Raw genomic sequence first — 223257 nt, forward strand, 5'->3', positions numbered from 1 at the left:
CCACCGGCGACCAGGCTGTCGTCGGCGTCTCGATCCCCGTCTCGCTCGCCGGGAACGGCGTCTCCGTCGTCGGCGACTCGTCCAGCTCGGGCTCGACGGCGTCCGCCCCGGCGGCTCCCGCGCCCTCGGCGACCATTTCGCCCGATTCGGTCGGAGGCATCCTGAGCGGTGACCAGGCCGTGGCTTCCGTCAGCGTCCCCGTGAACGTCTCGGGCAACGCGATCTCGGTCGTCGGCGACTCCGCCAGCACGGACTCGGCGGCCGCTGGATCGGGCGACGCGGGAGCGGGGAGCACCGCCACCTCGTCCGGCTCGGACGGCGTCGCCTCCGGCATCCAGGCCCCCGTGGCCGTGGATGCGCCGGTGACGGCGGGCGGCAACGCGATCTCCGTCCTCGGCGACTCCACCTCGACGGACTCGACCGCGACCGCCGGCCCGACCGGCTCCGGCGCGACCGCGACGGGATCGGGTTCGGGTTCGGACGGGGGACTGCTGTCCGACATCCAGGCGGTCGTCAACGCCTCCGCCCCCGTGACCGCGGGTGGCAACGCGGTATCCGTGGTCGGTGACTCGTCCACCGCGGGCGCGTCCACCACGGCCCCGGCCGCGGGTGACGGGCCGACGGCGACGTCCGGTGGTTCGGACGGCGGCCTGCTGACCGGCGTCCAGGCTCCGATCGGCGCCGCGGCACCGGTGACCGCCGGCGGTAACGCCGTCTCGGTGATCGGCGACTCCTCCACTTCGGGTTCGACCGCTTCCGCCCCGGCTGCGAGTGGCGGGGCGACGGCGACGTCCGGTGGTTCGGACGGAGGCGTGCTCTCGGGCATCCAGGCTCCGGTCGGCGCGGCGATTCCGGTGACGGCCGGCGGTAATGCGGTGTCGGTGGTCGGTGACTCGTCCACCACGGGCGCGTCCACCACGGCCCCGGCCGCGGGTAGCGGTTCGTCGGCGACCTCGGGTTCCGGTTCGGGGGATGGTGTGCTCTCGGGCGTCCAGGCTCCGATCGGCGCGGCGGTCCCGGTGACTGCGGGCGGTAACGCGGTGTCGGTGGTCGGTGACTCGTCCACTTCGGGTTCGACCGCTTCGGTTCCGGCCGCGGGTAGCGGTTCGTCGGCGACCGCAGGTTCCGGTTCGGGGGATGGTGTGCTCTCGGGCGCCCAGGCTCCCATCGGCGCGGCGATCCCGGTGACCGCGGGCGGCAACGCCGTCTCGGTGGTCGGTGACTCGTCCACCGCGGGCGCGTCCACCACGGCCCCGGCTGCGGGCGGATCGACCGCCGGCGGCTCGACGTCCGACGGCGGCGTGCTGACTGGCGTCCAGGCTCCGATCGACGCGGCTGTCCCGGTCACCATCGGCGGCAACGGCATCTCGGTCGTGGGCGACTCCTCGTCCACCGGCTCCACTGCCACGGCTCCGGCTGCGGGCGGCTCCGCTGGTGACGGGACGACCGGCGGAACCGATGGCGGCGGCCTGCTCGGCGGGGTCGACCTGCCGATCGGCGTCGACGTCCCGGTGACGGTCGGCGGGAACGCGATCAGCGTGGTCGGCGACAGCGCGACGGTCGGCTCCACCACCCCTGGCACCCCGACCGACCCGGGCACGCCCACCGACCCTGGCACCCCGACCGACCCGGGCACGCCCACCACTCCGACCACCCCCACTACGCCGATCGCAGGCGGCCCTGACAACGCGGCGGTGACCGTTCCTGCGGGCACCGCGACGATGCTCGCGGCGAGCGGCGCGGCCGGGACCAGTGGCCTGCGTGGCAGCGCCACCCTCGCGTCCACCGGCTCGAACGAGCTCGGTCTGGGCGCCCTGGGTGCGCTCCTCGCTCTGCTCGGTGTGATGCTGGCGTTCACGGCGGCCAACCGCCCGCGCCGCCACCACACCCGCTGAGCGGCGGCGACAACTTCCCGGCACGTCGGCACCCCAGCCGCCGACGTGCCGGGAACTCGTCATGCCGGGGGAAGGGAGGGCGATTGCGGTCACGCGGCGCCGGCCCTGTGCTGCCGCTGGAACAATCGTCCCGTGGAGAACCGGACGCGATGACTGCCCCCGAGCACGCACCAGGGCCTGAGGACTACGAGATCCGGCCGCTCGGGTCCTCTGACGATCGCAAGGCCACAGCAGCCGAACTGCAGCAGCAGGATCTCACCTCTTTCATCCTGGGCCCGGCGCTCGAGCACGCGCGGTCCATCCTTCTTCAGGACACGCTGATCAGGCTCACGCCGACCGAGGTCGACCAGCTAGAGCAAGCTCTCGAAGAGCCGGGCGTTGTTTCCGAGCCGCTTGCGGCTCTCGTCCGACACGTGCGAGAAGCGCGCGGGCGCGTGTAGGGACGCTGAAAGACTCAGAACCCGATCGGCCGCCCCGGGGTCAGCGGTTCGTCGTTGCCGACGAAGGCCCGGCCTCCGTTGTAGGCGCGCTCGCGGCGCTGCACCTCAGCCAGCAGCGCCTTGTTGATCATCTCGGACCAGCTGGTGTCGCGCTCGTCGAACGACGTCTGCCGGTAGGCGGCCCGGGCGCGGTTGCGCATGGCGTCGGTCAAGTAGAAGGTCACCGTCGTCCTCTTCTTCGGGATCTTCGGCGCCGGCGTCGAGTCCTCCGATGGAGTGGATGCTGAATGGCCCATGTCTCACCTTCCGGCATATCGGATGTCGATGTCTATCTGAGACACATACTAATCGTTCCACCCCACGTGCGGCGACAATCCACAGGGTTACACATGCTTTATAAGCCCCATTTCGCACGTGATGCATGCAGTGTGTGCAACCGCGCCACTCAGCGGGACAGGCGCTCCACGATCGAACCGAACAGCTCGGGACGTCGCACGGCGGCGGGCACGATCCGCGGCCGATAGCGCGATCGCGCCGCGACCACCAGCGCGGAGGTCAGCATCCGGAAGTCCCGCGTGGTCGCCCTCCACGCCCGCTCGTACCGCTCCACATCCCCGGAGCGCACCGCGGCGATGGCCGCACGCGCCTGCGCGAAGCCGACGCGCATCCCCTCGCCGGTGAGAGCGTCCACATACCCGGACGCGTCCCCCGCGAGCAGCACGCGTCCGGTCGACCGGGACCGCGCCCGCTGGAGCAGCGGACCGGCACCACGCGGCTCCGAGACCGCCGCGATCCCGTCCAGCCGCCCGGCGAGCTCGGGAATGCCCGCGACGACCGCGTCCACATCCAACGGCCGCGCACCCAGCACGGCGACGCCGACGGTCCGCTCGTCGACGGGGGTCACGTACGCCTCCGCGCCGTCCGACCAGTGCACCTCCACGAGGGAGGTCCACGGCTCGATGGCGAAATGCTTCCGGAGCCCGAACCGTCGACGGGAGCCCGGCTGCGACCGTCCCTCCAGGCCGACCATCCGCCGCACGGGGGAGTGCAGCCCGTCCGCGGCGACGACCCACGGTGCGTCGACGGTCTCCCCGTCGTTCAGGGCCAGCGTCACGCCCTCGCGGCGCTGGGTCACGCCGGTGACCTTCGCGTGGATGCGGTGGACGCCCATCTCGGCAGCGCGCTCGGCCAGGGCCTGGTGCAGCACGGTCCGTCGCACTCCCCGGCCCGGCCGCTCGGCGAACCGGTGCTCGACGCGTGAGGCGGCGTCCACGTAGGCGATGCCGTCGAGTCGACGACCGGCCGGGTCGACGCCGATGCGGTGCAGAGCGGCCAGCGCTCCGGGCATCAGCCCCTCGCCGCACGCCTTGTCGATGGGTCCGACGCGCGGCTCGACGAGGACGACGTCCATGCCGTCGATCCGTGCCTCGATCGCGCACGCCAGCCCGATCGGCCCCCCGCCGACGACGACGACATCCGGTTTCATGCGCGCGCGGGCTCCCCGAGCACGGTCGCAAGCGCGCGGTTCTCGCAGCGGATGCGCACCACGAGCAGCCAGGCGTTCAGCACGGTGAAGGCGAGGGCCGTGATCCACGCGGTGTGCACCAGCGGAAGGGCGAAGCCCTCGACCACGACCGCGACGTAGTTGGGATGCGTCAGCCAGCGGTAGGGGCCGCGATGCACGAGCGGGAGGTCGCGCACCACGATCACGCGGGTGTTCCAGCGCGGTCCGAGTGTGGCGATGCACCACCACCGCAAGGCCTGACTCGCGAGCACCAGCACGAGCATCGGCCAGCCGAGCCAGGGGATGAACGGGCGGTCGAGGAACCACACCTCCGCCAGGCAGGCGAGAAGCAGCCCGGTGTGCAGCGCGACCATCGGCGGGAAGTGGCCCCGCCCGAACTCGACGCCGCCGCGCTCGAAGGACCATTTCGCATTGCGGGTCGAGACGATGAGCTCGGCGATGCGCTCGGCGCCGGTCGCGAGGATGAGGATGGTGTACCAGATCACGATGCTGTCCAGATCACGACGCCGCCCGGATCACGATGCGATCGCCTGCGCCGGTGCGCTCACGGTCGCCGGAGCCGCCCGGCGCTCGCCGTCGGCCCATCGGAGCAGCACCAGCTCGCTGGTCACCCCCGGCCCCAACGCGAACAGCAGCCCGATGGTTCCGGCGGCGTGCGCATCCAACTGCTCGGCGAGCACGTGCAGCACCGCGGCCGAGGACAGATTGCCGACGTTGGCGAGGGACCGCCAGCTGGCGTCGAGCGCACCCTCCGGGAGGTCGAGCGCCTGCGAGAACGCCTCCAGCACCTTCGGTCCGCCGGGATGCGCGGCCCACGCGCCGACGTCGGAGACCTCCAGCCCGTGCGCAGCGAGGATTCCGCGTGCGTCGCCCGCGAAGTTCCGCTCGATGACGTCCGGGACGCCCGCGCTGAGCACGATGCGGAAGCCGGTCCCGCCGATGTCCCAGCCGATCACGTCCGCGGTGTCGGGATAGATGTGGCTGCGCGAGTCCACGACCTCCGGACCCGCGAGGCCCAGCTGCTCGGCGCGGCGGTCGCCGACCATGACGACGGCGGCGGCGCCGTCGCCGAACAGTCCGCTCGCGACGATGTTCGCCATGGAGTCGTCGCTGGCCTGCACGGTCAGGGAGCACAGTTCGACCGACAGCAGCACGGCCACCTCATCCGGGTGGCCGGCCAGGTAGTCGTTCACGCGGGCGATCCCGGCTGCCCCGGCGACGCATCCCAGCCCGAAGCTCGGCAGGCGCTTGACGTCCGGGCGCAGGCCGAGGCGCGCGACGAGCTGGGCGTCGATCGAGGGTGCCGCGATGCCGGTGACCGTGGTGAAGAGGAGGAAGTCGACGTCCGCCGGTGCCAGCCCCGCGTCGCTCAGAGCGGCCGTCAGCGCGCGTTCGGCGAGCGAGGTCCCCTCGGCGATGAAGTAGTCGTTCGACTCCTGGAACGAGGCCAGCGAGCTGTAGCGCTCGAGCGGCATCACGAGGCTCCGTGTCAGCACGCCGGAGGAGGCGTGGATGCGCCGCATCACCTGCTGTCGACCCGGGTCGGATGTGATCATCGCGAGCAGCGCAGCGGTGATCTCCCCCTGGCTGTAGCTGCGCGCGGGGAGGACCGGCGCGACCGACACGATTCGACTCACAAGCGAAACGTACCACCGGCCCCAGCCCCGGACACCGGTCGTCGGCGAACACCCAGCCCCAGCCGCCGAGGACAGGAAAAACGCTCCGGATCGGGGGAATCCGGAGCGTTTTTCCCGTGCTCGGCGGCTCGGCTCAGAGGGATTCGTCGCGGCGGTCGCTCTGAGCGGCGGAGACCACGGCGGTGAGGGGGTCGTGGAGCGTGTCGCCGGGGGCGACGCCCATGACCTCCTCGACGATCGCGGAGGCGTCCGCCTCGTCGAGCAGGCGCTGCAGCTCGACGCTCTGGGTGTCCTCGGGGACGTCGAAGCGCAGGGCCGCACCGATCGCCGCGACCAGCGCCTCGGGGACGCCGCCCACGTACTCCGCGTAGTCGGACGCCGGGCCGACGAACCGGTCGTTGCGGCCGAGCTTGCGGATCGGCTCGCGGCCGACGCGGGTCACCTCATCCACCAGGTACGGGTTGGCGAACCGGCCGAGGATTTTCGCGCGGTACGCGGCCAGCTCCTCCTCCGACAGCCCGTGCTTCGCGGACAGCGCCGCCGACGTCTCGCGGAGCGCCGCCTCGGCGGCCTCGCGCACCTCGGGGATGCCGATCGCCTCGCTGATCGTCGTCGCGCCCTTCAGGAAGCCCGTGTAGGCGACCGTCGCGTGGCCGGTGTTGACCGTGAACAGCTTGCGCTCGATGTACGGGCCCAGCGAGTCCACGAAGTGCGCACCCGGGATGCGCGGCTCGTGGCCGGCGAACGGCGTGCGGTCGACGACCCACTCGTAGAACGTCTCCACGGTGACGTCGATGCCGGCGTCCGGCGCTTGGGCCGGGACGATCCGGTCGACGGCGGTGTTCGCGAAGACCGTGCGTGCACCCAGCTCCTCGCGGGTGTCGTCGTCCGCGAGGCCGTCCATCAGCTCGGCGGCCAGCAGGTCGGAGGCGCCGATCGCGTTCTCGCACGCCATCACGGCGAGCCGTGGCGCGTCCTCGGCGCGGGCAGCCAGCCCGCGGGCGATCACAGGCGCGACGAACCGGAGGATGCGCGGGCCGACCGCCGTCGTGACGACGTCCGCCGTCGCGATCTCGGCGACCAGCGCCTCCTCGTCCGTGGCGCTGTTGATCGCGCGGAAACCGGTGACCGTCTTGGTCTCCGACTCCTCGCCCACCAGGTGGACGTCGTACGAGTCGGCGGCGGCCAGCGCGTCGATCAGCTCGGCGTTGACGTCGGCGAACACGACCTCGTACCCGGCTTCGTGGAGCAGGAGCCCCACGAAGCCGCGTCCGATGTTGCCCGCACCGAAGTGGACGGCCTTCACTCGTTCACATCTCCCAGCAGCGCGTACAGCGCATCCGCGTCCGGAGCCTCCAGCAGCTTCTGCACGTCGTCCTCCTCCGAGAAGAGGATGGCGATCTTGGACAGGATCTCCAGGTGCTCGTTGTTCTGCCCGGCGATGCCGACGACGAACCGCACCTCCTCGCCGCCCCAGTCGAGCGGCGAGGAGTAGCGGATGAAGGACAGCGCCGACCGCTTGATCTCGTCCTTGGACTCGTTGGTGCCGTGCGGGATGGCGAGGCCGTTCCCCATGAAGGTGGAGACGGTGTTCTCGCGGTCCTGCATCGAGTCGACGTAACCCGGCTCGACGGCGCCGGCGCGAACCAGCAGCTCACCCGCCTCGCGGATCGCGTCCTCCCGCGTGGTCGCGGAACCCGCGGCCACGACGTTCGCCCGGTCGAGAATCTGGTCGGTCATTTGTTCGCGTTCTCCGTTTCAGCGTTCTGGGGGGTCTTCTGCTGGTTGGCGACGAGGTCGACGACCTCGTCGTACTTGGGGCTGTTCATGAAGTTGTCGACCGACACGTGGAGCGAGTTCGGCGACTGGCCCTTCGCGCGGTCGGTGAGCTCGCGCTGCGTGATGACCAGGTCGGCGGTGCCGTCGAGGTTGCTGATGGCCTGGTTGGTCACCGTCACCCCTTCCACGCCGGCCTTCTTGATCTTGTTGCGCAGCACGGACGCGCCCATCGCGCTCGAACCCATCCCAGCGTCGCACGCGAACACGATGTTCTGCACCAGTCGCTTGGTGGCGTCGCCCTGGGCGTCGCCGGTGTCGTGCTCGCCCTCCTGGACCAGGCCCTCGAGGATCGAGGACTCCTTGCCCTTGTTGGCCTCGGTCTGCGCGACGGCGGCCGACAGGTCGCCCGCGTTGCCCGCGGCGAGGTCGCGCTTGCGGCTGGCCCGCAGGATGATCGACGCCACGATGAACGACACGGCGGCCGCGAGAACCACGGAGAGCGTCACGCCCACGAAGCTGTCCGCCGGGGTCTGCAGCAGCACCGCGATGATCGATCCGGGCGAGGCCGGGGCACGCAGTCCCGAGTTGAAGGTGACGTTGGTCGCGATGCCGGTCATGCCGCCGAGGATGGCCGCGATGATGATGGCCGGCTTCATGAGCACGTACGGGAAGTAGATCTCGTGGATGCCGCCGACGAACTGGATCAGCGCCGCGCCCGGGGCGCTCGCCTTGGCGATGCCGAGGCCGAAGATCGAGTAGGCGATCAGGATGCCGAAGCCGGGGCCGGGGTTGGCCTCCAGCAGGAACAGGATCGACTTGCCGGTCTGCTGCGCCTGCTCGACGCCCAGCGGGGTGAGCACGCCGTGGTTGATGGCGTTGTTGAGGAACAGCACCTTGCCCGGCTCGATCAGGATGCTCGCGAAGGGCAGCAGGTGCGCCGAGACGAGCCAGTTGACCGCTCCGCCCAGGACCGAGCTCAGCCACTCGACGATCGGCGCGATCCCGAAGAAGGCGGCGATCGAGAGCAGCATGCCGACGATGCCGGCGGAGAAGTTGTTGACCAGCATCTCGAAGCCGGCCTTGATCTTGCCCTCCCAGAGGCGGTCGACCTGCTTCATGACCCAGGCGGCGCCCGGGCCGAGGATCATGGCGCCGATGAACATCGGGATGGTGGATCCGACGATCACGCCCATGGTCGCGATCGCGCCCACGACGCCGCCGCGGACGCCGTAGACCATGCGGCCGCCGGTGTTCGCGATGAGCAGCGGGAGCAGGTACGTGATCATCGGGCCGACCAGGCCGACGTACTGCTGGAAGGTGTGGCCGCTCGGGTCCTGGGAGAGCACGGTCGCCGCGCCCTGCCAGCCGATCTTCGCCTGGTCGCCGAAGCCGCCGAGGATTGGGCTGATCGCCCATCCCGTGTTCTGCAGCCATCCGGTCGCGATGAACAGGGCCGTGATGAACCCCCACGCGATGAACGCGGGGATGTTCGGCATGACCATGTTGGAGAGGAAGGTGCCGAACCGCTGCACGTGGACGCGTGCACTGCTCGGCTTCTTCGGCGTCGTCGCTGTCGCCGTCGTCATTTCGGTGCCTCTTTCTGGTGTGTCGGGGGTTAGGAGGTGAACCGCTCGGCGGCCGCGCGGACCGCTTCCCGGGCTTCGGCCGCGCCATCGGCGGCCAGGGCGGTCTCGGCCAGGGATCGGGCCTGTCCGAGGGTGTAGCGCTTGAGGGAGAGCCGCACGTCGGCCAGGGCCGCCGGCGACATGGAGAGGGTGGTGGCGCCGAGTCCGACGAGCACCACGGCGAGCAGCGGGTCCGCTGCCGCCTCGCCGCAGATCCCGACCGGCTTGCCATGCGCGACGCCCGCCGCGCCGACCTCGCCGATCAGGCGGAGGACGGCGGGATGCCACGGGTCCTGGAAGCCGGCGACCGAGCCGAGCAGGCGGTCGGCCGCGAGGGTGTACTGCGTGAGGTCGTTGGTCCCGATGGACGCGAAGTCGGCCACCTGCAGGACGCGGTCGGAGAGCAGCGCGGCCGAGGGGACCTCGACCATGACGCCGACCGTCTTGAGGCCGTACTCGCGGCCCAGCTCGGTGAAGTAGCGCGTCTCCTCGACGGTGGACACCATCGGCGCCATGACCCAGAGGTCGGCGTCCGTCTGCGCGTCCGCTTCGGCGAGGGCCGTCAGCTGCTCGCGGAGGATGTCCTCGTTGGCGCGCAGCGAGCGCAGGCCGCGGAGGCCCAGGGCCGGGTTGTCCTCGTGGGCGTCGTTGAGGAATTCCAGCGGCTTGTCCGCGCCGGCGTCGAGCACGCGGACGACGACCTTCTTGCCGCCGAACGCGCTCAGGAGCTTGATGTACTGCTCGCGCTGCTGCTCCACGGTGGGCGCCATGCGCGCGTCGAGGAACAGGAACTCGGTGCGGAACAGCCCGACGCCCTCGGCGCCCGCGGCGACCGCGCCCTCGGCGCCTTCGGCCGAGCCGAGGTTCGCCAGCAGCGGGATGGCCGTGCCGTCCGCCAAGGCGCCCGGCTCGACGCCGCCCGCGAGCGCGGCCGCGCGCTCGTCGATGCGGCGCTGCGCGTCGGCGCGCTGGTCGTCGGTGGGGGCGACGGTGACGGTGCCGGATGCCGCATCCACGACGACCTCGTCGCCGTCGGCCAGCTGGTCCGCGCCCGCGGCGCCGACCACGGCGACGATGGACTTCTCGCGCGCCAGGATCGCGGTGTGCGAGGTCGGCCCGCCCTCCTTGGTCACCAGACCGAGCACCTTCGTCAGGTCGAGCAGGGCGGTGTCGGCGGGGGCGAGGTCGTGGGCGACCAGGATGTACGGCTCGTCCGAGTGGGGGACGCCCGGCGCGGGCTTGCCCTCCAGCGCCGCGACGACGCGCTGCGAGACATCGTCGAGGTCGCCGGCGCGCTCGCCCATGTAGCCGCCGAGGTCCTTCAGCATGTCGCGGAAGACCGCGAAGCCCTCGAACACGGCGCGCTCGGCGGTCTTCCCGCCGTCGATCCGGGAGGCGACGTCGTCGGCGAGGGTGGAGTCCTCGGCCATCATCGACTGCGCCTCGAGCACGTCGGCCGCGGTCCCGCTGACGGTGGACGCGCGCTCGCGGAGGTCGGCGGCGACCGTGGCCACCGCCTCCTGGACGCGCGCCTTCTCCTCGTCAGGGGTGCGCGTGCTCGGCTGGTCGGCCGGCTCGGGCAGCGGGGCCGACATCCGCAGGACGCGGCCGATGGCGACGCCCTGGCCGATGCCGGCGCCGGTGAGAGTGGATGAATCGCTCATGATCAGGCGTCGTGGTCCGTGGCCAGGATCTCGGCCAGGTCGTCGAGGACGGCCTCGCCGTTGTCCGCGTCGGTGGTGAGCACGATCTTGTCGCCGTGGTCGATGCCCAGCGAGATCACGCCCAGGATGCTGCCGGCGTCGACGGTCTTGCCGCCCTCCTTGGTCAGCTTCACCTTCGCGCCCGAGCCGTTGACCGCCTCGACGAAGAGCTTCGCCGGGCGGGCGTGCAGCCCGTGCGCCGATCCGACGGTGATGATCCGTTCAGCCATGGTCATGATCTCCTTCGCTCCGTGCCGGCCGGGATGGCCGCCCCCATTCTTCGAATGGCTCTGCTCATACTGTCGTCGCCTTGGCGCTGAGGGCCAGGTCCAGTGCGCGCTCGCCGTCGAGGGCCGCGGGGGAGACGGGGGGCAGCACGGCGACGGCGGTGCCGGTGGCGGCCGCGCGCTCGCGCAGGCCGGGGACGGCGTACTCGAGGTGCGCGCCGACGAGGACGACGTCCACGCCGTCCAGGGAGTCCAGCTGGCTGGCGCTGCCGGGCTCGACCTCGACGATCGCCCCGCGGGTCCGGGCGGCGCTGCGCAGCTTGACGGCCACGAAGGTGCTGGACGCGCCGGCGCCGCAAACAACCACGATCCTCATCGATCTTGCCTTTCCGGGGTGGAGCTCATGGGACGTCGATCATGGTCTCTCCGGCTCGCGGCACGGTTCCAGCAGCGTTTCTTCCGGGGGTGCGGAAAGATGGGCGGAACTCCCGGCGGCGGCCCGGCGGAGTGGTTGACTCGTCTCGGAAGGTGGTCCCGGTGGCGCTCTCGGCGAAGCAGACGAGGATGCTCGACATCCTCGCGCGTCGTGCTGCCTGGGTGACGGCGGGCGAGCTCGCGCGCGACATCGGCGTGACGACCCGCAGCATCCGGTCGTACGCCGCCGCACTCGGCGAACTGGTCGAGTCCGGACCGAGCGGCTACCGGGTCAAGACGGACGCGTACGCCGCCTACCTGGCCGGCGACGGCACCTCGGAGGCGGGCACCGCGGGGTCGCCGCAGGAGCGGCTGGTCTTCCTGGTCCGCCGTCTGCTCGATGAGCCCGAGGGCGTGGACGTGTACGAGACCGCCGAGAGCCTGTTCGTCTCCGACTCCACCATCGAATCCGACCTGACCCGGATGCGCGGGCTGCTCGCGGGCACCGAGCTGTCGCTGGAGCGGCACGGCGCCACGGTGCAGCTGCTCGGGCCGGAGATCGCCCGGCGCAAACTGCTCAGCCGCCTGTTCCGCGACGAGATGCGGCAGAGCGTGGTGGATGTGGCGCGGATCCAGGAGGCCTTCGGATCGCAGGGGCTGGCCGAGTTCAAGTCCGACTTGGTGGCGATGCTGGATGCGCGGGGCTTCTTCGTCAACGAGTACGGCATCAACGACGTGCTGCTGCACATGGCGGTCGCCCTCGACCGCGTTGCCAAGGACCGGGTGCTGCCCACGGTCGAGGAGCCGGAGGCGAGCGAGACCATCCGCTCGCTCGCCCGCGACCTCGGCGAGCTGATCGAGCGGCACTTCGGCACCGCCCTGGACCCCACCGAGCTGCGCTACCTCGCCATCCTGATGCGCACGCGGGTGATCGCCCCCGGCGCGGGACGCGACACTGTCGCGGAGTTCGTCAGCCCCGCCGACCTGGAGGTGGTCCGCGGCATCATCGACCGCGCGTCCACCGAGTACCTGGTCGACCTGCACGACGAGGACTTCATCGTGCGGCTGACCCTCCACGTCCAGAATCTGATCGCGCGGGCGCACGAGAACACGTACTCGCGCAATCCGCTCACCCGGTCCATCAAGAGCTCGTACCCGATGATCTACGAGCTGGCCGTCTACATCGCGAGCCGGCTGCAGGCGGCGGAGGGCATCGCCGTCAACGACGACGAGATCGCCTACATCGCGATGCACGTCGGCGCCTACCTGGAGCAGCAGTCGCGGCGGCGGGATGCGGTCACCTGCGCGGTGGTGTGCCCGAACTACTACGACATGCACATCCTGCTGCGCGATCGGCTCGAGAGCACGCTCGGCGACGAGCTCGACATCACCAGCGTCATCACGTCGACCGACGCCGACTGGGATGCGATCGACGCGGACCTCGTGCTGACGACGATCGACCCGCTGGTCCGGCGCGAGAACACGGTCATCGTGCAGCCGTTCCTGACCGAGACGGATGTGGAGCACGTGCGGCAGGCCGCCTCCCGCATCCGCCGCCAGCGCCACCGCGCGCGCATCAAGAGCGAGCTGCTGGAGTACTTCGACGAGACCCTGTTCCTGCGCAACTTCTACGCGCGCGACCCCATCACGATGATCCGCGCCCTCGGCGACCGGATGATCGCGGCCGGGGCCATCGACCAGGAGTACGTGGATCAGACGGTCGAGCGCGAGCAGATGTCGTCGACGGCGTTCACCGACTCGCTCGCGGTGCCGCACTCCATGACGATGAGCGCCAAGCGGACGGCGATCGCGATCGTGGTCAACGACACCGCGATCGACTGGGGCGACGCGCGCGTGAACGTGATCGCGTTCATCGCCTTCTCGGCGGAGGGACGTGCATCCTTCCAGACCGTGTTCGACCAGTTCGTCGAGGTCTTCTCCGACCGAGACGCCGTCCTGGCCCTGATCCGCCGCGCCGACACCTTCACCGCATTCATCGACGAGCTCGTCCGCATGATCGACGCCTGACCCACCCCCGAGTACACAAAGAGTGCACGCCGACCGCGTGGTCAACGTGCACTCTTTGCGTACTCGACGGCGGGCGCCGAGCGGGTGGTATTAGTTAGCGGTGACGGCGTAGGTGACCGAGACGCCGGGGGTCTTCACCGAGACGGTGTACTTGTCGTTGGTGTAGACGGCCGCGGAGTCGGTGCCGCCGGCCTGCTCGGTGTAGCCCTTCGCCTTCAGCGCGGAGGTGGCGTCGGCGAAGCCGTTCTTGCCCTTCGGCTGCACGGTGACCGACCAGCCGTTGTCCTTGTCGCCGCGGGCGACCACGACGGTGCCCTCGACGAGCGGCACGTCGTTCTTCGGGAAGTCGGCGGGCAGCTCCTCGGACTTCTGATCGGAGCCCGAGCCGGCCTCTGCGGTGGCCTTGGCCGACGAGGACGACCCCGGCGTCTCCGGAGTGACGTAGTTGCTGTTGCCGTTGGACGAGCAGCCGGCCAGCGTGGCGATGGTCAGGGCCGCGACGATGGCGGCCGGAACGAACGGATTACGTGTGCGCATGTGAATTCCTAGTGCTGTATGAGGTGCGGTATCGCAACCACTCAGCCTACTCGCGCACGCCGGCCCGCGCGGGACAGTGCCTGCACGGAACTTTCGTTCAGCCCATGAGGAGCTGGCTCAGCTGATCGGCGGAATGCACGACCGCAATCGCGCCCGCCGCCTCGGCGGGGGAGCCGTAGCCCCACTCGACGAGGATGGTCGGCAGACCGTGCGCGCCCGCGCCCTCCACGTCGTACGCCCGGTCGCCCACCATGACGGTGTGGTCGAGGTCGACGCCGCGCTCGCCGAGGCGGCGCAGGGCCTCGGCCACGACGTCCGCCTTCGCGCTGCGGCTCTCGTCCTCGGTCGCGCCGGTGATGACGTCGAAATACTTCGCGAGACCGAAGTGCTCGAGGATGCGCGTGGCCTGGATCTCCGGCTTGCTCGTCGCCAGCGCGATCGGGATGCCGGAGGCGTGGACGCGCTCCAGCAGGCCGCGGATGCCCGGGAAGACGGCCGAGTCGAGGGCGCCGTGCTCGGCGTAGTCCGCACGGTAGACGGCGAGCGCTTCGCGCGCCTCCGGCTCGGTCATGCCGCCGAACTTCTCGAGCGAATCGAGCAGCGGCGGTCCGACGTACTCGAGCAGCTGGGCGGGGGTCGGCACGGGTCGGCCCAGCGCCGCGAACATGCGGGCGAGCGAAGAGGTGATGCCGGGGGCGGAGTCGGTGAGGGTGCCGTCGAGGTCGAACAGGATGCAGGTCCAGGTGCGGGTGACGGTGGGGGTCGGGTTGGTCATAGCGGTCCTACTGTATGTCAGGTATCTGGGGCCCGGGTCAGCGCTCGCTGAGGGCGGACTCGATGTGTGAGCGCGCGACGACCATGGTGTGCTCCGCTCCCGGGTCGAACTGCACGGCCACGAAGTCGGCGGTGCGGATGAAACCGAGGGCTTCCAGCGCCGGCACGATGACGGCCTGGACGCGCGCGCCCTCGCCCTCCGCGGTCTGCGCGACGGCGGCTCGGAGCGCGTTCATCGAGGTGAAGAGCGGGAGCACCGCCTCGCCGGTGGTGGAGCTGATCGTGCGGAGGCGCGTGTCCTGCGGGGTGGACCCGGTCACGTCCACGACCAGGCCGCCCTTCGTCGCGGCGGTGAGCAACGCGTCCAGGTTCTCGAGCGTCGGCTCGGCCGTGATCGCGGCCAGCGCCTTCTTGACGGGGCCGTTCTCGTAGCTCTGCGGGAAGCGCGGTGCCGGGCGGGCCATCAGAACAGCCTGCTGTCGCTGTCGTCGAGGCCGCGCATCGCGTCGTAGTCGAGCACCAGGCAGCGGATGCCGCGGTCCTCGGCGAGGGTGCGGGCCTGCGGCTTGATCTCCTGCGCGGCGAACACGCCGGTCACCGGCGCGAGGTGCGGGTCGCGGTTCATCAGCTCCAGGTAGCGGGTCAGCTGCTCGACGCCGTCGATGTCGCCGCGGCGCTTGAGCTCGACCGCCACCGCGGCTCCCTGACCGTCGCGGGCGAGGATGTCCACGGGACCGATCGCGGTCATGTACTCGCGGCGGACCAGCACGTGGCCGTCGCCCAGCAGGTGGATCTGCTCGGCGAGGAGCTTCTGCAGGTGCGCCTCCACGCCGTCCTTCTGGAGCCCGGGGTCGACGCCGAGGTCGTGCGCGGTGTCGCTCAGGATCTCGTGGATGGACACCACGAGCATGTCCGCCGTCTTCGCCTGGGTGACGCGCCACACCTCGCGGATGCCGGCCGCCTGCTGCAGTTCGTCCGGCTCGTCGACCGTGAGGGTGCAGGGCGGGCTCATCCAGTTGAGGGGCTTGTAGGAGCCGCCGTCGGAGTGGACGAGGAGGCTGCCGTCGGCCTTCAGCATCAGCAGGCGGGTGGCCAGGGGCAGGTGCGCGCTGAGCCGGCCGGCATAGTCGACGGAGCAGGTGGCAATGACGAGACGCACCGGAACATCCTACGTGCGCGCGCGGTGGTTGGATGGGCGCATGCCCCGCGAACTCCTCATCGGCACGTACACCGAGACCCTTCCGCACGTCGACGGCCACGCGGAGGGGGTGCTGGCGGCGTCGTTCGACGGGACGGCGCTGACGGACGTCCACGTCGCGGCGCACCTGACGAATCCCTCCTGGGTGTCGGTCGCCCCGGGCGGCGCCGCGGTCTACGCGGTGAGCGAGAACGAGCCGGACGGCCGCGTCGTCGCCTTCGCGCGCGCGTCCGACGGTGTGCTGACGGAGCTGGCCTCGGCCTCGAGCGTGGGAGCGTCGCCGGCGCACCTGGTCGTGCATCCCACCCTCCCGCTGCTCGTCACGGGCACGTACGGAAGCGCCACCGTGTCCGTCTACGCGCTGAACGACGACGGCGGCCTCGGCGAGCGGACCGCGTTCGTGCAGCACGAGGGACGCGGCCCCGACCCGGAGCGGCAGGATGCGCCCCACGTGCACCAGCTGAGCATCGACCCGGTGACCGGGGATGTCGTGGTGGTCGACCTCGGCCTCGGCGAGGTGCGCTGGTACGCGTTGTCGGATGCGGGCGAGCTGCGCCTGCGTCCCGAGGCGACGGTGGTCGTGGGATCGGCGGGGCCGCGGCACCTGGCGTTCACCGCCGACGGGACGCACGCCCTCCTCGTCAACGAGCTCGACTCCAGCATCGATGTGCTGCGGCGGGAGGGCGACCGTTTCGTCCGGGAGCAGAGCACGACGACGCGTGCGGACGACGCGACCGGGGATAACGCTCCGGCGGCCGTGTGCGTCACCTCCTCCGGCACGACCGTGCTCGTCAGCAACCGCGGCGACGACACCATCGCCGTGTTCGCCTTCGATCCAGGGACGTCGCGGGTCTCGCTCGTCGACTCCGTGCCGGTCGGCGGCCGGACGCCGCGGGACCTCGCCATCACGCCCGAGGGGGACCGCGTGCTCGCCGCCTGTCAGGACAGCGACGAGGTCACGGTCTTCGCCTTCGACGAGCCGAACCGCGCGCTCACCCTCCTCGGCGCCTCGCCCGTCCCCACCCCCGTCCGCATCGCCTTCCCCTGACTACGTGAAGTGCAGCTTCTTGCGCAGTGCGACGGCGTGTCCACCGCAGTTAGCTGCACTTCGGCGGGCCACTAGGCGGGGTCGGAGGCGGGCTCGCGGGCCGGGGCGGGAGCGGCGACCGGGCGCACGGCGGGCGCCGCGAGGAACGCGGCAACCAGCAGCGCGAGGACGAGGAACAGCGCGTTCAGCAGGCCGAAGTGCTGGCCCAGGAAGCCGATCAGCGGAGGTCCGGCGAGGAACGCGCAGTACCCGATGATCGCCACCGCGGAAACGCGCGCAGCGGGGTTCGCCGCACCGTCGGCGGCGGCCGACATCCCGAGCGGGAAGCCCAGGGACACGCCGAAGCCCCACAGCACGGTGCCGATCACGACGACCCACATGGGTCCGCCGACGATGAACAGCACCAGCCCCACCGCGCCCATCCCGGCGGTGATCCGGATGGCGGCGACGCGCCCGATGCGGTCCACGATCGGTCCGCCGACCACACGTCCGACTGTCATCGCGGCGACGAAGAAGCCGAAGACCACCGCGCCGATCGAGTTCGACTGGCCGTGGCCGTCCACCACAGCGAGCGAGATCCAGTCGTTCGCCGAGCCCTCACCGAACGCCATCCCGAGCATGACCACGCCGATCAGGATGAGACGCCAATCCGCCCAGACCGCCAGCGACGTGCGCATGCGCTCGCCGAAGGGGATGCGCTCGGTCGGGGCCGCGACCTCGTCGCCGAGCTCCGCCTCCCGCGGGATGTAGCGGATGGCGACCAGGGCGACCACGACGATCGCCACCGCGATCCCCAGCAGGTGCCACGCGACCGGCACCGCCAGCCAGGCGGCGAGTGCGCCGATGCCCGCGCCGAGCACGGTCCCGAGGCTGAAGCACGCGTGCATCAGCGGCAGCAGCGTCTTGCCGATCTCGCGCTCGACCGCCGTCGCCTCGACGTTCATCATCACATCGACCATGCCGTTGCCGAAGCCGAGCAGCACGAGGCCGATCGCGACCAGCGGGATGCTGTGGAAGGTCGTCGAGCCGAACCCGATGGCGAGCGTGCCGATCGCGACGATCACGAGTCCGCCGACCATCCCGCGGTGCGGTCCGAACCGCACGAGCAGGGGCGACGAGACCGAGAGGCCCGCGATGGCACCGATCGACATGCCCAGGATGAGCAGACCGACCGCCGACGGGTCCTTGCCGAGGCCCAGGTCGTCGCGGACGCCGGGGATGCGCGCCACCCAGGAGGCCACCGCCAGGCCGCTCAGGATGAATATTACGAACACCGCGTTGCGCCAGGCTCGCAGCTCTCGGCGGGTGCGCGTCGGGGTGGAGGTCGGCTGTGACATCGGTGCGATTCCTGTGTTTTCGGCGGCTCGAATCGTTTCGATCGAAACGATTCGACTAAGCTACCACACGTGAACGAACCCAGCACAGCCCCCACGGGCGTCCGGCCGACGCTGGCCGCGGTCGCCCGTCTGGCCGGCGTGTCCAACTCCACGGCGTCGCTCGCCTTCTCGGGCACCGGGCCGGTCTCCGACGCCACGCGCGAGCGCGTGCTCGACGCCGCGAAGCGCCTCAACTACGCCGGCCCCGATCCGCGGGCCCGCTCCCTCCGCCGCGGCCGCTCCGGCATCGTCGGCGTGGTCATGGAGGAGCGCGTCCGCGACGCGTTCCGCGACCCGATCAAGATCGCCCTCCTCGACGGCATCACCGAGGAGATCGGCGCGATCGACGCAGGCCTCCTCATCCTCACCGACGCGGGCGAGGCCGCCCAGCGCATCGAGGACGCGCCGATGGATGCCGTGGTGCTCGTCGGCTGCAGCCCCCGGCTGGACGAGTCGGTCGCCACGCTCCGCCAGCGCGGCATCCCGCTCGTCGCGATCGAGGGCGACCCGGCCGACGGCGTTCCCACCATCGGCCAGGACAACCGCGAGGCGACCCGCATCGCCGCGCAGCACCTGCACGACCTCGGTCACCGCGACGTCGCCGTGGTCACCCTCTCGCTCACCCGTGACCGGGCCCGCGGCGCGCTGACGCCCGACCGGATGGCGGCGGCCAGCTCCACCACCGCGATCGAACGCCTCGCCGGAGCGCGCGACGTCTTCCCGGACGCGGGCGGCTGGGTCACCCGCGGCTCCTTCGTCGAGGAGGGCCGTGCCGCCGGCCGCGCCCTGCTGGCCGACCCTGCCCGGCGTCCGACCGCGATCATCGCCCAGAGCGACCTGCTGGCCGCGGGCGTCATCCGCGCCGCCGAAGAGCTCGGGCTGACGGTCCCGGGCGATGTCAGCGTCGTCGGCTTCGACGGCGTCCGCGTCGACGGACTCTGGCCGTACGACCTCACCACCCTCGTCCAGCCGGCCGTCGAGAAGGGCCGCGCCGCCGGGCGGGCCGTGGTCGACATGCTCGAGGGCGGCGAGCCGCATCCGTCCACCTTCACCAGCGTGTTCCATCAGGGCAACACCACGGCGGCTCCGCGGGAGGGCTAGCGGCCCGGTCGTAGGCTGGCGGTATGGATCTCGAAGCGCTGTACCGCGACCTGCACGCCCACCCCGAACTCGCCTTCACCGAGCACCGCACCGCCGGCATCGTCGCCGACCACCTGACGGAGCTCGGCCTCGAGGTCCACACGGGCATCGCCACGACCGGCGTCGTCGGCGTGCTGCGGAACGGCGAGGGCCCGACGGTGCTGCTGCGGGCCGACATGGATGCGCTCCCGGTCCGCGAGCAGACCGGACTGCCGTGGGCCTCGACCGAGACCGTGACGGACGCGGCGGGCAACACGGTTCCGCTGATGCACGCGTGCGGCCACGACATCCACATCACCTGCCTGCTGGGGGCGGTCGAGTCGCTGAACGACGCGCGGTCGGAGTGGTCCGGGACGCTGATCGCCCTGTTCCAGCCCGCCGAGGAGCACGGCGGCGGCGCGCAGGTGATGGTCGAGGACGGCCTGTTCGAGAAGATCCCGGTGCCGGATGTGGTGCTCGGCCAGCACGTCCTGCCGGCCCCCGCGGGCATGGTCGGCGCTCACGCCGGCGCCGCGATGGCCGCGGTGGACACCATGGAGGTGACGCTGCACGGACGCGGCGGTCACGGCTCGCGCCCCGAGACCACCATCGACCCGGTCGTGATGGCGGCGGCGACGGTGATGCGGCTGCAGACCGTCGTCTCGCGCGAGATCGCGCCGCAGGACACCGCCGTGGTCACGGTCGGCAGCCTCCACGCGGGCACCAAGAACAACATCATCGCCGCCGAGGCCACCCTCGGGATCAGCGTCCGCAGCTTCAACGAGGAGGTGCGGCAGCGCGTGCTGGACGGCGTGCACCGCATCATCCGCGCGGAGTCGGAGGCGTCCGGAGCACCGAAGGCGCCCGACATGGAGTGGGGCGAGCGGTACCCGGTGACCGTCAACGAGCCGGACGCCACGGCCCGGGTCAACGCGGCGTTCGCGGCCGAGTTCGGCGAGGACAAGGTGCTAGCACCGGGCGCCCTCTCCGGCAGCGAGGACGTCGGCAATCTGGCCACCGCCGCCGGCGCACCGCTGGTCTACTGGATGCTCGGCGGAGCCGACCCGGAGACGGTTCTCGCCGCGATGGCGGCCGGGACGGTGGACACGGACATCCCGACCAACCACTCGCCCTTCTTCGCGCCGCTGCCGCAGCCGACCATCGACACCGGTGTGCGGGCGCTGGTGGTGGCCGCGCGGGAGTGGCTGGCCTGACCCGCCGCCCGCGAGACGGAGGAGTCCGCGGCTCGTCGGACGTGTGGCTCCTCCGTTCGACCCCCACGACGGGCGTTTTCGCATCTGAATCCTCCGCTTCGCGCAGAGGGCTCGCCGGCAGCTCTGCCGCCCTCCGCGCGAAAGGGAGGAGCCTTGATCGGCCACCGGCGTGTCGCCGCCAACGGGAGGAGTTGCGGCCGCCGCTAGGCCGACCATCCCTCCCTTTCGCGCGCGAGTATCCCGCGCGCAGGCGTCAGATCGTGGCGCCCGCGCGCATCCACACCCGGCCCCGGGCGCGCAGGCCCAGCGTGACGGCCCGCGCACCGAGGTAACCCAGCGCGAACGCGGCGGTGAGAGCGGCGAGCCCGACCGCGTCATGCGGGCCCCAGGCCGTCGCCGCGAACGCGAGCGGGACGAAGACCGCGACGTTGACGAGCCCGGTCAACGCCAGGTACCGGGCGTCGCCCGCGCCGATCAGCACGCCGTCGAGCACGAACACGTACCCGCCGAGCGGCGCACCGAGTCCCACGATCGCCAGGGAGAGCGGCAGCAATGCGGCGACAGACGCGTCGCTCGTGAACAGCGCCGCGGCGAACGGGCTCAGCGCGATGGTCACCACCCCGAGCACGGCACCCGCGCCGATTCCCCACTGGATGCAGCGGCGCAGCACGGCGCGGACGCCCTCCAGGTCGCCCTCGCCCAGCCCCTTGCCGATCAGCGCCTGCGCGGCGATCGCCAGGGCGTCGAGGGCGAAGGCCAGCGTAGCGAAGACGGTCATGGTCACCTGGAAGGCGGCGAGCTCGTCCGGCCCGAGCTGCGTCGCCGCGAAGACCGCCAGCAGCATCGCGGCGCGCAGGCTCGCCGTGCGCAGGAGCAGCCAGCCGCCCGCGCGGGCCGTGCGTCCGATGCCCGCGTGATGAGGGAGGAGCGGTGCGCCCACCCGGCGTGCGTACCGGGCGACGATCACCGCGTAGACGACCACCATCGCCCACTGTGCAGCGACCGTCCCCAGTGCCGAGCCGGCGATGCCGAGGCCGGCGAGGTAGATGAACACGAAGTTGAGGACGATGTTCGCTGCGAAGCCGGCCACCGCGACCGCCAGGGGTGTGCGGGTGTCCTGCAGGCCGCGGAGCAGGCCGGTCGCCGCGTAGACGATCAGCATGGCCGGAAGCCCGAGCATCGAGATCGTCAGGTAGCGCTCGGCCTGATCCGTCACGCCGGCGGAGGCGCCGAACAGTCCGACGAGGAACGGCGAGGCCGCCCATCCCGCCGCCGCGAGGACGACGCCCAGGACCAGCGCGAGCCAGCAGCCGTCCACTCCGGCGGTGACCGCGCCGCGGAGGTCGCCCGCGCCGAGCCGCCGCGCGACCGCCGGCGTCGTGCTGTACGCGAGGAACACCATCAGCCCGACGATCGTCTGGAGCACCGCGCTGGCGATGCCAAGACCCGCCAGCGGCTCCACTCCCAGGTGCCCGACCATGGCGGAGTCGGCCAGCAGGAACACCGGCTCGGCGACCAGGGCGCCGAGGGCCGGGACGGCGAGCCGCAGGATCTCGCGATCGACGGGACGGCGCAGGATGGTGCTCACGACCATCCACGCTAGCCCCGCCCGCCGACGCGCGGTGCCGCTGCCGCCGATGTCGGTGGTCGCCCATACGGTGGATCCATGAGCCAGCTGATGCCGGCACCCCTCGCCACGTGGATGTGGCGGCTGGAACGGGTGCGCAACGGGCGGACGGTGCTCACGAAGTCGCAGGCGACCACCGCGCGCGCCGACCTGGCGGGTGACCGTGCGGCGCATCCCGAGTCGTACGTCGGTTATGAGGAAGAGCTCGCGACGGCCCTGGACGAGCTCGACGTGCTGTCACGGCAGGCGAACCGCCACGACGACCTGCTGTCGGTCATGGCGGCCGACCGACGCCGTGCCGAGCGCGAGGCGCGGGCCGCAGGGTCGGACGTGTCGGCGTCGGCGCGGGCGCGCAGCTCCCTCGCGGCCGAGCACGACCGGGTCCCCGCAGGCCTGCCCGACCTCCTCTACCAGTGGGTGCACCGGCTCATCCGGTACCGGGCTGGTGTGAAGATCATCTCCCCGATCGAGGCGGCGCAGGCCGAGATCCGCCTGCGCAACGAGGCCGACCTGCGCCCAGGGCTGTACCGTGCCGGGGTGGCGGCGGGCTACTACCATCGCGCGGTCCGCGAGCTCGGCGAGATCGCCACGGCCGAGCGGCGTGGCCGCCGCGATCGGGATGGATCGATGCGCGGGCTGAGCGGCATCCTCGTCTGACGCACTCCCCGTCGGGCCGCAGCTGACTACGATCGAGCCAGATGCGTCGAGGGCGAACAGACGCGTCGAGGGCGAAGGGGGAGCGGTGAGTCCGAACGAGGCGGCCGACCTGCTGGGGGTGGCGCCGACGGCGTCGGTGGAAGAGGTGCACCGAGCTTACGAAGCGAAGCTCGCTGAGGCGGGTGACGACGTCCAGCGCCGTGACGCGGTGACGGCGGCGCGGGATGCGCTGCTCGCGGCGTCCGCGTGGCAGGCGCCGGCCGCGGCGCAGGCTCCGGCGTTCCCGGTCGCTGCGCCGCCACCGCACCCGGGATACGCGCCGCCACCCGCCGCGGCGGTTCCGCAGCCTCCGTACCCGGGAAGCGGCCCGACCGTCCCGCCGCAGCCGCCGTATCCCGCCGGCCCCTGGTACGCGGCGCCGCCGCCGCCGCGTCGCGGCCTGTCCACCGGAGCGATCGTCGGCATCACGCTGGGCAGCATCGCGGCGGCGCTGGTCATCCTGGTCGTGGTGTTCGTCGGCATCTTCGCGGTGGCCCACGAGTCGTCGCGGTTGGCCGGATCCGACGTCGGCTCGAGTGCCGTGCCATCGACCGCTCCGTCTGCGGGCGGTGACTCCGCTTCCACCGACGACTATGACGTCAACGGCGTGCACGTCCACAACGTCGATGGCTGGACCTTCGAGCTCACGGCCGATCGGATCTGCGCGGGGGCGCAGATCACCGCGGGCTTCTCCGACAGCGCGGATGGCGACGAACTCGATCGATGGAGCACCGTCGTCGACCTCCAGGCCGGCGTCCCGGTCACCCTGACGATCCCTGACTCGGCGTCCACGTACGACTACGCCTGGATCGACACGGTCGACTGCACGCAGGCCTGATTCGTAGAAATTACAACTTTCACGAATTACTGAAAAGAGCGTATGATCACGCTCATGAATGCGGTGATCGACGTCTCCGGACTCGAAAAGCGATTCGGGCGCGTGCGCGCCCTCGACGGTCTCGACCTGAGCGTGACGCAGGGGACCGTGCACGGCTTCCTCGGCCCGAACGGCGCCGGGAAGTCCACGACCATCCGGGTGCTGTTCGGCCTGGCGCGACCGGACGGCGGTCGCGCCGAGCTGTTCGGCCGCGACCCGTGGAAGGATGCGGTCGACCTGCACCGACGCATCGCCTATGTGCCGGGCGATGTCAGCCTGTGGCCGAACCTGTCCGGCGGGGAGGCGATCGACCTGCTTGCCCGCCTCCGCGGCGGTACCACGGACAAGACGGCGTACGCGTCACGGCGGCAGCGGCTTCTCGACGTGTTCCAGCTCGACCCGACCAAGAAGGGCCGCGCCTACTCCAAGGGCAACCGGCAGAAGGTCGCTCTCGTCGCCGCCTTCACCACCCCCGCCGATCTGTACATCCTCGACGAGCCGACCAGCGGTCTCGATCCGCTGATGGAGGCGGTGTTCGGCGCCGAGATCCGGCGCGTAGCCGCCGAGGGAGCGACCGTCCTGTTGTCGAGCCACATCCTGTCGGAGGTCGAGGAGCTGTGCGAGCGGGTGACCATCATCCGCGCCGGCCGCACGGTCGAGACCGGGACGCTGGACGAGTTGCGGCACCTCACCCGTACCGAGGTCTCCTTCCAGGCCGATGGGGTGTCTCAGGACGCGCTGGCGCAGCTCCCGAGCGCGCACGATGTCCTGATCCAGGACGGGCGCGTCCGCTTCACCGCCGACAGTGACGCGCTCGCACCGCTGCTGGCCGACCTGGCGCGGCTCGACGTCCGCGGGCTGACGGTCGCACCGCCCTCGCTCGAGGAGCTGTTCCTGCGGCACTACGGCGACGACCTCAGCCGGACGGCGCCCGAGTCGGTCGAGGCGCGGCGATGAGCACCGCGACCGCGCACCTGGAGCCCGCGCGCGCTCGCGAGGCGACGTCCGGGCCGCGCGCCTCGGCGATCCTGCGCGCCCTGATGCGACAACGGCTTCGGCGCGACCGCTGGCAGCTCATCATCTGGCTGCTCTCCATCGCCGCGCTCGCGGCGTTCTCGGCGGCGAGCGTCCAGCAGACCTACGCGTCCGCGGCGGGTCGGGACCAGCTGATCCGGCTGGCGATCGCCGACCCGACCATCCTGGTGCTGCGCGGGCTGCCGCAGGGATCGACCCTGCCCGCGCTGATCTTCTTCGAGATCTTCACGTTCCTCGCGCTGCTCGCCGGGCTCATGAACACTTTTCTCGCCGTGCGGCACTCGCGTGCGGAGGAGGAGTCCGGGCGGGCGGAGCTCGTCGCCTCCACGCCCGCCGGCCGTCTCCTGCCGACCGTCGCGACCGTGATCTACGCGGTCGTCGTGGACGTGATGCTCGCCATCCTGACCGCGCTGGGGTTCATCTCGACCGGGCTGCCGGTCGGAGGATCGTTCGTCGCAGGTGCCGCGGTCGGCGGCGCCGGACTGGCGTTCTTCGGCGTCGGGCTGCTGCTGGCGCAGATCATGAGCACGTCGCGGGGCGCGAACGGGTACGCCTCAGCGGTCGTGCTGGCCGCCTACCTCCTCCGCGGGATCGGTGACGCGATGGGGACGCCGTTCGGCGACGGCACCCACCTCCGGGCCGCCTGGCCGAGCTGGCTGAGCCCGATCGGCTGGGGCGAGCAGACGGCGGCCTACACCGCTGACTCCTGGTTGCCCATCCTGCTCCAGGTCGGCTTCGCGGCGGTGCTCGTGGTCGGCGTCTTCAGCCTGCAGGCCGCGCGCGACTCGGGCGCCGGACTCGTTCCCGAGCGGGCCGGCCGACCGACGGCATCCGGGACGCTGTCCGGCACGGTCGGCCTCGCCTGGCGCCTGCAGCGACCCGTGGTGATCGGCTGGACGGTCGGCGGCGCGCTCGGCGGCCTGTTGGCGGGAGCCCTCGGCAGCGCGATCAACAGCCAGCTGGCGAGCGACCCGAACCTCGCGGGCATCCGCGAGGCCATGCGGCGCATCGGCGCGGGTGGGTCCGGGCCGCTGACCGAGCTCTTCATCTCCGCGATCCTCTCGATCGTCGGTGTGCTCGCCGCGGCCTGTGCCGTGCAGTCGGTGATCCGCCTCCGTCAGGAGGAGCAGTCGGGAACGGCGGAGGTCCTGCTCGCGACGCCCGTGTCCCGCGTCCGGTGGATGTTCTCGTACGTCGGCGTGGGGATCGTCGCGGTGCTGGCGGTCCTGCTCGCCGCCGCGATCACCGCGGGCCTCTCCGCGGTCGCGGCGGGGGAGGACAGCTCGATGATCGGGCACGCGTTCGCCGCAGCCACGGCGCAGGCGCCGGTCGCGCTGGTCTACCTCGGAGTGCTGACGCTGCTGTTCGTCCTGCTGCCGAGCTGGACCGTCCCGGTCGGCTGGGCCGCCCTGGGGCTCGGCGCATTCGTCGGCATCTTCGGCGGTCTCATCCGACTCCCGGAGTGGATCCGTCACCTCTCGCCGTTCGCCGACGCCCCCGTCGTGGTCGGCGACGTCGACTGGACCGGGGGATACTGGATGCTCGGCATCACGATCGCCGCGCTCGCGGCTGCTGCGGCGCTGATCCGCCGACGCGACTTCGCCATCGGATAGAGACGGGACGGTGCCCATGGCCAGAGACGAGGCGGCGCTCGCCGAGGTGATGGAGCACTCCGCCGCCGTCCTGACCGCAGCCGGGTTCCCGAAGATGCCGGCACGCGTGCTCATGGCGCTCACCGTGACCGAGTCGTCCGGGCTCACCGCCGCGGAGCTGGCGGAACGCCTCGACGTCAGCGCCGCCGCGATCTCCGGCGCGGTCCGCTACCTGCAGACGCTCGGCATCATCCGTCGCCTGGCGCAGACCGGGAGCCGCCGGGACCGGTACGAGATCCCGAGCGACTGGTACGCGCTGATGGTGCGCAACAGCCCCATCTACGGCACCCTCGCCGACCAGGCGGAGACGGGTCTCGCCGCCGTCGGCGACCCGGACTCGCCGGCCACGGAGCGTTTGCGCGACATGGCCGGCTTCTACCGCTTCGTGCAGGAGCGTCTTCCGAAGCTCATCGCCGAATGGGAGCAGGTCCGCAGCACGCGGCAGGCCTGATCGCCGTCAGAAGACGTACTCGAGCAGGTCGAGCCCGACGGCCCGCATCCCCTCGATCACGGCCAGGCGCTCCGGCAGGCTGGTGTCGTCGAAGTAGGTCGACACCGCATAGGTGACACCCGCACGCGGACCGCGCAGCACGCCGACCTCGCTGCGCACGCCGTGGTCGGTGCCCGTCTTGTTGACGAGCAGGATGCCGTGCTCCGGGTGGCGATGCGAGTGCGGGTCGAGCCCGAACGCGCTCGAGACCAGCGAGAAGTCGCTGTTGAGCGACAGCCAGGAGATGACGCGCTGGCTCGTCGCCGGGTTGACGATCTCGCCGCGAGCGAGCGCGGAGAACAGCCAGGTGAGCTCGTTGGCGCTGCCGACGGAGAGCTGCGGGGCGTCGTCCGGACCGCGATGGTCGCGGACCAGGTCGAGCAGTGCGGTGCGGGTGAGGCCGAGGGATTCCGTCCGGGCGCTCACCGCCTCCAGCCCGACACGGCGCAACAGGACGTTGGTGGCCAGGTTGTCGCTGGTCGCCCCGACGAGCGCCGCGAGGTCGGCGACCGGCAGGGAGGGCACGTGGAGGTGCTGCCAGATGCCCGAGTCGCCGGCGATGTCGCGCGGGTCGCGGTCGAGGTGGGCCAGCGGGCTCAGCTCACCGGACTGCAGCCGTGCCGCGACCTCGACCAGGAGCAGCACCTTGCCGATGCTCGCCGTGGGCATGACGACGTGGTCGTCGACCGAGAACAGCACCGTGCCGGTCGACAGGTCGGTCGCCCGCGCCGAGACCTGAACGCCGGAGACGGCGAGCCGGCCCAAAGCGTCGAAGCCGCGGCTGAACGTCTCCGTCGATCCCGGCGCGCGGTGCCGTCCGCGCCGCGTGGCCGCCTGCCGTGCCCGGCGGGCGGACTCTTGAGCCTGGATCGTCACGGTGGTGCGGGATCTTTCTTCCGGTCGGTTGTGCCGTCGCCGCGGCGCCCCCTCCCGGCCCCGCCGGCCGTCTTCGCGAGGGTGTCTGCGGAGACGACAGGGACGATGTTACCCCGTGATCGGGGGACACGCGCAGCGGGTTCGGGAGGAGCGCCCGGAGGTCACCAGATGGTGACGCGCTCCGTCGGTGCGAGCCACAGGTGATCGCCCTCGGCCACGCCGAACGTCTCGTAGAAGGCGTCGATGTTGCGCACGATCTGGTTGCAGCGGAACTCGTTCGGCGAGTGGGGGTCGATCGCGAGCAGGCGGATGACCTCCTCGTCGCGTCCCTTCTGCTGCCAGGCCTGCGCCCAGGACAGGAAGAACCGCTCGGCGCCGCTGAGACCGTCGACCACCGGGGGCTCCTCTCCGTTCAGCGACAGCAGGTAGGCCTTCCATGCGATGCCGAGGCCGCCGAGGTCGCCGATGTTCTCGCCGATGGTCAGCGCGCCGTTGACGTGGTGGTCGGGCACCTGCGCCGGAGCGAGGGCGTTGTACTGCTCGATCAGGCTCGCGGTGCGCTTCTCGAACGCCGCACGGTCCGCCTCGGTCCACCAGTCCTCGAGACGCCCGTCGCCGTCGAACTTGGAGCCCTGGTCGTCGAAGCCGTGGCCGATCTCGTGCCCGATGACCGCCCCGATCGCGCCGTAGTTGGCCGCCGCGTCCCGCTCGGGGTCGAAGAACGGGAACTGGAGGATGGCCGCCGGGAAGACGATCTCGTTGAAGCCGGGGTTGTAGTACGCGTTGATCGTCTGCGGCGTCATGAACCACTCGTCGCGGTCGATCGGCTTGCCGATCTTGCCGAGCTCGCGGTTGAACTCGAAGAGCGCGGCGGCGCGGACGTTGGCGACCAGGTTGGTCGGGTCGATCTCGAGCGCCGAGTAGTCCCGCCACTTCACCGGGTAGCCGATCTTCGGCGTGAACTTCTCGAGCTTGTCGAGCGCTCGCTTGCGCGTCTCCTCGCCCATCCACTCGAGGTGCTGGATGCTCTGCCGGTACGCCTCGATGAGGTTCGCGACCAGCGCGTCCATCTGCTCCTTCGCCGCGGGCGGGAAGTGCTTCTCGACGTAGATGCGTCCGACGGCCTCGCCCATCGCGCCCTCGACCAGCGAGACGCCGCGCTTCCAGCGGGCGCGCATCTGCGGCGTACCGGTGAGCGTGCGGCCGTAGAAGTCGAAGTTCGCCTCCACGAAGTCGCCCGAGAGGTAGGGGGCGGCGCCGTGGATGACCTGCCAGGTCAGCCAGTCGCGCCAGGCGTCCAGGCGGTCCTCCGTCAGCAGGCCGGCGACGCCGGCGGTGAACGACGGCTGCCGCAGCACGACCTCTGCGAGTGCGCCCTGCGGCGCGCCGAGGGCGTCCGCCCAGACGTCGAGGTCGGCGGCCTGGCCGGTCGCGCCGCCGTCGAACACGGCCTTCGCATCCGCCCAGCTGTAGAGGTTGTAGGTCTTCTCGGAGTCGCGGGAGGCGACGTTGTCCCAGTGCTGCGCCGCGATGGCCGTCTCGAGGTCGAAGACGCGCTGAGCACGCTCCGGGGCGTCCTCGATCCCGGCGAGCTCGAACATCCGCTGGATGTGCGCGACGAACGCCTCCCGCACCGGCGCGAACCGCTCCTCCCGGAAGTACGACTCGTCGGGCAGCGAGATGCCGGACTGCTCCAGGAAGACGAGGTAGCGCTCGGGGTCGCCCGGGTCGTTGTCGACGAACAGCTGGTAGAACCCGCCGAGCCCGCGGCGCTCGAGCTTGGCCGTCGTCGAGAGCAGGCTCGGGATGCTGTCCACGCCGTCGGCGAAGGTCAGCTCGTCGCGGATCGCCTCCACGCCGAGGGCGTCGATGCGCTCCTCGTCCATGAAGCTCGTGTAGAGGTCGCCGAACGTGCGCTCCTCCGTGCCCTCGTCGGCGTTCTGCGCCTGCTCGACGATCTCGTGGACCGCCTTCTCCGACTCCTCCGCCAGCACCATGAACGAGCCCCAGCGGGCCTTGTCGGCCGGGATCTCGGTGCGGTCGAGCCACTTGCCGTTCACGTGGCGGAAGAGGTCGTCCTGCGGTCGGACGGCGGGGTCGAGTTCGTCGGTGCGGATGCCGGAGTCGAGCGTCATGCGCCCAGCCTACGGGTCAGGCCGCGGCGCGGGCCAGCGACGAGAGCCGCCGGTAGGAGACGGCGAACAGCGCCGCCAGGACGAGCTCGGCGAGGATCGACACGGTGCCCGACAGGCTGCCGTAGCCGGCGAACGAGAACCCGATGTTGACCACGGCCAGCACGCCGTACACCGCGGCCAGCACGCCGCTCAGCAGCGGCCGGTTCGTCATCCGCCACCACGGTCGCGCCGCACGCACCGGCTCGCCGGGGCCGCGGAACATCCGGCTCACGAGATACCAAGCGGCCACCTGGAGGACGGTCAGGACGATCGATCCCGCCTCCGAGTGCAAGGCGTTGAACAGCAGGGCGAGCACCAGGTTCACGGCGACGAGCACCGCGATCACTGCGGCCTTCCGGCCCGGAGTTGTGAAACGCATGCTGGTCCTTCTGGTGCTCTCAGGATCCAGTGTCCCAGCGGGTGCTTCGGCCTGCGGTGAGGCTCGCCGTGTGGCCCGGACGGGGTCGAGAGAGAGCACAGCTCGACTCCGTAGGCTGGCGCCGTGACCATGGCCCCCTCGCACCACCAGCCCGCCGAACAGCGCGGCGCGCTTCCGCCCGCGGGCTGGTACGCCGACCCGCAGGATGCGCGGTTCCTCCGGTGGTGGAGCGGTGCGGGATGGACGGCCTACACGTACCCGCTCGCCGCCGTGGCGCCGGTGCAGCCGGCCCGGCGCCCGCGACCGCCGCACAAGTGGATCGGGCGCTTCGGCGGCTGGATCATCGCCGGGGCCAGCGTCTTCATCTGGCTCTGGCTGATCGGGTTCAGCCTGCTGCTGTCGGCCATCGCGCCGCACGCGGGCGAGGACGGCCCCGTCGTGCTCTCGCCCTACCTCCTCGTGACCGGAGCGGCGACCGTGGCGGCCGTAATCCTGTACACGATGTGTTACCGGCTGCGGCCGGAGGACGGGCTGACGGCGTCCCGGCTGGTGATCGTCGCCGGGGTCGGCGGTCTCGCCGCGACACTGGTCGCCGGCCCGGTCAACAGCCTGATCGACGTGGCATCGGGAGGGACGGCCGCACATCCGAGCGGCGTCGCACTGGTGACCGCGGGCGTGGTCGAGGAGCTGCTGAAGATCACGGCCGCGGTGCTGCTCGCGCTGAAGCTCCCGGTGAAGAACGCGCGCATCGGCCTCTTCGTGGGCGGGGCGGTCGGGCTCGGCTTCAGCGTGATCGAGAACCTGGGCTACCTGCAGGAGGCGTTCGCACGCGGGCAGGAGAACGGCAGCGGCTTCGGGCTGTTCCTCGGTACGACGATCGGGCGGGAGCTGACCGGGCCGTTCCTGCATCCGGTCTTCTCCGCACTCCTCGGCGCGGCCGTGTTCGCGGCGGCGCACAACGGACGGTTCCGGCTGACGCTCGGCGTCGTGCTCGCGTACCTCGGCGTCGCCGCGGCGCACGGACTGTTCAACGGCGCGACCTGGCTCGCCCAGACGCTTCCGTGGAACCCGGCGCTCGCGGGCCTTGCGCTGCTCGGCTTCGAGCTGCTGTTCGTCGTCGGCAGCGGCCTCGCCTGGCTCCTGATCGCGAGACGCATCCGCCGCGACACCGCCTAGGTCAGCGAACGAGCGTCCGCGCCAGCGCGACGTACTCCCGCGCGTTCGCGTCCGGGAGGTATGCCTTGCCGATGGCGTTGCCGATGGCCGGCAGCGCCATCGGGTCGGGATACGCCATGTAGATGGTCTCGTAAGTGGGGTTGAACTTGCTCTTGAACGAGAACAGGGAGGCGAACCCGTAGGCCGGCTCGAGGGTCCGCGCGAGGAACGCCAGCAGGTGGTCCATGGCCGTCCGCTCCTCCGGGTCGTCGCCGTCGGACACCGGCTTGGTCGCGAGCGGCGCACCGGACAGGCTCAGCACCTCGACGCCGTCCTCGCGCATCCGCTGCGCAGCGGAGGCGATGACGAACTCCATGATCCCGGGCATCGAGCCGTCCGCCCGGCGCATGAAGTCGATGGTCCAGCCGACGACGCGCCCGTCCCGCCAGCTCGGCAGCCAGCTGGTGACCGCCTGCAGTCCGCCGTCGGGGTCGAACGCCAGGTACAGCCGCACGTCCGGATCCTTCAGCTCGGCGATCCCGCCCAGCGTGAAGCCCATCTCGGGCAGCTCCTTCTCGGACACCCACTGCTCGCTGACGGCCGTGATCTGCGTCTGGATGAGCGGCGAGAGGTCGTCCCAGCGGGTCCAGAGCGTCGAGATCTGCGCCTTGATGCCGCGGTTGTGCGCCTGCCGGACCTTCTGCCACGGCTTCCCGACCAGGTCGAACGTCTGCGGATGCATCAGCGTCTCCTCGCCGACCGACATCGTCGGCCAGCCGAGGGCGTCGAATACCGGGAGGTACTGCTCGTGGATGCTGTAGAACACCGGCGTCCAGCTGTTCACGTCGCAGAACTGGACGAACTCGGCGATGGTGCGCTCGGCGCGATCCGGCCGGCACACCGGGTCGGAGAGCGTGATCGCGATGCCGCCGATCACGCGGTAGGCGATGGCGGACTCCCCGTCGGCGCTGAACCAGTAGACATTGCCGGGCCAGGTGCCCATGAATCCCAGCGTTCCGCCGCCGCCCTCTCGCAGCAGCGCGCGGAAGTGCTCTTCGTCGGCGAGCGTCCGCCCGGTGAACGACGAGCGGTAGAGCTGGAGGGTGGCGAAGACGAAGACCGTCCAGAACACCGGGCCGACCCACTGGTAGATCAGGATGACGACCGGCACCGTCGGGATGATCGGCGTGCCCAATGCGGAGAGGAACCCGGCGGGGACGAAGCGGCGCAGTGTCGATGCGAAGACGTCGGCGACCGTCGCGTCCGGCACGAACTCGGTGAGCGACCACAGCCCCGCCACGAGGTAGACGAGTGCGAGCAGGGCGAAGGAGCAGACCACCACGATGGTGAAGCGGGCGACCGCCTCCCGCGGCGACCGCAGCTGGAACTGGCGCCGCGTCGCCACGAGCAGCGCGATGGACGCGATCGGCACCAACATCGCCGCCAGCAACCACAGCAGGATCTCGACCGCCGGCCCGAGCGCCGTGATGCTGTCCACCTGGAGCTGGATGTCGCCGCCCAGCACCGTGAACGGCAGCACGAGCATGGCCGCGTTGACGATGATCCCGAGCAGCAGCGCGAACCGCCGGCCGCGGCGCAGACCGATCGCGGCGAGCAGGAGCAGAACCAGCGGGAGCACGGACAGCAGCAGGGGTCCCGGACCCTGCACCGAGACCATCAGCAGCTCGCTGCGGCAATTGCTCGAGTACGACACGTCGCAGCGGCTGAGCACGTCCGCGACGTCCACGGTCGGCTGCTCGAACAGCGACGCGACGAACGACAGCGGGCCGAAGCCGCCGGGTGGCAGCAGCGCGAGCAGCGGGCCGAACGCGGTGATCGCGATGATCGCCGCGACCAGGCTGCGCGTCTCGCCGTGCGAACTGCGATGGAGTCGACGCAGCGGACCGCGCCGCAGGAGGACGCCGAGCAGCAGCCCCAGGAGAGCGGCGATCAGCCGGTAGACGTTGTTCTGGTCGCCGTTGTAGAGCACGAAGACGAGCACGACCACGAAGGTGAGCAGCCGGATCCGCCGCCGCCACAGTGAGCTGGCGAAGGCGCTCGCCGTGATGAGCGTGCCGACGATGCCGACCGTGGGGTCCAAGGTGAAGTCGAACTCGGTGACCGTCGCCCAGATCTCGCCGAGGCTCGCCGCGCCCCACTGCAGCAGGACGCCGCCGAGCACCCCGAGCACGCCAGTGACGAAGAACGCGAGGATCGTCCGCGGTGTGCCGAGCAGTCGCTCCGCCGCCGCCATGACCGTGAGCGCCAGGACGATGGTGATGATGAGCTGGATGGGATCCTCTGGCACGAACAGCGCCGTCACGGGTGTCCACCAGAAGCCGGCGCGGACCGTCGTGGTGACACCGGCCGCCCACACCAGGGAGTCGCCGCCGGTCGTCGCCGCGCTCCACAGCGTCCCCGTGATGATCGAGCTGACCAGCACGATGACGGCCAGCGCGATGCTCGCCGGGGCGATCCGCGCGTAACGCAGCACCGCGCGCCCGAAGCCGTCGCCGCGGTCGTCCTTCGGCGCCGGCGGCGTCGACGAGGACGACGCGGCCGCCGCGTTCGCGGTGTCTGCGGTGCTCATGCGGGCCTCCGTCACGGTGGGCTCAGTCCCAGCACAGGGTAGAGGATCGAGAAGTCCTTGGTGAGTCCGCCCTCCAGCGCGTCGACCACATGGCCGGCCCCCGGCACGACGTAGTAGGTGGTCCGCATCCCGGCCGCCTGGGCCGCCTGCGACATCCGCTGCACGCCGGGGATGAACGTCGGATCGTCACCGCCGACCGTGAAGACGGCCGTCATCGCCGAGTACTTCCCGGGGTTGGCGGCGAGGATGGACGTCGGCTTCGCGGCGTCGAATGCGGATGCGTTGCCGCCGAACACCTGGTCGATCGTCTGCTGCTGGATCTCGACCCCCGGGTACTCGTCGCCGGACACGACCAGCAGGTTGCCGAACCGGTCGGGGTACTGCGCCGCGTACTTGAAGGCGCAGGCGCCGCCGTTGGAGTAGCCGCCGATGGTCCAGTACTTCGGGTCCTGCAGCACGCCGAGGTGGCTGCGGATCCAGGCGGGCACCTCGTCGACGATGTACGTCTCCGCAGTGCCGAAGGCGGCGGAGTCCGCGCAGCCGGGGTCGCCCTGCGTGCCGATCTGATCCGCGACGACGGCGATCGGCGCCAGGCCCTGGTGCTGCGCGGCGTAGGTGTCGAGCACACCGCCGATGTAGCTGGGGTCGGGGTTGCCCGGGTAGCCCATCATGAACAGCACGACCGGGAGCGGGGGAGGGTCGTCCACCAGGGCGGCCGGCGGCAGGTAGATGCCCGCGGGCCGTGCCGCGAACCCGGCCGATGGGATGACCTCGCTGCCCTGCTGGCCTTTGGCGGGCAGGTCGGCGGGCGGCTTCCACGTCTCGTACAGCGGCCGTGTCGGGTCGGCCGTGCTGGTGTGCGGCCCGACGTGGATGCGCCCGGCGTCGGTGATGCCGAACAGCGAACCCAGCGTGGGGTCCAGCCCGTAGTACGCGTTGATCCCGAGGCCGCCGGTGACCGCGAACAGCAGGATGCCCACGGACGCGATCAGCTTCCGCCACCAGCGCGACCTCCACAGGTTGACCACCGCGAGTCCGATCGCGGCGAACGTCCCCATCGCCCAGAAGGCCACCTCGGGCGGGAGCGGGCTGCCGAACGCGTCCACGGCGTTCAGCAGCGCGTAGAGACCGACGGCGACCACGGCGCCGCCGAGGATGCCGAGCAGCGCGGTCAGCACCCATCGCACGGTGACCGGACGGATCAGGAGGTAGAGCGCGAAGGCTGCGCTCAGGCCCAGGCAGACCGGGAGCAGGGGGCCGTCGACGATGCGGATGCTGAGCGGATCCACGTCGATCGACCTCCCCCGGGAGCGCGGCGGCTCAGACCTCCTTGAGCCGCTCCGCCAGGTACCGGTCGAGGCCCTCCAGCGGGATGCGCTCCTGCTGCATCGAGTCGCGGTCGCGCACGGTCACGGCATCGTCCTCGAGCGAGTCGAAGTCGACCGTGACCGCGAGCGGTGTGCCGATCTCGTCCTGGCGGCGGTACCGGCGGCCGATCGCGCCCGAGTCGTCGAAGTCGACGTTGCGGCGCTTGCGGAGCCGGTCGGCCAGCCCGCGGGCCAGCGGCGACAGGGCCTCGTTGCGCGACAGCGGCAGCACGGCGACCTTCACCGGCGCGAGCCGCGGGTCGAGGTGCAGCACCGTGCGCTTGTCGGTGCCGCCCTTGGCGTTCGGCACCTGCTCCTCGTCGTACGCGTCGACCAGGAACGCCATGAGCGCGCGCGTGAGACCGAACGACGGCTCGATCACGTACGGCACGTAGCGCTCGTTCTTGTTCTGGTCGAAGTAGCTCAGGTCTTTGCCCGAGTGCTCGATGTGCGTCTTCAGGTCGAAGTCGGTGCGGTTCGCGACGCCCATGAGCTCGCCCCACTCGCTGCCGACGAAGTCGAACTTGTACTCGATGTCGATGGTGCGCTTCGAGTAGTGGGCCAGCGAGTCCTTGGGGTGCTCGAACCGGCGGATGTGCTCCGGGTTGATGCCGAGGTCGGTGAACCAGTCCCAGGCGAGGTCGATCCAGGTCTCGAACCACTGCTCGTCCGTGCCCGGCTCGACGAAGTACTCGATCTCCATCTGCTCGAACTCGCGGGTGCGGAAGATGAAGTTGCCCGGCGTGATTTCGTTGCGGAACGCCTTGCCGATCTGACCGATGCCGAACGGCGGCTTCTTGCGCGAGGTCTGCAGCACAGACGCGAAGTCGGTGAAGATGCCCTGTGCGGTCTCCGGGCGCATGTAGTGCAGGCCCGACTCGTCGTCGACGACGCCGAGGTAGGTCTTCATGAGGCCCGAGAACTGGCGGATCGGCGTCCACTGGCCCACCTTGTCCGGGTGGTCCGGGTCCGGGATGTCGTCGAGGCCGTTCGCCGGCGGGTGGCCGTGCTCGGCCTCGTACGCCTCGAACAGGTGGTCGGCGCGGTAGCGCTTGTGGGTGATCAGCGACTCGGTCAGCGGGTCGCTGAAGACCTGCACGTGGCCGGACGCCTGCCACACCGCGGTGGGCAGGATGATCGCCGAGTCGAGGCCGACCATGTCGCCGCGACCGCGCACGAACGAGTTCCACCACTCGCGCTTGATGTTCTCCTTCAGCTCCACGCCGAGGGGACCGTAATCCCACGCCGAACGCGTTCCGCCGTAGATCTCGCCGGAGGGGAAGACGAATCCGCGGTGCTGCGCCAGCGTGATGACGGAATCCAGTCTCGACGGTGCGGCCATGGTGCTCCCTGTGCGATGCGGGTAGGTGGGACCCGTCCATCCTACTGAGGAAGCGGCGGCCGCCGCCGCGGCGTCATGAACCGGCCCGTCCTTCGTCTCAGGAGGTGACGGGTCTTTCAGAGAGGCGGACTGGATGAGCGAGACGGTCTCGGTCGATACGAGTCGGTTGACAGCGAATGCGGAGGCGCTGGCGGCAGCGAACGCGCCCGAACGCCGCCCGCTGCGTTCGGAAGGCCCACTGGGGTCGTCCCGATGCGATGGTGCGTTCGAGAGCTTCGACCGTTATTGGGATCCGGCGACGGAAGCGCTGCTGTTCGCCATCGACGCGCTGTCCGTCGCGCTCCGCGACACTGCCCGTGCATACGAGTTGCGGGACGCACTCGGCGCCAGGACATTCGACAAGGGGATTCATGCGTTCTAGCGACTGGTCCGCAGCCGGGTTCTCGTCCGACCCGACCCCTGGCAGCGTCGAGGCGGTGCGCACACTCCGTTCCCTGGTCGACGCGGAGGCGGAGCGGCTGCGATGCCAGGCGGAGTCGGTCAGTGCCGTGCTGGGAACGTTCGCCGATGCTCACTGGACGGGAAAAGCGGCCGACGGGTTCGAGAGTCGGCTACGGGAGGTCTCGGAGGCTGCGCGGGTCGCGTCCGCCCGGCACGGCCAAGCGGCTTTCGCCCTCCACGTGTGGTCATCGAGGCTGCAGTCCGTCCAGGAGGCAGCCGACGCCGCGTTGCGGGTGGCGCAGGAGGCGGAGGAGGACCTCGCACTGGCCCAGGCGTCCGTGGGCTCGCTGATGGGAGAGCACGCTGCGCTGATGGCCACCCTGAGGTCCATCGAGGCGGCGCTGTCGGCGAACGCGGACAGCCGGAGGTCGGGGATGCACGGTCCGTCGGACGCGGACCTGATGGTTGCGCGTCGTCGCGCCGACGACGTCGACGCCGAGCTGGCGACCGCACGCTTCGTCCTGAACGACGCGCAGGAGCGCTTGGACGCCGCTCGCGCTCGAGCCCGGGAGGCGCAGGAGGAGTTCGAGGCCGGAGAGACGCACTTCATCCGCGAGCTGGAGGAGACGCTGGATGGAGCGGTCGTGACCTTTCGCGCGGTCAACGCTATCCACGACTCCGGGCCGGCCTCACGCAGCGTCCAGGGTCCGAACGATCGAGAACTCACGGAGATTCGCGGCCTTATCGGCGAAGCGAACGACTCGGTCTGGGAGATGGTGCAGGCCTGGGTGTCGGGCGAGGGGGCGCGCGAATACGCCTTCGGAGAACACGACGCCTTCACGAAGGTGTTCAGGAAGAGCGCGAGCGCCCGGCAGGCGATGAAGGAGATGACGGAGAACATCAGGGCGAACGGACACGGACCCGGCGATGGCGACGAATTGAGGTTCGACGCCAAGGCATCAGATCTGCCTCGGGACGCACGAACCATCGCGACCCTCGGCGCCGAGGGCAATCTTCCAGAAGCCTTCGTTGGCTCGTTCGGCTACACGTACACAGTCCTCGGGACTGATCCGCTGGGAAACTTCCGCGTTCGGGTGCACGCCACGAACGTCACCACCGTGGAGTCCGGAACTCGAATCCCGGGATCGGGGGAGTGGCCGGGAGGGCCCTACCACCTGCCTCCGTACAGCAAGCTGAAAAAGCTTCAGGAGTCGGGCCAGTATGCGGACATATCGCAGGAGATCACGTGGGTGGAAGTGGTCCCTGCGCGATGAGACGTCGATGGATCGTCGTCATCTCCATCGCCTGCCTGGTGGCGCTCGGTCTGACCTGGTTCGTCCGCGGCTACCGAGATTTCCATACGCGCTTCACAGAGGAGGAGGTTGTCGGAACGTGGGTCGCCGAGCGCGGCCAGGAGATGACGTTCCGCCCAGATGGCACCGCGCACATCCGACGATTCGAATGGCACGATTCCGTAGTGTTGGATGGCCCGGCGAAGTGGTCGTTGGGGAAGGTTTCCGAGAAGCCCTCGGTCGACGGAGTAGCAGGCGTCAACGGGTTCCACCTGGCGGGGGCGCGCTCGCTGGCCGACGGCTTGCGGTTGGTCAGCTATATCGGCGACCCCGACGATTCGAGAAATATCGTTTGGTGGACTCGACGCTGACCTCAGCGTGCGCTGCGGAACTCCTGCTCCAGGATCGCGTACACCGCCGTGTCGGCCCACTCGCCCTTGAAGATCTCCGTCTCGCGCAGCAGCGCCTCCTGCCGCATCCCGAGCTGCTCGCAGAGGCGGGCGGACGCGTCGTTGCGGGCGTCCAGCTGGGCGAACACGCGGTGCGCGCCGAGCTCGTCGAAGCACAGCTCCAGGACGCGCTGGGCCGCCTCGGTCGCGTAGCCGCGCCCGTGGACAGCCGGGTGGAACACCCAGCCCATCTCGAACTTGCCCCAGTTGGCGTTCTTGAGGAACAGGCTGATGTCGCCGATGACGCGGCCCGGGCCGCCCTCCGCCTCGGCCAGCTCGACCGCGTAGACGATGCCGTCGCCGTTCTCGGCGAGGCGGTTCATCGCGATGCGCTTGCGCAGGTGCTCCGCGGACTCGTCGTGGTCGTGCACCTCCCAGTAGAGGTAGCGGACGACGTCCTTCAGCTTCTGGTAGGCGTGCTCGTCCTCCAGGTCGCCCGTATTGAGCGGGCGCAGCAGCAGGCGCTCGGTGTGCAGCGCCTCAGCGGCGTAGGGGAGATTGGTCGCGCCGTGCGGCTCGACGGCGGTCGTGGTGGCTTCGTCGCTCACGGTCGCTCCTTCAGCTCGGGTCAGGATGCCGCGGACTCGTCGTCGACGGCGGTCAGACGGGGACGTGCGGCGGCCTCGGCGTCGACGTCCACGCCGAACAGCGCGGCCGCGCCCTCGATGAACGACTGCGCGTCGCCCTGGCGGGCCAGCTCGCGGGCGCGCACGGACGGCGTGTGGAGGAGGACCCCGGCGAGGTGGCGGAGGGCCGCCTCGGTCTGCTCGCTGTCGTCACCGCGGCCGCGGGCGCGCTCGATCTCGGCGTCCAGCACGTCGAACACGTGCTTGCGCAGCGCGACGAGCGCCGGGGTGACCTCCTGCTCGGCGGTCCGCGCCTTGTACTCGGCGGCGGCCGCGTCCACGATGCTGCGTGCATCGTCGGCGGCGTGGAGCTCCTTCAGCGGCGCGTGCAGGCTGATGGTCTCGAGGTCGAGCAGTTCGACGCCGGCGAGCTCGGCGACGGCGGGGTCGACGTTGCGCGGGAGGCCGAGGTCGACGATCAGGCGGCGCTCGACCGCTCCCGGGATCGCGAGGGCGGCGCCCAGGTTGGCGTTGGTCAGCACGTAGTCGGTGACGGCCGAGCAGGTCACGACGAGGTCGCTCTCGGCGAGCGCGTCGAGGAGGCCGTCGGCCGCTACCGGAAGGATGTCGTGGGACGCCGCGAACTTCGGCGCCCGTCCGGAGGGCGAATAGACGCGGACGTCAGTCGCGCCCTTGTCCCGCAGCGCTGCGAGGCTAGCGCCGGCGTACTTTCCGGTGCCGACGAGCAGCACGCGCGTCTGCGCCCAGTCGCTGACCCGGCTCTCCGCGAGGTCCAGAGCCAGGCGGACCATGGAGCGGCCGGCGGTCATGATGCCGGTGCGGTTCTTGACGCCGCGCGAGGTGCGCGAGGCGAGCTGGAACAGGCGCTCGAGTTCGCTCGTGACCGACCCGGACGTGCGTGCCGTCTCGAGCGCGCGGCGCACCTGGCCGGCGATCTCGCCCTCTCCGACAACCACGGACTCCAGCCCGCTGGTCACCGCGAACAGGTGCTCGGCCACGGCGTGCTCGCTGTAGACGGCGCTCGCGGCGCGGAGCTGGTCGGGGTCGATGCCGGCGGCGCTGCTCACCGCATCCAGCACCGCCTCGGCCGAGACGGCGCGGGCGGCGGGAAGCGGCTCGTCGATGTCGAGGTACGCCTCGAAACGGTTGCAGGTCGCGAGGACGACCGAGCCCGAGACGATGTCGCTGTGCTCCGAGAGTGCGGCGGTGATGGCCGGAGCGTGACGCTCGAGCCGTTCCAGGAGGTCGAAGTCAGCCGTGCGGTGACTCGACGAGAAGCACAGAAGCACAGAGGAAGCCTACGCTTGCGTTTCGGCAACCTCGAATCGGCCCCAGCCGGCTGTCAGGGAGGGCCCTGGCAGAATCGTGGGGTGACCACCCTCGCACCCGAGCATCCCCTCGCCGCCGGCCGCACAGCGTCCAGCCCTCTCGTCCGCGCCTACCAGGGCGAGCGCACGGAGGTGACGCCGGTCTGGTTCATGCGCCAGGCGGGACGATCGCTCCCGGAGTACCGCGAGTTGCGGGTGGGCACGCGCATGCTCGACGCTTGCCTCGACCCTGCGATGGCGAGCGAGATCACCCTGCAGCCGGTCCGCCGCCACGGCGTGGATGCGGGCATCTTCTTCAGCGACATCGTCGTGCCGCTCAAGCTCGCGGGCGTGGATGTCGAGATCCAGCCGGGCAAGGGCCCGGTGTTCGCGCAGGCGGTGCGCACGGCGGCCGATGTCGACCGGCTGACGGCGATCGACCCGGCCTCGCTCGGCGACGACGTCTTCGCCCCCATCCAGGAGGCGGTGCGGCTGACCATCGCCGAGCTCGGCGACACCCCGCTCATCGGGTTCGCCGGCGCTCCCTTCACTCTGGCGGCCTACCTCGTCGAGGGCGGCCCGTCCAAGGACCACATCCGCGCCCGCACGCTCATGCACGCCGACCCCGAGGCGTGGCAGCGGCTCATGGCCTGGACGGCCGACATCTCCGGCGCCTTCCTTCGCGCCCAGGTGCTGGCCGGCGCCAGCGCAGCGCAGCTGTTCGATTCCTGGGCCGGCTCGCTCTCGCTGCACGACTACGTCGCCCACGTCGCGCCCGCCTCCGCTCGCGCGCTGTCGCACGTGCGGGACGTGACGTACGAGGTCCCGGCCGCCGAGGGCGCCGAGGATCCGATCCCAGAGGTCCGAAACGTCCCCCTCGTCCACTTCGGCGTCGGCACCGGCGAGCTCCTGAAGGCGATGCACGAGGCAGGCGCGGACGCGGTCGGTGTCGACTACCGCATCCCGCTCGACGAGGCCAGCCGCCGGCTCGGTCACGTGGTGCCCGTCCAGGGCAACGTCGACCCGGCGGTGCTGGACGCGCCGTGGCCGGTGCTCGAGGCGCACGTCCTCGATGTGCTCGACCGCGGCCGCGAGGCGCCCGCCCATGTGCTCAACCTCGGCCACGGCGTTCCGCCGGAGACCGACCCGACGGTGCTGACCCGCGTGGTCGAGCTCGTGCACGGGTGGCGCCCGGAATGAGCGACGAGCCGATCCTCCCCGGCGAACCGCTCACGCACGACGAGCTCGGCGAGGAGATCCGGCACGCCGTCGAGGCGCCGCCCACGCGTGTGGTCGTGATCGGGGGCGGCGTGGCCGGCCTGGTCGTGGCGCGCGAGTGCGCCCGGCCGGGCTTCGAGGTGACGCTGCTGGAATCCGCGGCCCGGGTCGGCGGGAGCGTTGCGCCGCTGGAACTGGGCGGGATGACGCTGGACGCCGGCGCCGAGAGCTTCGCCACCCGTGGCGGACACGTCGCCGACCTGCTCCACGACCTCGGGCTCGATGAGGACGTGGTGCAGCCGAACCCCTCCGGCGCGTGGGTACGCCACGGCTCGACCTCGGTCCCGCTGCCCAAGGCCGGGCTCCTCGGCATCCCGAGCTCACCCCTGGCCTCGGACGTGGTGGCCGCCATCGGCGCGGGCGGTGCGTTCCGCGCGTACCTCGACCGCCTGATGCCCGTGCTGAAGATCGGCACCGAGCCTCGGCTCGGCACGCTCGTCCGCAAGCGCATGGGCACGAAGGTGCTCGAACTCCTGGTCGCGCCGGTCGCGACCGGCGTCTACTCCGCGTCGCCCGACGACCTTGACGTCGACGTCGTCGCCCCCGGCCTGAACGCGGCGTTGACCCGGCTGGGCTCGCTCTCCGGCGCCGTCGGCGAGCTCCGGTCGGCCTCCAAGGCGGGAAGCGCGGTCGGCGGACTGCGCGGAGGGATGTGGCGGCTTCCGCAGGCGCTCGCCGCCGACACCGAGGCACGCGGTGGGGTGATCCGCACCGGAACCGGCGTCGCCGCGATCGAGCCGTGGAGTCCCCGCGACGAGGAGGACGAGGAACGCCCCGGCCGCTGGATCGTCCGGACCGCCGCAGGGGAAGAACTCGTCGCCGATGCGCTCGCACTGGCGGCGCCCGCCGACGCCGCCCTGCCGCTCCTCGCTTCGGTCGGCCTCGGCGACCTCTCCGAGCTGGCCTGGCCCGCCGCGTCCAGCGTCGAACTGGTCACCCTGATCGTCGAGGACGACCGCCTGGCGTCCACCCCGGTCGGCACCGGGGTGCTCGTGGCGGACGTGCCGGGCGCGGATGTCCGCGCGAAGGCGATGACGCACTCCAGCGCCAAGTGGGCGTGGGTCGCCGAGGCCGCCGGCCCCGGTCGCCACGTCGTCCGGCTGTCCTATGGACGCGCCGGCCGGCCCGCGGAGACGCTGGCGCTCGCGGACGCCGAACTCCGTGCCCAGGCGATCGCCGATGCCTCCCGCCTGCTCAATATTCCGATCGCGGAATCCGCGGTGATCGCATTCGCGCGCACCCCCTGGACGAACGCCCTGCCGTATGCGACAGTGGGGCAGCGGGAACGCATCGAACGCGTCCGCTCCGAGGTCGACGGCGTCGAGGGTCTCGAGGTCACCGGGTCCTGGCTAACCGGTACGGGCCTCGCCTCCGTCATCCCGGATGCGCGGCGCACCGCCGAGCGCGTGCGAGGAGTCCGCTGGAAGGGCCTCACGGACGCCCTGGCGGCGGACGACCCGCAGACCGACTGATCGATACGGACTGACCGAGACACTGGGAGGCGCGATGCGCGGCAAGATCCTCTTCGTCACCGGAGCGGCGGTGGGCTTCGTGCTCGGCGCCCGCGCGGGACGCGAGCGCTACGAGCAGATCAAGGCCGCGGCCGTCAAGGTCTGGGAGTCGCCGACGGTGCAGAAGCAGGTGCACACGGCCCAGGACTTCGTCGCCGACAAGGTGGGCGAGTTCCCCGAGACCGCGTACATCACGGTCAAGAAGCTGGTCGTCCGCGCGAACGACCGCCGCCGCGAGGCCAAGGCGCCGTACCAGGCGCCCCCGGTCGCCTCGGCGCAGGGACGCAGCAACACCACGCCCTGACGGGGGTACTGTACGGAAACGACGAGGGGAGACGCGATGACCGACCGCGAACGCGCCGAGAGCGCGCGGGCCAAGTCCCTGGGGCAGCTCGTGTCCGACCTGCCCAAGCTCGTCGTCGGCCTCCTCAAGGCCGAGTTGAACCACCTCAAGGCCGAGTTCGCCGAGAAGGCGAAGTATGCCGGGGTCGGCATAGGCCTCCTCGTCGGAGCGGCGCTCCTCCTGTTCTACGCCCTCGGCGTGCTGATCGCCGCGGCCATCCTGGGCATCGCGGTCGCGCTGCCCGCGTGGGCCGCAGCGCTGATCGTCTTCGGCGCCCTGGTGATCATCGCCGTGGTCCTCGCGCTCATCGGCGTGCGCTCGTTCAAGAAGATGGACGGCGTCGCCCCGTCGCAGACCATCGAGAGCGTCAAGCTGGACGCCGACGCGCTGAAGGGACTGGGGAAGTATGACAACTGACCGCAGCGACGTCGAGCGGGCGCGGGCACAGCTCGCGGCGACCGTCGACGCCATCGAGTACAAGCTGAACGTGCCGAAGCGCACCGCCGAGCGCATCCAGCGTCTTCGCGCGGAGAACCCGGTCGCGCTGGCCGGCATCGCGGTGGGCGCGGCTGTCGCCGTGGCCGGAATCGTCTGGGGCGTCGTGAGCCTCGTCCGCCGGTGAGCGGCCGCCCGTTTTTGGCCTTCCCAGGTTTGAGAGGGAGACTGTGGGTATGAGTACCCCGGCTGCCGCTCCGGCAGAGTCGTCCGCCCCCGAAACCCCCAACGACACCCCCTCCGGCTTCACGCTCTGGGCCGTCCTGCGCCGCGACCCCGCCCGTCCCGACGACCTCGACGGCACCGACGTGCCCAAGGCCGTTCAGGAGCTCGACGGAGTGATCGCCGACATCGAGCTGCAGGGCGTCATCACCCGCGGCCTCTACGACGTCTCCGGCCTGCGCGCCGACGCCGACGTAATGATCTGGCTGCACGGCCCCGAAGCCGAGGCGCTGCAGTGGGGACTCCGCCAGCTGCGCCGCACCCGTCTGCTCAAGAGCCTCCTCCCCACCTGGAACGCCATGGGCGTTCACCGGGACGCGGAGTTCAACAAGGCGCACGTCCCCGGCTTCCTGCGGGGCAAGGAGGCGCGCAACTGGCTGTGCGTCTACCCGTTCGTCCGCAGCTACGAGTGGTACCTGCTCCCGGATGAGGACCGCGGCAAGATGCTCGCGGAGCACGGCCGCAAGGGGGCCGCGTTCCGCAACGTGCTCGCCAACACCGTCGCATCCTTCGCGCTCGGCGACTACGAGTGGATCCTGCCGATGGAGGCCGACGAGCTCACCGACCTCGTCGACATGATGCGCGAGCTCCGGTACACCGAGGCCCGCCGCCACGTCCGCGAAGAGGTCCCCTTCTACACCGGCCGGCGCATCACGGCCGCCGAGCTCGTGGAGGTCCTGCAGTGACGGACGCACAGACGGCCCAGCACGTCCTGGGCGCCACCCCCGCCGCGGCGTCGGGTCCCGAGCACGTGACCGAGCCGGTCGCGTACGACGCGATCCTGCTCGCCGGCTTCGGCGGTCCCGAGGGACAGGACGACGTCATCCCGTTCCTCCGCAACGTCACCCGCGGCCGCGGCATCCCCGAGGAGCGCCTGGAGGAGGTGGCGCACCACTACCGCCACTTCGGCGGCGTCAGCCCGATCAACGACCAGAACCGCGAGCTTAAGGCGGCGCTGGAGGCGGAGCTCGCCTCGCGCGGCATCGACTTGCCGGTGCTGTGGGGCAACCGCAACTGGGACCCGTACCTCGCGGACGCGCTGCGTGAGGCCGATGAGCGAGGCTTCACCAAGCTGATGGCGATCGCCACGAGCGCCTACTCCTCGTACTCGAGCTGCCGCCAGTACCGCGAGGACTACGCGGCCGCACTCGAGTCGACCGGCCTGCTCGGCCGCATCGAGATCGACAAGGTGCGCCAGTTCTTCGACCACCCCGGCTTCGTGGAGCCGTTCATCGAAGGTGTGAAGAACGCCATCGACGAGCTGCAGCAGAAGCTGCCCGGACTCGACCCGGCGAAGGAGGTGCGCATCCTGTTCTCGACGCACTCCATCCCGTCGAGCGACGCCGCGAAGTCCGGCCCCGCCGAGCGCGGCTTCGGGGAGGGCGGCGCGTACGCCGCGCAGCACCTCGCCGTCGCCGAGGTCGTCTCGCACGCCGCGACCGGCGGCACCGTCGGATGGGATCTGGTCTACCAGTCCCGCTCCGGGCCGCCCTCGATGCCGTGGCTGGAGCCCGACATCAACGACCGCATCGCCGAGCTGCCCGCCACCGGCGTCAAGGCCGTCGTGATCGTGCCGCTCGGCTTCATGAGCGACCACATGGAAGTGCTCTGGGACCTCGACAACGAGGCCATGGAGACCAGCGACGAGAACGGCCTCGTGGCCGTCCGCGTCCCCACGCCCGGCACGCACGCGACCTTCGTGAAGGGTCTCGTCGACCTGGTCCTGGAGCGCCGCGACGGCGTCCCGGTCGACCAGCGTCCCGCCGTCACCTCGCTCGGCCCCTGGTACGACGTCTGCCGTCCGGGCTGCTGCGAGAACGTGCGCCTCGGCTTCAAGCCGGCGGCTGCGGGGCTCGCGCCGTGACCGGGACCGTGACGAGGGTCGACGGCGCCGCCGAGCGCCGCGACGGCGTGCTGCGTATCGGGACACGCGGCAGCGCCCTGGCCGTGGCGCAGACGACGGCGGTCGCGCAGTCGATCGCCCGGGCGACCGGCCTGGACGTCGAGCTCGTCACGGTCACCACGCAGGGCGACACGTCCCGCGAGTCGCTGGCGCAGCTCGGCGGTACCGGCGTCTTCGCGACGGCATTGCGAGACGCGCTCCGCGCGGGCGAGGTCGACCTCGTCGTCCATTCGCTCAAAGACCTGCCGACCGCGCCCGCCCCCGGGCTCGTCGTCGGTGCCGTGCCGAAGCGGGCCGACGCCCGGGACACGCTCTGCGCCCGTGACGGTCTGACGCTCGAGACCCTGCCGGAGGGTGCGCGCGTGGGCACGGGCTCGCCCCGCCGCGTCGCTCAGCTGAAGGCACAGCGTCCCGACCTCGACGTCGTCGACCTGCGCGGCAACGTGGACACCCGTCTGGGCAAGGTCGCCGACGGCGAGCTGGATGCGGTGGTCCTCGCCGCCGCCGGACTCACCCGTCTCGGTCGCCTGGATGCCGTGACCGACTACTTCGCCCTCTCGCTCATGCCCACCGCTCCGGGCCAGGGTGCGCTCGCGCTCGAGGTGCGCGCCGGGGACGAGAAGGGCCGCGGCCCGATCGCCCGCGCGCTGTCCGCCGTCGACCACGTCACGAGCCACGCCTCGGTCGTGGCCGAGCGGGTCGTGCTCGCCGGGCTCGAGGCGGGATGCGCCGCACCGATCGGCGCCACCGCGCTCGTCGACGACGGGCTGCTGTTCCTCACCGCGACCGTGTACCGGCCCGACGGCACGGCGCAGCTGACCGCCTCTCACGCCGCCACCCCCGACTCGCTGAGCGCCGCCCACCTCGAGGAGGCGGCGCAGGACGTCGGCACCCGCGTGGTCGCCGAGCTGCTGCAGGCCGGCGCGGCCGACCTCGCGCCGCTGGGGAGCACCCGATGACGAACACGGCGCCGACCCCGAAACCGCTCGCCGGCTGGCGGGTGCTGGTGCCGCGCGGCGGCCCGTGGGGCGACTCCGTCGCCGCCGATCTGCGCTCCAAGGGCGCGTCCCCGGTGGTGGCCGCGATGATCAACTTCGCCCCGACCGCCGACGCCCCGGCGCTCGAGGCCGCCCTGGCCCGCCTCGCGAACGGCGGCTTCGACTGGATGACGGTCACCAGCGCCACCACGGTGGACGTTCTCAGCGCCCAGCGCGCCGTCGTGCCGCCGACCACCCGGGTCGCCGCCGTCGGAGAGACGACCGCCGCCGCACTGGCCGCGGCCGGTTACCACGTCGATCTCGTGCCGTCGGAGGACAACTCCGCGCGCGGCCTGCTCGACGAGTGGGAGGCTGCGACGCAGGGCGCGTTCCCGCTGCGCATCCTCACCCTCCGCTCCGAGATCGCCAAGCCGCTGCTCACCGAGGGTCTGCGTCGCATCGGGCACGAAGTGGAGTCGGTGGTCGCATATCGCACCGTCGGCGTCCCGGTGCCCGAGAGCGTCGTCACCGACGTCCGTGACGGTCTGTTCCAGGCCATCCTCGTCACGTCCGGTTCGGTCGCCGAGCAGGTCCAGGAGCAGCTGGGACCGGTGCCCGAGTCGACCCTCATCGCCGCCATCGGCCCGCAGACCGCCCGCGATGCCCGGGCCTTCGGCCTCCGGGTGGATGTGATCGCCGCCGAACGCACCGCCGCCTCGCTCATCGACGCCGTCGTCCAGGTCGCCGTCGCCCGGTCCGCCGACGACGACTAGCGTTCGGAAACCGCTCAGCGTGCCAGGCGTAGGCTGATGTGAGTGAGTGAACTGCACCCCGTCATCCGCCCCCGACGGCTGCGGCAGACCCCGGCGATGCGCCGGCTGGTCGCCGAGACCCGCCTCCACCCCGCTGAGCTGATCCTCCCGCTGTTCGTGCGCGAGGGCGCCACCGAGCCCGTCCCGATCGGCTCGATGCCCGGCGTCTCCCAGCACAGCCTCGACTCGCTGAAGCGGGTCGCGAACGAGGCGGCCGAGGCCGGCGTCGGCGGGCTCATGCTGTTCGGCGTCCCGGAGACCCGGGACGCGGTCGGCTCCGCCGCGACCGACCCTGAGGGCATCCTCAACGTCGCGACCCGCGTGCTCGCCGATGAGGTCGGCGACGCCCTGGTCGTGCAGACCGACCTGTGCCTCGACGAGTTCACCGACCACGGCCACTGCGGTGTGCTGGACGCGCAGGGTCACGTCGACAACGACGCCACCCTCCTCCGCTACCGCGATATGGCCGTCGCCCAGGCCGAGGCTGGCTCCCAGCTGCTCGGTCTCAGCGGCATGATGGACGGCCAGGTCGCCGCCGTGCGCGAGGCCCTGGACGACGCCGGGCACTTGGACGTCGTGATCCTCGCCTACGCGGCCAAGTACGCGTCCGGCTTCTACGGCCCCTTCCGCGAGGCCGTCGACTCCCAGCTCTCCGGCGACCGCCGCGCCTACCAGCAGGACCCGGCCAACCGCCGCGAGGGCCTGCGCGAGGCGCGCCTCGACCTCGAGGAGGGCGCCGACATCCTGATGGTGAAGCCCGCGCTCAGCTACCTCGACGTGCTGAGCGACGTCGCCGCGATCAGCGATGTGCCGGTCTGGGCGTACCAGGTGTCTGGCGAGTACGCGATGGTGGAGGCGGCCGCCGCGAACGGCTGGATCGACCGGAACCGCATCATCGAGGAGACTCTGGTCGGCGCGAAGCGCGCGGGGGCCGACGCGATCATGACCTACTGGGCGACCGAGGTGGCGGGGTGGCTGCGATGACCGATACGACGACCGATGTGAACGCCGCGCAGTTCGCGCGCGCCCAGCGCGTCATCCCCGGCGGGGTCAACTCGCCGGTTCGCGCCTACGGCTCCGTGGGCGGCACCCCGCGATTCCTCGTCTCGGCCCGCGGGCCGTACGTCACCGACGCCGAGGGCCGCGAGTACGTCGACCTCGTCGCGTCCTGGGGTCCGGCCATCCTCGGCCACGCCCATCCGGCTGTCGTGGAGGCCGTGCAGCAGGCGGCCGCGCGCGGCCTGTCGTTCGGCGCCTCCACCCCGGCCGAGACCGAGCTGGCGGAGGCCGTGATCGGCCGCGTCCCGTTCGTGGAGAAGCTGCGCCTGGTGTCCACGGGCACCGAGGCGACGATGAGCGCGATCCGCCTGGCGCGCGGCTTCACCGGCCGCCCGCTGCTGATCAAGTTCGCCGGGCACTACCACGGCCACTCCGACGGCCTCCTGGCGCAGGCCGGTTCCGGTCTCGCGACGCTGGCCCTCCCCGGCTCGGCCGGTGTGACCGAGGCCACCGCGGCGCAGACCATCGTCCTGCCCTACAACGACCTGGACGCGGTCCGCGCCGTCTTCGAGGCGCAGGGCCCGGACATCGCCGCCGTCATCACGGAGGCCGCCGCCGCCAACATGGGCGTGGTCCCGCCGGAGCCTGGCTTCAACGCCGCCCTCACCGAGCTCGCGCACGAGTACGGGGCGCTGGTCATCCTCGACGAGGTGCTGACCGGCTTCCGCGTGAGCGAGGCCGGCTACTGGGGCCTCGACCGCGGCTACACGCCCGACCTCGTCACCTTCGGGAAGGTCATCGGCGGCGGGATGCCGCTGGCCGCCCTCGGCGGACGGGCTGAGATCATGGACTTCCTCGCCCCGGCCGGACCGGTGTACCAGGCGGGGACCCTCTCCGGGAACCCGGTCGCCGTCGCCGCGGGCCTGGCCACGCTGGCCCACGCCGACGCGTCCGTCTACGAGCGCCTGGATGCGGTGGCCGGCACGGTCTCGACCGCGGTCTCCGAGGCGCTGGCGGCCGAGGGCGTCGCGCACCGCGTGCAGCACGCGGGCAACCTGTTCAGCTTCGTGTTCGGCGACTTCGCCGAGGCCCCGAAGACGTACGCCGAGGTGCAGCGCCAGGAGGCGTTCCGCTACCGGGCGTTCTTCCACGCGATGCTCGACGCGGGCGTCTCCCTGCCGCCGAGCGTCTTCGAGGCCTGGTTCGTCACCGCCGCGCACGACGATGCGGCCGTCGCCCGCATCCTGGACGCCCTCCCTGCCGCGGCCCGCGCCGCCGCCTCCGCCACCCCCGCCTGACCGCGCCCCGCCCCGTCCCTCCTCCCACCTCCGCCGAAGTGCAGCTTCTTGCGGTCGACACGCCGTCCGAGTGCGCAACTAGCTGCACTTCGCGGGCTGCGCGTGGGGCGGGACGGGGACGCGAGTGCGACGGTCACGCGTCGGGGGCGGCGGGCTCCCGGGACAGGGACTCGACGTAGGTGTACGTCGCGGATGCCGGCCAGCCGTCGGCGTCGAGCAGCGCGTAGACGTCGAAGTTCAGCGTCCCGCCACCACCGGCCGCGCGGCGCAGGGTGCGCGGCGGCGCATCCGACGACGAACGCACCGTGACCGTCTGCGGTTCGGCGCCGGAACGCAGAAGGCGGGCGCGGAAGGTGGTGGTCCGGGTCACCCCACCACTCTCCCACGCCCGCCTCTCGTGCGGGACCGCGTCGCTAGGCTTGGCCGTGCGACTCGCGCGACCGGCGCGACAGCGAGTCGATGATCACCGCGAGCAGCAGCACCGCTCCCGTGATCATGAAGCGGTACGACGAGTCCAGGTTCAGCAGCGTCAGGCCGTTCGAGATCGACTGGATGACCAGGATGCCGAGCAGCGCCGACCACGCCGATCCACGTCCGCCGAAGAGGCTCGTGCCGCCGATGACCGCCGCCGCGATCGCGTTCAGGTTGGTGTCGGTGCCGCCCGACGACGCGCTCACCGAGGCGAGACGTGCCGCGGCGAGCAGACCGCCGACCGCCGCGAACGTCGACGTGAGCACGAAGACGCTGATGAACACGCGGTTGACCTTGATACCGGCGCGACGGGCCGCCTCGACCGAGCCGCCGACCGCGAAGATCGACCGGCCCCAGCGGGTGCGCGTCAGGAAGAAGTTCATGAGCACGACCAGGACGACGAAGAACAGGAACATCGCGCCCGTTCCGCGGTCCGTCGACAGGTACCAGACGCTGATGCACAGTCCGATGAGCAGCAGGATCGCCTTCACCGCCACGATGGTCATCGATCCCTCGGACAGCCCTGCCTTGCGGCGCCGGATGTTGCGGCGCAGGTCGGAGTAGAACATCCCGGCCGCCGCGATCACCGCGAGCGCGTAGGCCGCCCACGGCGGAAGGAACCACTGCTGCGCGAACTGGACGATCCACGAGTCGTACGGGATGTTGATCGAGCTGTTCGGCCCGAGGATCCACAGCTGCAGGCCGAGGAAGCCGAGCAGACCGGCCAGGGTGATCACGAAGCTCGGGACGCCGAACCGGGTGAACAGGAAGCCGTACAGCAGGCCGATCGCCGATCCCGCGAGGATCGCGACGATGACCGTCAGCCACAGCGGCCAGTTCAGCTGGGTGAAGCCGACGCCGAGGATGGCCGCCGCGACACCGCTCACCGAGCCGACCGACAGGTCGATCTGCCCGAGCAGCAGCACCAGCACGATGCCGATCGAGATCGTGCCGATCGCCGCGCACTGCAGCGTCAAGTTGACGAGGTTGTTGGCGCTGAGGAAGTTCGGGTTGAGGATCTGGAAGACGACCCAGATCACCGCGAGCCCGATGACGACCGGCAGCGACCCGAGGTCGCCGACGCGGACGCGGCGGCCGAAGGCGCGCACGGCGCCGACGAGGCCTTCGTCGCGGATCAGTCGCTCGTCCTGGAGGTCGGCCGCGACCTGTGCCGGCGCCTCGCCGTCGATGCGCTCCGCCGCCCCGGTGGGCTGGTCTGCCTTGGTCATGCTTCCGGGCTCCGTTCCGTAGCGTCTTCGGCCTCCATGAGCCGCTCGGCGCGGCGGACGACGACGTTGTCCGTAGCGCCGGTGATGGCGGAGATGATCTCCTCGTAGCTGACCTCCGGAACCCGGAAGTCGCCGTTGTTGCGGCCGAGCCGCAGCACCGCGACCCGGTCGGCCACGGCCTGCACGTCGGCCATGTTGTGGCTGATCAGGATGACGCCCAGCCCGCGCTCGCGCAGGCGCTCGATCAGGTTGAGGACTTCCGCGGTCTGCGCGACACCGAGCGCGGCGGTGGGCTCGTCGAGGATGACGACGCGCGGCTCGCCGATCAGCGAGCGCGCGATGGCGACGGTCTGCCGCTGGCCGCCGGACAGCGACGCGACCGCGATGCGGACCGACGGGATGCGGGCCGAGAGCTGGCGGAGCAGGCTCCACGAGCGCTTCTCCATCTCCTCCTCGTCGAGCGTCCCGTGCGTGATCTCGCGGCCGAGGAAGAGGTTCGAGACGACGTCCAGGTTGTCGCACAGGGCGAGGTCCTGGAACACGGTCGCGATGCCGAGCTCGCGCGACGCGGCCGGAGTGGGGATGCTCACCTCCTGTCCGTCGAACTCGATCGTCCCCGAGTCCTGCGGGTGCACGCCCGCGAGGATCTTGACGAGCGTCGACTTGCCGGCGCCGTTGTCGCCGACGAGGGCGACGACCTCACCGGCGTAGACGTCGAGGTGGATGTCGGTGAGCGCTTGGACGGCGCCGAAGCCCTTCGAGACCCCGCGGAGCGAGAGGACGGGCCGGCGGGTCGACCGCTCCTCGTCCAGGGTGGGGGATTCCATGGTCACGGCGTTCTCCTTCGAGCTGTGCGGAGCATGTTCCTGCTTCTCAGGCTAGAGCGGAACCACCCGGCCCGGGCTGCGCCATCCTGAGGGATGTGCGCGACCCGGGCCGGGATCGTCCTATCGGGTTACTTGATGCCGTACTTGTCGCAGTCCGCCTTGTAGTCGGCGGTGCAGATCTTCGACGCCGAGTCGGAGCCGTAGAAGTTGTCCTTCACGACCGTGCTCTCGATGTTGTCGACCGTCACCGCGACCGGGGTCAGCAGGAACGACTGGATGGCCGCGCCGCCGGCGGTGTCGACCGTGGTGTCACCCTTCGGCTTGTCGCCCTTGGTGAGCGAGACGGCCAGCTCTGCTGCCTTCTCGGCCTCCGGCTGGAGGGCCTTGTAGACCGTCATGTACTGGTCGCCGGCGAGGATCCGCTGGATGCCCGCGAGCTCAGCGTCCTGACCGGTCACCGGGGGGAGCGGGCTGACGTTGGCCGCCTTCATGGCCGCGATCGCGCCACCGCCGGTGCCGTCGTTCGCCGCGTAGACGCCCTTGATCTGGTCCTTGTACTGCGAGACCTGGCCGGCCACCCAGTCCTGGGCCTTCGCGGGGTCCCATCCGGGGGTGTCGAACTCGGCGAGCACCTTGTAGCCGCTGGAGTCGATGACGCTGTGCGCGCCCTTCTTGAACAGCGTGGCGTTGTTGTCGGTCGGCGAGCCGTTGACCATCAGGATGCCGGCCCCCGAGGGCACGCCGTCCTTCTTCAGCTTGTCGACCAGTGCCTGGCCCTGCAGCTGACCGACCTTCTCGTTGTCGAACGAGATGTAGTAGTCGCTGTCCTTGCTGTTGATCAGACGGTCGTAGGAGATGACGGGAACGTTCTTCGCCTTCGCCTCGCCGACGATCGAGGCGGCCGCCTCACCGTCGAACGGGTCGAGGACGAGGACCTTGACGCCCTGCGTGAGCATGGACTCCGCCTGCTGCTGCTGCTTGCTGGCGTCGCCGTCCGCGTTCGCGTAGAGGACCTTGCAGCCGGAGCAGAGCTCCTTGACCTTGGCCTCGAAGAACGGCTTGTCCGCGGCCTCGTAGCGGGCGGTCACGGAGTCGGGAAGGAGAAGGCCGATCTGGGCGTTGGCGGCGTCCTTCGTGCTCCCGCCCGAACTGTTTCCGGAGCCGTTCGAACACGCTGTGAGGGTGACGGCTGTGAGCAGGATCGCGGCCGACGCGATGACCGCTCTCTTGGTGGCGATCTTCATTGAAAAACCTCCGATTCGGGACCGCCTTCGTTGGCGGCTGGGTTGAGTGTGCCAGGTGGAGGATTTGGCGTCAAGACTTGAAGTCAAGACTTTCGATAACGGTTCGAGCCCGTTTTCGGGGGGCATCGTGAGAGCGCGTTCAGTACGAGACGCCGTCGGAGGTGATCGAGACGCAGTCGACGGCGTAGGCGACGGCGCCCAGAGCCGTCGCGCGCGTCCCGAGCTGGCCCTGGACGATGTCCGGCATCAGGTCGGGGTTCACGATGATCGAGCGCTCGACGGCGTGACGCATCGGGCCCAGCAGCAGCTCGCCGGCCCGCGCCAGCTCGCCGCCCACGATGACCCGCTCGGGGTCGAGGAGGTTGCAGAGGTTCCCGGTCGCCACGCCGATGTGCCGGCCCGCGTCCGCGATCGCCCGGATGCAGCGCGCGTCCCCGGCCATCGCCTGGATCACCACATCGCCGAGCTTGAGGCTGCCGAGGTGGTCGCGCAGCTCGTCCAGGATGGCCGGGCCGCCCGCCAGCGCCTCGAGGCACCCGCGGCTGCCGCAGCGGCAGAGCGGTCCGTTCTCGCGGATCGTGGTGTGCCCGAACTCGCCGGCGACGCCGTGATTCCCACGGAACACCTGGCCGTTCAGGATGAGGCCGGCGCCGATCCCGTCGCCCACGTCGAGCGTGATCGTGTTCCGCTTGCCGCGCCCGGCGCCGAACCGCGACTCGCCCAGCGCCGCGAGGTTGGCCGAGTTGTCGATGAAGACGGGTCGCTTGATCCGGCGCTCCATCGACTCGGCGATCGTCACGCCGTCCCAGCCGCGCATGATGCCGCTCCGCGCGATGGTCCCCGTCGCGCGGTCGATCGGAGCGGGCACGGCGATGCCGACGGCGAGCAGATCGTCGCGGGTCGCGTCCACCGACTCCAGCATGTCGTTGAGCAGCAGCGACACCTTGTCCAGCTCGTTGTCGGCCCGGTGGTCGCGCGCCAGTGGCATGTGGTTCTCGGCGACGACCGTGTGCGCCACATCGGCGAGCGCCACCCGCAGGTGCCGGGTGGAGAAGTGGACGCCGACGACCAGCCCGAGCGCGTGCGCGAGGGTGACGTGCTGGGCGCGTCGCCCGGAGCGGATGCTCTGCGTCGTATGCAGGACTCCCGACGTCGACAGCTCCTTGACGATGTTCGAGACCGTCGCGGCGGACAGGCCCGTCGCGCCCGCGAGCTCGACCTGCGTCAGGCCGCCGTGCTTCTTGATGGCGTCGACGATTCGGGCTCGGTTGGCTTCACGAAGTGAAGTCTGCGAGCCCGGAGTTCGTCGCTGCGTTGCCACGTCGAGAAGGATACATGGCGGCGCATGAAGCGTTTCGCGAATGTGAACGTGATCGCTTTGTGAGGTTCCTATGACCCGCCGGGGCGTTCGGCTTGGCAGGATAGAGCTATGGCCGACCTGCACGTTCACCCCGACCGCCTGGAGATCCATCTCACGCGGGCGGAGAAGGTGCTCGCCGTGAAGCGCGACGATCTGACCGTTCCGCGGGACAGCATCCGCTCGGTCGCCATCACCGAAGACCCGTGGATCTGGATCCGCGGCATCCGCGCTCCCGGGGCCGCCGTCCCGCTGACCCTGTCCATCGGCACGTGGAAGTTCCACGGCGGTAAGGACTTCCTGCTCATCAAGGGCAAGCAGCGTGCCGCCGTGGTGATCGACCTGGACGGCGAGGAGTACTCCCGCATCATCGTGACCACGCCTCACGCGGCGCGGCTCGTCGAGGCACTGCGCGTCGACGGCAGCGAGCTCGCGACCGACGGCGAGGTCATCGACTGACGCGGCTCGCTTCGGTAGCGGCTGCGTAGCCCCACCGATCCGCCGCTCCCGCTCGCGCGGCGACACTGTCGGGCATGATGACTCGTCCGCACGCCCTTCCTCCGCTCGCCGCTCCCGCGATGACCGTCCGCGATTACGCGCGGTCGGCAGCGCTGACGATGGCCGAGGTCATGGAGGAGTGCGCCACCGGGCGGCTCGACCACGTCGTCCGCGCGGGCCGGCGGCTGATCGTCGGCGTGTGTCCCGGAGCTAGCCGTTCTCCGCGAGCACGAAGAGGATGAGGCCGACGAGCGGCAGCGCGCCCTGCAGCAACGCCGCTCCCCAGAACCGGCGGCCCGTCGTCACCAGGACCAGCGACGCGAGCACCATGCATACGCCGCAGAAGAAGATCAGCGCGAACCCGACCTCGTGGAGGGTCGTCCAGTAGAGGACGAGTCCGACCACCGCGCCGCCCGCAAGGAACAGGTTGTAGAAGCCCTGGTTGTAGGCCATCGGCCGCACGACGTCGGCGTCCCGCTGCGAGCCGAGCCCGAAGCGGCGCCACACCCCGGGTGACGCCCACAGCATGCTCTCCATCGCGAAGAACACGAGGTGCACGACCGCCGCCGCGGCGATCAGGATGCTGCCGACGATGGCCATGCCCGGAGGATACGCCGTTCAGCTCTCGCCGTTGATCAGACCCACCAGCAGCAGCACCAGGCCGATGAGCGGCAGGATGCCCTGGATGATGGCCGGGCGCAGGTAGCCGCGTCCCGTCGTGATGAGCACGATGGCGGCGGCGAGCATGCTCGCGGCGGAGAAGATGATGAGGGTGATGCCCGCGATGTGCTGCCCGACGCCGTACAGGATCAGGCCGACGATCGCCCCGACCGCCAGGAACAGGTTGTAGAAGCCCTGGTTGTAGGCCATCGGGCGCGTCGTCTCGGCGGCCTCCTGGCTCTTCAGGCCGAACCGCTTCCACACCGACGGCCGGGTCCAGGCGACGCTCTCCATGAAGAAGATGGCGATGTGGAGGGCTGCGGCGAGCGTGACCACGACGGTGGCGAGGACGATCATGGCGTCAGCATACCGAGCGGTACACCGGGCGCCGGGTCACGCGCGCACGTCGACCACGGTCCGGCCGCGCAGCCGTCCGGCCAGGATGTCGTCAGCCGCCGGGACCGCCTCCGAAAGGGTGACGAAGCGGGTCATCGCCGCGAGGGCTTCCTCGTCGAGGTCGCTCGCCAGCCGGCGCCAGGCCGTCTCCCGGAGAGCCGGCGGAGCCTCCACCGAGTTGATGCCCACGAGCGTCACCGCGCGCAGGATGAACGGAAGCACCGTCGCGGGCAGGTCCGGCCCCTGCGCCAGCCCGCACGCGGCGACGGTACCGCCGTAACGCGTCTGCGCGAGCACCGTCGCGAGGGTCTGGCTGCCCACCGAGTCGACCGCACCGGCCCAACGCTGCGACTGGAGCGGCTTGCCGGGCGCATCGAGCTCGGAGCGGTCGATCACCGCGGTGGCGCCGAGGTCGGTCAGGTAGTCCGTGGCCTCTTCCACACGGCCGGTGGATGCGGTGACCGGGTAACCCAGTTTCGCCAGCAGGGCCACCGCCACCGACCCGACACCGCCCGCGGCGCCCGTGACGAGGATGCTGCTGCCGCTCTCCGCGACCTCCGTCGGATCGACCCCGGTGCGCTCCAGAGCCAGGACGGCGAGCATCGCGGTGAAGCCGGCGGTGCCGATGGCGGCCGCCTGCTCGGACGTGATCGAGTCGGGAATGCGGACGAGGGCGCCACCGCCGACGCGTGCCCGCTCGGCGAGTCCGCCGTGGTGGGACTCGCCCACGCCTGAGCCGTTCAGCACCACCCGGTCCCCGGGGCGCCACCGCGGATCGGCGGACTCCTCCACCGTGCCGACGATGTCGATCCCCGGAATGAGCGGGGAAGTGCGGGCGACGCCGGGACGCCCGGCGATCGCCAGTCCGTCCTTGTAGTTGAGGTCGGAGAACTCCACGGCGATCGTCACGTCGCCGGGCATGAGGAGGGCGTCGGTCACCCGTCGGACCTCCGCGGTGTGGGCGGTGATCCGCCCGCCGTCGACCTGCTGCTCGATCACGATCGCCCGGAAGTCGCTCATGGGCTCACCCTACGCCGGGCGTCTCCCGCGCCCGCCGTCAGTTGAGCTGCTGCGTGCCTTCCGGCAGGGCGCCGCCGGCGTACAGCTCGAGGGCCGAATTCCGCAGGGCCGTGAGCGCGACGCGCTGGGTCCAGGGCCCGTACGAGACCCGCGCGACCCCGAGCTCCTGCAACCGTGCGGGCGACAGCGAGCCGGGGACCGCGATGACGCTGAGGCGGCGCTCGCCGAGGCCGCCGACCAGACGCTGCACTGTCCGCTCGTCGAGCTTGCCGGGCACGAACACGCAGGTGGCGCCCTCGTCGAGGAACGCGCGGCCGCGGCGCACCGCCTCCTCGATCTTCTCCTCGTCGGTCGGGAACGCGTTACGCACGAAGACATCCGTGCGGGCGTTCAGCGCGAAGGGCACGCCCTCGGCGTCCGCGGCGGCGATGGCGGCCCGGACGGACGCGACGGCGTCGTCGAACGGCCGCATCCGGTCTTCGAGGTTGGCGCCGACCACGCCGACCCCGATCGCCCTGCGGATGGTCTCGCCGGTGTCGCCGTACCCGCCTTCGAGGTCGGCGCTGACCGGCAGGTTCGTCGCGTTCACGATGCGGCCGATCATGTCGAGCATGAGGTCGAGCGGGATCTTCTCGCCGTCCTCGTAGCCGAGGGTCGCCGCGATGGAGTGGCTGGCCGTCGCGAGGGCGCGCGTGTCGGGGAGGTCGGCGATGACGCGGGCGCTGATCGCGTCCCACACGTTGACGACCTGGAGGAGTTCGGGTGCGTCGTGGAGTCGGCGCAGTTCGGCGCCGCGAGCCGTGATGTCGGTCATGCGCTCACCCTACGTCGCTGCGCTCTAGGATGGCGCCATGGCCCGCACGGGGGAGCCGCTGGAGGTGCCGAAGAGCCGTTCGGCGCCGCGTCGCCGCGCGTCCTTCAGCTCGGTGCTGGACTACGCGTTCTTCGTGTTCGGCGGGGTCGCCGCGGTCTGGCTGGCGTGGCTCGTGCTCACGGAGAGCTTCGAGTGGGGCTGGTTCCTGATCCTGTTCTTTCTGATCTTCTGGATCGTGCTGGCGTACCTCGTCCTGCCGCGGCTGCATCGCATCCTGACCGAGATCTATGTGCCGGACTACTTCATCGGGCGCGCCCGCACCAGCGACGGGCTGCTCGGGGATCCGATCAACCTGGCCCTGCTGGGTTCGGAGGCGCAGCTCGACGACGCCATGCGCGCGGCAGGGTGGACGCGGGCCGACGACGTGACGCTCCGGTCGAGCGGCAGGATCATCTCTTCGACGGTGCTGCGGCGAAGCTACGATGAGGCGCCGGTGAGCCCGCTGTTCCTGTTCGGACGGCAGCAGGATGTCGCGTACCAGCAGGAGGTGAAGGGCAACCCCGCCAAACGCCACCACGTCCGGTTCTGGCGCTGCCCGGACGGCTGGCTGCTGCCGGGCGGCCGGCGCGTCGAATGGCTGGCGGCCGGCACGTTCGACCGCTCGGTGGGCTTCTCGCTGTTCACCCTCCAGATCACGCACAAGATCGACGCGAACACGGACGTCGAGCGGGATCACATCGTGTCGACTCTGGTGGATGCGGGAATCGGCGTCGGCGTGACGGTCATCCGCGACTTCTCGACCGGCTACCACTCGCGCAACGGGGGCGGCGACACCATCGAGACGGACGGCGACCTGCCGATCGTCGACCTGACCGGGGTGGAGGTGGACGCCCAGGGCGCCTCGGTCGCCGCGGATGCGGACGCCCGCCGCATCGCGCTCGCCGAACGCCGGCCTGTCCCGACCGCCCTCGGCGTGCTGCTGATGATGCTGCGGGTGGCCGCCGGTGTCGGCTACATCGCGCTGAACCTGATCGAGTGGAACCGGTTCGTCGCATCGCAGATAGGAGGCGCGCAGCAGGTCGACGGCGTGGACCATGCCACCGTCAGCCTGCTCCTCGGCATCGTCATGGGCGTCTTCGGCGCGGGGCTCGTGCTCTATTTCCTGCTGGCGCTGCTGATCTTCTTCGGCAGCAACTGGGCGCGCATCGCGGCGATGGCCTACAGCTCGCTGATCATCGTCTTCTCGGCGATCGACTTCTTCAACGGCGGCCCGCAGATCTCGCTCAAGAACAACCTCCTGGGCTTGGCGCTCGACATCCTGGTGGTTCTCGCGCTCTCTTCGAAGCGCTCCCGCCTCTGGGCTCGCCGCCCGCGAGCCCAGCGCGGCCGCGGATCCGCCCTGCTGCTCGACCCGGCCGTCAGGGCCGCGGTCGACGCCCCCGGCGACGACACGATCGTCCGCTGACCGCCCTACATCAGCGACTTCTTCCCGTCGGTCCCGCCCGCCTTGAGGGCCGACTCCTCCGCGTCCAGGAAGGCGAGCACCGATCGCACCGCCGGCTCCTGATACCGCCCCTCCGCTCGCGCCTCGAGCACCGCCTGCCGCTCGGCGACGATCATCGTCCGGCGCAGCTTCCGGTACTCCATCGGCAGATCGGCGCTCTCGTCCGGCGACGGATTCTCGAGCGCGTCGGAGAGGAACAGCGCGTTGATCCGCAACCGCTCGATGACCCGTTCGTCCTCGTCGCCCGTCACCTGCGCCTCCAGCTGCTCCAGCCCCGCCGACTGCGCCTCCGCGAGCAGTCGCTGCATCTCGCTCGCCTCCTGCGCGAAGTCCGGCGGCGGCAGTTTGAGCCGACGGATGACCCACGGCAGCGCCAACCCTTCCAGCAGGGTCGCGACCACGACGACGAACGCCAGGAACTGCAGGAACTCCCGGTGCGGCGTCACCTCCGGCAGCAGGAACACCGCGGCCAGCGTCACCACCCCGCGGATCCCCGCGAACGACACCGCGATGCCCGTCGGCCAGGACCAGCCGCGCTCCCGCAGTCGCTGCGGGCCGTTGCGGTACAGCCAGGTGGTGCCGATCATCCACACGAAGCGCGCGAGGAAGATCGCCAGCAGCACGACGATGCTGATCGCGATCGTCTGGGGCACCGTGATGCCCGAGGTGAAAGCGCCCGTCAGGATCGACCGCAGTTCCAGCCCGATGAAGAGGAAGACCGCGTTCTCGAGGAGGAAGCTGATCGTGCGCCAGTTGATCGTCTCCGCGATCCGCGCCTCGGCCGTCTGGATGGTGGGGGAGCGGTACCCGAGGTAGAGGCCCGCGACGACCACCGCGAGCACCCCGGACCCGTGCAGCAGCTGGGATGGGATGAACGCCAGGTACGGCGTGATGAGCGCGAGCGACGTGTCCAGCACCGGCGATCGCAGCTGCTTGCGGATCATCGCCAGCAGGACTCCCAGCCCCAGCCCCACGCCGACGCCGACGACCACGGCGAGCACGAAATCGCCGCCGATCGCCCAGGGATTCACCACGCTGACGATCGCCGCGATGCTGGCGTTCAGCGCGACAAGGGCGGTCGCGTCGTTGAGCAGGCTCTCGCCCTCCAGCACGGTGATGAGTCGCCGGGGGAGGCGGGCCCGGCCCGCGATCGCCTGCACCGCCACCGTGTCCGTCGGCGCCACGACCGCACCGAAAGCGAAGGCCGCGGCCAACGTGATCGCCGGGACCACCAGGAACGTGGCGAAGCCCACGACGATGACGGTGAACGCGACCAGGCCGACCGATAGGAGAAGGATGCCGTCACGCCTGGCCCGGACATCCACGATCGAGGTCTGAATCGCCGCGGCGAACAGCAGGGGCGGTAGGAGCCCGAACAGCACCACCTCCGGTTCCAGCACCACCTCCGGGACCCCGGGGATGAAGGACGCCGCCGCACCGACGAACACGAGCACGACGGGGGCCGACCAGCCCACCCTGCGGGAGAGGCCGGTGACCGTGACCGTGACGAGGACGAACGACACGATCCAGACGATGGTGGCTACCGGATCCATGCTGTTCATGATGGCGGCAACGCAAGACGCGCGCCAAGATTTCCGCGATGCTGTGGAGAACCCGTTCGCTGTCGGCGATGTGGAGAAATCAGCCGAGCCGGAGGCGAACCGTCAGGCCGCGTGGAACGCGCAGGAGCGGGAGTCGCAGTCCTCGCAGACGACGAGCTGTTCACGGCAGGAGGGGTCGACGCAGTTGCGCATCCTGCTCGTCGGTCTGCCGCACGCCACGCACCGGCCGAGCACGGCCGCGTGGTCGCTGAACGTCGTCGACCCGCGGCCGTCGAACACGTAGAGGGAGCCCTCCCAGAGGCCGTCGTCTCCGAACGTCTCGCCGTAGCGGACGATGCCCCCATCCAGTTGATAGACCTCCTGGAACCCGCGCGACACCATGAGCGAGGAGAGCACTTCGCACCGGATGCCGCCCGTGCAGTACGTGACCACCGGGCGGTCCTTCAGGTGGTCGTAGGCGCCGCTGTCGAGCGCCTCCACGAACTCGCGGGTGTTCGCCACGTCCGGCACCACCGCGTCCTTGAACCGCCCGATACCCGCCTCGAACCGGTTGCGACCGTCGAAGAACACCAGGTCGTCCCGCTCGGCGGCGAGCGCGTGGAGTGCGTGCGGGTCGAGCCGAGCACCGCCGCCCAGGACACCGTTCTCGTCGACGCGGAGCTCGTCGGGCGCCCCGAACGACACGATCTCCTCGCGGACCTTCACCGAGAGTCGGGGGAAGTCCGCGCTCGTGCCGTCCACATTGAGGCCGGAACCTTCGCTCCACTTCACGTCGAGGTCGCGGAAGGCGGCGTACTCCTTCGTGACGCGCACGTAGCGCTTGAGAGCGTCCAGTTCGCCGCCGAGGGTGCCGTTCACTCCCTGCGAGGACAGCAGGATCCGGCCGCGCAGGTTCAGGCGCTCGCAGAGTTCCCGCTGCCACAGGCGAATCGCCTCCGGGTCGCGCAGCGGGGCGAAGACGTAGAAGAGGAGCACTTTCGGGACGGCCACCGCCTCATCGTAGGCGCGCCTTCCGGCAGCCCGATGATCGTAGGATCGTTGACCTGTGAGCGCAGGAAGGTTCGTTCGCCTGCCGTTCAGACTGGTGCGACATGGTGAATACAAGTGTGGGCGTCGCCCCGACAGAAAGGCGGGTCGTGCGAACCCTCGTCATCATCCCGACGTACAACGAGCGGGAGAACATCGGCTCGATCGTCGGTCGCGTACGCGTGTCGGCACCGGAAGCCGATGTGCTGATCGTCGACGACGGGTCGCCCGACGGCACCGGTGAGCTCGCGGACGCGCTTGCCGCGACGGACGCCAACGTCCATGTTCTGCATCGCGCGGGCAAGGACGGCCTCGGCGCCGCGTACCGCGCCGGCATGACCTGGGCGCTCGACGCGGGCTATTCGGCGATCGTCGAGATGGATGCGGACGGCTCGCACCAGCCCGAGCAGCTGCCCCGCCTCCTCGGGGCCCTTCGCGGCGGCTCGGACGAGCTGCCGGACGCCGACGATGTGCCCGGCGCCGACGTCGTGCTCGGGTCGCGCTGGGTCGAGGGAGGCGGCGTGGTGAACTGGCCCGCGCGCCGCCGGTTCATCTCGCGGGGCGGCAGCGCGTACTCCCGTCTCGCCCTGGGGCTTCCGGTCAAGGATGTGACCGGCGGCTACCGCGCCTTCACCGCCGACGCCCTCCGTGCTCTGCAGTACGAGCGCACCGACAGCCAGGGGTACTGCTTCCAGATCGACATGACGCGCCGCGCCTACGACGCCGGACTCTCGATCGTGGAGGTGCCGATCACCTTCGTCGAGCGGGAGCGCGGAGCCTCCAAGATGGGCGGCGGGATCGTGGTTGAGGCGATGGCCCGGGTCACGCTGTGGGGGCTGACCGGCATCCCGCGGCGCTTCCGCAGGCGAGCGGCGCCGCGTCAGGTCGTGCCGGCAACACGGGCCTAGCCGTACCCGCGGATTCTGCGGGCGTAGCCTGGCGCCATGGCACACGATCCCCTCGAGCGCTTCGGCGCTGTCCCTCAGTTCACCGTGTCGAGCGACGATGTCGCGGACGGCACCCCTCTCTCTCGCGAGCAGTGGGGCGCCGGCGGAGGAGGCGGCGACGTCTCGCCGCAGCTGTCCTGGTCCGGCTTCCCGGCCGAGACCAAGAGCTTCGCCGTGACCATCCACGACCCGGATGCGCCCACCGGCTCGGGCTTCTGGCACTGGGCCGTGTACAACATCCCCGCGTCGGTGACCGAGCTCCCGTCCAACGCGGGCGCCGAAGGCGGTGCCAACCTGCCGCAGGGCGCCAGCATGCTCTCCAACGAGATGAGGTCGAAGAGCTTCACCGGCGCAGGTCCCCCTCCCGGAACCGGAACGCACCGTTATGACATCGTCGTGCACGCGCTGGATGTCGAGCACCTGGACCTGGACCCGGAGTCCACGCCCGCCGTGCTCGGCTTCAACGCGCACTTCCACTCCCTGGCGCGCGCTGTCATCGCACCGATCGCGACCGACGGCGACATCTAGAGTCTCGAGGCTCGCCTCCCGGCGTCAGGCGCTGGCCCGACCGTCGCGCTTCACAGTCGCGCCCGATGGTCAGTGCTTGACGCCGGTGAAGGCGAGCACCCCTCCCAATCCGATCATCAGCACCCCTCCGGTCGCGCCCAGCCGCTCGACCCGTTTGGGCGACCGGCCGAACCACTGCCGTGCCGTCCCGGCCGCGAGCGCCCAGATGCTGTCGAAGATCAGCGCCAGCACGAGGAAGACCACGCCCAGCTCGAACAGCTGGAGGGGGATCGCGCCCGCGTGGTAGTCCACGAACTGCGGAAGCACCGCCACGAAGAACACCAGCGACTTGGGGTTGGTGAGCCCGACGACGAACCCTTCGCTCAGGATGCGCCAGCGGGACTTCCTCGGCGGGGTCGCCTCGTGCGTGACCGCCGTGTGGCGACGGTGACGGATCGCCTGCACGCCCAGGTAGATCAGATACCCCGCGCCCACGAACTTGATGACCGTGAAGAGCACCAGGGACTGCGCCACGATCGCTCCGATCCCGAGCGCGACGGCGACCACCAGCGGCAGCATCCCCAGCGCGTTCCCGAGCACGCTCAGGAGCCCGCCGAGGCGGCCCAGCGCGAGCGACCGGCCGATCACGAACAGCACGCTCGGCCCCGGGATGACGATGAGGGCGAGCGACGCCAGTGCGAAGGCGAGCAGGGAGGGGCCGGGGACCATGTGCCGAGCGTAGGGGAGGTAGGTTCGTAACGTGAAGCTCCACAACGTCCGTGTGCACAGCAGCGAGGAGAACCTGGCTCGCCAGGACCAGCTCGCCTGGAAGATCGCCGAGGTGGCGACCGACCCGGTCGAGGTGGACGCCGAGGTCACCGAGATGGTGATCAACCGCGTGATCGACAACGCCGCGGTGGCGGCCGCGTCGCTGACCCGGAAGCCCGTCGTCTCGGCCCGGTCGCAGGCGCTGGCGCACCCGATCCCGTCGCGACAGCTCGACGAACTGACGGAATCCGTCCAGCATCCACAGGACGGCTCGACCGTCTTCGGGGAGTGGCCCACCACCCGGGTCTCTCCCGAGTGGGCGGCCTGGGCGAACGGTGTCGCCGTGCGAGAGCTCGACTACCACGACACGTTCCTCGCCGCCGAGTACTCGCACCCCGGTGACAACATCCCGCCGATCACCGCGGTCGCGCAGCATGCGGCCCGCGCGTACGGGCTGACCGGCCTCGATCTCGTCCGCGGGATCGCCACCGGGTACGAGATCCAGATCGACCTGGCTCGCGCCATCAGCCTCCACCGCCACAAGATCGACCACGTCGCTCACCTCGGCCCGTCCGCAGCCGCGGGCATCGGCACTCTCCTCGGCCTTCCCGCCGAGACGATCTTCCAAGCGGTCGGTCAGGCGCTGCACACGACCACCGCCACGCGCCAGTCGCGCAAGGGCGAGATCTCGAGCTGGAAAGCGCATGCGCCGGCCTTCGCGGGAAAGATGGCCGTCGAGGCGATCGACCGAGCGCTCCGCGGCGAGACCAGCCCCACTCCCATCTACGAAGGGGAGGACGGCGTCATCGCCTGGATGCTCGACGGCAAGGACGCCTCGTACGACGTTCCGCTTCCCGGGCGTGGAGAGGCCAAGCGCGCGATCCTGGATTCCTACACCAAGGAGCACTCGGCCGAGTACCAGGCCCAAGCGTGGATCGACCTCGCGCGCAAGCTGCACCGCGAGCGCCCGGAGGTCGCGGACCCGTCTCGCGTGGAGAGCATCGTCATCCACACCTCCCATCACACCCACTACGTGATCGGATCGGGAGCCAACGACCCGCAGAAGTACGACCCGACCGCCTCGCGCGAGACGCTGGACCACAGCATCCCGTACATCTTCACCGTGGCTCTCCAGGACGGCGGCTGGCACCACATCGACTCCTACCTTCCGGACCGCGCGGCGCGACCTGACACGGTGAAGCTCTGGGGCAAGGTGACGACCACGGAGGACCCGGAGTGGACCCGCCGCTATCACTCGACCGATCCGGACGAGAAGGCGTTCGGGGGACGGGTCGTCATCAGCCTGGCCGACGGCCGGGTCATCGAGGACCAGATCGCCGTGGCCGACGCGCATCCGCTCGGGGCGCGGCCCTTCGCCCGCGACGACTACGTCGCGAAGTTCCGCACTCTCGCCACCGGCGTCCTCGAGGCGGCGGAGATCGAGCGCTTCCTCGCCCTCGCGCAGCGCCTCCCCGAGCTGAACGCCGCCGAGCTCGGCGCGCTCACCATCACCGCCCGACCGGGACTGCTGGACGCCGTCCCTGCTCCGAGGGGACTGTTCTGACTCATGCTGTACTCCACCATCCCCGCGCACGAGAAGCGCGCCGCGTTCCGGGCCCGCCTGGCCTCCGGTGAGCTCGTCCGGATGCCGGGCGCCTTCAATCCGCTCAGCGCCCGGCTGATCGAGCGCAAAGGGTTCGAAGGCGTCTACATCTCCGGCGCTGTCCTGTCCGCCGAGCTGGGTCTCCCCGACATCGGCCTCACCACCCAGACCGAGGTGGCCGGCCGCTCGGCCCAGATCGCGCGGATGACCGACCTCCCGGCGCTGGTCGACGCGGACACCGGCTTCGGCGAACCGATGAACGTGGCACGAACCGTGCAGGCGCTCGAGGATGCCGGGGTCGCCGGCCTGCACATCGAGGACCAGGTCAACCCCAAGCGATGCGGCCACCTCGACGGCAAGCAGGTCGTCGACGAGGACACCGCGCTCAAGCGCATCCGCGCCGCGGTGGACGCCCGGCGCGATTCGAATCTTCTGATCATGGCGCGCACCGACATCCGTGCCGTCGAGGGCTTGCAGGCCTCGATCGAGCGCGCGAAGGCGCTCGTGGACGCCGGAGCCGACGCCCTCTTCCCCGAGGCGATGGCCGACCTCTCCGAGTTCGAGGCGGTCCGCGCCGCCGTCGATGTGCCGATTCTCGCCAACATGACGGAGTTCGGGAAGAGCGACCTCTTCACCGTCGACCAGTTGCGCGACGTCGGCGTCAACATCGTGATCTGGCCGGTGTCCCTGCTCCGCCTGGCGATGGGCGCGGCGGAGCGCGGGCTGGACCAGCTGCTCGGTGAGGGCACGCTGAAGCCGATGCTGGGCGAGATGCAACATCGCGCCGACCTGTACGACCTGATTGACTACGAGGGTTACAACGCGTTCGACACCTCGGTGTACAACTTCGAGGTGCGCCGCTGACGACCGCCTCGCGCGGTCCGGCCACACGGCGACCCCGACAGCAGCGAAGGAGCTCAGATGTCCGACCCGGAGATCCACAAGGGACTGGCCGGAGTCGTCGTCGACACGACGACGATCTCTTCCGTGAACCCGCAGACCAACTCCCTTCTCTACCGTGGATACCCGGTTCAGGAGCTCGCCCGGTACTGCTCCTTCGAGGAGGTGGCCTACCTCCTCTGGCATGGGGAGCTTCCGACCGCCGATGAACTCGTCGCTTTCGAGTCCCTGGAGCGCTCCCTCCGCCGGCTCGACGAACGCACGCGCCGCGCGCTCGATGACATCCCGGTCTCGGCGCACCCGATGGACGCGCTCCGCACCGCGGTCAGCCAACTGGGCGGCCTCGACCCGACCCTCCAACAGACCGACGGCATCCTGGACCGCGACCTCAACGAAGGGCGCGCGATCTACCTCCTCGCCCAGCTGCCCACGATCGTCGCCTACATCCAGCGCCGGAGCCGTGGGCTCGAGCCGGTGGAGCCGCGGGACGACCTCGACTACTCGCGCAACTTCCTCTGGCTGACGTTCGGCGAGGTGCCGGACGACGTGGTGGTGGATGCGTTCCGCGTCTCGCTCGTGCTCTACGCGGAGCACTCCTTCAACGCCTCCACCTTCACCGCGCGCGTGATCGCCAGCACGCTGTCGGACGTCTACTCGGCGGTCACCGGTGCCATCGGCGCCCTCAAGGGACCCCTGCACGGCGGAGCCAACGAAGCCGTCATGCACGCCTTCGACGAGATCGGGAGCGCCGATCGCGCGGCGGAGTGGCTGGACTCTGCGCTCGCCGAGAAGCGCAAGATCATGGGGTTCGGCCACCGCGTCTACAAGAACGGCGACTCTCGTGTTCCCACGATGCGCGCCGCCCTCGTCACCCTGGTCGATCACTACGACCGGCAGGATCTGCTCGACCTCTACGACGCCCTCGAGAACGCGATGGCCGAGCGGAAGAACATCAAGCCGAACCTCGACTATCCGTCCGGCCCGGCCTACGACCTGATGGGCTTCGACACGGGGACGTTCACGCCGCTCTTCGCTGCGGCCCGCGTGGCGGGATGGACGGCGCACGTCTTCGAGCAGTACGCCGCCAACTCGCTGATCCGCCCGCTCTCGCAGTACACCGGCCCGGGGGAGCGCCACCTGGAGCGCTGACGGCGCTCCGGGCGACGCCCACCGCGCGACCCGGATTAGCGGTACAGCAGCAAAGCATCTCCCTGGCCGCCCCCGCCGCACAATGCGACAGCGGCCCGGCCGGATCCTCGGCGGGCGAGCTCGTGCGCCGCGTGCCCGGCCAGCCGCGCACCCGACGCCCCGATCGGGTGACCCAGCGCGATCGCGCCACCGTGGATGTTCACCTTGGCCGGATCGAGCCCGAGATCGGACATGGACTGCAAGGCGACGGCCGCGAACGCCTCGTTGATCTCGATCACATCCAGTTCGGACACCCTCCATCCCGCTCGCCGCAGCGCCGCCTCGATCGCGCGTGATGGCTGGGAGTGCAGCGAGTTGTCGGGTCCGGCCACCTGGCCGCTCGCCCCGACGAGCGCCAGCCACTCGAGACCGAGCCGTTCCGCGTTCTCGCGGCTGGTCAGCACGAGCGCTGCTGCGCCGTCGCTCAGCGGCGACGAGTTGCCCGCGGTCAGCGTCCCGCCCTCCGCGAAGCTCGGCCGCAGTCCCGCCAAGGTCTCGGCCGTCGAGTCCGGACGGACGCCCTCGTCGGTGCTGATGACGATCGGATCGCCCTTGCGCTGCGGGATGCTCACCGGCGCGATCTCGTCGTCGAAGGTTCCGTCCGAGGCCGCCTTGCCGGCGCGCTGGTGCGAGCGCGCCGCGAACTCGTCCTGCGCCTCCCGACGCAGGCCCAGTCGCTCCGTGTACTTCTCGGTGGACGCTCCCATCGACTCCCCGTCGAAGGCGTCGGTCAGCCCGTCGTGGGCCGCCGAGTCGAGAGCCTGGATCGAGCCGTAGTTCCAACCCTTCCGGGATCCGGGGAGGATGTGCGGCGCGTTCGTCATCGACTCCTGGCCGCCGGCGACGACCACCGTCGCCTCGCCCGTCCGGATGAGGCGCGCAGCGTCGATGACCGCCGCCAGCCCGGAAAGGCAGACCTTGTTGATGGTCGTGGCGGGCACATCCCAGCCGATGCCCGCACCGATCGCCGTCTGCCGCGCGGGGTTCTGGCCGGCGCCCGCTTGAAGCACCTGTCCGAGGATCACCGTGTCGACGTCGTCGGCTGCGACCCCCGACCGTTCGAGGGCCCGACGGACCGCGATCGTGCCGAGCTGGACTGCGCTCAGCGACGCGAGCGTCCCCTTGATCTTGCCGAGAGGCGTTCGGGCGGCGGACAGGATGACGACGTCGTCGGAACTCATGGGCTACTCCTTCGTGCCTGGTCCCTCCATTCTCACACCCGGCGCACGGGTAGGCTTGGGGCTCGTGACAGCACGCGTTCTGATCAAAGACCTCGCCGCCCTCCCGGACGGCCCCGTGAGCGTCGCCGGATGGGTCGAGACCGTCCGCGACCAGAAGAAGGTGCAGTTCGTCGTGCTGCGCGACGAGTCGGGCGCGGTCCAGTTGGTCAATCCGCGCACCGTCGGCGAAGACGGAGCCGTGGTCGCCGACGAGCCCGCTGTCACGATCTCCGGTCTCTCGCAGGGCACGTTCGTGCGCGCCACCGGCGAGCTCAAGCACGACGAGCGGGTCAAGCTGGGCGGCATCGAGATCCGCCTCTCCTCGCTCGAGGTCGAGACCGCGGCGATCCCGGAGACGCCGATCGCGGCAGACAGCGGCATCGACAAGCGCATGGACTGGCGCTTCCTCGACCTGCGCGACCCGCGCCACAACCTCATCTTCCGCGTGCAGACCACCTTCGAGCACGCGCTGCGCCAGTACTGGGTCGAGAACGGCTTCATCGAGATCCACACGCCGAAGCTGATGGCCTCCGCATCCGAGTCGCGCGCCGAGCTGTTCGAGCTGCCGTACTTCGAGACCACGGCCTACCTCGCGCAGAGTCCCCAGATCTTCAAGCAGATGGCGCAGGCCGCCGGCTTCGGCCGCGTTTTCGAGATCGGCCCGGCGTTCCGCGCCGACCCGAGCTTCACCAGCCGCCACGCCACCGAGTTCACCAGCGTCGACACCGAGATCAGCTGGATCGACAGCCACGAGGATGTCATGAAGGTGCACGAGGAACTTCTCGTCGCAGGCTTCACCGCAGTGAAGGAGAAGCACGGCGAGGAGATCGAGCGCCTGTTCGGCGTCGAGGTCTCCGTGCCGTCGACGCCGTTCCCCCGCATCCCGCTGGCCGAGGCCAAGCGCATCGTGGCGGAGCGCGGTTACGAGGTGCCGCGTGCCGACGACGACATGGACCCGGAGGGCGAGCGCCAGATCTCCGCGTACGTCAAGGAGACCTACGACCACGAGTTCGTCTTCCTCACGGACTACGCCGCGACCATCCGGCCGTACTACCACATGCGTCACGAGGATGACCCGTCGCTGACCAAGAGCTACGACCTGATCTTCAACGGCGTCGAGATCTCCACCGGCGCCCAGCGCGAGCACCGCGTCGACATCATCGAGGCGCAGGCGCGCGACAAGGGTCTCGACCCCAACGAGATCGACCTCGAGTTCTTCCGCTACGGCATCCCGCCGCACGGTGGCTTCGGCATGGGCCTGGCGCGCGTGCTGATGCTCATGCTGCACCTTTCGAACCTGCGCGAGACGACCTATCTCTTCCGCGGACCGACGCGCCTGACCCCGTAGCACCGGAACCGGCGGTCGGCAGCGAGGTCCACGTGTCGCCCGCCACCAGGATGTGCCCGAGGAATCGGAGCCCGAGGGTCGCGGCCGCCTGGTCGAGGCGTCGGGTGAGCATGAGGTCGGCGACGGATGCGTCGAGGAGCCCGGACGTGTGATTGTGCGCCACGGCGAACGACCGGCCTCCGCGGGTGAGGACCGCCTGCAGGACATCCGCCGGCTGGATGGACGTCTCATCCACCCCGCCGTCACGGAGCAGCACCAGCTCGATGGGACGCGCCGCGCGGTCTGCGACGACGACGACGAACCGCTCGCTGTCGCGGTGCAGGAGCTCGGGGCGCACGACCTCCGCCACCGTCTTGTGGTCGACCAGGCGAGTCCACGCAGCGGGCGCGCCTGCTCGTCGCCAGATCTCGGTGATCGCGACCAGTCTGCCCGCGGTGGCGGGACCGACGCCCGGCAGGCGTTCCAGCCGAGCGAAGTCCATGGTCGCGAGTCCCGGGAATCCGCCGGTCCTTCGCAGCACCGATCGCGCGAGGGCGAGCACGCTGCGCCCGGTCTGCCCGGACCCGAGCACCAGAGCGAGCACTTCATCGTCGGTGAGCGATCCGATCCCGAGGCGGCGCATCCGTTCTCGTGGGCGGTCATGGGTGGGAATGTCTGCAAGAGCCTCTCCCTCTTCTTCCTCGTTGGCCATGGCTCGACGCTACGAAGCCGCGCAACCTGAGAGAGCGGCAAGGAAAGAATCTGGGGATAAGTCGCTCGCCCTCCGGCCTGTGGACGATCCGCCGTCCACAGGCGCGCCCGCGCTCAGTGAATTCAAGGCAAACCCCTCCGTAGACTGGACCGGTGGTAGCGAGCCAGGTCCACCTCGTCCGTCATGGCGAGGTGTTCAATCCCGACGGCATCCTGTACGGCAGGTTGCCGGGGTTCGGCCTCTCCAAGCTCGGCCACCGAATGGCGCAGGCGGCGGCCGACGACCTCGCCGGTCGCGGTCGCCCGGTCCGCGCCCTCCGCGTGTCCCCGCTCCAGCGCACCCGCGAGTCGGCGGCGCCGATCGCCGAGGCGTTCGGGCTCGAGCCGGTGATCGACGAGCGCATCATCGAGCCGACCAACCGCTTCGAGGGCACCAAGATGAAGCTGGCCGTGCGCAAGCCGCAGTACTGGCCCTTCCTCGTCAACCCGCTCCGGCCGAGCTGGGGCGAGGCCTATACGAGCATCGAGCGCCGCATGCTGGCGGCGATCGACGACGCCTTCGCCTCGGTCGACGACGGCGACGTCATCCTGGTGAGCCATCAGCTCCCGATCTGGGTCGCCCACCTGTCGGTCACCGGCCAGCGTTACCCGCACGACCCGCGCAAGCGTCGCTGCGCCCTGTCCAGCATCACGACGTTCGAGGTCGCCCCCGAGCCCGAGAAGAGCCCGGTGGATGCGCGTCCCGGCGATGGCCCTGTGGCCGTCCACCCCGGGCGCAGCGAGGCGTCCCGGCGGTACGCCGAGGCCGGGTACGTCGAGCCGGCCGCCGCCCTTCTCGTCGCCGCGACGGATGTGGGCGCCGTATGACCGCCCCAGCGCGCATCCGTTCCCGCGTCCTCTCCGTCGGCGCCGCCATCGCGGTGACCGCCATCGCGCTGACCGGCTGCACGGCGAATGACAGCCTCGCCAACCAGTACCGATCCGGCAACGGGCAGAACTACATCGCCGGCGACGGCACCGTGAGCGAGTACGCGGCCGGCAACCGCGGCGAGGCCGTGTCCTTCACCGGGAAGCTGCAGAACGGCGACACCGTGAGCTCGAAGGATTACGCGGGCAAGGTCCTCGTCGTCAACTTCTGGTACGCGGGCTGCCCGCCGTGCCGCGTCGAAGCGCCCGACCTCCAGTCGCTCAGCGAGAAGTACGCGTCGCAGGGCGTCGGCTTCCTCGGCGTCAATCTGTACGACTCGGCGCAGACGGCCGCGAGCTTCGAGAAGGACAAGGGCGTGACCTACCCGTCGGTGCTCGACCGCGACACCGGTTCGGTGCTCCTCGCCTTCAGCAAGACCGTTCCGCCGAAGGCGACTCCGACGACGCTGGTCGTCGACAAGGAGGGACGCGTCGCCGCGCGCATCCTCGGCGCCATCCCCGACAAGAGCATCCTCGACACGCTCATCTCCGACGCCGTGGCCGAGAACTGACGTGGGCGGCGTCGGTCAGATCGTCTTCAGCGGCCAGCTCCTGCTGGCCCTGCCGATCGCACTCCTCGCAGGGCTGGTGTCGTTCGCATCGCCGTGCGTCCTGCCTCTCGTCCCCGGATACCTGGCGTACGTCGGAGGCATCAGCGACCCGGGCGCGAAGCGCGACCGGTCGCGTCTGCTCACCGGAGTCGCGTTGTTCATCCTCGGCTTCGCGATCGTGTTCGTCGCGTACGGCGCTGCGTTCGGTGCCCTCGGCTACTGGCTCGTGCGATGGCAGGACGTCGTTGTCCGCATCCTCGGCGGCCTGGTCATCGTGATGGGCTTGGTCTTCATCGGCCAGTTCTCGTTCCTGCAGCGGACGATCAAGCCGACGTGGCGTCCTGCCACCGGGCTGATCGGCGCGCCCCTCCTCGGCATCGTCTTCGGACTGGGATGGACGCCGTGCATCGGCCCGACGCTCGCCGCGATCAGCGCCCTCAGCGTCGGGAGCGGTTCGCCGTGGCGCGGCGCTCTGCTCGGGCTGTTCTACTGCATCGGCCTCGGCATCCCGTTCCTCCTCGTCGCCCTCGGGTTCGACTGGGTCGCGGGTTCCGTCGCCTTCCTGAAGCGCCACATCCGGGCCATCAATATCATCGGCGGCGCCCTCCTGGTCGTCATCGGCATCCTGATGGTGACGGGTCTGTGGAGTGAGCTCATGTCCCAGTTCTTGGCGGTGATCCAAGGTTTTGAGCCGGCCCTCTGATCACATCGACGCAGCTCCCCCGAGGGAGGATGCGGACGTCAACCAGCCGAAGCTCGGTCCGATGGGCTGGCTGCGCTGGTTCTGGCGGCAGCTCACGAGCATGCGGACCGCGCTGTTCCTGCTGCTTCTGCTGGCGATCGCTGCGGTACCCGGATCGCTCGTCCCGCAGCGCAGCTCGGATCCGAACGGCGTCACGAAGTACTTCACCGACAATCCGTCGCTCGCGCCGGTGCTCGACAAGCTCCAGTTCTTCGACGTCTACACGTCGGTGTGGTTCTCGGCCATCTACCTGCTGCTGTTCGCGTCCCTGATCGGGTGCATCATCCCGCGCACCAAGCACCACTTCGAGGCGATGCGGGCCAAGCCGCCGAAGACGCCGGTGCGCCTGACGCGCATGGCGGGGTTCCAGTCGCGCGTGCTGCCGGCGGAGCTCCGCAGTGCGAGCGCCGATCCGATCCTGACCGCCCGCGATGTCCTGAAGGCGAACCGCTACCGCGTCGCCCTCTATCAGGATGCGCGGTCCACGTCGGTCTCCGCCGAGCGCGGCTATCTCCGCGAGTCCGGCAACCTGGTGTTCCACATCGCCTTGCTCGGGGTGCTGCTGGCGATCGGCGTCGGAGGCGGCTTCGGCTACACCGGCCAGAAGATCGTGGTCGAGGGGCAGAGCTTCGTGAACAGCCTGCCGTCGTACAACTCGTTCAACCCCGGGCGCTTCTTCAGCGACGCCTCGCTCGCGCCGTTCTCGATCGCCGTGAACAAGCTGGATGTGCGGTACGAGACCAAGAATCAGGATGCGATCGGCACGCCGCTCGACTACACGGCGCACGTGACGACGACCGGCCCGGGCGACGCGCAGGACGACACGACGATCAAGGTCAACGAGCCGCTGGCCATCGGGGGCACGAACGTCTACTTGCTCGGAAACGGGTACGCGCCGACCATCACGGTGAAGGACACGGCCGGCAAAGTCGTGTTCAACGACTCGGTGCCGTTCATCCCGCAAGCCGACCCGAACCTCACCTCGCTCGGGTTCGTCAAGATCCCGGACGGGCTCAAGGAGCAGGTCGGGATGATCGGTTTCTTCTATCCCACCGTCACCGCGAGTCAGACCGCGCAGGGCGCCCTGGCATCCAAGTTCCCCGGGCTCGACGACCCGGTGCTGAGCCTCAACGTCTACGCTGGGGACCTCGGCGTCGACGACGGTGTGCCGCAGTCGGTCTACAGCCTCAACACCGACACGCTGGAGCAGCTGGCCGGCCCGCCGACCAAGACCAAGGCGCTCGAGCTGAAGCCCGGCCAGACGGTCGAGCTCCCGAATGGGCTCGGGACCATCTCCCTCGACGGGGTCAAACGGTTCGCCACCCTCGAGGTGCATCATGACCCGGCTCAGATCTGGGTGCTGCTCTTCGCGGTGCTCATCCTCGTCGGGCTGCTCACGTCGCTCTTCGTCCCGCGCCGGCGGCTTTGGGTGAAGGCGATCGAGAATCCGGATGGATCGCTCACCCTCGAGTACGCGGGACTGGCCCGCGGTGAGGATCCGAACCTCCTGGCGGCGGTGGCGGCCGTCGCCGATCAGCACACCCGTGCCCTCACCGGGCCTCCGACGACTTAGGCTGGGATCGTGACCGAAACCTTGGCTCAACTGTCGACCGTGTTCTTGTACGCGGCGATGGGACTCTACGCGGCGGCGTTCATCGCCTTCGCGCTCGATCTCGCCCGGCGCGGCGCGCGAGCGACCGCTGTCGAGGCCGCCGTGGTCCCGAGCGCGGTGGCACGCCGCGCCGAGGTCGCGACTCCCGTCGGCGCCCCCGCCGCTTCGGTGATCGGGGGTGCGCCGCCCGAGCCGACGCCGCCTCCGTCGTCCGCGCTCGGCCGCTTGTCGTCGCGCATCAGCACGCGCGTCGAGGACGACGTGATGAACGGCACCGGGGGAGGAGCATCCCTCAAGTGGGCGTTCGTGCTCACGACCATCGGCTTCGCCTTCCACCTGGTGGCGGTGGTCCTCCGCGGAATCGCGGCGGCCCGTGTGCCGTGGGCCAACATGTGGGAGTTCTCGATGACGGGCACTCTCGTCATCATCGGAGTGTTCCTGATCGCCAACCTGAAGTGGCCGATCACCTACGTCGGCACCTTCGTCCTCGGACTCGTGCTCGTCCTGCAGGGGATCGCCCTGCTGCGGTACTACGTCCCGGTGGTCCCGTTGCAGCCGGCGCTTCAGTCGTACTGGCTCGTCATCCACATCATCGTGGCCGTGCTGGGCACGGCGTTCTTCGCTCTCGGGTTCGCTCTTTCGGGACTGCAGCTGCTGCAGTACCGACGAGAGCGGCAGGTCGCGGAGTCGCGGCCGCAGCAGTTCCGGTTCCTCGCGACGCTTCCGAGCTCGGTCGCTCTGGAGAACCTGGCGTACCGGATCAACATCGTCGGCTTCATCGCGTGGACCTTCACGCTCATCGCCGGGGCCATCTGGGCCGAGAAGGCGTGGGGCCGCTACTGGGGTTGGGACACCAAGGAAGTCTGGACGTTCATCATCTGGGTGATCTACGCCGGATACATCCACGCGCGGGCGACGCGCGGGTGGCGCGGATCGCGTTCGGCATGGCTGGCGATCATCGGCTTCGCCGCGGTGCTGTTCAACTTCGGCATCGTCAACGTGTTCTTCCACGGACTGCACGCGTACTCGGGACTGTGATCGTCCCGAACCAGAACGACGAGAACCCCCTCGGATTCCGAACGGAATCCGAGGGGGTTCTCTCGTATCTGGGGGAGGCGCCGGCGGCAATGGGGTGGAAGATCCGCGTGATTCCGCGGAAGTCAAGCGCGACACGCCCGGGATGTGGGCCGAATTTGCGAGCCCCGGAAGGCCTGCGTAAAGTACTTACTTGTCACCCCAAAGGTGCGGGAGAGCGGAAGAGCTCCCCGGCCTCAAGCGGGACCGAATCCCAAGCCTAGCGGCAATCCTGAACTTGAATAAGTTCGCTTGCTGCGCTTAGGATTAACACCCCACTCACTGAGCAGGTCTAACCGGTTCGGTTCGTGCAAATCGGATGTATCCCACGATGGATGAACGAAAGAGCGCCAAACGGCCGACTTGACAAACTGACTGAGAGTGGTAAGGTAGAGAAGTTGCCTCGCAGAGACAGCCGGAAGGTTGAAAGGCGAGAGCGTCCGATCCTTGAGAACTCAACAGCGTGCACAATGTCAAATGCCAAACAACCTCGGCATTGATCATCTAGACCTAGTCTAGCGGTCGATGCGAGATTCCTTTGGATTAGAAACAGAATGTCAGTAGATATTCGAAACTAGTCAAGACAAACTCGCAGTGCGAAGCCACATTTCCTGGCTGAGCCTGCACTATGTTTCCCGGTCGCTTGCGACCGCGGAGCTAAACATTTACGGAGAGTTTGATCCTGGCTCAGGACGAACGCTGGCGGCGTGCTTAACACATGCAAGTCGAACGATGAAGCTGGAGCTTGCTCCAGGGGATTAGTGGCGAACGGGTGAGTAACACGTGAGTAACCTGCCCTTGACTCTGGGATAACCTCCGGAAACGGAAGCTAATACCGGATATGACGCACGGAGGCATCTCCTGTGCGTGGAAAGAATTTCGGTCAAGGATGGACTCGCGGCCTATCAGGTAGTTGGTGAGGTAACGGCCCACCAAGCCTACGACGGGTAGCCGGCCTGAGAGGGTGACCGGCCACACTGGGACTGAGACACGGCCCAGACTCCTACGGGAGGCAGCAGTGGGGAATATTGCACAATGGGCGCAAGCCTGATGCAGCAACGCCGCGTGAGGGATGACGGCCTTCGGGTTGTAAACCTCTTTTAGTAGGGAAGAAGCGAAAGTGACGGTACCTGCAGAAAAAGCACCGGCTAACTACGTGCCAGCAGCCGCGGTAATACGTAGGGTGCGAGCGTTGTCCGGAATTATTGGGCGTAAAGAGCTCGTAGGCGGTCTGTCGCGTCTGCTGTGAAAACCCGAGGCTCAACCTCGGGCCTGCAGTGGGTACGGGCAGACTAGAGTGCGGTAGGGGAGAATGGAATTCCTGGTGTAGCGGTGGAATGCGCAGATATCAGGAGGAACACCGATGGCGAAGGCAGTTCTCTGGGCCGTAACTGACGCTGAGGAGCGAAAGCGTGGGGAGCGAACAGGATTAGATACCCTGGTAGTCCACGCCGTAAACGTTGGGCGCTAGATGTGGGGACCATTCCACGGTTTCCGTGTCGCAGCTAACGCATTAAGCGCCCCGCCTGGGGAGTACGGCCGCAAGGCTAAAACTCAAAGGAATTGACGGGGGCCCGCACAAGCGGCGGAGCATGCGGATTAATTCGATGCAACGCGAAGAACCTTACCAAGGCTTGACATACACGAGAACGGGCCAGAAATGGTCAACTCTTTGGACACTCGTGAACAGGTGGTGCATGGTTGTCGTCAGCTCGTGTCGTGAGATGTTGGGTTAAGTCCCGCAACGAGCGCAACCCTCGTTCTATGTTGCCAGCGCGTAATGGCGGGAACTCATAGGAGACTGCCGGGGTCAACTCGGAGGAAGGTGGGGATGACGTCAAATCATCATGCCCCTTATGTCTTGGGCTTCACGCATGCTACAATGGCCGGTACAAAGGGCTGCAATACCGTAAGGTGGAGCGAATCCCAAAAAGCCGGTCTCAGTTCGGATTGAGGTCTGCAACTCGACCTCATGAAGTCGGAGTCGCTAGTAATCGCAGATCAGCAACGCTGCGGTGAATACGTTCCCGGGCCTTGTACACACCGCCCGTCAAGTCATGAAAGTCGGTAACACCCGAAGCCGGTGGCCCAACCCTTGTGGAGGGAGCCGTCGAAGGTGGGATCGGTGATTAGGACTAAGTCGTAACAAGGTAGCCGTACCGGAAGGTGCGGCTGGATCACCTCCTTTCTAAGGAGCATCTGGCACAACGTCGGTTTTACCGGCGGAAGTGTCCAGGCGCCGGATCTGAGCGAACGTCTCAGCCGGTTAGCTCATGGGTGGAACATTGACATTGGTGCGGAGCCGAACGGCTCGAGTTCAGTACGCCTCTTGCAGGTAGGAACAGCTCGGACCCGGAAGCCCCGCACATGCACGCTGTTGGGTCCTGAGGGACCGGACCTCATCCGAACGGATGAGAACCGAATCCTCTGGACCTTTTCTAGTCGGCATCAATAGCCGGCGGAGAAGGTACCGCCCGTACTTTGAGAACTACACAGTGGACGCGAGCATCTTAGATTCGAACCTTCGGGTTCGGATCACAAAAGATGATCTGATTTATTAGATCATTGGTCAATCTGCTCACTTCGGTGAGCCGATCGATTCAAACTCATGTGATTTCAAGTTTCTAAGAGCAAACGGTGGATGCCTTGGCATCTGGAGCCGAAGAAGGACGTAGTAATCTGCGATAAGCCTCGGGGAGTTGATAAACGAACTTTGATCCGAGGATTTCCGAATGGGGAAACCCCGCTGGGCCCTTTGGGTGACCCAGTGACTCCCGCCTGAATATATAGGGCGGGTAGAGGGAACGTGGGGAAGTGAAACATCTCAGTACCCACAGGAAGAGAAAGCAAAAGCGATTCCGTTAGTAGTGGCGAGCGAAACCGGAAGAGGCTAAACCGATCATGTGTGATAGCCGGCAGGCGTTGCATGGTCGGGGTTGTGGGACTTTTCTGCTGCTTCTGCCGAACAGCGAGCGTTACAAAGGATCATAGGTGAATGGCTTTGAAAGGCCAGCCACAGAGGGTGCCAGCCCCGTAACCGAAATGGTCCAATGGCGCGAAGAGTATCCCAAGTAGCACGGGGCCCGAGAAATCCCGTGTGAATCTGTCAGGACCACCTGATAAGCCTAAATACTCCCAGATGACCGATAGCGGACAAGTACCGTGAGGGAAAGGTGAAAAGTACCCCGGGAGGGGAGTGAAATAGTACCTGAAACCGTTTGCTTACAAACCGTTGGAGCCTCCTTGTAGGGGTGACAGCGTGCCTTTTGAAGAATGAGCCTGCGAGTTAGCGATATGTGGCGAGGTTAACCCGTGAGGGGTAGCCGTAGCGAAAGCGAGTCTGAATAGGGCGATTCAGTCGCATGTCCTAGACCCGAAGCGAAGTGATCTATCCATGGCCAGGTTGAAGCGACGGTAAGACGTCGTGGAGGACCGAACCCACTTAGGTTGAAAACTGAGGGGATGAGCTGTGGATAGGGGTGAAAGGCCAATCAAACTTCGTGATAGCTGGTTCTCTCCGAAATGCATTTAGGTGCAGCGTTGCGTGTTTCTTGCCGGAGGTAGAGCTACTGGATGGCCGATGGGCCCCAAAAGGTTACTGACGTCAGCCAAACTCCGAATGCCGGTAAGTGAGAGCGCAGCAGTGAGACGGTGGGGGATAAGCTTCATCGTCGAGAGGGAAACAACCCAGACCACCAACTAAGGTCCCTAAGCGCGTGCTAAGTGGGAAAGGATGTGGAGTTGCACAGACAACCAGGAGGTTGGCTTAGAAGCAGCCACCCTTGAAAGAGTGCGTAATAGCTCACTGGTCAAGTGATTCCGCGCCGACAATGTAACGGGGCTCAAGCACGCCACCGAAGTTGTGGCATTGACACTATTGGTAGGCCTTCGTGGTCCAGCCGTGTTGATGGGTAGGAGAGCGTCGTGTGGCGAGTGAAGCGGCGGTGTAAACCAGCCGTGGACGCCACACGAGTGAGAATGCAGGCATGAGTAGCGAAAGACGGGTGAGAAACCCGTCCTCCGAAAGACCAAGGGTTCCAGGGCCAGGCTAATCCGCCCTGGGTAAGTCGGGACCTAAGGCGAGGCCGACAGGCGTAGTCGATGGACAACGGGTTGATATTCCCGTACCGGCGAAGAACCGCCCAAGCTAATCCAGTGGTGCTAAGAGTCCTAATCCTGGACACGGATCCCTTCGGGGTGAAGGTCCGGGCCTAACGCTCGACCCCATGCTGGTGCGGCTAGCGTATTAACAGGTGTGACGCAGGAAGGTAGCCCAGCCGGGCGATGGTTGTCCCGGTGTAAGTGTGTAAGCCGAGAGATAGGCAAATCCGTCTCTCACATAGGCCCAGGCACGATGCGTAGTCTTCATTGACGAAATGGGTGATCCTATGCTGCCGAGAAAAGCATCGACGCGAGGTTCCAGCCGCCCGTACCCCAAACCGACTCAGGTGGTCAGGTAGAGAATACCAAGGAGATCGAGAGAATCGTGGTTAAGGAACTCGGCAAAATGCCCCCGTAACTTCGGGAGAAGGGGGGCCTGAGGCGTGAAGGGACTTGCTCCTGGAGCGTTTGAAGGCCGCAGAGACCAGTGGGAAGCGACTGTTTACTAAAAACACAGGTCCGTGCCAAGTCGCAAGACGATGTATACGGACTGACGCCTGCCCGGTGCTGGAAGGTTAAGAGGAAGGGTTAGCTTCGGCGAAGCTCAGAATTTAAGCCCCAGTAAACGGCGGTGGTAACTATAACCATCCTAAGGTAGCGAAATTCCTTGTCGGGTAAGTTCCGACCTGCACGAATGGCGTAACGACTTCCCAGCTGTCTCAACCGCGAACTCGGCGAAATTGCACTACGAGTAAAGATGCTCGTTACGCGCAGCAGGACGGAAAGACCCCGTGACCTTTACTACAGCTTGGTATTGGTGTTCGGTGTGGCTTGTGTAGGATAGGTGGGAGACTTTGAAGCCGGCACGCCAGTGTCGGTGGAGTCATTGTTGAAATACCACTCTGGTCACTCTGGATATCTAACTTAGAACCGTAATCCGGTTCAGGGACAGTGCCTGGTGGGTAGTTTAACTGGGGCGGTTGCCTCCCAAAAAGTAACGGAGGCGCCCAAAGGTTCCCTCAACCTGGTTGGCAATCAGGTGTCGAGTGTAAGTGCACAAGGGAGCTTGACTGTGAGACTGACAAGTCGAGCAGGGACGAAAGTCGGGACTAGTGATCCGGCAGTGGCTTGTGGAAGCGCTGTCGCTCAACGGATAAAAGGTACCTCGGGGATAACAGGCTGATCTTGCCCAAGAGTCCATATCGACGGCATGGTTTGGCACCTCGATGTCGGCTCGTCGCATCCTGGGGCTGGAGTAGGTCCCAAGGGTTGGGCTGTTCGCCCATTAAAGCGGTACGCGAGCTGGGTTTAGAACGTCGTGAGACAGTTCGGTCCCTATCCGCTGCGCGCGTAGGAAATTTGAGAGGATCTGACCCTAGTACGAGAGGACCGGGTTGGACGAACCTCTGGTGTGCCAGTTGTTCCGCCAGGAGCACCGCTGGTTAGCTACGTTCGGGATGGATAACCGCTGAAAGCATCTAAGCGGGAAGCCGGCCTCAAGATGAGATTTCCATGCCTTCGGGCGAGAGGCTCCCAGCTAGACTACTGGGTTGATAGGCCGGATGTGGAAGTGGGGACTAAAGACCCATGGAGCTGACCGGTACTAATAAGCCGATAACTTGATAATCACCACTCTCATAAACGTTGTAAGGCAGCTATGAGGGGCCCAAGATTGTTCGCGTCCACTATGTGGTTCTCGATGTACGGTCGAGAACTGATTCGAGCTAACGCTCGACGTTCACTTTGATACATCAATAGTGTTTCGGCGGCCATAGCGAGAGGGAAACGCCCGGTTACATTCCGAACCCGGAAGCTAAGACTCTCTGCGCCGATGGTACTGCAGGGGGGACCCTGTGGGAGAGTAGGACACCGCCGGACTTCTTTGTGAGATGGCCACCCAGTGATGGGTGGCCATTTCGCGTTAACGGGGTCGATCACCGCACGGAGCATAGGCTGGCGAGACCCCGCCGAATCGACAGGAGTAGCCGTGAGCGACACACCGGCAGACGACAACCCGCGCGACGAGCGGCCGCGCCGCTCGAACCCAGCGCGACAGAACGGCGCCGGCGACGGTCAGCGCCGTCCCCGCACGGACGGGTCCGGTCGACCGCGCACGGGCGGAGCGTCCCGTGACCGGTCCGCTTCAAGCGGAGGCGGTTGGCGCGGCAGCTCCGAGGGCTCCCGCGGCGGCGGTGAGCGCCCCGCGCGCTCGGGTGGCAACCGCCGCGACGGCCAGGCCGGCAGCGAGCGAGCGGGCTATCGCGGTGGTTCGGGCGCCGATCGGCGACCGTCGGGATCCCGGGATGGTCAGCGCACCGGCGGGTACCGTGGTGGTGACCGGGATGGTCAGCGCACCGGCGGCTACCGCGGCGGGGACAGTGAGGGTCAGCGTTCTGGTAGTTACCGGGGTGGTGACCGGGATGGTCAGCGCGCCGGCGGCTACCGCGGCGGGGACCGTGAGGGTCAGCGTTCTGGTGGTTACCGGGGTGGCGATCGGGATGGTCAGCGCTCTGGTGGTTACCGGGGTGGTGACCGGGATGGTCAGCGCGCCGGCGGGTACCGCGGTGGTGACCGGGATGGTCAGCGCGGCGGTGGGTATCGCGGTGGCGACCGGGATGGTGCGCGTTTCGGTGGCTCGCGTCCGCAGGGCGACCGTGGCGGGTTCCGTGGGCGTGACGGCGGCTCGGCCGGCGGCGATCGCCGCAGCGGACGCGATGAGAAGCTGTGGACGCGCGACGGTCGTCCGGCGCGTGGCGACCGGGGCGCTCGTGATGAGCGGCGCGAGCTCACCGAAAGCGAGCTGCGTGCTCGCGAGCTGCAGTCGGTGCGTCCCCGGCACGACGACCCCTTCATCCCGGACGAGATCCAGGCGCGCGAGCTTCCCGGCGAGGCGCGCGTCGAGCTGAAGACGCTGAGCAAGGACAACGCCGACTGGGTTGCGAAGCACCTGGTCATGGCGGGGCGTCTCATCGACGAGGACCCCGAGCTCGCCCACAAGCACGCACTGTCCGCATCCCGTCGCGCGGGCCGGGTCGCCGTCGTCCGCGAAACGCTCGCGATCACCGCGTACGCGACCGGCGACTTCGCGCTCGCGCTTCGCGAGCTGCGCACGTACCGGCGGATCTCCGGCTCCAACGACCAGCTCCCGCTCATGGTCGACAGTGAGCGTGGAGTCGGCCGTCCCGACCGCGCGCTTGAACTCGGCCGCTCGGTCGACCGGACGACCCTGCCGAACGACGTCCAGGTGTCGCTGGCGATCGCCATGTCCGGTGCCCGCCTCGACCTGGGGCAGCCGGACGCGGCGTTGGCCGAACTCGAGATCCCGCAGCTCGATCCGAACCGCGCCTTCAGCTACAGCGCGGACCTCTACCACGCGTACGCCGAGGTCCTTGAAGAGCTCGGTCGCGACGACCAGGCCGCCCAATGGCGCGAGCGCGCTGCCCGCGCCGAGGCGGCGTTCGACCAGGCCGAGGCCGTCGACGAGCACGAGACCATCGACATCATCGAGGAGGACATCGTCCTCGATGCCGCCGACGCCCACGATGACAGCGACAGCGTCAGCGACAGCGTCAGCGTCAGCGTCAGCGTCAGCGACAGCGACAGCGTCAGCGACAGCGACGCGGACACGGACGGCCGGACCGACGACGGAGAGGACGACGCGCACGATGGCGCTGTTTCGCCGGAGCACTGAGGCGCGGACGCCGCTCGACGACGTCGACCTCGTTCTCGCCGACCTCGATGGCGTCGTCTACAAGGGCCCGGACGCCATTCCTCACGCGGTGGAGAGCCTGAACGCGGCCGCCGAAACCGTCAGAGTCGGTTACATCACGAACAACGCGTCACGGACCGACGCCACGGTCGCCCAACACCTCACCGAGCTTGGACTCCACGTCCAGCCGACGGATGTCGTGACCTCTCCGCAGGCGGCCGTCCGGCTGCTGGCCCAGCACGTTTCCGCCGGCGCGAGCATCCTCGTCATCGGCGGGGACGGTCTCGTCGACGAGGTGCAGAAAGCGGGCTTCTCGGTCACGCGTTCCGCCGACGACGACCCGGCCGCTGTCATCCAGGGCTTCTCACCCGACATCGGGTGGGCACAGCTGGCCGAGGCGTCGTTCGCTCTCCAGGGGCGGAGCGACACCGAACGCCCGTGGATCGCGACCAACACCGACTGGACGATCCCCGTCGCCCGCGGCATCGCTCCCGGCAACGGAACGCTCGTGTCCGCTGTGCACACCGCGGTGGGCCGCCTGCCGATCGTCGCGGGCAAGCCCGAGCGCGCCATCTTCGACGAAGCGGTCGCGCGATTCGGCGCCCGGAAACCGCTCTTCATCGGAGACCGGCTCGACACGGACGTCCTCGGCGCCAACCGCGCGGGAATCGAATCGGTTCTCGTGTTGACCGGCATCGACGGCGGAAAGCAGCTTCTCTCCGCGGATGCTGACGCGCGTCCGACCTACATCCTCAGCGACCTGCGCGGACTGAGCGAGCCCTATCCCGAGACACGCGTGGCGAAGTCGGGGGCGGTCAGCGTCCGGGACGCGACCGTCGCCATCGAAGGCAACGACGTGCGGATCGTATCCGAGGGGAGCGACCGGACCGACCTCCTGCGCGCGGCGTGCGCCGCGATCTGGAACTCGGGCCGTGCGATCTACGGGCTCGAGGTGCCGGAGAGCCTGTACGCCTGAGGTCGTCAGAGGGCCAGAGAGCGCTCGAGGACGCGGTGGCACCGGATGACGCGTTGGCGCCACCAGTGCTCGCGGTCGTCGTGCGCGCGCAGAGTGTCCAGCCGCTGGGCGGACACCGACGGGCGGACCACGGGAATGCCCCCTGCCTCCGGACGCAGCGGTTCGTCGGCGATGTCGTCGACGAACATCGCCACCGTTCCCAGGCCGCAGTCGAACTCGAGGTCCGGCAGCGCCGCGGCCAGGTGGGCGCCCATGGCGATGCCCACGGAGGTGTCGATCGCGCTGGACACCACGGCGGGCAGGCCGGCGTCGGCGACGATCCGGAGAGCTGAGTGCACGCCGCCGAGCGGCTGCGCTTTGACCACCACGACATCCGCAGCGCGCGCCCGTGCCACCGCGAGTGGATCGGCGGCCTTGCGCACGCTCTCGTCCGCGGCGATCGGGATGCCCATGTAGTGGATCCGTTTGCGTAGCTCGGCGAGCTCTTCGACCGTGGCGCACGGCTGCTCGACGTATTCGAGGTCGAATGTGGCGAGCGCGTGGATGGCGTGCTCCGCCTCGTCCAGGTTCCACAGGGTGTTGGCGTCGATCCGCACGCGACCTTCCGGGCCGAGCGTTTCGCGCACGGCGCGGACTCGTGCCACGTCGTCCGCCAACGTCTGGCCCGGTTCGGCGACTTTGACCTTGGCGGTCCGTGCGCCGGGGTAGCGGGCGAGCACGGCCGGCACGTCGTCGGCCGCGACTGCGGGAACGGTGGCGTTGACCGGGATCCGGTCCCGTAGCGCGGGAGGGGTGGGACGCCAGCCGAAGTCGATCGCCGCGTGCAGCCAGGCGGAGGACTCCCCATCGTCGTACTCGACGAACGGCGAGAACTCCGTCCACCCCTGCGGCCCCTCGAAGAGCGCCGCTTCGCGCACGGTGATTCCCCGGAAGCGGGTCGTCATCGGCAGCGACACGACCCGGAGAGTTGCCAACAGGTCGGCGAGGTCCGGCAGCATTCCACAAGTTTGGCACGCGCGGGGGCGAGCGCTAGGCCGAACCGTAGGCTGGATCCATGCAAGCGGACGTCTCAGAACTCTTCGACCCCGGCGCGTGGCGTGAGGTCCCCGGTTTCGGCGAACTCACCGACATCACCTACCACCACGACACCTCGGGGCGGATCGCGCGCGTCGCGTTCAATCGACCCGAGGTGCGCAACGCGTTCCGGCCCCACACGGTCGACGAGCTGTATGCGGCGCTCGAAGACGCTCGCACGAACCCGCGGATCGGTGTCGTCCTGCTCACCGGGAACGGCCCGAGCCCGAAGGACGGCGGGTGGGCGTTCTGCTCCGGCGGGGACCAGCGCATCCGCGGGCGCGACGGGTACAAGTACGCGGAGGGCGAGACCGCGTCGGGGATCGACGTGGCGCGGAGCGGCCGACTGCACATCCTCGAGGTGCAGCGCCTGATCCGGTTCATGCCGAAGGTCGTCATCGCCGTGGTACCGGGATGGGCGGCGGGCGGCGGTCACTCGCTGCACGTGGTCTGCGACCTGACGATCGCCAGCGCCGAGCACGGACGGTTCAAGCAGACGGATGCCGACGTCGGGTCGTTCGACGCCGGGTACGGGTCCGCGTACTTCGCCCGCCAAGTGGGGCAGAAGTTCGGGCGAGAGGTGTTCTTCCTCGCGCGGGAGTACTCGGCGCAGCGTGCGTACGAGATGGGGGCGGTCAACGCGGTCGTTCCGCACGAGCAGCTGGAATCGGTGGCGCTCGAATGGGCGAACGAGATCCTGACGAAGTCGCCGACGGCCATCCGCATGCTCAAGTTCGCCTTCAATGCGGTCGACGACGGACTGGTCGGTCAGCAGGTCTTCGCGGGCGAGGCGACCCGGTTGGCGTACGGCACGGACGAAGCGGTCGAGGGGCGCGATGCGTTCCTCGAGAAGCGCGAACCCGACTGGTCGCCGTTCCCCTGGCAGTACTGAGGCCGGCGATGACGCGAACGCTGAAGGTCGTCGATGCGGGCCGGCCGGACGAGGTGTTCGTCGCTCTGCGTGATGCGCTGACGGCCGCAGGGCCGGCGGTGGTGCCGCGGGTCGGTGGTCTAGGCGCAGCGGGAGCGGCAACGCGAGTGGGCGCCACCAGCGGTGCGCAAGGCGCTCGTGGGGCCGGGGTCGATGGGGTGCGCTGGCCACAGGAGGACGACGCCGTCGCGCAGAGCGTCGCACTGGTGATCGAGACCTCGGGCTCGACGGGGACTCCGAAGCGGGTGGCGTTGTCGACCGACGCGCTGCTGGCGAGTGCGGCGGCGTCGGCCGGGGCGATGGGTGGGCAGGGGCAATGGGTGCTCGCTCTTCCGGCGCACTACGTCGCGGGGGCGCAGGTTCTGGTGCGCTCGCTGGCCGCCGAGACGGAGCCGGTCTATTACGGCAGCGGCCATTTCGATGCGGAGCGGTTCGCGTCTGCGGCCGGTGAGCTGAAGCACGATCTGCGCTACACCTCGCTGGTACCGGTGCAGCTCGCGCGGCTGGTCGACAGTGCGGAGGGCGGGTCGAGGGCGGTCGCTTCGGCGCTTCGTCGATTCGACGGGATCCTGATCGGTGGGCAGGCTCTGGCTCCCGGGCTGCGAGAACGCGCCGAAGCGCTCGGGGCGCGCGTGATCGCAACCTACGGGTCGAGCGAGACAGCCGGCGGGTGCATCTACGACGGCATGCCGATCGGGACCACGGTCGTCCGCGAGAACGGCGGGATCCTCGAGATCGGCGGACCCACGCTCGCCGAAGGCTACGTCGGCGATCCGGAGCGGACGGCGGCGGTCTTCCACGAGGACGCGGGCGCGCGGTGGTACCGCACCGGGGATCTGGGGGAGGTGTCGCCGGAGGGCCGGGTCACCGTGTTCGGTCGCTCCGACAATGTCATCATCTCCGGCGGCGAGAAGGTGCTGCTGGATGCGGTCGAGCGCGCGGTCCAGAGCATTCCGGGATACGGCGACGCTGTCGTGGTCGGAGTCGAGGACGCGCGCTGGGGCGAGGTCCCTGTGGTCGTGACCGAGGGAGACGCAGCGCTGTCGCTGGAGGCGTTGCGCGAGACCGTCGCCGGGGTGCTCGGGCGCGCCGCGGCCCCGGCGCGCGTGGTCGAGGTCGGTCGCCTGCCACGGCTGGCGAGCGGGAAGCCGGACCGGGTCGCGCTCGCCGCCCTGGTACGCGAGCGAGGGGCATAGCCGATGTTGTTACGATTCGCTCTGTGATGAGTCAGAACAAGCCACGTCAGCAGCGGATGGCCCCGCCGATGGCGCGCGGTCCGCGCGGCGGCCGGAGCGGCCGGCCCGGTGCGGCCGCGGCAGCCGTCAAGCCCGCCACCACCGCCGACTGGATCGCCGGGGCGCGGTTGCGCACCCTCCCGCTCGCCGTCGCTCCGGTGCTGATCGGCGTCGGGGCGGCGAAGGTCGCCGAGGGGCCGGGCGTCTGGCATCCCATCCGCTCGCTGCTCTGCCTGGCGGTGGCCGTCCTCCTCCAGATCGCGGTGAACTACGCCAACGACTACTCCGACGGCGTGCGCGGCACCGACCAGTACCGCGTCGGTCCCGGGCGCCTGACGGGATCGGGCAAGGCGGCGCCGCGCACGGTGCTGACGGTCGCCCTGACGTTCTTCGCCCTCGCGGCCGTCGCCGGCGTCATCCTGGTGATCCTCACCCAGCACTGGTGGGTCCTGCTCATCGGCGCCGCCGCGATCGCCGCCGCCTGGTTCTACACGGGCGGTAAGCGGCCCTACGGGTACTACGGGCTCGGCGAGGTCTTCGTCTTCATCTTCTTCGGGCTCGTCGCCACCGTGGGCACGACCTATATGTTGTCCGGAACGGTCAACCAGGAGTCCTGGTACGGAGGCGTCATCGCCGGCCTCATCGCCTGCGCTGTGCTCATGGTCAACAACATCCGCGACATCGAGCCCGACCGTCAGGCGCGCAAGCGGACGCTCGCGGTCCTGCTCGGCCGGGTCGCCTCGCGGATCGTGTTCTGCGTGCTGCTGCTCGTCCCGTTCGTCATCCTCGGCGTGCTGGCGGTCTTCTACCCGCTCGCCTGGTTCGGGATGTTCGCGCTGCTTGCCGCGATTCCGGCGTGCATCATCACGCTGTTCGGGCGCTCGCCGCGGGAACTGGTCACCGCGCTGCAGCTGACCAGCATCACCGGTCTGCTGGTCGGAATCGCGCTGGGCGTCGCCTACGCCTTCTGATCGCCGCGATCCCGCGGCTCGGCTGCGGCATCCTCGATTGCGGCATCCTCGACGTCGTCGTCCTCCGACGTCGCCGGCTTGTCGCGGTGGCGCACGGCGTACAGGTCGGACGACACCGCGTTCCGCGGCCGGCTCAGGAAGATGTACGAGAGGCACAGGCCGATGAGCGCCGCCGCGATGACCGCCAGCCACCAGACTAGGCCGACCAGAAGCAGGATCACCAGCGGCACGGCGAACACCAGAAGGCGCAGCACCGTATAGGTAATCCAGGAGGGAATCCGCTTCACCCTCCCAGCTTAGAGACCGTCTCTGAGAGTTACGATTGACCCATGGTTCGCCTCTGGATAGCCCTCGGCGTCGCAGCCGTGGTGTTCTACTTCTATTCGGTGGCAGACTGCGCCCTGTTCGACCGTTCACGAGTGCGCGGCCTTCCCAAGCCCGTGTGGCTGCTCATCATCATCCTGTTCCCGGTCATCGGCGGCATCCTCTGGTTCGTGATCGGGCGCGGCCGGCGTCGCGCCGAGGTGAACCGCCGCGTGAGCGCGCCCGACGACGACCCCGAATTCCTCGGCAAGCTGCGGCTCGACCACGACCAGGAGGAGCGCATCCGGCAGCTCGAGAAGGAGCTCGCCGAGCTCGACGACAACGGGCCGGACAACAACGACCAGACCGGCCGCCGGGATGGGTGACCGCCCGGCAGCGGGCGAGCATCCCGAGACCGGCGCGACCACGTCCGCCGACGGAGTCGGCACAGGCAACCCGGCCACCGACTTCTCGCTGGCCCTGCTGACCGCGCTCGTGCGCACCGGGGTGCGCGACCTCGTCGTCAGTCCCGGCTCCCGCTCCCAGGCGCTCGCCCTGGTCGCGGCCGAGCTCGAGCGGTCAGGATCGGCGCGGCTTCACGTACGCATCGACGAACGGACCGGCGGGTTTCTGGCCCTCGGTCTCGCCCGCGAATCCGGCGCGCCCGCCGTCGTGATCACCACGAGCGGCACGGCGACCGCCAACCTGCACCCGGCGGTGTTGGAGGCGCACGAGGCGGGCATCCCTCTGATCGTGCTGACCGGCGACCGGCCGGAGGAGCTGCGCGGCATCCGCTCCAATCAGACCACCCACCAGGACGGCCTGTACGCGGCAGCGGTCCGCTGGTCCGTCGACGTCCAGGCGCCTACGGGCGACCCCGACGACGCCGAGCGCGCCGCGGCGCTCGCAGAGGCGGCGGTCCGCGCCGCGGTCGGCGCCGATACCGCCGATCCCGGACCGGTGCATCTCAACATCGCCTTCCGCGAGCCGCTTTCGGTCACCGTGCCGGCGCTGCCCGAGCTCGAGAGCGGGGCGCTGCCCGGAACGGCGGATGCGGCGGCGCTCGAACGAGAGACACTGACGATCGAATCCGGTCCCCGGACCGTCGTGGTCGCCGGGGCCGACGCGGGCGCGGCCGCCGAGGAGTTCGCACGCGAGGCGGGGCTACCGCTGCTCGCCGAGGTGTCGAGCGGCGCGCGCTTCGGCCCGAATCTCGTCGTCTCCTACCGCGAACTGCTCCGCGACGAGGACTTCGGGGCGGCCGTCGAACGAGCCGTCGTCTTCGGCCACCCGACGCTGAGCCGGGAAGTGCCGGCGCTGCTGATACGTCCGGATGTCGACGTCATCGTCGTCGCCCCTACGGGAGCCCAGGCCTACAACCCCGGCCACCGGGCGACCATTGTCGGCGCCGTGCGCGCAGGAGACTCGATCGACGTCCGCTCGCCCGAGGTGCGCGGCTGGGTCGGACGCTGGGTGTTCGCCAGCCGACGCCTCGCCGAGCTGGCCGAGCGGGAGGCAGATCCCGCCGCCGTGGCGCCCGACCTCGAGAAGGCCCGCTCGTTCGATCCCGCCGATGCGCTCGACTTCGCGAAGGCCGAGCTGGCGGCCGTCCGTGCGCCGATCACCCGCGCGCTGCTGGCAGAGGCCGTCTGGCGCTACACGTGGCCTCACGACCGGCTGGTGCTCGGCGCATCCCGGCTGATCCGGGATGTCGACCGCATCGTCCCGGGGAAGCGGATCGCCGTCCACGCCAACCGCGGCCTTGCGGGGATCGACGGGACGATCGCGACCGCGACGGGCATCGCCCTTGCCAGCCAGCGCGCCGCGCAGGCGGCGGGAACGCCGGGCGGAGTGACCCGCGTGCTTCTCGGGGATCTTGCGCTGCTGCACGACGCGGGCTCGCTGCTGTTCGGCGTCGGCGAGCCGCGTCCGCACCTGCAGGTCGTCGTCGGCAACGACGGCGGTGGAACGATCTTCGACGGTCTGGAGGTGGCCGCGACGGCTCCCGCCGAGTCGTTCGACCGCGTGCTCTACACTCCGCAGACGGTCGACGTCGCCGCTCTCGCGCGTGCCTACGGCTGGCATCACTCGGTCGCCCGCACCAAGGGCGAGCTGGACCAGGCGCTCTCCGCGCCGCCTGCCGGAGTGAGCCTGCTCGAAGTGCCCCTCCCGCGCTGAACCCCTCAGGGCGAGAATCGTCCCGTGACGACACCAGAAGAACTCCCCGAGCCGATCCGCATCTTCATCGACGCGACCAACCGCGGCGACACCGACGCGTTCGTGAACGCGTTCACCGACGACGCCACCCTGAACGACTGGGGCCGCGAGTTCAGCGGTCACCAGGGGGTACGGAAGTGGGACAGCACCGACAACATCGGCGTCCGCTCGCACTTCGAACTCGTCGACTGGGCCGCGGAGCCCGAGCCGGACACCTACCTGGTAACCCTCACCGTGACCGGCGACGGCTACAACGGGACCGGTCCGATGCGGTTCCAGCTGCGCGACGGCCGCATCGCGGACCTTCGCATCAGCTGATGCGATGCGCACAACGGTCATCCGCGGCCTGACCGGGACGATTGGAGACTCCGCACAACGGATGCGCTGATCCTTCTGCGGATCACTACCATGGCGGGCGTGCACATGATCTTCCGGACGATGCTCCACGCGATCATCTCCCGCTTCGGCCCGCGGCTGGGGCACTGGGATGTGGCGCGCACCCGGTTCCGCGTCCTGCCCACCGATCTCGACATCCTGAAGCACATGAACAACGGGGTGTACCTGTCCATCGCCGACATCGGGCGGTTCGACCTCCTGCAGCGCAACGGCGTCTGGGCGATCTTCAAGCGTCGCGGGTGGTACCCGGTGGTCGCCTCGGAGACGATCTCCTTCCGGAAGTCGCTGGAGCTGTGGCAGCCGTTCGTCGTGGAGTCGCGCATCCTCGGCTTCGACGAGAAGGCGGTCTACGTCGAGCAGCGGTTCACGGTCGACGGCGAGATCTACACGCAGGCGTTCATCCGCGGGCGGTTCCTCAAGCGGTCCGGAGGGGTCGTCAGCATCGCCGAACTCCTGGAGGCGGTGGGCCCGTCCCCGACGGACGCCACCGTTCCCCAGTGGCTGGTCGAGTGGGGTGCGGACGCGGCGTTGCCGTCGACCCGTGCCGAGGCGCCGAGCGTCTGGAGCGAGTGAGCGTCACCGGCCGTCAGGCGGGGCCGAAGGCGAACACCTTGTCCGGGTCCCACTGCAGGCGGGCGGCGGTGAGCCGTTCCTGCACCGGAGTCGGCCATCCGCTCTCGAAGGCGGCGCGATCGGACAGGTCGCCGATGAAGTTGACGTTCGTCACCGACGAGATGCGGTCGGCCAGGGCATCGGAGATCGCCGCCGCCCGGGCGGGAGCCGCCTCCGCGAAGGTGCCGGGGTCGGCGGCCAGCAGGGCGAGCGTGTAGCCGGCATCGCGTCCGCCGATGGAGGTGCCGTCGTCGGTGTCCCGCGCGGTCGCACCGCCGATCTGGCGCAGCTCGACCGAGAGGAACGGCGAACCGGAGCCCGGTCCGGCCAGTTCGAGGATGACATCCCCCGCGTCCTGGTCGAACGTGTCGAGCATGTAGCCCCGGATCCACGTGGGGGCGCCCTGCTCGGGATCGTTGTGGATGCTCGCCACGGCGGTCGTCGGCATCTCGGCCACGAAGTCCAGGTAGAGCGGAGCGGCGGCACGGATCGGCGCGAACAGTCTCTCGCCCTCCACACCGTCGCCCGGGTAGGCGAAGCGGACGCTGAGCACCGTGCGCCCGCGCAGGGGCGGCGGCGGTCCGTCGACGTCGGGGACGGTGAGCAATGCGACCGAGGTGGTGGCCTCATCCGGCAGCTCGGCGGACCAGTCGATCCACGCACGCAGCGCCGGTTCGATGGCGCCGCCCTCGAAGAAGACGCTGCCGCCGTAGAGCGAGCGGAGCGGGACGAGCTCGAGCGTCATCTCGGTGACGACGCACAGGCCGCCCTTGCCGCCGCGCAGAGCCCAGAAGAGGTCGGAGTTGGTGTCGCGGTCCGCGGTGAGGATGCGTCCGTCCGCCGTGACGACCCGGAACCCGCGCACCCAGTCGGCCGTGAAGCCGTACGTGCGGGCCATCGGTCCGAGGCCGCCGCCGAGGCTGTAACCGACGGCGCCGACGCTGGTGGAGGAACCGGTCACGGGCGCGAGGCCGTGCTCGGCTGCCGCCACGATGACGGGCGCCCAGCGCAGCCCGGCGCCGATCCGGGCGAGCCGGGAGTCCCCGTCGATGGACAGCCCGTCGAGGCCGCGGGTGGAGATGATCATGCCGCCGACGATCGGCGCCTCTGCGCCGTGGCCGGTCGCCTGGACGCGCACCGGCAGCCCGGCGTCGCGGGCGAACGCGATCGCCTCTACCACATCCTCGTCGTTCGTGACGGCGACGACGATGTCCGGATCGTGGCGGATGGCGGTGTTGAAGCAGGCGACCTCAGCGGCGAGGCCTTCGTCGCCGCGGACGTAGACGGTTCCGGCGATCGCTTCGCGCAGGCGCGCGACAGCGGTCGTGTCGAGTTCGATTCCCATGGCGGAAACCTAGGGGAGACCACCGACCTGCGGGTAGCCCTCTGGCCTGATCCGGACGGTCAGACGCGTGACGTACGATTCCTGCATGACCGCCGTCCTGCCTGCTCCGCGCGCATCCGCGTCGACCGCGCCGGATGCGGAGACGGTGTACCGCCCCGGCTTCCGGCTCGACTTCGCGGGAACGCTCGCGATGCTCGGCCGCGGGCCGTACGACCCGACCACGGTCTGGGATCTTCGCGGGATGTGGCGCACCTGGCGCACACCGGAGGGCGCGGCGACACTCCGGCTGAGTCGTCCGTCGGCCGACGGCGGCGTGGCGGCGTCTGCCTGGGGACCGGGCGCGGGCTGGGCGATCGATGCGGTGCCGCGGTTGCTCGGCCGGGATGACGACTGGTCGGGGATCGACGTCGCCGGCCACCGGTTGCTGCGCGACAGCCTTCACCGCAACCCCGGGCTGCGGCTGGCGCGGACGGGACGGATGCTGGAGGCGCTGCTCCCGGCGATCATCGAGCAGCGCGTGACCAGCCTGGAGGCCTACCGTTCGTGGTCGCGTCTGCTGCGCTGGTACGGCGAGCCGGCCCCGGGGCCCGCGCCCGAGGGGATGCGGGTGACGCCGACGCTCGAGCAGTGGCGTGGCATCCCGTCCTGGGACTGGCACCGGGCCGGCGTCGACCCGCGGCGGGCGCGCGCCGTGCAGGCGGTTCTGGCCGTGGCCCCGTCGCTGGAGCGCGCGGTCGAGCGCGCCGCGACGCTGGATGAAGCGCAGGCGGCGCTGCAGACCATCCCGGGCATCGGTGTATGGACGGCGGCCGAGACGCTTCAGCGCTCCCACGGGCACCCCGACCTCGTCAGCGTCGGCGACTACCACCTGGCCCACCAGGTCGGTGAGGCGCTGATCGGCCGACGGGTCGACGACGACGGGATGCTCGAACTCCTCGAGCCGTATGCCGGACACCGTCAGCGCGTGGTGCGGCTGATCTTCGCGAGCGGATTCCGCTTCCAGCGCCGGGGACCGCGGATGGCCCTGCAGGACCACCGCTGGCATTGAGCGGCGCGGGCGCCGCGGGTGTCAGCCGTTCGTGCCGTTCCGCATCGCCGCCGCGTGCTCGAGCTTGAGCTCGCGGTCGAGCTCCCGGCACAGCGTCTCGTAGTGGTCGAGGAAGTCCGGGTAATAGTCCTCCCAGACGGGAAGCGGCTTCCCGTCGTGCGCCGCGATCATGCGGTCGAGGTAGAAGTCCCAGCCGACGCCGTAGTCCGCGCCTTCCGCGACGGAGTGGAGAAGCTGTCCGAAGGTGATCGTGGTGTGGCCGCTCGACTCCTTCAGATGCACGAACATCCGACGCGAGTCCGGGGCCGAGCCGACGTCGACGTGGAGCCGGTGCGGGGCCTCGCAGAGCATGATCGCGACGTTCTCCCACTGCGCTCCGTCGCCCTCTGCGTTCATGCGGAACTTGACGGCGCCCGTCGCAGGCGTGCCGGTGAACTCGCCGATCCATCGGCTCAGATATGCGGACCGGCTGAAGTACGCCCACACCTCCTCGATCGGCGCGTGGACGATGCGATCGAGGACCACGTAGACCCCGTCGTCCTTCCTGACCAGTCTTCCCGTCGGCTGCGGCGTCATGGTGACCTCCAAGAGTTCGACCCTCGTGGACCTCACGATAGTCACGCCGCCCGCGGATCGGCAGAGGGACGCTGCGAGTCCCTTCAGCCTTCGAGGACGGCCATGGCGGCATTGTGGCCGCCGAGGCCGCTGACCGCCCCGCCGCGCCGCGCGCCGGACCCGCAGAGCAGGATGCGCGGGTGCTGCGTCGCGACGCCCCAGCGCTGCGCCGGGGTGTCGAGCGGGTCGTCGTCCTCGGCGAACGGCCAGGACAGCGGGCCGTGGAAGATGTTGCCGCCAGGCAGGTTGAGTGCCTGCTCGAGATCGCGGGTCGTCTTCGTCTCGATGCACGGGCGGCCGTCGGCATCCGTCAGGAGCAGATCCTCGATCGGCTCGGCCAGCACGGAGTTCAGGGACGCGAGCACCGCATCCTGGAGCCGCTGCCGCGTCGCGTCGTTGTTCTCGTCCGTCAGCCAGCGGTCCGGGGTGTGCAGGCCGAAGACCGTGATGGTCTGGGCACCCGACGCGGCGAGCTCGGGGTCGAGGATGCTCGGGTCGGCGAGGGTGTGGCAGTAGATCTCGCACGGGAGGAGTTCGGGCATCACGCCCCGGGTCATGCCCGAGTACGCCTCCTCGAGCTGCGCGTAGGTCTCGTTGATGTGGAAGGTTCCGCCGAACGCCGCCTGCGGGTCGATGGTCTCGTCGCGGAGACGGGGGAGACGCTTCAGGAGCAGGTTCACCTTGACCTGGGCGCCCTCGGCCTTCTCGCGCGGGGGCTCCGGCGACTCGCCGAGCAGGCGGTCCAGCACCTCCGGGGCGACGTTGACGAGGACGTTCTCGCCGGTCACCCGGCGCTCGTGGCCGTTGCGGACGTACTCGACGGTGCCGTCCGGGTCGATGCGGGTGACTTCGGCGTCCGTGACGATCCGGGCGCCCGACTCGCGCGCGACGCGGGCCAGCTCGCCGGTCACCGCGCCCATCCCGCCGACCGGGACGTCCCACTCGCCGGTGCCCTGGCCGATGACGTGGTAGAGAAAGCAGCGGTTCTGCGCGAGCCCGGGGTCGGAGACGCTGGCGAAGGTGCCGATGAGCGCGTCGGTGGCGACCACGCCGCGGACGAGGTCGCTCTGCACCCGCGACTCGATGAAGTCGCCGATGGGGCGCTCGATGAGCGCGTCCCACAGCTCGTCGTCTCCGACGAGCGCCCGGGCCTCCGAGCGGGTGAGCAGCGGTTCGGTGACCGTCGGCCACAGGGCCTGGGCGACCTCCCCGGTGCTGCGGTAGACGGATTCGAAGCCCTCGACGTCGCCGCCCGCGCCGACGCGGGCGAAGGATGCGGCAGTCGCCGCCTCGTCGGTGTTGTCGATCAGGAGCCCCGCGCCGTCCGGATCCCCGGGGAGGGGCGTGTAGGAGGAGTAGCGGCGGCGGGCGAGACGGATGTCGAGGCCGAGCTCGTCGATGATGCGCTGGGGGAGCAGGCTGACGAGATAGGAGTACCGCGACAGCCGCGCCTCCACGCCCGCGAACGCCTGGGCGCTGACCGCGGCGCCGCCGACGTCCTCGAGGCGTTCCAGGAGGATGACGGTCTTGCCTGCGCGGGCGAGGTAGGCGGCGGCGGTCAGGCCGTTGTGGCCGCCGCCGACGATCACGACATCGTGGGTCGCGGCGGTGGTCGGCGTGGAGCGGTCGTTCATGGGTTCGACTCTACTGGCGGACGAGTTATCCACATCTTCACGTCGGTCCGCTGAGCGCTCAGCGCCGGGTAATAGTGTCGTCAGCATGGTCGATGCAACAGACGGCGCTGAGACGCGGCCGGCGGCGATCGCTCACGAGGCGGTCCAGCTGGTGCAGCAGTGGCTCGCCGAGAGCGCGCGCAACGCGTCCTCCGCCCCTCAAGACCCGGCGGCGGAACGCCTCGCGGGCGTGCTCAGCGACCCCGACGGGCTGGAGTTCGCGGTGGGCTTCGTCGACGGTGTCGCCCGGCCGCAGGACCTCTTCGTCGCGGGGTACAACCTGCAGCGGGTGGCCAAGCGCATCCCGCGCTTCCTGCCGTGGTACATGCGCTTCGCCATCTGGCTCGGCGGGGTGTTCGGCCCGGTGCTGCCGTGGGTCGTCATCCCGATCGCGCGACGGGTGCTGCGGCGGATGGTCGGGCACCTGGTGGTGGATGCGACGCCCGAGAAGCTGGGTCCCGCGATCGAGAAGCTGCGGCCGGCGGGCGATGCAGACGGCCACGGTCCGCGGCTCAACCTGAACCTCCTCGGCGAAGCCGTGCTGGGCGAGAAAGAGGCGCAGCGGCGGTTCGCGGGCACGCGGACGCTCCTCGCGCGCGACGACGTCGACTACGTGTCCATCAAGGTGTCGTCCATCGCGTCGCAGCTCTCCATGTGGGCGTTCGACGAGACGGTCGAGCGCGTCGTCGACCGGCTCACGCCGCTGTACGAGCTGGCGGCCGCGTCGCCGACCCCCAAGTTCATCAACCTCGACATGGAGGAGTACCGCGACCTCGACCTCACGATGGGCGTATTCACGACCCTCCTGAGCAAGCCGCAGTTCCTCGGCCTCGAGGCCGGCATCGTGCTGCAGGCGTACCTCCCGGACGCGCTCGACGCGCTGCAGACGCTGACCGAGTGGGCCACGCAGCGGCGCATGCAGGGCGGGGCGCCGGTGAAGGTCCGTGTGGTGAAGGGCGCCAATCTGGCGATGGAGCGGGTCGATGCGGCGATCCACGACTGGCCGCTCGCGACGTACGGCAGCAAGCAGTCGACCGACGCCAATTACAAGCGCGTGCTCGACTGGGCGTTCACGCCGGAGCACACCGACGCCGTGAAGATCGGTGTGGCCGGGCACAACCTGTTCGACATCGCGTACGCGTGGCTGCTCGCCTCGCAACGAGGCGTCACCGACCGCATCGACTTCGAGATGCTGCTCGGCATGGCCACCGCGCAGGCGGAGGTCGTCACGCGGACCGTCGGTCGGCTGGTGCTCTACACGCCGGTGGTCGACCCGCGCGAATTCGACGTCGCCATCTCGTATCTGATCCGCCGACTGGAGGAGAACGCCAGCCCGGAGAACTTCATGTCGGCGGTGTTCGACCTGGGGTCCGATCCGCAGCTGTTCGAGCGCGAGAAGCAGCGCTTCCTCGCATCGGTCGCGGAGCTGGAGCAGAGTGCCGCCCCGCGCGGCGCTGCGCCGCTGCCCAACAGACGCCAGGACCGCACGCAGGAATGGGAGGACGCCACGGCGCCGTCGTTCACGCGGCCGCCGGCGCCCACGCCTGACATGGCGGGTGACGAGGTCGACGCCGGACTGACGAACGTGGTCCTCGGACTCACACGCGGTTCTGGTGGCGTGGAGCTCTCGCCTCCGGAGCCGCCCGGGGCGCCGGACGGCTTCCACAACGCACCCGACACCGACCCGTCGCGGGCGGCGAACCGGGCGTGGGGCAGGCGCATCCTCGCGCGCGCGGCCGGCTCCTCCCTCGGCGAGGAGACGATCTCGGCCGCAGTGGTCACCGAGGCCGACCGGCTCGACCGCATCACGCAGAGCGTGGCAGAGGCGGGTGCGGGGTGGGGGCGCCGCTCCGGTCAGGAGCGGGCGGTGCTGCTCGACCGCGCGGGGCATGCCCTCGAGGCGAATCGCGATCGACTGATCGAGGTCATGGCCTCCGAGACGGGGAAGACCATCGCGGAAGCCGATCCGGAGGTCAGCGAGGCCGTCGACTTCGCGCACTACTACGCGACCCGGGCGCGTGAGCTGGATGAGGTGCAGGGCGCTCGGTTCATCCCTTCCGCGCTGACCGTGGTCGCGCCGCCGTGGAACTTCCCGGTCGCGATCCCGGCCGGCTCCGTTCTCGCGGCGCTCGCCGCGGGGAGTGGCGTCATCATCAAGCCGGCACCCCAGGCACGGCGGTCGGCGGCTGTGATGGTAGAGGCGCTGTGGGAGGCGGGCATCCCGCGCGAACTGCTCGCGCTCGTGGATGTCGCCGAGAACGACCTCGGACAGCAGCTGATCTCCGATCCGCGCGTCGACCGCGTCATCCTCACCGGGTCGTATGAGACGGCCAAGCTGTTCCGGTCCTGGCGGCCCGAGTTGCCGCTGCTCGCCGAGACCAGCGGCAAGAACGCGATCATCGTGACCCCGAGCGCCGACTACGACCTGGCGGTGTCCGACATCGTCAAGAGCGCCTTCGGGCATGCCGGGCAGAAGTGCTCGGCGGCGAGCCTCGTCATCCTCGTCGGGTCGGTGGCGACCTCGGAGCGGTTCCGCAGCCAGCTGGTCGACGCCGTCACCAGTCTGCGGGTGGGCTATCCGCAGGACCCGGTCAGTCAGATGGGTCCGCTGATCGAGCCGGCATCCGGCAAGCTGCTGCACGCGCTCACGACGCTCGGCGCCGAAGAGGAGTGGCTGGTCGAGCCCATGAGGCTGGACGACACCGGTCGCCTGTGGTCGCCGGGGGTCCGCACGGGAGTGCAACCCGGCTCCTACTTCCACCTCACCGAATTCTTCGGGCCGGTGCTCGGCGTGATGACCGCGCGGAACCTCGAGGAAGCCGTTCGCTACCAGAACGCCGTCGAGTACGGGCTCACCGCGGGATTGCACTCGCTCGACTCCGACGAGCTCGCGCTGTGGCTCGACACCGTCGAGGCCGGCAACCTCTACGTCAACCGCGGCATCACCGGCGCCATCGTGCGACGGCAGCCGTTCGGCGGGTGGAAGCGGTCCTCGGTCGGTGCAGGCGCGAAGGCCGGGGGCCCGAACTACCTGCTCGGACTCGGATCGTGGGTGCCCGAAGCGGGTAACTCCAGTTCGAGCCTGCACCTGCGCGGGCTCGAGCCGCGCGTGTCCGACCTCATCGAATCCGGGCAGTCGTCGATGGACTACCCGTCCTTCGACCTCGTCCGTCGGTCGGCGCTCAGCGACGCGATCGCCGTGGCGAACGAGTACCACCGGGTGAAGGACGTCTCCGGACTCGGCGTCGAACGCAACCTCTTCCGCTACCGGCCGGTGCCGGTGGCCATTCGCCTCTCCGAAGGGAGCTCGCTGCCCGAACTGCTGCGCGTCATGGCGGCGGGAACCGTCGCCCGGTCGCCGTTCACCGTGAGCACCCCCGTGAAGCTGCCCAAGGCGACTGCGGCGCTGCTGCGGGAACGGGACGTCGAGGTGACCGTGGAGTCCGACGCCCACTGGCTTTCGCGCGTCCGGGCGCGGCGCATCACCGCCCACCGGATCCGGCTTATCGGCGGCGACCGGCTGGCGCTCGCCGCGGCGCTGGGAGGGAGCCCCGATGTCGCGATCTACGACGGGCCGGTCACGCCGTCCGGGCGGGTCGAGGTGCTGGCCTTCCTGCACGAGCAGGCGATCTCGATCACGAACCACCGGTTCGGCAACCCGACGACGCTCTCCGACGGCGTCATCTGATCCGCGTACTGTGACAGCCATGACCAACCAGATCCCTTCGCTCCCGCTGAACGGCGGTGGCAGCATCCCCCAGCTCGGGCTCGGCACCTGGCCCCTCGACGACGCCGAGGTCGAGAACGCGGTCGTCGCCGCTGCGGAGATCGGCTACCGGCACGTCGACACCGCGGCCAAGTACGGCAACGAGGTGGGCGTCGGGCGTGGGCTCGCCGCCAGTGGGGTGCCGCGCGAGGAATGGTTCGTCACGACCAAGCTCGACGGCAACTACCAGGGCGAGGATCGGGCGGTCGCCGGGCTCGATGCGAGCCTCGAGCGGCTGGGGCTGGAGTACGTCGACCTGCTCCTCATCCACTGGCCGCTGCCACAGCGCGACCAGTACATCTCCACCTGGGAGACGTTCATCCGGCTGCGGGAGGCGGGCAAGGCGCGCGCGATCGGCGTCTCCAACTTCAAGCCTGCACACCTCGACCGGATCATCTCCGAGACGGGCGTGGTCCCGGCCGTCAACCAGATCCAGCTGAGCCCGGCAATTCCGCGCCGCGAGCAGCGTGCCTACGACAGCGAGCACGGGATCGTGACCGAGTCGTGGAGTCCCATCGGCGGGACCGGCGACCTGTTGGCCGCGCCGGTCCTCGCAGAAATCGGCGCGAAGCACGGGCGGACGCCCGGGCAGGTCGTCCTGCGCTGGCACGTGCAGAACGGGCTGGTCGCGATCCCCAAGTCGCGCAACCCCGAGCGGATGGCCGAGAACCTGGCGGTGTTCGACTTCGAGCTCGACGCCGACGACCTCGCGGCGCTCGACACGCTGGACGAGGGTCCGGACGCGGGCGTCGACTCGGACCACACCGGGCACTGAGGCGAGGGGGCGCTGAGGCGCGGGGGCTGACGCGCTAGTCGCGCCGGATCGGCAGCGTGACCGTCACGGTCAGCCCCGACGGCTCCACATTCGCCAGCACGACCCGGCCGCCGGCCGCGTCGGCCAAGGCGCCCACGATCGCCAGACCCAGGCCGCCGCCGGACTGACCGGTGCGGGCGTTGTCCGCGCGGGTGAAGCGGTCCAGCGCCACCGGGATGAACTCCTTCGGCATCCCCGGGCCCGTGTCGCGGACCGTCAGCACGACGGACTCACCCTCGCCGTCCGCCTCATCCGCGAGCGCCAGCGTCGCCGTCACGGTCGCCTCCGGCCGCTCCCCTCCGGCCGCCCGGATCGCCGTGATCGCGTTGCCGAGCAGGTTGTCCAGGATGCGACCGAAGTCCGTCGGGGAGAGCGCCACCCGCGATCCGGGCTCCGGCCGGCGGCGGGGGTCGTACTCGAAGTCCACCGAGATGCCCGCGGACTCGTCGTCGCTGCTCACCAGCAGGCGGGCCCGGTCGATCGCGTCCGTCAGCTCGTCGACGAGCGTGCGCCAGTCGATGCGGCCGCTCGACGGGCCGGCCTCGATGCGCGACAGTTCCAGCAGGTTGTTCGCCAGCTGGCCCAGCCGGATCGCCGTCGAATGCGACGACCGGATGTCATGGAGCAGCGCATCCGGGTCGCCTGCGTCCAGCTCCGCCAACTCCAGCTGGCCGCGCAGCACCGCCAGGGGCGTCCGCAACTCGTGGCTCGCGTCCGACACCATCTGCCGCTCACGGTCCGCCGACGCACGCAGCCGGAGGATCAGGTCGTTGAGCGTGGTCGCGAGCTCCGACAACTCGTCCTGGGCCGGACCGACCGGCAACAGTCCGGCCTCGTCTGGAGTGGAGGCGGCGATGCGGTCGGCCTGCTCGCGCATCCGGCTCACCGGGCGGAGCGCGGTGCGGGTCAGCAGCCACGACGCTGCGCCGAACGCGAAGATCAGGACGCCGGCGCCGGCAAGCAGGGCCGCGGTCAGGCGGTCGACGACCAGAGCGGTCGTCTCCTCATTCCGCGCCGCCACGACATGCATCACGCCGGTCGACGTGTTCACGCTGCGTGTGAGCACGAGGTAATGCTCGTCGCCGGCCTGCACCTCGCGCGTCTGATCGCCCTGGGTCGTCAGATCGTCGATCCGCTCCTCCAGCGACTCGGGCAGCGTGGAGGCGAGGATCGTGCCGTCCTCGGAGACGATGGCGAGCTCCTGTCCGCCGCCCGGGAGGTCGAACGGGCCACCGGGCCTGCTCGGAAGGGCCTCGGCGGGCGCCGCGACGTCGTTCGAGAGCAGTGTGACGGTCGCGTTGTGGAGGATCGACGAGACGCCGATGCGGATGATGACGACCGCGACGAGGGCGAAGAGGGCGGCGACGAGCAGACTGCCGATCGTGATCCGCGCCGTGATCGACAGGCGCCGCAGCCGGTTCACGGGGTCGAGGCTGCGTCGTGCGCGGGGGAGTCGGCGGTCGGGCGCTTCGCGTCCACGGCGTTGCGTGCATCCAGGCGATAGCCGCGGCCTCGCTCGGTGATGATCGAGAGGCCGGCACCCGCTGCGTCCAGCTTCTTGCGCAGGTACGAGACGTACTGGTCGATGACGTTGGTGCCGATGTTCTCGCTCGTTCCCCAGACCGACTCGAGGATGTCGGAGCGCGAGAGCGTCTTGTCCGGGTTGGTGGCGAACAGCCGCAGCAGCGTGAACTCGCGGCGGCTCAGCGGCATCTCGTGGCCCGCGACGAGGGCCTGGTGCTCGTGCGAGTCGATGGTGAGGCGGCCGACGGTGACCTGCGGCCGCATCCCCGTCGGCTCCCGACGCAGCAGCGCGCGAACCCGAGCGGCCAGCTCGGCGAACGCGAACGGCTTCGTCAGGTAGTCGTCGGCGCCGGAGTCGAGTCCGTGGACGCGGTCCTCGATGGCGTCGCGCGCGGTCAGCAGCAGGATGGGCATGGGATTCGACGCCTCGCGGATGTGGCGGCACAGCTCGAACCCGCTCATCCCGGGCAACATCACGTCGATCGCGGCGGCCGAGAAGGCGTCGGAGCGCAGCGCGATCATCGCGTCGACGCCGTTCGTGACCAGGGTCACGTCATAGCCCTCGGCCGCGAGGCCGCGCTGGACGAGACCGCCCATGTCCGGATCGTCTTCGACAACGAGCAGCTTCATGCGCCCATCGTGCCACTGTTGCCCGTGTCCGCGCTCGGATGCGGGCGCCCGGCGCACCGCCCGCGCTGAACGTTCTCGCAGGCGGCGTCCAGCTCAGCTTCCGCGATTGATCAGGCGCGAGAGCACGATCGCGCTGCGGGTGTGGTCGACATTGGGCGCGAGCCGCACCTTCTCGAGCGCCGCCTCCAGGCTCGGGATGTCGCGCGAGCGGATGTGCACGATCGCATCCGCGCTGCCCGTCACGGTCCCGGCGTCCACGACCTCCGGCACGGCGGACAGGATGCGCAGCAGCTCCTCCGGCGACACGGTCCCCCGGCAGAACAGCTCGACGTAGGCCTCGGTGCTCATGCCATCGATCGCCGGGTCGACCTGGATGGTGAACCCGCGGATCACCCCGTCGGCGACCAGCCGGTCGACGCGGCGCTTCACGGCCGACGCCGACAGCCCGACGACGGAGCCGATGTCGCCGTACCCGGCACGCGCGTTCTGGCGCAGGAGGTCGAGGATGCTGCGATCGAGGTTGTCCATGCGCAGAGCTTATGGGGATTCGTTGCGTGCATTCCGGAATTGCGGCCAAATCGTGCGCCTCACGAGGGCGACTCCGCGTCTGGACGCGCGAGCGTCCACCGCTTCAGGCGTATCGCGTGCGGCGTGAGGGTGGCACCATGGGCGCCATGAGCGACACGGATACCGCGCCGGCGCGGCGCGAAGACGACGCGAGCCACGGGTTCTTCGGACAGCCGCGCGCGCTGGCGAACATCTTCGGTGTGGAGATGTGGGAGCGGTTCTCCTTCTACGGGATGCAGGGCATCCTGCTCATCTACCTCTACTACTCCGCCGAGCAGGGCGGCCTCGGCATCGACGAGGCGACCGCCACGGGAATCGTCGGCGCGTACGGCGGCGCGGTCTACCTCTCGACCATCCTGGGCGCGTGGCTCGCCGACCGGCTGTTCGGCTCCGAACGCGTGCTGTTCTGGAGCGCGGTCGTCATCATGGCGGGCCACATCTCGCTGGCGCTCATCCCGGGCGTCGGTGGCGTGCTGGTCGGCCTGCTCCTCGTCGCGCTCGGAAGTGGCGGGCTCAAGGCGAACGCCACCCGCATCGTCGGGACGCTCTACGAGGAGAAGGACCCGCGACGCGACGCCGGCTTCTCGCTGTTCTACCTCGGCATCAACCTCGGGGCGTTCTTCGGGCCGCTGCTGACTGGACTGCTGCAGACCACGCTCGGCTTCCATTGGGGCTTCGGGCTGGCCGCGGTCGGGATGGCGATCGGCCTCATCCAGTACTCGATCGGTCGCAAGCGGCTTCCGGATGCGTCCCGCGTGGTCCCGAACCCGCTTCCTCGCTCGCGCTACCCGCTGATGATCGGCATCGGCGCGGCCGCCCTCGTCATCATCGTGGTGCTGGTCTTCACGGGCGTCGTGAACGCGTCCAACCTCGCGCTGTGGGTCATCGGCGTGACCATCGTCGCCGCCATCGCGTACTTCGCCGTGATCATGAGCTCGAAGCTGGTGAACAGCGACGAGCGCAGCCAGCTGGTCGCGTTCATCCCGCTGTTCATCACGAACGCCGCCTTCTGGTCGCTGTACCAGCAGCAGTTCACGGTGGTGACGATCTACTCCGACAAGCGGCTCGACCGGAACCTGTTCGGGTGGGAGTTCCCGGTGTCGTGGGTGCAGTCCATCAACCCGATCTTCATCATCGTGCTCTCGGGAGTCTTCGCGGCGATCTGGACGAAGTGGGGCGCGAAGCAGCCGTCGGCGCCGATCAAGTTCGCGGCGGGCACGGTGCTCATGGGGCTCGCGTTCTTCCTCTTCCTGTTCTGGTCGGGCGGCGGCGCGAACAGCACGCCGCTGCTGGCGATGGTCGGCATCCTGTTCGTCTTCACGATCGCGGAGCTGCTGATCTCGCCTCCCGGACTGTCGGTGACGACCAAGCTCGCGCCGCGCAAGTTCCAGGCGCAGATGGTGGCTCTGTACTTCCTGTCGGTGGCGCTGGGGACGGCGATGGCGGGCCAGCTCGCGAAGCTGTACAACCCCGACACGGAGGCGCTGTACTTCTCGCTGATCGGCGGTGTCGCGGTGGTGATCGGAATCCTGCTGGCGTTGATCAGCCCGTGGGTGCTGCGGATGATGCGCGGGGTCCGCTGACCGGCGCCTGCGATACTGGCCCGATGGGATCGGAGTCGATGGCGGAGGTTCGCGCGGTGTGCGTCGTGGAGCAGCTGCTCCACGATTCTGGGGTGGTCGGCGTGACGGCGATCGACAAGCGGCCGGTGGGGAAGCGGCTGCGCGTGCGTCCTCTCGGTCTCCACGGCGACGTGCAGGCGAACCGGAAGCACCACGGTGGCACCTCCAAGGCGGTCTACGCCTACGCCGAGGAGGATGCCGCATTCTGGGCGGAGGAGCTGGGACGTGAGATCCCGGCCGGGTTGTTCGGCGAGAACCTGCGCACCGCCGGCATCGATGTGAACGGCGCCGAGATCGGCGAACGCTGGGCGATCGGCGACGAGCTGGTGCTGGAGGTCACCTGCCCGCGCGAGCCGTGCGCGACGTTCCAGCGCAGGATGCGGGAGCCGCACTGGGTGAAGCGGTTCGCCCAGGAGGGGCGGCCGGGCGCGTACTTCTCGGTGGTGAAGTCCGGCAGCGTCGGCGTCGGGGATGCGATCCGCGTGGTGTCGCGTCCGGGGCACGGCGTGACGATCGCCTCGTGGTTCTCGGGCGCGGATGCAACGCAGGCCGAGACGCTGGAGAAGGCGGAGAAGGAGGGCCGCATCCACCTGGCGCGTGAGATGCGTGAAGCGATCGACACGCTCCGATCACGAGCTTTACTTGCTATTGACAAGTGAACTTGCAAAGAGCAAGCTAAGCGTATTCGGATCGCTCGACACCCTTTGGAGCACACCATGTCACTCAACATCTTCGTCAACTTCACGACGAACGACCTCGACCGCGCGAAGGCCTTCTACGAAGCGCTCGGGTACACGATCAACCCCATGTTCACCGACGAGAACGCGGCCTGCGTCGTGCTCAGCGACGACATCTACTTCATGGTGCAGACGCGCGAGTTCTACGCGACGTTCACCGACAAGGAGATCATCGACCCGCGCACCCAGGCGGGCGCATCCGTCGCCCTGAGCCAGGATTCCCGCGAGGAGGTCGACGCGATCATTGCCAAGGGCCTGGAGGCGGGTGGCCGCGAGCCGCGTCCGGCGCAGGACTACGGCTTCATGTACTCGCGCGACCTCGAGGACCCGGACGGCAACAACCTGTCCTACCTCTACATGGCTCCGGCGGCCGTCGAGAAGGGCCCGGAGGCGTATCTGGCCGAGCAGGGCGCAGCCCAGGCCTGACCGGATGGCTGCACGGTCCCCGCGGGGCTTCGGCCAGTCCGGCGGAACGGCACGCGCGCTCGAGCGGGTCGGGGAGCGGTGGGCTCTGCTCATCATCCGCGACCTGCTCGCCGGCGCGCGGCGCTACAGCGACCTCAAGGCCGGCCTGCCGCGCATCCCGACCAACATCCTCAGCGACCGGTTGAAGGAGTTGCAGGAGGCGGGCCTCGTGCGTCGCGTGCCGGCGGTGCGCGGCGGATACGAACTGACGCCGCTGGGTCGCGAGCTGGAGCCGGTGGTGCTGGCGCTGGAGCGGTGGGGATGGGCGCTGCCCGCCGAGCAGCCGGTCGCGGGCGATGTGTTCACGGCCGACGCGCTCGCCGTGACCCTGCGCGCCGCCTTCCGCGGCGCGGATGCGGAGCGGCTGCCGGCGACGGAGTACCTGCTGCACGTCGGCGAGGCGTCCATCAGTGCGATCGTGGACGGCGGCTCGCTGGATGTCCTCGACGTCGGCCCGGAGGCGCTGCCGCATCCGCAGCGCCGGCTCGCCGTGCCGTCGCCGGACGACGTGCTGGAGTTCCAGCTCCAGCCCGACCAGCTGGCGGCCCTGCTCGGCGAGGGTTCGCCGCGGCTGGACGTGCTGGCCGGGCCCGCGGAACTGGTGGACCGGTTCCGCCGCACCTTCCGGTTCGACCGGGCGCCCGGTGCGGAGGCCGCCGAGGCGTCGGCGGCCTGACGCACCGGGCCGCGGGTCAGGCCGCGTTCAGCTGGGCCAGCTCCTCGGGCGTGAGCTCCACATCCACCGCGGTCACCGAGTCGCGGATGGTCTCCGGGCGGGACGAGCCGGGGATGGGGATGACGTGCGGGCTCTGCGCGAGGTGCCAGGCGAGCGCGACGACCTGCGGGCTGATGCCGCGCGCCTCGGCCACTCGGTTGAACGGCTCGAACCGGCTGCCGAGGTCGGCGGCGGACGTGATGCCGCCGAGGGGGCTCCACGGCAGGAAGGCGATACCGAGTTCGTCGGCGAGGCGCAGCTCCGGCTCGCTGGAGCGGAATGCCGGCGAGAACTGGTTCTGCACCGAGACCAGGCGTCCGCCGAGGACGTCGTTCGCCTCGCGGATCTGCTGCGGGTTCGCGTTCGAGATGCCCGCCATGCGGATGACGCCCTCGTCGAGGAGGTCGCGGACGGCACCGACAGAGTCGGCGTACGGCACGTCCGGGTCCGGACGGTGGAACTGGTACAGCCCGATCGCGTCGCCGCCGAGCCGGCGCAGCGATTCCTTCGCGGCGCTCTTGATGTACTCGGGGCTGCCGTTCACGGTCCACGAGCCGTCGCCCGGGCGGAGGTGTCCGCCCTTCGTGGCGACGAGCACCGAGGAGGCGTCGCCGCCCCAAGCACGCAGCGCCTCCGCGATGAGCTCTTCGTTATGGCCGACCTCGTCGGCGTGCAGGTGGTAGGCGTCCGCCGTGTCGATGAAGGTGATGCCCTCGTCGAGTGCGGCGTGGATGGTCTTGATCGAGCGCTCGCGGTCCGGGCGTCCCTCGATCGACATGGGCATCCCGCCGAGGCCGATGGCCGAGACCTGGACGTCTCCGATGGTGCGTGTCTTCACTGCTGTCCTTTCGTTCCGGCTTCGCCCGGGGTTCACCAGGCGTAGTCCTCGGGCGCCGTGCGGTGCCCCGGGAAGATCTCGTCGAGGCGGGCGAGCGCCGCGTCGTCGAGGTGGATGTCGAGCGCGCGCAGGGCGCCGTCGAGCTGTTCCTGCGTGCGCGGGCCGATGATGGGTCCGGTCACACCGGGCCGCGTGAGCAGCCAGGCGAGCGCGAGGTCGCCCGGCTCGTGGCCGAGCTCGTCGGCGAACGCCTCATACGCCTCGATCGCGTCGCGGTGCTTCTCGAGCGTTTCGGCCGCGCGTCCCTCCAGCCGGCGCTTGCCCTCGTTCTGCTTGCGGACGACGCCGCCGAGCAGGCCGCCCTGCAGCGGCGACCAGGCGATCACGCCGACGCCGTTGGCCTGCGCGGCGGGCAGCACCTCGAGTTCCACCTGACGGGTGAGGAGGTTGTAGATGGACTGCTCGCTCACGAGCCCGAGCAGGTTGCGCTTCCGGGCCTCCGCCTGGGCGGTCGCGATGTGCCAGCCGGCGAAGTTGCTGGAACCGGCGTACAGGATCTTGCCCTGGGCGATGGCGGTCTCGATGCCCTGCCAGATCTCGTCCCAGGGGGTGTCCCGGTCGATGTGGTGGAACTGGTAGATGTCGACGTAATCGGTCTGCAGCCGCTTCAGGCTCGCATCCAGCGCGCGCCGGATGTTGAGCGCCGACAGCCGGCCCTCGTTGGGCCAGTCGCCCATGTCGCCGTACAGCTTGGTGGCGAGGACGGTGCGTTCGCGCCGGCCGCCGCCCTGGCTGAACCAGTTGCCGATGATCGTCTCGGTCGCGCCCTTGCCGAGGTGCTGCCCGTAGGCGTTGGCGGTGTCGAAGTAGTTGATTCCCGCGTCGTGCGCGGAGTCCATGATCCGGTGCGAGTCCTCCTCGCTCGTCTGCGGCCCGAAGTTCATGGTGCCGAGGACGAGACGGGAGACCTTCAGGCCGGACCGGCCGAGGTGTGTGTACTCCATATCCGCCACACAACTCCTGCGGACGGCGGATGTCCAACTGGATGACGCGTCACTGAGAAGACGCTCAGCCGCGGAGAGCAGCCTCCAGCTCGGGGTCGGTCGGCTCGACCAGGTGGCGCCCGTCCGGGAGGACGATGACCGGGATGTTCGTGCGGCCGCTGATCTCGCGGGCGCGGTCGGCCTCCTCCGGGCGCGCGACGAGGTCGATGTACTCGTAGTCGGCGCCGAGGCGGTCGAGGAGGGACTTGGAGCGGATGCAGTCGCGGCACCAGTCGGCGCCGTACACCGTCACGCGGGCGGGGGAGGTCATTCCTCCACCCTACGGAACTCAGGCTGAGAGTCCGGCGGTGCCGTCCACCACGAGGGTCGCGCGTGGGCGGGACGCCTCGATCAGCACGGCGTTGGCGCCGTCGACGTCGCGGGCCCACGCCGTCGCCGCTTCCACACTGCGGCCGTGGCGGGTGTGCCGGTCGACGAGGCGGCGCATGCGCTCGTCGTCCGGGGTCGCGACGAACCAGCTCTCGGCCAGCAGCGAGGGGATGCGCGACCAGGGGTCCTGGTCCACCAGCAGGTAGTTGCCCTCCGCGACCACGAGCCGGGTCTCCGGGGCGATCGCGATGGAACCGGCGACCGGCTCGTCCACCGTGCGCTCGAATGCGGGCGCGTAGACGACGTTCGACCGCTCGGCGAGCACCCGCGCGAGCAGCGCGGCGAAGCCCCAGCCGTCGAACGTGTCGATCGCGCCCTTGCGGTCGTGGCGGCCGAGCGCGTCGAGGGTCGCGTTCGCGAGGTGGAAGCCGTCCATCGGCAGGTGCACGGCCGTGCCAGGGCCGGCCAGTTCGTCGACGCGGGCGGCGACGACGCGAGCGAGGGTGGTCTTCCCGGAGCCGGGGCTTCCGGCGATGCCGAGGACGGCGCGGCCGCCGTCGGGGACGAGCGCGAGCGCGCGCTGGGCCAGCGCCGTGATGTCGAGGGTCACCGCCCTATTGTCCCAGCGTCGCGAAGGAGCTGATCGCCTCGGCCATCCGCTCCGACGACTCCGGGCCGCCATGTCCCTCGCCTTCGACGACGATCAGCCGGCTGGCCGGCCACTGCCGGTGCAGCAGCCACGGCGTGATCACCGGGCCGCTCACGTCGTGACGGCCGTGGATCAGGGCCGCGGGGATGTGCGCCAGCTCGTCCACCCGGTCCAGGATGGCGCGGTCACCGGGCAGGAAGGCGTCGTGGGCCCAGTAGTGGGTGACCAGCGTGGCGAACACCTGGCGTTGCACCGGGTCCTCGTGCAGGGGGCCGGGGACGAAGTTCGGGTCGAGCGACACATGTGTCGACTCCCACGCGTCCCAGGCGTCCGCCGCGGCCGCACGCTCGTCGGGGGCGCCCGTCGCGAGCACCCGGGCGTATGCCTCGACCACGCGCTCGCCGGGGCGGCGGTGCGACGCCTGCTCCAGTCGCTCCCAGGCCTCCGGGAAGACGCGGCCCATGGTCTCGGTGATCCAGTCCACCTCGTCCCGGCCGGTCGTCGTGACCGCGCCGAGCACGATGCCGCGGACCCGGTCGGGATGCGAAAGCGCGTAGGCGAGGGCGAGGGTCGACCCCCACGAACCACCGGTGACGACCCAGCGATCGATGCGCAGGTGCTCGCGGACGAGTTCGATGTCGGCGATCAGTCCGTCGGTGGTGTTGGCCGGAAGGCGGTCGAGCGCGTCCACGACGAGCGGCGTGCTCCGACCGCAACCGCGCTGGTCGATCCCGACCAGGAGGAACTTCTCCGGGTCGTAGCGCTTGCGGTAGTTGCCGGCGCCCAGCCCCGAGCCGGGACCGCCGTGCAGCCACAGGACGGGCACGCCCTCCGGGTTGCCGCTGGCCTCCCAGTAGATGCTGTCGCCGTCGGGATTCTCGACGTGGCCGTGCGCGAAGGGGTCGGTGACCGGGAACATCCCCGCACCGTACCGCACCGTCAGGACGTGCGGGTCGCCGTCGCCTCGGTCTCCTCCAGCTCCTCCCGCACGATCTCGCGCGGGGCGAGCACGAAGCTGGGGCGCATCCCTTCGAACCGGAGGCGGAGACCGCGGTACTTCACCAGGTAGAACACGCCGACCAGCGCCGCGGCGAATCCGCTCGCGGCGCCGACGCCCATCGCCCACCGAGGACCGAAGGTGTCGGCGACCCAGCCGACAATCGGCGCGCCGATCGGGGTGCCGCCCATGAAGATCGCCATGTAGATGGCCATCACGCGTCCGCGGAGGACGGGATCGGTGGTCATCTGGACCGTCCCGTTGGCGGTCGTCATCAGCGTCTGCGACGAGACGCCGATCGCGATCAGCGCGATCGCGAACAGCCAGTACGTCGGCATGACGGCGGCCACCGCGCAGCCGAAACCGAAGAAGGCGGCACCGGCGAACAGCAGCGAGACGCGTGGCCGGTCGCGGCGGGCGGAGAGGAGCGCGCCGACGACGGATCCGACGGCCATGATCGATGAGAGGATGCCGTACTCGCCCGCGCCCTGATGGAACACGCTGACCGACATGGTGGAGATGAAGATCGGGAAGTTGAGTCCGAAGGTGCCGATGAGGAACACCATGACCAGGATGACCATGATGTCGGGCCGTCGCCGCACGTACCGGAAACCGTCGACGAGACCGCTGCGAGACCGCTTTGCGCGCTCTGCGCGGTACAGCTGCTCACGGCGCAGCAGCGCCAGCGACAGCAGGACGGCGCCGAAGGTGGCGGCGTTGATCAGGAAGACCCAGCCCGCACCGACGACCGCCGTGAGCAGCCCCGCGACGGCCGGGCCGATGAGCCGGGCCGCGTTGAAGGAGGCGGAGTTGAGGGCGACGGCGTTGGACAGGTTCGGTCCCGCGACGAGCTCCGAGACGAAGGTCTGGCGAGCGGGGGCGTCGAAGGCGGCGACCACGCCCAGCAGCAGGGCGAAGAGGTAGACGTGCCAGAGCTCGACGGCACCCGTGACTGTGAGGATGCCGAGGCCGAGGCCCAGGAGGCCCATCGCACCCTGCGTTGCCATGAGCAGCTTGCGGCGGTCGAGGTGATCGGCCGCCCATCCGGTGACGGGGAGAAGCAGAAGCTGAGGACCGAATTGCAGCGCCATGACGAAGCCGACGGCGGACGCGTTGTTGTGGGTCAGCTGGGTCAGGACGATCCAGTCCTGCGCGGTGCGCTGCATCCACGTTCCGACGTTCGAGACGATCGCGCCGGCCGCCCAGATACGGTAGTTGACCCCGGCGAGGGAGCGGAACATGGAACTCACGAGTCGGCGAGCTCCCGCATGATCTCGGCGGCCTCGGCCAGTGTGGCGCGCTGTTCCGCGGTCAGGGTGCGAAGGCGCTGATGCAACCAGGCGTCGCGGCGGCGGCGGGTCTCGGCCACGAGCTCGGCGCCCCGGCGGGTCGGGACCACGACGACCTTCCGGCCGTCCGCCGCGTCGGCGGTGCGCTCGACGTAGCCGGCCTCCTCGAGGCGGTTGACCGTTCGGTTCATCGACGGCGGCTTGACCCGCTCGAACTCGCTCAGACGACCGATGGTGCCGGAGCCCTCACGCACCAGGTAGCCGAGGATCGCGGTCTGCGCGTCGCTGAGCTCGTGGTCCTCCTTCTCGGCGCGCAGGCGCCGCGAGAGACGAGCCACCGCGATGCGGAGGACGCTGCTCAGGTCGTGAGTCGAGATCCGGCCGTTCATACATAGTTAGCCTAACAAATTAGCAAGGCTAAACAAACCCCCTTCGCTGGCGGCGTACGCCAGAATGACCCCGTGCAGACCCAGCAGGACAGGACCTTCGAGGACGTGGACGGCGTCCGCATCCACTTCGATGTGTACGCCCCGGATCCCGCGGGCTCAAGACCGGCGGCTGTCGTGCAGCTCGCCCACGGGGTGGGCGAGCACGCCGGACGCTACCGGGCGCTCGCCGAGCACCTGGCCGCTGCCGGGTTCCTCGTCTACGCGGACGATCATCTCGGCCACGGCCGGACGGGCATGGACCAGTGGCACGCGGACGCCAGCCGTCTCGGCCGTCTCGGCCCCGGAGGCCTGCGAGCGGCGATCTGCGACGTCCACGCTTTCAGCGACCTCATCCGCTCCGAGAACCCGGAGCTGCCGCTGGCGTACGTCGGCCACAGCTGGGGGTCGCTCATCGGGCAGCTGCTGCTCAACCGCCACAGCGACGAGTACGACGCGATGGTGCTGTCGGGAACGGCGTACCGGATGCCCGGGTCGATGAACAGCGGCGACCTCAACAAGCGGCACGCGCACCTCGGCACGACCGGGGCGGAATGGCTGAGCCGTGACCCCGAGGTGGCGCGGGCGTTCGTCGACGACCCGCTGACGACGCTGACCCCGCTGCAGAAGCTGTTCGGGACGCTCGACGCCGCGCGACTCCTCGGCCGTCCGGCGCGCCACCTCGCCCATGATCTGCCGGTGCTCATCCAGGTGGGATCGGACGACCCGCTGGGCGGGCCCGCGAGCGCCCGCAAGCTCGAACGCGCCTTCCGCGGCCGCTCCGGGCTGTCCGACGTGACGACGATCGTCTACGAGGGCGCGCGGCACGAGGTCTTCAACGAGACGAACAAGGCGGAGGTCTTCGCCGACCTCACGGAGTGGCTGCTGCAGCGCTTCCCCAGCCGCGCCTAGTGGGAGAAGACGGGAGGCGCGACGCCGCCCCGGTCGTAGGCTGAGGACATGCATGGTGAGTACAAGGTCCCGGGTGGCAAGCTCGTCGTCGTCGACCTGGAGGTGGTCGACGGCCGGATCGCGGACTTCCAGCTCGCCGGCGACTTCTTCCTGGAGCCGGACACCGCGCTGGAGGCGATCAACGCGGCCGTGAACGGTCTGCCCGCCGAGGCCGATGCGAAGACGATCGCCGCTGCGGTGAAGGATGCCCTCCCGGAGGGGGCGAGCCTGCTCGGCTTCTCGCCGGAGGCGGTGGCCGTGACCGTGCGCCGGGCGCTCGCCAAGGCGACCAGCTGGCGCGACTACGACTGGCAGATCGTGCACGCCAAGGCGGTGTCGCCTCAGATGCACCTGGCGCTGGACGAAGTGCTCGCCACCGAGGTGGGGGAGGGCCGTCGCGGGCCGACACTCCGCATCTGGGAGTGGGACGAGCCGGCCGTCGTGATCGGGAGCTTCCAGTCGGTCAAGAACGAGGTCGACCCCGAGAACGCCGCGAAGTACGGCATCCAGGTCGTCCGCCGCATCTCCGGCGGCGGCGCCATGTTCATGGAGGCCGGATCGGTCGTCACCTACTCCATCTACGCGCCGGCCGACCTCGTGCAGGGCATGAGCTTCGCCGACAGCTACGCCTTCCTGGACGAGTGGGCGATCATCGCGCTGAAGTCGCTCGGCATCGACGCGGTCTACCAGCCGCTCAACGACATCACCAGCCCGTCCGGCAAGATCGGCGGCGCCGCCCAGAAGCGGCTGGGCTCCGGAGCGGTGCTCCACCACGTCACCATGAGCTACGACATGGACGGCCAGAAGATGACCGAGGTGCTGCGCATCGGTCGCGAGAAGATCAGCGACAAGGGGATCACCAGCGCGGCCAAGCGCGTCGACCCGCTGCGGAGCCAGACCGGCCTCACCCGGGCCGAGATCATTGAGCAGATGAAGCTGACCTTCAAGAACCTCTACGGCGCGACGGACGGCGACCTCACCGACGCCGAGTATGCCGAGGCGGAGAAGCTGGTCGCCGAGAAGTTCGACACGGAGGAGTGGCTTTACCGCGTCCCGTGACCGGGAGCCGGCCTCATCCCCAGCGCGACGCGAGGAGTTCGCCCGCACGGCGCGCCCAGCCGACGGCGTCCGCGCGGGAGGCGTCGGCCGAGCCGGCGAGTGCGCTCAGTTCGACGTGGTCGACGAACCCGTCCGGCTCGAGGGCGATCATGCCCGCCACCAGCGCGACGGGTGTTCCCTCCGCACGGGCGAGCGCCGCGACGTGGGCGGCGACCTTGCCCTCGCGCGTCTGCGTGTCGTAGCGGCCCTCGCCCGTGATCACCAGATCGGCCTCGCGGATCGCGCGAGGCAGGTCCAGTCGGGATCCGACCTCGTCGGCGCCCGGGCGGATATCGGCACCCCACAGCGAGAGCCCGAAGCCGGTTCCGCCGGCGGCTCCCGCTCCCGGGCGCTCGCTCAGCGCGGCCGCATCGGGCCGCACCTCCGCCAGCAGCTGGACGAACTCGGCGAGGCCGGCCTCGATCCTCTCGACGTCGGCGGGCGTCGCGCCCTTCTGCGGACCGAACATGCGAGCCGCACCGCGGTCGCCGAGGAGGGGGCTGCGGACATCCGTCAGCAGCGTCACTCCGTGAGCCGGCAGGGGCGGCAGGCCGTCGAGCTCGACGCGCGCGAGGTCCGCCAGTCCCGCATTGCCCGATCGCGCCGGGCGCCCGTCGGGGCCGAGGAGGGACGCACCGAGCGCCTGGAGGGCGCCGGCACCGCCGTCGCTGGTGGCGCTTCCGCCGAGTCCGACCAGGATGCGGACGGCGCCCGCGTCGAGCGCCGCAGCCAGGAGTCGGCCCAGGCCGCGCGTGTGCGCCGTCAGCGGCTGGAGCGGGTCGAGCAGCCCGAGGCCGCTGGTCTGCGCGATCTCGACCACGGCCGTCGGTCCGGATTCCCCGCCGCGCAGGATCGCCCACCGCGCGGAGACCGGCCGGCCGTCCGGGCCGTCCACGGTGGTCGTGCGCTCCTCGGCCCCGGGAACGGCGGCGAGGAACGCATCCACGGTCCCCTCGCCGCCGTCGGCCATGGGGAGGCGGCGGAGTTCGTCCCCCGGCCGGACCGAACGCCATCCGTCGGCGATCGCCTCGGCCACGGCAGAGGCCTCCGCCGAACCCTTGAACGAGTCCGGTGCGACGACGATGCGCGGTGTCATGACCTGGTCGTCGTCCCCGCCTGCGCCTCGATCAGCTCACCGCGACGCGGATGCGAGACCGCCGGTGTGCGGTGCTCGCCGTCGCCGGCGGCCCAGCGGGCGGCGTTGCCGAGCACGCGGCGGACCGCCGGATGCCGGTAGACCGGGTACTTCTGATCGCCCGGGCTGAAGTAGAAGACGCGGCCGCGGCCGCGGCGGTACACCAGTCCGGAGCGGAAGGCCTCGCCACCGCTGAACGCACTGACGAACACCGTCTCCTCCGGCTCCGGCACGTCGAAGTGCTCGCCGTAGGTCTCGTGCGCGTCGAGGACGAGCGGAGAGGGCACGCCCGCCGTGATGGGATGCCCCGGCGCCGTGGTCCAGACCGCCTCGCGGTCGCCGTCATCGCGCCACGACAGCGAGCAGGTGGTGCCCATCAGCCGGGTGAAGATTTTGGAGAAGTGGCCGGAGTGGAGGACGACCAGGCCCATCCCGCCGAGGACGTGGCGCTGCACGCGTTCGACGACGGCATCGTCGACCTCGTCGTGCGCGAGATGTCCCCACCAGAACAGAACATCCGTGGCGGCCAGCGCCTCCTCGGTGAGCCCGCGCTCGGGCTCCGCGAGCGTCGCGGTGCGCACCTCCACCTCCGCTCCCAGCTGCTCGCTCAGCGCCGACGCGACCTCGCCGTGGATGCCGTGCGGGTAGAACGGCATGATGTGCGGCTCCGTCGTCTCATGGACGTTCTCGTTCCATACGGTAGCGCGGATGGTGGTCACCGGGAGGCTCCGATCTTCTGGGAGAGGTCGAGGGCGAGCGCGGCCGTCCAACTGAAGCGGCGCGTGCCGCGTGGCGCGGACGAGTACGGGTCCAGGTACTCGGGGAAGTCGTGGTCGAGCGCGCCGTCGTCCATGTTCCGCGAGAGCTGTTCCGCCTCGGCCGTGCAGCCGCGCTCGTACAGCGCCTCGGCGATCAGCCATGCCGTGTTGAACCACGACGGCCCGCGCCAGTAGCGCGCCGAGTCGAAGGTGGGCGCGGTGAGATCGTGACTCGGCACCATGGCGACCTCGCCGAGCCGGAAGTGCGGCCCGCGCAGGAGGTCGAGCAGTTCGTCGGTGTGCGGCAGGTGGGGGAGGAGCAGCGGGGTCAGCCCCGAGACCGTCCGGTACGGCTGGAGTTCGCCGGTGCGCACATCCCGTGCCACATAGCAGCGCAGCTCGGCGGCCCACAGCTCCCCGAGGGACGCGCCGATGCGGCGAGCCTCCGCCCGGTGCGGTTCGGGGTCGGCGCCGATGAGCTCGGCGATCGCCGCGAGCGAGAGCTCCGACCTGGCCCACAGCGCATTGAAGGCAGGATCCTCGAACTGGAACGGGAAGTCGGCGTCCGCGTCGTCGCAGTGGTGATCCCGGTAGCGGGCGGCCAGGTAGAGGTACTTGCCGTACTCGCCGTTGGAGGGGCGGTGCTCGGCCTCGGCGTGCAGCAGGTCGGGTCGGGGGATGTCGCCCTCGTAGGTCTGGGTCATGCCGCGCAGGCACGCGTCCCAGTACGGCGAGTTGTCCATCCCGCTCTCCCAGGGGTGCACGACGCGGGCCAGGCCCGAGCCGGTTCCGCGTCGCTCGCGCAGGTACCGGTGCCACAGCACCAGTCGCGGGTAGGCCCGTTCCAGGAAGCGCCGGCGACGGGACTCGCGTGGATCCGACTCGTGCACCATCAGAACGGCGATGGCGTGGTTCGGCGGCTGGACGAGTCCGGACGTCTGGACGGGCGGCGAACCGGGGATGCTGCTGCTGTTCCAGAAGCTCACGCCCGGGGAGTAGCCGTCGTCGCGGCCGGAGTGGAAGACGATCTGCGGAAGCCGGCCGTCGTCCCACTGCGCGCTCAGAATGGTGTCGAGCTCCTGCTGCGCTCGCCGCGGTGAGAGGTGGCGGAGGCCGATCGCGATGAAGGCCGAGTCCCAGCTCCACTGGTGGGGGTAGAGGCCACCGGCCGGAACCGTGTACGAACCCCGCCAGTTGCCGAAGAGGATGCGCGAGGCGGCCGGAGCCAGGGCGTTCACAGGTACCGCCGCAGCATCGGGGGCACCGCCGGAAGCACGGTGGCGGCGTCGCCCGAGAGCCGGCTCTCGAGCGCGATCGAGCGGTCGTAGCCGATCGCCTGCACCGTTGCGCCGAACAGTGCCCAGTCCACGTGGCCCGCGCCCGGTTCCAGCCGGTTGGAGTCGCTGGCCTGAAGGTGACCGATATACGGCGCGACCTCCAGCAGCGCGGCCGCCGGATCGGCCTCCTCGATGTTCATGTGGTAGGTGTCGGCGACGATCCGCACGGCCGGCGAGCCGACCTCCCGGATCAGCGCGGCGGCCCCCGCCAGCGTGTTGACGAGGTAGTCCTCGTAGCGGTTGAGCGGTTCCAGGAACAGCTCGACGCCCTCGCGCTCGGCGTGCTCGCCGAGCCGGCCCAGCGCGTCCACGAGGATGTCGTGATCCTCCTCCGGCGTGCGCGGCGGCTCGAAAGGTGGAAGGCGACGGGAGAACATTCCGTACGACCCCGGTGTCATCACGCCGACGCCGCCGATCTCGGCCATGACGGTGAGCTGCGAGGAGAGCTGTGCGATGGCGTCCTCCCGCAGGTCGCGGTCGAAGGCGCCGATGAAGTGCGACATCTCGACGCAGGTGGTCGGCATGACCACTCCCGCGGCAGCGGCGCGCTTGAGCTCGGGCAGACGGCCGGCGAAGTGGAAGTCGCCGCGGCTGCGCAATTCGATGCCGTCGAATCCCCACGCGAGCGCGGTCTCGAACTTGCTCTCGAGGCTGTCGCCGGGCAGATGCTGCTCCTGGACGGTGATCGCGTTCATCAGAACTCCAGCACCACCTGGAGGGCGGCCGACGGGTCGGTGTCGAGGAGGCGGTAGGCCTCCGCGGCGTCGTCGAGTCGGTAGCGGTGCGTGACGAGGGATGCGGCGTCGACGCGCCCGTCGGCGAGGGCGTCGACGACGGTCCGCTGGAGACGCGGCACGTCCCAGCGCGCACGGAGGCGGTTCGGCGCCGACCCGATCTGCGAGGCCAGCAGCTGGACCCGGTTGTGGTGGAACTCTTCGCCGAGGTGCAGCGGCGTCGCCTCACCCTGGTAGAAGCCGGAGGCGACGACCGTGCCGTCCGCTCCCACGGCGCGGACTGCCGAGTGAAGCGCATGGTAATTGCCGCTGAGCTCGATCGCGGCGTCGGCGCCCGCGCCGCCGGTGAGCTCGCGGAGCGTCAGCGCGAGCTCGGCGTCCGGGGCAAGCGCGTGCGTCGCGCCCCAGCGGAGGGCCGCCTCGCGACGGGCGGGGATGCCGTCGACGGCGAAGACGGTCGCGCCGTTCAGCACGGCGAACCGGGTCGCCAGGAGGCCGATGACACCCTGTCCGAAGATCACGACCGTGGAGCCGACACCGAGGTCGGCGGCGAGCACGCCGTTCAGGGCGATGGCGCCGACCCGGACGAACGCGGCCGCCAGCGGATCGAGGCCGTCCGGGAGCACGTGGCCCCGCAGCGCCTCGACGGTCAGGACGCCCTCGGCCCGGTGACCCCAGATGCCCCACACGCGGTCGCCGACGCGAGGCGCGTCGGCCGGGAGGCCGCCCTCGGGCTCCGCGATCTCGACGACTTCGCCCACTTCGGAGTAGCCCCAGCCGTCGAGCGGGTACGCGAGTTGACCGCTATCCGCCCCGCCGCGGAAGAGGCGGATCTCCGGGTCCCACTGCGACGTGAGATAGGGATTGGTGCCTCGGTACGCGGTCAGCTCGGTACCCGCGGAGATGCCGGAATACAGCGTTCGAACCCGGACCTGGCCCGGGGCGAGCTCGGCACGCGGAACGTCGATCACCTCCACGGCATGGGGAGCGGCGAAGCGGAGAAGTCTGTTCATGCGAGCGTCCTTGGTTTCGTGATGGCGACTACATTAGCATCGTGGTTAGGCCACTTGTGTATAGACATTATGCAGAAGTCGGGCTACGCTCCAAACACCCCCACCCCCCAGAGAGGAGACGCGATGATGACGTCGCGCATCACGAAGATCGTCGCCGGAGCGACGCTGCTGGTCGCCGGCGCGGCCACCCTCGCCGGATGCTCCGGCAACTCCGACAACGGCGGAGACGACAAGGGCAAGACCATCACGGTCTGGTCCGAGGAGAACCAGCCCGATCGCGTGAACACGACGAAGGCGATCATCGACGGGTTCACCACGAAGACCGGCATCAAGGTCAAGCTCGTCCCCGTCGACGAGAACCAGCTCCCGCAGCTCGTGGCCTCCGCGGCGATCTCCGGCAAGCTCCCGGATGTGATGGGCGCCATCCCGCTCTCGCTCGTCCGCCAGCTCGACTCCCAGAAGCTCCTGCACCCGGACGCCGCCGCCAACGTCGTCAAGGCGCTCGGTGAGAAGACGTTCGTCGAGTCCGCGCTCGCCCTCGACAAGGACGGCGACCGCCAGCTCGCGGTGCCGGACTCGGCGTACGCGCAGATCCTCGTCTACCGGAAAGACCTGTTCGAGAAGGCCGGCCTCAAGCCGCCCACGACGTACGCCGACCTCGAGAAGGCGGCCAAGACGCTGACCTCCGGCAGCGACTACGGCATCACCCTGGCGACGGATCCCGCCGACGTCTTCACCTCGCAGACCTTCGAATCGCTCGCGCTCGGTAACGACTGCCAGCTCGTCGACAAGAGCGGGAAGGTCGGTCTCGACTCCAGCGCATGCAAGACGACGTGGGACCTCTACGGCTCGCTCGCTCAGAAGTACTCGCCTCAGGGCGCGCAGACCGTTGACACCACCCGCGCGACCTACTTCGCCGGTCAGGCGGCCATGGTCGACTGGTCCACGTACCTGCTCGACGAACTGGGCGGCCTGCGGAACGACGCGCTCCCCACCTGCGCGGAGTGCGCCTCCGACCCGACGTGGCTCGCGAAGAACAGCGGCATCGTGACGTCCATCCAGGGCCCGGACGGCACGAAGGGCGCCACCTACGGCGAGGCCACCTCGTGGCTGGTCACCAAGAAGGCGAACGCCTCCGCCTCCGAGAAGTTCATCGAGTACATGCTGTCGGACGGCTACCTCAAGTGGCTCGGGATGGCTCCGGAAGGCAAGTTCCCGCTGCGCACCGGCACCTCGGCGAACCCGACCGAGTACAGCGACGGCTGGAAGAACCTCGAGACCGGGGTGGACACCAAGAAGAAGCTGTCCGACATCTACGACGCCGCGACCATCGACGCGCTGCTGAAGGTCCCCACCGAGATCGACCGCTGGGCGATCCCGCAGGGCCAGGGCGCGCTCCTCGGACCGGTCAACACGCAGCTCCCGATCTCGAAGGCCGTGGCGAGCCTCGGCTCCGGAACCAGCGCGAACGAGGCGGCGCAGGCCGCGAACGCCGCCGTCGAGCAGCTGCAGGCCAAGCTGAAGAAGTGACTCCATGACGCAACTCGCGACACCTCCGACGCCGACGCCGACGCAGGCGGCCCCCTCGCGGGGTCGCCTGCGCCGGGGGACGCTGGCCAGCCGGGACAACCGCGCCGGCCTCTCGATGGTCCTCCCGACCACGATCATCATCCTGGCGATCGTGATCGTCCCGGTGATCTGGAACCTGGTCCTCGCGTTCCAGGACACCGACTTCACGAGCATCGCCGAGAACGGCCTGCTCAACTCGTTCACCCTTCAGAACTTCGTCGACGTCTTCACCGATCCGGGTTTCTGGACGTCGCTGTGGACGACGATCGTCTACTCGGTGTTCTCGACCGCCGGCTCCATCGTCGTCGGGCTGCTGGCCGCACTCGCGTTCCGGGCGCCGTTCCGGGGACGGGGCGTGGCGCGTTCGCTGATGCTCCTGCCGTACGTCGCGCCGGTCGTGGCCGTGACGTTCGTGTGGCAGATCATGCTGAACTCCCAGTTCGGCATCGTGAACACCCTCGGCAAGGAGTGGTTCGGGTGGGGCCACCCCATCGACTTCCTGGGCAAGGCGCCCTACGCGCTCATCACGGTCATCGTGTTCGAGATCTGGCGCTACTTCCCGTTCGCCTTCCTGTTCATCACCGCCCGCCTCGTCGCGCTGCCACGGGACGTGGAGGAGGCTGCGCTCGTCGACGGCGTCACGCCGTGGCAGAACTTCCGGCACATCGTCTTCCCCCAGCTGCTGCCGGTGATCTCCCTGCTCTCGGTGCTGCGACTCATCATGACTTTCAACAAGTTCGACGACGTCTACCTGCTGACCGGCGGCGCCGCGGGCACCGAGGTCTCCGCGGTACGCGTCTACGACACCCTCGTCGGCAGCTTTGACATCGGAGGCGCCGCGGCGAACGCGTTCGTCCTGTCGGCCATCCTCGGTGTGTTCCTGTTCGTCTATGTGAAGTTCTTCGCCGGAAAGGGTGACGACGAATGAGCCGGATCCTCGTGCAGAAGCGGACGTTCGGAACGCTCCGCTGGGTCCTCATCGCGGTCCTCCTCGTGGCGACCGTCTTCCCCTTCTATTACATGCTCGAGCTCAGCTTCGTGCCGATCGAGCAGGTGCTGCTGCATCCCGAGCGGCTCTGGATCCCGATCCAGAACTTCACGCTCGAGACGTACGCCCAGGTGCTGAAGCCGGAGGAGGACGGCGGCCAGGGCTTCGCGCAGTTCATGCTCAACTCGGCGCTCGTGGCCATCGCCGCGGTGATCATCACGCTCATCGTCTCGGTCCCCGGCTCGTACGCGGTGTCCCGGCTGAAGTTCTTCGGCCGGAGGCAGATCAGCGCCCTGTTCCTGGCGGTCTACCTCTTCCCGACCATCATCATCGCGATCCCGCTGTTCGTCGGCTTCTCGGCCCTGGGCATCCGGGAATCGCTCGCCACGCTGGTCCTCGTCTACATCGCGCAGACGATCCCGGTCTCGATCCACATGCTGCGCTCCTACATGCGGTCGATCCCGGAGAGCGTGGAAGAGGCCGCGATGATGGACGGCGCCGGACGGCTCCGCATCCTGTGGAAGATCACCGTGCCGCTGGCCATGCCGTCCATCGTGTCGACCGGCCTGTATGTCTTCATGATCGCCTGGAACGAGTTCCTGTTCGCCTTGCTGTTCCTCGCCGCCGACCGCGACCTCTGGACGGTCTCGCTCGGTCTGTCGCAGCTGTCGAACGGCATCGAGGTGTCGAAGACCGTGCTGATGGCGGGCTCGGTGCTGCTGACGGTGCCGATCATCATCCTCTACGGCCTCGCCGAGCGCTCGCTCACCGAGGGCCTGACGAGCGGGGCTGACAAGGGGTGACCGACAACGCGAGCGGACCTCGTACGATGGGGAAGCGTAGGTGGGTCCCCCCGGAGGAAAGGCGGCCGATGAGCTCTGGCCCGGGAGATGTGCTGCAGCTGATCCGCCGTTCCCAGGCCACGACGCGTCGCGACATCCAGCAGGTGACCGGGCTCTCCCGCGTGACCGTGGCCCAGCGGGTCGACGCCCTGATGGATGCCGGCCTCGTCACCGAGGTGGCGGGCGGAGGCGGGGCGACGGGTGGGCGTCGGCCGGATCGGCTGGCCTTCCACTCGGAGCGGTCCCTGCTCGCCGTCGCGGCTGTGGACACCGCTCACTCGCGGACGGCCCTCACGGACCTCGCAGGGCGGGTGCTCGCGACCGACACCCTGGACGTCGCCATCGGCGACGGCCCGAAGGCGGTTCTCGATGCGCTGGCGGCCTCCATCCGGCAGCTGATCGACGCGCACGCGGGTGACAGGAGGGTCGTCGGGTCCGGTATCTCGGTGCCCGGCCCGGTCGACCCGAAGACGCGTCGTCCGGCGCAGCCGCCCATCATGCCGGGCTGGGACGGCTACCCCATCGCCGATCACCTCAGTGACGCCCTCCCGGTGCCGACCTTCGTCGAGAACGACGCCGACGCGATGGCGTTCGGAGAGCAGTCCACCAACTTCCCGGACAGCAACGCCGTCTGCCTCGTGAAGGTCTCCACCGGTATCGGATCCGGTCTGGTCATCAACGGATCGGTGTACCACGGCATCGACGGCGGCGCCGGCGACATCGGCCACATCCGGCTCGCGGGCGAGGACGCCATCTGCCAGTGCGGTTCGCGCGGCTGCCTGGCCGCCGTCGCGAGCGGTCGCGCGGTGGCGATGGCCCTGAGCGAGCGCGGGTTTGCGGCCGCCTCCGGCCGCGATGTGGGCCGGCTGCTGCGCGCGGGCAACGTCGAGGCGCTGGCCCTGACGCACGAGGCCGGGCGGCGCATCGGCGAGGTGATGGCCACGGTCGTCTCGATGATCAACCCGGGCCTCCTGATCGTCAGCGGCGACCTGGCGTCGAGCGAACTCCTCGGCGGCCTGCGCGAGACGCTGTACCCCCGTTCCCTCCCACGGGCGACCCGCAACCTTGACATCCGGCTGGGCGCGCTCGGTGCGGATGCCGGCCTCATCGGCATGGCCCGCATCGTCACGGACGCGCTCTACTCCGCCGAGGCGATCAACCACCAGTTCGCGGTCTGAGGGGCCTCACTCGCCGTCGTCGCTCAGGAAGCCCACAGGCGCTCCGGTACCCTTGATGCCGTGAATTGGTGGGTCGTGGGGATCGTCGTGGCGTTCGTCGCCGTGATCGTCGTCGCCGCGAAGCTGGGCTGGATCGACCTGTCGAACAAGTCGCGCCGTGGCTCCGGGACGATGAGCGGCGCCATCGGCGGGTCGTTCGACGAGATCTTCGCGCCCACCCGCCACGAAGCGCAGCAGGAGATGGACCGCCAGACCCTGCTGCCCGCGCCCGCGCCGCTCCCCGGCGACCGCGGCGAGGACGGCTGGCAGGGCGGCAAGATCACGATCGACCTCGGACGCGCCGGGCACGGCCAGCGGGTCGAGGGACGCGACCCCAGTGAGGACGGACGCGCTAGCGCGTCTGCAGGTCCGCGTAGTCGGGATGCTCGCTGAGCCAGCTGCGCACGTAGGGGCACGAGGCGATCACGCGGCGGTCCGAGTTCTCCCGCACGTCGTCGAGCGCCGTCTGTACGAGGGTCGACGCCATCCCCTTCTCACGCTTCTCCGGATCCACCTCGGTGTGGGTGAAGACGATCGCGTCGTCACGCAGGTCGTACTCCGCCACGCCGATCACCTCGCCGTCCTGCAGGAGGGCGTAGCGGGACTGGTCGGGCTGGTTCTCGACGCTCAGGGTCGTGGTCATGACGCCACGCTACCCGCTCCCGATCGCGTCAGGTTCGACGGTCTCACGACGTCTCTGTAGATGAAGGGGCACCCGAACTCCCCTTCAGGAGGAGACCCTGATGATCACGGTGATGCTCGTCTACGGCACCCGACCCGAAGCGATCAAGATGGCGCCCGTCGTGCGGGCGCTGCACGAGTCGCCGCTGTTCCGCCCCATCGTCGTGCTGACCGGCCAGCACCGCAGCATCCTGGACCAGGTGAACACCGTGTTCGAGGTGGAGGCCGCCCACGACCTCGCGATCATGTCGCCCAACCAGACCCTGCACGACATCACGGTGCGCACCATGACCGGTCTGCAGCCGCTGTTCGACAGCGAGACGCCGGACGCCGTCCTCGTCCAGGGCGACACCACCTCGGCCATGGCCGCCGCCATCGCCGCGTTCGAGCGCAAGATCCCGGTCGTGCACCTCGAGGCCGGCCTGCGCGGCGGCGACCTGTTCGACCCGTTCCCGGAGGAGCCCAACCGCCGCATCGTCGGACAGATCGCGAGTCTCCACCTTGCTCCCACCGATTACGCCCGGCGTAATCTGCTCGCCTCGGGTGTGCCGGAGAAGCGCATCGCCGTGACCGGCAACACCGTGATCGACGCCCTGCACCTGATGCTCGGGCGCGAGCCGGAGTTCGAGGACGCGCGCGTCGCCGAGGTCGCCGACGGTGAGCGTCCGATGGTGCTGGTGACCGCCCACCGGCGCGAGAACCACGTGGCGCCCATGGAGCGCATCGGCGCGGCCGTCCGCGTGCTCGCCGGCCGGTTCCCCGGTCACGACTTCGTCGTCCCGGTTCACCCGGACCCCGCGGTGCGCACGCACCTGCTGGCCGCGCTGGGCACCGCACCCAACATCCTGGTCACCGAGCCGGTGGCGTTCACCGACATGGTGCACCTCCTCGATCGCGCCACCCTGGTGCTCACCGACTCGGGGGGCGTGCAGGAGCTGGCTCCTGCGCTCGCCACGCCGGTGCTCGTGCTGCGCGAGACGACCGAGCGGCCGGAGGCCGTGCTCGCCGGCATATCGCGGCTCGTCGGCACGAACGTCGAGACCATCGTCGAGGAGGCCGCCGTGCTGCTCGACGACCCCGTCAGGCACGCCGCCATGGCGCAGGTCGCCAGCCCGTTCGGCGACGGGCACGCCACCGAGCGCACCGTCGCAGCGCTCGACGCGCTGCTCGCAGGTGGCGTCCGGCTTCCCGACTTCTCGGCTGAGGCGGTCTCGGTAGCGGCTCCGTAGTCCTCCCGATCCGGTCCGATGACCACCCGACGGAGTCTGTGGTCACCGGATCGGGGAGCTCCCGGTCCGGGCCACACGACCGAGGAGACAGTGATGACCGCCACCGCCGCCCGCCCCACCGACCTGCACCTGCTGGACCGCGTCCGCGCCGGCGAGTCTTCGGTCTTCGGCGAGCTCTGGAGCCGCTACCAGGGATGGGCGCACCACGTCGCCCGGACCGTCACCGGCCGCTACGACGCGGAGGACATCGTGCAGGAGGCGTTCGCCAAGGTGCTGACCTCCCTGCGCAACGGCAACGGTCCGCGACAGGGCTTCGCCGAGTACCTGCGGACCGCGATCCGCAACGTCGCCGCCACCTGGGGCGCACGCGACTCGCGCGTGAAGCTGGTGCCGATCACCGACGACTCCATCGCAGGAAGCTACGAGTTCGACGTCGCGGACCTCGGCGACTGCGAGGGCCCGTTCCGCAGCCTGCCGGAGCGCTGGCAGCGGATCCTGGTCCTCACCACCCTGCAGGGCCGCTCCCTCCAGGAGGCCGCCCGTGCGATGGGCATGACGGACGGCGCGGCGGCCGCCCTCGCCGCCCGCGCTCGAAAGGGCCTGCGCGAGGCCCTGGCCGAGACGACCGGCGGCCCGGCCGAGCACGCCCTGGCCGCCTGATCTCCCCGGTGAGCGGTCTCAGCGCGACTGCTCCCGGTACCAGACCGCCAACTCGGTCCGCGACCGCAGCCCCAGCTTCACCAGAGCATTCTGAACGTGCGTCTCGACCGTCCGGATGGATACGAACAGCTGCCGCGCGATCGCCTTGTTGGTCTCGCCGTCGGAGACATACGAAGCGACCTGCGACTCCCGCGGGGTGAGGACCGAAGCGCGCGCCGAGGCTGCCATCGCCGCAGGAACACCCGCTCGCGTGTGCGCTTCGACGACGCCGTGCAGGGCGTAGTCGATGCTCTCGTCTTCGCTGAGCGCCGCGCCATAGGCGTAGGCCTTCTCGAACGACTCCGCGCCTAGCCGGTGCCGGAGCCCGCGCTCGGTCCCGGCCAGCTCGACGAAGTAGGGCGGGTAGTTCATCCGGATCGCTCCGACCTCGCGCCACCGCGCCGAGGCTGCGCCGAGCAGCGTGGCTCCGCGCTTCGGCTCCGCCCGCTCGCGGGCGACCTCGGCCAGCAGTTCCAAAGCCTGAGCGACGCCCACCCCGTCGTCCAGGCCGCGCTTGAGGACGAGCGCGTCGCGCGCATCCCGGTCGGTCGCCGCCAGGTCGCCGGCGGCAGCCTTCGCAGTGGCGCGCGCCGTGAGCGCGAACGAGCGTTCGAAGCTCTCGCCGACGAGTAGACCGCGCTCGAGAATCGCGGCAACGACCTCGTCCCCCTCCTCCCAGCGCCCGAGAGCGTGCAGGCGTGCCGCCAGTCGTTGCGGCGAGTTCAGGCGGCCGAACCGGTACGCCTCCTCGCCGAGGTCGTCCATCAGCCCCTGCAGGATGAGGACGGCATCCGCGTCGTCCGTGTCGGCGGCCTCCTCGGCACTGAGGACCGCCGCGGCCGAATCGCGCCAGACGGCTCCGTCCACGTCCGGGATGCGGTCTCGTGCTGCCGCTGCGGCACGCAATTCGGCCCGGGCGAGACCGGGCTTCTCCGTCACGGAGAAGACGAACGCGCGCCAGGCGTGGCCAACGGAGCCCCAGTACGCCGACGGCTCTCCCGAGTCGAGCGCCGTTCCGAGCCAGGTGGTCAGCTCGTCGGCGCTGCCGTGGATCAACCACGCCTGTCGACTCGCCGTCGAGGCCAGTTCGATGGCGTCGTCGGTGGACCCATCGGCTGCCGCCGTCGCGACCGCGCGGCGGATGTTGGGGACGTCAGCGCGCAGGCGACGCGTGATGGCCGGCTGCCGACTCGAGAACCAGTTGTCCTCCGCGTCGTGGAGCCGCGTCAGCATGGCCGCGACGAAGGTGCGCCTCGCCTCCCCGGCGTGCTCGGCGTGCTCCGCCCCGAACTCCCGCAGAGCCGGCAGCAGCTCGTACCGGACGCCGTCCTCGGTGCGGCGGCGGTGGACCACGGATCGGCGGATCAACTGGCGGAGCGCTTCGCGAGCTTCGCGGGAGCCGCCGGCCCCCGGCAGCGCCATCGCCTCACCGAGTTCGAGGTCCCACCCGGCAGCGAGCACGGCCAAGTCGCTCCACACGCGACGTTCGGCGTGCGAGCACCGGTTCCAGCTGTCCTGGACCGAGGTCCGCAGTGATCGGGTGGGCGAGTGTGCCGACGCCAGTGTCTCGAGCTGATCGTCCATCCGGTGGGCCAATGTCTCCGCGTCCATGAACTGCAACTGCGCTGCGGCGAGTTCCAGCGCGAGCGGCACACCGCCGGTCGACGCGCAGATCCTGAGTACGGATGGGAGGGTGCGCTCGTCCAGACTGAACAGCGCGTCCGCGGCGGTGGCCCTGTCGACGAACAGCCGGACGGCGTCGCTCGTCGCCGTCAGGTCCTCGGACCGGAACGGGTCGAGCGTGACGACGGTCTGCGCGGTCGACGTGAGCGGTTCGCGGCTCGTGGCGACGAAGCGCACGCCGGGGCACGCGGCGAGCACCAAGTCGACGAACGGCGAGATGGCGGGAAGCGCTTCGTCGGCGTCATCGAGGAGCAGGAGCGCGTCTTCCTTGCGGAGCGCACGGACCACCGCCCCGAGCGGATCGCCCTCTGTCGGCACCTTGATCCGATGGGCGACGGCGGTAGCCACGTCGGTGCCGCTCTCGCGAACATCCACATGCCAGACTCCCGAGACGGAGCGGGTCAGGCCCTCCGCCACGGCGACCGCCAGGCGGCTCTTGCCGACCCCGGCGCCTCCCGTGATCGTGATCAGTCGCGTCGGCGACTGCAGGAGGCGGCGGATCAGCGCGACCTCTTCCCGCCGTCCGACCAGCGAGTCGAACCGAACCGGCAGTCCGTGTGTCGACTTCGCGTCATGCTCCCGGGTCATGCTTCGTCTCTAATTCTGGAAGCTTCTACGGGCAGTGGCTTCTCTCATAGGGGTGGAGGGTGTCCGGCCGTTTCGGGTTTCGTCCGGGCAGACCCTCCACCCCGTTCCTCGAGGTCGAATGACGTGCGCTCCTACAAGTGGGGCTGATACGGCACCCAGACCTGAAGGTCGTACTCCAGCTCGATGCCCGAATACAGGCGCAGCGTCCAGTGGTGCGAGTTGCCGCCGGCGAACTGGCCGGTGACCGTCTCGGTGGTCCAGTCGCCCTGGTCGTCGCGACTCCATCGGATCAGGCCGACATGCTCGCGGAGACGTGGGGGGTGCGGTGGGTGGATGTAGTCGTTCTCGTCGGCCATGATCGTCTTCCTCCCGGCCGGAGATTCCCTAGCTCCCCGGCGCGACGAGCCCATGTTGCACCACCACCCGGTCTCGCGCACTAGGCAAGTTCTCCACTGTTGCTCATGGAGGTCCCTCGGGTCCGGTCAGTGGCCATTCGAGCTCCACTCCTGACTTCAAATGCACCCGTACGACCCCCTCGATGACCACGACGTGATCGACCTCCGGCCGGCTCAGGAGGGATTCCCAACCGGCCGCGCCGTTGTCCGGCATGCTTCTGTCGTCGCTCACCGCCTTCACCCCTTCCCCAGCCTTGAAGACGTGCAAACAGGTTCAGCTTGACTCGTCACCGTGCTGATGGCTAGAGGGATGAGAGAGCTCGAAGGGTACGAACCGGAGCCTCCGGCAGAACTGTCTAGCCAATCGAACCCGCGCGCGATCAGCATGAGCGGCACGAGGGTGAGGAGGCAGCCGATATGACACCTACAGGCGACGAGCGTTCACATCAGCCCGGCCGTTTCCCCGTCTGGGCCATCATCCTCCTCGCGCTCATCGGCGCGATCATCCTTCTCGGCGCCGGTGTCCTCGGAGGGCTCTCGTTCCGCTCGGTCGGGATGATCCGGGGTCTAGCGACCACGCCGGCGGCTCCTCCCGAGAATCCGTCGGTCTGCGACGCGGAGCGCGTCGCTCGCGATGTGCTGCCGACGATCGTCACCATCGGGGTGACGGCGGCTGACGGCTCGGGCGGCACGGGCAGCGGAGAGATCATCACGGCGGACGGTTACATCCTGACCAACAACCACGTCATCGCCCCGGCCGCGGAGGGCGCCGAGATCGTGGTGCTGTTCAACGACGGATCGACCCATCGGGCGAAGCTCGTCGGCCGCTCCCCGCGCGCGGACATCGCCGTCGTCAAGGTCGAGGCGTCGTCGTTGCCGGTCATCCAGCAGGGGAACTCGTCGTCGCTGCAGGTGGGTCAGCCGGTTGTGGCGTTGGGCGCACCCCTCGGACTCTCGAGCACGGTGACGACCGGCGTGGTGAGCGCGCTGGGGAGGACGGTCCCGGTGCAAGGGGAGGGCGACAGGAACGCCGTGCTGGCGAACGCCATCCAGACCGACGCCTCCATCAACCCGGGCAATTCGGGCGGAGCGCTGGTCGACTGCGATGGGCGGCTGGTCGGTGTTAATTCGGCGATCGCGACGGTGCCGGGCGCGACGGGTGTCGCGGGCGGAGGCAGCGTCGGGATCGGATTCGCGGTGCCGGAGGCGGTGGCCATACCCATCGCCGAGCAGATCATCAAGACTGGAAGGGTGACGTACCCGACGTTCGGGATCGGCGTGACGCCGATCCAGCCCGGATCGAGCGGGTCGGAGCAGAGCGGCCTCTACGTGCAGTCGGTCACCGCGGGTGGCCCGACGGCGCAAGCGGGGATCCGACCGGGCGACATCATCACCGAGGTGGACGGCAGACCCGTCGGCAGCATCGACGATCTGACGGCCATCCAGTTGACGAGGAAGCCCGGCGACGACGTGAAGGTGACCTACGTCCGGGACGGGACCGAGAAGAGGACGACGGTGACGCTGGGGGAGGGCTGAACCGGCAGAGGGTGCTCAGGCGGGGTGCTCGAATTCCAGGGCAGTCTTGAACCGGTCGATGATGCGATAGCTGTCGCTGGGCCCGGCCTCCTCGACGCGCACGGTGTCGTAGACGCGGAAGTCGAGGTCGCGCAGTTCTGTCAGCCGGTCGGCTCGCTCGTTGAGGAGGGCCGACCGGAGAGGCGAGGCCGGGTCGCGCGGGATGAGCGGCGTGACCAGCTCACCACGCCAGCCGTCAGTGCTCGCGCTGACGAGTTCGGCTGCCCGCTCGCGCGGGTTCCAGGCGGGGGACCCCATGGCATCCTCTCGGTCTGCATCGTTCATGAGGAGCGGCCCGGGCCCGGCACCCGACGCACGGACCGGGCCGCTCCTGGTGGGGGACGCCCCGAGAGCGCCACCCAGGGAGAACACGAAGCCCGGAACGCGCTCTCCAGTACTTAAGACGTCGGTCGCCTCCGGATATGACGCGATTCGCTCACCTGCACAGCTCCCATTGGGTGCGGATCTGCTCGGCCGTCAGCGCGATGCGGTAGACGGCGGCGAACGCGAGGGTTCCGGGGAAGGCGCGCGTGTTCGGCGTCTCGGCGCCCCAGTTGGCGAGATTGTCAGCGCCGACGCGCCAGTAGCCGGCGAAAGCGTGGCCGCTCGTCACCGTTGGATCCGCCGCGACCTGCTGACCGTCGACGAAGAGTGCCATCCCATCGCCGGACAGGGTGGCCGTCACCTGGTGCCAGGCTCCGTCGGTGTAGGACGTTGCGGAGCTGATGGTGTGGACGGTGCCGGGAAAGACACCGAAGACGACCCGGCCGTCATCGGTGAGGAACACGTGCCGGTCGTAGGCCCACGATGTGCCGCTGACGTCGGAGCTGAAGCCGAGAAGACGTCCGCCGCCGCTGTCGGCACGGAACCACACCTGCACCGTGAACACATCGGTGGCGGGGCGGAGCACGCCGTCGCTGAGCGACCATCCCGGTGCGGAGCGGGGCTGGTCGTAGCGCCCCGTGACCCCGTGGACGAAGTCGATCGCGGTGGTCGCGTCGTCCGACTCGTCGAGGCGGTACGCGAACACCGTGTCGTCCTCGGTTACCGACCGTACGGCGGCTTCGCAGCCCGCCGGGGTGGATGCCGGGGGTGTTTCGGGTGAGCCGGGGGGTGTCTCCGGTGTAGCGGGGGGCGTTTCCGGTGAGCCCGGAGGCGTTTCCGGTGAGCCGGGGGGTGTTTCGGGTGAGCCGGGGGGTGTTTCCGGTGAGCTCGGGGGAATCTCCGGTGAGCCCGGGGGCGTCTCGGGTGTCTCCGGTGACACTTTCGGAGCCGTCCCCGGAGCGGTGACGGTCGGCGGAACCGCTGGAGCGGCCCGGGCCGGGCCGACGTAGGCGCCAGTGCCCTCGGCCGGTACGGGGTGCTGTGACGGCTCGGGCACGTCTACCGGCGCGACGGCGTCCGGCGCGACGGCGTCCGGCGCGTCCTGGGCGGGCTGCGAGAGAGCGTCCGCATCCTGAGCGTCGGTGGGCTTCGGCCTGCTCTCGGCCGACGCGGCCGGGACCTCCGGACCGGCCGACCCGGTAACGGCCGCGGTCAGTGCGACCGCGGTGATGACGCTGGCGGCGACCGTGGTCACCCCGACGGACGAGCCGGACGCAGCCGACTGGAGCAGGTGGCGCAGTCGCCCGCTCCGCCCGGCCAGCGTATATGTGGGAAGCGTCGCGGCCACCGCGCCGCTCGACTGCCCGGACGCCCAAGCGCTGTAGCCCACTGCGCCCGAGACGCCCAAGAACAGCGGAAGCAGGCCGAGCGCGAGGCGCGAACCGACGTGGTCGGCCTCCTCGGCCGCCTGGGTGCAGGAATCGCACGTGTCGAGATGGGCGGCGACGCGGCGGTGGTCGGTCCGGGAGAGTCGCCCGCGAACGTAGGAGCCGAGCTTGGCGACCGTCCACGTGTGCGCCGGGTCTTTCCCGTCGGCCTCGGCGAGGTGCGCGGTGATCCACGCCTGCCGCAGGCCCTCGCGGGCGCGTGCGGAGAGCGCGGAGACGGCGTTGGGGGTGAGACCGAGGAGGGGGGCGACGTCGCGTGGCTGCATGTCCTCGACCACGGTGTACCAGAGCACTTCCTGCCAGCTCTCAGGCAATGTGTAGAAGGCCTCGGCGACGGTGTCGCGCTCGATCCGGTCGAGGGCGGTGAGCTCGCTGTAGGTCCAGTCCTCGACGATGTCGGGGTCTTCGATGTTGGGAGTCGCCTTGCGTCGCGACCAGTCGATGGCGACGTTGCGCACCGTGGTCGCCAGATACGACCGGAAGCCCGAGCGCGGTCCGCTGCCTTTCTCGATCGACTTCAGGATGCGCGCGAACGCCTCGGACGCCAGGTCGTCCGGTTCGAACCGGCCGGTGACGGAGGCAGCCATCGCGCGGCCCGCGTTCCAATGTCGCTTCCAGAGGATGCCGTAGGCGGGGGAGTCGCCCTCGCGGGCGCGTTCGATCAGCTCCGCATCGGAGAGGTCGTCGAGTTCTCGGGTCATGAGGGTCGGGTTCCTAATGGGCAGAAAGGGGTCTTACTCACTGAGACGCGCATCAGGTGCGGTTCATGACGCGACTTTGGTGAAATTTCAGTGAGCGTGCTGGTGCAGCCAGCCGAGCGGGTCGTGCTTGTTCCCGTCCGGCGCGATCACCTCGAAGTGGAGGTGCGGCCCCGTCGAGACGCCGGTGCTGCCGACCGCGGCGATCGGCTGTCCGGCCGCGACCGCCTGCCCGACGGCCACCGTGGCGGACCCGTCGAGCAGGTGGCAGTACCGGGTGCTGACCGAGCCGACCCGCTCCTCGTGCTGGATGATGACCTCGACGCCGCAGGCGCCGGCGTCGACCGGGACGACGTGGCTCACCGTTCCGGCGGCCGCCGCGACGACCGACGCTCCGGCCGGCGCGGCGAAGTCCAGTCCCTGGTGGAAGGTGGAGGCGCCGGGAGCGGGCGCCTCCCGGAGTCCGTAGTAGTCGGAGATGTCCGCCGCCCCGGCGACAGGCGACACGGCGGCGGGGGGAGGCGGCGGCGCGGGGGCGGGGTCCGGAGCGGGCTCCGGCTCGACCGGCGCGGGCCCGGGGGCAGGCTTCTCCTCCGGCTTCTCCTCGACCAGCTCCGCCGCCCAGACCGCCGGCCGCAGCTCGCGGAGTTCGGCACGCGTGTCCGGGACCACCCGCAGCGCGGGGACGGGAGCCGACGCGGTCGCGGCCTGTGCCGACGCGACGCCGCTCGGCGTGGCGACGAGGACGGTCGCGAGGGCGGTGGCGGAGAGTCGACGGAGCATGGCGCACCTTTCAGGAGGGGATCGGTGACTTCACGATCCCGGTCCCGATGCGCCCGGCGATTCCGTCGGACTACCGAGGAACTGCGTATTCCCGCTGCCACATGCCCGCCGGCCGACGATCGAGGCGGCGCGTGGCGAGGTTCCACAGTCCGGCGATGAGGAGCGCGCCCGCGACGCCGTTCAGGATTCCGCCGATCACGTCCGTCCCGTAGTGGACGCCGACGTACAGGCGGGACCAGCCCACGGCGAGCACGAAGAGGGCGCCGATCGCGATCACGACCGCGCGGGGCACGCCGCGGACGGCCATCGCCAGCGCGGTCACCAGCGCGGCGGCGAACACCACGTGCCCGCTCGGGTAGCTGAGGGTCGCGGGCGAGATATGGAGAAGGTGTGTCAGGCCGTCCATGGTCGGCCTCGGCTGCGCCACGACGGTCTTGACGACGAGGGTGGTCAGCCAGCCCGCGCCGGTGGTGACGCAGACGCCCAGGGCGCGCCGCCACCCGAGTGCGAAGAGCAGCACGACGAAGACGACGGCGAGGATGACCGCCACGACGACCGGATGATCGAGCCGGTCCAGTACGAGCGCCGCGTTGTCGAGCAGCGGCGAGTTGACGCGGTTCACGGCCGCGTCGAGGCCGGCGAACCGCAGGCCGACGACCGCCTTGGCCGCAAGCCCGAGGCCGATCGTGAGCACGAACAGCACGACGGTCCACACGATCCAGTGGGAGGGCGTGAGCAGTGACCAGGTGCGGGCGCGGCGGGAGGGCATCCTTCGAGGGTAGGGACGGGTCCGCCTCCCAAGCTGGGCAACCTCCCGTCGGGGCTTCGAGGATGTTCAGGCGACGGGATAAAACCTTGCAGTCACGGAAATAATGCAGCGATGCATGCTGTTAGTTGACTTTGGTCACCTATGTAGATATGGTTGATCGCAGTCAACCAATTTGTGTCGAAGGATCCACATGTCCACCACCCTCTCCCGGGACGCCTCACCCGCGGCGATGTCGCATCGCCAGGTGCTGGAGTCCCTTTCCGGGCTGCTGCTCGGAATGTTCGTCTCGATCCTCGCGGGCACGGTCGTCTCGACCTCGATGCCGCGGATCATCTCCGAGCTCCACGGCGACCAGACGGCCTACACCTGGGTCGTCACCAGCACGCTGCTCGCCACCACCGTGTCCACCCCGATCTGGGGGAAGCTCGCCGACCTGCTCAACCGCAAGCTGCTCATCCAGCTCGCACTCGGTCTGTTCGTCGTCGGTTCGGCGCTCGCCGGGTTCTCGCAGAACACCGACATGCTCATCGGCTTCCGTGTCGTCCAGGGCCTGGGCGCCGGCGGTCTGACCGCGCTGAGCCAGATCATCATGGCCGACATCATCAGCCCGCGCGAGCGCGGCCGCTACATGGGTCTCTTCGGCGGCATCATGGCGGTCGGGACGGTCGGCGGCCCGCTGATCGGCGGTCTGCTCACCGACTCCGTCGGGTGGCGCTGGAACTTCTTCGTCGGCGTCCCGGTCGCGATCGTCGCCATCATCCTGCTGCAGATCACCCTGAAGCTGCCGAAGCGTCCCGCCCGAAAGGTCCGCATCGACTACCTCGGCGCCGTCTTCCTGGCCGCCGGCGTCTCGCTGCTGCTCATCTGGGTCTCGCTCGCGGGCAAGGACTTCGACTGGAACAGTGCCCAGACCTACTGGATGGTCGGCGGCGCGGTCGCGCTGCTGATCGCCTTCCTCGTCACCGAGCTCCTGGTGAAGGAGCCGATCATCCCGCTCGCGATGTTCAAGAACCGCACCTTCACCCTCGCGGTGATCGCGTCGATCTCGGTCGGCGTTGCGATGTTCGGCACCTCGGTCTACCTCGGCCAGTACATGCAGCTCGCCCGCGGCGCGACGCCGACCGAGTCGGGTCTGCTGACGCTGCCGATGATCGCCGGCCTGCTGCTCTCCTCCATGATCGTGGGTAACCTGATCAGCCGGTTCGGCAAGTGGAAGGGCTACATGATCGTCGGCTCGGTCCTGCTGACCGTCGGCCTCTACCTGATGAGCACGATCGCGTTCGACACGAACTACGTCGTCGTCTCGGTCTACATGTTCATCCTCGGCGCCGGCGTCGGCATGGTCATGCAGAACCTCGTGCTGATCGTGCAGAACACCGTGCAGCCGGAGCAGCTGGGCGCGGCCAGCTCCAACGTCGCCTTCTTCCGTTCACTGGGCGGCACGATCGGCGTCTCGGTGATGGGCAGCGTGCTCGGCTCGACGGTCGTCAACCTGATGAGCGACCGCAAGGACGACCTGCTCGCGGCCGCGGCGACGTCGGGTGCGAAGGGCGTCGCGGCGCTGAAGTCGCTCGCGAGCGGCCAGCTCCCCGAGGTGGGCACCCTGCCGACCGGCATCCGGACCATCGTCGAGTCGGTCTACGGCCAGGCTGTGGCGGGGATCTTCCTCATCGCCGTGCCGCTCGCCATCGTCACGATCATCGCCATCCTCTTCCTGCCGAACATCACGCTGGGCAGCAAGACGGCGATCGAGCGGATGAAGGAGAAGGAGGCCGGCGGCGAGTCCCCGCTGGAGTCCGCGGAGGAGAACGCGATCGAGGTCGCCGAGGCGCTGATCGGCGCACCCGGCACCGGCTCGATCACCGCCGTCCGGCGCGAGGGCGAGCGTCCCTCCGCCGCTGAGAACGGCCGCTAGACGGGCGCGTTATGATCGCGGCCATGGACAACACCGGACGGGTGGCGGCGGGCGACGCCGTCACCCTCTCGGTCGCCGACGAGGCGACCGGATCGACCGACCGCGCGATCGCGGAGGTCGAGGAGCAGTTCACGCGACTGTTCAACCAGGTGAGCACGGCGATGCGCGACCGCGCGGTGCACATCCACCCGGACCTGCAGCCCGGCGGGTACAAGCTGCTCTCCACCATCGTGCGCAACGGCCCCATCCACGCCGGGGCGCTGGCGTCGATGCTCTACACCGACAAGAGCGTGATCAGCCGGCAGCTGAGATTCCTCGAAGACATCGGCTTCGTCGAACGGCAGACCGATCCGGCGGACCGGCGAGCCAGCTTCATCGCGGCGACGCCGGTGGCGATCGAGAAGGTCAACGAGGTGCGCGCGGCCGACCAGGCCACCCTGTACCGCGGCCTGCGCCGCTGGGGCGAAGAGGACGTCCGGCGCCTCGCCGAGCTCCTGGAGCGGCTGAACGAGGTCACGCGCTAGGCGAATCCGCGCGCACGCTTCCGGGTGACGGTTCAGCGGGACGCTGGTACCCTTCGTCGGGTATGCCCCCCGCATCCACCCGCCTCCGCCCCCGCGGCCGTCGTTCGGCAGGCCGTCGCGCTGCCGTGCCGTCGCAGCGGGTGCGGATCCGACTGCCGCGGTCGCGTCGCCGGCCCGCGCTCTCGCTCGGGCACCGCGTCGGCGTGACGCTGGCGGTGATCGGACTGGTGTGCGGGTTCTCGATCGTTCCCACCGACGCGGCGCTCGCCTCCTCGCTGCGGGTGGCGCCCTCGACCACGGTCGCTCCGGGCGAGTCCGCCGGCACCGCGCGCGCGTCCGCCCCGCCGCAGGAGCTCCTGGTGGATGCGACGATCGCGGCTCCTGTCGTCAACCGCGAGAACCTGAGTGCGACCGACGGGCTGCAGACCCTCGCCCGCGTCGGCACCAACGAAGCGTGGGCGAAGCTGGTGCTGATGTTCGGAGGCTGGCCGCAGACCGACGCGAACGTCACGGTGATGCTGCGCTGGATGCGGCAGGAGAACGGTCCGCCGGACTGGTGGAACCGCAACAACCCGCTCAACAACGGGTACGGCTCGGGCGGCGGCGCCGGTCTCGGCAGCTACCCCGACCTCGTCACGGCGGCGGAGTACTGCGCCAAGAACCTGCAGCGCGGCTACCCCGACATCGTCGCCGGCTTGCAGGCCGGCGTCTCGGCCGACACCACGGCTGCCGCGATCTGGGCGAGCCCGTGGGCGACCAGCCACTACGGCAACGGCACGCACTGGAGCACCCGCCCGGTCGAGATCGTGCAGGCGCCGGCCTCCGCCTGGGGGCTCTAGGCGCTACGCCTTCGCCAGCCAGGTGCGGAGGCGGTCGAGGGGCCAGGTCGTGATGATGCGGTCGGCGGGGACGCCGTTCGCCGTCGCGCGCGCCGCGCCGTAGGCGAGGAAGTCGAGCTGGCCGGGCGCGTGCGCATCCGTGTCGATCGAGAAGAAGCATCCGGCGTCGAGCGCGCGCTGGATGAGGTCGTCCGGCGGGTCCTGGCGCTCAGGCCGCGAGTTGATCTCGACCGCGACCTGATTCTCGACGCACGCGGCGAAGACCGCGTCGGCGTCGAACTCGCTGGGCGGACGCGTCCCGCGGGACCCCTGGACGAGGCGACCGGTGCAGTGCCCGAGCACATTGGTGTGCGGGTCGCGGATGCCGCCGAGCATCCGCTTCGTCATCGTCCGCCGGTCGGAGCGGAGTTTGGAGTGGACGCTGCCGACCACCACGTCCAGCCGGGTCAGGAGCTCGGGCGTCTGGTCGAGCGTGCCGTCCTCGAGGATGTCGACCTCGATCCCCGTGAGCAGGGTCAGCGTGCCCGTGTCGAGGCCCGCGATGACATCGAGCTGCTCCTCCAGGCGCTCGGCGGAGAGACCGCTCGCGACGGTCAGAGTGGGGGAGTGGTCCGTGATGGCCTGGTACTCGCGGCCGAGTGTCGCGGCAGCGGCGGCCATGACCTCGATCGGGACGGTCCCGTCCGACCACTCGGTGTGGCTGTGGAGGTCGCCCCGCAGCTGCGCCAGCAGTTCGGCGCCGCCGGTGTCGAGAGGAGCGGCGTTGCGCTCGCGCAGGTCGGCGAGGTACGAGGGGACCTCGCCCTCGACGGCCTGCGCGATGACCTGGAAGGTGCGGTCGCCGATGCCCTTGGTCCGCTTCAGCCGCCCGTCGGCGACGCGCGCGGCCAGCTCGTCGTTCCCGATCCCGTCGATGGTGGCGGCGGCACGGCGGAACGCCTGCACCTTGAAGCTCGGGGCGAGCTCGCGCTCCAGCCAGAAGGCGATCTCGTTCAGGGCGTCGACGGCATCCATGCGCCCATGCTCCCACCGGGTCGGTGGCATCCGGTACCGTCGCGGGCATGGGGAGGATCGTCTTCGACACTGCGACCACCATCAACGGCTTCATCGCCGACGCGCAGAACTCGCTGGCGTGGCTCTTCGCCGTGCCGGGCGGCGAGGAGCCGGCGGAGGGGCTGCTGCCGGTCGACGCCACCGTGATGGTGGAGGGGCGGACCACGTACGAGTGGGTGCTCGCCGAGACCGACATCCTGGCGCATCCGGAGCGGTGGAAGGAGTTCCACGGCGAGCGGCCGTGCTTCGTCTTCACCCACGGTGAACTGCCGGTGCCGGAGGGCGCGGACATCCGATTCGTGTCGGGTTCGGTGGCGGAGGCGCTGCCGGCGATCCGCGAGGCGGCCGGGGACGGCGACATCTGGGTGGTCGGCGGTGGCGACCTGGCCGGGCAGTTCCTCGACGCGGGTTCGCTGGATGAGATCGCGATCTCCATCGCGCCGGTGGCGTTGGCCGGGGGTGCTCCCCTTCTTCCCCGGCGGGTGGAGTCGGACCGGCTGCGCCTGGAGTCGGCCGAGGCGATCGGGCAGTTCGCGCGATTGAGGTACAGGGTCTCTGGTCCGGTGTCGGACGTCTGATATACGGTGGGTCACGTACCAAGCGAGGGGAACAGCATGACCGCACCGGCCGATACGCACGACACCATCCGCGTGCAGGGCGCCCGCGAGAACAACCTCAAGAACGTCAGTGTCGAGCTGCCGAAGCGGCGGCTGACGGTGTTCACCGGCGTCTCGGGGTCGGGCAAGAGCTCGCTCGTCTTCGGCACGATCGCCGCCGAGTCCCAGCGCATGATCAACGAGACCTACAGTGCGTTCGTGCAGGGGTTCATGCCGTCGCTGGCGCGCCCCGACGTCGACGTGCTCGAGGGGCTGACCACGGCGATCATCGTCGACCAGGAGCGGATGGGCGCCAACGCGCGGTCGACCGTCGGCACGGTGACCGACGCGAACGCGATGCTTCGCATCCTGTTCAGTCGGCTGGGGCAGCCGCATGTCGGGTCGCCGCAGGCGTTCTCCTTCAACATCCCGTCGGTCGCGGGCAAGGGTGCGATCACGGTCGGTAACAAGACCGAGGTGCGCGAGTTCTCGCAGCTCGGCGGCATGTGCCCGCGGTGCGAGGGCATGGGCACGGTCAGCGACATCGACCTGACGCAGCTGTTCGACGACAGCAAGTCGCTCGCCGAGGGAGCGATCACCATCCCCGGCTACACCGCCGACGGCTGGGGAGTGCGCATCTACAGCGAGTCGGGGTTCTTCGACCCGGCGAAGCCGATCCGCGACTACACGGAGCAGGAGCGCCAGGACTTCCTCTACAAGGAGCCGACGAAGGTCAAGATCAGCGGCATCAACCTGACCGTCGAAGGGCTCGTGCCGAAGGTCCAGAAGTCGATGCTGTCGAAAGACGTCGACGCCATGCAGCCGCACATCCGCGCTTTCGTGGAGCGGGCGGTCACGTTCGCGCCCTGCCCCGAATGCGGTGGCACACGACTCAGCGAGGGGGCGCGCTCGTCGAAGATCGCCGCCATCAGCATCGCCGACGCGTGCGCGATGCAGATCACCGATCTCTCGGACTGGGTGCGGTCGCTCGACGAGCCGTCCGTCGCCCCGTTGCTGAAGAACCTGCAGCACCTGCTCGACTCCTTCGTCGACATCGGGCTCGGCTACCTCTCACTCGACCGGGCCTCGGGCACGCTGTCGGGCGGGGAGGCGCAGCGCACCAAGATGATCCGGCACCTCGGGTCGTCGCTGACCGATGTCACGTACGTCTTCGACGAGCCGACCGTCGGGCTGCATCCCCACGACATCCAGCGCATGAACGAGCTGCTGCAGCAGTTGCGGGACAAGGGCAACACGGTGCTCGTGGTCGAGCACAAGCCCGAGGCCATCGCGATCGCCGACCATGTGGTCGACCTCGGTCCGCGGGCGGGGTCGCAGGGCGGCGAGGTGGTGTTCGAGGGCACGATCGAGGCGCTGCGGGCGAGCGGGACGCTCACGGGACGGCACCTGGACGACCGCGCTCGGCTGAAGGAGTCGGTGCGCTCCGCGTCGGGGGCGCTCGAGGTGCGGGGCGCGTCGGAGCACAACCTGCAGGGCGTGGATGTGGACATCCCGCTCGGCGTGCTCGTCGTGGTCACGGGAGTGGCCGGGTCGGGCAAGAGTTCGCTCATCCACGGGTCGGTCGCGCCGCGAGAGGGCGTCGTGTCGGTCGATCAGGGGGCGATCCGCGGGTCGCGCCGAAGCAACCCCGCGACCTACACCGGGATGCTCGAGCCGATCCGCAAGGCCTTCGCGAAGGCGAACGGGGTCAAGCCGGCCCTGTTCAGCGCCAACTCCGAGGGCGCCTGTCCGAACTGCAACGGCGCCGGGGTCATCTACACCGACCTCGGGGTGATGGCGGGCGTCTCGACGGTCTGCGAGGTGTGCGAGGGCCGACGCTTCGACGCCTCGGTGCTGGAGTACACGCTCGGCGGTCGCGACATCAGCGAGGTCCTGGCGATGCCGGTCGCGGAGGCGGAACGGTTCTTCGCCGAGGGGGAGGCGAAACTGCCCGCTGCCCATGCCATCCTCGACCGGCTCTCGGATGTCGGGCTGGGCTACCTGACGATCGGACAGCCCCTCACCACCCTGTCCGGAGGCGAGCGGCAGCGGCTGAAGCTCGCCACCCACATGGGCGAGAAGGGCGGAGTCTACGTTCTCGACGAGCCGACGACCGGCCTCCACCTGGCCGACGTCGAGCAGCTGCTCGGACTTCTCGACCGCCTGGTGGACAGCGGTAAGTCGGTCATCGTGATCGAGCATCACCAGGCCGTGATGGCGCACGCTGACTGGATCATCGACCTCGGGCCGGGAGCGGGGCACGACGGTGGGCGGATCGTGTTCGAGGGGACGCCGTCGGAATTGGTGGCGCAGAGATCGACGCTCACGGGGGAGCATCTGGCGCGGTACGTGGGCGCGTGAGCAGCGCTACGAGAGGTCGAGCGTGAAGTAGGCGCTGTTGGGGTCGTCGGTGTAGTGGCCGAACGGCGGGCACGGGCGGAAGCCGGCGCGCTCGTAGAGCCGGCGGGCCGGAGCGAAGAAGTTCATGGAGCCCGTCTCGAGCGAGACCCGCTGCACGCCACGGGAGCGGGCGTCGGCGAGGGCGGCCTCGAGAAGCAGCGCCCCGATGCCCTGGCCACGGCGGAGAGGGTCCGTGCGCATGCTCTTCAGCTCGTCGTGGCTGGGTTCCAGGGTGGCGAGGGCGACCGTTCCGACGATCACGCCGGCGTCCTTCGCGGTCCACAGGCGGACGTGCGGCTGCTGCAGGCCGGCCAGATCCAGGGCGTGTCGGCTCTCGGGCGGGGAGGTGGTCTCCATGTCGTCCAGGTGGTCCTGCAGGAACGTTGCGAGGGCGGGATCGGCGAAGTCGGCGCGGCTGACGACGATGGAAGCGGTCACATCCGAGACCGTAGCGCGGCCGTATTTCGGGCGCGTTTCCGGGTCGCCGCGCGGTCAGGAAGACTCAGCGACTCAGGTCGGCGATCGTCAGTGCGGCGTCGATGAGGCCGAGGTGCGAGAGCCCCTGCGGGAAGTTGCCCCAGAAGCTGCCGTCCTCATCCATCATCTCGGCGTACAAGCCCACCTCGTTCGAACGCTTCACCAGGTCGTCCATCAGCTCGGTCGCCTCCCGCACGTCGCCGACGCAGGCGAGAGCCGCTGCGAGCCAGAAAGAACACGCGACGAAGGGCCGCTCGCCCTCCGCCTCCGCACCCGTGAACCGGTACAGCAGCGAACCGCGACCCAGCTCGCGGCGCAGCGCGGCGATGGTCGACCGCATCCGCTCGCCCCGGTCGAACCCGCTGGGGGCGTGCAGCAGCACGGACGCATCCAGCTCGTCCTCGCCCGCCACCATCGTGTAGGCGCCCAACCGCTCCGACCAGCAGTTCTCGTCCACCCACGCATGGATGAGGTCCGCCTCGCGCCGCCAGCGAGCCGGGTTGCCCTGGGCCTGTCCGAGCTCGGCCAGCTGCAGCGCCGACTGCAACGCCTGCCAGCAGCCCATCTTCGACGACGTGTGGTGCCGCAGCTCCGTCAGCTCCCACATCCCGGAATCCGGCTGCCGCCAGACGTCGCAGACGCGGTCCGCGACATCCGAGACCAGCCGCCGGGTCGGGACGTCGAGCACGTTGCCCTCGGCCGCGTACGCCAGGGCGACGCTCAGCAGGTCGCCGTACACGCCCAGCTGCAGCTGGGTCGCAGCGCGATTGCCGGTGACGACCGGCCCGATGTCGCGCCAACCCGGCACGTCGTGCTCCTGCGGTTGGGCCGAGGACTCCTCGCGGAGTCCGTACAGGATGCGCAGCTCGGCATGGTCGCCCTTCACGGCCCGCAGCAGCCACGAGATCGACGCGTGCGTCTCCTCGCGCAGGCCGAACCGGGCGAGCGCGCGCAGGGCGTAGGCGGTGTCGCGCACCCAGGCGAACCGGTAATCCCAGTTCTTGCCGCCGCGCGGCGTCTCCGGGAGTGAGGTGGTGGCAGCGGCCGCGATGGCGCCGGTCGGCGCGTAGAGCAGCAGCTTCAGCGCGAGGGCGCTCCGCTGCACCGCGTCCGCCCACGGGCCGTCGTACGAGAACGTCCGGGACCACAGCTCCCAGTTCGACACGGTGCGGTCGATGCCGAGGTCGACGTTGCCCGGCACGGGCAGGTGCAGCGGCTCATCCTGCGTCGCCACAACGGTCAGCGTCCGGCGGGAACCCTCGGCCACCCGGATGCGGCCGCCGAACCGCGCCGCGCTCGGGTCCTCCTCGGTGTCGTCCAGGCCGGTGACGCCGATGTTCACCGTCCCGACGCGCAGGATGCGGTTGCCGTCGATGTGCTCCGCCCAGGGGCTCGACATCCCCAGCACCGTGCCGGGCTCGACCGCCCAGTCCATGACGACCGTCCCGGACACGCCCTCGATGCGGCGCGCGAACTCCAGCCAGGGCAACCGGCCGGCGACGCCGGTGACCAGCGCGTCGGTGACCCGAACCGAGCCGTGATCCGTCGTGAAGGTCGTCTCGAGCACGTTCGTGCCGGGTAGGTAGCGGCGGCGGGACGTGAAGTCCGCGACCGGGTGCAGCAGCATCCGGCCGCCGCGCCCGGGGTCGAGCAGCGAGGCGAATACGGGCTGGGAGTCCAGGCTCGGGATGGGCAGCCAGTCGACGGTGCCGGACCGGTCGACCAGCGCGACGGTGCGGCCGTCGCCGAGGGCGGCGTGATCCTCGATGGCCGGTGCGTCCATCTCGGGCTCCGTCACGCCCTCGTCACGCCTTCGGCTGGAGGCCGGCGGCCGCGATGACGGCTTCGCGGAAGGCGGGTGTCAGCTGCTTCGCGGTGGGCCTCGCGGCCGGATCGCTCGCGGTCATGGCGTGCAGGATGCGCGTCCACTCGCCGGGCAGGTCGCCGGGCACAGGCGGCTCGTGATCCAGCCGGGCCATCGCCGACTCCACTGCGTCGCCCGGGTACGCGACCGACCGTGTGAAGCACTCGAGCAGCACGAGGCCGAGGGAGTAGATGTCGCTGGCGGGCGTCGCAGGGCGCCGGAGCGCCTGTTCGGGGCTGAGGTAGGCGGCGGTCCCGGTCGTCTTGCCGTCCTCCGGGGTGGCGGGCGCGTTCCGGATGCCGCTCGCGATCCCGAAGTCCGTGAGTCGGGCGCGGGCGCGGAACGTCGTCGTGCCGTACGAGACGAGCATGATGTTCGACGGCTTGATGTCGCGGTGGACGACACCGTTCGCGTGCACGTACTCCAGAGCCTCCGAGATGTCGTAGGCGACTTCGGCGATCTCCTCGACGGTCAGCTCCCGCTGGGCCAGCGTCGCTGCGAGGTCGGTGCCGGAGACGAGCTCCATGATGAGGAACGGCCGCGGGTCCTTCGGTGCGGTGTAGTCGATGCCGGCGTCGATCAGCGAGACGATGCCGTGGTGGCTGAGCCGCGCGAGCGCCGCCTGCTCGGTGCGGTACTGCGCCATCTCCTCCTCGCCGCCGGAGCGGTAGAGCTTGATGGCGACCTCGCGGCCGAGCAGTTCGTCGGTCGCCTTGAAGATGCTCGCCTCGCCACCGCGGCCGATGACGTGCTGCGGCCGGTAGCGGCCGAGCAGTGCCGGGATGGTGGACTCGGGCATCAGCTGTTCCGCGACCTCAGCAGTGCGAAGGACGACTCGCCCAGGATGACGCTGGCGCCGTCGCCCAAGGCGAGTTCGGGGTCGCTCGAGAGCTCCAGCTCCCAGGCCGAGCCCGGCGCGTCCGAGAGCACGAATTCCACCCCGTTGCCCGCGCCGTTCAGCATGAGCAGGAACGAGTCCGCGCCCTCGTGGCGGAGTTCGAAGGCGATCGAGCGGGCCAGCGGGTCGCCCCAGTCCTCGTCCGCGAACGGCTCGCCGTCCGCGCGGAGGATGCACACCACATCCGGGCCGCCGACATCGGGCGCGTGCCGGTACCACTCGGGTCGCAGCGCGGGCTCGGAGCGGCGCAGGCGGATGAGCTTCGTCGTGAACTCGTGAAGCTCCCAGTCCGCGTGCTCCCAGTCGAACCACGAGATCTCGTTGTCCTGGCAGTAGGCGTTGTTGTTGCCCTGCTGGGTGCGGCCGATCTCGTCCCCGCCGAGGATCATCGGCACGCCCGCCGAGAGCAGCAGGGTGGCCAGGAAGTTCTTGCGCTGCCGGGTGCGGAAGGCGTTGATGCCGGGGTCGTCCGTCGGTCCCTCGACGCCGTAATTGCTGGAGCGGTTGTCCGATTCGCCGTCGCGGTTGTCCTCGCCGTTGGCCTCGTTGTGCTTCTCGTTGTAGCTGGTGAGGTCGGCCAGGGTGAAGCCGTCGTGGGCGGTGACGAAGTTGACGCTCGAAAGCGGCGCGCGTCGCGAGTCCTCGTAGATGTCGGGGCTGCCCAGCACGCGCTGAGACAGCGTCGACAGCACGCCCGGCTCCCCGCGCCAGAAGTCGCGGACGTCGTCGCGGAACTTGCCGTTCCACTCCGACCAGTCGGCCGGGAAGCCGCCCAGCTGGTAGCCGGCGACATCCCACGGCTCGGCGATCATCTTCACCTGCGCGAGCGTCGGGTCCTGCTGGATGAGCGTGAGGAACGCGCTGTGCAGGCTGGCGTCGCCGCCCTGCCGGGTCAGGGTGGTGGCGAGATCGAAACGGAAGCCGTCGATGTGGAAGTCCTCGACCCAGTAGCGCAGCGAGTCCATGATGATCTGCAGGGCGGCCGGGTGACTGACGTTCCAGCTGTTGCCCGTGCCGGTCGTGTCGAAGTAGTGCGCGCCGTCGCCCTCGACCAGCCGGTAGTAGGACGGGTTGTCGATGCCCTTGAAGCTGTACGTCGGGCCGAGGTCGTTGCCCTCGGCGGTGTGGTTGTAGACGACGTCCAGGATGACCTCGATGCCGGCCGCGTGGAGCGCCTTCACCATGCCCTTGAACTCGTCGACCTGGTGCCCGGTGTCGCCGGTCGCGGCGTACTCGTTGTGCGGGGCGAAGAACCCGATGGAGTTGTAACCCCAGTAGTTGCGGAGGCCCTTCTCGAGCAGGTGCGCGTCCTGGACGAACTGGTGAATGGGCAGCAGCTCGACCGCGGTGACGCCGAGGTTCTTCAGGTACTCGACGGCGGCGGGATGCGCGAGCCCGGCGTAGGTGCCGCGGAACTCCTCGGGCACCCACTCCATGAGCTTGGTGAAGCCCTTCACGTGCATCTCGTAGATGATGGTCTCGCTCAGGGGTGTGCGGGGACGCTCGTGGTCGCCCCAGTCGAACTCCTGGCGGTCGACGGCGATCCCCAGTGCGACATGGCGCGCGCCGTTGGTGTCGCTGCGGCGCTTGGGCCGGCCGAGCTGATGGCCGAAGACGGCCTGAGTGTTGTCCCAGTGGCCGGTCACTGCCCGCGCGTGGGGCGGGAGCAGCACCTTGGCGGGCGAGAAGCGGAGACCGTTCGCCGGATCCCACGGCCCGTCGACGCGGAGGCCGTAGCGCGTGCCGGGCACGAGCCCGGGCACGAAGCCGTGGAAGACATGACCGGTGCGGTCGGTCAGAACGGTCTGCTTCTCCCGCCCGCGGTGATCGAAGAGCGAGACGATGACCTTGTCGGCGTGCTCGCTGTAGACGGCGACATTGGCGCCGCCCTCGCGCAGGGTGATGCCCAGCGGGTAGGGCGCGGAGTCGCCGCTCACGCGGCGGACCCGAGACGGGTGATCCGCAGGGAGCGGGGGAGGGGGCAGGGCAGGGACACGGTGCCTCCGATCGGCGGTAGACCGCCACGATACCTGCGCGGGAGCGCGGCCCTCCAGGCATTGACAGGGAGAGGTGGGGACGTTAGACGCGGGGACGCCGCCGGGGCAGCAGCGCTCGGCATCGTCGGCGGTCTCGTCGTGCGGTTGGATCGTGCCGACCGCTTCGAGCAGAGCGCACCCGCTCTGCTCGCCAACTACTTCAGCCTGTTCACCATCGGCTCGACGACTCTCTGCACGATCGCCCTCGTGATCGCCGCGGTGTGGGGCCTCCGCAACTCCCGCGCGTCCGAGATGCCGGGCTGGCTCACCATCGTCATGGCCGCTGTCCTGGGTCCCGTAGTCCTGTTGGGAATCGTGTACAACCTCCTCCTCCGAGGCGTCGATGGGACGGTCGACGCAGCCCACGTTCTGCTGTGGCGCAGCTTCGAGGTCGAGATCCTTCACGTGGCGCTGCCGATCTACCTGATCGCTGATTTCTTCTTCGCTCCCAGATATCGTGCCTTGCGTTGGTCGACGCTGGCTGTTCTGGTCGCCTATCCGATTCTCTGGACGGGTTACACCATGGTCCGAGGAGAACTGGTATCCAATCCTGATGGCAGCGCGCCGTGGTGGTATCCCTACCCGTTCCTGGATCCCCACCGGTCGGGATACGGGTCCGTGGCCGCCTATATCTGCGCCATCACCGCCGGATTCGTGCTGATCAACGCCGCGATCATCGCGCTCAGCCGGCTGCGCGATCGGGGCCGTGTGCGGATCTCAGAGCCGCTCGTCGGCGCGCCGGGTGGTGAAGCCGACGACGAGGACGCCGATGATCCCGGCGACGTAGCAGATCAGGGTGCCCGTGATGGGGGAGGGGCCGATGACCGTCAGATCCGGCCCAACCGTCGAGAAGTCCCAGAGTCCGTGCAGGACCATCGCCCAGATCAGTGAACCCGTCGAGCGGCGCAGGATGTAGAAGACGGTGCCGGCGAGGAATGCGAACAGGACCTGGGTGAGGGTGACGTCGACCTCTTGACCCAAGGCGACGTTGACCAGGTGCACGAGAGCGAACACCGAAGTGCTGATCAGCCACACCCACAGCTCGCCGAATCGGCCGCGAAGGCCGACGATCATCAGGCCGCGGAACGCGATCTCCTCGGTGAAACCCACGAGGACGACCAACAGCGATGCGGCGTACACGCCGGCGTGAATCGCCGACCAGTCCGTGTTCACGAAATTGACGAGCAGGCCGACCAGCATCAACGCGGGAACGAAGAGCGGCCACTTCGCGGCGCGACGCCGATCGAAGACTGCCGGCCGCCACCAGCCGAGAAGGCTCGTCACTACGGCGAGGAAGACCGCGGTGGCGATGAGCGGGATGCCCGTGCCGAGGAGCACGGCGCTCACATCGCGATACGCACCGTCGTAGGACACCCCGGAAACCAGCTGGAGTCCCGCGACGATGACGACGGAGGCGATCGTCGCGGCCAGGCCGATCCAGACCCGCGGCCGGATCCGGAGTCGCTCGGCGCGCGTGCTCGCTCCCTCTGCAGTATTCGTCGTCGTTTCGCGAGCGCTCGTCTGAGCGTCTGTCATCTCGGCCACTACGGCCCCCATCATCGATCGAAAGCGGATAATCCACGCGGAACGCGTGGGTCAACACCTAGATAGACGCGTCTGGGCCCGTCTTATGACGCGGTGGCCGCGCCGGGTGCGGTGATCGCCGATGAGTTGGTTCGGAGCGCGTCATAGAACGGCGAGCTCGTCGTCTGTCAGTGAGAGACGCCCGTTACGAGAAGGAGAGATCATGTCCGATGTCAGCCGTTCGATTCCACCGACCGACGCAGTACCGAGGATCGACGAGCCGCGGTGGAATGTGTTGGCCATCGTCGGTTTCGTTCTCTCGTTCGGGATCGGGATCGCCGGCGTCGTGCTGGGGATCATCGCGCTCGGGCGCATCAGCAAGACCGGAGAGCGCGGCGGAGGGTTGGCCATCGCGTCGATCGTCGTGGGCGCGCTCGTGATCGTCGGCACGTTCACGTTCAAGTTCAGCGATTGGGATGACAGCACGTTCACGTTGCTCGGGAACCTCCTGTACTGACGCAATCGCCATACGCGCCGTCAGGCTCACACTCTGGTGACCCGCACCGCCTCCCCGAACGCAGCCACCGCGCCCGCGGGCGCCTCGCCGAGCCCGGTGCCCGACAGGCTCGCTTCGACCAGCAGTTCGCCGCGGCGGAAGCGGAAGACGCCCTCGTCGTAGGCCACGTCGGTCGCGGGGGTGACGGCCGGGATGTCGCGGCGCAGGGCCGTGAGCGTCCGGTACCACTCCAGCATCCGCGCGTTGCCGGGCCGGGAGACCTCGGACCAGTCGAGCTTGGAGCGCTGGAAGGTCTGCGGGTCCTGGGGGTCGGGCACGACGTCCCGATCCCAGCCCATCTTCGCGAACTCCGCGAAGCGTCCGTCGGCCGTGGCCTTCCCGAGCTCCGGTTCGGGATGCGAGGTGAAGAACTGCCACGGCGTGGTCGCCGCCCACTCCTCGCCCATGAACAGCATCGGGGTGAACGGGCCCAGGAGGGTCAATGCGGCGGCGACGGCGAGGCGGCCCGAGTCGAGGGTCGCTGTGAGGCGGTCGCCGGCGGCGCGGTTGCCGATCTGGTCGTGGTCCTGGCTGAAGACGACGAGGCGCGTGAACGGGATGTCCTGGTCCAGCGGCCGGCCGTGGTGGCGTTCGCGGAAGCTGGACCAGGTGCCGTCGTGGAAGAAGCCGCGCTCGAACACCTTCACCAGCGCGCCCGGTTCGGCGAAGTCGGCGTAGTAGCCGGTGGCCTCGCCGGTCAGGTTGGCGTGGATGCTGTGGTGCACGTCGTCGTCCCACTGCGCGTGCAGGCCGTAGCCGTGGTGGGAGCGACGGCGGATCAGCTTCGGGTCGTTGAGGTCGCTCTCCGCGATGAGGGTGCGCGGACGGCCGGTCTCGCCGGCGAGCTCGTCGGCCAGGACCGCAAGCTCCTCGAGGAGGTGCGTCGCGGTGTGGTCCTGGAGCGCGTGCACCGCATCCAGTCGCAGGCCGTCGACGTGCAGCTCGCGCAGCCAGTACTCGGCGTTGTCGAGGATGTAGCGGCGCACCTCGTCCGACTGCGGCCCGTCGAGATTGACGTTGACTCCCCACGTGCTGGCGCCCTGCCCGAGGTAGGGGCCGAACTTCGGGAGGTAGTTGCCGCTCGGTCCGAGGTGGTTGTAGACGACGTCCTGGATCACGGCGAGGCCGCGCCGATGGCAGGCCTCGACGAAGCGCTGGTACGCCTCGGGGCCGCCGTACTGCTCGTGCACGGCGTACCAGAGCACGCCGTCGTAGCCCCAGTTGTGGGTGCCGTTGAAGGCGTTCACGGGCAGTAGCTCGATGGCGTCGACGCCGAGATCGATCAGGTGGTCGAGTCGGTCGAGGGCGGCGTGGAGCGTCCCCTCGGGTGTGAAGGTGCCGACGTGGAGCTCGTAGATGACCGCGTCGGTGAGGTCGCGTCCCTCCCAGGCGCCGTCCTCCCAGGCGTGCTCGCGCGGGTCGAACTCGCGGCTCAGCTCGTGGACGCCGCGCGGTTGCCGGAGCGAGCGCGGGTCGGGGAACGGTCCCTCGCCGTCGACGACGAACCCGTAGTCGACGGGCGCATCGGGGAGGCCGAGGGACTCCGCCAGCTCCCACCAGCCGCCGGTCGGGGCGTCGGCTGTCGCTGGCAGCGCGGTCAGCGGGAACGTTCCGAGACCGTCGATCACCACATCCACGGCGCGAGCGGCTGGCGCCCAGACCGGGAAGCGGCGCTCACCCCACGCGCTCACCGGGTCACCGCCAGAAGGGCGACGGGGTAGCGCTCGAAGACGGTGGCGAGCGGCACGCGCCCGCGGAACTCGCGGCCGGTGAGCTCATCGCGCGTGGCCGCGTCGCCGAGGTCGACCGTGGTGTCGGCCCAGCCGCCGGTGGCGGAGAGGCCGACAGGCAGGCGCGTCGCCAGGGCGATCGCGCCACCGCGGTCGAAGCCGACGAGGTGCCCTGCCCGGGAGCCCTCGGCATAGACGGGTCGGTACCCGGTGAACAGCTCGGGCCGGTCGCGCAGCAGGCGGAGCGCCCGGGAGGTGACCAGCACCTTGGCCGCGCCGGACGAGTCGATCTCGGGCAGCCATCCCTCGTCGATGTGCGCGAGCAAGCCGGCCGAGACGTCGAACTCCACCGGGCGGCGGTTGTCGGGGTCGACCAGCGATCGCTCCCAGCGCTCGGAGCCCTGGTAGACGTCCGGGCGTCCGGGGCTCAGGAGCTGCAGCAGCTTGGCGCCGAGACCGTTGCTCGCGCCCGGCGCGTCGAGCACCGCGGCCAGCGCCTCCACCTCGGCGTGGACGCGCTCGTCGTCGAAGGCGGCGTCGATCGCCGCCCGCATGCGGGACTCGAACTCCTCGTCGGGGTCGGTCCACGAGGTGGACGCGCCCGCTTCCCGCGCCGCCTTGATCGCGTAATCCTGCAGCCGCTCCCGCGAGGCCGGCCACGCGCCGACCACCGCCTGCCAGAGCAGGCTCTCCAGCGAGCCGTCGCCGAAGCCGACCCGCTCGCGCACCGTGCGCAGGAAGCGCTCGAACCGCCCGGGCAGCTCCGCGAGCACGGCGATCCGGGCGCGCGTGTCCTCGCCGCGCTTCGTGTCGTGCGTCGAGAGGACCGTCATGGAATCCGGGAGCCGGCGCTGCCGGTCCTCCTGCCGGCGGTGGAACTCCTCCGGCGACAGAGCGAACTCGGACGGGTCGCCGCCGACCTCGGTCAGCGACGTCAGGCGGGTGAAGCGGTAGAAGGCGTTGTCCTCGACGCCCTTCGCCATGATCGCGCCGGTGGTCTGCTCGAACCGCTCGCCGAGGCGGTCGGCGATGCGGGCGATGACGGGTGCGAGGTCGGGCCGGGACTCGGCGGCGGCGAGGCGCGCCTCCTCCAGGTACTCGGCGCCGAACGGCAGGTAGCTGCGGTACACCGGGAACCAGGCGGCCAGCTCGGCGACGGCGTCCGCGGTCTCCTCGTCGGTGCCCTCGCCCAGCTCGCGCACGACCCGCAGCACCTCGGAGCGCAGGATGCTGTCGGCGACGGCCCGCTTGCGGCCGTGGACCAGCTCGGTCCAGTCCTGGTTCTCCTCGCGCTCGTCCAGCTCGCCGGCCACGGCGGTCAGCGGTCCCTCGCCCGCGGGGTCGACGAAGACGCGGTCGATCACGCCGAGCGCGTCGTACCCGGTGGTGCCCTGGACAGGCCAGTCCGGCATCTGCTCGTCTCCCTCGATGATCTTCTCGACCCAGATCGGGGCGTCGCCCGCCAGGGCGCGGAGGCGTTCGAGGTACTGGCCGGGATCGCGCAGGCCGTCCGGGTGGTCGACGCGGAGGCCGTCCACCAGGCCCTCGTGCAGCCAGCGGCCGATCTCACGGTGCGTGTCGTCGAAGACCTGCTGGTCCTCCACGCGCAGGCCCGCCAGTGTCGTCACCGCGAAGAAGCGGCGGTAGTTCATCTCTGCGTCCGCCCGCCGCCACGACATGAGCTCGTAGTTCTGACGGTCGTGCACCTCGCGGGGCGTGCCGTCGCCGGTGCCCGGCGCGATCGGGAACCGGTGGTCGTAGTACCGGAGCTCGCCGTCCTCGACGCGCAGCGCATCCAGGTCGTCCGGGCCGTCGCCGAGGACCGGCAGCCGGAGCCTGCCGTGGCCGAACTCCCAGTCGATGTCGAAGTACGGCGCGTACCGGGACTCCCGGCCGTGGGTGAGCAGATCCCACCACCACGCGTTCACGGCGGGGGTGGCCACACCCATATGGTTGGGGACGATGTCGACGAGCACCTTCAGACGGCGGGCGTGCGCCGCGTCGCAGAACTCCTTCAGTGCCTCCGGGCCTCCGCGGGACGCATCCACGCGGCTGTGGTCGACGACGTCGTAGCCGTGCATCGAGCCGGGCTCGGCTTCGAGCAGCGGCGAGAGGTAGACCCAGTCGGCGCCGAGACGCTGGATGTGGTCGAGCACCTGCGCGGCGTCGCGGAGAGTGAAGTCGGGGGAGATCTGAAGGCGGTAGGTGCTCACGTCGTTCATTCTCCGGGAGCGCGGCCTCCGCGAGCAGGCCTTGAAATCCCTCCCTGGGAAGATTGCTAGACAAGCAAGCAATATGATTAGACTAACTACATGTACGTCCGCAGAACCGGGCGTGCCAGAAGGGAAGCAGCGGGATGGGCGTGCTCAACTACGGCGGGACGGACTACCTCTTCGGCGACCGGCTGCTGTCGCACCTGCAGGTCGTGATCACCACGAAACTCCGCCGGCGCGAGTCCTTCACGCTCAGCTGGATCCCCGACGGCGACGGCGGGCGTGAGGCGATCTGGGTCGACAACGGCCTTCCGATCCGGTTCCGCTACGACGAGTCGAACATCGCTCCGCTCAACCGGGAGTGGCTGGATGCGCTCATGGACGGGACCCACCGGCCGAACGGGCTGCTCGTCATGCCCGAGCCGGTCCTGAGCGCGGCCAGAAGCTAGACAGCCTCTTTACTCGGTGCCCTATCGTTAAGCCATGACGTCCGATACGCAGGAATCGGCGCGCCACTACTGGTACCAGGACGAGCCGGAGGATCGCTCGCGCGGCCTCGCGGTGCTGGAGGCCATGCGCGCCTACGGTGCCGCCGAATCCGCCATGCGCCGCCGCTCGGAGGGCGTGCTGCGGATGAGCGAGAACGACGTGTCCGCGATGCGCTACCTGTTGCGGGCGGGCGAGGAGGGTCGTTCAGTCGGGCCCAAGGAGCTCGCCGAGTACCTGGGGATCCAGAGCTCGTCCGTCACCGCGCTGCTCGACCGCCTCGAGCGGGCCGGCCACATCCGGCGCGAGGCCAGCCCGTTCGATCGCCGCGCCCTGATCGTCGTGCCGGTGGTTCCGCAGGACGAGTTGCAGCGCGCCATCCTCGGCGACATGCGCGATGAGCTCGTAACGGTCGCCGCCTCGCTGACCCCGGAGGATGCGCGCACCGTCGTCGGCTTCCTCCGCCGGATGCGCGACGCCGTCGACGGGATCGACGCGGGCCGTGAGACGCGCGGTCCGAACCTCGGGCGTCCGCGTGTCGGCGGCACCGCGTAAAATCGCCCCATCGACGATCAGCACACCGGGGGCTACTGGTACGACCGTGCCGACTCCCACACCGTGGAGGTCCTGAACGCACTGCGCGAATACCGCGCGGCCGAGCAGGCGATGCGCCGCCGTACCCGCGAGTCGATGCGGATGGGGGAGAACGACCTCCGCGCGCTGCGGTTCCTGCTGAAGCGCCAGAATGAGGGCGATCCGGCCACCCCCGCCGAGCTGGGCGCTCTGCTGAAGCTGAAGTCGTCCTCGGTCACGGCGATGCTCGACCGTCTCACGATCGCGGGCTGGGTGAGCCGGCAGCCGCATCCCCGCGACCGTCGCTCGCTCGTGATCGTGGCGACCCCCGGTGCGGACGACGAGGTCAGGCACACCCTGGATGCCATGCACCGCCGGATGCTGGCGGCCGCGACCGAGCTCGACGCGCGGGAGGCGGAGGTCGTGACGGGCTTCCTCGGCCGCATGTCGGCGGCGATCGATGCGCTGGACCGGCGGGATGCGCCTGCCTGAGTACCCGGTGGGACGTCGCTGAGCGGGGGTAGACCCGATTCCGTGACGGTGGGAACGTCTGTGGCGAATCGGACCACGAAAGGGGACGTCATGGGACTCGACGACAAGATCGAGAACGCCGGCGAGAAGCTGGGCGGCAGCGCCAAGGAGGCCACCGGCAAGGCGACCGGCGACGAGCGCCTCGAAGCCGAAGGCAAGGGCGACCAGGCCAAGGCCGACCTGAAGCAGGCCGGTGAGAAGGTCAAGGACGCCTTCAAGAACTGACCCATCACCTCGACGTCCCCGCACGGTTCGATCGTGCGGGGACGTCGTCGTCTCCCCGCGCCGATCGCGTCATCTCCGGTTCAGCGCACATTCATCTTTCGTACACCGCGTCCGCGGAGTAGTTTCCGCTGCATGGGAGACCGATCGGAGCGCGCTCGGGCCCGGCGGCTCGCCGGCGCGGGCGGCGTGCTGGCGGCACTCGCCCTGATCGCGACCGTCGCTCTGGCGGTCGCCATCCCGACGCAGGGGGAGAATCCGCGCGCCTGGGGAGTCGTGATGTGCGGGCTCGTGACCGTCGCCCTCTGCGCCGATCTGGCGGTGCGCAACTGGCGGCTGCTGCGGCACTACCGCGGCGACGATCTGGTGCCGCGGCGTCAGGCCCGCGCGAAGGCTGCGCGGTAGCGGGTCGGGGGCACCCCGACCTCCGCGTCGAAGTGGTGCCGGAGCAGGGTCGCGCTGCCGAAGCCGCACCGGCGGGCCACCTCGTCGATCGGGAGGTCGGTGGTCTCGAGCAGCAGCCGGGCGTGAAGGATGCGCTGGGTCGTGAGCCACTGCATGGGCGGGACCCCGGTCTCGGCGACGAACCGCCGGGAGAAGCTGCGGGTCGACATGTGGACCCGCTCGGCGAGGCTGCCGACGGTGTGCGTCTCGTCGAGGCGGTCGGTGAGGTCGTCGAGCAGTTCGCTGAACGTGTCGTCCTCGCAGTCGCTGACCGGCTTGTCGATGTACTGCCGCTGGCCGCCGTCGCGCTGCGGCGGGACGACCATGTTGCGCGCGATCGTGTTGGCGACCGCGCTGCCGAGCTCGCGGCGGACCAGGTGCAGGCTGGCGTCGATCCCGGCGGAGGTGCCCGCGCTCGTGATGATGCGGCCGTCGTCGACGAAGAGGACGTCCGGATCCACGCGGGCCGCGGGGAAGCGGCGCTGCAGTGCCTCTGCGTAGCGCCAGTGCGTGGTGACGTCGTGACCGTCGAGCAGGCCGGCGGCGCCGAGGGCGAAGGCGCCGGAGCAGACGCTGAGCAGGATGGCGCCGCGGTCGTAGGCGCGGCGGAGCGCATCCAGGAACTCCGGCGGGTACTCGTCGCGGACGGTGGCGGCGGGAACGGCGATGAGGTCGGCGTCCTCCATCGCCTCGAGCCCGTAGGGCGCGGTCAGCGTGACGCCGGTCGGGTTGACGATCGGCTTGGCGGGGTCGATCGCGCAGACGCGGAAGTCGAACGGCTCCAGCCCGGCGTAGCTGCGATCGAGGCCGAAGACCTCGCAGACGACACCGAACTCGAACATGGCGAAGTCGTCGATGAGGGGGACCGCTACGGATCGGATCATGCCGTCAGTGTACTGGCCGGATCTTTACGAAGATAGACCTGAAGCCATCTCGTGACCGGATATTTACGTTCGTAACGTAGAGGACATGGCGAACACGACATGGACACAGGGAATCGACCACAGCTGGGTGGCACGCCCGGCACGACTCGACGGAGGGGAGCCGGTCGAGCGGCGGCGCTTCCGCCTCAGCGAGTGGCTGCCGGCGGCGATCCTCGCCCGCGGCGGATCGGTCACCCGCGAGACCGACCGCGCGCTCAGCGATCTGCGCGCCGCGCAGGCCGCCCGCGAGACCGGCCGCTGACGCCTCCGCCGCGGCCGATTCGGCACGAATGGTCGTTATGAGGGAGCCACAACGCACATTCGGCACGAATCCGCGGCGCGTCAGGGGGCGGGGAGGCGCGCGGGGACCGGCGGGGGCGCGACGGACGCGCGGCGCACGAGGCCCGCGTCGAAGACGACGGCCGCGTCATCGACCCGCTCGCCGCTGATGCGCTGCAGCGCGAGGCGCGCGGCGGCCGCGCCCAGCTCGTAGATGGGCTGTTCGACCACGGTGAGCGGAGGTGTGGTGATGCCGGTCCACTCCGGGTTGTCGAACGCGATGAGCGACACGTCGTCCGGGATGCGGAGCCCGAGGGTGCGGATGGTCTGGAACACCGTCATCGCGATGAGGCTGTCCGACGCGATCACGGCGGTCGCCGGGTCGGGGCCGGTGAGCAGTTCCCGCGCCACCGCATCCACTCCGCGGCGGCGGGCGTCGAGCCGGATGTTGCGCTCCGGCGCGGGGATGCCCGCGTCGGTCAGCGCCTCCATGACACCGGCGACGCGGTCCGCGACGCTCGACATCGTGATGGTCTCTCCGGGCACGTAGACCCCGGCCGGGTGGTCGTGGGTCGAGAGGAACGCGATGCGGCGGTGACCCTCTGCGAGCAGTTCCGCCGTGGCCCGCGCCGCCGCTGTTCGGTTGTCGACGGTGACGGAGTCGTAGCGTCCGTCCTGGTCGCGCCGGTCGAGCAGCACGAGCGGGCGGCCGGCGGCCCCGGCGTTCGCCAGGTGGGCCACGCGGGCCGAGGATGCCGGCGCCACGATCAGCGCGTCCACCTGCTTGTCGAGGAGCAGGTCCACCGCCGCTTCCTCGGCGTCCACGTCCTCATCCGAGTTGGTGAGGATGACGTCGTACCCGGCCTTGCTGGCGACGTCGGAGATGCCGCGCATGGCGTGGGCGAAGAACGGGTTCTCGATGTCGCCGACGACCACGCCGATCGTGTTCGAGCGGCCGGTGTTCATCGAGCGGGCCAGCGCGTTCGGGCGGTAGTTGAGCTCTTCGGCAGCTGTCAGCACGCGCGACCGGACGGCGTCGCTCACCTGCCCGTAGTCGCCGAGCGCGCGGGCGGCCGTCGCCTTGGAGACCTTCGCCGCGCGGGCGATGTCGGCCACCGTGACGGCGCGGCGGGACGCGGGGCGTGGGGACATTCGCTGACCCTTCCTGGTCGCGATCCCGGTGTTGACGAACCCGGGAAACGTGTTGTAGCGTCCCAGAAAACCAACTGAGACCGGTCTCAGCGTAATCGCCAGAGACCGGTCTCAGCAACCAGGAGATCGACGAGGATCGCACGTCCCCTTCCTCGCAGTCCCCGCCCCCAAACGATTGGACCCCGCAGTGAAACGACGCACCCTCCTCCGGCCGGCAGCGCTGCTCGCAGCCGCGGCCTCCGCCGCCCTGGTCCTCGCCGGCTGCAGCGCGGGCGGCGCCTCCGGCGCCTCCACCAAGGACAACCCGTACCACCTCATCGAGCCGGGCACCGTCCGCGTCGCCAGCCTCGGCGACTCCAAGCCGTACACGTTCACCGACGCGAGCGGGAACTTCACCGGCTTCGACGTCGAGCTCTTCACCGACGTGGCGAAGCGCGCCGACATCGGCAAGCCCGTCTTCACCGGCCAGGACTTCTCCGGCCTCCTCGCCGCCGTCGCGAACCACCAGTTCGACGTCGGCGTCGCCGCCATCGGCATCACCGACGAGCGCAAGAAGACGGTCGACTTCTCCGACGGCTACCTCGCCGGTTACCTGACCGTCCTCACCACGAAGACGAGCGGCATCGACTCCAAGGACGACCTGGCGGGCAAGCGCCTCGGCGTCGTGCAGGGCACCCTGCAGGAGGCGTACGCGGTCAAGAACTTCCCGAAGGCGAGCCTGGTCCGCTTCCCGGACAACAACGCGGCCGTCTCGGCGCTCAACAGCGGCTCGGTGGACGCGCACTTCCTCGACTACGAGGCCGCCAAGAGCTACATCGCGCAGTACCCGGCCCTGAAGGACGCGGACGACATCCCCTCGTTCGACGCCCCCGCCGGCTTCGCCATCGCCAAGGGCAACCCCGCCCTCAAGAACGCCCTGAACAAGGCGCTCCACGAGGCGATGGAGGACGGCACCTGGAAGAAGCTCTACCAGAAGTGGTTCCCGGGCTCGCCGATGCCCGAGCAGTACCTGCCGAAGGCGGAGCAGACCTCGACGCCGACCCCGTCGAAGTAGTCGAACCTCCAGGAGATCCCCATGGACTGGCTCACCACCATCACGCACACCTTCTTCGACATCCCGTCGATGCTGCAGGTCTTCCCACAGCTGCTGGGCGTCGGACTCGTCAACACGCTGATCATCTCGATCGCGGCGACCGTCATCGGCGTCGTGCTCGGCATGGTGGTCGCCGTCATGGGGATCTCCACCTCCCGCTGGCTGCGCATCCCCGCCCGCGTCTACACGGACATCTTCCGCGGCCTGCCGGCGATCCTCACCATCCTGCTCATCGGCCAGGGCTTCGCACGGTTCTCGCAGTCGATCTTCGGACCGTCGCCGTACCCGCTCGGCATCCTGGCGCTGTCGCTCATCGCGGCCGCGTACATCGGCGAGATCTTCCGGGCCGGCATCCAGAGCGTCGACCAGGGCCAGCTTGAGGCGTGCCGCGCGCTCGGCCTCAGCTACGCCAAGGCGATGGCGCTTGTCGTGGTGCCGCAAGGTGTCCGCCGCGTGCTTCCCGCGCTGGTGAACCAGTTCATCGCCATCGTGAAGGACTCGAGCCTCGTGTACTTCCTCGGCCTGCTGGTCGGCGAACGCGAGCTGTTCCGGGTGGGCCAGGATGCGGCGGTGCTCACCGGCAACCTGTCGCCCTTGGTGCTCGCCGGACTGTTCTATCTGGTCATCACCGTGCCGCTCACCCACCTCGTCAACTACTTCGACAACCGGTTCCGCACCGGTCGCCGCAAGCCGGCGCCGCCGAAGAGCGGACTGGACGAGCTGGACGAGGTCCAGCCGCCCGCGCCGATCACCCTCGGGAGCAACACATGACGTACACCTCGCCCCTGCCCGCCCAGACGGTCCCGGAGTTCACGAGCTCCTCGCTCGAGCTGGTCGATCTGACCATGGCCTACGGCGATATCGACGTGCTCCGCGGCGTGTCGATCTCGGTCCCGGCCGGCACCACGACCTGCATCATCGGGCCCTCGGGGTCGGGCAAGTCGACGATGCTGCGCGGCATCAACCGGCTGCACGAGCCGAAGAGCGGCGATGTCCGCCTCGCCGGCGAGAGCATCCTGGGCACGAAGCCGGATGCGCTCCGCCGCCGGATCGGGCTGGTCTTCCAGCACTTCAACCTGTTCCCCGACCACACCGCTCTCGAGAACGTGATGCTGGCGCTGCGCAGCGTGAAGCGGATGCCGAAGGCGGAGGCGCGGCGGATCGCCGAGGAGCGCCTGACCGAGGTCGGCCTCGGCGAGCGGATGGACCACCGGCCGCGCGACCTCTCCGGCGGCCAGCAGCAGCGTGTCGCGATCGCCCGGGCCCTCGCCATGGAGCCGGAGGTCATGCTGTTCGACGAGGTCACGAGCGCGCTCGACCCCGAGCTCGTCAAGGGCGTCCTCAATCTCATGGCCGACCTGGGCCGCCGGGGCATGACGATGGTCGTGGTCACCCACGAGATGAACTTCGCCCGCAAGGTGGCAGACCAGGTCGTCTTCATGGACGAGGGGAAGGTGGTCGAGGCCGGCCGCCCGGAGGACCTGTTCGACCGCCCGCAGAGCCCGCGCCTGCAGCGCTTCCTGTCGGAGGTGCTGTGAGCGCCGCGCCGCTCCGCGTCGGCCTGATCGGGTACGGCGTCGCGGGGCGGGTGTTCCACGCGCCGTTCCTCGCGGCCGACCCCGCGTTCGAGCTGGCCACGGTGGTGACGTCGCAGGACGACCGGTTGGCGGCCGACCATCCGACCGCCGTCGCGGTGCCGGATGTGGACGCGCTGCTCGCACATCCCGGGCTCGACCTGGTCGTCGTGGCCTCGCCCACGCCGCTGCATGTCGCCCACGCGACAGCCGCGGTCGGCGCGGGGGTCGCGACCCTGGTGGACAAGCCGTTCGCGCCGGACGCCGCGTCCGGCCGGGCGCTGGTCGAGCGGGCCGCGGCCGCCGGCGTGCCGTTCACGGTCTTCCAGAACCGTCGCTGGGACGGCGACTTCCTCACCCTCCGCCGTCTCGTCGGCGAGGGCACGCTCGGCGACGTCCGGCGGTTCGAGTCGCGGTTCGAGTGGTGGAAGCCGTCGGCCGACGAATCCTGGAAGTCCACCACCGGCCCGGACGAGGGAGGCGGCATCCTCTTCGACCTCGGCGCGCACCTGATCGACCAGGCCCTGCTGCTGTTCGGCCCGGCCGAGGTCGCCCACGCGGAGGTCCGCAACCGCCGCGGCGGCGCCGCCGACGACGACGTGTTCGTCGTCCTGGAGCACGGGTCGGGCACGACCAGCCACCTCTGGATGAGCGCCGTCGCCCCGATCGCCGGCCCGCGGTTCCGCGCGCTCGGCTCGCGCTCCGGCTTCGTCTCCTGGGGGCTCGACCCGCAGGAGCCGCAGCTCGCCGGCGGGATGCGCCCCGGCGACCCCCGCCTCGGCCGCGCGGACTCTCCCGCCCGCCTCGGCACCGACGCGCACCCCGACGAGGTGCCGCTCACCCCCGGCGACTACGCCGACTTCTACCGGCAGCTCGCCGCCGCCCTCCGCGACGGCGCACCCCTTCCGGTCGACCCGCTGGACAGCCTCGCGGTCCTCGACCTGATCGACACCATCCACTCGCAGAACCGAAAGTGAGCACCATGACCGCCACATCCATCCGTTCCCGCGTCGTCGTCATCGGCGGCGGCGTGCTCGGCGTCTCGACCGCCACCCAGCTGGTCCGCCAGGGCGCCGAGGTGACCCTGCTCACCGAAGGCGAGCTGGCCAGCGGCGCGAGCGGCCGCTCCCTCTCCTGGCTGAACACCGCAGGCCTGCGCTCGCCGGAGTACCACGCGCTGCGCCAGCTCGGCATCGACCGCTACCGCACCCTTGCGGCCCGCGAGGACGTTTCGGCGTTCCTCCGCTTCGACGGCGGCCTGACCTGGGCGCCGGAGGGCGAGAGCTTCCGCCCGATCATCGAGCACGAGCGCAGCATCGGATACGACGCCCAGTGGGTCACCGCCGACGAGGTCGCCTCGGTGACGCCCGGTGTCGACCCCGCCGCGATCGCATCCGAGGGCGCGATCTTCAACCCGGGCGAGGGATGGGTCGACCTCCCGTCGCTCATCCAGCACCTCGCCGCGGAGTTCACCGCGCGCGGCGGCTCATTGATCACGGGCGCCGGCCACGTCGAGGTCGTGGTCGAGGACGGCCGCGCGGTCGGCGCCGTCGCCGCCGACGGCCGCCGCTTCGACGCCGACGCCGTTCTGCTCGCCACCGGCCCGGGCGTCCCGGCCCAGGTCGCCGAGCACGGCGTCGCGATCGAGGACGGCAGCCCGGCAGCGCTCCTCGTCTGGACCAAGCCGGTCGAGACGCAGCTCACCGCCGTGCTGAACACCCCGGACGTCGCCGTGCGCCCGACGCCCTCCGGCGCGCTGGCACTCGACTCGGCGTGGTCGGAGGAATCCCTGATCGTGGGCGACGACGGCTCCATCACCGTCCCCGACGGCATCGTGGACCGGCTGCTGGTGGAGGCGTCCCGCGTCCTCGCCGGCAACCCGACCCTCGAGCTGGACGGCTTCGGCATCGGCGGGAAACCCATCCCGGGCGACGGCGAGCCGGTGCTCGGCGAGCTCGAGCAGATCGACGGCTACTTCGTGGCCTTCACGCACAGCGGCGCGACGCTCGGCTTGATCGCCGGGGAGCTGCTGGCGCGCGAGATCGTGACCGGTGAGAAGTCGCCGCTGCTCGAGACGTTCCGTCCCGCGCGGTTCTCTGCCGCGCTGGTGTGAAGGGTGCGGAGGGGGCAGGTGGGATGGCCCCCTCCGCGTTTCCTGTTCCTATTCGTGTCGCTGTTCAAGGAAGCGGTCGCGCTCGCGTTCGTGCTGGAACCGCATGTCGTCGTCTTCCTCCTCGAAGCGGGCGATGACTCGCCCCGCTTCCCAGACGTTCTCATCGACTCGGTCGGCGACCGCCTGAAGCTCGGCCCGGAACCCGGGCGCATCCGCGACTCCTGCGAGGATGCGAGCCGAGCGAAATCCTCTTGCAGCCGCGTCATCTGCGAGCGGTAGTGGGCCACGCACTCCTCGGCGAGCTCCATCCGGTGTCGAGCGTCTGCTGACTCCTGGTCCTGGGCGTCTTCGAGCTCGCGAAGCGATCGGTACTCGGTCATGTGATGCTGTTCACTCCCGGGGTGTAATCGAGGTCCTTCGTGATCATGTCGAGACCTTTGTCGATTGCTTCGGCGACAGCGCCGGACAGCACAGCCTTGCCGACCCGTGCGCCCGTCAAGCTGAGCCCGAGCTCCGCAGTGAGGGCTTCGGCCCGCATCCAGGCACCCGACCGGACGAGCGCGTTGCGACCATGCACCATCGGCGGCAGGGCTGAGTGCAGCAACCCGACGGCGGCGTTGTGGAGGAGCGCGTCGATCGCCGCCCTCGCTGCCTCCGCCGTACTCTCCAGGCCCTTCTCGATGCCTGCGATGGCATCGGCGAGGTTGCCGGGCACCTGGTGTGCTCGATAGGAGGTGTAGCTCACGTGATCCAGTTCCCTAGTGGCCGATGAAGGTCGACGCCCACTGGGCGTCCTGTCGGACCGCGTTGTCGGCTGCGTGGACGATCCCAGTGGTCAACTTCTGCACGGCCCGTTGATGGCTGTCGATGCGCCGGTTCACGGCCGCGACCGCATCCTCGTCCACGTTGTCCTCAACGCGCAGGCGCTGCACGATCACGCACTCTTCGATGTCCCTAGCAGTGATGAACGGGATGCCGGAGACGGTGCGTTGAGCATCCTCGAGACCCTCCCGCAGCTCGGGGATGAGGCTCGTGTTGATGTCCTTCAGGCCGCTGAGCAGGTCGGACGCGCCCGCAATGCGGGCGGCCAAGGAGGACGCGACCAGGGTGTCCATGGCGACCAACGTCGCCGAGACCGCCTGGGCAACGGAGCGGCCGACTCCGGGCATCTGCAGGACGCCCAGGGTGCCGGCCAGCATCACCGCCATCGGCTCCCGGTACAGCGTCGGAACGGAGTCCAGGAGGTTCCGCGTGATCTCGAGGGTGCTCCGCCCTTTCGCTCCGGAGCCGGAGATGGAGCCGTCCGGGTTGAAGTGGAAGCCGCTCGAGACGTTGTGATACTCGAAAGCGCCTCGGCCGGGCGCGTCACGCACATAACAGGCCGCGCCGGTGCCATTGCCGTACGAGTTCCCGACGGCGTCCCACTCGTTGACGTAGTTCACGAGAGGCTTCTTCCCTTCGGCGATCATCTGCGTGATCCACGCTTGCGCCTCTGGGGAGAGCATGTCCCAGGGGTCCGGGCCATTGAACGACGTGGCGGGCAGGTGCAGTTCTCCGCCGGCGTACAACGCGAGAAATCCGCCCAGGGAGTGCCCGACGAGCGATAGGTCCGCCTCCGGATACTTTGCGCGAACCTTCTCGGCGTAGGCCTTCGCCTGCTCGGCCTGGGCGGCGGCCGTCTGCCCGCCGACGACCAGCTGGAGATCGGTGTTGATGTCTGCGCGGTGGCTGGGGTTGGTGCCGGCGAACGCGACGAAGACGTGGGAGAGGTCCGGCTGCTTATTCGGCAGAATGGGTGCGATCGCCGCGGCTTGGAAGCCGGAGACAGGGTCGGTGATGGGGCGCGGATCGCCGAGGAAGACGTACTTCGGGTTCTCCGGGGGTATTTTGCTGCCCGCCCCTGACGGTGGATCGTTTCCCCACGCGGGGTCGAGTTCGTACACCGCTTGAGCGATGTCGCCGCGATCCTTGTCTGTCGTCACTCGATCAACCCCTTCGAATCGTCGCTGTAGATGACGGTTACAGGTCCGGGGCCGGGGCCCGGCGGAACGGTGGGTAGACCTTCGCCTAAGGAGAGCGATGTGCCCAGAACCTCGTCGTAGTTCTTTCCGGCGATAGTGACGACGGCGTACGCGGACCAGTTCCCACTGCCCTTGACGCTTCCTTCTGCCATGAATCTGATGGACTCGAGTTCGGGGTGCGGGTAGTCCTTGATGAACTCCGCAGCGACCTTCTTCTGGTTCGCCAGATTGCCTTCCGTCGAAAGCTGCTGATTCATCGGTACTCCCAAGATCGAACACGCGCTCGTGCCGGTGGTCACGACGAGGGCGACGTAAACCACGGCGACCAGCCGGACCAGCGATGAGCGGACTCGCATAAGTCGAGGTTACTGATGTACGTATTTGTATGTCAATAATGGTGATCGCGGCGACGCACCGTCTCGTACACTCGAACTCGTGCACGAGATCGCCGCCGCCGGCTTCCTGTTCGACATGGACGGCACGCTGGTCGACTCCACCGCCGTCGTCGAGCACGTGTGGACCGAGTTCTGCCGCCGTCACGGACTCGACCCGGTCGAATTGCTCGCGTTCGCACACGGGCGCCAGGCCGGCGACACCATCGCGCACTTCCTCCCGCAGCTGTCCGAGGCCGAGCGCGCGCAGCTCGCGGCCGGACTCGTCGCCGAGGAGCTGACGCGCACGGACGGGATCGTCGAGATCCCCGGCGCGGGGGCCTTCCTGACGGCGCTTGCGGACGACGGCGCACGGATCGCGGTGGTCACCAGCGCCCCGCACGACCTCGCGGTGACCCGGATGCGCGCTGCGGGCATCCTCGTCCCGGCCCTGCTCGTGGCCGCCGAGGACGTCGAGCGCGGCAAACCCGACCCGCAGGGGTATCTGCTCGCCGCCGCACGGCTCGGCGTGCCGATCGGGGAGTGCGTCGTGTTCGAGGATGCGGAGGCCGGGCTGACCGCGGCCGTCGCGTCCGGTGCCCGCGTGGTCGTCGTGGGCGGCCACGAGTCCGCCCTCACCGCCGGGCTACCCCGGCTTCGCGACTACGCCGGTCTGAAGGCGGTCGTCGCCTCCTGATCGGAGCATTGTGCCGGCCCATCCTGGCGCGCATGATCGCTGTATGAGCACCAGGAGCGCTCCCCGCAGGCTGCCGCGACGTCCCGCGTCCGGCCTCGCGGAGCGCTGGACGACGGTCGACGGCGTCGACGTCTTCTACCGGGAGTCGGTGAGCCCGCCCGACGCCCCGGCGATGATGCACGTGCACGGTTTCGGCCTGTCGGGGCGGTACCTCCTCCCGACGGCTGAGCGGCTGGCGGACGACTTCCACACGCTCGTTCCCGACCTGCCCGGGTTCGGCCGAAGCGGCCGCGCGCCGCACGGGCTCGACATCCCCGACCTCGCGCATGCGGCCGCCCGGTTCCTCGACGACCGCGGGATCGAGAAGGTCACGCTGGTCGGCAACTCGATGGGATGCCCGGTCATCCTGGAGTTCGCCCACCACTACCCGGAACGGATCGAGCGCGCGGTGCTCGTGTCGCCCGCCGGCGGGGTGCACAACCAGCCGCTGCGGCGCGCCGTCGGGCAACTCTCGCGCGACGGTGTCCGGGAGCCGCCCCGCATGGTCACCGTCGCCGCTCCCGATTACCTGCGATTCGGGGTGCCGAGCACGGTGAGGATGTTCCGCGCGCTCACGCAGTACCCGTCGCTGTCACGGTTGCTCGACCTCCGCATCCCGACCCTCGTCGTCGTGGGCGAGCGCGACCCGTGATGCCGCACCACCAACGGGTGCGCGAGATCGCCCAGCAGACGGACAACCACGTCCTGCTGGTCGCGATCGAGGGAGCCGCACACGCGATCAACTTCAGCCACCCGGGTGAGCTGGCGCACGTCATCCGGCTGTTCATGGCCGATCAGCCGATCGTCGACGACCCGGATTCGCCCGGTCATGCGCGGCTGTGGGAGGTGCATCGCAGCCCGAAGCTGCCACCCGCCAGGTGAGCCGGGTTCACCGACCGCAGATCGTGCTGCGCACCCAGGCGTCCGCATCCTGCGGGGCGAGCTCGCCCGACCGGACGAGACGCACGAAGTCGAGCGCGTGATCGGTGAGCCGGCCATCTGCCGTGTCGGGCGCGTCCCGGCCGACGTGGATGGACAGCCAGCGCGTCAGGCGCGGGCCGATGCGCGCGGCGACGGCGACGATCCCGGCGAAGTGCCGCGCCTGACCGTCGGTGCCGTCGTCGACGTGCCGGCGGAATCCGCGACCGCGGATGCGGTTGGACCCGCCGCGTCCGGCGTCGAGCGGCCAGAGCGCGCCCCGCCGGACCCCCGCGACCTCATGGCCGAGCCGGCGAAGGAACTCCCGCGGGTCGGAGGTGCGGGCGGCGAGGCGCGAGCAGGCGTCGGCGAGCTCGGCGCAGCCGTCGACGCCCGTCCCGGCGCTCACGGCGTGCCTCCGGTGATCAAAGCCTCCGCCCCGGCCTGCCACCAGACGCCGGCCGCCGGGCCGCCGTTGCACGTGCCGTCGCTGACGCCGGGATGCTTCACCCAGAGCAGCGCGTCGAGCCGGGTGTCGCCGCCCTCGGTGACCTCCGGATCCTGGCCGAGCTTCGCACGGGAGGGATTGCACCAGGTGCCGGTCCAGCCGTTGCTGTTGCGGGACACGTCGATCACGTAGTGCTTCCAGCCGATCTTCGACGACAGCTTGCCCGCGTAGTCGCGCTCGCTCTGCGTCTTGTCGAAGTTGGAGACGTTGGTGAAGAAGCCGTGCGCCTTGTCCACGCCGGCCTTCTCGAGCCACGCGGCCTGCGCGGACGGGGAGAGCCACCGGGCGTTCCCGCCGTCGAGGTAGGTGGCGACTCCCGCCGACTCCAGGATGCCGACCGATGCCTTGAGCAGGGGCAGCCGTACCTCGGCCGAGCCGTCGCACTTCTTGTCTGCGAGCATCCCGAGCGAGTCCGGTTCCAGCAGCACGACCGAGTGGCTGCCGCGGAGCGTGGCCGCCATGGTGCGGATCCACGGCAGGTACTGATCGGCGGCGAGGCCGCCCTTCGAGTAGCCGCCGCAGTCGCGGTTCGGGATGGCGTACGCCACGAACACGGCCGTCGCACCCTGCTTCTTCGCGTCGGCGATGTCGTTGGTCAATTCGGTCACCAACCGGTCGCCCACGAACCACTCGCCGAGCCAGACGGCGGTCGGGACCGCGGCGATCCTGCTCGCGATGAGCGCGCCCTCGGTGTCTCCCTGCTGCTCCAGGCGCTTCGCAGCGGCGGCCGCCTCGGTGTTGGGGTCGAGGTACAGCTGTGAGGATGCGAAGGCACGTGGGCTCGCGCTCGCCGTCGGCGAGGGCGAGGGCGTGGCGGCGACCGGGGCGGACGACGGTCGCGTGACCCCGAAGACGACCCCGGCCGCAATGATGACGGCGGCCACCACGAGGGCCGCGACGACGATCGGTCTGCGCATGCCATTCCCCGTTCCGTGCCGCTTCGGAAGCCACACCATAACAGCGCCGGGTGCGCGGTATCCGTGTCGCCCGAATTGGGGTACAAGACCGTGTCCTCCAAATGACCCACAGACCGAACTTTCTGGCTATGCTCGCGTCTGTCACACCCGAGTTACTCCCTTGAGCCCTGCGTCGCCGGACCCGAACCCCGGCCCGCAGGAGAACCCGAACTGCTGCAAAGGACGTATCGTGCACACCACCTCCTACAATCACGCCCACGACAAGGCGCAGCTGCTCGCGCGCCGCCACGAGCGCGACCTGCACTGGGCGAAGGAGCGCCGCCGCCAGCACGAGCGGGAGACCGCCGAGGCGCGCGCCGTGCTCGCGGCGCACCCGCTGCGTCTGGCCCGCGCGACCCTGTGGACGACCGGCGTGCTGCTCGCGGCGGTCGCCGGTGCCTGGGTGGCCGCGCTCGCGCTGCTCCCGGCCGGCTGGGTGGGGATCGTCGACATGACCGCTACCGCGGTCGCCGTCGTCGTGCTGCTCGGCGCGACCATCGGCCTCGGCCGCGTGCGGTCGCGGCGTGCGGCCGCCCGTGCGCTGCTGCGCTCGCGAGAGGCGCGGCTGTCGCACACGCAGTTCCACATCCACGAGAGCGTCCACTCGTTCATCGACGCCCGCGTGGACGTGGTCAACACGCGCCAGACCGTCTCGGCCTGACGCGCCCGTCACGCCGTGTGCGACCATGGCGTGTGCGGATCCGGGGGAGGGGACGGCGCGTCGGCGTCGCGTTGATCGCCGCGGTGCTGGCGCTGGCCGCGCTGAACGGATGCTCGCAGGCGCTCCGCGGCGAGGAGGACGTGCTCGGCCGGCCGTACATCGGCGCGTTCTACGACGACCCGCCCGCCGGCTCCGGCGCGCCGGGCACCGTCGTCCGGCAGCAGATCGCGACAGGGGCGCCGGACGGGTCGACCGCGTGGCGCATCCTGTTCCGTTCCACCGACCTGCGCGGTCGCCCCGTGCTGAACAGCGGGATGCTGGTGGTGCCCGATGGCCCCGCGCCCGCCGGCGGACGCACGATCGTCTCCTGGGCGCATCCCACCACCGGCAGCGCCGAGAAGTGCGCGCCGTCCCGTTCGGTCGACCCCTACGTGTGGATGGAGGGCCTGCCCGAGCTCCTGCAGCAGGGCTACGCAGTGGTCGCGACCGACTACACCGGGATGGGCGTTCCCGGCCCGGACTCGTACCTGATCGGGGAGACGGAGGGTCGTAACGTCCTGGACGCCGCTCGCGCCGCCCGTGGGCTGCTCGGCGCCGCGGCGAGCGACCGGCTGCTGCTGTGGGGTCACTCGCAGGGAGGTCAGGCGGCCCTGTTCGCCGCCCAGCTGCAGCCGGACTACGCGCCGGAGCTCGATCTGCGGGCCGTCGCGGTCGCCGCCCCGGCGACCGATCTCGCGGCGCTGCTGCGCGCGGACATCGGCGACGTGTCCGGCGTGAGCATCGGCTCGTACGCGTTCTCCGCCTACGCGCAGGTCTACGGCGCGGCGCTCGACAGCATCCTGACGCCGGCGGCTATCGCCGCGCTGCCCGTCATGAACGACTTCTGCCTGATCACACAGAACAGTGCGTTGCACCGGATCGCCCAGCCGCTGGTCGGTCGCTTCGTGACCGGGGACCCGGGCGTCATCGAGCCCTGGTCGGACCTCCTCGCAGCGAACACGCCAGGGGCGGTGCCGCTTCCGGTGCCGGCGCTGGTGGCACAGGGGCTGGTCGACAAGCTGGTCCGGCCCTCGGCGACGGCCGCCTTCGTCGCGCACGAGAAGCAGCTCGGCGTCGACGTCACGTACGACGCCGTCCCGGGGGCGACGCACGGGACGATCGCGGACAAGGCGCTTCCCGCCGTGCTGGCGTTCTTCTCGGCGCACGACGGGTGACGTTTCTATAATCGAACAGTGCCCCCCATCGACGACGGCGCCGGGACGACCGCGCCCCCGCTGCAGACGCTGTCCCGCGGCATCCGGATGCTCGAATTGCTCGCCGACGCCGGGGAGCCGTTGAGCATCCCGGCCATCGCCTCCCGGCTGGGCCTGCATCGCTCCATCGCTTACCGCATCCTGCGCACGCTCGAGGACCATGGGCTGGTCGTGCGCGACGCGGCGGGCGCGGTCGAGCTCGGGCCGCGGATGGCGACGCTGGCCCGAGCGGTCTCGCGCGACCTGCAGGCGGCCGCCCTTCCGCAGCTGACGGCCGTGGCGAACGAGCTGAGCATGACGGCGTTCCTCGCGGTGCTCGACCGGCACGACGTGGTGACCCTGGTGACCGTGGAGCCGACGCACGCGCACGCGAGTGTGGCGCAGCGTCCCGGCACGCGGCATCCGCTCGCGTCGGGGGCGCCCGGCATCGCCATCCAGTCCGTGCTCACCGAGGCGCAGTGGGGGATGCTGCCCGGCGAGCACGCGCGGGACGAGGCGGCGGAGGCCCGCTCGCGCGGCTACGCGACGAGCCACGACGAGGTGATCGTCGGCCTGGCGTCGGTGGCCGTGCCGGTGCAGACGCCGGGTCAGCCGGTCGCGGCACTCGCCGTCGTGTACGTGGCGAGCGATGTGGACACAGCGCGGCTCGGCGCACGGCTGCGGGACGCGGCGGCGGCGATCGAGGCCGACCTGCGCTGACGTCCGACCGATCCCGGCGGCGGTTGGTCGCGAGACAGTCCGCTGCGCGGCTGAGCCTCACCCCGCCAGCGCTGCGCTCCGCAGGATGGGACGGAAGAACGCCGCCAGCTGGTCTGTCGCGGTGAGCGGCAGGACGTGCGCCACGTACTGGTCCGGCCGGACCACGACGATCGCACCTCCGCGGTCGATGCCGCGCTCGGCGAAGATGTCGTGCGCGGGGTCGGCGGCGTAGACCTTCTCGTAGTCGATCAGCTCGAACGGTCCGACGCGCGGCAGGAACAGCGTCGGCACGACGCCGAGGTCGATCGCGGTGTGGTCCTGCTGGTAGATCACCTTCACGTCGAACCACGCGTCCGGATCGGCGCCCTCGGGCGTCGCGGCGAGGGGCGAGTCGGGGGAGGATGACATCCACTCGGCGAGGTCGGCGACGCGCGACGGAGCCCCGGCGGCGGCCTCGTCGGCGAACACGTAGATCCGCCACCGGCCGTCGGCCCGAGCGTGGTGGCCGAGGTGCACCGGGTTGCCGTCGCAGACGCGCTCGACGGGCGCCGACTTGAAGCGCTTGCCGACCGGGAAGCCGGTCGCCAGCTCCTGGTGCGACGCCTCGCCGACGATCAGCGACGGCGCGTACTGCGTCATGAAACCGGCCGGGAACTCGGCGGTGCGGACGTAGAAGTCCTCGAGCTCCGACGGGCTGGCGAACTCCTCCGGCTTCTTCGCCATGAGGGTCGACCACTCCTTGTCGAAGTCGATGAGGTCCTTCGCGACGACCTGCCGTTCGGCGGAGTAGGTGGCGAGCAGACCTTCGGGCGCGCGCCCGTCGAGCACGTGGCCGAGCTTCCAGCCGATGTTGAAGCCGTCCTGCATCGAGACGTTCATGCCCTGGCCGGCCTTCGCGCTGTGGGTGTGGCAGGCGTCGCCGGTGATGAAGACGCGCGGGGTGCGCATCCCGAGCTCGTCGGGCAGCACGTCGTCGAAGCGGTCGGTGAGCCGGTGGCCGACCTCGTAGACGCTGTGCCAGGCGACGTCCCGGACGTCGAGCGTGTACGGGTGCAGGATGTCGTTGGCCTTCTGGATGATCTGCTCGATGGTGGTGGATCGGATGGCTCGGTTGTCCCCGGCCTGCACCTCGCCGAGGTCGACGTACATGCGGAACAGGTAGCCGCCCTCGCGCGGGATGAGCAGGATGTTGCCCGCCTCCGACTGGATGGAGCACTTGGTGCGGATGTCGGGGAAGTCCGTGACCGCCAGCACGTCCATGACGCCCCAGGCGTGGTTGGCCGAGTCGCCGGCGAGGTGGCAGCCGATCGCCTCGCGGACCCTGCTGCGTGCGCCGTCCGCGCCCACGACGTACTTCGCGTGCACGACACGTTCTGCGCCCTCGTCGGGTCCGGCGGTGCGCCGAAGGGTGACCGCGACCGGATGCTCCCCGTCGCCCACCGCGAGGCTCACGAACTCGTACCCGTAGTCCGGCGTGAGCCGCGACGGGGAGTTCGCGGCGACCTCGGCGAAGTAGTCGAGCACGCGCGCCTGGTTGACGATGAGGTGCGGGAACTCGCTCACGCCGGTGGGGTCGTCCACCGGGCGCGCCGTGCGGACGATGCGGGACGGGTCGGCCGGGTCCGGCTTCCAGAACGCCATCTCGGTGATGCGGTAGGCCTCGGCGATGATCCGCTCGGCGAAGCCGAACGCCTGGAACGTCTCGACGCTGCGCGCCTGGATGCCGTCCGCCTGCCCGATGGCGAGGCGGCCAGGCCGGCGCTCGACGAGCCGGGTGACGACCCCGGGGAACTGGGCGAGCTGGGCGGCAGCGATCATGCCCGCGGGGCCGGAGCCGACGATGAGCACGTCGACTTCGTCGGGCAGTTCGTCGGGGCGGTCGATCCCGGTGCCCTCCGGCTCGTGGATGCGCGGGTCGCCGGAGACGTAGCCGTGGTGGTGGAACTGCACGGGGTCCTCACTTCGTCGTAAGTCGTTCGTTCACTATGCGAACGCCGTGTTCGCATATCGATGAGGGAAGTGTAGCAGCGTCACGATCGGCGCACCCGGTGCGTCTTCAGGGAGTGGCTCTCCTCCGACGCGTGCTCCTGCATGCGACCCTCACTGCAAACCTCGCCGTCCAGCTCGCGCTGGCCGCTCTCGGCGTCGCCGTCGGCCTCGAACCGACCGCCGAGGCGACCATCACGCTCCTCGCCTGGTGGTCGGGGGCGGCGTGCGTCTACCTCGTGTGCGTAGTGATCGCGGTCACGCTCACGTCCCGCTCGCCACGCACGAAGCCGACCGCGGCCGTGCCGGCGATCTACCGCGGACGCTGCGCCCAGGTGATCGGTGCGGGTTCGACCGTCCTGGCCAGCCTGTGCGGCGTCACGGGATCGGTCCAGGTGACGTGGCGGTACGCCGATGCCACCGTCGATGCCATCGGGGACCTCGTCGGCGTGGCCGCCATGCTGCTGTCCTGGGCCTTGTTGCACTGGGGCTACGCGCAGTTCTACTACCGGCGGTACCACCGCGCGCCGCGCTCCGTCCTCGCGTTCCCGGAGACGCCGACGCCGCGGCTGAGCGACTTCGTCTACTTCGCCTTCACCGTCGGCACCTCCTTCGCCACCTCTGACGCAGAGGTGCTGTCCCCACGGCTGCGCTGGACTGTGACGAAGCACGCCATCCTCAGCTTCTTCTACAACGGCGCGATCATCGTGCTCGCGCTGAACACCCTCACCGCGAGCGGCTGAATCGTAGCTTTCCGCAACAGAGCGGCGGGCCGGGGATGCGGTATCGCACCATAGGGGGATGCCGGAGTTCACCACAGCCCAGGTCCACGCGGGGGAGTCCCGCGACGCCGCCCATGGCGCCCGGGTGACGCCCATCTACCTGACTGCCGGGTTCGAGTTCGAGAGCTTCGCCCAGGCCGAGGGTCGCTTCGGCGGGGATGAGGCCGGCTACACGTACAGCCGCTCGGGCAACCCGACCACGGCTGCGCTGGAACGCCGGGTCGCCGCCCTGGAGCGCGGTCGCGAGGCGATCGCCGTCGGCAGCGGACAGGCGGCTCTCACGGTCGCGGTGCTCGGACTGGTGCAAGCGGGCGACTACATCCTCTCGGCGCAGAGCATCTACTCCGGCACCCGGGGCCTGTTCGAGAACGGCCTGCGCCGGCTCGGGATCGAGATCGAGTTCGTCGACGACCCCACCGACCTCGCGGAGTGGCGGCGGCGCATCCGTCCGAACACGCGCGTGCTGTTCGGCGAGTCGATCGCGAACCCCGGCAACGAGATCCTGGACATCGAGGGCGTGGCCGCGGTCGCGCACGAGAACGGCCTGCCGCTGATCGTGGACAACACACTCGCCACCCCCTACCTGCTGCGGCCGGGCGCGCACGGCGCCGACATCGTGGTGCACTCCGCGAGCAAGTACCTCGGCGGCCACGGCTCGACCCTCGGCGGCGTCGTCGTCGACCAGGGCAGCTACGACTGGGCCACCTCCCCGTTCCCGCACCTGACCGGGCCGGACGAGTGGCTGGAGGGGTCCAGCTACGTGGAGGCGCACGGCGCAGGCGCGTACATCGCGTTCTCCCGGTCGGTCGTCGCGAGCCTGTTCGGTCCGGTGCTGTCGCCGATGAACGCGTTCCTCATCCAGCAGGGCATCGAGACGCTGTCGCTGCGCGTGCAGCGGCAGTCGGACACCGCGCTCGCCGTGGCGCGCTGGCTGGAGGCGCAGCCCGAGGTGGTGCGCGTCGACTACGCCGGGCTCCCGTCGCATCCCGCCCACGCCCTCGCGCAGCGGTACCTGCCGCGCGGCCAGGGTGCGGTGCTCGGCTTCACCCTCTCGGGCGGCACGGACGCTGCCGCGCGGTTCTACGACGCCGTCGAGCTGTTCAGCCGGATGACGCACATCGGCGACGTGCGGTCGCTCATCCTCCACCCCGCGACCACGACCCACGGCCACCTGGCCCCGGGCGTGCGCGACGAGCTCGGCATCGGCGCCGGCCTGCTGCGCCTGTCGATCGGGCTCGAGGATGCGGACGACCTGATCGAGGACCTGGCCCGCGGCCTCGCGGCGGCCGACACGATCGTGCCGGACGCGGTCGCGGCGGGACGGTAAGGAGAGACATGGCGCGCCTGCAGCATTTCGGCTGGTTCTTCAGCCGCGGGTTCGGCCCGCAGGGATGGGGCCACCCGTACTGGGACTGGGGCTACGACTGGACCCGTCCCGACCTCTACCAGCAGTCCGCCCGCGAGCTCGAGCAGGCCGGCCTCGACCTGGTCATCATCGAGGACGCCCTGTCGCTCGGCTTCCCCGAGACGCTGGACCTGCGCGTGCGCGAGGCCTACGGCGGCCCGAAGCACGACCCGCTCATGCTGTCGCCGTTCCTGCTCTCGGCCACCCGGCACCTGGGCGTCGCCCCGACGATCAACGCGGGCGCCTACCCGCCGTACGTCGCCGCGCGGCAGTTCGCCAGCCTCCACCACCTCAGCGACAACCGGCTCGGCGTGAACGTCGTCACCGACGTCGGCAGCGCCCGCCACCTCGGCCTGCCCGCGCTGTCGCACGACGCCGCCTACGACCGCGCCGAGGAGTGGCTGACCGTCATCCGCCGGCTGTGGCACAGCTGGGACGACGGCGCGCTGATCCAGGATGCGGCGACGCGGCACTTCGCGGACGGGTCGAAGATCCGGCCGTTCGAGCACGAGGGCGAGTACTTCACACTCGCCGGTCCGCTCAACGCCATCCCCTTCGCCGAGGGCGACCCGGCGATCGTCTCACCGGGCGGCTCCCCGCGCGGCATCGCGTTCGCGGGCACCCACTCGGATGTCCAGCTGGCGCTCGCGCCGCTCGACGCGGGGAGCATCCGCGACTACCGCCTCAAAGTACGCGAGGCGGCCGCGGCCGCCGGGCGCAACCCGGACGACATCAAGGTGCTCTTCGTCTTCAAGCCGGAGGTCGTGCCCAGCGACGAGGAGGGGCGTCGCGTCGTCGAGGCGTCGAAGCATCCCACCGACGAGGAGCTGTACCGGGCGCTCGCCGGCCAGTCCAGCGACCTCGAGACCGACCTCACCGTGCTGTCGCTGGACGAGCCGTTCGACGTCTCGATCTTCGGCGACCACGTCTCGCAGGGCAGCATCAAGGGCCTCTTCGGCAAGCAGGGCATCCGCGAGGGCGTCACGCTGCGCGAGCTGATCGCGCCGAAGGTGGTCAAGGGCCGCATCGCGGACCGCGCGGGATTCGTCGGAACGGCCGAGCAGATCGCCGACTTCATCGAGGAGGTCGGGGACGAGGCCGACAACGACGGCTTCATATTCTCGGGCGACCTGCACCCGGTGACGCTGCACCGCTACCTGGACGAGCTGGTCCCCGTCCTGCGGCGGCGCGGGATCCTGCGCCGCGAGTTCGGCGACGGCGGCATCCGCGCCAACCTCTCGGACTTCTGACCCGGTGGCGCGCCCGGCCGCCGGCCTCGCGATCATGCTGGCGGCGCAGCTGTCGTTCAGCACGAGCAGCATCCTGCTGAAGCCGCTGCTGGATGCGGGATGGTCGCCCGCGGCGGCGGTCGCCGTGCGCGTCGCGGTCGGTGGAGCGCTGCTCGTGGCGCCCGCGCTCGTGGCGCTGCGCGGGAGCCTGCTTCGACTGCTGCGTGAGTGGCGGCTGGTGCTCGGCTACGGGCTGATCGCGGTCGCCGGGACGCAGGTGCTCTACTTCGCAGCGGTCCAGCGGCTGCCGGTGGCGGTCGCGCTGCTCATCCAGTACTCGGCGCCGGTGCTGATCGTCGGGCTGGGCTGGGTGCGCGGGGTGCGCGTGCGCGCGATGGTCGTCGCGGGCGCGGTGGCGGCCGTCGTCGGCGTCGTGCTGGTGGTCGATCCATTCGGTTCGGGCGGGGCGATGGATGCGGTGGGCGTCGCGCTCGCGCTGGCGGCGGCCGTGTGCCTGGCCGGCTACTACCTCATCTCGGCGCGGCCGACGCCTGGCCTGCCGCCGCTTGCGCTGGTGAGTGCGGGCCTCCTGGTCGGGGCCGCGGCGACGATGGTCGTCGGTCTGACCGGGCTGCTGCCGTTGACGGCCTCGTCGGAGCCGGTCGTCCTCGGCGGCGCGACCCTGCCGTGGTGGCTGCCGATGCTGATCGTCGCGGTCGTGGCGACCGCGGTCGCCTACTCGCTCAGCCTCGCCGGCTCGCGGCGGCTGGGATCCAGGCTGGCGTCGTTCGCCGGGCTGACCGAGGTCGTGTTCGCGGCGGCGCTGGCGTGGGTGCTGCTGGGCGAGGTGCCGGGGCCGCTGCAGGTGGTCGGCGGCGCGTGCATCCTCGCCGGTATGGTGCTGGTGCGGTGGGGGGAACCGGCGGTGGCGCGCGCGCCCGATGCCGAGTTGGAGCCCGTGCCCTAGGCCTCCTGCTCTTTGCGCGCCCGGAACGCGATCATGTTCATGCGGTTGCCGCAGCGGACGCTGCAGAACCGCTTCGATCCGTTGCGGGAGAGGTCGAGCACCAGCCCGGTGCAGTCGTCCGCGGCGCAGACCCGCAGCCTCCCGGTCTCGCCGGAGCGGATCACGTCGACCAGGGCCAGCGCGATCTCGACGCGGATGCGCTCGGCGAGGGGCGCGTCCTGGGCCGTGGCGTGCAGGTGCCAGTCGATGCCGTCATGCCGCATCAGATAGGGGAGCGCCCGCGCTTCGGCGAGCATGGCGTTCACCTCGAGCGCGGCGGCGTCCCGGTCGAGGGCCCAGGTGCGCTGGATGCGCTCCCGCGTCGCGCGCACCTCGCGCAGCTCCGCCTTGTCGCCGTCGACCCGCCCGGAGTACCGGTTCTCTCGCAGCAGGGTGGCCAGCTGGTCCGTCGTGGCGAGCTCGTCCTCGCCGCTGCGGGAGGCGCCGGGGTCGGTGTCGCAGAGCGCGACGGCGAACTCCAGCGCGTCCACTGTGTCAGGGGCAAAATGCAAGTTGACTCCTTACGCTGAACGGGTCTAGCGTCAGGACCATCATCCCTTACGATCCTGACAGGTGAGTCACATGCAGCAGCGCCACCCGGCCTCCGTCGGCCTCCTCATCGCTGTGGTCGCCGCCGCGTCGTTCGGAATGTCGGGCGCGTTCATCAAGCCGCTGCTCGAGAGCGGATGGTCGCCGGTCGCAGCCGTGACGGCCCGCGCGGCGATCGGCGGCATCGTGCTGCTGCCCTTCGCGCTGGTCTCCGTGCGCGGGAAGTGGCGTGCGGTCTGGCGCGGACGCTGGCGGCTGCTCGGGATGGCGCTGATCGGCGTGGCCGGGACCCAGGTGCTGTACTTCGCGGCGATCCAGCGCATCCCGGTCAGCACGGGCATCCTGGTGGAGTACCTGGCGCCGGTGCTGCTCGTCGCGGTGGCGTGGGCGCGGACGCGGAAGGCGCCGGCTCCGGTCGTCCTGATCGGCGCCGTGGTCGCGGCCGCCGGTCTCGTGCTGGTCGTGGCGCCGGGCGGCGGGGGTGCGCTGGACCCGCTCGGGCTGCTGCTCGCCATCACGGCCATGGTCGGCTGCGCCGCCTTCTATGTGATCGCCGCGCGCCCGAGCGACGGGCTGCCGCCGGTCGCGCTCGCCGCCGGCGGGCTGCTGCTCGGCGCGGTCGCGTTGGGGCTCGTCGGGCTGACCGGCGTGCTCCCGGTGACCGTGAGCTTCGCCGACGTCCCGCTGTTCGGCGGGCAGACGCCCTGGTGGATTCCGCTCGTCATCGTCGGCGTCATCGCCACCGCGGTCGCCTACGCCTCCAGCATCACGGCGACGGAACTGCTCGGGTCGCGGCTCGCCTCCTTCACCGGTCTCCTGGAGGTCGTCGCGGCGACGCTGTACGCGTGGCTGCTGCTCGGCGAGCAGCTGGGGCCGGCGCAGCTGCTCGGAGGCCTGCTCATCCTGGGCGGGATCGCCCTGGTGCGGGCCGACCGGGGCGACGCACCACGGCCGGAAAGATCCCGCAGTCGGTCCCGCGCCGGCGCGGAGGTCTTCCGCTAGGCTGACAGGCTCGGCGCCGCCGGGCGGAAGGAGCCGTCCATGTCCGTCTACACCGACGCCAACCGCGCCAACTGGGACGACCGCGCCACCCTGCACGCCGACCGCGGCGACCACGGCTACCGCATCTCGCAGTACATCGCCGACCGCTCGGCGATCTCGGACGTCGTGCGGTTCGACCTGCCGCGCCTGGGTTCAGTGGAGGGCCTGCGCGCCGTGCACCTGCAGTGCCATATCGGCACGGACACCCTCTCGCTTGCACGGCTCGGCGCCCGGGCGACCGGCCTCGACTTCTCGGCGAATGCGATCGACGAGGCGCGGCGGCTCGTGGCCGACACGGGCGACGACGTCGACTTCGTCGTGGCCGACGTCTACGACGCCGCGGACGTGCTGGCACCCGGGTCGTTCGACCTCGTCTACACCGGCGTCGGTGCGCTGTGCTGGCTTCCGAGCGTCGACCGCTGGGCGCAGGTCGTCGCCTCCCTGCTGGCGCCGGGAGGCGCGCTGCATCTGCGGGAGGGCCACCCCATCCTCTGGTCGATGGACGAGCGCCTGGACGACGACCTGCACCTCCGGTTCCCGTATTGGGAGCGCGAGCAGCCGCTGGAGTGGGACGACGACTCCACCTACGTCGAGACCACGCGCCCGCTGACCGCGACGCGCACCTACGAGTGGAACCACTCCCTGGGCGAGATAGTCACTGCGCTGATCCGCGCCGGCCTGCGGATCGACCTGCTGGAGGAGCACGACAGCGTGCCGTGGGAGACGCTGCCCGGGCAGATGGTCGAGCGCGACGGCGAGTTCGTGCTCGCGGCGCTCGACGGCGTCGCTCCGCTCAGTTACACGCTGCGCGCGTCCAAGGCGGCCTGACAACCCCTTGCCGCGCGTCCGATCCGCGCCGAAGGTGGGCTCATGGATGCGACAGGCAGGGACGAGGACCGGCGCGGGCACGACGAGGACAAGTCGACGATCGACGTGCGCCTGACCGGTGTCCGCGACCCGAAGGACCCGGATGGACTGCTGACCGTCGAGCAGGACACCGAGCGCCCCGACCCGGCGCGGTACGGAGAGCCGGAGACGGACACCCTGGAGCGCGAGCGCGCGTACTTCGCGCGTCTGGGCGGTGACGGCTCTGCGGAGGAGCTGCCCGAGGTGCCGCCGAAGCGCGGCGTCACCGGGCTGGGCTGAACCGGCCCGGACTGACCCGGCCGCGCCGACGGGGAAGAATGGGGTGATGGCCCTCCCCGCGACCGAGCGCATCGTCCCCGTCCCGGTGAACCGCATCGAGCTCGAGGCCGCGGTCGCCTTCGGAACCCTGCGCCGCGCCTTCGAGGCCGAAGTGCCGCCCCTAGACGTGGCGCACCTCCGCGAACTGCTCTCGCAGGGCGCGGACTGGCGACGGCTGACACTCGAGACGGCCGGGCCCGGCATCCACCGCTTCGTCCGGTTCTGGACCGAGCACCCGACCCCGCTCATGCGCGTCGGCGGCGCGGACATCCCCAGCGCCGTGTACCTGATCGGCGACTATGCGACGGCCGCGCGCATGTTCCGCCACGACGCGGGAACGCTGCTGTACACGCCGCTCCGGGTCGAGCTGCATGCCACCCGCGGGGGCGGGACGGTGCTCAGCGTCGACCAGCCGAGCAGCCGCCTGGGCAGCTTCGGCAACAACAAGGTCACCCAGGCCGGTTTCGAACTCGACCGGATGCTGGGCGATCTGCTCGAGGAGCTGGACCTGCCGCGCCCGAGCGTCCTGCGCCGCTAGCCGGCGTCGGACCTGATCGGGATCGGGGACGTCCGGCCCGGTGACCGCGACATCGCAGCGGTACCACGTGCCGGCGATGCCGCCGACGTCCACCCACGACCGCACGATCTCGTAGCGCCGCGGGACGTCGCCCTGCGTCGGCTGCTGCTGGATCGCGTCCGCAAGCGCCGCGTCGAAACCCTCCTGCGATGAACCCGTGACCAGCATGGGACCCTCCCTTCCCGGCTCATCGGCGAGCCGGCCCAGCGGAACGCTACGCCCCGGCGCGTGGGCGCGGCAATCGCCGTTCCGGCCGGTGGGCCGCCCGGATCCGGCGTGCGAGGCGCGGGCCCTGGGAGACGACCACGACCCCGGCGATCACGATCGCGCCGCCGAGCAGTTCGAGGGGCACGGGGACGTCGCCCAGCCAGACCCACGCGAGGAGCACGGCTACGGGCGAGACGAGGTACAGCAGCGACGTCGAGACCGCGACCGGAAGGCGTCCGACGGCGTAGCCCCACAGCACGAACCCCGCCGCCGAGGGCAGAAGGCCGAGATAGACGGCCGCCATCCACCCGGACATCGGGGCGGTCAGCAGCGCGTCCCATCCGAAGGGGACCAGAGGGAGGGTCATCAGGGTGCCCGCGACCATCGTGTAGGTCGCGACCTCCAGGCCGGTCCGGGTGCGCAGCAGGGGACGCTGCAGCGGATGGTAGATGCCCTGCACGATCATGGCGGCCACCGCGATCCACACGGCGGCGCTGAGGCTGACGCCGGCGCGCGACAGGCACACGATCAGCACGCCGGCGAGCGCGATCACGCCGCCCGCGATGGTCAGGGGACTGATCCGTTCGCCGAACAGCACGCGAGCGACCGCGACCGAGACCAGCGGCGCGGCCGCGACGATGATGCTGGCGGTACCCGCGGGGACGTGGAGCTCGCTCTCGTTCAGCAGCAGCTGGTAGGCGGTCATCCCGAAGAATCCGGCCGCCACCACCCAGCCGAGATCGCGGACACGGGGTGGTCGGATCCGCGCGACCGCGGCCACCAGCAGCAGGGCCACCGCGGCGACCGCCAGCCGCACGAAGGAGAGACCGACCACGCCGAGCGCTGGGGCGGCGACCTGGATGGCGGGGAACGCACTCGCCCAGAGGAGCACCACGGCCAGGCCCGCGGCGACGGCGCGATCGATTCTCATGACCCGATGCTCGCGTCCTCGACAGATAAGCACCAGTGACTATTTTTTATCTGAACTGTAAGCTGGGGTGATGATCGACGTCCGCAAGCTCAGGATGCTGGCCGAGCTCGAACGCCTCGGCACCGTCGCCGCCGTCGCCGAGGCGCTGCATCTGACCGCGCCGGGGGTGTCCCAGCAGCTGAACGCCCTCGAACGCGAACTCGGCGTTCCGCTCACCGAGCGGCGCGGGCGGCGACTTGCGCTCACACCGGCCGGCGTGCTGCTCGCCGGCCACGGACGCGAGGTCATGGACCGGCTCTCGCTCGCGGAGCTCGAGGTCGACGCCGTCCGGCGCGGCGCGACCGGCGCCTACCGGGTCGCCGCCTTCCCCTCGGCCGCGCGGACGCTGGTCGCCGGGGCGTGGGCGGCGCTCGACGCGGCGGGGTCCGGGCTGGAGCTCGAGGTCGCCACGCTCGAGCCGGAGGACGCCCTGGCCGCGCTCGCCGCGGGCTCCGCCGACCTCGCCATCGTGCACTCCTACTCCAACATCCCGCGGGAGCTGCCGAACGGCGTGCTGGCCGAGCCGATCGCCGAGGAGCCCGTCTGGCTCGCCGTGCGTGCGGATGACCCGCTGGCCCCGCGCGACGGCGGAGCGCTCGAGCTCGCCGCGCTGTCCGAGCGCCGCTGGATCGCCCCGGACGCCGCCTTCAGCTGCTACGAGATGGTCGAGCGCGCGTGCGGACTCGCGGGATTCCGGCCGCGGATCGCCGTGCAATCGGTCGACTTCGCGGTGCAGCTGGCGTTCGTCGCGGCCGGTGCGGGCGTCGCGCTGGTCCCAGATCTCACCGTGGAGCGCGTCCCGGACGGTGTGATGCTGGTTCCGCTCGCCGCGCCCGTCTCGCGGTTCACCCACGCGGCCCGTCGTTCCGCACTGCGGGACGACGCCGGACTCGACAACATCGCCGCCGAACTGCGGGCCGCGGCACACCGCAGTATCCGACCGTCCGCCGCACCGCACGGGTGAGTCGGCGGCACCGCGTCAACCCCGGCTGCAGTGTCGGCGCCGCGGCGTACTGTCTGCCGCATGACCGACAGCAGTGACACCAACGGCTCCGGCGACGTGCTCGGCGCACGCCGCGACGACGACAGCAACCCGGCAGCGAAGGACCCCTCGGAGTGGGTCACCGGCGACGAGCCGATGACCGCCTCCCAGCGCAGCTACCTCGACACCCTCGCGCGCGAGGCCGGCGAGGAGCTTCCCGCCGATCTCACTAAGGCGCAGGCGTCGGAGCACATCGACCGCCTGCAGCAGAAGACCGGCCGCGGTCAGGGCTGAGCCTCGCGACGGCGGGAATGGCATCCGCTGCCTCGCCGTTTCCCTTCCCATGACAGACGCGCCTCTGCCCGGCGCGGCGCGAGCCGCCGCGGAAGACCTCGAGCGCGTGCTGGCGCGCCTCGAGTGGACGCTGCTGGACTTCGAGCAGCGGGAACTCCCCGCCGGTACCGCGGTCGCCGTGGCGCCCGGACGGGTCCGATTCCACTACGTCGTCTCCGGCGTCGTGGAGGTGACGGGAGGCGCGGCGCCGCTGCGACTCGAGGCCGGCGACTTCCTGATGGTGCCCCGATCCGAGGCGCACCGCGTGCGGGCGGAGCACGACGCGGTCGTGGCGTCCGGCGAGCTCGACACGACGGCGCCAGGACTACCCCTCACGTCGGCGCTCCCCGCTTCCCTGACCGCCTGCGGCTTCGTCGTGCGCGAGGCGCACATGGGGCCGCTCATCCAGACGCTGGGCCTCGAGTTCGGCGGCATGCGCGCGGGCAACTGCCTGATGGCGAGCCGCATCGCGTCCATCATCGCCACGGCGGCCGTCCGGTCGTGGGTGGAGAACGGGTGCGCCTCCGATCAGTGGCTCGTCGGCGTGCGCGACCCGCACATCGCCCGGGCGCTCACCGCGATGCGCGACGCACCGGGGGAGCCGTGGACGGTGGACCGCCTGGCCCGCGTCGCCAGCGCCTCCCGCACCGTCTTCGCCGAGCGATTCCGGGAGCTGGTGGGCGACTCGCCGAGCCGGTACCTGGCGACGGTCCGCGTGGAGCAGGCGGCCGAGCTGCTGCGCGACGACCGGCTCAGCGTCGGCGAGGTGGCGCACCGCCTCGGCTACGGGTCGGACGTCGCCTTCAGCCGCGCGTTCCGCCGCGTCACCGGGGTGAGCCCGGCGGCGTGGCGGCGGAGCGCCGCGGCGGGCTCGACGGCGTCGGCCGCGCCCGCCGCGCTGAGTGCCTAGGCGGCCGGACCGCGCCGGCGGGCCGTCCCGAGGAGCACCCCGCCGAGCACGGCGACGATCCCACCGGCGACCAGCGCCTCCTTGACGCCCGCGCCGTCGACGAGCAGCCCGCCCACGGCGGCGCCCAGCGCGATCGCCAGCTGGAAGGCGGCGACGACGAGACCGCCCGCCGCCTCCATCCGCTCGGGCTCGGTGCGCGCTGCCCAGGTCTGCACGAGGGTCGGCACGCCGCCGAAGGCGAAGCCCCACAGCACCACCGCCGCGAAGGCGAGCGGAACCTGGTCCGGCAGCAAGGCGAACACCGTCACAGCGCCTCCGAGCACCGCCGGCATGACGACCAGCGCGGTGCGCAGCCGGCGGTCGGCGACGATGCCCGCGACGATGTTCCCCGCGAAGGCGCCGAGACCGTACGCGGCCAGAAGCACCGCCAGACCCGCGGCCGTCAGCCCAGGGATGTCCGCGGCGCCGAGCCGGATGTAGGTGAAGCCGGCGAAGTGGCCGCCCGCGAGCAGGGCCATGCCGAGCAGCCCGACGATCATGACCGGCGAGCGCAGGACGGCGAACAGCGTCCGGACCCCGGACCCGGAAGCGGGTGCGATCTTGGGCAGCAGGAGGAGCTGGGCGACGGCGGCCGCGACGGACATCGCCGCGACGAGGATGAACACGGCCCGCCAGCCCCAGACCGCCCCGAGGAACGCACCGAGCGGGACGGCGACGACGGTCGCAAGCGAGACGCCGGTGTTCACGATCATCATCGCCCGGCCCAGGTGCTCCTGCGGAACCAGCTGCGCCGCCACGGCGACGGCCATCGACCAGAAGCCGGAGATCGCGATGCCGAGCAGCACGCGCGCCACGAGCAGCAGCCAGAACTGGGGCGCCACCGCGACGAGGATGTTGGACACGGCCGCGAGCACGGCCAGCGAGACCAGCAGGATGCGCCGGTCGAGACGGGGCACGAGCGGACCGATGGCGGGCCCGGCGACGACGCCGATCAGGGCGGTCGCCGTGACGGCCTGCCCCGCGGTCCCTTCGCTGATGCCCAGTCCCGCCGCGATCGGCGACAGCAGGCTGGCGGGCAGGAACTCACTCGTCACCAGCGCGAAGACGCCCAGCATCAGGGCGACGACACCGCCCCAGGACGCACGACGGACGGCGCCGGAGACGGCGGGGACGGACGCGGTTCCGGGAGAGGGGGAGGTGTCGATGCTCATGCTCCCAGCCTGGCGAGGCTCCCGGCGGCGCACCCGACCGATCGTCCGGGCGACCTGATCGCCCGTCCGGGATCCGCGGGACGCAACACGCCGCCATCCCGAGCGGATGACGGCGTGTCGCGACCCATGGATGTCAGCGGGAGGCGGGCACAGCATCCCGGAGGAAGTCGCGCACCCAGCGGGCGCTCCGCTTGGGCGTGCGCTTCTGCGTCTGGTAGTCGACGTGGACGATCCCGAAGCGGCGCGAGTAGCCCCACGCCCACTCCCAGTTGTCGATCAGCGACCAGATGAAGTAGCCCTGCAGCGGCAGACCCTCGGCGACCGCGTTGCGCGCGGCCTCGAAGTGCGCCTCCAGGTAGTCGGTGCGCGCGCCGTCGTCGATCTCGCCGTCGGCATCCACGCGGTCGGGATAGGCGGCGCCGTTCTCGGTGATGTACAGCGGCAGGTCGGGCGCGATCGCGTTGGCCTGGCGCAGCACGTCGACCATCCCGTCGGGGTGGATCTCCCAGCCCATCTGTGTGACCGGAGCGCCCGTCTTGACGAACCGGACGTGCTCGCTTCCGGGGTAGGCGCTCGCCGGTGCGTCCGCCGCGGGCTTGGATCCCGAGGCGACGGTGTGGCGGCTGTAGTAATTGATGCCGAGGAAGTCGATCGGCGCGGAGATCCGCTTCAGGTCGTCGTCGGTGGCGTGCTCGGCGAACCACTGCGTCTCGCCCAGGTCGTCGAGCACGTCAGCGGGGTAGGAGCCGGTCAGCACCGGGTCGAGGAACAGGCGGTTGCTGAGCCCGTCGATCCGGCGCGCGGCGTCCGCGTCCGCGTCGGAGTCGCTTGCGGGCTGCACCGAGTAGAGGTTCAGCGTGGTCCCGACGTTCGCCTGGGGGACGGTCGCCCGCAGGGCCTCGAGCGCGTGGCCGTGGCCGAGCAGCAGGTGGTGAACCGCGTGGGCCGAGCGCGTGCCGAGGGTGCGGCCCGGCGCATGGTGTCCGCTCGCGTACCCGAGGAACGCCGAGCACCACGGTTCGTTGAGGGTGATCCAGTCGGTGACGACGTCTCCCAGCTCCTCGGCGACGAGCGCCGCGTAGTCGGCGAAGCGCATGGCGGTGTCGCGGTCGAGCCACCCGCCGCGGTCCTCCAGCGCCTGGGGCAGGTCCCAGTGGTACAGGGTCGCCCACGGGGTGATGCCGCGCTCGCGCAGCGACTCGGCGAGCCGGCGGTAGAAGTCGAGGCCCGCGCGGTTCGCCGGGCCCGTGCCGTCGGCCTGGATGCGCGGCCAGGCGATCGAGAACCGGTAGGCGTCGAGACCGAGGTCGGCCATCAGCGCGACGTCCTCCGCCCAGCGGTGGTAGTGGTCGTCGGCCACGTCGCCGGTGCTGCCGTCGGCGATCGCGCCGGGGACACGGGCGAACGCGTCCCAGATGCTCTCGCCGCGTCCGTCCTCGTGGGTGGCGCCCTCGATCTGGTACGAGGCGGTCGCGCTGCCGACGACGAAGCCGTCGGGGAGGTCGCTTCTCTGCATGGTCACTGCTCCTTGGACGGGGCGAGCCAGTCGCCGTCGCCGTTCTCGTAGAGGGAGATGAGGATGTCGTCGCGCTTGATCCCGAGAGCCGAAAGTCGCTCGACGATCAGCTCCGCTCCGCGCTGCTTCACTTCGGGAGAGTACCCGTTGTACGCGAGGATGCTGATGAAGACGATGTCGCTCCGGTCGGCGTCCGGGAACGTCCGACTGTAGAACAGGTCCCCCTGCTCGTGCAGGGTGAAGATCTGGAACAGGTCGTCGGCCGGCATGCCCCAGCCGTCCGCCAGCGCGGAGTTGATGGCCTCGCTCATCTGCGTCCGCAGGTCGGCGAGGGGCGTGTGCATGTCGATTCGGACGAGTGGCATGGTGCTTCTTTCGTTGGTGGGTGGTGGGTGCGTGGCTCAGTCGGCGTCGAGCCAGGTGGACGGGGAGGGGAGCAGCGCCTCCAGCTCGTCCCAGAACTCCTGCGGCCGGTCGAGGGCGGCGGCTGCGAGGGTCTGCGGGATGCGCTCCGGCCGGCTGATCCCGACGATGGTGCTCGCGAAGCGGTCGTCGCGGGTCGAGAGGCGGAGGGCGGCGGCGGCGAGGGTGGTGTCCCACCGGTGGCACACGTCCCGCATCCGGGCGATCGCGTCAAGGGTCTCGGCCGACGCGGGCCGGTAGCCGTAGTCGGTCTTCCGCCCGCTCTCGTCGGCCAGGATGCCGCCGCCCAGCACGGCCGCGTTGACCACGCCCATCCCGAGCTCGGCCGCGCGGTCGAGCAGGGGCCCGGCGCTGCGGTCGACGAGCGTCCAGCGGTTGTGCACCAGCAGCACCTCGAAGACGCCGAGGTCGAGGTAGCGGCGCATGACGCGCACGTCCCCGCCGGCGAGACCGATGTGGCCGACCTCGCCGCGCTCCTTCGCCTGGACGAGCGCGTCCACGGCCCCTCCCGGAGCGGTCATCGCCTCGAAGTCGTGGAACTCGGGATCGTGGAGGTGCACCAGCGGCAGCGGGGCGATCCCCAGCCGCTCGGAGCTCTCCGCGATCGAACGCCGCACGCGCTCGCCGCTGTAGTCGCCGTCGCGCTGGTCGGTCTTGGTGATGACCAGCACGTCGTCGGGGAGCCCGCCGAACGCGGCGATCGCCGCGCCGATGCGCTCCTCGCTGCGACCGTCCGAGTAGCCGTTCGACGTGTCGATGGTGCGGATTCCGCTGCGCAGCACCTCCTGCACGAGCGCGATCGCGTCCGCCTCGGCGACCTCGTGCCCGAAGTTCTCCGGCATGCTCCCGAGCGGCGCGCCACCGAGCGTGATCGGGCTCACCGAGAGCCCGGTCGCGCCCAGCGGACGCAGCGCCGTGGATGCGGTCATGCGTTCGCGACCACGTACAGCAGGCCGTCGGGGCCGCTGTAGACCTCGCGGTCGCCGGCGGTGCCGACGGCGGTGCCCGGCGCCTGCTCGCCCTCGAAGGCGACGGCGACGAAACCGGGGGCGTCGAGCTGCGGGGTGCGCGAGGCCTTCTCGGCCTTGTCGTACGTGAAGATCTCGAGCGAGCTGTCGCCGTGGCGGAGGAAGTTGATCTCGAACCCGCGGTCGTCGCTGGGCTGGTGGATGCCGGACATCAGTCCATAACCGAGCTTGCCGTAGTGCTCCTTGGTCGCCTCCAGGTCCTCGACCGTCTCGGCCACGTGGTCGAACCGGGGGCGGTCCGGGTCGCCGAGGCCCCAGTCCTGCTCGACGGCCTCGCGGTCGTAGACCTCGTGGTACTGCAGCGGGCCCTCGACCAGCTCCAGCAGCGTCCCGTCCGGGTCGTAGAAGAAGGTGATGCGCACATCCCCCTCGGCGTGGATCGGCTCGAGGTGGAACGGCACGCCGGCCGCGTGGAGGGCGTCGACGCGGGCGTCGAGGTCGGAGACCTTGAAGCCGACGTGGCGGAAGCCGCGCTGCAGGTCGTCGCCCACCCAGGTCGACTCGGCGGGCGCGTCGATGCGGTTCAGGACGAGCGCGGCGGTGACCGCGTCGAGCACGGCCCGGTCACCGCTCTGCTCGATCACGCGGGCGTCGAAGTGACGCCGGTAGAAGTCGACGGAACGCGCGATGTCGGTCACGTTGAGGAGCACGGATTCGATGGCCAAGGGAGAGTCCTTTCTACGTTGAAAGCTCACTATCTCAACGTATGCAACTAAGCATTCAGGCCGAGAGAAAGCGGCAATAGACCACACCATACATGCTCGAAGGAAGTTTGTGACAAAAAGGTTTGAACTATTGCATGGCGTAGGGAACCGTGTGTAGGCTCGCCCCCGAACGTGCGCCGCTGATGCACGGACAGCACAACGAGGTGGAGGAATCACAATGATGCGAACGCGGTTCATTTCCGCGGCAGCGGTGGCCGCGGCCGCCGCCCTGGCGATCACGGGCTGCACAGGCTCGTCCGGCGATCAAGGCTCGGACGTCAAGCCGGCCAAGTCCGGAAGCGTCACCTGGTGGGGCTGGACGCCCGACACCCCGGTGGCCGAGAAGTACATCGCGGAGTTCAACAAGCAGTACCCGGACATCAAGGTCACCTACAAGAACTTCGAGAACGTCGACTACCGCAACACCATCACGCCGGCCCTCGACTCCGGCAAGGGCCCGGACGTCTTCGACCTATCGCCCGCCGGCGGCTCGCCCGACCTCTGGGGTCCGTACGCGCTCGACCTGACGTCGCTCGCGAAGGACACCCTCGGTGACGGCTGGAAGGACAAGATCGGCGGCTCCTACGTGAAGCAGCTGACCAGCTCCGACGGCCGCTTCGTCTCCCTCCCGCTGGGCGGCATGTCCGCGGGCTTCCTCTGGTACAACAAGGACATCCTCGACAAGGCCGGTGCGACGGTCCCGACGGACTACGCGTCGTGGGTCGACACGTGCAAGAAGGTGACCGCCATCGGCAAGACCTGCTTCACCATGGGCGCCGGCGGCACCGACACGTTCCCGACCGAGATGTACCACTCCATCGCCAACACGGTGGACCCGGACTTCTTCATCAAGGCCGCCACCGGCAAGGCCAAGTGGAACGACGAGCAGGGCCAGAAGGTGCTCGAGATCATCAAGAAGATGAAGGACGACGGCATCATCGCGCCGAACGCCCTCGACGGTCCGCAGTACCCGCTCGCGAACAACGAGTTCATGAAGGGCGACGCGGCCATGGTCCAGATGGGCTTCTGGTACACCCAGTACGCGGGCGCCGAGTCCTGCAAGACCTCGATGGAGGCGGCCGGCGTGACCAACCCGACCTGCTTCGTCCAGCTGCCCGCGCAGTTCCCGGACGTCGCCGGCGAGGGTCACAAGAGCACCTACTTCGGTGAGGCCGACTACGGTCTGGCGATCAACTCCGAGTCGAAGAACATCGGCCCGGCGAAGACCTTCGTCTCGTGGATGACGCTCAACAAGACCGGCCAGCAGAACGTCGCGAACGCGCTCGACCTGCTCCCGGCCCTGAAGGGCACCACGCCGGACTGGTCGAACATCAAGCTCGTGGACGACTCGGTGCAGCGTCCCGCGATCGAGAAGCTGATCACCGAGAGCGGCGAGACCACCGAGTCCCGCCAGTGGCAGACCACCCAGAAGTCGCTCGACGCGATCGTGGTCGCCATCCAGCAGGTGCTCGACCCGTCGGTGAACAAGTCGATCAAGAGCATCGCCGACGACCAGCAGGCCTCCTCCGAGGCCAGCAAGGTCGGCACGAAGTAATCATGGCCGTCACGGATCTCGAGATCGGATCCGCCCGACAGACCCCTGCGGTGCAGAGGGGCGGGCGCGCCAAGCGGCGCGCCCGCCTCCTCCCCGGGGGCGTGCGCTGGATCCTTCCGGCGTTCGCCATCTCCGTCGGCCTGATCTACTACAGCATCATCTACTCGGGCTACCTGTCGTTCTTCGACTGGCCCGGCGGCCGGGCGCTGATGACCCCGGTCGGCTTCGGCAACTACATCGCCGCGCTGGCGGACCCGGTGCTCTGGACCGCGCTGCGCAACACGCTCATCTACTTCGTCGTGGTGTTCGCGGTGCAGGTGGCCGGCGGGACGCTCTTCGCCGCCGCCATGCACTCCAAGATCCGCTTCGCGAACCTCTACAAGGTGCTGGTGGTCATCCCCGTCGTGGTGGCTCCCGCCACCCTCGCGCCGGCCCACGTCCAGGTCTGGCAGAGCGACGGCACGGTCAACAGGATCCTCGGCTTCTTCGGGCTCTCGGGCCTCGAGCAGCCGTGGATCGGACAGTCGACCACATCGCTCCTGGTCGTCACCCTGGTGGGATGCTGGGGCGCGATCGGCTACGGCTTCATCCTCATCTATGCCGGCATGGCGCAGATCGACCCCGAGCTCATCGAAGCAGGCCGCCTGGACGGCGCGGGCAACTTCCGCGTGTTGTTCTCGATCGTCCTGCCGAGCCTGCGGCCGATCATCGTGTCGCTGGCCATCCTGAACTTCATCACCGCCCTGAAGCTCTTCGACAGCCCGTGGCTGATCACGCAGGGCGGCCCGGCGCACTCGTCCGAATTCCTCGGGACCATGATCTACGCGGAGACCGCGAGCAGCGACCGCAACCTGGGCTACGCATCGGCGCTGTCGATCCTGGTGCTCATCATCGCGATCGCCGTGTCCGTCTTCATGCAGCTGCGGGGACGCGAGCGCCTTCCCCGGCTCAAGCCGCGCCGTAAGGAGGCCGCCGATGTTTGAGACCCGTTCCCGCCGCTCGAGGATCATCCTGCAGCTGGTGCTGACGGTCGCCGTCGTACCGTTCGTGATCCCGCTGATCGCGATGCTGCAGACGAGCTTCGAGGGCTCCGGCTGGGGCAACTACGTCGCCGTGGTGAACGTGCCGGGCTTCCCGAAGTTCTTCCTCAACACGATCATCATCGCCGGCGTCTCCATCGCCATCGTCTACCTGGCGACCCTCGCCGCCGCGTTCGGGTTCTCCAAGCTGCGCGTGCGCGGCAAGGAGGTCTACTTCTGGCTGATGATGGCGGCGCTCACGCTTCCCGAGGTCGTGCTGATCGCTCCTCTTTATACGACCGCGGTGAAGCTCGGCCTGCTCGGCACCTACTGGTCGGTGATCCTGCCCATCGCCGCCCTCCAGATCCCGTTCACCGTGCTGATCGCGCGGGGGTACGTCGACGGCATCCCGGATGCGGTGTTCGAGGCAGCGCGGATCGACGGGGCCAGCACCTGGCGGGTGTTCTGGTCGATCCTCGTGCCGCTCTCGCGTCCCATCGCCGTGGCCCTCATGGTGCTGGTGCTGATCTACGCCTGGAACTCGTACCTGCTGCCGAAGGTGTTCCTCATCGACGACGGGATGGGCGTGGTCACCCAGCTGCCGGAGTTCTTCCGCCGCCAGTACAACGACGACACGCCGAAGATCCTGGCCGCCTCCGTTATCACCGCGATCCCGACGATCATCGCCTACATCGCCTTGCAGCGTCAGTTCGAGCGCGGGATGGCCGCGGGCGCGATCAAGTGACGGGCCGAGTCGTGGAGCGGGCGGTGGATCGGGCAGACTGCGTAGTCGGGACTGCAGTGCCGAGGACGGAAGGGGGTGCGGTGCGATGACGGATGCGTCGGCGTCCATCGGGCTCGTGATCCGGCACGGCCGTGACCGCGACCCGCTCGCCTCCGCGATCGTCCGCTCGATCGCGGCGCCCCTGCTCGCCGCCGGGATGCGCTTCATCACGCGATCGGTCGACGACGAGGAGTCCGAGCTGAAGACGTACCGCCTGTGGGCCCGCGTCGGCGGCATCGCCGGGGTGATCGTGCTGGGCGCGGACGACGCCGACGCGCGGATCCGGCTGCTGCGGCAGATCGACATGCCGTTCGTGGTGCTCGCGCCGGCGGACGGCGAGCTCGACTACCCAGCGGTCACGGTCGACGCGTCCGCCGCATCCCGTGCGCTCGTCGCCTACCTCGACGCGCACCCGGCGCGACGCTGGGTCTACGTGACCAGCCAGCTCGAGCCGGAGCCGCTGGTCGCCGAGGTGGCCTTGGGGGAGCGGACGATCGAGACGGTGCAGGCGACGGACGTCGTGGGTGAGGTCATCCGGCTCGGCGCGGAGAGCTCCGTCGACGACCCGGTCGCCCTCGTCTTCGACACCGACCATGACGCCGTCGCGGCGCTGGACGCGCTCCAGGAGCACGGCATCCCCGTGCCGGACGCCGTGGCGCTGATCTGCTGGAGCGATTCCCTCGTGTGCCAGAGTGCGAGCCGCCCGATCACCGCGATCGACCGGCACGGCCGGGAGATCGGCGCGCTGCTGGGCTCGGCGGCACTCGCCGCGATCCACGACGGCGGCGTCCGCCCCGTCGCGGCGCCGGAGCCCGTGGTCGTCGTGCGGGAGACGTCGTGAGCGCCGCGCGGCGGCTGGGGCCGTCGTCCGCGAACACGCGCAGCGCCATCCTGGACATGGTCCGCTCCGGCGGCACGGTCACGCGCACGGAGCTGGCGGAGCGCTCGGGGCTGACCGCCACCTCCATCACCCGCATCGTGAAGTCGCTCATCGAGGACGGTCTCGTCATCGAGACCGGCTTCAGCGAGTCGACGGGGGGCAAGCGCAGCAGCCTCCTCGAGCTGAACGCCAACGCGCGCTACGCGGTCGGCCTGTCGCTCGACGCCGGGCGCCTGACGTACGTCGTGACCGACCTGTCCGGCAACGTGATCGGACGGTTGGTCTCGCCGGGCATCGAGCAGGCGGACCCGATGGAGGACGTCGTCCGCATCGCGCGGGAGCTCGGCCAGCTCCTGGTGCAGCTGGACATCCAGCCGGAGTCCGTCGTCGGCGTCGGCGTCGCCGGGGCCGGTCTCGACCTGGGCGCGGGCGCCGAACGCCTCTCGATCACCTCGACGGAGTGGGAGTCGTTCGCGCTCAACAAGGCGCTGGAGCCGAAGATCGGCCTCCCGGTGGTGCGCGACAACGACGCGGCCTGCGCTGCCCTCGGCCAGTACTGGGCCGGGCGCATCCCGGCGACGCAGGACTTCGCCACGCTCTACCTGTCGAACGGCTTCGGCCTGGGACTGATGGTCGGCGGCAGCGTCGCGCGCGGCGCGTCCTCGAATGTCGGCGAGATCGGTCATATGGTGATCGACATCGACGGTCCGCAGTGCTGGTGCGGCGCCCGCGGCTGTCTGGAGATGCTGGCGGCGCCGCGTGCGGTGGTCGCCCAGGCGCTGGAGGACGCGGACCTGGCCGCTCAGCTGGGCCTCACCGGCGACCCGCAGCGATTCCGCGGCGACTTCGAGGCGATCGCCCGGGCGGCGGCCCAGGGCGAGACGCGCTCCTGCGAGCTGATCAAGCGGTCCGCCCGGTACGTGGCGGCAGCGGTGCTCTCGATCGTGAACGTCCTGGATCTCGACCGGATCGTGCTCGCAGGCCCCGGCTTCGCCGACGCCGGGGCGATCTATGTGCGGGAGATCCGCGAGTACGTGGCGCAGTTCGCCCGCACGCGCGGCATCCACCCGGTGCTCATCGAGCTGGCCGACCCGGGGCTGGACGCGGCGGCCGGTGGTGCCGCGACGCTCGCGCTGCAGCATGCGCTGACGCCGCACGCGGCGCGCGGACGGTAGACGTCTGCGGGGCCTCTCAGCCGTTCCCGCTGCTTACCCAGGCACGCCGTCGCCCCGTCCGCGATCCTGTGAGGATGCGCAACACCGTTCCCGCCGTCACCGCCCTGTTCTGGGTTACCAAGCTGCTGACCACGGCGATGGGCGAGACCGCCTCGGACTTCCTGGTGAAGACGATCAACCCGTTCGTCGCGGTCGGCGGCGCGTTTATCGTCTTCGCGGGGGCGCTGGTGCTGCAGTTCGCGGTGCGCCGCTACATCCCGTGGGTGTACTGGTTCGCGGTGCTCATGGTCGCGGTGTTCGGCACGATGGTCGCCGACGTGCTCCATGTCGAGCTGGGCGTGCCGTATCTCGTCTCGACCGTCGTGTTCGCCGTCGTCCTCGCGGCGGTGTTCGTGCTCTGGTACGCGACGCAGCGCACGCTCTCGGTCCACAGCATCGACACCTTCCCGCGGCAGGTCTTCTACTGGTGCGCTGTCCTCGCGACCTTCGCCCTCGGCACGGCCGTCGGCGACCTGACCGCGGTGACGTTCGGGATGGGGTACTGGCTCTCGGCGCTGGTGTTCGGCATCCTGTTCGCCCTCCCCGGTGTCGCCTACCGGTGGTGGGGACTCGGCGCGACCGCGGCGTTCTGGACCTCGTACGTGCTGACCCGGCCGTTCGGCGCGTCCATCTCGGACGGCCTCGCCGTCTCGCACGCCCGCGGCGGGCTCGCCCTCGGGACCGGCCCGGTCAGCCTCGCGCTGCTCGCGGCGATCGTGGTGTGCGTCGCGGTGCTCAGCCGCAAGCCGCAGTCGGCCGCCTCAGGGGAACGCGCGCAGGGCACGATCGGCGACGCGCTGGAGTGACGCGCGGCTCGCGCCCGCGGACGCCTGCACCGCCAGCCCGGCGCTGACCGTCACCAGGTACGTGGCGAGGTCGGCCGGGCGCTCGTCGGCGGCGAGGTCGCCCTCGGCGATCGCGCGGCGGAAGCGCTCGGCCAGCCGGTGCTCGCCCGAGGCGCGGCTGTCGGCGAGGAACCGCACGATGCGCTGGTCCTCGGGGCTCCCCGCGAGCCCGCCCTGGATGGACAGGCAACCGGCGGGTTTACCCGGCGTGGTGATCGCGCGGACGTTGCTGCGGAGGTAGTGCTCGGCCACCGCGCGTGCGGTCGGCTCCTCGAGGGCGTCGCCCACGTACGCCATGTCGACCTCGGCGTAGCGGGCGACCGCCTGCTTGAACGTCTCCTCCTTGTTGCCGAAGGCGGCGTAGAGGCTGGGGCGGTTGATGCCCATGGCCGAGGTGAGGTCGTCGAGGGTGGTGCCCTCATACCCCTGGCGCCAGAACACCTCGACCGCCGCGTCCAGGGCCTCGTCGGTGTCGAATCCGCGCGGTCGCCCGCGTCCGGCCATCCCGCTCACCTCTTTCTGTACTAATCCGAAAAGAATTCTCTCATTTCGGGAATGCGGGGGCAATGGCGGTGTTTTATGTACCGTCTCGAACAGAATTGGAGCAGACCATGGACACCACCATCGCCACCACCCAGACCCTCGCCGGCAAGAAGGCGCTCGTCACCGGAGGCGCCCGCGGCATCGGTGAAGGAATCGCCCGCGCGCTCGCTGCCCACGGCGCGGAGGTCGCCGTCACGTACCGCGCGTCCCGCGAGCGGGCGGACGCCCTCGTGGTCGACATCCTGGCCGCCGGGGGACGCGCCGTCGCGGTGCCCGCCGACAACTCCGACGCCGACGCCGCCCGCGCGGGCGTACGCGACGCCGTGGATGCGCTCGGCGGCCTCGACATCCTCGTCAACAACGCCGGAGGTGGATGGTTCGAGCACTTCACCGAGACCCCCGACGAGCACATCGAGGCGACGATCGACCTCAACATCCGCGGGACGGTGTACGCCACGCAGGCGGCCATCCCGCTGCTGCCGGACGGCGGCCGCATCATCACGATCGGCAGTGTCAACGCCGAGCGCATCCCCTTCACCGGAGGCGCCGTCTACGGGCTGACGAAGGCCGCGATGGTCGGCTTCACCAAGGGCCTCGCCCGCGACCTCGCGGGCCGCGGCATCACGGTCAACGTCATCCAGCCGGGCCCGATCGACACCGAGGGCAACCCGGCGTCGGGCGAGGCCGGCGACTACCTGGCCGGCTTCACCGCCTTCGGCCGCTTCGGCCACAGCTCCGACGTCGGCGAGCTCGTCTCGTGGATCGCGTCCGACGCGTCCGGCTACATGACCGGCTCCGCCGTCACGATCGACGGCGGCTGGACCGCCTGACCGCCGCCCCTCCACCGACGATTCGTGCCGAATGTGCGCTATTCGCGACCTTTGGCGACGATTCGGCACGAATCTCGGCGGGGGAAGGGCGTCAGAACTCCGTGTGGCCGAGGCGGGGCTCGGGGACGAAGGCGGCCACCGCCTCGGCCGCGGACTCGAGCTCGAGGATGATGAGCTCGTTGCTCCCGGCACGCAGCACGCCCCGCGGCACATACAGCGTCTCCTGCGGCCCTCTGGTCCAGTAGCGGCCGAGGTTGAAGCCGTTGATCCAGGCGACGCCCTTGCCCCAGCCCGTCGTGTCGAGGAAGAGGGGAGCCGGCTCGTCGAGGTCGAAGACGGCGCGGGCGAAGACCGGGCCCGCCAGGCGCGACGGCGGCGGCGCATCCGCAGCGGCCAGGGCAGCGGACACCGGCTCGATCGACGACAACTCCAGCGGGAGCACGCTCCAGCGCTGCAGCTCCTCGCCGTTGAGCTGCACCGGGCCGATCAGGCCCTTCGGCTCGCCGATGCGGGGGCCGTAGTCGACGCGGCCCTGGTCCTCGACCAGCACGGTCAGGGTCCCGCGCGAGGGCGAGAGCGCGATCGCGGTGTCGTGGTGGTCGCGGGCCAGCACACCGAGGCGGCTGTCGCCGACCGAGACGTAGGCGCGGTCGCGCACCTCGCCGAACTCGAGCACCGCCGGCTCGGTGGTGTCGATCTCGGTGCGGTACAGCCCGAGGCCGCTGTAGTGCCCCAGCTCGTCGAAGGTGGGCAGCGTGTCCACGTGCGACCACGCGCCGAGCCGGTCGGCGACCGCCCACAGCGGCACCGCTGCGTCGAACGGCACGGTGAACGACGGCGCCGCGGCCGCGACCACCGGCTCCAGCGAGGGCACGGGCGCGTACTTGGCGATCACATCCCGGAACGCCCAGAACTTCTCGGTGGGCTCGCCCGCCTCGTCGAGGGGGGCGTCGTAGTCGTAGCTCGTGACGATCGGCTGGTAGACGCCCTTGTCGTTCGCACCGTTCGTGAAGCCGAAGTTGGTGCCGCCGTGGAACATGTAGAGGTTCACCGAGGCGCCGAGGGCGAGCAGGTCGTCCAGGTCGCCCGCGGACTGCTCCACGGAGGTCGTGTGGTGGTGCGTGCCCCAGCTGTCGAACCAGCCGTCCCAGAACTCGGAGCACATCAGCGGACCCGTCGGCTGGTGACGTCGCAGGGTCGCGAGGCGTTCGCGTGAGCGGGAGCCGAAGGAGCCGGTCTTCAGGAGGCCGGGGAGCGAGCCGTCGCGGAGCATGTCGTCCTCGGGCTGGTCGACCGTCGTCAGCGGCACGACGATGCCGGCATCGCGGATGACCCGGACGAGCTCCGAGAGGTACGCGGAGTCGTCGCCGTACGCGCCGTACTCGTTCTCCACCTGCACGAGCAGCACCGGGCCGCCCTCGGTGACCTGCAGCGGCCGGACGATCTCGAGCACGTTCCGCAGGTAGCGGCTGACCGCGGCGACGAACTTCGGCTCCGACCGGCGGATCCCCACAGACGGATCGGTGAACAGCCACGCGGGCAGCCCGCCGTTGTCCCACTCGGCGCAGATGTACGGTCCGGGTCGCACGATCGCGTGCATCCCCTCGTCGGCGATGGTGCGCAGGAAGCGGGCCAGGTCGAGACCGCCGTCGGTGATCCACTGTCCGGGCTGCGGCTCGTGCGCGTTCCACGGGACGTACGTCTCGATGGTGTTGAGCCCCATCAGGCGCGCCTTGTGGATGCGGTCGGCCCAGTCGTCCGGGTGCACCCGGAAGTAGTGGATCGCTCCCGAGAGGATGCGGTGGGGCTCGCCGTCGAGGACGAAGTCGTCTCCCGCGATCTCGAAGGTGGTCATCATTCTCCTGCGAAGTGGGTGGATGCGCGTGGCCGGCCGCGGGGCGCGACCGGCCACGCGCCGGGGGCTACTTGCCGCTGACGGTGAAGCCCTGCTGGTTGCCGTAGTCAACCAGCGCCTTCTGCCAGGCCTGCAGGCCCGGGTTCAGGCTGGAGTTGGACGTGTACGACTGGCCGACGGTGTCGCCGTAGATGCTGTTCGCGTAGACCTGGAACGGCAGGTACTGCCAGCCGGTCGACACGTTCTTGGCGCCGTCCACCAGCACCTCGTTGATCTTCTGGCCGCCGAAGTACTCGGGGGCGGAGGCGAGGAAGTCGGACGAGTTCAGGTCCTTCGTGGTGGACGGGAATCCGCCCGACTCGAGGAACACTTTGATGCTGTCCTCGTCGTTGTTCAGCCACTTGAGGAACCCGGCCGCGAGCGCCTGGTTCTTGCTCTGCTTCAGCACCACCTGGCCGCCGCCGCCGTTCTCGGCGTTCGCCGGCGTGCCGTCGTAGGTCGGGATGGGCGCGACGCGCCACTGGCCGGAGCCGTCCTTGACCGACGACTCGAGCACGCCCGGCATCCATGCGCCGGTCACGAGGGTCGCGATCGAGCCGTTGCCGAGGGCCTTGAACCAGTCGTCGCTCCAGCCGGGGACGGTGGAGAGCAGCTTGCCCTCGACCAGCTTGTCCCAGGTGGCGGTCCACTTCTTGGTGCCCTCGTCCTGGAGGTCGATCGACACCTTGGTGCCGTCGACGGAGAAGGGACGGCCGCCGGCCTGCCAGATCATCGAGGTGGTGAAGCCGGAGTCGCCCGAGTCGCTGGTGATGTAGGCGTTCGGGTCGGCGGCGTGCAGCTTCTGCGCGGCGGCGACGTACTCGTCCCACGTCTTCGGCACCTCGATGCCGTACTTGTCGAACAGCGTCTTGTTGTAGAACATCGCCATGGGGCCCGAGTCCTGGGGGAGGCCGACGAGCTTGCCGCCGACGTTCACCGAGCCCCAGGGGCCGGGCGTGTAGTCGCCCTTCAGCTTGTCGAAGCCGTACTGCGTCAGGTCGACCAGGGAGTCGGAGAGCGCGAACTGCGGGATGGCGTAGTACTCGACCTGCGCGACGTCCGGGGCGCCCGATCCCGCCTTGATGGCGTTCTGGAGCTTGGTGTACTCGGTCGTGTTCGTGCCGGCGTTGACCAGCTTGACCTTGACCTTCGGGTACTCCTTCTCGAAGGCTGCGACCTGCGCCTCGGCCGACGGCGTCCACGACCAGTAGGTGATGGTGCCGCCCTGCTTGAGGGCCGCGTCGATGTCGGAGGCGCTGCCGCCTCCCGACGAGGTGCCGCCGGAGCAGGCGGCGAGCGAGACGCCGACGACGGTGCTGACGACCGCCGCCGCGACGGCCCGGCGCAGCGTCCGGGACGCGAGTGTGCGCTTCATGGTTTCCCTTTCACTTCTTCGTGGAATGCGATGCATGGATGGGTGGATGCGGTTACTGCTTGACGCTTCCGGCGGCGAGACCCGACTGCCAGTAGCGCTGGAGCACCAGGAAGGCGGCCACGATCGGGACGATCGTGATGAGCGATCCGGTGATCACGAGGTTGAAGATCGGCTGGGCGCCGACCCCGGTCGCCTGCGCGCTCCACTGGCTGAGGCCGACCGTGAGGGGGTACCAGGTCGGATCGCTCAGCATGATGAGCGGCAGGAAGTAGTTGTTCCAGGTGGCGACGATCGCGAACAGTGCGACCGTGACGATCCCGGGGGCCAGGAGCCGCAGCGAGATCGTGAAGAACGTGCGGAACTCGCCTGCTCCGTCCATCCGCGCCGCCTCCAGCAGCTCGGTCGGGACGGCCTCGGTCGCGTAGGTCCAGATCAGGTAGAGCCCGAACGGGCTGATCAGCGACGGCAGGATGATCGCCCACGGGGTGTTCGTGAGTCCCGCCTGGCTGAACATCAGGAAGGTCGGGACGGCCAGCGCCGTACCGGGGACCGCGATCGCGCCGAGCACGACGGCGAAGACCGCCTTCTTGCCCGGGAAGTCGTACTTCGCGAGCCCGTAGCCCGCGACGGTGGCCAGCAGGGTCGCCCCTCCCGCGCCCACCACGACGTACAGCAGCGTGTTGCCGAGCCACTGCACGAAGATTCCGCCGCGGTAGGTGAACGTGTCGACGATGTTCTGGATGAGGTTGAAGTCCTTGCCGAACCACAGCCCGAACGACGAGTACAGATCGGGCTGGCTCTTCGTCGCGTTGACGATCAGCCACACCAGCGGCACGAAGGAGTAGATGACGAAGAGGATCATCACGATCGTCAGCACGGGCGACTTGCGGATGCGGCGGCCCGAGGAGGCGCCGGCATTGGTGCGGGCGGCGGCGCGGGACGGCGCCGTACGGGTACGGGTGCGGGTGCGCGGGCTGCGCGTGTCGGTCACGGAGGCCATCAGCGGAGCTCCTTCCTCGAGCCGCGGAGCTGGACGACGTAGGCGATCACCGCGGTGACGACGCCCATCACGATCGCGACGGTCGCCGCGTAGTTGAACTGCTGGCCGGCGAACGAGAGGTTGTAGGCGTACATGTTCGGGGTGAAGTAGCTGCTGATCGCGTTCGGCGCCAGCTGCTTGAGGAGGTTCGGCTCGTTGAAGAGCTGGAAGCTCCCGATGATCGAGAAGATCGTCGCGATCACGAGCGCACCGCGGATGGCCGGCAGCTTGATGCTGAACACCGTGCGGAACGCGCCGGCGCCGTCGATCTCGGCCGCCTCGTACAGCTCGCCCGGGATGACGCGGAGCGCCGCGTAGAAGATGAGCATGTTGTACCCCATGAACTCCCAGGTCACGATGTTGCCGATCGAGGCGAGCACCCACGGTCCGCTGAGCGGCGCGAGCCCGGTGCCGAGGAGCTGATTCACGCTCGCCGTGAGGCCGAACTGGTCGCCGTAGATGAATCCCCAGATCAGCGCCGCGACGACACCGGGGACCGCGTAGGGGAGGAAGAGCGCGATGCGGAAGAACCCGGCGCCGTGCAGCCGGGCACTGTCGAGAGCGAGGGCGGCGACCAGGGAGAGCAAGAGCATGATCGGGACCTGCACGATCAGGAAGATCGTCACGCGGCCGAGGGAGGCCCAGAACTTCTCGTCCTGGAAGACCGCGACGTAGTTGCCCAGGCCGACGAACGCGTTGCCGCCGATGAGCTGCTGGCGGAAGAGGCTGAGGTAGATGGCGTAGACGACCGGCGCGATGATCATGGCCGCGAACACGATCATGAAGGGTGCGACGAAGGCCCAGCCTCGCCAGTCGCGGCGCGCCTTCCGGAGGCGGCGGGTGCCGTCCGGCGTGGTCGCCTGCGTGAGGGACGTCGTTGTCATGTCTTCCCCGTGGGTTCTGGGTCGGTTCAGATGTTTACGTCAACATCGTGGGCGCCACTCTAACATGTTGACGTCAACACAGCGCAAGTCCGATGTGAGAAAGTGGAGCCATGACCGAGCCGATCGCCGACATCCCGCCTGCTCCGGCGACCCGCAAGCGCGGCCCCTCGCTGGGCGATGTGGCGGCGCACGCGGGGGTCTCCACTCAGACGGTGTCTCGCGTCGCGAACGGCCTCACGAATGTGGAGGAGACCACGCGGCAGCGCGTCCTCACTTCGATGCAGGCGCTCGGGTACCGCCCCAACCGCGCCGCCCGCGCGCTGCGATCGGGGCAGTTCCGCAACATCGGCGTGATGATGTTCACGCTGTCGTCGTACGGCAACATGCGGACGCTGGACGCCATCGCGGCCTCGGCGGCCAAGGCGGGCTACTCGATCACCGTCGTCCCGGTCGAACGACCGACCCAGCAGGACGTCAGCGCCGCCTTCTCACGTCTCCTGGAGCAGGCCGTCGACGGGATCATCGTGGTGCTGGAGGCACACATCGCCGACCGGTCGGATGTGGAGCTGCCGTCGGGCCTGTCCGTCGTCGTCGTCGACTCCACCGAGCGGCGCGACTACCCGCAGGTCGACACGGACCAGGCGGAGGGCGCGCGCCAGGCGACCGAGCACCTGCTCGGACTCGGGCACTCCACCGTCTGGCACATCTCCGGCCCCGCCGAGTCGTACTCCGCCGCCCGCCGCGAGGAGTCCTGGCGGCGGACGCTCGAGCAGGCCGGCGCGCCGGTCCCGGAGGTGTTCCGCGGCGACTGGTCGACGGCGGCCGGCTACCGCCACGGGCAGGAGATCGCCTCCCGCCCCGAGATTACCGCGGTCTTCGCCGCGAACGACCAGATGGCGCTCGGCGTGCTCCGCGCCCTGCACGAGGCCGGCCGCCGGGTGCCCGAGGACGTCAGCGTGGTCGGCTTCGACGACATGGCGGAGTCGGACTCCTTCTGGCCGCCGCTCACGACCGTGCACCAGGAGTTCGAGGCCATCGGACGCCGCGCGCTGGAGCTCCTGGTCGCCGAGATCGAGGCGCGCCCGGAGCCGGTCCGCTCGTCGGTCATGCCCACGCGTCTGGTCGTCCGTGCGAGCACGGCGCCGCCGGTGGGTCGGAGAAATCGCGACTGATCTCCGACGCCGGGCACGAAAAAGCCCCGCGTCACCGCGGGGCTTTCTCTACTGTCTCAACCAGTCTGTGTCTCGGACACAGTGCGCCACGAGGGATTCGAACCCCCAACCTTCTGATCCGTAGTCAGATGCTCTATCCGTTGAGCTAGTGGCGCATGGCCCGCAAGCAGGCCGGATACGAGCTTACATGACCGCATCCAAGACCGCCAATTGACGGCGGAGGGCGACCTGGCGGTAGGAGGTCTCGATCAGTTCCGCGGCCTCGGACCAGTCGGACGTGTCACGGTCGAGGTCGATCGCGAGCCAGCCGCTCGGGCCCCAGTACTTCGGCACGAAGACCCGCGGGTCCTCGCGCCACGCGGGAGCCTCCGCGGGGTCGGGGCGGAAGACGAGCGTGTCCGGGCGGCTCATAGTCGCGCCGAGCACCGCGAATGCGCGGCCGCTCTCGCCGGCCTTCCATGAGGGGCGACCGTGGTTGAGCGTCTCCACGGCCTCCGGGAGGCTCAGGGCCAGGGCGCGGATGCGGTCGACCAGTGGGTCGCCGTCCTCGAACAGGAGCGGGTGATCGCTCATCTGAAGGCCTCATCCAGGAAGCACACCATCGCCCGCCAGCTGCGCGCGTCCGCCACCGGCCGATAGCGGTCGGTGCCCGGGATGGTGAAGGCGTGCGGCGCACCGGAGTAGGTGGTGATCTGCCAGTCCACGTGCGGCGCTCCGCGCAGCTCCTGCTCGAACGCGACGACCGCCTCGTCCGGGACCACGGGGTCGGCGCCTCCGGTGAGCACCAGGAGGGACGCGGCGATCTGGCCGGCGTCCGACGGGTCGTGCGCGATCAAGCCGCCGTGAAAGGACACCACGCCGCGGAGGGGCGCGCCGGTCCGCGCGAACTCGAGGGCCGCCGTCCCGCCGAAGCAGTAGCCGATCACCGCGAGCCGTGCAGGGTCCACCGCCGGATGCTGCTGCAGCCAGCTGAACGCCGCCGCGACGCGGGAGCGCAGCAGCGGCAGGTCGCGGTAGTACTTGCCGGCCTCCGCCGGCGCGTCGTCGCCGCTGGGGCGCACGCCGGCACCGTACAGGTCGGCGGCGAAGGCGACGTACCCGAGTCGCGCGAGCATCTGGGCGCGCATCCGCACGTTGTCCCCGACGCCGTGCCAGTCGTGGAGGACGAGGACCGCCGGCCGGCGCTCGTCTGCCTGCACATCCCGCGCCAGATAGCCCTCGAGAGGCAGGCCCTCGTGCTCGTACGCCACCGTCTCGGCCTCGATGACGGCGTGCTCGCCGATCGGGACGCGCTCCAGCAGCGTCTGGAAGGCGGGGGCGAGAGCGGGCGACGGGGTGTCGAGCGACAAGGTGGGACTCCAGGATCGTCACGTCGCACGGACGGCGGGCGCCGCCGGCGGCCTGGCGTGCTGTGGCTGGTCGCGGAACGCGCGGGAGCCCTCGGGTGCGGGTCGGGATCCCACGGTTTTCACACTACCCCGGTTCCGCCCGCGGGCCGCGGACGTACGATGGGCCCATGGCCACCGAGTTCAGCGATCAGACGGATGCCGCCCGCTACGCGATGCACGTCGACGGCGAGCTCGTGGGGGTGCTCGACTACCGCATCCTGGGCGACTCCATCTCGCTGACCCGCGCCTTCACCGTGCCGCATCACCGTGGGAAGGGCTACGCCGCGCAGCTGGTGGAGTACGCGGTCGACGACATCGAGAAGAACGGGTCGCGGCAGGTCGTGCCCATGTGCTGGTACGTCGCCGACTGGTTCGAGGCGCACCCCGAGCGGGCCGCGCTGCTGCAGCGCCGCGCCGGCTGAGCGCGGCATGAGCGGACCGGCTCCCGGAGAGCCCGCGCGGCTGGTCGCCCGGGTCTCGCGGTTCGGCGACGCGACCGCGATGGTGCTGGCGCGGGAGGCGATCCGCCCGCCGCGCGGCAACGAGGTCGTCGTTCGCGTGACGCACGCATCGCTGGGATCGACGGATGTGCTGGCCCGGTGCGGCGGGTACGTGCTGCATCCCTCGCCCGGCTTCATCGGCGGATACGACTTCGTCGGCGAACTGCTCACGGAGTCGGCGGTATCGGTGGCGCTGGGCCTGCGCGAGGGGGCGACGGTCGTCGGCGTGCTGCCCGGCATGGGCGCTCACGCGACGTTCGTGACCGTCGCGCCGACGCTGCTCGTGGCGCTCCCGGACGGGATGGATCCGGCTGCCGCGGCCGTCCTGCCGCTCGACGGCGTCACCGCCGCGCACGCGCTGGAGCTCGCGCGCTCGCCGCGCCGGGTGCTCGTGCAGGGCGCGTACGGTGCCGTCGGCTCGCTCGCGGCGCAGCTGGCGCTCCTCGACGGTCTCACGGTCGTCGGCACGGCATCGGCGCGCACGGCCGACCGCGCGCGGGCGCTCGGCATCCCGGCCGTCGACCACACGGCGCCGGACTGGCCGGACCGGGTCGTCGAGGCAGCGGGCGGCCCGGTGGACGCCGTGATCGACCACACCGGCACCGATCGCGTACGCGACGTGCTCGCGCCGAGCGGGGTCGTGGTCCGCACCGCCTTCACCGGACGTGCCGGCCACGAGCGCTCCGACTCCCTGCGCGGCGGCCTCGGCGCGGCCGGGCACCGCTGGGAGCGCGTCTGCAGCGCCCCGCTCTACGTCGCCACGCGGCGCAACGCGTACCGGCGGATGCTGTCGGGCCTGCTCGCCGCCGCGGCGTCGGGCGAGCTGACGACGGCCGAGCCGCGCGTCCACCCGTTCGACCAGGTGTGGGAGGCGCATCGTTCCGCCGAGGCGGCCGAGCCGGGAACGAAGGTCGTGCTCGCCGTCGGCTGACGTCAGAAGACGAACATCTGGCCGAGGACGACGACGGCGATGATGAACAGCACCACGATCGTGATCATGACGATCATCGCCCTGCCCGAGAGCCTGGCGATGCCGAAGCCGACCAGGAACGGCAGAGCGATGCATCCCAGGGCGAGCACCCACCAGAAGGCGGCGAACCCGGCGGCGGACGCCGACTCCAACCTGCCGCCGAACAGCCGCTGCGTCTGCGGATGCGTGGCGAACGCGATGCAGGCCGAGAGCGGATAGGCGATCAGCACCGCCGTGATGAGCCCGGCGAAGGCGCCCCACAGTCCGCGCTTATCGCCCAGTTGAAGCGTCTCCTCCTGGTGCGGCCCCTGGCGGCTCTTGGTGCTCATGGCGCACAGCATAGCCAGCGGCCGGAGGCCCGGGAATGCACCAAAATCCGGCGCGACCCGCGCGGCCCAGCGGGGGTCAGAAGTCGTCGACGGAGCCGATGACCACCGGCACGCACTCGGTGAAGCGGTATCGGATGAGCTCCGGCCACAGTGTGGAGTCGCAGAGATCGAACACATCCACCACGGCCGCTCCGCCGATGTGCGAGGGCAGTCGCAGTTCGAAGGGCGGTTCGCTGGTGCGCTCGAACTCGATCTCGTAGGCGACGTCGTCGCGCTCGAGCACGGCGAGAACGGTGTCCATGCTCGCCTCCTCTCCGGTCCGCGGATGCTGTACGCACAGCGGTACGCCCTCCCGCGGCGATGGCAAGCCCTGGCGCGCCCGTGCATCCTGGACGCGTTCTCCCAGCGTCAATGTGGCACCAAGTGCCATAATCGCCTCACAACACCCGAACGAGGAGGGACGACGATGACCGATCCGAAGCCGCTAACCGCGCACAGCACCATCGGCGAATGGCTGGAGCACCCGAAGGGCGCGCCGCTGATCCACGGATTCCTGGCGCAGGCCGGAGTCGGCGAGGAGATGCTGGCGCCGGTGCGCGGGCTGCCGCTGCAGCAGCTCGTAGCGATGAGCCAGGGGCAGCTGCCGCAGTCCGTGGTCGACGACCTCGTGCTGCAGGCCAACGACGGCGTGATGCCGGAGGACGTGGAGACCGGCTGGGTGGAGAAGGTCACGCCCGGTCGCTTCGACGGCCGCACCGTGATCGTCACCGGCGCGGCGTCCGGCATCGGCCGCGCCACCGCGTCGCGCATCGCGCGTGAGGGCGGCCGCGTGGTCGCGGTCGACGTGTCGGCCGACCGGCTCGCCGAGTTCGCATCCTCGCTGCCCGACGGCGCGGTCGTGACCGTCGTCGGCGACATCACCAAGCAGGAGGACATCGACGCCATCGTCGTCGCCGCGGGCGGCCGCATCGACGCGCTGGCGAACATCGCCGGCGTCAACGACGACTTCTCGCCGGCGCACGAGACCTCCGACGCCGTCTGGGACCGCACGATCGGGATCAACCTGACCGGCGGTTTCAAGCTGACCCGTGCGGTCCTGCCCGTGATGCTGGCGGCGGGCGCCGGCTCGATCGTCAACGTCGCGTCGGAGGCGGGACTCCGCGGCAACGCGTCGGGCACCGCCTACACGGTGTCCAAGCACGGCGTGGTCGGCCTCACACGCAGCACGGCCTTCATGTACGGGCCCCAGGGCATCCGCGTCAACGCGGTCGCCCCGGGCGGCGTGGCGACCGGCATCCCGATGCCGGCCAAGCCGTCGGAGGCGGGCACGGCGCGCCTGACGCCGTTCCAGCAGCAGATCCCGACCATCGCGACCGCGGAGCAGCTGGCCGCCTCCATCACGTTCCTGCTCAGCGACGACGGCGTGAACATCAACGGCGCGGTTCTCCCGAGCGACGGCGGCTGGTCGGTGCAGTGACCCGTCGGGCGGGAGGTCAGCGTCCCGAGCGCTTCGCCCCGAGGACGTACGCCGCGCCGGCCGCGACCGCTGCCGCGAGCAGCAGCCTGCCGGTCTTTCGGCGCCTCCCGCCCCATCCGCCGCTCACCGTGTGGGGATCGCCCGACGGCGTGTACAGGTTGCCCGTCGTATCCGGCGCCGGCTTCCCGAGCTGGAGCACCTGAGTCTGCTTGGCGACGGCGGCCTCGACGGCGACGGGACGCTTGTTGTGCTGCCGCACGAGCACCCTTCCCGCCCCGGTGACCGTGCGCTCCGGTTTCCTCGGATGCTTCCAGGCGGCGAGGATCACGTCGACCACGTCGGACGCCGGATACACCGGAGGCAGCGCCCTCAGCTCATGACCGGTCGCATTGGCCGAGTGGTGGAAGATCGGGGTGTCGAGCGTCGGCGGGAGCACCGTCACGACGTGCACCGGCGAGTTCGCGAGCGACAGCTCGGAGCGGAGGCTCCGGCCGAGTGCGATCACGGCCGCCTTCGACATGGAGTACGCCGCAGAGTACGGCTGAGGCACCTCGCCGAGGATGGACGCGACGTTGACGATGAGGCCGGAGCGCTGGGGCATCATGGCGCGCAGGGCGCTGCGGGTGCCGTTCGCGTACCCGTTGATGTCGACCTGCAGCACCCGTTCGAAGTCCGCAGCCGGCTGCTCCCAGAAGGTGCCGTAGGCCGTGACGGCGGCGGCGTTGATCCAGACGTCGACGCGCCCGTTGCGCGCGATCGCGGTGTCGACGGCCCGGTCGGTGGTCGCCTGGTCGCTGGTGTCGCCGCTGACGGTCACGACGTCGCGCGCCCCCAGCGCGGTCGCCTCCCGGGCGACATCTTCCAGGGTGGAGGCGCCGCGGGCGACGAGCACCAGCTTCGCGTGCCGTTTCGCGAACGCCTGCGCGGTGGCGCGGCCGAGGCCGCTGGACGCTCCGGTGATGACGACGACGGGGGACGGGCTCATGGGCGCGACCCTACGCGCGCCCCTCCGACGTGAGAAGGGATTGAGGAACCATCCTCGCGAGCCGACGATACGGGCACCACCAGAAGAGGAGAACGCCATGACCGTCACCGAGAGCGAACAGGAGTTCCGGCGCGCGAAGCGACCCCGCTCCGTCATCGCGGGCCCCTACGGGCACCCGTTCCACGCGACCGTGGTCACCATCCCGATAGGGGCTTGGACTGCTGCGGTCGTCTTCGACATCGCGGCGCTGTTCGGCGCCGCGCCGGAAGCGCTCGCCACCGGCGCGCTCTGGCTGGTCGTGATCGGCGTGATCGGCGCCCTGATCGCCGCCGTGCTGGGCCTGATGGACTTCTCCCAGCTGCCGCCGCGGACGAAGGTCCGCCGCACCGCCGTGTGGCACCTCGCCTTCAACTCGACCGCGATCCTGTTGTTCATCGTGAGCGCCCTGGTGCGCCTCCCGGACCCGGACGAGCCCAGCGTCGGCGGCTTCATCCTGGCGCTGGTCGGCATCCTCGTCGTCGGCGTCTCCGGCGCCCTCGGCGGCGAGCTGGCCTACCGCCACGGCGTGCGCGTGGCCGACGAGCAGGATCAGGAGCGCGCGTACACCCGATGACGTCGAGGACGAACAGCCCGAGCGGCTACGGTGGCCGCATGTCCCGCATTCACGACGTCGCCCGCAACTCCTTCGGCTGGCAGGAGCTGCGTCCGCGGCTCGCCGAGGCCATGGAGGTGCTGCTCGACGGCGGCGACGTTCTCGCCATCATGCCGACCGGGTACGGCAAGTCGTCCCTGTACCAGGTGACCGGCACGATCCTCGGCGGCGTCACGATCGTGGTGTCGCCACTGATCTCGCTGCAGGAGGATCAGGTCCGCGCCCTCGGAGAGGCGAAGGACGTCCCGCGAGCGTTCGCCATCAACTCCTCCGCCGGACAGCGGGAGCGGGAGAACGATTGGGAGGCGCTGGAGTCGGGTGAGCCGGCGTTCGCGTTCCTCGCCCCCGAACAGCTAGCCAACCCCGAGGTGCGCGAGCGTCTGCGCGGCATCGACGTGTCGCTGTTCGCCGTCGACGAGGCGCACTGCGTCTCGGCATGGGGCCACGACTTCCGTCCCGATTACCTGCTGCTGGGCGACGTCATCGAGGAACTGGGCCATCCGCCGGTCGTCGCCATGACCGCGACCGGCGCGCCGCCCGTGCGCGCCGAGATCGCTGAGCGGCTGGGGATGCGCCGGCCTCGCCTGTTCGCGACCGGGTTCGACCGCCCCAACCTGCGGCTCGAGGTGCGCCGGTACGAGGACGACCCCGAGAAACGAGCCGCCGTGCTCGCGCACGTCGGCGAGCTGGACGGCTCCGGACTCGTCTACACCGCCACCCGGAAGGACGCCGAGCAGTACGCCGAACAACTCGAGGCGCAGCACATCCCCGCAGCGGCATATCACGCCGGGCTCCGCCGGGCAGAGCGGGACGAGGTGTACGAGCGGTTCATGGACGACCGAGCCCGGGTGGTCACCGCGACCAGCGCGTTCGGCATGGGCATCGACAAGCACGACGTGCGGTTCGTCCTCCACGCGTCGGTCACCGACTCGCTCGACAGCTACTACCAGGAGGCGGGCCGCGCCGGTCGCGACGGGGAGCCGGCGGTGGTGACCCTGCACTACCGGCCGGAGGATTTCGCGCTGACCAAGTTCTTCTCTGGCGGTGGGCCGGACCCGGATGAGCTGGCGCGTGTGTTCGCCGCTGTCCGGGCCGCGCAGGGACTCAGCCGGGAACAGCTCGCGGAGAGCACGGGGGTGAGCGTCCGTTCGCTGGGGCGACTGCTGGGGCTCCTGCGCGACGCGGATGTCCTCACCGGCTCCGACGACGAGTTGCACGCGCAGGATGCGAAACCCGGCGAGGCCGCCTCCCGCGCCGTTGCGGAGGCCGAGGCGCGCCAGCGGATCGAGCACTCGAGATCGCAGCTCATGCAGGAGTATGCCGAGACGGGCATGTGCCGTCGGCAGTTCCTGCTCGGCTACTTCGGGGAGGAGCTTCCGGAGCCGTGCGGCAACTGCGACACCTGCTCCTCGGGGAGCGCCTACCGCTGGGCCGAGGAGCACGACGCGGCGGGGGAGGACCCGTTCCCGCTCGCCGCGCGCGTGCGGCACGAGAGCTGGGGCGACGGCGTCGTGATGCACACCGAGGCCGACCGGCTCACGGTGTTCTTCGATGAGGCCGGGTACAAGGTCCTGTCGCTCGCGGCGGTGCGGGACGGCGGATTGCTCGAGGTGGTGGGGGCGGCGGCCTGAGGCGTCTGCGTCAGCTGCGCCCGATCGCGCGCGCCGACGCCACCGCCGCCTCCACGCCGTCCCACCACGGCTCCCCGTGCCCCGGGAGGATGGTGCGCGCGCCCGTGGCGAGGATCCTGTCCAGTGTCCGGAGCGCCATCGTGGAATCCGCCGTCGCGGCCCCCGCGATGATCTGCGCGCCCGGGATGCCCTTGTACGGGTCGAGGGTGACGATGGCGTCCCCGCTGAGCAGCGTCTCGCGGTCGCGCAGCAGCAGGCCGCAGTGCCCGAAGGTGTGGCCCGGGGTGAAGACGACCTCGGGGCGGCCGGGGAGGTCGAGCATCCCGTTGCCGGGCAGTTCGGACACGGCCTCGACGCCCTTCACGCGCAGCGCGCCCGCCCTCACCATCCCGCCGACCGCGCCGATCGACCGCGGGTAGAGGAAGGGGTAGACGAACGGTGTGTGCTCCCGCTTGTACCGGTACGGATGCGCGGCGAGGCGACGGTCCTCCGCGTGCACGAACACCGGCACGCCCAGCTCCTCGATCGCCCGCTCGGCGAAGCCGACATGATCGAAATGTCCGTGCGTCAAGACGATGCCCTGCAGGTCGCGCATCCGCAGGCCCACCGCGTGAGCCGCATGCACCAGCGGACCCCAGGTCTTCGGGAACGCCGCATCCACGAGCGTCCAGGCGTCGCCGTCGGCGAGCAGGTAGCAGTTGGTGAAGGCGTGCTCCAGGCGATGGACGCCCGGCACGACCTCGGCGGTCAGGCGCGGGGCGCCCTTCCGGCGGTCGGGGGTGAGGGGGATCGTGCGCGTCATGCTGCCGTCGTACGCGCCCAGGCGAGCCCGGCGCAGGGCTTGACAGGGGAGGCGGAATCCCCGCCCACCCCCTAAGCTGTTCCGCGGGAAAGGGGAATCGTATGGGCGCGATCGCTGTGCACGAGTTCGTCTCGCTGGACGGTGTGTTCGAGGATCCGTCGTGGACGGCCGAGTTCGGCTTCGATCCGGAGATGGGCGAGGACATCGGGCGCATCACGCGGCAGTCCGGCGCGATCCTCCTCGGGCGGCGCACGTTCGAGATGTTCGCGCCAGCCTGGTCGCAGCGCACCGCGGCCGACGACCCCGGAGCACCGTTCTTCAACGACAGCCCGAAGGCCGTCGTCAGCTCGTCGCTCGACGACGAGGCCGCGGAGCGCACCTGGTCCAACTCGCGGTCGCTCGGAGCCTACGACGCCGACCGCATCCGCGAGTTCGCCGACGGGTACGAGGGCGTCTACGTCAGCGGCTCCGGCTCGCTCGTGCGGTCGCTGCTCGCCGACGGGCTGCTCGGGTCGTTGCACCTGTTCGTCTATCCCGTCGTCCGGGGCACCGGCGCCCGCCTGTTCCCCGACGGGAGCGCACCGGCCACGCTGCGGCTGCGCCACCACGACGCCTACGACAACGGCGTCCTCCACCTCCACTACACCGCCGCCTGACGTCGCCGCCGCAGCGCGCGTCACGATTGAGGTCGCCAGCCGTCCTCAATAACGAATAGCGTCGGTGGTGCCGAGGATGATCGGCACCACACCCACACACAGCACACCGGGAACCACTGTGACTCTGCTTCGTCTCTCCCTCCGCTTCGTGCGCCCGTACTGGCGCGCGGTGACCGCGGTCGTGATCCTCCAGCTGATCGCGACCATGGCCGCCCTCTACCTGCCGACGCTCAACGCCGACATCATCGACAAGGGCGTCGTCAAGGGCGACACCGACTTCATCTGGCGCACCGGCGGCATGATGCTCATCGTCTGCTTCGTGCAGGTGATCGCCGCCGTCGCCGCCACCTACTTCGGCGCCCGCGCCTCGATGTCGGCCGGCGCCGACATCCGGCGCTCCTTCTACCGCAAGGTGGATGCGCTGCCCTCGCTCGACCTCGCCCGCTGGGGCACGCCGACGCTGATAACGCGCAACACGAACGACGTGCAGCAGGTGCAGATGCTGCTGCTGATGACGTTCAACTTCATGGTGTCCACCCCGATCATGTGCATCGCCGGCATCATCTTCGCGGTGCGTGTCGACGCCGGCCTGTCCTGGCTGATCTGGGTGTCGGTCGCCGTGCTGTTCATCGTCGTCGGCATCCTGGTCACGATCCTGCTCCCGATGTTCCGGATCATGCAGGAGCGCATCGACGGGGTGAACGGCGTCATCCGCGAGCAGATCGTGGGCATCCGCGTGATCCGCGCGTTCGTCCGCGAGAAGTTCGAGACGCAGCGCTACGACGACGCGAACGCCGCGCTCACGCGCATCTCGGTGAAGGTCGGCAACGTCTTCGTGCTGATGTTCCCGATCATCATGCTCATCCTCAACGCGGCGACGGTCGCCGTGCTGTGGTTCGGCGGTCACCGGGTCGACGAGGGCGACATCCAGATCGGCGCGCTGACCGCGTTCCTGCAGTACCTGCTGCAGATCCTCGTGGCGGTCATGATGGGCGTATTCATGGCGATGATGATCCCGCGCGCGATGGTCTGCGCCGAGCGCATCGACGAGGTGCTGAGCGCTCGGCCGAGCTCGTCGGCCGAAGGTGCGGGGGCGTCGGCGCTGCCGGTCGACGGCCGTGTCGAGGTGCAGGATGTGACCTTCGGCTACCCGGGCGCCGAGAAGCCGGTCCTGAGCGACGTGACGTTCACGGCCGAGCCGGGCAGGGTGACGGCGATCGTCGGCTCCACAGGCTCGGGCAAGACGACGCTCGTGTCCGTCATCGCGAACCTGTTCACGCCCCAGGAGGGCCGCGTCCGCATCGGCGGCGTGCCGGTGGCCGAGCTCGACCGCAAGCAGGTCGCCGGTGTGCTCGGACTCGTCCCGCAGCGTCCGTACCTCTTCTCCGGCACGATCGCCTCGAACCTGCGCTTCGGCCGGCCGGATGCGACCGACGAGGAGCTGTGGGAGGCGCTGCGGGTGGCGCAGGCGGAGGACTTCGTGCGCGCCAAGGAGCGCGGTCTCGATGAGCGCATCGCGCAGGGCGGGACGAACGTCTCGGGCGGCCAGCGCCAGCGGCTCTGCATCGCCCGGGCACTGGTCGCCCGCCCGAAGGTGTTCCTCTTCGACGACTCGTTCTCGGCGCTCGACGTGGCCACGGATGCACGACTGAGACGGGCGCTCGCCGACTCGACCGGGGATGCGGCGGTGATCGTGGTCGCGCAGCGCGTCTCCACGATCCGCGAAGCCGACACCATCATCGTCATGGACGACGGCCGGGTCGTCGGACAGGGCACGCACGACGAACTGCTCGAGTCGAACGAGACGTACCGCGAGATCGTCGAGTCGCAGCTGAGCCTGGAGGTGGCCTGAGATGGCGCGCACCACGGAACGCAAGAAGCGCGGCGGTCGTCCCCAGCCGGGGCAGGAGCCGACGGCGAAGGACATCGTCCTCGACGAGCTCGAAGAGGAGTACGACTTCACGCCCGGCGAGGGCGACGGCGACATGTTCGGCGGCGCGCCCGCGAAGAAGGCCGAGAACTTCTGGCCGTCGTTCAAGCGGCTGATGGGCCTGCTCAAGCCCGAATGGCTCGGGATGGCGTGGGTCACGCTGCTCACGGTCGTGTCGGTCGTGCTCGTCGTCATCGCGCCGAAGATCCTCGGCGACGCGACGAACGTCATCTTCCAGGGCGTCATCGCGTCGCAGCTGCCCCCGGGCGTGCCGGTCGACCAGGTGGTCGAGCAGCTGCGGGCGGCCGGGCAGAGCCAGCTCGCCGATGTGATCGCCGGGTCCGGCGTGACCACCGGCCAGGGCATCGACTTCACCGAGCTCGGGCGGCTGCTCCTCATCGTGCTGACCATGTACCTCGTCGCCTCGCTGCTGCAGTGGTGGCAGGGCTACCTCCTCAACGCGCTCGTGATGCGCGTGGTCTACGGCCTGCGCAAGGACGTCGAGGCGAAGCTCAACCGCCTGCCGCTGAGCTACTTCGACACCCGCCAGCGCGGCGACCTGATGTCGCGGGTCACCAACGACGTCGACAACATCCAGACGGCGTTGCAGCAGGCGTTCTCGCAGCTGATCCAGTCGGTCCTGATGGTGATCGGCATCGGCATCATGATGTTCATCGTCTCGTGGCAGCTCGCGCTGATCGCGTTGATCTCCATCCCGCTGTCGGGTGTGATCGCCGGTGTCATCGGCTCCCGGTCGCAGAAGCTGTTCAAGACGCAGTGGGCCTCCACCGGAGCGCTCAACGGGCACATCGAGGAGTCCTACTCGGGCCTCGACCTCGTGCGGGCGTTCGGCCGCGACGAGGTGATGCTGGAGGAGTTCGACAAGCGCAACTCCACCCTCCATGGGGCGCAGGTCGGCGCGCAGTTCGTCTCGGGCAGCATCATGCCGGCGATGAACTTCGTCTCGTACCTCTCCTACGTGCTGATCGCCGTGGTCGGCGGTCTCAAGGTGGCGGCCGGACAGCTGACCATCGGCGACGCGACCGCGTTCATCCAGTACTCGCGCGAGTTCTCGCAGCCGATCGGACAGATCGCCGGCATGGCCAACATGCTGCAGTCGGGTGTGGCGTCGGCGGAGCGGACGTTTGAGTTCCTGGACTCCGAGGAGCAGACGCCGGACACCGCGACCGAGCACCTTCCGGAGCGCGCGGACGGCCGGGTCGAACTCGACCACGTCGACTTCTCCTACGACCCCGAGACGGAGCTCATCCAGGATCTCTCCCTCAAGGTCCAGCCGGGGAGCACCGTCGCCATCGTCGGGCCGACCGGCGCGGGCAAGACGACGCTGGTCAACCTGATCATGCGGTTCTACGAGCTGAACGGCGGCACCATCCGCCTCGACGGGATCGACACCACGCACCTCTCCCGCGCCGAACTGCGCGGCCAGGTGGGGATGGTGCTGCAGGACGCCTGGCTGTTCTCCGGCACGATCCGCGAGAACATCCGCTACGGCCGGCTCGACGCGACGGACGACGAGGTGATCGCGGCCGCAAAGGCCACGATGGTCGACCGCTTCGTGCGGCAGCTGCCGGACGGTTACGACACCGTCATCGACGCCGAGGGCGGCAACGTCTCGGCCGGCGAGCGGCAGCTCATCACCATCGCACGCGCCTTCATCGCCAACCCGTCGCTGCTCATCCTCGACGAGGCGACCTCCTCGGTCGACACCCGCACCGAGCTGCTGGTCCAGCACGCGATGGCCGCGCTGCGGACCGACCGCACGTCGTTCGTCATCGCGCACCGGCTCTCCACGATCCGGGATGCGCACACCATCCTGGTGATGGAGCACGGACGCATCGTGGAGCAGGGCGACCACGCGACGCTGCTCGCGCGTCGCGGCGCCTACTACGACCTCTACATGACGCAGTTCCGGGGCGACGACGCGGAGTCGGAGGAGGCCCGCGAGGAGCAGGAGCAGGCAGAGGTGGCAGCGCCGTAAGGGCCGACGAGGTGGTGCGCGAGCCGCGAGCGGGGTTGTGCGGCCCGCGCACCGGAGCCCATACAACGGCGGTGGCGCCCGCGCGTCACGCGCTTGACGCCACCGCCGCCGCGTGCGGCTAAAACGACGGTTCCAGCTTCGGTCTACCGCCGAACGATCTTCGCGACGGTCCGCACCGCGATGACGCCGGCGAGCACCCACGGGCCGGCCACGATGATCGGGTCGAGCCAAATGTGCCTGACGTCGGCGCGGCCCTGGCCGAAGCGCGACGACAGCGGATGGTGTCCGGCCTCCGAGAGCACGCCCGACTCGGTGATCGGGTCGTCCGGCCGGCGACTGGCGAGGGACTTCACGTGCGAGCTGATCGCATCCACCCGATCGCCCACCACCAGCAGGAGCCAGTGGGCGGTCTGGCCCTCGCTGTACCGGTCGTAGGCGAAGCGCCGGATGGCGCCCGAGACGCCGTGCAGCGGCTGTGCCGTCCCGAAGACCGGCGGCATCGCGGTGTGCTCGACCGACCGCTCCCGCTTGCCGACCGGCTCTTGGCGCGCCGGGAAGGTCCAGTGCGCACCGGTGTCCTCGGGGTCCCTCAGCTTCTCGCGCGGATGCGACGGACGGTCGGCCGGGTCGCTGTCGGCGCCCCAGCCGGGAATGCGCTGGCGGAGCGCCTCCGGGTCGTACTTCTTGGAGTGGTCGCTTGCGACGTAGGGCATGACGTTCTCCTTCCTAGGCCGCGCTCGGAACGACGAGCGGCTTGATGATGCCGTCGAGCTTGTTCGAGAACAGGTGGTACCCGTCCTGGATGTGCTCGAGCGGGATGCGGTGTGTGACGATCTCGGACGGCTTCAGGTAGCCGTTGCGGACGTGCTCGAACAGCCGTGGCCACTGCCGCTTCACCGGGCACTGGTTGGTGTTGATCCGCAGGCCCTTGTTCATCGCGTCCCCGAACTTGACCGCGCTGAAGAGCGGCCCGTAGGCGCCCATGACCGAGATGGTCCCGCCCTTGCGCACCGAGTCGATCGCCCAGTTGAGCGCGACCGGCGAACCGCCCTGCAGCTTCAGCTTCGCCGCGGTGATGTGCTGCAGGGCAGCGCCATCCGCCTCCGCTCCGACGGCGTCGATGACGCGGTCCGCGCCGAGCCCGTCGGTGAGGTACTTCATCTTGCGGACGATGTCGCCCTCCTCGACGAAGTTGTACGTCTCGGCCTGGGCGAACTCCTGCGCCTTCTGGAGGCGGTAGTTCATGTGGTCGACCACGATCACCCGGCCCGCGCCCATGAGCCAGGAGGACTTCGCGGCGTAGAGCCCGACAGGCCCCGAGCCGAACACGACGACCGTGTCCCCCTCCTCGATCTCGGCGAGCTGGGCGCCGAAGTACCCGGTCGGGCACGCGTCGGTGAGCGTCACGGCGTCGTCGTCCGACATCCAGTCCGGGATGATCGTCGGCCCGACGTCCGCGAACGGCACCCGCACGTACTCCGCCTGGCCGCCGTCGTAGCCGCCGGTCGTGTGCGAGTACCCGTAGATGCCGCCGACCGCGGTCGCGTTGGGATTCACGTTGTGGCAGTTGGAGTAGAGGCCGCGGACGCAGAAGTAGCAGCTGCCGCAGAAGATGTTGAACGGCACCATCACGCGGTCGCCCACCTTGAGGTTCTGGACGTCCGACCCCACCTCGTCCACGACCCCGATGAACTCGTGCCCGAACGTGTGGCCGATGCGGGTGTCCGGCATCATGCCGTGATACAGATGCAGGTCCGACCCGCAGATCGCCGCCAGCGTCACGCGAACGATCGCGTCGCCGGGATGCTCGATCTTCGGCCGGTCCTTCTCTTCCGCGCGGACCTTGTACGGCCCGCGGTATGTCATCGCCAGCATGGGGCTCCTCTCGTCGTGGGATGGACCTCACTCGATGCCCACCGCGAGATCGCGTCGAGGAGTTGACACGCTCGTGTGCCGGTGTACCCCCGGCCCTTACACCGTTTTCCTAGGCAAGTGAACGAGTTGCCCTCCGGGCAGCGGCGGTCGTAGAACGGGAGCATGTCGAACGACCCCCGCGCCACCCTGCCGCCCGGCCCCGAATTCAAGTACGGCGGTTACACCGTCCAGCTCGAGCCGGAGCACGGCCGCACCGGACGCTGGCGGGTCGTGGACGACGAGAAGTACTACGGGCTCATCACCGCGTCCGACCCGATCAACGGCGACCCGGAGGTCCACTTCGCGGCTCACTTCCCGGGCGAGGAGGAGATCCCGCCGATGAAGATCGTCCCGTTCTGGACGTCGGCCGTCGAGTTCCTGCTCGACGCGGGGGAGGGTGAACCGTTGTGGGGTCTGCCCGACGACCGCACCGCGCCGCATCCGATCATCGCGGACGACCTGCCGTCCTCGACCCCCGAAGCGACGCCCGTTCCGGATGCGCCGGGAAATGGTGACGCGTCGGAGAAGTCCGACGTGTCCTGAACCGCAGGAGGCCCGGAACCGAACGGTTCCGGGCCTCCTCGCGTGCGGGGCCTGCGCTCAGGCGAGCGCGCCGATCGCGAAGCTGACGCCGCCCTGCTCGTCGACCTGGGCGTCCAGCACCTTGTCATCGAGCACCTGAGCCGCCTGCGTCTCGAGGAAGATGCGGGCGCCGCCCGACTCCACCACCTGGTCGGATGCCTCCGGCTCCGGGGTGACGGCCGCCGCGAAGGCGGTGCTGTCGGGGTTGCTGCTGCTGATGCGCAGGCCCGCGGTCTCGTCCGGGGACTGGTCGGTCAGCGTCTTGACGATCGTGCTGGCGTTCTCCGTGAGGGTGAGCATGCGCTCTCCTTCCGTCGTGTTTTCCAGGAGCCACCTACGTTCCCGCATCCCCCGAACGGGGGCAACCGCCGTGGAGGCCATTGCCAGGGAACGCTCACCGTCCGCTACTCGAACGCCTTCAGCAGCTCGCGGTTGAAGGCCTCGAGGTCGTCGGGCTTGCGGGACGACACCAGCGTGAACGGTCCCTCGTCGACGTGCACCTGCTCGTCGACCCAGGTCGCGCCTGCGTTCCGGTAGTCGGTCTGCAGGCTCGGCCAGGACGTCAGTGTGCGTCCGGACACCACGCCCGCCTCGATGAGCACCCAGCCGCCGTGGCAGATCACCGCGATCGGCTTGCCCGCATCCGCGAACGCCTTCACCAGGGATACGGCCTCCGGGAAGGTGCGCACCTCGTCTCCGTTGGCGACGCCGCCCGGCAGCACGAGCGCGTCGTACTGGTCGGCGCTCGCCGCATCCAGGGTCGCATCCACCGGGAACGTGTCGGCCGGGGTGAGGTGGTTGAACGCCTGAACCGTGCCGTCCTCCTTCGAGATCAGCTTCGGCGTGCCGCCGGCGCCGCTCACCGCGGACCAGGGCTCCACCAGCTCCGCCTGCTCGATGCCCTCCGGACCCACGAGGAACGCGATCGTCTTTCCATTCAATGCCATGAGTGTTCTCCTTCCGAGACCCCACCTGTACGCGCGCGGCGCGGCAGAATGAACCCATGGCGAGCATCCCGGAGCTGACTCTCAACGACGGCACCACCATCCCGCAGCTGGGATTCGGCGTGTACAAGATCCCGGAGGCCGGGACCGCGGACGCGGTGGTGACGGCTTTGGACGCGGGATACCGCCACATCGACACCGCCGCCTTCTACGAGAACGAGCGCGGAGTCGGCGAGGGCGTGCGGCGCAGCGGGCTGGACCGCTCGGAGGTGTTCGTCACCAGCAAGGTGTGGTGGACGGAGAACGGCTACGACTCGACCCTCCGGTCGTTCGACGCCAGCCTCCAGCGGCTGGGCTTCGACACGATCGACCTGTTCCTCATCCACTGGCCGGCGCCGAAGAGCGACCGGTACGTCGAGACCTGGCGCGCGCTGGAGCGGGTACGGGATGAGGGGCGGGCGCGGTCGATCGGGGTCGCGAACTTCCACATCCACCACCTGGAGCGGCTGGCGCGCGAGACGGAGACGGTGCCCGCCGTCAACCAGGTGGAGCTGCACCCATGGCTGCCACAGGCCGAGGTGCGCGCCTACGACGCGGCCCACGGCATCGTGACGGAGGCATGGTCGCCGCTCGCGCGCGGGCGCATCCTCGGCGATCCGACGCTCGACCGGCTGGCCGCAAAGCACGGGGTCAGCCCGGCGCAGGTCGTGATCC

222 protein-coding genes, 1 tRNA gene, 3 rRNA genes and 1 pseudogene (2 of these 227 cut by a window edge) are annotated in these 223257 nt (G+C 70.0%); 122 read left to right on the forward strand and 105 right to left on the reverse strand.

Features of this window, described 5'->3' with window-relative positions:
• Together AB0P25_RS07980 and AB0P25_RS07985 are read left to right on the forward strand one after the other, a co-directional pair.
• Positions 1-1895 carry the 3' portion of a hypothetical protein gene (locus AB0P25_RS07980; RefSeq protein ID WP_363806505.1) on the forward strand. The gene continues 112 nt to the left of window position 1, outside the view, so the window shows 1895 of its 2007 coding nt (coding positions 113-2007); its start codon lies off the left edge, out of view; its stop codon occupies positions 1893-1895.
• Between the two features lie 149 nt (positions 1896-2044).
• Entirely contained in the window at positions 2045-2335 is a 291-nt protein-coding gene (locus AB0P25_RS07985; RefSeq protein ID WP_363806506.1) for a DUF1778 domain-containing protein, read from the forward strand.
• A 14-nt stretch (positions 2336-2349) separates the two neighbouring features.
• Here AB0P25_RS07985 and AB0P25_RS07990 read toward each other — a convergent pair whose 3' ends face one another.
• The 10 genes from AB0P25_RS07990 to AB0P25_RS08035 form a co-directional block, all read right to left on the reverse strand.
• On the reverse strand, positions 2350-2631 hold the full coding sequence (locus AB0P25_RS07990) for a hypothetical protein (protein WP_363806508.1): 282 nt from the start codon (positions 2629-2631) through the stop codon (positions 2350-2352).
• Between the two features lie 149 nt (positions 2632-2780).
• Positions 2781-3821: an NAD(P)/FAD-dependent oxidoreductase gene (locus AB0P25_RS07995; RefSeq protein WP_363806509.1), complete on the reverse strand. Its 1041-nt coding sequence runs from the start codon at positions 3819-3821 to the stop codon at positions 2781-2783.
• Positions 3818-4345, reverse strand: coding sequence for an isoprenylcysteine carboxyl methyltransferase family protein (locus tag AB0P25_RS08000; RefSeq protein WP_363806510.1), 528 nt, complete (start codon positions 4343-4345; stop codon positions 3818-3820). Before AB0P25_RS08000 ends, AB0P25_RS07995 begins: the two co-directional genes overlap by 4 nt.
• Positions 4346-4375: 30 nt before the next feature.
• Positions 4376-5497, reverse strand: a complete 1122-nt coding sequence (locus AB0P25_RS08005) for a 3-oxoacyl-[acyl-carrier-protein] synthase III C-terminal domain-containing protein (RefSeq protein WP_363806511.1) — start codon at positions 5495-5497, stop codon at positions 4376-4378.
• A gap of 133 nt (positions 5498-5630) precedes the next feature.
• Positions 5631-6803 (reverse strand): mannitol-1-phosphate 5-dehydrogenase, encoded by a 1173-nt coding sequence (locus AB0P25_RS08010; RefSeq protein ID WP_363806512.1) that lies wholly within the window; start codon positions 6801-6803, stop codon positions 5631-5633.
• Positions 6800-7237 (reverse strand): PTS sugar transporter subunit IIA, encoded by a 438-nt coding sequence (locus tag AB0P25_RS08015; RefSeq protein WP_363806513.1) that lies wholly within the window; start codon positions 7235-7237, stop codon positions 6800-6802. Before AB0P25_RS08015 ends, AB0P25_RS08010 begins: the two co-directional genes overlap by 4 nt.
• Positions 7234-8862 (reverse strand): PTS mannitol transporter subunit IICB, encoded by a 1629-nt coding sequence (locus AB0P25_RS08020; protein ID WP_363806515.1) that lies wholly within the window; start codon positions 8860-8862, stop codon positions 7234-7236. The genes AB0P25_RS08015 and AB0P25_RS08020 overlap by 4 nt, the downstream gene beginning before the upstream one ends.
• Positions 8863-8891: 29 nt before the next feature.
• On the reverse strand, positions 8892-10565 hold the full coding sequence (ptsP, locus tag AB0P25_RS08025; RefSeq protein ID WP_363806516.1) for a phosphoenolpyruvate--protein phosphotransferase: 1674 nt from the start codon (positions 10563-10565) through the stop codon (positions 8892-8894).
• Between the two features lie 2 nt (positions 10566-10567).
• Entirely contained in the window at positions 10568-10834 is a 267-nt protein-coding gene (locus AB0P25_RS08030; protein ID WP_064111988.1) for an HPr family phosphocarrier protein, read from the reverse strand.
• Between the two features lie 64 nt (positions 10835-10898).
• The gene (locus AB0P25_RS08035) at positions 10899-11207 is read right to left on the reverse strand and encodes a PTS IIB subunit (protein ID WP_363806517.1); all 309 of its coding nucleotides are present in this window, start codon (positions 11205-11207) and stop codon (positions 10899-10901) included.
• 161 nt (positions 11208-11368) lie between these two features.
• On the opposite strand from AB0P25_RS08035, the gene AB0P25_RS08040 reads away from it, so the two are divergent.
• Positions 11369-13273 carry a PRD domain-containing protein gene (locus AB0P25_RS08040; protein WP_363806518.1) on the forward strand — a complete coding sequence of 635 codons (1905 nt, stop codon included), beginning with the start codon at positions 11369-11371 and terminating at the stop codon, positions 13271-13273.
• Positions 13274-13363: 90 nt separating this feature from the next.
• Here AB0P25_RS08040 and AB0P25_RS08045 read toward each other — a convergent pair whose 3' ends face one another.
• The 4 genes from AB0P25_RS08045 to nucS all read right to left on the reverse strand — a co-directional run bounded on the left by AB0P25_RS08045 (position 13364) and on the right by nucS (position 15743).
• Positions 13364-13810, reverse strand: a complete 447-nt coding sequence (locus AB0P25_RS08045) for a hypothetical protein (RefSeq protein WP_363806519.1) — start codon at positions 13808-13810, stop codon at positions 13364-13366.
• Positions 13811-13907: 97 nt separating this feature from the next.
• Entirely contained in the window at positions 13908-14585 is a 678-nt protein-coding gene (locus tag AB0P25_RS08050; RefSeq protein WP_363806520.1) for an HAD hydrolase-like protein, read from the reverse strand.
• A 37-nt stretch (positions 14586-14622) separates the two neighbouring features.
• Positions 14623-15048 (reverse strand): SseB family protein, encoded by a 426-nt coding sequence (locus tag AB0P25_RS08055; protein ID WP_363806521.1) that lies wholly within the window; start codon positions 15046-15048, stop codon positions 14623-14625.
• Complete coding sequence (gene nucS, locus AB0P25_RS08060; RefSeq protein ID WP_363806523.1) at positions 15048-15743, reverse strand: endonuclease NucS; 696 nt, start codon at positions 15741-15743, stop codon at positions 15048-15050. Before nucS ends, AB0P25_RS08055 begins: the two co-directional genes overlap by 1 nt.
• A 40-nt stretch (positions 15744-15783) precedes the next feature.
• Here nucS and AB0P25_RS08065 point away from each other — a divergent pair, with 40 nt between their 5' ends.
• A complete protein-coding gene (locus tag AB0P25_RS08065) occupies positions 15784-16830 on the forward strand; it encodes a lactonase family protein (RefSeq protein ID WP_363806524.1) in 1047 nt (348 codons plus the stop codon).
• Positions 16831-16901: 71 nt separating this feature from the next.
• Here AB0P25_RS08065 and AB0P25_RS08070 read toward each other — a convergent pair whose 3' ends face one another.
• Entirely contained in the window at positions 16902-18167 is a 1266-nt protein-coding gene (locus tag AB0P25_RS08070) for an MFS transporter (protein WP_363806525.1), read from the reverse strand.
• 69 nt (positions 18168-18236) lie between these two features.
• On the opposite strand from AB0P25_RS08070, the gene AB0P25_RS08075 reads away from it, so the two are divergent.
• Both AB0P25_RS08075 and AB0P25_RS08080 read left to right on the forward strand, forming a co-directional pair.
• The gene (locus tag AB0P25_RS08075; RefSeq protein WP_363806526.1) at positions 18237-19307 is read left to right on the forward strand and encodes a LacI family DNA-binding transcriptional regulator; all 1071 of its coding nucleotides are present in this window, start codon (positions 18237-18239) and stop codon (positions 19305-19307) included.
• 23 nt (positions 19308-19330) lie between these two features.
• The gene (locus AB0P25_RS08080; RefSeq protein ID WP_363806527.1) at positions 19331-20539 is read left to right on the forward strand and encodes an amidohydrolase; all 1209 of its coding nucleotides are present in this window, start codon (positions 19331-19333) and stop codon (positions 20537-20539) included.
• Between the two features lie 253 nt (positions 20540-20792).
• Here AB0P25_RS08080 and AB0P25_RS08085 read toward each other — a convergent pair whose 3' ends face one another.
• Complete coding sequence (locus AB0P25_RS08085) at positions 20793-22133, reverse strand: MATE family efflux transporter (protein ID WP_363806528.1); 1341 nt, start codon at positions 22131-22133, stop codon at positions 20793-20795.
• Between the two features lie 72 nt (positions 22134-22205).
• On the opposite strand from AB0P25_RS08085, the gene AB0P25_RS08090 reads away from it, so the two are divergent.
• The 5 genes from AB0P25_RS08090 to AB0P25_RS08110 all read left to right on the forward strand — a co-directional run bounded on the left by AB0P25_RS08090 (position 22206) and on the right by AB0P25_RS08110 (position 26877).
• Positions 22206-22823: a hypothetical protein gene (locus tag AB0P25_RS08090; RefSeq protein ID WP_363806529.1), complete on the forward strand. Its 618-nt coding sequence runs from the start codon at positions 22206-22208 to the stop codon at positions 22821-22823.
• A gap of 85 nt (positions 22824-22908) precedes the next feature.
• Positions 22909-23700, forward strand: a complete 792-nt coding sequence (locus AB0P25_RS08095; RefSeq protein WP_363806530.1) for a hypothetical protein — start codon at positions 22909-22911, stop codon at positions 23698-23700.
• Positions 23701-23754: 54 nt separating this feature from the next.
• On the forward strand, positions 23755-24696 hold the full coding sequence (locus tag AB0P25_RS08100) for an ABC transporter ATP-binding protein (protein WP_363806531.1): 942 nt from the start codon (positions 23755-23757) through the stop codon (positions 24694-24696).
• Positions 24693-26387, forward strand: coding sequence for a hypothetical protein (locus AB0P25_RS08105; protein ID WP_363806532.1), 1695 nt, complete (start codon positions 24693-24695; stop codon positions 26385-26387). The genes AB0P25_RS08100 and AB0P25_RS08105 overlap by 4 nt, the downstream gene beginning before the upstream one ends.
• A gap of 16 nt (positions 26388-26403) precedes the next feature.
• On the forward strand, positions 26404-26877 hold the full coding sequence (locus tag AB0P25_RS08110; protein WP_363808034.1) for a MarR family transcriptional regulator: 474 nt from the start codon (positions 26404-26406) through the stop codon (positions 26875-26877).
• Positions 26878-26883: 6 nt separating this feature from the next.
• On the opposite strand, the gene AB0P25_RS08115 is transcribed toward AB0P25_RS08110, so the two are convergent.
• The 3 genes from AB0P25_RS08115 to AB0P25_RS08125 all read right to left on the reverse strand — a co-directional run bounded on the left by AB0P25_RS08115 (position 26884) and on the right by AB0P25_RS08125 (position 30345).
• Complete coding sequence (locus AB0P25_RS08115; RefSeq protein WP_363806533.1) at positions 26884-27792, reverse strand: serine hydrolase; 909 nt, start codon at positions 27790-27792, stop codon at positions 26884-26886.
• Positions 27793-27953: 161 nt separating this feature from the next.
• Positions 27954-29927: a M13-type metalloendopeptidase gene (locus tag AB0P25_RS08120; RefSeq protein ID WP_363806534.1), complete on the reverse strand. Its 1974-nt coding sequence runs from the start codon at positions 29925-29927 to the stop codon at positions 27954-27956.
• Positions 29928-29943: 16 nt separating this feature from the next.
• The gene (locus AB0P25_RS08125; RefSeq protein ID WP_363806535.1) at positions 29944-30345 is read right to left on the reverse strand and encodes a hypothetical protein; all 402 of its coding nucleotides are present in this window, start codon (positions 30343-30345) and stop codon (positions 29944-29946) included.
• A 129-nt stretch (positions 30346-30474) separates the two neighbouring features.
• On the opposite strand from AB0P25_RS08125, the gene AB0P25_RS08130 reads away from it, so the two are divergent.
• Complete coding sequence (locus AB0P25_RS08130; RefSeq protein ID WP_363808035.1) at positions 30475-31521, forward strand: PrsW family glutamic-type intramembrane protease; 1047 nt, start codon at positions 30475-30477, stop codon at positions 31519-31521.
• A gap of 1 nt (position 31522) precedes the next feature.
• Here the strand turns inward: AB0P25_RS08130 and AB0P25_RS08135 are convergent, their stop codons facing one another.
• From AB0P25_RS08135 to AB0P25_RS08145, 3 genes are read right to left on the reverse strand one after another with little or no spacing between them, the layout of a single operon-like run.
• Complete coding sequence (locus AB0P25_RS08135) at positions 31523-34090, reverse strand: DUF2156 domain-containing protein (RefSeq protein ID WP_363806536.1); 2568 nt, start codon at positions 34088-34090, stop codon at positions 31523-31525.
• An 11-nt stretch (positions 34091-34101) separates the two neighbouring features.
• A complete protein-coding gene (locus AB0P25_RS08140; RefSeq protein WP_363806537.1) occupies positions 34102-35379 on the reverse strand; it encodes an alpha/beta hydrolase-fold protein in 1278 nt (425 codons plus the stop codon).
• Between the two features lie 31 nt (positions 35380-35410).
• Entirely contained in the window at positions 35411-36799 is a 1389-nt protein-coding gene (locus tag AB0P25_RS08145; protein WP_363806538.1) for a glycine--tRNA ligase, read from the reverse strand.
• Positions 36800-36932: 133 nt separating this feature from the next.
• Between AB0P25_RS08145 and AB0P25_RS08150 the strand changes: the two genes are divergently transcribed.
• The 3 genes from AB0P25_RS08150 to AB0P25_RS08160 are packed head-to-tail and all read left to right on the forward strand — an operon-like array spanning position 36933 to position 38903.
• Complete coding sequence (locus AB0P25_RS08150; protein WP_363806539.1) at positions 36933-37220, forward strand: hypothetical protein; 288 nt, start codon at positions 36933-36935, stop codon at positions 37218-37220.
• A 55-nt stretch (positions 37221-37275) separates the two neighbouring features.
• The gene (locus AB0P25_RS08155) at positions 37276-38514 is read left to right on the forward strand and encodes a hypothetical protein (RefSeq protein ID WP_363806541.1); all 1239 of its coding nucleotides are present in this window, start codon (positions 37276-37278) and stop codon (positions 38512-38514) included.
• Positions 38511-38903, forward strand: coding sequence for a hypothetical protein (locus tag AB0P25_RS08160; RefSeq protein WP_363806543.1), 393 nt, complete (start codon positions 38511-38513; stop codon positions 38901-38903). The genes AB0P25_RS08155 and AB0P25_RS08160 overlap by 4 nt, the downstream gene beginning before the upstream one ends.
• A gap of 2 nt (positions 38904-38905) precedes the next feature.
• On the opposite strand, the gene AB0P25_RS08165 is transcribed toward AB0P25_RS08160, so the two are convergent.
• Both AB0P25_RS08165 and AB0P25_RS08170 read right to left on the reverse strand, forming a co-directional pair.
• Positions 38906-39529, reverse strand: a complete 624-nt coding sequence (locus AB0P25_RS08165; RefSeq protein ID WP_363806545.1) for a GNAT family protein — start codon at positions 39527-39529, stop codon at positions 38906-38908.
• Between the two features lie 20 nt (positions 39530-39549).
• Positions 39550-40857: a glutamyl-tRNA reductase gene (locus AB0P25_RS08170; protein ID WP_363806546.1), complete on the reverse strand. Its 1308-nt coding sequence runs from the start codon at positions 40855-40857 to the stop codon at positions 39550-39552.
• An 81-nt stretch (positions 40858-40938) separates the two neighbouring features.
• On the opposite strand from AB0P25_RS08170, the gene hemE reads away from it, so the two are divergent.
• The 11 genes from hemE to hemL all read left to right on the forward strand — a co-directional run bounded on the left by hemE (position 40939) and on the right by hemL (position 50713).
• Positions 40939-42075 carry a uroporphyrinogen decarboxylase gene (hemE, locus tag AB0P25_RS08175; RefSeq protein WP_363806547.1) on the forward strand — a complete coding sequence of 379 codons (1137 nt, stop codon included), beginning with the start codon at positions 40939-40941 and terminating at the stop codon, positions 42073-42075.
• The gene (hemG, locus tag AB0P25_RS08180; RefSeq protein WP_363806548.1) at positions 42072-43625 is read left to right on the forward strand and encodes a protoporphyrinogen oxidase; all 1554 of its coding nucleotides are present in this window, start codon (positions 42072-42074) and stop codon (positions 43623-43625) included. The genes hemE and hemG overlap by 4 nt, the downstream gene beginning before the upstream one ends.
• A 34-nt stretch (positions 43626-43659) precedes the next feature.
• Positions 43660-43968: a hypothetical protein gene (locus AB0P25_RS08185; RefSeq protein WP_363806549.1), complete on the forward strand. Its 309-nt coding sequence runs from the start codon at positions 43660-43662 to the stop codon at positions 43966-43968.
• 36 nt (positions 43969-44004) lie between these two features.
• A complete protein-coding gene (locus tag AB0P25_RS08190; protein ID WP_363806551.1) occupies positions 44005-44424 on the forward strand; it encodes a phage holin family protein in 420 nt (139 codons plus the stop codon).
• A complete protein-coding gene (locus tag AB0P25_RS08195; protein ID WP_363806552.1) occupies positions 44414-44629 on the forward strand; it encodes a DUF3618 domain-containing protein in 216 nt (71 codons plus the stop codon). Before AB0P25_RS08190 ends, AB0P25_RS08195 begins: the two co-directional genes overlap by 11 nt.
• A 49-nt stretch (positions 44630-44678) precedes the next feature.
• Positions 44679-45410 carry a hydrogen peroxide-dependent heme synthase gene (gene hemQ / locus AB0P25_RS08200; RefSeq protein WP_363806554.1) on the forward strand — a complete coding sequence of 244 codons (732 nt, stop codon included), beginning with the start codon at positions 44679-44681 and terminating at the stop codon, positions 45408-45410.
• Positions 45407-46588, forward strand: a complete 1182-nt coding sequence (locus tag AB0P25_RS08205; protein ID WP_363806555.1) for a ferrochelatase — start codon at positions 45407-45409, stop codon at positions 46586-46588. Before hemQ ends, AB0P25_RS08205 begins: the two co-directional genes overlap by 4 nt.
• Complete coding sequence (gene hemC, locus AB0P25_RS08210) at positions 46585-47586, forward strand: hydroxymethylbilane synthase (RefSeq protein ID WP_363806556.1); 1002 nt, start codon at positions 46585-46587, stop codon at positions 47584-47586. The genes AB0P25_RS08205 and hemC overlap by 4 nt, the downstream gene beginning before the upstream one ends.
• Complete coding sequence (locus AB0P25_RS08215) at positions 47583-48377, forward strand: uroporphyrinogen-III synthase (RefSeq protein WP_363806558.1); 795 nt, start codon at positions 47583-47585, stop codon at positions 48375-48377. The genes hemC and AB0P25_RS08215 overlap by 4 nt, the downstream gene beginning before the upstream one ends.
• A gap of 96 nt (positions 48378-48473) precedes the next feature.
• Positions 48474-49400 carry a porphobilinogen synthase gene (gene hemB, locus AB0P25_RS08220; RefSeq protein WP_363808036.1) on the forward strand — a complete coding sequence of 309 codons (927 nt, stop codon included), beginning with the start codon at positions 48474-48476 and terminating at the stop codon, positions 49398-49400.
• Positions 49397-50713 carry a glutamate-1-semialdehyde 2,1-aminomutase gene (hemL, locus tag AB0P25_RS08225; protein ID WP_363806559.1) on the forward strand — a complete coding sequence of 439 codons (1317 nt, stop codon included), beginning with the start codon at positions 49397-49399 and terminating at the stop codon, positions 50711-50713. Before hemB ends, hemL begins: the two co-directional genes overlap by 4 nt.
• 133 nt (positions 50714-50846) lie before the next feature.
• On the opposite strand, the gene AB0P25_RS08230 is transcribed toward hemL, so the two are convergent.
• From AB0P25_RS08230 to AB0P25_RS08250, 5 genes are all read right to left on the reverse strand, one after another.
• A complete protein-coding gene (locus tag AB0P25_RS08230; protein WP_121263242.1) occupies positions 50847-51083 on the reverse strand; it encodes a hypothetical protein in 237 nt (78 codons plus the stop codon).
• A gap of 43 nt (positions 51084-51126) precedes the next feature.
• Positions 51127-52413, reverse strand: a complete 1287-nt coding sequence (locus AB0P25_RS08235; protein WP_363806560.1) for a sugar ABC transporter permease — start codon at positions 52411-52413, stop codon at positions 51127-51129.
• Entirely contained in the window at positions 52410-53240 is an 831-nt protein-coding gene (locus AB0P25_RS08240) for an ATP-binding cassette domain-containing protein (protein WP_363808037.1), read from the reverse strand. The genes AB0P25_RS08235 and AB0P25_RS08240 overlap by 4 nt, the downstream gene beginning before the upstream one ends.
• A gap of 128 nt (positions 53241-53368) precedes the next feature.
• On the reverse strand, positions 53369-54484 hold the full coding sequence (locus tag AB0P25_RS08245; RefSeq protein WP_363806561.1) for a sugar ABC transporter substrate-binding protein: 1116 nt from the start codon (positions 54482-54484) through the stop codon (positions 53369-53371).
• A gap of 139 nt (positions 54485-54623) precedes the next feature.
• Positions 54624-55805: an ROK family transcriptional regulator gene (locus tag AB0P25_RS08250; RefSeq protein ID WP_363806562.1), complete on the reverse strand. Its 1182-nt coding sequence runs from the start codon at positions 55803-55805 to the stop codon at positions 54624-54626.
• A 108-nt stretch (positions 55806-55913) separates the two neighbouring features.
• Here AB0P25_RS08250 and AB0P25_RS08255 point away from each other — a divergent pair, with 108 nt between their 5' ends.
• Positions 55914-56300 (forward strand): hypothetical protein, encoded by a 387-nt coding sequence (locus AB0P25_RS08255; protein WP_363806563.1) that lies wholly within the window; start codon positions 55914-55916, stop codon positions 56298-56300.
• Positions 56301-56549: 249 nt separating this feature from the next.
• Here the strand turns inward: AB0P25_RS08255 and AB0P25_RS08260 are convergent, their stop codons facing one another.
• From AB0P25_RS08260 to AB0P25_RS08275, 4 genes are read right to left on the reverse strand one after another with little or no spacing between them, the layout of a single operon-like run.
• Entirely contained in the window at positions 56550-56939 is a 390-nt protein-coding gene (locus AB0P25_RS08260) for a DUF1304 domain-containing protein (protein WP_363806565.1), read from the reverse strand.
• Between the two features lie 18 nt (positions 56940-56957).
• Positions 56958-57356 (reverse strand): DUF1304 domain-containing protein, encoded by a 399-nt coding sequence (locus AB0P25_RS08265; RefSeq protein WP_363806566.1) that lies wholly within the window; start codon positions 57354-57356, stop codon positions 56958-56960.
• 36 nt (positions 57357-57392) lie between these two features.
• Positions 57393-58415 (reverse strand): MDR family oxidoreductase, encoded by a 1023-nt coding sequence (locus AB0P25_RS08270; protein WP_363806567.1) that lies wholly within the window; start codon positions 58413-58415, stop codon positions 57393-57395.
• A 37-nt stretch (positions 58416-58452) separates the two neighbouring features.
• On the reverse strand, positions 58453-59229 hold the full coding sequence (locus AB0P25_RS08275; RefSeq protein ID WP_363806568.1) for an isocitrate lyase/phosphoenolpyruvate mutase family protein: 777 nt from the start codon (positions 59227-59229) through the stop codon (positions 58453-58455).
• A gap of 37 nt (positions 59230-59266) precedes the next feature.
• Here AB0P25_RS08275 and AB0P25_RS08280 point away from each other — a divergent pair, with 37 nt between their 5' ends.
• Entirely contained in the window at positions 59267-60694 is a 1428-nt protein-coding gene (locus AB0P25_RS08280; RefSeq protein ID WP_363806569.1) for an LssY C-terminal domain-containing protein, read from the forward strand.
• A gap of 5 nt (positions 60695-60699) precedes the next feature.
• Here the strand turns inward: AB0P25_RS08280 and AB0P25_RS08285 are convergent, their stop codons facing one another.
• The gene (locus AB0P25_RS08285) at positions 60700-62286 is read right to left on the reverse strand and encodes a sodium:proton antiporter (protein ID WP_363806570.1); all 1587 of its coding nucleotides are present in this window, start codon (positions 62284-62286) and stop codon (positions 60700-60702) included.
• Positions 62287-62397: 111 nt separating this feature from the next.
• Positions 62398-63285 (reverse strand): rhodanese-related sulfurtransferase, encoded by an 888-nt coding sequence (locus AB0P25_RS08290; protein WP_363806571.1) that lies wholly within the window; start codon positions 63283-63285, stop codon positions 62398-62400.
• A 146-nt stretch (positions 63286-63431) separates the two neighbouring features.
• Between AB0P25_RS08290 and AB0P25_RS08295 the strand changes: the two genes are divergently transcribed.
• Positions 63432-64229 carry a polyprenol monophosphomannose synthase gene (locus tag AB0P25_RS08295; protein WP_363806572.1) on the forward strand — a complete coding sequence of 266 codons (798 nt, stop codon included), beginning with the start codon at positions 63432-63434 and terminating at the stop codon, positions 64227-64229.
• Positions 64230-64265: 36 nt separating this feature from the next.
• Positions 64266-64796 carry a YbhB/YbcL family Raf kinase inhibitor-like protein gene (locus tag AB0P25_RS08300; RefSeq protein ID WP_363806573.1) on the forward strand — a complete coding sequence of 177 codons (531 nt, stop codon included), beginning with the start codon at positions 64266-64268 and terminating at the stop codon, positions 64794-64796.
• 69 nt (positions 64797-64865) lie between these two features.
• Here the strand turns inward: AB0P25_RS08300 and AB0P25_RS08305 are convergent, their stop codons facing one another.
• Positions 64866-65504, reverse strand: a complete 639-nt coding sequence (locus AB0P25_RS08305; RefSeq protein ID WP_363806574.1) for a LysE family translocator — start codon at positions 65502-65504, stop codon at positions 64866-64868.
• A 31-nt stretch (positions 65505-65535) separates the two neighbouring features.
• Between AB0P25_RS08305 and AB0P25_RS08310 the strand changes: the two genes are divergently transcribed.
• The 3 genes from AB0P25_RS08310 to AB0P25_RS08320 are packed head-to-tail and all read left to right on the forward strand — an operon-like array spanning position 65536 to position 69195.
• Positions 65536-67107 carry an MmgE/PrpD family protein gene (locus AB0P25_RS08310; RefSeq protein ID WP_363806575.1) on the forward strand — a complete coding sequence of 524 codons (1572 nt, stop codon included), beginning with the start codon at positions 65536-65538 and terminating at the stop codon, positions 67105-67107.
• 3 nt (positions 67108-67110) lie between these two features.
• Positions 67111-68010, forward strand: a complete 900-nt coding sequence (gene prpB, locus AB0P25_RS08315; RefSeq protein WP_363806576.1) for a methylisocitrate lyase — start codon at positions 67111-67113, stop codon at positions 68008-68010.
• A 57-nt stretch (positions 68011-68067) separates the two neighbouring features.
• The gene (locus AB0P25_RS08320) at positions 68068-69195 is read left to right on the forward strand and encodes a bifunctional 2-methylcitrate synthase/citrate synthase (RefSeq protein ID WP_363806577.1); all 1128 of its coding nucleotides are present in this window, start codon (positions 68068-68070) and stop codon (positions 69193-69195) included.
• A 35-nt stretch (positions 69196-69230) separates the two neighbouring features.
• On the opposite strand, the gene AB0P25_RS08325 is transcribed toward AB0P25_RS08320, so the two are convergent.
• Positions 69231-70415, reverse strand: a complete 1185-nt coding sequence (locus AB0P25_RS08325) for an acetyl-CoA C-acetyltransferase (RefSeq protein ID WP_363806578.1) — start codon at positions 70413-70415, stop codon at positions 69231-69233.
• A 64-nt stretch (positions 70416-70479) separates the two neighbouring features.
• Between AB0P25_RS08325 and aspS the strand changes: the two genes are divergently transcribed.
• Positions 70480-71802 carry an aspartate--tRNA(Asn) ligase gene (aspS, locus tag AB0P25_RS08330; protein ID WP_363806579.1) on the forward strand — a complete coding sequence of 441 codons (1323 nt, stop codon included), beginning with the start codon at positions 70480-70482 and terminating at the stop codon, positions 71800-71802.
• On the opposite strand, the gene AB0P25_RS08335 is transcribed toward aspS, so the two are convergent.
• Positions 71732-72493 (reverse strand): JAB domain-containing protein, encoded by a 762-nt coding sequence (locus tag AB0P25_RS08335; protein WP_363806580.1) that lies wholly within the window; start codon positions 72491-72493, stop codon positions 71732-71734. The two genes, aspS and AB0P25_RS08335, sit on opposite strands and share 71 nt — an antisense overlap.
• A 152-nt stretch (positions 72494-72645) precedes the next feature.
• Between AB0P25_RS08335 and AB0P25_RS08340 the strand changes: the two genes are divergently transcribed.
• The 8 genes from AB0P25_RS08340 to rrf all read left to right on the forward strand — a co-directional run bounded on the left by AB0P25_RS08340 (position 72646) and on the right by rrf (position 83416).
• Positions 72646-73359 (forward strand): histidine phosphatase family protein, encoded by a 714-nt coding sequence (locus tag AB0P25_RS08340; RefSeq protein WP_363806581.1) that lies wholly within the window; start codon positions 72646-72648, stop codon positions 73357-73359.
• The gene (locus AB0P25_RS08345) at positions 73356-73970 is read left to right on the forward strand and encodes a TlpA disulfide reductase family protein (protein ID WP_363806582.1); all 615 of its coding nucleotides are present in this window, start codon (positions 73356-73358) and stop codon (positions 73968-73970) included. Before AB0P25_RS08340 ends, AB0P25_RS08345 begins: the two co-directional genes overlap by 4 nt.
• A 1-nt stretch (position 73971) precedes the next feature.
• The gene (locus AB0P25_RS08350; RefSeq protein WP_363806583.1) at positions 73972-74712 is read left to right on the forward strand and encodes a cytochrome c biogenesis protein CcdA; all 741 of its coding nucleotides are present in this window, start codon (positions 73972-73974) and stop codon (positions 74710-74712) included.
• Positions 74696-76324, forward strand: a complete 1629-nt coding sequence (locus AB0P25_RS08355) for a cytochrome c biogenesis protein ResB (RefSeq protein ID WP_363806584.1) — start codon at positions 74696-74698, stop codon at positions 76322-76324. The genes AB0P25_RS08350 and AB0P25_RS08355 overlap by 17 nt, the downstream gene beginning before the upstream one ends.
• 9 nt (positions 76325-76333) lie before the next feature.
• Positions 76334-77401: a c-type cytochrome biogenesis protein CcsB gene (gene ccsB, locus AB0P25_RS08360; RefSeq protein WP_363806585.1), complete on the forward strand. Its 1068-nt coding sequence runs from the start codon at positions 76334-76336 to the stop codon at positions 77399-77401.
• Positions 77402-78101: 700 nt separating this feature from the next.
• Positions 78102-79625 (forward strand): 16S ribosomal RNA (locus AB0P25_RS08365).
• 426 nt (positions 79626-80051) lie between these two features.
• A 23S ribosomal RNA gene (locus AB0P25_RS08370) occupies positions 80052-83165 on the forward strand.
• Positions 83166-83299: 134 nt separating this feature from the next.
• Positions 83300-83416, forward strand: a 5S ribosomal RNA gene (gene rrf, locus AB0P25_RS08375).
• The 16S, 23S and 5S rRNA genes sit together here, the layout of an rRNA operon.
• A gap of 265 nt (positions 83417-83681) precedes the next feature.
• Here rrf and AB0P25_RS08380 read toward each other — a convergent pair.
• Positions 83682-84377 carry a hypothetical protein gene (locus AB0P25_RS08380; RefSeq protein WP_363806586.1) on the reverse strand — a complete coding sequence of 232 codons (696 nt, stop codon included), beginning with the start codon at positions 84375-84377 and terminating at the stop codon, positions 83682-83684.
• Here AB0P25_RS08380 and AB0P25_RS08385 point away from each other — a divergent pair.
• The gene (locus AB0P25_RS08385) at positions 84363-85229 is read left to right on the forward strand and encodes a hypothetical protein (protein ID WP_363806587.1); all 867 of its coding nucleotides are present in this window, start codon (positions 84363-84365) and stop codon (positions 85227-85229) included. The two genes, AB0P25_RS08380 and AB0P25_RS08385, sit on opposite strands and share 15 nt — an antisense overlap.
• A complete protein-coding gene (locus tag AB0P25_RS08390) occupies positions 85204-86223 on the forward strand; it encodes an HAD-IIA family hydrolase (protein WP_363806588.1) in 1020 nt (339 codons plus the stop codon). Before AB0P25_RS08385 ends, AB0P25_RS08390 begins: the two co-directional genes overlap by 26 nt.
• 5 nt (positions 86224-86228) lie before the next feature.
• Here AB0P25_RS08390 and AB0P25_RS08395 read toward each other — a convergent pair whose 3' ends face one another.
• Positions 86229-87221: an o-succinylbenzoate synthase gene (locus AB0P25_RS08395; protein ID WP_363806589.1), complete on the reverse strand. Its 993-nt coding sequence runs from the start codon at positions 87219-87221 to the stop codon at positions 86229-86231.
• 56 nt (positions 87222-87277) lie between these two features.
• Between AB0P25_RS08395 and AB0P25_RS08400 the strand changes: the two genes are divergently transcribed.
• From AB0P25_RS08400 to AB0P25_RS08410, 3 genes are read left to right on the forward strand one after another with little or no spacing between them, the layout of a single operon-like run.
• Complete coding sequence (locus AB0P25_RS08400) at positions 87278-88189, forward strand: 1,4-dihydroxy-2-naphthoyl-CoA synthase (protein ID WP_363806590.1); 912 nt, start codon at positions 87278-87280, stop codon at positions 88187-88189.
• An 8-nt stretch (positions 88190-88197) separates the two neighbouring features.
• On the forward strand, positions 88198-89424 hold the full coding sequence (locus tag AB0P25_RS08405; protein WP_363806591.1) for an AMP-binding protein: 1227 nt from the start codon (positions 88198-88200) through the stop codon (positions 89422-89424).
• Between the two features lie 26 nt (positions 89425-89450).
• The gene (locus AB0P25_RS08410) at positions 89451-90434 is read left to right on the forward strand and encodes a 1,4-dihydroxy-2-naphthoate polyprenyltransferase (protein WP_363806592.1); all 984 of its coding nucleotides are present in this window, start codon (positions 89451-89453) and stop codon (positions 90432-90434) included.
• Here AB0P25_RS08410 and AB0P25_RS08415 read toward each other — a convergent pair.
• Complete coding sequence (locus tag AB0P25_RS08415) at positions 90422-90721, reverse strand: DUF4229 domain-containing protein (protein ID WP_363806594.1); 300 nt, start codon at positions 90719-90721, stop codon at positions 90422-90424. The two genes, AB0P25_RS08410 and AB0P25_RS08415, sit on opposite strands and share 13 nt — an antisense overlap.
• 42 nt (positions 90722-90763) lie before the next feature.
• Between AB0P25_RS08415 and AB0P25_RS08420 the strand changes: the two genes are divergently transcribed.
• The 4 genes from AB0P25_RS08420 to AB0P25_RS08435 all read left to right on the forward strand — a co-directional run bounded on the left by AB0P25_RS08420 (position 90764) and on the right by AB0P25_RS08435 (position 93923).
• Positions 90764-91123: a PLDc N-terminal domain-containing protein gene (locus AB0P25_RS08420; RefSeq protein WP_363806595.1), complete on the forward strand. Its 360-nt coding sequence runs from the start codon at positions 90764-90766 to the stop codon at positions 91121-91123.
• On the forward strand, positions 91116-92915 hold the full coding sequence (gene menD / locus AB0P25_RS08425) for a 2-succinyl-5-enolpyruvyl-6-hydroxy-3-cyclohexene-1-carboxylic-acid synthase (RefSeq protein WP_363806596.1): 1800 nt from the start codon (positions 91116-91118) through the stop codon (positions 92913-92915). The genes AB0P25_RS08420 and menD overlap by 8 nt, the downstream gene beginning before the upstream one ends.
• A gap of 24 nt (positions 92916-92939) precedes the next feature.
• The gene (locus AB0P25_RS08430) at positions 92940-93272 is read left to right on the forward strand and encodes a nuclear transport factor 2 family protein (protein WP_363806598.1); all 333 of its coding nucleotides are present in this window, start codon (positions 92940-92942) and stop codon (positions 93270-93272) included.
• A 90-nt stretch (positions 93273-93362) separates the two neighbouring features.
• Positions 93363-93923 (forward strand): acyl-CoA thioesterase, encoded by a 561-nt coding sequence (locus AB0P25_RS08435; RefSeq protein WP_363806599.1) that lies wholly within the window; start codon positions 93363-93365, stop codon positions 93921-93923.
• A 13-nt stretch (positions 93924-93936) separates the two neighbouring features.
• On the opposite strand, the gene AB0P25_RS08440 is transcribed toward AB0P25_RS08435, so the two are convergent.
• Entirely contained in the window at positions 93937-95307 is a 1371-nt protein-coding gene (locus AB0P25_RS08440; protein ID WP_363806600.1) for an FAD-binding oxidoreductase, read from the reverse strand.
• 85 nt (positions 95308-95392) lie between these two features.
• Between AB0P25_RS08440 and AB0P25_RS08445 the strand changes: the two genes are divergently transcribed.
• On the forward strand, positions 95393-96355 hold the full coding sequence (locus tag AB0P25_RS08445; RefSeq protein WP_363806601.1) for a DNA-3-methyladenine glycosylase 2 family protein: 963 nt from the start codon (positions 95393-95395) through the stop codon (positions 96353-96355).
• A gap of 21 nt (positions 96356-96376) precedes the next feature.
• Here the strand turns inward: AB0P25_RS08445 and AB0P25_RS08450 are convergent, their stop codons facing one another.
• Both AB0P25_RS08450 and AB0P25_RS08455 read right to left on the reverse strand, forming a co-directional pair.
• A complete protein-coding gene (locus tag AB0P25_RS08450) occupies positions 96377-96931 on the reverse strand; it encodes an SRPBCC domain-containing protein (RefSeq protein ID WP_064110600.1) in 555 nt (184 codons plus the stop codon).
• Between the two features lie 83 nt (positions 96932-97014).
• Positions 97015-98604, reverse strand: coding sequence for an NAD(P)/FAD-dependent oxidoreductase (locus tag AB0P25_RS08455; RefSeq protein WP_363806602.1), 1590 nt, complete (start codon positions 98602-98604; stop codon positions 97015-97017).
• A gap of 85 nt (positions 98605-98689) precedes the next feature.
• Here AB0P25_RS08455 and AB0P25_RS08460 point away from each other — a divergent pair, with 85 nt between their 5' ends.
• Together AB0P25_RS08460 and AB0P25_RS08465 are read left to right on the forward strand one after the other, a co-directional pair.
• Positions 98690-102331, forward strand: coding sequence for a proline dehydrogenase family protein (locus AB0P25_RS08460; RefSeq protein WP_363806605.1), 3642 nt, complete (start codon positions 98690-98692; stop codon positions 102329-102331).
• A gap of 19 nt (positions 102332-102350) precedes the next feature.
• Positions 102351-103184: an aldo/keto reductase gene (locus AB0P25_RS08465; protein ID WP_363806607.1), complete on the forward strand. Its 834-nt coding sequence runs from the start codon at positions 102351-102353 to the stop codon at positions 103182-103184.
• 34 nt (positions 103185-103218) lie between these two features.
• Here AB0P25_RS08465 and AB0P25_RS08470 read toward each other — a convergent pair whose 3' ends face one another.
• The 3 genes from AB0P25_RS08470 to AB0P25_RS08480 all read right to left on the reverse strand — a co-directional run bounded on the left by AB0P25_RS08470 (position 103219) and on the right by AB0P25_RS08480 (position 105905).
• Positions 103219-104646 (reverse strand): HAMP domain-containing sensor histidine kinase, encoded by a 1428-nt coding sequence (locus AB0P25_RS08470; RefSeq protein WP_363806608.1) that lies wholly within the window; start codon positions 104644-104646, stop codon positions 103219-103221.
• A complete protein-coding gene (locus AB0P25_RS08475; RefSeq protein ID WP_363806609.1) occupies positions 104643-105377 on the reverse strand; it encodes a response regulator transcription factor in 735 nt (244 codons plus the stop codon). The genes AB0P25_RS08470 and AB0P25_RS08475 overlap by 4 nt, the downstream gene beginning before the upstream one ends.
• A 93-nt stretch (positions 105378-105470) precedes the next feature.
• The gene (locus AB0P25_RS08480) at positions 105471-105905 is read right to left on the reverse strand and encodes an Lrp/AsnC family transcriptional regulator (RefSeq protein WP_064110605.1); all 435 of its coding nucleotides are present in this window, start codon (positions 105903-105905) and stop codon (positions 105471-105473) included.
• A 146-nt stretch (positions 105906-106051) separates the two neighbouring features.
• Between AB0P25_RS08480 and AB0P25_RS08485 the strand changes: the two genes are divergently transcribed.
• Genes AB0P25_RS08485 through AB0P25_RS08500 form a run of 4 tightly spaced genes read left to right on the forward strand, consistent with a single transcriptional unit; the run spans position 106052 to position 109444 of the window.
• The gene (locus tag AB0P25_RS08485; protein ID WP_363806611.1) at positions 106052-107527 is read left to right on the forward strand and encodes a peptide MFS transporter; all 1476 of its coding nucleotides are present in this window, start codon (positions 106052-106054) and stop codon (positions 107525-107527) included.
• A gap of 38 nt (positions 107528-107565) precedes the next feature.
• Positions 107566-108225 (forward strand): MOSC domain-containing protein, encoded by a 660-nt coding sequence (locus AB0P25_RS08490; RefSeq protein ID WP_363808039.1) that lies wholly within the window; start codon positions 107566-107568, stop codon positions 108223-108225.
• A gap of 57 nt (positions 108226-108282) precedes the next feature.
• Positions 108283-108729, forward strand: a complete 447-nt coding sequence (locus AB0P25_RS08495; protein ID WP_363806612.1) for a VOC family protein — start codon at positions 108283-108285, stop codon at positions 108727-108729.
• A gap of 4 nt (positions 108730-108733) precedes the next feature.
• Positions 108734-109444 (forward strand): helix-turn-helix domain-containing protein, encoded by a 711-nt coding sequence (locus AB0P25_RS08500; RefSeq protein WP_363806614.1) that lies wholly within the window; start codon positions 108734-108736, stop codon positions 109442-109444.
• A gap of 16 nt (positions 109445-109460) precedes the next feature.
• Here the strand turns inward: AB0P25_RS08500 and AB0P25_RS08505 are convergent, their stop codons facing one another.
• From AB0P25_RS08505 to AB0P25_RS08535, 7 genes are all read right to left on the reverse strand, one after another.
• Positions 109461-110321 (reverse strand): aldo/keto reductase, encoded by an 861-nt coding sequence (locus AB0P25_RS08505; protein WP_363806615.1) that lies wholly within the window; start codon positions 110319-110321, stop codon positions 109461-109463.
• 32 nt (positions 110322-110353) lie between these two features.
• Positions 110354-111325, reverse strand: coding sequence for an aldo/keto reductase (locus AB0P25_RS08510; protein WP_363806617.1), 972 nt, complete (start codon positions 111323-111325; stop codon positions 110354-110356).
• Between the two features lie 64 nt (positions 111326-111389).
• Positions 111390-111635: a glutaredoxin family protein gene (locus AB0P25_RS08515; RefSeq protein ID WP_363806618.1), complete on the reverse strand. Its 246-nt coding sequence runs from the start codon at positions 111633-111635 to the stop codon at positions 111390-111392.
• 18 nt (positions 111636-111653) lie between these two features.
• A complete protein-coding gene (locus AB0P25_RS08520) occupies positions 111654-112304 on the reverse strand; it encodes a nucleoside/nucleotide kinase family protein (protein ID WP_363806619.1) in 651 nt (216 codons plus the stop codon).
• Positions 112305-112308: 4 nt separating this feature from the next.
• Positions 112309-113262, reverse strand: coding sequence for a prolyl aminopeptidase (gene pip / locus AB0P25_RS08525; RefSeq protein ID WP_363806620.1), 954 nt, complete (start codon positions 113260-113262; stop codon positions 112309-112311).
• Positions 113263-113282: 20 nt separating this feature from the next.
• On the reverse strand, positions 113283-114581 hold the full coding sequence (locus AB0P25_RS08530) for an MFS transporter (protein WP_363806622.1): 1299 nt from the start codon (positions 114579-114581) through the stop codon (positions 113283-113285).
• Between the two features lie 5 nt (positions 114582-114586).
• Positions 114587-115018, reverse strand: a complete 432-nt coding sequence (locus tag AB0P25_RS08535) for a MarR family transcriptional regulator (RefSeq protein WP_363806624.1) — start codon at positions 115016-115018, stop codon at positions 114587-114589.
• 72 nt (positions 115019-115090) lie between these two features.
• Here AB0P25_RS08535 and AB0P25_RS08540 point away from each other — a divergent pair, with 72 nt between their 5' ends.
• Positions 115091-115966 carry an alpha/beta fold hydrolase gene (locus AB0P25_RS08540; RefSeq protein ID WP_363806626.1) on the forward strand — a complete coding sequence of 292 codons (876 nt, stop codon included), beginning with the start codon at positions 115091-115093 and terminating at the stop codon, positions 115964-115966.
• Positions 115967-116014: 48 nt separating this feature from the next.
• On the forward strand, positions 116015-117064 hold the full coding sequence (locus tag AB0P25_RS08545; RefSeq protein WP_363806628.1) for a biotin/lipoate A/B protein ligase family protein: 1050 nt from the start codon (positions 116015-116017) through the stop codon (positions 117062-117064).
• 13 nt (positions 117065-117077) lie between these two features.
• Here AB0P25_RS08545 and AB0P25_RS08550 read toward each other — a convergent pair whose 3' ends face one another.
• Genes AB0P25_RS08550 through AB0P25_RS08570 form a run of 5 tightly spaced genes read right to left on the reverse strand, consistent with a single transcriptional unit; the run spans position 117078 to position 122080 of the window.
• Positions 117078-118199: a glycerate kinase gene (locus AB0P25_RS08550; RefSeq protein ID WP_363806630.1), complete on the reverse strand. Its 1122-nt coding sequence runs from the start codon at positions 118197-118199 to the stop codon at positions 117078-117080.
• Positions 118196-118948, reverse strand: coding sequence for a ThuA domain-containing protein (locus AB0P25_RS08555; RefSeq protein ID WP_363808041.1), 753 nt, complete (start codon positions 118946-118948; stop codon positions 118196-118198). Before AB0P25_RS08555 ends, AB0P25_RS08550 begins: the two co-directional genes overlap by 4 nt.
• Positions 118949-118953: 5 nt before the next feature.
• On the reverse strand, positions 118954-120234 hold the full coding sequence (locus tag AB0P25_RS08560) for a hypothetical protein (protein WP_363806632.1): 1281 nt from the start codon (positions 120232-120234) through the stop codon (positions 118954-118956).
• The gene (locus AB0P25_RS08565) at positions 120231-121028 is read right to left on the reverse strand and encodes a sugar phosphate isomerase/epimerase family protein (protein WP_363806635.1); all 798 of its coding nucleotides are present in this window, start codon (positions 121026-121028) and stop codon (positions 120231-120233) included. The genes AB0P25_RS08560 and AB0P25_RS08565 overlap by 4 nt, the downstream gene beginning before the upstream one ends.
• Positions 121028-122080, reverse strand: coding sequence for a zinc-binding alcohol dehydrogenase (locus AB0P25_RS08570; protein WP_363806636.1), 1053 nt, complete (start codon positions 122078-122080; stop codon positions 121028-121030). Before AB0P25_RS08570 ends, AB0P25_RS08565 begins: the two co-directional genes overlap by 1 nt.
• Before the next feature lie 126 nt (positions 122081-122206).
• Here AB0P25_RS08570 and AB0P25_RS08575 point away from each other — a divergent pair, with 126 nt between their 5' ends.
• The 5 genes from AB0P25_RS08575 to AB0P25_RS08595 all read left to right on the forward strand — a co-directional run bounded on the left by AB0P25_RS08575 (position 122207) and on the right by AB0P25_RS08595 (position 127089).
• Entirely contained in the window at positions 122207-123610 is a 1404-nt protein-coding gene (locus AB0P25_RS08575; RefSeq protein WP_363806638.1) for an extracellular solute-binding protein, read from the forward strand.
• Positions 123611-123614: 4 nt separating this feature from the next.
• Entirely contained in the window at positions 123615-124577 is a 963-nt protein-coding gene (locus tag AB0P25_RS08580; protein WP_363806641.1) for a sugar ABC transporter permease, read from the forward strand.
• Complete coding sequence (locus tag AB0P25_RS08585) at positions 124574-125440, forward strand: carbohydrate ABC transporter permease (RefSeq protein ID WP_363806642.1); 867 nt, start codon at positions 124574-124576, stop codon at positions 125438-125440. Before AB0P25_RS08580 ends, AB0P25_RS08585 begins: the two co-directional genes overlap by 4 nt.
• Positions 125441-125508: 68 nt before the next feature.
• A complete protein-coding gene (locus AB0P25_RS08590) occupies positions 125509-126657 on the forward strand; it encodes an ROK family transcriptional regulator (protein WP_363806645.1) in 1149 nt (382 codons plus the stop codon).
• A gap of 60 nt (positions 126658-126717) precedes the next feature.
• Positions 126718-127089, forward strand: coding sequence for a hypothetical protein (locus tag AB0P25_RS08595; RefSeq protein WP_363806646.1), 372 nt, complete (start codon positions 126718-126720; stop codon positions 127087-127089).
• Here AB0P25_RS08595 and AB0P25_RS08600 read toward each other — a convergent pair.
• On the reverse strand, positions 127049-127339 hold the full coding sequence (locus AB0P25_RS08600; RefSeq protein ID WP_363806648.1) for a GNAT family N-acetyltransferase: 291 nt from the start codon (positions 127337-127339) through the stop codon (positions 127049-127051). The genes AB0P25_RS08595 and AB0P25_RS08600 overlap by 41 nt on opposite strands.
• Before the next feature lie 100 nt (positions 127340-127439).
• Here AB0P25_RS08600 and wecB point away from each other — a divergent pair, with 100 nt between their 5' ends.
• Both wecB and AB0P25_RS08610 read left to right on the forward strand, forming a co-directional pair.
• Positions 127440-128606 carry a UDP-N-acetylglucosamine 2-epimerase (non-hydrolyzing) gene (gene wecB / locus AB0P25_RS08605; protein ID WP_363806651.1) on the forward strand — a complete coding sequence of 389 codons (1167 nt, stop codon included), beginning with the start codon at positions 127440-127442 and terminating at the stop codon, positions 128604-128606.
• A gap of 93 nt (positions 128607-128699) precedes the next feature.
• Positions 128700-129266 (forward strand): sigma-70 family RNA polymerase sigma factor, encoded by a 567-nt coding sequence (locus tag AB0P25_RS08610; RefSeq protein WP_363806653.1) that lies wholly within the window; start codon positions 128700-128702, stop codon positions 129264-129266.
• 18 nt (positions 129267-129284) lie between these two features.
• On the opposite strand, the gene AB0P25_RS08615 is transcribed toward AB0P25_RS08610, so the two are convergent.
• Positions 129285-131576, reverse strand: coding sequence for a LuxR C-terminal-related transcriptional regulator (locus AB0P25_RS08615; RefSeq protein ID WP_363806655.1), 2292 nt, complete (start codon positions 131574-131576; stop codon positions 129285-129287).
• A 131-nt stretch (positions 131577-131707) separates the two neighbouring features.
• The gene (locus AB0P25_RS08620; RefSeq protein WP_363806657.1) at positions 131708-131932 is read right to left on the reverse strand and encodes a hypothetical protein; all 225 of its coding nucleotides are present in this window, start codon (positions 131930-131932) and stop codon (positions 131708-131710) included.
• A 456-nt stretch (positions 131933-132388) separates the two neighbouring features.
• On the opposite strand from AB0P25_RS08620, the gene AB0P25_RS08625 reads away from it, so the two are divergent.
• Positions 132389-133507: a trypsin-like peptidase domain-containing protein gene (locus AB0P25_RS08625; protein ID WP_363806659.1), complete on the forward strand. Its 1119-nt coding sequence runs from the start codon at positions 132389-132391 to the stop codon at positions 133505-133507.
• A 15-nt stretch (positions 133508-133522) separates the two neighbouring features.
• Here AB0P25_RS08625 and AB0P25_RS08630 read toward each other — a convergent pair whose 3' ends face one another.
• The 4 genes from AB0P25_RS08630 to AB0P25_RS08645 all read right to left on the reverse strand — a co-directional run bounded on the left by AB0P25_RS08630 (position 133523) and on the right by AB0P25_RS08645 (position 137568).
• A complete protein-coding gene (locus AB0P25_RS08630; protein ID WP_363806660.1) occupies positions 133523-133804 on the reverse strand; it encodes a hypothetical protein in 282 nt (93 codons plus the stop codon).
• A 178-nt stretch (positions 133805-133982) separates the two neighbouring features.
• Positions 133983-136019 (reverse strand): sigma-70 family RNA polymerase sigma factor, encoded by a 2037-nt coding sequence (locus AB0P25_RS08635; protein WP_363806662.1) that lies wholly within the window; start codon positions 136017-136019, stop codon positions 133983-133985.
• Between the two features lie 87 nt (positions 136020-136106).
• A complete protein-coding gene (locus AB0P25_RS08640) occupies positions 136107-136799 on the reverse strand; it encodes a M23 family metallopeptidase (RefSeq protein WP_363806664.1) in 693 nt (230 codons plus the stop codon).
• Between the two features lie 70 nt (positions 136800-136869).
• Positions 136870-137568 (reverse strand): phosphatase PAP2 family protein, encoded by a 699-nt coding sequence (locus AB0P25_RS08645; RefSeq protein ID WP_363806665.1) that lies wholly within the window; start codon positions 137566-137568, stop codon positions 136870-136872.
• A 190-nt stretch (positions 137569-137758) separates the two neighbouring features.
• Here AB0P25_RS08645 and AB0P25_RS08650 point away from each other — a divergent pair, with 190 nt between their 5' ends.
• From AB0P25_RS08650 to AB0P25_RS08660, 3 genes are all read left to right on the forward strand, one after another.
• Complete coding sequence (locus AB0P25_RS08650) at positions 137759-139483, forward strand: MDR family MFS transporter (RefSeq protein ID WP_363806668.1); 1725 nt, start codon at positions 137759-137761, stop codon at positions 139481-139483.
• Positions 139484-139506: 23 nt separating this feature from the next.
• On the forward strand, positions 139507-140007 hold the full coding sequence (locus AB0P25_RS08655; protein WP_363806670.1) for a MarR family winged helix-turn-helix transcriptional regulator: 501 nt from the start codon (positions 139507-139509) through the stop codon (positions 140005-140007).
• Positions 140008-140069: 62 nt separating this feature from the next.
• The gene (locus tag AB0P25_RS08660; protein WP_363806671.1) at positions 140070-140846 is read left to right on the forward strand and encodes a hypothetical protein; all 777 of its coding nucleotides are present in this window, start codon (positions 140070-140072) and stop codon (positions 140844-140846) included.
• A 3-nt stretch (positions 140847-140849) separates the two neighbouring features.
• Here AB0P25_RS08660 and AB0P25_RS08665 read toward each other — a convergent pair whose 3' ends face one another.
• Positions 140850-141860, reverse strand: a complete 1011-nt coding sequence (locus AB0P25_RS08665; protein WP_363806672.1) for a PHP domain-containing protein — start codon at positions 141858-141860, stop codon at positions 140850-140852.
• Between the two features lie 47 nt (positions 141861-141907).
• Between AB0P25_RS08665 and AB0P25_RS08670 the strand changes: the two genes are divergently transcribed.
• Both AB0P25_RS08670 and AB0P25_RS08675 read left to right on the forward strand, forming a co-directional pair.
• Positions 141908-142477 (forward strand): dihydrofolate reductase family protein, encoded by a 570-nt coding sequence (locus AB0P25_RS08670; protein ID WP_363806673.1) that lies wholly within the window; start codon positions 141908-141910, stop codon positions 142475-142477.
• Positions 142478-142513: 36 nt separating this feature from the next.
• On the forward strand, positions 142514-144856 hold the full coding sequence (locus tag AB0P25_RS08675) for an excinuclease ABC subunit UvrA (protein WP_363806675.1): 2343 nt from the start codon (positions 142514-142516) through the stop codon (positions 144854-144856).
• 6 nt (positions 144857-144862) lie between these two features.
• Here AB0P25_RS08675 and AB0P25_RS08680 read toward each other — a convergent pair whose 3' ends face one another.
• The 4 genes from AB0P25_RS08680 to glgX form a co-directional block, all read right to left on the reverse strand.
• A complete protein-coding gene (locus AB0P25_RS08680) occupies positions 144863-145333 on the reverse strand; it encodes a GNAT family N-acetyltransferase (RefSeq protein ID WP_363806676.1) in 471 nt (156 codons plus the stop codon).
• 64 nt (positions 145334-145397) lie between these two features.
• Positions 145398-147170 (reverse strand): glycoside hydrolase family 15 protein, encoded by a 1773-nt coding sequence (locus AB0P25_RS08685; RefSeq protein WP_363806677.1) that lies wholly within the window; start codon positions 147168-147170, stop codon positions 145398-145400.
• Positions 147171-147177: 7 nt separating this feature from the next.
• Positions 147178-148035 (reverse strand): serine/threonine-protein kinase, encoded by an 858-nt coding sequence (locus AB0P25_RS08690; protein ID WP_363806679.1) that lies wholly within the window; start codon positions 148033-148035, stop codon positions 147178-147180.
• Complete coding sequence (gene glgX, locus AB0P25_RS08695; RefSeq protein WP_363806681.1) at positions 148035-150071, reverse strand: glycogen debranching protein GlgX; 2037 nt, start codon at positions 150069-150071, stop codon at positions 148035-148037. Before glgX ends, AB0P25_RS08690 begins: the two co-directional genes overlap by 1 nt.
• 198 nt (positions 150072-150269) lie before the next feature.
• On the opposite strand from glgX, the pseudogene AB0P25_RS08700 reads away from it, so the two are divergent.
• A pseudogene (locus AB0P25_RS08700) lies at positions 150270-150848 on the forward strand (Pr6Pr family membrane protein); the annotation flags it as partial.
• Between the two features lie 39 nt (positions 150849-150887).
• On the opposite strand, the gene AB0P25_RS08705 reads toward AB0P25_RS08700, so the two are convergent.
• Positions 150888-151706, reverse strand: a complete 819-nt coding sequence (locus tag AB0P25_RS08705) for a type II CAAX endopeptidase family protein (protein WP_363808042.1) — start codon at positions 151704-151706, stop codon at positions 150888-150890.
• A 211-nt stretch (positions 151707-151917) separates the two neighbouring features.
• Between AB0P25_RS08705 and AB0P25_RS08710 the strand changes: the two genes are divergently transcribed.
• On the forward strand, positions 151918-152211 hold the full coding sequence (locus AB0P25_RS08710) for a DUF4190 domain-containing protein (protein ID WP_363806682.1): 294 nt from the start codon (positions 151918-151920) through the stop codon (positions 152209-152211).
• Positions 152212-152237: 26 nt separating this feature from the next.
• Here the strand turns inward: AB0P25_RS08710 and treZ are convergent, their stop codons facing one another.
• Together treZ and treY are read right to left on the reverse strand one after the other, a co-directional pair.
• Positions 152238-153941 carry a malto-oligosyltrehalose trehalohydrolase gene (treZ, locus tag AB0P25_RS08715; RefSeq protein ID WP_363806683.1) on the reverse strand — a complete coding sequence of 568 codons (1704 nt, stop codon included), beginning with the start codon at positions 153939-153941 and terminating at the stop codon, positions 152238-152240.
• A complete protein-coding gene (treY, locus tag AB0P25_RS08720) occupies positions 153938-156202 on the reverse strand; it encodes a malto-oligosyltrehalose synthase (protein WP_363806686.1) in 2265 nt (754 codons plus the stop codon). The genes treZ and treY overlap by 4 nt, the downstream gene beginning before the upstream one ends.
• A gap of 134 nt (positions 156203-156336) precedes the next feature.
• Here treY and AB0P25_RS08725 point away from each other — a divergent pair, with 134 nt between their 5' ends.
• The 5 genes from AB0P25_RS08725 to AB0P25_RS08745 all read left to right on the forward strand — a co-directional run bounded on the left by AB0P25_RS08725 (position 156337) and on the right by AB0P25_RS08745 (position 158410).
• Positions 156337-156642, forward strand: a complete 306-nt coding sequence (locus AB0P25_RS08725; RefSeq protein WP_363806687.1) for a hypothetical protein — start codon at positions 156337-156339, stop codon at positions 156640-156642.
• 34 nt (positions 156643-156676) lie between these two features.
• On the forward strand, positions 156677-157234 hold the full coding sequence (locus AB0P25_RS08730; protein WP_363806689.1) for a MarR family transcriptional regulator: 558 nt from the start codon (positions 156677-156679) through the stop codon (positions 157232-157234).
• A gap of 63 nt (positions 157235-157297) precedes the next feature.
• Positions 157298-157744, forward strand: coding sequence for a MarR family transcriptional regulator (locus tag AB0P25_RS08735; protein ID WP_363806692.1), 447 nt, complete (start codon positions 157298-157300; stop codon positions 157742-157744).
• A 90-nt stretch (positions 157745-157834) separates the two neighbouring features.
• On the forward strand, positions 157835-158008 hold the full coding sequence (locus tag AB0P25_RS08740; RefSeq protein WP_064110646.1) for a CsbD family protein: 174 nt from the start codon (positions 157835-157837) through the stop codon (positions 158006-158008).
• A gap of 132 nt (positions 158009-158140) precedes the next feature.
• The gene (locus tag AB0P25_RS08745; RefSeq protein ID WP_363806693.1) at positions 158141-158410 is read left to right on the forward strand and encodes a hypothetical protein; all 270 of its coding nucleotides are present in this window, start codon (positions 158141-158143) and stop codon (positions 158408-158410) included.
• Here AB0P25_RS08745 and AB0P25_RS08750 read toward each other — a convergent pair.
• Positions 158383-159333 carry a helix-turn-helix domain-containing protein gene (locus AB0P25_RS08750; protein WP_363806695.1) on the reverse strand — a complete coding sequence of 317 codons (951 nt, stop codon included), beginning with the start codon at positions 159331-159333 and terminating at the stop codon, positions 158383-158385. The genes AB0P25_RS08745 and AB0P25_RS08750 overlap by 28 nt on opposite strands.
• An 85-nt stretch (positions 159334-159418) precedes the next feature.
• Between AB0P25_RS08750 and AB0P25_RS08755 the strand changes: the two genes are divergently transcribed.
• Complete coding sequence (locus AB0P25_RS08755; protein ID WP_363806697.1) at positions 159419-159634, forward strand: hypothetical protein; 216 nt, start codon at positions 159419-159421, stop codon at positions 159632-159634.
• 80 nt (positions 159635-159714) lie between these two features.
• Here the strand turns inward: AB0P25_RS08755 and AB0P25_RS08760 are convergent, their stop codons facing one another.
• Entirely contained in the window at positions 159715-160803 is a 1089-nt protein-coding gene (locus AB0P25_RS08760) for a LacI family DNA-binding transcriptional regulator (RefSeq protein WP_363806699.1), read from the reverse strand.
• A gap of 187 nt (positions 160804-160990) precedes the next feature.
• Between AB0P25_RS08760 and AB0P25_RS08765 the strand changes: the two genes are divergently transcribed.
• From AB0P25_RS08765 to AB0P25_RS08790, 6 genes are read left to right on the forward strand one after another with little or no spacing between them, the layout of a single operon-like run.
• On the forward strand, positions 160991-161857 hold the full coding sequence (locus AB0P25_RS08765) for an ABC transporter substrate-binding protein (RefSeq protein WP_363806700.1): 867 nt from the start codon (positions 160991-160993) through the stop codon (positions 161855-161857).
• A gap of 21 nt (positions 161858-161878) precedes the next feature.
• Complete coding sequence (locus AB0P25_RS08770) at positions 161879-162667, forward strand: amino acid ABC transporter permease (protein WP_363806702.1); 789 nt, start codon at positions 161879-161881, stop codon at positions 162665-162667.
• Complete coding sequence (locus AB0P25_RS08775) at positions 162664-163434, forward strand: amino acid ABC transporter ATP-binding protein (RefSeq protein WP_363806703.1); 771 nt, start codon at positions 162664-162666, stop codon at positions 163432-163434. The genes AB0P25_RS08770 and AB0P25_RS08775 overlap by 4 nt, the downstream gene beginning before the upstream one ends.
• Positions 163431-164447, forward strand: coding sequence for a Gfo/Idh/MocA family oxidoreductase (locus tag AB0P25_RS08780; protein ID WP_363806704.1), 1017 nt, complete (start codon positions 163431-163433; stop codon positions 164445-164447). The genes AB0P25_RS08775 and AB0P25_RS08780 overlap by 4 nt, the downstream gene beginning before the upstream one ends.
• Positions 164448-164452: 5 nt before the next feature.
• Positions 164453-165583 (forward strand): FAD-binding oxidoreductase, encoded by a 1131-nt coding sequence (locus tag AB0P25_RS08785; protein WP_363806706.1) that lies wholly within the window; start codon positions 164453-164455, stop codon positions 165581-165583.
• 54 nt (positions 165584-165637) lie between these two features.
• A complete protein-coding gene (locus AB0P25_RS08790) occupies positions 165638-165862 on the forward strand; it encodes a hypothetical protein (RefSeq protein ID WP_363806707.1) in 225 nt (74 codons plus the stop codon).
• Positions 165863-165959: 97 nt separating this feature from the next.
• On the opposite strand, the gene AB0P25_RS08795 is transcribed toward AB0P25_RS08790, so the two are convergent.
• From AB0P25_RS08795 to AB0P25_RS08805, 3 genes are read right to left on the reverse strand one after another with little or no spacing between them, the layout of a single operon-like run.
• On the reverse strand, positions 165960-166328 hold the full coding sequence (locus tag AB0P25_RS08795; RefSeq protein WP_363806708.1) for a hypothetical protein: 369 nt from the start codon (positions 166326-166328) through the stop codon (positions 165960-165962).
• Between the two features lie 13 nt (positions 166329-166341).
• Entirely contained in the window at positions 166342-167565 is a 1224-nt protein-coding gene (locus AB0P25_RS08800; protein ID WP_363806709.1) for an Mbeg1-like protein, read from the reverse strand.
• Complete coding sequence (locus AB0P25_RS08805; RefSeq protein ID WP_363806710.1) at positions 167562-167960, reverse strand: hypothetical protein; 399 nt, start codon at positions 167958-167960, stop codon at positions 167562-167564. Before AB0P25_RS08805 ends, AB0P25_RS08800 begins: the two co-directional genes overlap by 4 nt.
• 79 nt (positions 167961-168039) lie before the next feature.
• Here AB0P25_RS08805 and AB0P25_RS08810 point away from each other — a divergent pair, with 79 nt between their 5' ends.
• Genes AB0P25_RS08810 through AB0P25_RS08820 form a run of 3 tightly spaced genes read left to right on the forward strand, consistent with a single transcriptional unit; the run spans position 168040 to position 169593 of the window.
• A complete protein-coding gene (locus tag AB0P25_RS08810) occupies positions 168040-168672 on the forward strand; it encodes an HAD-IA family hydrolase (RefSeq protein WP_363806711.1) in 633 nt (210 codons plus the stop codon).
• Positions 168673-168715: 43 nt separating this feature from the next.
• Complete coding sequence (locus AB0P25_RS08815; RefSeq protein ID WP_363806712.1) at positions 168716-169363, forward strand: alpha/beta fold hydrolase; 648 nt, start codon at positions 168716-168718, stop codon at positions 169361-169363.
• A gap of 17 nt (positions 169364-169380) precedes the next feature.
• Entirely contained in the window at positions 169381-169593 is a 213-nt protein-coding gene (locus AB0P25_RS08820) for a hypothetical protein (RefSeq protein ID WP_363806713.1), read from the forward strand.
• A gap of 7 nt (positions 169594-169600) precedes the next feature.
• Here AB0P25_RS08820 and AB0P25_RS08825 read toward each other — a convergent pair whose 3' ends face one another.
• A complete protein-coding gene (locus AB0P25_RS08825) occupies positions 169601-170038 on the reverse strand; it encodes a hypothetical protein (protein ID WP_363806715.1) in 438 nt (145 codons plus the stop codon).
• Positions 170035-171054 (reverse strand): glycoside hydrolase family 6 protein, encoded by a 1020-nt coding sequence (locus AB0P25_RS08830; protein ID WP_363806716.1) that lies wholly within the window; start codon positions 171052-171054, stop codon positions 170035-170037. Before AB0P25_RS08830 ends, AB0P25_RS08825 begins: the two co-directional genes overlap by 4 nt.
• Positions 171055-171283: 229 nt before the next feature.
• On the opposite strand from AB0P25_RS08830, the gene AB0P25_RS08835 reads away from it, so the two are divergent.
• The 3 genes from AB0P25_RS08835 to AB0P25_RS08845 are packed head-to-tail and all read left to right on the forward strand — an operon-like array spanning position 171284 to position 173706.
• Entirely contained in the window at positions 171284-171754 is a 471-nt protein-coding gene (locus tag AB0P25_RS08835) for a hypothetical protein (protein ID WP_363806718.1), read from the forward strand.
• A gap of 32 nt (positions 171755-171786) precedes the next feature.
• Complete coding sequence (locus tag AB0P25_RS08840; protein ID WP_363806719.1) at positions 171787-172968, forward strand: lipase family protein; 1182 nt, start codon at positions 171787-171789, stop codon at positions 172966-172968.
• A gap of 27 nt (positions 172969-172995) precedes the next feature.
• A complete protein-coding gene (locus tag AB0P25_RS08845) occupies positions 172996-173706 on the forward strand; it encodes a helix-turn-helix domain-containing protein (protein ID WP_363808044.1) in 711 nt (236 codons plus the stop codon).
• A 57-nt stretch (positions 173707-173763) separates the two neighbouring features.
• On the opposite strand, the gene AB0P25_RS08850 is transcribed toward AB0P25_RS08845, so the two are convergent.
• Positions 173764-175656, reverse strand: a complete 1893-nt coding sequence (locus tag AB0P25_RS08850) for an FAD-binding monooxygenase (RefSeq protein WP_363806720.1) — start codon at positions 175654-175656, stop codon at positions 173764-173766.
• A gap of 131 nt (positions 175657-175787) precedes the next feature.
• Here AB0P25_RS08850 and AB0P25_RS08855 point away from each other — a divergent pair, with 131 nt between their 5' ends.
• From AB0P25_RS08855 to AB0P25_RS08870, 4 genes are read left to right on the forward strand one after another with little or no spacing between them, the layout of a single operon-like run.
• Positions 175788-176435 (forward strand): DUF1345 domain-containing protein, encoded by a 648-nt coding sequence (locus AB0P25_RS08855; protein WP_363806721.1) that lies wholly within the window; start codon positions 175788-175790, stop codon positions 176433-176435.
• 58 nt (positions 176436-176493) lie between these two features.
• The gene (locus AB0P25_RS08860) at positions 176494-177801 is read left to right on the forward strand and encodes an O-acetylhomoserine aminocarboxypropyltransferase/cysteine synthase family protein (protein WP_363806723.1); all 1308 of its coding nucleotides are present in this window, start codon (positions 176494-176496) and stop codon (positions 177799-177801) included.
• An 8-nt stretch (positions 177802-177809) separates the two neighbouring features.
• Positions 177810-179129: an LLM class flavin-dependent oxidoreductase gene (locus AB0P25_RS08865; protein WP_363806724.1), complete on the forward strand. Its 1320-nt coding sequence runs from the start codon at positions 177810-177812 to the stop codon at positions 179127-179129.
• A 4-nt stretch (positions 179130-179133) separates the two neighbouring features.
• A complete protein-coding gene (locus tag AB0P25_RS08870; protein ID WP_363806726.1) occupies positions 179134-180075 on the forward strand; it encodes a DMT family transporter in 942 nt (313 codons plus the stop codon).
• Here AB0P25_RS08870 and AB0P25_RS08875 read toward each other — a convergent pair.
• Positions 180072-180626, reverse strand: a complete 555-nt coding sequence (locus tag AB0P25_RS08875; protein ID WP_363806727.1) for a CGNR zinc finger domain-containing protein — start codon at positions 180624-180626, stop codon at positions 180072-180074. The two genes, AB0P25_RS08870 and AB0P25_RS08875, sit on opposite strands and share 4 nt — an antisense overlap.
• Positions 180627-180696: 70 nt before the next feature.
• Here AB0P25_RS08875 and AB0P25_RS08880 point away from each other — a divergent pair, with 70 nt between their 5' ends.
• The 4 genes from AB0P25_RS08880 to AB0P25_RS08895 are packed head-to-tail and all read left to right on the forward strand — an operon-like array spanning position 180697 to position 183427.
• Positions 180697-181665, forward strand: coding sequence for an EamA family transporter (locus AB0P25_RS08880; RefSeq protein WP_363808046.1), 969 nt, complete (start codon positions 180697-180699; stop codon positions 181663-181665).
• A gap of 39 nt (positions 181666-181704) precedes the next feature.
• On the forward strand, positions 181705-182532 hold the full coding sequence (locus AB0P25_RS08885) for a class I SAM-dependent methyltransferase (RefSeq protein WP_363806728.1): 828 nt from the start codon (positions 181705-181707) through the stop codon (positions 182530-182532).
• 42 nt (positions 182533-182574) lie between these two features.
• Positions 182575-182850: a hypothetical protein gene (locus AB0P25_RS08890; RefSeq protein WP_363806729.1), complete on the forward strand. Its 276-nt coding sequence runs from the start codon at positions 182575-182577 to the stop codon at positions 182848-182850.
• A 46-nt stretch (positions 182851-182896) separates the two neighbouring features.
• Positions 182897-183427 (forward strand): hypothetical protein, encoded by a 531-nt coding sequence (locus AB0P25_RS08895; protein ID WP_363806730.1) that lies wholly within the window; start codon positions 182897-182899, stop codon positions 183425-183427.
• 253 nt (positions 183428-183680) lie between these two features.
• On the opposite strand, the gene AB0P25_RS08900 is transcribed toward AB0P25_RS08895, so the two are convergent.
• Positions 183681-184604 (reverse strand): DMT family transporter, encoded by a 924-nt coding sequence (locus AB0P25_RS08900; RefSeq protein ID WP_363806731.1) that lies wholly within the window; start codon positions 184602-184604, stop codon positions 183681-183683.
• A gap of 70 nt (positions 184605-184674) precedes the next feature.
• Here AB0P25_RS08900 and AB0P25_RS08905 point away from each other — a divergent pair, with 70 nt between their 5' ends.
• The 3 genes from AB0P25_RS08905 to AB0P25_RS08915 are packed head-to-tail and all read left to right on the forward strand — an operon-like array spanning position 184675 to position 186868.
• On the forward strand, positions 184675-185607 hold the full coding sequence (locus tag AB0P25_RS08905) for a LysR family transcriptional regulator (protein WP_363806732.1): 933 nt from the start codon (positions 184675-184677) through the stop codon (positions 185605-185607).
• A 60-nt stretch (positions 185608-185667) separates the two neighbouring features.
• Positions 185668-185919: a DUF3072 domain-containing protein gene (locus AB0P25_RS08910; RefSeq protein WP_363806733.1), complete on the forward strand. Its 252-nt coding sequence runs from the start codon at positions 185668-185670 to the stop codon at positions 185917-185919.
• A 49-nt stretch (positions 185920-185968) separates the two neighbouring features.
• Positions 185969-186868: an AraC family transcriptional regulator gene (locus tag AB0P25_RS08915; protein ID WP_363806734.1), complete on the forward strand. Its 900-nt coding sequence runs from the start codon at positions 185969-185971 to the stop codon at positions 186866-186868.
• On the opposite strand, the gene AB0P25_RS08920 is transcribed toward AB0P25_RS08915, so the two are convergent.
• The 5 genes from AB0P25_RS08920 to AB0P25_RS08940 all read right to left on the reverse strand — a co-directional run bounded on the left by AB0P25_RS08920 (position 186865) and on the right by AB0P25_RS08940 (position 191711).
• Entirely contained in the window at positions 186865-188079 is a 1215-nt protein-coding gene (locus tag AB0P25_RS08920) for an MFS transporter (protein ID WP_363806735.1), read from the reverse strand. The two genes, AB0P25_RS08915 and AB0P25_RS08920, sit on opposite strands and share 4 nt — an antisense overlap.
• Positions 188080-188212: 133 nt before the next feature.
• On the reverse strand, positions 188213-189595 hold the full coding sequence (locus AB0P25_RS08925) for a GH1 family beta-glucosidase (RefSeq protein ID WP_363806737.1): 1383 nt from the start codon (positions 189593-189595) through the stop codon (positions 188213-188215).
• 2 nt (positions 189596-189597) lie between these two features.
• Entirely contained in the window at positions 189598-189960 is a 363-nt protein-coding gene (locus tag AB0P25_RS08930) for a tautomerase family protein (RefSeq protein WP_363806739.1), read from the reverse strand.
• A gap of 36 nt (positions 189961-189996) precedes the next feature.
• A complete protein-coding gene (locus tag AB0P25_RS08935) occupies positions 189997-190947 on the reverse strand; it encodes an aldo/keto reductase (protein WP_363806741.1) in 951 nt (316 codons plus the stop codon).
• Entirely contained in the window at positions 190944-191711 is a 768-nt protein-coding gene (locus AB0P25_RS08940; protein WP_363806742.1) for a VOC family protein, read from the reverse strand. The genes AB0P25_RS08935 and AB0P25_RS08940 overlap by 4 nt, the downstream gene beginning before the upstream one ends.
• Before the next feature lie 217 nt (positions 191712-191928).
• Here AB0P25_RS08940 and AB0P25_RS08945 point away from each other — a divergent pair, with 217 nt between their 5' ends.
• From AB0P25_RS08945 to AB0P25_RS08970, 6 genes are all read left to right on the forward strand, one after another.
• Positions 191929-193305 carry an ABC transporter substrate-binding protein gene (locus AB0P25_RS08945; RefSeq protein WP_363806744.1) on the forward strand — a complete coding sequence of 459 codons (1377 nt, stop codon included), beginning with the start codon at positions 191929-191931 and terminating at the stop codon, positions 193303-193305.
• Positions 193306-193307: 2 nt separating this feature from the next.
• A complete protein-coding gene (locus tag AB0P25_RS08950) occupies positions 193308-194288 on the forward strand; it encodes a sugar ABC transporter permease (protein WP_363806745.1) in 981 nt (326 codons plus the stop codon).
• A complete protein-coding gene (locus tag AB0P25_RS08955; protein WP_363806747.1) occupies positions 194281-195069 on the forward strand; it encodes a carbohydrate ABC transporter permease in 789 nt (262 codons plus the stop codon). The genes AB0P25_RS08950 and AB0P25_RS08955 overlap by 8 nt, the downstream gene beginning before the upstream one ends.
• An 85-nt stretch (positions 195070-195154) precedes the next feature.
• Positions 195155-195949, forward strand: coding sequence for a substrate-binding domain-containing protein (locus AB0P25_RS08960; RefSeq protein ID WP_363806748.1), 795 nt, complete (start codon positions 195155-195157; stop codon positions 195947-195949).
• Entirely contained in the window at positions 195946-197163 is a 1218-nt protein-coding gene (locus AB0P25_RS08965; protein WP_363806750.1) for an ROK family transcriptional regulator, read from the forward strand. Before AB0P25_RS08960 ends, AB0P25_RS08965 begins: the two co-directional genes overlap by 4 nt.
• A gap of 74 nt (positions 197164-197237) precedes the next feature.
• On the forward strand, positions 197238-198008 hold the full coding sequence (locus AB0P25_RS08970) for a hypothetical protein (protein ID WP_363806751.1): 771 nt from the start codon (positions 197238-197240) through the stop codon (positions 198006-198008).
• Here the strand turns inward: AB0P25_RS08970 and AB0P25_RS08975 are convergent.
• A complete protein-coding gene (locus AB0P25_RS08975) occupies positions 197964-198551 on the reverse strand; it encodes a TetR/AcrR family transcriptional regulator (protein WP_363806752.1) in 588 nt (195 codons plus the stop codon). The two genes, AB0P25_RS08970 and AB0P25_RS08975, sit on opposite strands and share 45 nt — an antisense overlap.
• A gap of 107 nt (positions 198552-198658) precedes the next feature.
• Here AB0P25_RS08975 and AB0P25_RS08980 point away from each other — a divergent pair, with 107 nt between their 5' ends.
• Complete coding sequence (locus tag AB0P25_RS08980) at positions 198659-199420, forward strand: SDR family oxidoreductase (RefSeq protein ID WP_363806753.1); 762 nt, start codon at positions 198659-198661, stop codon at positions 199418-199420.
• 91 nt (positions 199421-199511) lie between these two features.
• Here AB0P25_RS08980 and AB0P25_RS08985 read toward each other — a convergent pair whose 3' ends face one another.
• From AB0P25_RS08985 to AB0P25_RS09000, 4 genes are all read right to left on the reverse strand, one after another.
• A complete protein-coding gene (locus AB0P25_RS08985) occupies positions 199512-201275 on the reverse strand; it encodes a beta-galactosidase family protein (protein ID WP_363806755.1) in 1764 nt (587 codons plus the stop codon).
• 67 nt (positions 201276-201342) lie between these two features.
• Complete coding sequence (locus AB0P25_RS08990; RefSeq protein WP_363806756.1) at positions 201343-202689, reverse strand: sugar ABC transporter substrate-binding protein; 1347 nt, start codon at positions 202687-202689, stop codon at positions 201343-201345.
• Between the two features lie 52 nt (positions 202690-202741).
• Positions 202742-203689: a carbohydrate ABC transporter permease gene (locus AB0P25_RS08995; RefSeq protein ID WP_363806758.1), complete on the reverse strand. Its 948-nt coding sequence runs from the start codon at positions 203687-203689 to the stop codon at positions 202742-202744.
• Complete coding sequence (locus AB0P25_RS09000) at positions 203689-204612, reverse strand: sugar ABC transporter permease (protein ID WP_363806760.1); 924 nt, start codon at positions 204610-204612, stop codon at positions 203689-203691. The genes AB0P25_RS08995 and AB0P25_RS09000 overlap by 1 nt, the downstream gene beginning before the upstream one ends.
• Positions 204613-204722: 110 nt before the next feature.
• On the opposite strand from AB0P25_RS09000, the gene AB0P25_RS09005 reads away from it, so the two are divergent.
• A complete protein-coding gene (locus AB0P25_RS09005; RefSeq protein ID WP_363806763.1) occupies positions 204723-205784 on the forward strand; it encodes a LacI family DNA-binding transcriptional regulator in 1062 nt (353 codons plus the stop codon).
• 82 nt (positions 205785-205866) lie between these two features.
• Here the strand turns inward: AB0P25_RS09005 and AB0P25_RS09010 are convergent.
• The 3 genes from AB0P25_RS09010 to AB0P25_RS09020 all read right to left on the reverse strand — a co-directional run bounded on the left by AB0P25_RS09010 (position 205867) and on the right by AB0P25_RS09020 (position 207133).
• Positions 205867-205939, reverse strand: a tRNA-Arg gene (locus tag AB0P25_RS09010).
• A 28-nt stretch (positions 205940-205967) separates the two neighbouring features.
• On the reverse strand, positions 205968-206357 hold the full coding sequence (locus AB0P25_RS09015) for an MmcQ/YjbR family DNA-binding protein (protein ID WP_363806765.1): 390 nt from the start codon (positions 206355-206357) through the stop codon (positions 205968-205970).
• Positions 206354-207133: a dienelactone hydrolase family protein gene (locus AB0P25_RS09020; protein ID WP_363806768.1), complete on the reverse strand. Its 780-nt coding sequence runs from the start codon at positions 207131-207133 to the stop codon at positions 206354-206356. Before AB0P25_RS09020 ends, AB0P25_RS09015 begins: the two co-directional genes overlap by 4 nt.
• Positions 207134-207300: 167 nt before the next feature.
• On the opposite strand from AB0P25_RS09020, the gene AB0P25_RS09025 reads away from it, so the two are divergent.
• Together AB0P25_RS09025 and AB0P25_RS09030 are read left to right on the forward strand one after the other, a co-directional pair.
• Positions 207301-207594 carry a GNAT family N-acetyltransferase gene (locus AB0P25_RS09025; protein WP_363806769.1) on the forward strand — a complete coding sequence of 98 codons (294 nt, stop codon included), beginning with the start codon at positions 207301-207303 and terminating at the stop codon, positions 207592-207594.
• 7 nt (positions 207595-207601) lie between these two features.
• A complete protein-coding gene (locus tag AB0P25_RS09030; protein WP_363806770.1) occupies positions 207602-208603 on the forward strand; it encodes a zinc-binding dehydrogenase in 1002 nt (333 codons plus the stop codon).
• A gap of 2 nt (positions 208604-208605) precedes the next feature.
• Here the strand turns inward: AB0P25_RS09030 and AB0P25_RS09035 are convergent, their stop codons facing one another.
• Complete coding sequence (locus AB0P25_RS09035) at positions 208606-208971, reverse strand: hypothetical protein (RefSeq protein WP_363806772.1); 366 nt, start codon at positions 208969-208971, stop codon at positions 208606-208608.
• Positions 208972-209047: 76 nt separating this feature from the next.
• A complete protein-coding gene (locus AB0P25_RS09040; protein ID WP_363806774.1) occupies positions 209048-209272 on the reverse strand; it encodes a hypothetical protein in 225 nt (74 codons plus the stop codon).
• A gap of 165 nt (positions 209273-209437) precedes the next feature.
• Between AB0P25_RS09040 and AB0P25_RS09045 the strand changes: the two genes are divergently transcribed.
• Entirely contained in the window at positions 209438-210448 is a 1011-nt protein-coding gene (locus tag AB0P25_RS09045) for an SDR family oxidoreductase (protein ID WP_363806775.1), read from the forward strand.
• A gap of 16 nt (positions 210449-210464) precedes the next feature.
• Here AB0P25_RS09045 and AB0P25_RS09050 read toward each other — a convergent pair whose 3' ends face one another.
• Positions 210465-211433 carry an SDR family NAD(P)-dependent oxidoreductase gene (locus tag AB0P25_RS09050; protein ID WP_363806777.1) on the reverse strand — a complete coding sequence of 323 codons (969 nt, stop codon included), beginning with the start codon at positions 211431-211433 and terminating at the stop codon, positions 210465-210467.
• Between the two features lie 97 nt (positions 211434-211530).
• On the opposite strand from AB0P25_RS09050, the gene AB0P25_RS09055 reads away from it, so the two are divergent.
• The gene (locus tag AB0P25_RS09055) at positions 211531-212046 is read left to right on the forward strand and encodes a DUF2231 domain-containing protein (RefSeq protein ID WP_363806778.1); all 516 of its coding nucleotides are present in this window, start codon (positions 211531-211533) and stop codon (positions 212044-212046) included.
• Between the two features lie 38 nt (positions 212047-212084).
• Positions 212085-213716 carry an ATP-dependent DNA helicase RecQ gene (locus AB0P25_RS09060; RefSeq protein ID WP_363806779.1) on the forward strand — a complete coding sequence of 544 codons (1632 nt, stop codon included), beginning with the start codon at positions 212085-212087 and terminating at the stop codon, positions 213714-213716.
• Positions 213717-213726: 10 nt separating this feature from the next.
• Here AB0P25_RS09060 and AB0P25_RS09065 read toward each other — a convergent pair whose 3' ends face one another.
• Positions 213727-214518: an MBL fold metallo-hydrolase gene (locus tag AB0P25_RS09065; protein WP_363806780.1), complete on the reverse strand. Its 792-nt coding sequence runs from the start codon at positions 214516-214518 to the stop codon at positions 213727-213729.
• Between the two features lie 101 nt (positions 214519-214619).
• On the opposite strand from AB0P25_RS09065, the gene AB0P25_RS09070 reads away from it, so the two are divergent.
• The 3 genes from AB0P25_RS09070 to AB0P25_RS09080 all read left to right on the forward strand — a co-directional run bounded on the left by AB0P25_RS09070 (position 214620) and on the right by AB0P25_RS09080 (position 219103).
• Positions 214620-215174 carry a dihydrofolate reductase family protein gene (locus tag AB0P25_RS09070; protein WP_363806782.1) on the forward strand — a complete coding sequence of 185 codons (555 nt, stop codon included), beginning with the start codon at positions 214620-214622 and terminating at the stop codon, positions 215172-215174.
• A 118-nt stretch (positions 215175-215292) separates the two neighbouring features.
• A complete protein-coding gene (locus tag AB0P25_RS09075) occupies positions 215293-217026 on the forward strand; it encodes an ABC transporter ATP-binding protein (RefSeq protein ID WP_363806783.1) in 1734 nt (577 codons plus the stop codon).
• Between the two features lies 1 nt (position 217027).
• Complete coding sequence (locus AB0P25_RS09080) at positions 217028-219103, forward strand: ABC transporter ATP-binding protein (protein WP_363806784.1); 2076 nt, start codon at positions 217028-217030, stop codon at positions 219101-219103.
• Positions 219104-219246: 143 nt separating this feature from the next.
• On the opposite strand, the gene AB0P25_RS09085 is transcribed toward AB0P25_RS09080, so the two are convergent.
• Together AB0P25_RS09085 and AB0P25_RS09090 are read right to left on the reverse strand one after the other, a co-directional pair.
• On the reverse strand, positions 219247-219816 hold the full coding sequence (locus AB0P25_RS09085) for a hypothetical protein (RefSeq protein ID WP_363806785.1): 570 nt from the start codon (positions 219814-219816) through the stop codon (positions 219247-219249).
• Between the two features lie 13 nt (positions 219817-219829).
• Positions 219830-220978 (reverse strand): zinc-dependent alcohol dehydrogenase, encoded by a 1149-nt coding sequence (locus AB0P25_RS09090; RefSeq protein WP_363806786.1) that lies wholly within the window; start codon positions 220976-220978, stop codon positions 219830-219832.
• 162 nt (positions 220979-221140) lie between these two features.
• Here AB0P25_RS09090 and AB0P25_RS09095 point away from each other — a divergent pair, with 162 nt between their 5' ends.
• A complete protein-coding gene (locus AB0P25_RS09095) occupies positions 221141-221560 on the forward strand; it encodes a hypothetical protein (protein ID WP_363806787.1) in 420 nt (139 codons plus the stop codon).
• 57 nt (positions 221561-221617) lie between these two features.
• Here the strand turns inward: AB0P25_RS09095 and AB0P25_RS09100 are convergent, their stop codons facing one another.
• Together AB0P25_RS09100 and AB0P25_RS09105 are read right to left on the reverse strand one after the other, a co-directional pair.
• Entirely contained in the window at positions 221618-221899 is a 282-nt protein-coding gene (locus AB0P25_RS09100) for a hypothetical protein (protein ID WP_064110694.1), read from the reverse strand.
• 104 nt (positions 221900-222003) lie between these two features.
• Positions 222004-222546 (reverse strand): type 1 glutamine amidotransferase domain-containing protein, encoded by a 543-nt coding sequence (locus AB0P25_RS09105; RefSeq protein WP_363806789.1) that lies wholly within the window; start codon positions 222544-222546, stop codon positions 222004-222006.
• 56 nt (positions 222547-222602) lie between these two features.
• On the opposite strand from AB0P25_RS09105, the gene AB0P25_RS09110 reads away from it, so the two are divergent.
• Positions 222603-223257, forward strand: partial view of an aldo/keto reductase gene (locus AB0P25_RS09110; RefSeq protein WP_363806790.1) — the 5' portion only. Its footprint extends 170 nt past the window's final position; the window shows 655 of its 825 coding nt (coding positions 1-655); it begins with the start codon at positions 222603-222605; the stop codon falls past the right edge of the window.

The organism is Leifsonia sp. NPDC077715, assembly GCF_040686855.1.
Lineage (GTDB): Bacteria > Actinomycetota > Actinomycetes > Actinomycetales > Microbacteriaceae > Leifsonia.

Bases quoted from the DNA above. Each gene is read 5' to 3' on its own strand.
- AB0P25_RS08100 (WP_363806531.1), top strand. From the start codon at position 23,755: ATGAATGCGGTGATCGACGTCTCCGGACTCGAAAAGCGATTCGGGCGC.
- AB0P25_RS08655 (WP_363806670.1), top strand. From the start codon at position 139,507: ATGGACAACACCGGACGGGTGGCGGCGGGCGACGCCGTCACCCTCTCG.
- AB0P25_RS08450 (WP_064110600.1), bottom strand. From the start codon at position 96,931: ATGACGCCGCAGCCGACGGGAAGACTGGTCAGGAAGGACGACGGGGTC.
- AB0P25_RS09030 (WP_363806770.1), top strand. From the start codon at position 207,602: ATGAGCGGACCGGCTCCCGGAGAGCCCGCGCGGCTGGTCGCCCGGGTC.
- AB0P25_RS08600 (WP_363806648.1), bottom strand. From the start codon at position 127,339: ATGACCACGACCCTGAGCGTCGAGAACCAGCCCGACCAGTCCCGCTAC.
- AB0P25_RS08320 (WP_363806577.1), top strand. From the start codon at position 68,068: ATGTCCGACCCGGAGATCCACAAGGGACTGGCCGGAGTCGTCGTCGAC.
- AB0P25_RS08440 (WP_363806600.1), bottom strand. From the start codon at position 95,307: ATGGGAATCGAACTCGACACGACCGCTGTCGCGCGCCTGCGCGAAGCG.
- AB0P25_RS08235 (WP_363806560.1), bottom strand. From the start codon at position 52,413: ATGACCAAGGCAGACCAGCCCACCGGGGCGGCGGAGCGCATCGACGGC.
- AB0P25_RS08195 (WP_363806552.1), top strand. From the start codon at position 44,414: ATGACAACTGACCGCAGCGACGTCGAGCGGGCGCGGGCACAGCTCGCG.
- AB0P25_RS09095 (WP_363806787.1), top strand. From the start codon at position 221,141: ATGTCGAACGACCCCCGCGCCACCCTGCCGCCCGGCCCCGAATTCAAG.
- AB0P25_RS08410 (WP_363806592.1), top strand. From the start codon at position 89,451: ATGAGTCAGAACAAGCCACGTCAGCAGCGGATGGCCCCGCCGATGGCG.
- AB0P25_RS08030 (WP_064111988.1), bottom strand. From the start codon at position 10,834: ATGGCTGAACGGATCATCACCGTCGGATCGGCGCACGGGCTGCACGCC.
- AB0P25_RS08400 (WP_363806590.1), top strand. From the start codon at position 87,278: ATGCAAGCGGACGTCTCAGAACTCTTCGACCCCGGCGCGTGGCGTGAG.
- AB0P25_RS08760 (WP_363806699.1), bottom strand. From the start codon at position 160,803: ATGTCCCCACGCCCCGCGTCCCGCCGCGCCGTCACGGTGGCCGACATC.
- hemL (WP_363806559.1), top strand. From the start codon at position 49,397: ATGACCGATACGACGACCGATGTGAACGCCGCGCAGTTCGCGCGCGCC.
- AB0P25_RS08280 (WP_363806569.1), top strand. From the start codon at position 59,267: ATGGCCCGCACGGGGGAGCCGCTGGAGGTGCCGAAGAGCCGTTCGGCG.
- AB0P25_RS08255 (WP_363806563.1), top strand. From the start codon at position 55,914: ATGGCCGACCTGCACGTTCACCCCGACCGCCTGGAGATCCATCTCACG.
- AB0P25_RS08110 (WP_363808034.1), top strand. From the start codon at position 26,404: ATGGCCAGAGACGAGGCGGCGCTCGCCGAGGTGATGGAGCACTCCGCC.
- AB0P25_RS08755 (WP_363806697.1), top strand. From the start codon at position 159,419: ATGGCGAACACGACATGGACACAGGGAATCGACCACAGCTGGGTGGCA.
- AB0P25_RS09105 (WP_363806789.1), bottom strand. From the start codon at position 222,546: ATGGCATTGAATGGAAAGACGATCGCGTTCCTCGTGGGTCCGGAGGGC.
- AB0P25_RS08815 (WP_363806712.1), top strand. From the start codon at position 168,716: ATGAGCACCAGGAGCGCTCCCCGCAGGCTGCCGCGACGTCCCGCGTCC.
- AB0P25_RS08705 (WP_363808042.1), bottom strand. From the start codon at position 151,706: ATGACAGACGCTCAGACGAGCGCTCGCGAAACGACGACGAATACTGCA.
- hemB (WP_363808036.1), top strand. From the start codon at position 48,474: ATGCGCCGGCTGGTCGCCGAGACCCGCCTCCACCCCGCTGAGCTGATC.
- AB0P25_RS08035 (WP_363806517.1), bottom strand. From the start codon at position 11,207: ATGAGGATCGTGGTTGTTTGCGGCGCCGGCGCGTCCAGCACCTTCGTG.
- AB0P25_RS08535 (WP_363806624.1), bottom strand. From the start codon at position 115,018: ATGAACGGCCGGATCTCGACTCACGACCTGAGCAGCGTCCTCCGCATC.
- AB0P25_RS08570 (WP_363806636.1), bottom strand. From the start codon at position 122,080: ATGAACAGACTTCTCCGCTTCGCCGCTCCCCATGCCGTGGAGGTGATC.
- AB0P25_RS08955 (WP_363806747.1), top strand. From the start codon at position 194,281: ATGTTTGAGACCCGTTCCCGCCGCTCGAGGATCATCCTGCAGCTGGTG.
- AB0P25_RS08245 (WP_363806561.1), bottom strand. From the start codon at position 54,484: ATGAAGATCGCCACCAAGAGAGCGGTCATCGCGTCGGCCGCGATCCTG.
- AB0P25_RS08565 (WP_363806635.1), bottom strand. From the start codon at position 121,028: ATGAACGCGATCACCGTCCAGGAGCAGCATCTGCCCGGCGACAGCCTC.
- pip (WP_363806620.1), bottom strand. From the start codon at position 113,262: ATGTTCCCGGTCACCGACCCCTTCGCGCACGGCCACGTCGAGAATCCC.
- AB0P25_RS08785 (WP_363806706.1), top strand. From the start codon at position 164,453: ATGACCGCCACATCCATCCGTTCCCGCGTCGTCGTCATCGGCGGCGGC.
- AB0P25_RS08480 (WP_064110605.1), bottom strand. From the start codon at position 105,905: ATGGACAACCTCGATCGCAGCATCCTCGACCTCCTGCGCCAGAACGCG.
- AB0P25_RS08945 (WP_363806744.1), top strand. From the start codon at position 191,929: ATGATGCGAACGCGGTTCATTTCCGCGGCAGCGGTGGCCGCGGCCGCC.
- ptsP (WP_363806516.1), bottom strand. From the start codon at position 10,565: ATGAGCGATTCATCCACTCTCACCGGCGCCGGCATCGGCCAGGGCGTC.
- AB0P25_RS08630 (WP_363806660.1), bottom strand. From the start codon at position 133,804: ATGGGGTCCCCCGCCTGGAACCCGCGCGAGCGGGCAGCCGAACTCGTC.
- AB0P25_RS08080 (WP_363806527.1), top strand. From the start codon at position 19,331: ATGGATCTCGAAGCGCTGTACCGCGACCTGCACGCCCACCCCGAACTC.
- AB0P25_RS08240 (WP_363808037.1), bottom strand. From the start codon at position 53,240: ATGGAATCCCCCACCCTGGACGAGGAGCGGTCGACCCGCCGGCCCGTC.
- AB0P25_RS09035 (WP_363806772.1), bottom strand. From the start codon at position 208,971: ATGAGCACCAAGAGCCGCCAGGGGCCGCACCAGGAGGAGACGCTTCAA.
- AB0P25_RS08740 (WP_064110646.1), top strand. From the start codon at position 157,835: ATGGGACTCGACGACAAGATCGAGAACGCCGGCGAGAAGCTGGGCGGC.
- AB0P25_RS08645 (WP_363806665.1), bottom strand. From the start codon at position 137,568: ATGCCCTCCCGCCGCGCCCGCACCTGGTCACTGCTCACGCCCTCCCAC.
- AB0P25_RS08085 (WP_363806528.1), bottom strand. From the start codon at position 22,133: ATGGTCGTGAGCACCATCCTGCGCCGTCCCGTCGATCGCGAGATCCTG.
- AB0P25_RS08725 (WP_363806687.1), top strand. From the start codon at position 156,337: ATGGGCGTGCTCAACTACGGCGGGACGGACTACCTCTTCGGCGACCGG.
- AB0P25_RS08860 (WP_363806723.1), top strand. From the start codon at position 176,494: ATGCCGGAGTTCACCACAGCCCAGGTCCACGCGGGGGAGTCCCGCGAC.
- AB0P25_RS08900 (WP_363806731.1), bottom strand. From the start codon at position 184,604: ATGAGAATCGATCGCGCCGTCGCCGCGGGCCTGGCCGTGGTGCTCCTC.
- AB0P25_RS08215 (WP_363806558.1), top strand. From the start codon at position 47,583: ATGACGAACACGGCGCCGACCCCGAAACCGCTCGCCGGCTGGCGGGTG.
- AB0P25_RS08390 (WP_363806588.1), top strand. From the start codon at position 85,204: ATGGCGCTGTTTCGCCGGAGCACTGAGGCGCGGACGCCGCTCGACGAC.
- AB0P25_RS08070 (WP_363806525.1), bottom strand. From the start codon at position 18,167: ATGTCACAGCCGACCTCCACCCCGACGCGCACCCGCCGAGAGCTGCGA.
- AB0P25_RS08405 (WP_363806591.1), top strand. From the start codon at position 88,198: ATGACGCGAACGCTGAAGGTCGTCGATGCGGGCCGGCCGGACGAGGTG.
- AB0P25_RS09085 (WP_363806785.1), bottom strand. From the start codon at position 219,816: ATGCCCTACGTCGCAAGCGACCACTCCAAGAAGTACGACCCGGAGGCG.
- AB0P25_RS08265 (WP_363806566.1), bottom strand. From the start codon at position 57,356: ATGATCGTCCTCGCCACCGTCGTGGTCACGCTCGCCGCAGCCCTCCAC.
- AB0P25_RS08120 (WP_363806534.1), bottom strand. From the start codon at position 29,927: ATGACGCTCGACTCCGGCATCCGCACCGACGAACTCGACCCCGCCGTC.
- AB0P25_RS09070 (WP_363806782.1), top strand. From the start codon at position 214,620: ATGGGCGCGATCGCTGTGCACGAGTTCGTCTCGCTGGACGGTGTGTTC.
- AB0P25_RS08620 (WP_363806657.1), bottom strand. From the start codon at position 131,932: ATGGCCGACGAGAACGACTACATCCACCCACCGCACCCCCCACGTCTC.
- AB0P25_RS08865 (WP_363806724.1), top strand. From the start codon at position 177,810: ATGGCGCGCCTGCAGCATTTCGGCTGGTTCTTCAGCCGCGGGTTCGGC.
- AB0P25_RS08635 (WP_363806662.1), bottom strand. From the start codon at position 136,019: ATGACCCGAGAACTCGACGACCTCTCCGATGCGGAGCTGATCGAACGC.
- AB0P25_RS09000 (WP_363806760.1), bottom strand. From the start codon at position 204,612: ATGACAACGACGTCCCTCACGCAGGCGACCACGCCGGACGGCACCCGC.
- AB0P25_RS08585 (WP_363806642.1), top strand. From the start codon at position 124,574: ATGAGCCGGATCCTCGTGCAGAAGCGGACGTTCGGAACGCTCCGCTGG.
- AB0P25_RS08970 (WP_363806751.1), top strand. From the start codon at position 197,238: ATGCGCAACACCGTTCCCGCCGTCACCGCCCTGTTCTGGGTTACCAAG.
- AB0P25_RS09015 (WP_363806765.1), bottom strand. From the start codon at position 206,357: ATGAGCGATCACCCGCTCCTGTTCGAGGACGGCGACCCACTGGTCGAC.
- AB0P25_RS08530 (WP_363806622.1), bottom strand. From the start codon at position 114,581: ATGTTCCGCTCCCTCGCCGGGGTCAACTACCGTATCTGGGCGGCCGGC.
- AB0P25_RS08750 (WP_363806695.1), bottom strand. From the start codon at position 159,333: ATGATCCGATCCGTAGCGGTCCCCCTCATCGACGACTTCGCCATGTTC.
- AB0P25_RS09055 (WP_363806778.1), top strand. From the start codon at position 211,531: ATGACCGTCACCGAGAGCGAACAGGAGTTCCGGCGCGCGAAGCGACCC.
- AB0P25_RS08055 (WP_363806521.1), bottom strand. From the start codon at position 15,048: ATGGCCCGCCCGGCACCGCGCTTCCCGCAGAGCTACGAGAACGGCCCC.
- AB0P25_RS08270 (WP_363806567.1), bottom strand. From the start codon at position 58,415: ATGAGCGACTTCCGGGCGATCGTGATCGAGCAGCAGGTCGACGGCGGG.
- AB0P25_RS08730 (WP_363806689.1), top strand. From the start codon at position 156,677: ATGACGTCCGATACGCAGGAATCGGCGCGCCACTACTGGTACCAGGAC.
- AB0P25_RS09060 (WP_363806779.1), top strand. From the start codon at position 212,085: ATGTCCCGCATTCACGACGTCGCCCGCAACTCCTTCGGCTGGCAGGAG.
- AB0P25_RS08960 (WP_363806748.1), top strand. From the start codon at position 195,155: ATGACGGATGCGTCGGCGTCCATCGGGCTCGTGATCCGGCACGGCCGT.
- AB0P25_RS09045 (WP_363806775.1), top strand. From the start codon at position 209,438: ATGACCGATCCGAAGCCGCTAACCGCGCACAGCACCATCGGCGAATGG.
- AB0P25_RS08640 (WP_363806664.1), bottom strand. From the start codon at position 136,799: ATGCTCCGTCGACTCTCCGCCACCGCCCTCGCGACCGTCCTCGTCGCC.
- AB0P25_RS08325 (WP_363806578.1), bottom strand. From the start codon at position 70,415: ATGAGTTCCGACGACGTCGTCATCCTGTCCGCCGCCCGAACGCCTCTC.
- AB0P25_RS08515 (WP_363806618.1), bottom strand. From the start codon at position 111,635: ATGACCTCCCCCGCCCGCGTGACGGTGTACGGCGCCGACTGGTGCCGC.
- AB0P25_RS08300 (WP_363806573.1), top strand. From the start codon at position 64,266: ATGGCACACGATCCCCTCGAGCGCTTCGGCGCTGTCCCTCAGTTCACC.
- AB0P25_RS08260 (WP_363806565.1), bottom strand. From the start codon at position 56,939: ATGGCCATCGTCGGCAGCATCCTGATCGCCGCGGCGGCGGTCGTGCAC.
- AB0P25_RS08485 (WP_363806611.1), top strand. From the start codon at position 106,052: ATGAGCGACACGGATACCGCGCCGGCGCGGCGCGAAGACGACGCGAGC.
- AB0P25_RS08690 (WP_363806679.1), bottom strand. From the start codon at position 148,035: ATGCCCGAGTCCACCATCCCGGCACTGCTCGGCCGCTACCGGCCGCAG.
- AB0P25_RS08500 (WP_363806614.1), top strand. From the start codon at position 108,734: ATGGCTGCACGGTCCCCGCGGGGCTTCGGCCAGTCCGGCGGAACGGCA.
- AB0P25_RS08435 (WP_363806599.1), top strand. From the start codon at position 93,363: ATGGCGGGCGTGCACATGATCTTCCGGACGATGCTCCACGCGATCATC.
- AB0P25_RS08575 (WP_363806638.1), top strand. From the start codon at position 122,207: ATGACGTCGCGCATCACGAAGATCGTCGCCGGAGCGACGCTGCTGGTC.
- AB0P25_RS08135 (WP_363806536.1), bottom strand. From the start codon at position 34,090: ATGAGCACCGCAGACACCGCGAACGCGGCGGCCGCGTCGTCCTCGTCG.
- AB0P25_RS08665 (WP_363806672.1), bottom strand. From the start codon at position 141,860: ATGGATGCCGTCGACGCCCTGAACGAGATCGCCTTCTGGCTGGAGCGC.
- AB0P25_RS08065 (WP_363806524.1), top strand. From the start codon at position 15,784: ATGCCCCGCGAACTCCTCATCGGCACGTACACCGAGACCCTTCCGCAC.
- AB0P25_RS08335 (WP_363806580.1), bottom strand. From the start codon at position 72,493: ATGGCCAACGAGGAAGAAGAGGGAGAGGCTCTTGCAGACATTCCCACC.
- AB0P25_RS08950 (WP_363806745.1), top strand. From the start codon at position 193,308: ATGGCCGTCACGGATCTCGAGATCGGATCCGCCCGACAGACCCCTGCG.
- AB0P25_RS08445 (WP_363806601.1), top strand. From the start codon at position 95,393: ATGACCGCCGTCCTGCCTGCTCCGCGCGCATCCGCGTCGACCGCGCCG.
- AB0P25_RS08615 (WP_363806655.1), bottom strand. From the start codon at position 131,576: ATGACCCGGGAGCATGACGCGAAGTCGACACACGGACTGCCGGTTCGG.
- AB0P25_RS08915 (WP_363806734.1), top strand. From the start codon at position 185,969: ATGACAGACGCGCCTCTGCCCGGCGCGGCGCGAGCCGCCGCGGAAGAC.
- AB0P25_RS08465 (WP_363806607.1), top strand. From the start codon at position 102,351: ATGACCAACCAGATCCCTTCGCTCCCGCTGAACGGCGGTGGCAGCATC.
- AB0P25_RS08890 (WP_363806729.1), top strand. From the start codon at position 182,575: ATGGATGCGACAGGCAGGGACGAGGACCGGCGCGGGCACGACGAGGAC.
- AB0P25_RS08675 (WP_363806675.1), top strand. From the start codon at position 142,514: ATGACCGCACCGGCCGATACGCACGACACCATCCGCGTGCAGGGCGCC.
- AB0P25_RS08985 (WP_363806755.1), bottom strand. From the start codon at position 201,275: ATGACCACCTTCGAGATCGCGGGAGACGACTTCGTCCTCGACGGCGAG.
- AB0P25_RS08805 (WP_363806710.1), bottom strand. From the start codon at position 167,960: ATGCGAGTCCGCTCATCGCTGGTCCGGCTGGTCGCCGTGGTTTACGTC.
- AB0P25_RS08925 (WP_363806737.1), bottom strand. From the start codon at position 189,595: ATGCAGAGAAGCGACCTCCCCGACGGCTTCGTCGTCGGCAGCGCGACC.
- treY (WP_363806686.1), bottom strand. From the start codon at position 156,202: ATGAACGACGTGAGCACCTACCGCCTTCAGATCTCCCCCGACTTCACT.
- AB0P25_RS08590 (WP_363806645.1), top strand. From the start codon at position 125,509: ATGAGCTCTGGCCCGGGAGATGTGCTGCAGCTGATCCGCCGTTCCCAG.
- AB0P25_RS08610 (WP_363806653.1), top strand. From the start codon at position 128,700: ATGACCGCCACCGCCGCCCGCCCCACCGACCTGCACCTGCTGGACCGC.
- AB0P25_RS08580 (WP_363806641.1), top strand. From the start codon at position 123,615: ATGACGCAACTCGCGACACCTCCGACGCCGACGCCGACGCAGGCGGCC.
- AB0P25_RS08935 (WP_363806741.1), bottom strand. From the start codon at position 190,947: ATGACCGCATCCACGGCGCTGCGTCCGCTGGGCGCGACCGGGCTCTCG.
- AB0P25_RS08495 (WP_363806612.1), top strand. From the start codon at position 108,283: ATGTCACTCAACATCTTCGTCAACTTCACGACGAACGACCTCGACCGC.
- AB0P25_RS08125 (WP_363806535.1), bottom strand. From the start codon at position 30,345: ATGCGTTTCACAACTCCGGGCCGGAAGGCCGCAGTGATCGCGGTGCTC.
- AB0P25_RS09040 (WP_363806774.1), bottom strand. From the start codon at position 209,272: ATGGACACCGTTCTCGCCGTGCTCGAGCGCGACGACGTCGCCTACGAG.
- AB0P25_RS08285 (WP_363806570.1), bottom strand. From the start codon at position 62,286: ATGGATCCGGTAGCCACCATCGTCTGGATCGTGTCGTTCGTCCTCGTC.
- AB0P25_RS08420 (WP_363806595.1), top strand. From the start codon at position 90,764: ATGGTTCGCCTCTGGATAGCCCTCGGCGTCGCAGCCGTGGTGTTCTAC.
- AB0P25_RS09080 (WP_363806784.1), top strand. From the start codon at position 217,028: ATGGCGCGCACCACGGAACGCAAGAAGCGCGGCGGTCGTCCCCAGCCG.
- AB0P25_RS09065 (WP_363806780.1), bottom strand. From the start codon at position 214,518: ATGACGCGCACGATCCCCCTCACCCCCGACCGCCGGAAGGGCGCCCCG.
- AB0P25_RS08895 (WP_363806730.1), top strand. From the start codon at position 182,897: ATGGCCCTCCCCGCGACCGAGCGCATCGTCCCCGTCCCGGTGAACCGC.
- AB0P25_RS08045 (WP_363806519.1), bottom strand. From the start codon at position 13,810: ATGCGCACACGTAATCCGTTCGTTCCGGCCGCCATCGTCGCGGCCCTG.
- menD (WP_363806596.1), top strand. From the start codon at position 91,116: ATGGGTGACCGCCCGGCAGCGGGCGAGCATCCCGAGACCGGCGCGACC.
- AB0P25_RS07995 (WP_363806509.1), bottom strand. From the start codon at position 3,821: ATGAAACCGGATGTCGTCGTCGTCGGCGGGGGGCCGATCGGGCTGGCG.
- AB0P25_RS08930 (WP_363806739.1), bottom strand. From the start codon at position 189,960: ATGCCACTCGTCCGAATCGACATGCACACGCCCCTCGCCGACCTGCGG.
- wecB (WP_363806651.1), top strand. From the start codon at position 127,440: ATGATCACGGTGATGCTCGTCTACGGCACCCGACCCGAAGCGATCAAG.
- AB0P25_RS08660 (WP_363806671.1), top strand. From the start codon at position 140,070: ATGCCCCCCGCATCCACCCGCCTCCGCCCCCGCGGCCGTCGTTCGGCA.
- AB0P25_RS08830 (WP_363806716.1), bottom strand. From the start codon at position 171,054: ATGCGCAGACCGATCGTCGTCGCGGCCCTCGTGGTGGCCGCCGTCATC.
- hemQ (WP_363806554.1), top strand. From the start codon at position 44,679: ATGAGTACCCCGGCTGCCGCTCCGGCAGAGTCGTCCGCCCCCGAAACC.
- AB0P25_RS08345 (WP_363806582.1), top strand. From the start codon at position 73,356: ATGACCGCCCCAGCGCGCATCCGTTCCCGCGTCCTCTCCGTCGGCGCC.
- AB0P25_RS08510 (WP_363806617.1), bottom strand. From the start codon at position 111,325: ATGGAGTACACACACCTCGGCCGGTCCGGCCTGAAGGTCTCCCGTCTC.
- AB0P25_RS08745 (WP_363806693.1), top strand. From the start codon at position 158,141: ATGGGAGACCGATCGGAGCGCGCTCGGGCCCGGCGGCTCGCCGGCGCG.
- AB0P25_RS08670 (WP_363806673.1), top strand. From the start codon at position 141,908: ATGGGGAGGATCGTCTTCGACACTGCGACCACCATCAACGGCTTCATC.
- AB0P25_RS08880 (WP_363808046.1), top strand. From the start codon at position 180,697: ATGCAGCAGCGCCACCCGGCCTCCGTCGGCCTCCTCATCGCTGTGGTC.
- AB0P25_RS08275 (WP_363806568.1), bottom strand. From the start codon at position 59,229: ATGACCGACATCACGGCTCGCGGCGCCGAACTGCGCCGACTCCACGAC.
- AB0P25_RS09025 (WP_363806769.1), top strand. From the start codon at position 207,301: ATGGCCACCGAGTTCAGCGATCAGACGGATGCCGCCCGCTACGCGATG.
- AB0P25_RS08980 (WP_363806753.1), top strand. From the start codon at position 198,659: ATGGACACCACCATCGCCACCACCCAGACCCTCGCCGGCAAGAAGGCG.
- AB0P25_RS08490 (WP_363808039.1), top strand. From the start codon at position 107,566: ATGGCGGAGGTTCGCGCGGTGTGCGTCGTGGAGCAGCTGCTCCACGAT.
- AB0P25_RS08910 (WP_363806733.1), top strand. From the start codon at position 185,668: ATGACCGACAGCAGTGACACCAACGGCTCCGGCGACGTGCTCGGCGCA.
- AB0P25_RS08305 (WP_363806574.1), bottom strand. From the start codon at position 65,504: ATGGTCCCCGGCCCCTCCCTGCTCGCCTTCGCACTGGCGTCGCTCGCC.
- AB0P25_RS08460 (WP_363806605.1), top strand. From the start codon at position 98,690: ATGGTCGATGCAACAGACGGCGCTGAGACGCGGCCGGCGGCGATCGCT.
- AB0P25_RS08190 (WP_363806551.1), top strand. From the start codon at position 44,005: ATGACCGACCGCGAACGCGCCGAGAGCGCGCGGGCCAAGTCCCTGGGG.
- AB0P25_RS09005 (WP_363806763.1), top strand. From the start codon at position 204,723: ATGACCGAGCCGATCGCCGACATCCCGCCTGCTCCGGCGACCCGCAAG.
- AB0P25_RS08090 (WP_363806529.1), top strand. From the start codon at position 22,206: ATGAGCCAGCTGATGCCGGCACCCCTCGCCACGTGGATGTGGCGGCTG.
- AB0P25_RS08015 (WP_363806513.1), bottom strand. From the start codon at position 7,237: ATGACCGACCAGATTCTCGACCGGGCGAACGTCGTGGCCGCGGGTTCC.
- AB0P25_RS08150 (WP_363806539.1), top strand. From the start codon at position 36,933: ATGAGCGAGACGGTCTCGGTCGATACGAGTCGGTTGACAGCGAATGCG.
- AB0P25_RS07985 (WP_363806506.1), top strand. From the start codon at position 2,045: ATGACTGCCCCCGAGCACGCACCAGGGCCTGAGGACTACGAGATCCGG.
- prpB (WP_363806576.1), top strand. From the start codon at position 67,111: ATGCTGTACTCCACCATCCCCGCGCACGAGAAGCGCGCCGCGTTCCGG.
- AB0P25_RS08995 (WP_363806758.1), bottom strand. From the start codon at position 203,689: ATGGCCTCCGTGACCGACACGCGCAGCCCGCGCACCCGCACCCGTACC.
- AB0P25_RS08650 (WP_363806668.1), top strand. From the start codon at position 137,759: ATGTCCACCACCCTCTCCCGGGACGCCTCACCCGCGGCGATGTCGCAT.
- AB0P25_RS08885 (WP_363806728.1), top strand. From the start codon at position 181,705: ATGTCCGTCTACACCGACGCCAACCGCGCCAACTGGGACGACCGCGCC.
- AB0P25_RS08545 (WP_363806628.1), top strand. From the start codon at position 116,015: ATGCATGGTGAGTACAAGGTCCCGGGTGGCAAGCTCGTCGTCGTCGAC.
- AB0P25_RS09100 (WP_064110694.1), bottom strand. From the start codon at position 221,899: ATGCTCACCCTCACGGAGAACGCCAGCACGATCGTCAAGACGCTGACC.
- AB0P25_RS08105 (WP_363806532.1), top strand. From the start codon at position 24,693: ATGAGCACCGCGACCGCGCACCTGGAGCCCGCGCGCGCTCGCGAGGCG.
- AB0P25_RS08710 (WP_363806682.1), top strand. From the start codon at position 151,918: ATGTCCGATGTCAGCCGTTCGATTCCACCGACCGACGCAGTACCGAGG.
- AB0P25_RS08455 (WP_363806602.1), bottom strand. From the start codon at position 98,604: ATGAACGACCGCTCCACGCCGACCACCGCCGCGACCCACGATGTCGTG.
- AB0P25_RS08475 (WP_363806609.1), bottom strand. From the start codon at position 105,377: ATGAAGCTGCTCGTTGTCGAAGACGATCCGGACATGGGCGGTCTCGTC.
- AB0P25_RS08020 (WP_363806515.1), bottom strand. From the start codon at position 8,862: ATGACGACGGCGACAGCGACGACGCCGAAGAAGCCGAGCAGTGCACGC.
- AB0P25_RS08920 (WP_363806735.1), bottom strand. From the start codon at position 188,079: ATGAGCATCGACACCTCCCCCTCTCCCGGAACCGCGTCCGTCCCCGCC.
- hemG (WP_363806548.1), top strand. From the start codon at position 42,072: ATGAGCGACGAGCCGATCCTCCCCGGCGAACCGCTCACGCACGACGAG.
- AB0P25_RS09050 (WP_363806777.1), bottom strand. From the start codon at position 211,433: ATGAGCCCGTCCCCCGTCGTCGTCATCACCGGAGCGTCCAGCGGCCTC.
- AB0P25_RS08775 (WP_363806703.1), top strand. From the start codon at position 162,664: ATGACGTACACCTCGCCCCTGCCCGCCCAGACGGTCCCGGAGTTCACG.
- AB0P25_RS08160 (WP_363806543.1), top strand. From the start codon at position 38,511: ATGAGACGTCGATGGATCGTCGTCATCTCCATCGCCTGCCTGGTGGCG.
- AB0P25_RS08395 (WP_363806589.1), bottom strand. From the start codon at position 87,221: ATGCTGCCGGACCTCGCCGACCTGTTGGCAACTCTCCGGGTCGTGTCG.
- AB0P25_RS08625 (WP_363806659.1), top strand. From the start codon at position 132,389: ATGACACCTACAGGCGACGAGCGTTCACATCAGCCCGGCCGTTTCCCC.
- AB0P25_RS08905 (WP_363806732.1), top strand. From the start codon at position 184,675: ATGATCGACGTCCGCAAGCTCAGGATGCTGGCCGAGCTCGAACGCCTC.
- AB0P25_RS08050 (WP_363806520.1), bottom strand. From the start codon at position 14,585: ATGACCAACCCGACCCCCACCGTCACCCGCACCTGGACCTGCATCCTG.
- AB0P25_RS08550 (WP_363806630.1), bottom strand. From the start codon at position 118,199: ATGACACCGCGCATCGTCGTCGCACCGGACTCGTTCAAGGGTTCGGCG.
- AB0P25_RS08770 (WP_363806702.1), top strand. From the start codon at position 161,879: ATGGACTGGCTCACCACCATCACGCACACCTTCTTCGACATCCCGTCG.
- AB0P25_RS07990 (WP_363806508.1), bottom strand. From the start codon at position 2,631: ATGGGCCATTCAGCATCCACTCCATCGGAGGACTCGACGCCGGCGCCG.
- AB0P25_RS08990 (WP_363806756.1), bottom strand. From the start codon at position 202,689: ATGAAGCGCACACTCGCGTCCCGGACGCTGCGCCGGGCCGTCGCGGCG.
- AB0P25_RS08130 (WP_363808035.1), top strand. From the start codon at position 30,475: ATGGCCCCCTCGCACCACCAGCCCGCCGAACAGCGCGGCGCGCTTCCG.
- AB0P25_RS08975 (WP_363806752.1), bottom strand. From the start codon at position 198,551: ATGGCCGGACGCGGGCGACCGCGCGGATTCGACACCGACGAGGCCCTG.
- AB0P25_RS09090 (WP_363806786.1), bottom strand. From the start codon at position 220,978: ATGCTGGCGATGACATACCGCGGGCCGTACAAGGTCCGCGCGGAAGAG.
- AB0P25_RS08185 (WP_363806549.1), top strand. From the start codon at position 43,660: ATGCGCGGCAAGATCCTCTTCGTCACCGGAGCGGCGGTGGGCTTCGTG.
- AB0P25_RS08145 (WP_363806538.1), bottom strand. From the start codon at position 36,799: ATGGCCGCACCGTCGAGACTGGATTCCGTCATCACGCTGGCGCAGCAC.